Raw genomic sequence first — 230,686 nt, 5'->3', positions numbered from 1 at the left:
GCCGACGTGCTGAACGCGCCCTGTCCGCCCTGCCCGCCCGCATACAGGCAGTTGCCGACCGTGTATTCGGTGACGTAGTGGTTCGCCACCGTCACGCCCGCCGGCGTGGCCGACGTGGTGACGGGTGCGCAGGTGCCCGCGGTCGTCACGACGCCCGCGGGGCTGTACACCGGTGCGTTGCCGGCGTTGGCCAGGCGCGTGACGGCGGTGAAGTCCGTGCCGTAGTTGCGGTCGTTCAGGCGCTGGTCCTGCTTGTTGTCCTGGTAGCTCACATACGCCGTGAAGCCCTTCTGGATTTCATACTGCGCCGTCAGCTCGGCGGACGAGCGCTTGTGGTCGCGCGTCCAGATGCCGTAGCGCGGCGTGCCCGGCGAATAGTCGTACCACTGCTTCTGGCAATCGGTCTTCGCGGTACCGGACAGCGCATCGCAGCCGCCGACCGTGCCGATCGCCGCCAGTGCCGGGTCCTTGCTGACGACCGTCTTCTCAGCCGAGTAATCCCAGTCGCGCAGGAAGCGCCACGAAGTGTTACGGGCGTAGTCGTTCTGCGTGTAGACCTTGTCGTACACGAGGTTGGCCATCAGGCCCAGCTTGTTGTTGAAGAATTTGTCGGCCAGGAGCAGCGACACGCGGGGCTGCACGCCGCCGCGGCTCGTCGAATGTTCGCCGGAGATCGTCGTGGCCACCGTGGGTTTCGTGAAGTCGAGCGGCTTGCGGGTCTTGATGATGACGCTGCCGCCCACGCCCCCTTCGGTCATGTCGGCCGTGACGCCCTTGATCACGTCGATCGACGAGATCAGCTCGGACGCCAGCTCGCGCAGCTCGGCGCCGCGGCCCGCGCCGCCGGTGGTCGACAGCACCGACATGCCGTTGATCTCGACCCGGTTCAGGTCCGGCTCGACGCCGCGGATCGACACTTGCGAACCTTCGCCGAAGGAGCGCGACAGCTGCACGCCGGTGATGCGCGACAGCGCCTCGCCCACGTTCTTGTCCGGGAACTGGTTGATGTCCTCGGCCACGAGCGAGTCGGAGATCGTGGAGTTGCGGATCTTGCGGTCGATCGCGGAAGCGACCGACTTGCGCGTGCCCACCACCATCACCACGTTGCTCTCGGAGACACCGTCCGCGCGGCCCTGCCGCTTGTGTTCCGCGGCGGGTTGCGCGGCCTGCGCCTGTTCCGGCGCGGCGGCCGTGTCTTCCGGCGCCGCCTGCTGCGCGAATGCGGCGTTCGCGGCCAGCATCGATGCGGCGATCGCCAGCGCGGTCCTGCGGTTCAGGCGTGCGGGGGCCCGCACCTTGTTCGAGTGCTTCGTCACGTTCATCTCCTCCGAATGACGGCCCTAGAAGGCCTGTACTGATGGACCGGCCCGTGCTGCTGGGCCAGCTATTTTTTTGCATTCTAGGTGACGCACGCCGTTCGCAGACATCGCGCAATCAAAGAATCAGAATGATGATTAACGGCCCGTTTCGATCATCGGATTGAGCGAAACGCGCGATCGCGCGCGCGTTGGCGGCCCAAATGAAAAAACCCGCCGGCTCTTGCGAACCGGCGGGTTTTGGTGAAGCGCAGCGCGAGGCTTATGCGCTTTCGCGCGATGCCTTCTTGCGCTCGTGCTCTTTCAGGAAACGCTTGCGCAGGCGGATCGACTTCGGCGTGATCTCGACCAGTTCGTCGTCCTCGATGAATTCCACCGCGTATTCCAGCGACAGCTGGATCGGCGTGACCAGGCGCACTGCCTCGTCGGTGCCGGAAGCACGCACGTTGGTCAGCTGCTTGCCCTTGATCGGGTTCACGACCAGGTCGTTGTCGCGCGAGTGGATGCCGATGATCATGCCTTCGTACACCGGGTCGTTGTGCGACACGAACATGCGGCCGCGGTCCTGCAGCTTCCACAGTGCGTAGGCAACGGCCTGGCCGTCGTCCTGCGAGATCAGCACGCCGTTGTGACGGCCGGCCAGTTCGCCTTTCGAGTTATCGACCGGCGCGTAGGCGTCGAACACGTGGCTCATCAAGCCGGTGCCGCGCGTCAGGGTCATGAACTCGCCCTGGAAGCCGATCAGGCCGCGGGCCGGAATGCGGTACTCGAGGCGCACGCGGCCCTTGCCGTCCGATTCCATGTTCTGCAGGTCGCCACGGCGGCGGCCCAGTTCTTCCATCACGCCGCCCTGGTTCACTTCTTCCACGTCGACCGACAGCATCTCGTACGGCTCATGGCGCACGCCATCGACCATCTTGAACACGACGCGCGGACGCGACACGGCCAGCTCGAAGCCTTCGCGGCGCATGTTCTCCAGCAGGATCGTCAGGTGCAGTTCGCCGCGGCCGGACACTTCGAAGATCGTGTCGTCGTCGGTCGGCGCGACGCGCAGCGCCACGTTCGACTTCAGTTCCTTTTCCAGGCGGTCGCGCAGCTGGCGCGACGTGACGAACTTGCCTTCACGGCCGGCCAGCGGCGACGTGTTGACCATGAAGTTCATCGTCAGCGTCGGCTCGTCGACGGTCAGCATCGGCAGCGGGTCGACCTGCTCCGGCGAGCAGACGGTCGAACCGATGCCGATTTCCTCGATACCGTTGATCAGCACGATGTCGCCGGCGACGGCTTCGTCGACCAGCACGCGCTCCAGGCCCTTGAAGTTCAGCACCTGGTTGATGCGGCCCTTGATCGGGGTTGCGCCCGGACCGTCGACGACGACGACGTCCTGGCCGGCCTTGATGCGGCCGCGCGAGATGCGGCCGATGCCGATCTTGCCGACGTACGACGAATAGTCCAGCGACGTGATCTGCATCTGCAGCGGGCCGTCCGGATTGTCGTCACGCACCGGCACGTATTTCAGGATCGCTTCGAACAGCGGCTTCATGTCGCCGCCGCGCACGGACTCGTCCATGCCGGCGTAGCCGTTCAGGCCCGATGCGTAGATGATCGGGAAGTCCAGCTGCTCGTCGTTCGCACCCAGCTTGTCGAACAGTTCGAACGTCTGGTTGATCGCCCAGTCGGCGCGCGCGCCCGGACGGTCGATCTTGTTGACGACGACGATCGGCTTCAGGCCCAGCGCCAGCGCCTTGCGCGTGACGAAACGGGTCTGCGGCATCGGGCCTTCCTGTGCGTCGACCAGCAGCAGCACGGAGTCGACCATCGACAGCACGCGCTCGACTTCACCGCCGAAGTCGGCGTGGCCGGGGGTGTCGACGATGTTGATGTGGGTGCCTTCGTACTCGACCGCGCAGTTCTTCGACAGAATCGTGATGCCGCGTTCCTTTTCAAGGTCGTTGGAGTCCATGACGCGGGTGTCGACTTGCTGGTTCTCACGGAAGGTACCGGATTGGCGCAGCAGCTGGTCCACGAGGGTCGTCTTGCCGTGGTCGACGTGGGCGATGATGGCGATGTTGCGAATTGCGCGTTTAGTATTAGACATGGTCGTTGTGTTTGCAGTAAAACTGTGGGGCGCCGAAGCTACTTGCGTGACTCCCGCCGACTGCTGTCGAGCAGGCGCCCCGGCAGGTGCGGGTGCACTGAACCCACTAGTATAGCATGAGCCTCCGGGGCCAGAAAGAAGACGGGCGGCTGTGTGGTGTGGATCACCGAAGCGCGCGGCGCGCCGTGGCATGCTGGCACTAGTCATAGCCCAGTTAGCCATGGAAGAAGCCCTCCCCGATTTCGGTGCCGTGTTCGGCGCCCTGCCCGCGCCGTACCTGCTGCTGGCGCCGGATTTCACGATCGTTGCCGTCAACGACGCGTATCTGCGTGCGACCCGCACCGAGCGGGCCGCCATTGTCGGGCGCAACGTGTTCGACGTCTTCCCGGACGACCCGTCCAACCCCAACGCGACGGGCGCGGCGAACCTGCGCGCCTCGCTGCTGCGCGTGCTGGAAACGCGCGCGCCGGACACGATGGCCGTGCAGCGCTACGACATCGAACTGCCGGGCCAGCCAGGCACGTTCGAGGAACGCCACTGGAGTCCCATCAACACGCCGGTATTCGACCGCCACGGTGCGCTCGCCTATATCGTCCACCACGTCGAGGACGTGACGCCGGCCGTGCAGGCCCAGGCCCGCGCCGTCAAGATGGAGCTGGGCATCCTGGCACGTGCCCAGCAGATCCAGCTGCGCGAACAGCACGCCATGCGGCTGCGCCGCGCGCCCGTATTCATGGCCGTGCTCAGCGGGCCGCAGCACCGGGTCGAGCTGATGGACGAGGGCTTCCTCGGCCTGACGGGGCACCGCGACCTCGTCGGCCGCCCCGTGGTCGAAGGCTTCGCCAGCCCGGCGGCGGAGCGCTACCGCGAGCTGCTCGACGGTGTGTACCATACCGGCAAGTCGCTGACGGCCAGCAGTGCGCTGTACCCCGTGCAAACCGTGCCGGCCGGTCCCGTGATGGCCCGCTACATCGACTTCGCGTTCAAGCCGATCCGCAACGATGCCGGCGCCGTGATGGGCATCCTCGTCGAAGGCGTCGACGTCACCGACCGGGTGCAGGACGATGCGCGGCGCGATGCGCTGGTGCGGCTGACGGACGCGCTGCGCGAACTGCGCGCCGTCGATGACATAGCCTGCGCCGCCGCCGCGATCGTCGGCCGGACGGTGGCGGCACGCCGCGCCGGCTATGGACAGTACGCGGACGGCGTGCTGCACGTGAGCGGCGACTGGGCCGCTGCCGACCTGCCGCGCCTGCACGGCGCCGTGCTGCTGGACGACTACGGCGCACTGCTGGACGACTTGCGGCTGGGCCGCAGCGTCGTCGTGGCGGACGTCGCGCTCGACCCGCGTACGCGCGGCGGCAGCGCGGCGTTCCGCAGTATCGACAGCGCCGCGGCCGTCTTCATCCCCGTACTGGAACAGGGCAAGTTGATGAGCGTGCTGTTCGTGCACGACACCGTCGCGCGGCAGTGGGCGCAGGAAGACGTGGCGCTGATGAAGGAAGTGGCGGAGCGCACCCGCACCGCCGCCGAGCGGGCCCGCAGCATGGAGGCGCTGCGCGACAGCGAAGCGAAGTTCCGCACGATCGCCAACGCGATGCCGCAAATGGTGTGGTCGACCTTGCCGGACGGTTACCACGACTACTTCAACGAGCAGTGGTATGCATACACCGGCGTGGGGCCCGGCGTGACGGACGGCGACGCATGGAATGGCATGTTCCACCCGGACGACCGCGAGCGCGCCTGGGGCGCCTGGCGCCACAGCCTGGCGACGGGCGACGTGTACGAGATCCAATACCGGCTGCGCCACCGTTCCGGGGAATACCGCTGGGTCCTGGGCCGCGCACTGCCGCTGCGCGACGACGCGCGCCGGATCTTCCGCTGGATGGGCACCTGCACCGACATCCACACGCAGAAGCTGGCCGAGGACGAGCTGCGCGAAGCGGCCGCGCGCAAGGACGAGTTCCTGGCGATGCTCGCGCACGAGCTGCGCAATCCGCTGGCGCCGATCAGCACCGCGGCCCAGCTGCTGCATGCGGGCCACGCCGACGAGCATACGCGGCGCATGGCGTCCGACATCATCGTGCGCCAGGTGAAGCACATGACGCACTTGGTGGACGACCTGCTCGACGTGTCGCGCGTCACGCGCGGCCTCGTGCAGCTGGCGATGGCGGAGCTGGACCTGAAGCAGGTGATCGGCAGCGCCGTCGAACAGGCGTTGCCGCTGATCGAGGCACGCGGCCACGCACTCGACGTGCGCCGGCCCGCCGCGCGCACCCACGTGTACGGCGACCGCACCCGCCTCGTGCAGGTGATCGCCAACGTACTGAACAACGCGGCCAAGTACACGCCGCCGGGCGGGCGCATCACGCTCGACCTGCAGGTGCATGACGGCCACGCACGCGTGACGGTCGGCGACAACGGCAGCGGCATCGCGCCGGCCCTGCTGCCGCACATCTTCGACCTGTTCATCCAGGGCGAGCGCAATCCCGACCGCGCACAGGGCGGCCTTGGCTTGGGCCTGACCCTGGTGAAGAGCATCACCGCGCTGCACCAGGGCTCCGTGACGGCGCACAGCGACGGCCCCGGCCAGGGCAGCACCTTCACGGTCTGCCTGCCGTTGCTGGGCGAGCCGGGCGTGCCGCAGCCGGTGCCTCGCCCCGCCGCGATGCACGCCCCGGCCAGCCCGCTACGCCTGCTGGTTGTCGACGACAATGCCGATGCCGCCCATTCGCTCGCGCAGCTGCTGCGCGAGCAAGGGCACGACGTGACGACGGCGGGAGATGGCGAAAGCGCGCTGCGGCGGGCCGACCTGGCGGCGATGGATGCGTTCATCCTGGATATCGGCCTGCCCGGCATGGACGGCTATGCGCTGGCGCGGCGGCTGCGCGGCGATCCATCGACAGCGCGGGCGACGCTGATCGCGCTGTCGGGCTACGGCCAGTCGGGCGACCGCGAGCGCTCGCAGGCGGCCGGCTTCGACCGTCATTTCGTCAAGCCGGCCGATCCGGATGAACTGCTGGGCGCGCTCGCGCGCGAACAGTCGGGATACAACGCGCCCGATTGATGCGCTTCAAAGCATGGCGCTGCGGCGGCGGACGTGAACCGTGCCGCGCTCCGTGCGCCCGTATGATCGGGACAGGAGGCGCCCATGACCCGACTGTCGATCCGCTCATTGATCTCCCTGCTGCTCTGCTGGCTGTGCCTGCTCGGTACGCTGGCGCATGCCGACACCTTGCTGGACCGGCGCACCAGCGGCACGCCGAGCCCGCTCTGGCGGCATGCGGACTTTGTATCGAACACGGCATTAATCGCCACCGTCGCCGGTGCGATCTGGCTCGGCAGCGAAGACGGGGCCGGGCGCGCGATGTGGCAAGGTGCCGAAGGGTTCGTCCTGGCGGACGTGGCGGCGGACGGGCTGAAGCGGGTGTTCGGCCGCGAGCGGCCATCCGAGACGGACGATCCGGGCCTCTGGTTCAAGCACGGCCGCAGCTTCCCCAGCGGCCACGTGGCATCGACGGCAGCCGCCGTGACACCGCTGATCCTCGAATTCGCCGACGAGTACCCCGCCGTGTGGCTGCTGGCCGCCGTGCCCGCCTACGAGATGGTGTCGCGCGTGGAGACGCGCTCGCACTGGCAGACCGATGTGCTGGCGGGCCTGGCGCTCGGCGTGGCCGTCGGCTACGTCGAGCACCGGCACGGGCCATGGACGCTGCGCGCGATCCCCGGCGGGGTGTACGTGGGGTTTCGGAAGGCGTTCTGAGTGGGCGTCAGGCCTGGGCTGCCGGCGCCGCCGCGATCAGCCGTTCCGGCGCCAGGATCGCCCACTCGCCCAGCACGCCGGTGCCGAGCAGGCGGTCCTGCTCATACACGCGTACCCGCCCTTCGTACGGCGCCGGCGTGACGATCTCCGGCTCCTTCCCCAGCGGCAGCCGCTGGCCGTTCAGGAAGCGTTTCGCCAGCTCCGCCGTCAGCGCGATGCGCGGGAACGACGACAGGAGCGCATCGACGGGCGCCAGCAGCGACAGCGGTGCTTCGTGCGCCTGCAGCGCTTCGAGCGTGACCATGTTCGACGCCTGTAAAGCGCCAACACCCGTGCGGCGCAGCGCGTTCAGGTGCGCGCCGCAGCCGAGTGCGGCGCCGATGTCCTCGCCCAGCACGCGGATGTACGTGCCCTTGCTGACCGTGGCTTCCAGCTTCAGGAACGGCGCCTCGTAGGAGAGCAGTTCGAGCTTGTGGATCGTCACGTTGCGCGCTTCGCGTTCCAGCGTGACGCCGGCGCGCGCGTATTCGTACAGCGGCTTGCCGTCGCGCTTCAATGCCGAGTACATCGGCGGCACCTGGGCGATCGGGCCACGGAACCGCGCGAGGACCGCTTCGATCTGCGCGAGCGTCACGTCGACGTCGCGCGTTTCCAGTACCTGCCCTTCCGTGTCGCCCGTATCGGTGCGCACGCCCAGGTGCACGGTCGTCACGTAGGTCTTGTCCGCTTCCAGCAGGTCTTGCGAGAACTTCGTCGCTTCGCCAAAGCACAGCGGCAGCAAGCCAGTCGCGAATGGGTCCAGCGTGCCGGTGTGGCCGGCCTTCTTAGCGTTCAGCACGCGCTTCGCCTTGATCAACGCGTCGTTCGACGACAGGCCCACGGGCTTGTCGAGCAGCAGCACGCCGTCGACGAGGTCGCGCGGCCGCTTCACCTTCTGCTGGGTCATTCTTTGTCTTGTTCCTGCTGCTCTTCATAGTCGGCCGCGCGGGTGGCGTTGGCCTGGTCGATCAGCGCCGACATCGCCATGCCGCGCGAAGCGCTCGTGTCGTGCACGAAGTGCAGCTGGGGCAGCGTGTGGATGTGCAGGCGCTTGCCCAGCTGGTTGCGCAGGTAGCCGGCGGCCGCTTGCAGGCCGGCCAGCGTGTTCTTCACGGTGTCCGGATCGTCCTTGAGCATCGTGAAGTACACCTTCGCGTGCGCGTAGTCCGGCGTCAGCTGCACCTCGGCGAGCGTCAGCATGCCGACGCGCGGGTCCTTCAGCTCGAACGCGATCAGCTCGGAGAGGTCTTTCTGGATCTGGTCCGCCACGCGCAGGCCGCGCTGGGGAATGGATTTGCTATGTTTGGCCATGATGTCCTACCAATAAAAAAATGGCGGGTGGCGCCCTCCCCCGCTCAGGCGGAGGGGGCGGCACCCGCCACGGATACCGCGTACTGCGATTACAGCGTACGTGCCACTTCCTGGATCTCGAACACCTCGAGGGTGTCGCCAACCTGGATGTCGTTGTAGTTCTTCAGCGACAGGCCGCACTCGAGACCGGCGCGCACTTCCTTCGCATCGTCCTTGAAGCGCTTCAGCGAGTCGATCTCGCCCGTCCACACAACGATATTGTTGCGCAGCAGGCGTACCGACGACGTACGCTTGACGACACCGTCCGTCACCAGGCAGCCGGCGATCGCGCCGACCTTCGAGACCAGGATCACCTGGCGGATCTCGACCTGACCCGTGATGTGCTCGCGCTTCTCCGGTGCCAGCATGCCGGACATCGCCGCCTTCACCTCTTCGATCGCGTCGTAGATGATGTTGTAGTAGCGGATGTCCACGCCGTTGGCTTCGGCCAGCTTGCGCGCCTGGGCGTCGGCACGGGCGTTGAAGCCGATGATGACTGCCTTCGACGCGGTCGCCAGGTTGACGTCCGATTCCGTGATGCCGCCGACGGCCGCGTGCACGATCTGCACCCGGACTTCCGAGGTGGACAGCTTCTGCAGCGAACCCACCAGCGCTTCCTGCGAACCCTGCACGTCGGTCTTGACGATCAGCGGCACGTTCTTCACTTCGCCTTCGGCCATCTGGTCGAACATGTTCTCCAGCTTTGCCGCCTGCTGCTTCGCCAGCTTCACGTCGCGGAACTTACCTTGACGGAACAGGCCGATTTCACGCGCCTTGCGCTCGTCCGCCATCACCATCGCTTCTTCGCCGGCGGCCGGCACTTCCGTCAGGCCCTGGATCTCGACCGGGATCGACGGACCCGCTTCGGCGATCGACTTGCCGTTCTCGTCCAGCATCGCACGCACCCGGCCGTACGAGGAACCGGCCAGCACGACGTCGCCGCGCTTCAGGGTACCCGACTGCACCAGGATCGTCGCGACCGGGCCGCGGCCCTTGTCCAGACGGGCTTCGACGACGAGGCCGCGTGCCGGCGATTCCACCGGTGCCTTCAGTTCCAGCACTTCGGCTTGCAGCAGCACGTTTTCCAGCAGCGAGTCGATGCCCTGGCCCGTCTTCGCGGACACCGGCACGAACGGCGAATCGCCGCCGTATTCTTCCGGCACCACGCCTTCGGAGATCAGTTCCTGCGTCACGCGCTCCAGGTTACCGCCCGGTTTGTCGATCTTGTTGATCGCCACCACCAGCGGCACGCCGGCCGCTTTCGCGTGGGCGATCGCTTCCTTCGTCTGCGGCATCACGCCGTCGTCCGCCGCCACCACCAGGATGACGATGTCGGTGGCCTTCGCACCGCGGGCACGCATCGCCGTGAAGGCTTCGTGGCCCGGGGTGTCCAGGAACGTGATCATGCCGCGCGGCGTATCGACGTGGTAAGCGCCGATGTGCTGCGTGATGCCGCCGGCTTCGCCCGACGCGACCTTGGCGCGGCGGATGTAGTCCAGCAGCGAGGTCTTGCCGTGGTCGACGTGACCCATGACGGTAACGACCGGTGCGCGCGGCTTCGACTCGAACTCGGCGTGCTCGCCCTGGTCGGCCAGCAGCGCTTCCGGATCGTCCACCGCGGCGGCGAACGCCTTGTGGCCCATTTCCTCGACGACGATCATCGCCGTTTCCTGGTCCAGCACCTGGTTGATCGTGCACATCTGGCCCAGCTTCATCAGCTGCTTGATCACCTCGGATGCCTTGACGGCCATCTTGTGGGCCAGTTCGGCCACGGTGATCGTTTCCGGCACGTGCACTTCCTTGACGATCGCCTCGGTCGGCGCCTGGAAGTTCGATTCGCGGTCGTCATGCGAATTGCGACCGCGGCCCTTGCCGCCGGCACCGCGCCAGCCGTCGCGGCCCGTCGGCGCGGCATTGCCGCGGCCTTTCGTGCCGCCCGGCGCGCCGCGCTTCTTGGCGTCGTCGGACCACGTCGAGGATACATTGGCCGACTTGATCGACTTGCGATCGCCCGGCTTCTTGTCGTCCTTCTTGTCGCCTGCCGCCGGCGTCGCCGTGGCGGGCTTCTTGTCGGCCGGCTTGTGCAGCGTGCCTTCGGGAGCCTTCGGCTTGACCGGCGCGGGCGCCGGTTCCGGTGCCTTCATCACGCGGCGCGGCTGTGCCATCATCGCCTTGATCTGGGCGACTTCGTCGGCCACGGCCTTGCGCGCACGCTCGGTGGCTTCGGCGCGCTCGGCGGCTTCCTTGGCGGCCTGCTCGGCCTTCTTCTTCGCTTCCTCAGCCTGCTCGGCACGCTTCTTCTCGGCCGCATCGGCCTCGGCACGCTTGGCAGCGTCCAGCGCGCCGGCCTTCTCGGCGGCGTTCTTCGCAGCCTGCTCGGCGGCAGCCTTGGCGGCTTCCTCGTCGGCACGGCGCTTCGCTTCCGCTTCGGCGGCGGCGGTGGCCTTGGCTTGCGCTTCCTTCTCGGCGTCCAGCTTCGCCAGGCGTTCCTGCTTCTCGCGCAGTTCCGCTTCCTGGCGGGCGATCAGCTCGGCCTGGCGGCGCGCCTCTTCCTCGCGGCGGGCGCGTTCGGCGGCGTCGATCACGGGCGCGGCCGGGGCGGCCGTCGTCGCCGGCAAGTCGTCGCGCTGGACGAACGTGCGCTTCTTGCGCACCTCGACCTGGATGGTGCGCGACTTGCCGGTGGCGTCGGCTTGCTTGATCTCGGTCGTTTCCTTGCGCGTTACCGTGATCTTTTTCTTTTCGGTTTGACCCGCTGCGCCGTGCGTGCGGCGCAGGTGCTCCAGCAGCTTGTCCTTATCATCTTTCGACAATGGATCTGACGCCGAACTCTTCTCGACGCCGGCGGAACGCAGCTGCGTCAGCAGCAAGTCTGCAGGCATCTTCAGTTCGGTGGCAAATTGGGCTACGTTGTTACTCGCCATTCAGTCCTCTTTTCTATGTGTCGCGTAGATGATAAATGCTTTTGCTGTCGGCTTCAGGCCTTCGCCGCCTCGGCCAGCGACCATGCCTTGGCCTGCAGGGCCTTGGCGCGGTCGTCGTACTTGGCGTCGACGAGCTTCATCTCTTCGTCGCTCACATCTTCAAATTCGTTTTCAATCAGTGCACGCGCGCGGTCGGTCGACAGGGCAAGGATGGCGCCGAATTCATCGTATGCCAGCCCGGCGAACTGCTCGAGCGTCTTGATGCCTGCCAGGCCCAGCTTGCCCGCCGTGACGCGGTCCATGCCTTCCAGGCCCACCAGTGCCTCTTCCATGCCTTCCAGGCCCTCTTCCGAGGCGATGGCCTCCGTCACCAGCGCATCCCGGGCACGGGTACGCAGTTCGTTGACGGTGTCCTCGTCAAAGGCTTCGATGTCGAGCATTTCGGAGATCGGCACGTAGGCGATCTCTTCCAGGCTCGAGAAGCCTTCCTCGACGAGGATGTCGGCCACTTCCTGGTCCACATCCAGCTTGTCCATGAACAGCGCGCGCACCGCCGCCGTTTCCTGGGCTGCCTTGTCGGCCGATTCCTCGGCCGTCATGATGTTGATCTTCCAGCCGGTCAGCTCGGAAGCCAGGCGCACGTTCTGGCCGGAGCGGCCGATCGCGATCGCCAGGTTTTCCTCGTCGACGACGACGTCCATCGCGTGCTTGTCCTCGTCGACCATGATCGACGACACGTTCGCCGGCGCCAGCGCGCCGATCACGAACTGCGCCGGGTCTTCGGACCACAGCACGATGTCCACGCGCTCGCCGCCCAGCTCACCGGTCACGGCCTGCACGCGCGAACCGCGCATGCCGACGCAGGTGCCGATCGGGTCGATGCGCTTGTCGGCCGTGTAGACGGCGATCTTGGCGCGCACGCCGGCATCGCGGGCAGCGGATTTAATCTCGAGCATGCCCTGCTCGATTTCCGGCACTTCCAGCTCGAACAGCTTCATGATGAATTCCGGCGCCGTGCGCGACAGGATCACCTGCGGGCCGCGCATATTGCGATCCACGCGCAGGATGTAAGCACGCACGCGGTCGCCGATACGCAGGTTCTCCTTCGGGATCATCTGGTCGCGCGGCAGGCGCGCTTCGATCTTGCCCGATTCGACGATCGCATCGCCGCGCTCCATGCGCTTGATGGTGCCCGTCACCAGCGCGTCGCCGCGCTCGAGGAAGTCCTGCAGGATCTGTTCGCGCTCGGCATCGCGCACGCGCTGCAGCACGACCTGCTTGGTGTCCTGTGCGAAGCGGCGGCCGAATTCCACGGATTCGATCGGCTCTTCGATGTATTCATCCACTTCGATATCGGGGATCTGCTCTTTCGCTTCGAACAGCAGCACTTCCTGGTCAGGCAGTTGCAGGCCGGCTTCGTCAGGCACCACGTGCCAGCGGCGGAAGGACTCGAATTCGCCCGTTTCGCGATCGATCGAGACGCGGATGTCGACTTCGCCTTCATAGCGCTTCTTCGTGGCTTGCGCCAATGCGAATTCGAGCGCGCCGAATACCACGTCCTTGTCGACGTTCTTCTCGCGCGCAAGCGCGTCCACCAATAACAAAACTTCGCGACTCATGCTTTGCGGCTCCTAAAATCCACCTGTGGCACCAAGCGTGCCTTATCCATATCCGCGAGCGTGAAATTCAGCACCGCAGGACCATCTTTACTTTCAAATTCAATACCCAGTTGCTCGCCATCGGGCTCCTGCAGGATGCCCTGGTAGGACTTGCGGTTCGCCGTGCCCGGGAGCGCCATGCGCAGCTTGACGATCGCTTCATGGCCGGCAAAACGGTGAAAGTCGGCGAGCTTGCGCAGCGGCCGGTCCAAGCCGGGCGACGAGATCTCGAGCCGTTCGTACGGCACGTTTTCCACTGTCAGCACGTGCGACAGCTGGTGGCTCACCGTGGCGCAGTCCTCCACCGTGATGGGACCTTTTTCTTCCGCGTCCGCCGCGGAGAAGTCGATGTACACGCGCAGCAGTCCACGTTCGGCCCGTTCGAAATCGACCATTTCGTAGCCCAGACCCGCGACGGTCTTCTCTATCAGTTCCGGCAGTTGCAAAAGAAAATCTCCAGATCGGCCTGCGCCGCCCTGTGCGACGTGACCTTCAAAAAACGGCTCATTTACCGTGAGCAAAAAAAAAATGGGCAACTGCCCATCTTTTTGTACTCCAGCCAGATGAAAGCACTCTCAGCAAACAAACCCTGCGAAGAACTTTTACTAGGCCGCTTATTATAACGCGTCATTGATTTCGCTGCAATGCCGCAAAGGGCAATAGGACGCCGTTACAACAGTGGCAAGGTTGTGTTTTTACTGCCGGGAATGGCTGCGGCGGGTGCCATTCAGGTCCGCCGCTCCACCATGGTACTGCCGGAGACGCCGAGGCATCCGATATGCGGACGCCCGGCGGGGAATCAAGCCTTGCGGCTGATTCAAGCCTTCCTGCGGCGCGGCATGCCGTGATCGATCGCGCCGCCGCGCGGCTGACCGCCGCCGCGGCGCTGCTGCTGGCCGCCGAAGCCGAACGTCGTCTGCAGCGGATCCGGCTGGCGCGGGCCGCGGCCCTTGCCGCCGGCCGGACGGCCACCCGGCTCGCCCAGGCCTGGACGGCCCAGGCCGCCACCTTGCGGACGGCCACCCGGACGGCCCGAGCCGGCACCGGCGCCGAAGTAGCTGCCGGCACCCTGGCCGCGGCCGCCCTTGGCCGCCTGCGGGAACGGGTCGGCGTTCTTGTTCGACACGTCCATCCGGTTGAAGTTGGGTTCGCGACGCTTCTCGCCACGACCTTCGCCACGACCTTCGCCGCGCGCATCGACCTTGCCCGGCTTGTCGCCACGGCCCTGCTTCGCCTCGCCGCCGCCCTTCTTCTCGACGCCAACGGCGGCCAGCAGGTCGCGCACGGTATTTTCTTCCATTTCTTCCCAGCGGCCGCGCTTCAGGTTCGACGGCAGGGTCAGCGCGCCGTAACGCGTACGGATCAGGCGCGAGACGGTCAGGCCGACCGCTTCGAACATGCGGCGCACTTCGCGGTTACGGCCTTCGCCGATCACCACGCGGTACCACTTGTTGACGCCTTCGCCGCCGCCATCGGCGATCTTCGAGAACTGCGCCAGGCCGTCTTCCAGCTCGACGCCGGCCAGCAGTTTCTGGCGCATGCCCTCTTCCAGCTCGCCCAGCGTGCGCACCGCGTATTCACGGTCGATGTTGTAACGCGGGTGCATCAGGCGGTTCGCCAGGTCGCCGGAGGTCGTGAACAGCAGCAGGCCTTCGGTGTTGAAGTCCAGGCGGCCGACGGCCAGCCATTTGCCCGTCTTCATCTGCGGCAGGCGGTCGAACACGGACGGACGGCCGTCCGGGTCGTCGTGCGACACGATCTCGCCGGCCGGCTTGTGGTACACCAGCACGCGCGGCGGCTTCTTGCTGACTTTCCGCTGGATCAGCTTGCCGTTGATGCGCACGGCATCCGTCGGCAGGATGCGCTGGCCGATGTGGGCCGGCTCGCCGTTCACCGACACGCGGCCGGCGATGATCAGGTCTTCCATGTCGCGGCGCGAGCCCAGACCGGCCTCGGCCAGCACTTTGTGCAGCTTCGGTGCATCGTCCTCGGCCGTGAGGTCGCGGCGCACGGCCTTTTGCGGCTGCTTGCCGCGCGCGCCGTCTTCCTTGTCGAACGCTTCGGACGTGACGAACGAGAACACGGCATCCGCGTCGCTCATCTTGCCGTTGCCGCCCGGCTTCTGCCCCTGGCGCTGGCCCTGCCTCTGGCCCGGCTTCTGACCTTGGCCCTGGTTCTGGCCCTGGTTCTGCCCCTGGGCGCGCTGCTGCTGCTGACCCTTGCCGCGGGCGTTCTTGCCCTTGTTGCGGCCGCGGCCCGGCTGCTCGTCGCGCGCCGCCTGTTCCTGCGGTGCCGCCTCGGCCTGGGCCGGCGCTTCGGCTTGTGCCGCGGTGTCGCCAGCCGGCGCCGCCTGCTCGGCCTGCTCAGCCCTCTGCGCATCGCGCAGCGCGCGCTGTTCGCGCATCTGGCGCGGGCCGCGCGGCGTGCGGGCCTGCTTCGGCTCCTCGGCCGGTTGTGCATCGGGCGCCGCCTGGACGGCCTGCTCGGCCGGCTCCTGCGCTGCCTCGGCCTTCGGCTTGCGGGTGCGCGGTTTTTTCACGGGTGCTGCGGCATCGGCTGCAGCATCGCTTGCCACGGCGGCTGCCGGTGCAGCCTGCTCGACCGCTGCGGCGGCGGGTTCGGCCGCCGCGGCCTTACGGGTGCGCTTCGGCTTGGCCGGCGCGGCCGCGTCGTCCGCCTGGACGGCGGACGCCGCCGCTTCGATCTGCGCCTTCGTGCGGCGCTTCGGCTTGACGGCCGGTTCGGCCGGCGCACCGGTCTCGATGATGTTCTCAGTATTGTTCATGCGTGTTTTCTAGCGTGGGCGGCGCCTGCACCGTATCGGCGATTGCTTCCCCGGGCGCTTCATTGTCAGTGACTTCGGCGGCATGCGCCGCCTTCTCGAAATTTTCCTGCAGCGCGGCTTCGAGTACTTCCATCGAATTGGCATTCTGCGTATCGCTGATTTGCTGCAGAGGCGGCAGCTGGGACAGCGACTGTAACCCCAGGTCGTCCAGGAACTGCTTCGTGGTTCCCAGGAGCGCCGGGCGGCCCAGCACGTCGCGGTAGCCGACGACGTCGACCCAGCCGCGGTCTTCCAGCATCTTGATCGTCTGCGAGTTCACAGTCACGCCGCGGATCTCCTCGATGTCGCCGCGCGTGACCGGCTGGCGGTACGCGATGATCGCCAGCGTCTCGAGCGTCGCCCGGGAATACTTCTGCGGCTTTTCCGGGTTCAGACGGTCCAGGTACTGCTTCAATTCGGGCCGGCTCTGGAAGCGCCAGCCGGAGGACAGGGCCACCACTTCGATGCCCCTGCCCTGCCAGTCCTGCCGCAATTCCTCCAGCAGGATCCGGATCGTGTCGGCGCCGACGCCGGCACCCAGCGGGCGGCCCTGGTCGTCGACATCGACGAACAGCTTTTTCAGGCTGTGAATCGATAACGGTTCGCGAGCGCATAGCAGCGCGGTTTCGAGGACTTTCTTCGCCTCAGCTGTATCCATAAGCCAACTTGTGGTTGCCGCCGGCCCGCAGCGCAGGTGCATGCAACAGTGCATACAGATGCGTGGCAGCCAGGCATATCGGCGAACAGAAGTGCCGGAAATACGCTGGGGCGGAAGGTCAAAGATGGAGGGTGCGTTTTCAACGGATCGTTTTCAGACCGGAAAACTTGTCGGCTTTACCCGGAAGAACTTCTGGATCGAGCGGCGCCGTTTCATCCAATAACAGCCATTGTACTCCATAAAACCGCGAATAGTGCAATTCGCGGTCTCGTACCGTAACTGGATATTCTAACCGATCAGGCCGCGAGGCGCTCGGCCAGGATGGCGGACACGCCGAGGAAGGCCGGGTATTGCGCCGTGATCACATGCGTCGGGATGGCGGACAGGTATTGGCGGAACCGGCCCTTCGCCTCGAAGCGGGCGCGGAACGCCGACCGGTCGAAACGGTCGCCCAGCTTCGGCACGATGCCGCCGCCGATGTAGATGCCGCCCTGCGCGCCCAGCGTGACGGCCAGGTTGGCCGCGATCGTGCCCAGCATGCCGCAGAACGCTTCGATCGCCTCGTCGCACAGCGGGCAGGTGCCGTCCAGCGCGCGGCGCGCCACGTCGGCGGCCGACAGCGGCTCGGCCGCCACCTTGCGGTAGTCCGCCAGTGCACGGTAGATCAGCTCGATGCCGGCGCCGGACATCAGGCGCTCGGCCGACACGTGCTCGAACTCGCGCCAGGCGAACTGCAGGATCGCCACTTCCGTCTCGTTGACGGGCGAGAAGCTGACGTGGCCGCCCTCGGACAGCAGCGCCGTCCAGCCGCTGGCGCACGGAATCAGGCCGGAGACACCGAGACCGGTGCCGGCGCCGATCAGGCCCAGCGGGCTGCCGGCCACGGCCGTGCCGCCGCCCACCTGCCGCTTCTGGTCACCTAGGAACGGCAGCGAGCGGGCCAGCGCCGTGAAGTCGTTGACGACGGCCAGCACGTCGAAGCCGCACTCCTGGCGCATGCCCTCGATCGAGAATTCCCAGTGGTGGTTCGTCATCCGCACGAAGTCGCCCGTGACGGGATTCGCGATCGCGATCGCGCCATGGCGCACGACAGGTGCCGCCGCAGCCACGTCCGGCAGTGCCAGGTAGGCGCGCAGCGCGGCCGCCAAGGTCGGATGCTCGCAGCACGGCAGCACGTGGATGTGGCCGACCTGCCCCGGCGCCGTCTCCAGCGCGAAGCGGGCATTCGTGCCGCCGACGTCGGCCAGCAGGCGCGGACCACCAGGGAAAGCGGAAGAGAGGGTCTGCGGCGCGGGAGTCGACATGGCGTTCATGGGCTGGATAAAAATTAGGGACGCCTAATGCTATCGGATTTCTTAGCGAACGCGCAAGAGTCAGGCTGTAGTTTGGGTACAAACTAGGCCATTGTCGCCACAAACCGGGGAAAACCGGACAGTAGTATGACTACTAAGTTTCCTCAAAAATGGAGCCTGTCACCATTCTTGAGGGAACACCGCGCCGCAGCGGCGCGGTCGGTTCAGCGGGGTGCGTCGGTTGCCGGGATCTGTTCGGCGATGACGATGGTGTCGGTCGGCCGGAAGGCGCTCTTCCATGCGTCCAGGCCGCCGTGCAGCGGCCGGGCCAGCGCGTAGCCGTGTTCGTGCAGTTGCTTGACGATGCCGGCAGCGCTGACGTCGTTCGGGCAGCTGCAGTAGACGACGATGTGGCGGTCGTGCGGCAGCGCGGCGAGCAGCGCGGGAAGGTTGCCGTCCACCGGCAGCGCGCCCGGCACCGGCGGATCGAGCTGGCGCGCCGTCGCGCTGCGTGCATCGACCATTACCGGTTCGTGGCCTGCATCGACGAGCTCGCGCAATTGCTCGACGCTGATCCGCTCCGTCTGCATCGCCCGCTGGAAGCGGCGGCGCTCGATGTATTTGAACGTCACGAACAGGCCCAGCAGCGTGCCCAGCACGCCCAGCGCCGTGCTGCCCATCGTGGCCAGCATGTCGAGCACCTCGTCCACATTGGCCTGGAAGTACACGCCGATCAGGATGCCCGTCAGGCTCCACAGCAGGCCGCCCAGCAGGCTGAACGACAGGAACAGCGGCACGCCGGTGCCCATCGCGCCGGCCAGCGGCGGCGCGATCGTGTTGAAGCCGGGGATGAACTTGGCGACGATCATCGACTTCGGGCCCCACTTGCGGAAGTTGTCCTCCGTCTGGCTGACGCAGTAATCGGGCGACAGCGAGATGCGGCACAGCAGCTTCAGGATGCGCTTGCCGTAGCGGCGCCCGGCGCGGAACCAGAACAAGTCCGCCAGCAGGCAGGCGCTCATCGCGACGGCCAGCACGCCGGCCAGCGGGGTGCCGCCGTTCATCGCCAGCGCGCCCGAGACGATCAGGATGGGATAAGCGGGAATCGGCGCCCCCATCTGCTCGACCAGGACGACGATGAAGACGATCAATACGCCGTATTCCTGCAACAGAGAGATCAAGTTCGCCATGATAGCGCCATCTTAACTTACTTCGCGGCGCCGCGCGGGATCGCCGCCAGCAACGCCCGCGTGTACGGGTGCTGCGGGTTGGCATACAGCTCGTCCGCATCGGCGCATTCGACGACTTCGCCCTGGCGCATCACCATCACGCGGTCCGAAATGTACTTCACCACCGCCAGGTCGTGCGAGATGAAGATGTACGACAGCGCGAATTCGTCCTGCAGGTCCTGCAGCAGGTTCAGCACCTGCGCCTGCACTGACACGTCCAGCGCCGACACGGATTCGTCGCAGACGAGGATCTCCGGCTTCATCGTCAGGCAGCGCGCGATCGCGATGCGCTGGCGCTGGCCGCCGGAGAACTCATGGGGCCAGCGATGCAGCGCCTGCGCCGGCAGGCCCACGCGCTCGAGCAGCGCGCGCGCCATCGCGACCCGCTCGGCGTCGTTCGCGCCGATGCAGTGCAGGCGCATCGGCTCGAGCAGGATCTGGCCCACCGTGAAGCGCGGGTTCAGCGAGGCGTACGGGTTCTGGAACACGATCTGGATGCGCCGCTTGTACGCGTGGTATTCCTTGTCCGGCATCGCCAGCAGGTCGCGCCCCTCGAACAGCGCGCTGCCGCCGGTGGCCTGGTGCAACCGCAGCAGCGTCAATCCCACCGTTGTCTTGCCCGAGCCGGATTCGCCGACGACGCCCAGCGTCTTCCCGCGCGGCAGCTGGAACGACACGTCTTTGACGGCCTGGAACTCGCGCTTGCCGAACAGGCCCTCGCGCAGCCAGAAGCTCTTCGACAGGTTCTTCACGTCCAGCACGATCTCGTCGCCCGGCGCATAGCCGCGCTTCTTCTGCGGCGCCACGGTGGCCTTCCCTTCCAGGTAGTCGGCGATCACGGGCAGGCGCAGCGGCCGCGCATCGAGCGGCGGGCGGCAGTGCAGCAGCGCGCGGGTGTACGCGTCGCGCGGCGCGTTGAACACCTGCGCCGCCGGCCCGGCTTCGCGCACCTCGCCATGGCGCATCACGATCACGTGGTCGGCGATCTCGCCGACGAGGCCCAGGTCGTGCGTGATGAACAGCACGGCCATGCGCCGGCGCTGCTGCAGCCGGGCGATCAGTTCGACGATCTGCTTCTGGATCGTCACGTCCAGCGCCGTCGTCGGCTCGTCGGCGATGAGCAGCTTCGGTTCGCAGGCGATCGCCATCGCGATCATCACGCGCTGCTGCTGGCCGCCGGACATCTGGCCCGGATACGCGTCGATCTTCGTGGCCGGGTCGGGAATACCCACCTCGCCCAGCAGTTCGAGCGTGCGGGCGCGCGCCTGCCGCGCGCTCATGCCCATGTGCCGGCGCAGCACCTCGCCGATCTGGAAGCCCACCGTGAACACGGGGTTCAGCGACGACATCGGCTCCTGGAAGATCATCGCGATGTCGCGGCCGCACAGCGCGCGGCGCTCGGCCAGCGGCAGGTGCAGCACGTCGCGCCCATCGAAGCGGATGCTGCCGGCCGGGTCGATCAGCGTCGTGTCCGGCGGCAGCAGGCCCATCACCGCCAGCGAGCTGACGGACTTGCCACTGCCCGACTCGCCCACCAGCGCCACCGTGGCTTCCCGCGGCACGTCGAACGAGACGCCCTTCACGGCTTCGTGGGTGGTCTTCTTGTCGACCCGGAAGGCAATGCGCAGGTCGCGCACTTCGAGCAGGTTGTCCATCATTTCACTTTCGGATCGAGCGCATCGCGCAGCGCGTCGGCGAACAGCGAGAACGCCGTCACGAGGATCGCCATCGCGCTGGCCGCGGCGGCCAGCTGCCACCATTTGCCCAGCAGGAGCTCGTTCTGCGCCTCGTTCAGCATCGAGCCCCACGACACCACGCCGACCGGCACGCCAAAGCCGAGGAATGACAGGATCACCTCGGCCTTGATGAAACCGACGACGAGGATCGACACCTGCACCAGCGCCACGTGCGACGCGTTCGGGAAGATGTGGGCGAACATGCGCCGCCAGTGCGACGCGCCGATCGCCTGCGCGGCCAGCACGTACTCGCGCGCCTTGTGCTTCATGTACTCAGCGCGGATCAGCCGGTACGGCCCCGTCCAGCCGGTCAGGCCGAGGATCAGCACCACGGTCGTCACGCCCTTGTGCTGCAGCACGGCGGCCACCGTCAGGATCATCAGGATCGACGGGATCGCCGTGAACACGTTGTACAGCCATGTGAACGCATCGTCGACGACGCCGCCCCAGTAGCCGGACAGCGCGCCGAACAGCGTGCCGATGCCCACCGCCACCAACGCGGCGACAAGGCCGACGACGATCGACGTCTCGGCGCCCTTGACGGTTTTTTTCAGCACGTCGTGACCCCACTTGTCGGCGCCGAACGGCAGCGTGGCGCGGCGCTCGGGTGCCGCGCCGCCGCCCGGCAGCTGGCTGCGCAGCGCGGCGATGTCGGCGGCCAGCGGATCGAACGGGTTGTCGCGCGCGGCCTGCGTGGCACCGGCCGATTCCGTGCGGGCGGCGGGCGCGCCGACGAACGACGGCGGCGCATAGTGGGCGCCGACCTCCTCTTCCCAGTCGGCGGCGACCAGGCCGAGGGCCGACAGCGCGATCAGCACCAGCCACGCGCCCACGACGGCCAGCGCCGCCATCGCCAGGCGGTCGGCGCGCAGGCGGCGCCACGCCAGGGTCCACAGGCCGGGAGCGGCGTTCTCGATCGCGTGCACGCTCATCCCAGCTGGACTCGTGGATCGACCGCCCGGTACAGCAGGTCGGTCAGCAGGTTGAACACCATCGTGGCGGCGGCCACGTACACGGTGATCGCCTTGATGACGGGGAAGTCGCTGCGCTCGACGGCCAGGATCACTTCGCGGCCGATGCCGGGAATGCCGAAGAAGCGCTCGAGCAGGAAGGCGCCGATCAGCAGGCCCGGCAGGTTCGCCATCACGTGCGTGATGATCGGGATCGCGGCGTTGCGCAGCACGTGCACCCACATCACGCGGCGCTCCGGCATGCCTTTCGCGCGCGCCGTGCGCACGTAGTCCTGGCCCACCTCGTCCAGCACGAAGGTGCGGTACAGCCGCAGCGTGGGCGCCAGCGACACCGCCAGGCCGATCAGGATCGGCAGCGGCGCGTAGCGCAGCAGGTTCTCCCCGAAGCTGTCACCCCAGCCCTGCACCGGGAACAGCCCCAGCTTGTACGCCAGGCCGTACTGGAACACGATGATGTAGACGAGGATCGAGATCGACATCGCGGCCGTGCAGGCAACCATCACGGCGCGGTCCGTCAGCGAGCCGCGCACGAACCCCACCGCCAGGGCCAGCGCGATGCCGAGCAGCGTCTCGAGCACCGTCAGCGGCACCAGCACCGTCAGCGACGGGCCCAGCCGCGACGCCAGGATGTGCCCCACCGTCTCGCCGGTGGCCCAGCTCTGGCCGAAATCGAACGTGACGATCTGTTTCAGGAAGATCAGCAACTGCACGTGATACGGCTCGTCGACGCCGAGCTGGCGGCGAATGTTGGCGATGGCCTCCGCACTGGACATCTTGCCGGCCAGCAGATACGCGGGATCGCCGCCCACCCAGTTGAACAGCACGAACACGAGCAGCACGACGCCCAGCATGGTCGGCAGCATCTGCCACAAGCGGCGCAGGATAAAGGCAAGCATCGGATCCGGGCTGGACGAGGATGAGGAAGGCGTAACGATAGCCGAAAAGCGGGCCGCGCGACAGTCGCCCGTTTCTCGTGAATAAAGTTGCTACATGCAAATTCTGTATCAATTCCTCCACACTTCCTTCAGCGTCAAATTATTCAGCCTCAAAGAATTAAATTCGGCGAAATTGCATGAAGATGGCAGCATGTTGCTCTCCTTCATCGGATTTCGCATGCCAAAACTGATCGGTTCGGCCTAATCCAGATACTTTCGGCAATCTGAGCCGACAACTTTTTGTTTGACCAGTATCAACAGCCGATGCTTACATGCTCCCTCATGGAAGCGAGGCGCTTCCAGGACAGGAGCAACGCAGAAGCACAGTCTGTAGCTCATTGGAAATTATTTGTGGAGGTAGCACCCATGGTAGAGAAAATGATGGCCCGTTCCGTACGCCTGTTATTCGCGGGTGGTATGGCGGCGGCCACGCTGGGCATGGCAGGCACGGCCGCAGCCCAGGACAATACGAACATTCAGCGCGTCGAAATCACCGGTTCGTCGATCAAGCGGGCAACGGCCGAAACGGCCTCCCCGGTCCAGGTGATCGGCCGCGACGAACTGCTGCGCTCGGGCAAAGGCACCGTTGCCGAATACCTGCAGACCTTGACCGTGGACGGCGCCGGCTCGCTGCCGACCGGCTTCGGTAACGGCTTTGCCGCCGGCTCCACCGCGATCTCGCTGCGCGGCCTGGGCGCCACCTCCACCCTCGTGCTGCTGAACGGCCGCCGCATGGCGCCGTTCGCCCGCGCCGACGACGGCCAGAAGAGCTTCACCGACCTCTCCACCGTGCCGATGCAGATCGTCGAGCGCATCGAGATCCTGAAGGACGGCGCATCGTCGACCTATGGTGCCGACGCGATCGCCGGCGTCGTCAACATCATCCTGCGCAAGGACGTGCAGGGCCTGGAACTGAAGGCCGACACGGGCTGGTCGCGCTATGACGACGCGAAGCAGAACAAGGCGTCGATCACCTACGGCCAGGGCGACCTGGACACCGACCGCTACAACTGGGTCGTCAACGCCGAATACACGCAGTCGGACCGCCTGAAGAACAGCCAGCGCTCGAAAGTGCGCGGCTACATCGGCAACGGCGACCTGCGCTCCTATGGTTTCCCGATCGGCACGCAGTTCGCCGGCGGCTACGTCAACGGCACCAACAATGTCAGCCCGGGCCTGACCGGCATGGTGCGCGATCCGGTCTCGACGAACTACGTGACCTTGCCGGGCTGCTCGACGCTGAGCGCCACGGCCGACCAGACCGGCGCGAACGGCGGCTGCCTGCACTACGCCGACCAGTGGCGCGACATGCAGCCGGAGATCGAGTCCGTCAACCTGTACACGAAGGGCACGTTCCAGATCAACCCGGCCACCCAGGCGTACGTCGAAGTGGGCTACTCGAAGCGCTCGACGGCGTTCACGATGACGCCGGCCTCGTTCACGACGACGGTCGCGTTCCCGCCCAACGCGCAGACCCCGCAAGGCTACATCAACTACGGCAACCTGAACCTGCTGGCCGCGTCGCACCCGCAAAACCCGTTCGGCGCACCGGCCCGCATCCGCTACATCGCGGGCGACATCGGTCCGTCCGAGCGCAACGCGGACAACGAATTCCGCCGCTTCGTCGCCGGCATCAAGGGCTCGGCCTTCGGCTGGGACTACGACACCGGCTTCACCTACTCCGACTCGACGCTGGACCTGCTGTACACGAACATGATCAACATGAACGTGATGCGCGCGGCACTGGGCGATCCGACGTCGAAGTACTTCCCGTACTACATGGGCGCGCAGGCATCGAAGAACCCGGCCTCGCTGTACCAGGCACTGGTCGTCAACGCCGGTTCCCGCTCGAAGACGAGCCTGTCCGTGATCGACTTCAAGGCATCGCGCGAACTGCCGATCGCCCTGCCGGGCGGTAACCTGAACCTGGCGCTCGGTGCCGAGCACCGCCGCGAGAAGGTCACGAACCCGTCGCTGGCCGGTTCCGAGAACGGCTCGATCAACTCCAGCTACGTGGCCGCCTTCGGCGACTCGAAGGTCTCCGCGATCTATGCCGAGATCCTGGCACCGCTGCTGAAATCGCTCGAACTGTCCGCCGCCGTCCGCTACGACAAGTACGACAACTTCAACTCGACGACCCCGAAAGTGGGCCTGAAGTGGACGCCGATCCGCAGCTTCGCGCTGCGCGGCACGTACACGGAAGGCTTCCGCGCACCAGGCGCCGCCGAAGGCAGCGCCCTGTCGCAGTCGACCGGTACGTCGACCGTCAGCGATCCGGTCCGCTGCCCGGGCGGCAAGCCGGCAGCCGGCGGCGCCACGTCGACCGACTGCTCGATCCCGGTCGCGGCCGTCAAGGTCGGCGATCCGAACCTGCAGCCGGAGAAGTCGAAAGGCGCCACGCTGGGCATGGTGTGGGACCCGATCGACGGCATGAGCATCGCGCTGGACGCGTGGAAGATCAAGCGTGAGAACGAGATCAACCCGCTGCCGTACAACGAAGCGGCCGCGCTGCCGACGGCGATCCGCAACGACAACAACCTGGTGCAGAACGGCGTCGTGATCCCGAATTCGGGCACGCTGGTGCTGACGCAGGCGCCGTACCGCAACTCCAGCTACACGGAAGTCAAAGGGGTCGACCTGGATATCCGCCAGCGCCTGCGCCTGGGCGACTACGGCCGCGCCACGCTGGGCATGGTGGTGACGCACGTCGCATCGTGGGCCCGCCACGAGAGCGCCACGACGGTCTACCAGTATGCCGGCACGCACGGCAACTGCGATACGTCGAACTGCGCCGGCACGCCGAAGAACAAGGTCAACCTGAGCGCCTCGTGGGACATCGGCGCGTGGAACTTCAGCGGCAACCTGAACTGGCGTGACAAGATGCAGAACGTGCTGTTCGCCGGCGACAAGTGCGCTTCCACGCTGGCAAACGGCCAGCCGGGCACGACTGACTGCGAGATCGCATCGTTCACGACGGTTGACCTGTCGACCCGCTTCAACGTGAACAAGAACTTCACGCTGTTCGCTTCCGTGAACAACGTGTTCGACAAGTGGGCACCGCTCGATCCGCTGACCTACGGCGGCATCGGCTACAACCCGATGGACGCGTCGGGCGCGATCGGCCGCTACTTCAAGGTCGGCGCAAGCTACAAGTTCTAACCTGAAGCTTTAGCAAAAAAGCAAGGCGCTCCTGCGGGAGCGCCTTTTTTTTGTTGCTCGCTCACCACATCGCCGACAATCTTCACAATGAATTTGCGCACGGTCGTGCACGCTCCAATTTGGGGCAAGATCGGCGATGTTGCCAATATTTACCCGAAGAAACGTCTTTCCAGACCTTCAACTACCGACCGGTACACACGGCAGACACATCCTGTTACAAAAACTGACCCCGCTTTACGATTGACGGCTTGGCGCCGCAGGTGGTCTCATCGCCCCCCTGAAGGGCCTGCCTGGACAGTTCCTTCAAGACGGAGGCTTGCAGCTACATGTTGTACGGCTCGCTGAATCAATTTTGGAGGCAGTAACAATGATGGAAAAAATGATGGCCCGCTCGGTCCGCCTGCTGTTCGCGGCGGCCGGCGTGGGTGCCGCCTTGCCGGCACTGGCACAAACGCAGGACGCGCCACTGCAGCGCGTTGAAATCACCGGCTCGAGCATCAAGCGTGCAAGCGCCGAAACCGCTTCGCCTGTCACCGTGATCAACAGCGACGAGCTGCTGCGCTCCGGTAAGGCCACCGTGGCCGAGTACCTGCAGACGCTGACCGTCGACGGTGCCGGTTCGCTGCCGACCAGCTTCGGCTCCGGCTTCGCCGCAGGCTCCACCGCGATCTCGCTGCGCGGCCTGGGCGCCACGTCCACGCTGGTGCTGCTGAACGGCCGCCGCATGGCCCCGTTCGCCCGTGCCGATGACGGCCAGAAGAGCTTCACCGACCTGTCGACCGTGCCGATGCAGATCGTCGAGCGCATCGAGATCCTGAAGGACGGCGCCTCGTCGCTGTACGGTGCCGACGCGATCGCCGGTGTCGTCAACATCATCCTGAAGAAGGACTTCACGGGCCTGCAGGTCCGCGCTGAAACGGGCTGGTCGCGCTACGACGACGCCAAGCAGAACAAGGCCTCGATCACCTACGGCCAGGGCGACCTGGACGAGAACAAGTACAACTGGGTCGTCAACGCCGAATACTCGAAATCGGACGAGCTGAAAGCCGCCGATCGCTCGGGCCGCGACTGGATCGGCCACGGCGACATCCGTCCTTGGGGCTATGGCCTGGGCACGCAGTACGCCGGCGGCTACATCTCGAACGGCGCCGCGTCGCCGTCGCCGACGGGCGCCCTGCTGAACCCGGCAACGGGCCAGTACGTGTCGCTGGGCGGCTGCTCGCAGTTCTCCAGGTCCGTGCAGAACGACCCGCGTGGCGGCTGCGTATGGCACCAGGACCAGTTCCGCTCGATGCAGCCGGACATCGAATCGATCAACCTGTACACCCGCGGCACCTGGCAGATCAACGACAACCTGCAGGCGTTCACGGAACTGGGTTATTCGGAGCGCAAGACGTCGTTCACGATGACGCCGGGCTCGACGTCGTCGACGATCGTGTTCCCGGGCGCTAACGGCGGCCCGAACCAGCTGATCAACTACGGTTCGACGATCCTGATGGCGGCGAACCACCCGCAGAACCCGTACGGCGCGCCGGTACGCCTGCGCTACTCGATGTGGGACGTGGGCCCGTCGGTGCGCAACGCCAAGAACGAGTTCAACCGCTTCGTGATCGGCCTGAAGGGCAATCACATGGGCTGGGACTGGGAAACGGGCTTCACCCGCTCCGAGTCGAAGCTGGACCTGTCGTGGACGAACATGATCAACATGAACGTCCTGAAGGATGCGCTGTCGAACCCGAACAGCCAGTTCTTCCCGTACTACATCGGCACCGAAGCCTCGAAGAACTCGCCGGCACTGTACGACGCGCTGCGCCGTACCGCGACGTCGCACTCGACGACCCGCCTGACCACCGTGGACTTCAAGGCCACGCGTGAACTGCCGGTCAAACTGCCGGGCGGTAACATCGGCCTGGCGATCGGCGGCGAACACCGCGAAGAAAAGCTGAACAACCCGAGCCTGTCCGGTTCGGAAAACGGCTCGATCAACAGCAGCTACACGGCCGCATTCGGCGACACCAAAGTGTCCGCCGTCTACGTCGAAGCGCTGGTACCGGTACTGAAGTCGGTCGAAGTGACGGGCGCGCTGCGTTACGACCACTACGACAACTTCAACTCGACGACGCCGAAACTGGGCATCAAGTGGACCCCGGTGAAGTCGTTCGCACTGCGCGGTACGTACACGGAAGGCTTCCGTGCCCCGTCCGCAGCGGAAAACAGCACGATGTCGCAAGCCGTCGGTTCCGCATCGGCCCAGGATCCGGTGCGCTGCCCGACCGATCCGGCAACCGGCAAGCCGACGTTCCGCCCAGGCGCCAGCCAGACCGATTGCTCGATCTCGATCAGCTCGATCAAGATCGGCAACCCGAACCTGAAGCCGGAAGAGTCGAAAGGCTACACGCTGGGTATGGTGTGGGATCCGTTCGACGGCACGAGCCTGGCGATCGACGCGTTCAAGATCAAGCGTGAGAACGAGATCAACCCGGTGTCGTACGCCGAAGCGGCGCAATCGCCGACCGCCGTGCGCAACGACAACAACCTGAAGGATGCCAATGGCAATGTGATCCCGAATTCGGGCACGCTGCTGGTGGTGTCGGGTGCCTACCGCAACTCGTCGTTCACCGAAGTCAAGGGTGTCGACCTGGACGTGAAACAGCGCCTGCGCCTGGGCGACTGGGGCAAGGCCACGCTGGGCCTGACCTGGACGCACATCCACTCGTTCCTGCGCGCCGAATCCGACACGCTCGAGTATGAGTTCGCCGGCACGCACGGCAACTGCGATACGTCGAACTGCATGGGCACGCCGAAGAACAAGGTCAACGTGACCGCGTCGTGGGACATCAACGCATGGAACTTCAGCGCGACCGCCAACTGGCGCGACAGCATGAAGAACATCCGCTACGAAGGCGCACCGTGCGCGAGCCAGTTCGCCGACGGCAGCAACGCCCCTGGCGGCTGCAAGCTGGCCTCGTTCACGACGGTCGACCTGTCGACCCGCTGGAACTTCAGCAAACAGCTGACGCTGTTCGCCTCCGTCTCCAACCTGTTCGACCGCGTCGCTCCGCTGGATCCGCTGACCTACGGTGGCATGAGCTTTAACCCGCTGGACAACTCCGGCGCCGTTGGCCGCTACTTCAAGTTCGGCGCGCAGTACAAGTTCTTCTGATCGCCTGATCGAAGTACGTGAGAACGGCCCCTGCGGGGGCCGTTTTTTTTCGCTCTGTTCGCGTTGGCTGAGCTTTCACACCGGAACGGAACTTATCGTAGATATTACGGTCGCTCCTGCTGCCGAGGTGCAACGGCCGCCCGCAGCCAATGCTCGGGGATGATGAGTGCCGCGGCGTCGAGCACCATTTGCCAGCCGGCGTAATTGGCCAGGTAGCGGCTCGCGACACCGCAAAATCTGCGCAGCCAGGTCTTGAAGCGGCCATGCCAGCCGTTGACGCCGTTGACGTGGATGGCGCCGCGCACGTACTCGCCGGCGCGCACGTTGATCGCCCGATGGCTGATCCCGGCCAGCTTCGCGAAGGCCGGATAGGCTGCGGCGCCGTCGCTGACCAGCAAGGCGTCGCGCGCCAGCACCGGTTTCAGATAGTGCAGCAGGCGCCCGGCGTCCGCCTCGCCCTGGCCGGCATGAAAAGCGTGCGTGGTGTCGCCGCGATCGCGCGCGACCAGCACACATTCATGCTGCTTGCTGATGCCGCGGCAGGTGGCCCTGCCACCGCGCTTGCGCACCGGCCTGTCGAGGTGACGCGAGCCCTTCTGCGATTCGAGGACGTAGGTTTCGTCAGTCTCGACGATGCCCTTCAAAGTAGGCGGCTCCTCACGCCGCACGGCGGCGACGAACCGGTGGCGCCAGCGAAAGCTGGTCGACTTCGCGACCGCGACGCGTTCGGCGGCCGCGCGCACCGTGCGCGACTCGATCAAGCACTGGAAATAGGCGAGCCATTTGTCGCGCTGCCGCAGGCGCGCCAGCGGCGTGCCGGTCAGCGCATTGAAGCTGTGCAGGCAGACGACGCAGCGGTACCGCTGCAAGCCGTTGGCGTGGCCGCTGCGGTGGCAGCGTGCATTGCCGCAATGAGGACAGGCACATCGCCCCTTCGCTTGTTCAATCAGGGCCAGGCAGCGCCCGGGCATCTGCAGCGTGCCGAGCCAGTCACGCAAGCACTCGATCTCGTCAGCCGATAGCGGCAGCTGCGCCAGCGCACGGAACAGGTGCTGAAAGCCATTCGTGCCCATCCTTGCCTCCCGTTATCGATGAGTTATCTCAACAGAAGATAAGACAGCGTTGACGGCTGGAAGTTCCCCAACCTTCCGCGAACAGCGCGTTTTTTTTGCCGGCACGCCACAGGAAAATAGGCACGCCACCCTTTTTCCGGCGCCGCCACCGGCCCCGAATTGTCGCCAATTGTCGCGTTTATGTCACAGCGGCGTCTGCCCCACCGAACTTTTTTTCCCGGGCATAACCCCCGCCTTCACCAAGCTGGTGCGGTGGCACTGTTGAGGTCATCAGCTTGTCATCTGCATGTAACTGCTCAGAAAAACAACCCAAGTTTCCTGAAGTTCACACTTCACCCCCCTGCCATCGGCGCACCATCCGGGCGCATCCCTGCGCCAATTGCGCGCATCTGCATTGATTGACAGCAAATTGCAGACAATGGTTGTATAAAAAAGCAACGAGAAAAATTGCTGACCGGCGAGCGTTGCGGCTGGTCTCGCCGGCTGACGTTCAACCACTCGGCTCAGAGGACAAAAAAATATGGCGATGGAAAAAGTGTTGTCGCGCTCGATACGCATGATCTGCGCGTCGGGCGTTGCACTGGGGATGCAGGCCGCGCACGCCCAGGAGGCGCAGCCGGCGGACACGCAGCTGCAGAAAGTGGAAGTGACCGGCTCGCGCATTCCAAGCGCGAACCTGACGGGCGCCAGCCCGATCACCGTGATCAACGCGGCCGAGATCAAGATGGACGGCGTGCGTTCGGTCGAAAACTTGTTGAACAACATGCCCCAGGTATTCGCCGACCAGGGGGCGACGATTTCGAACGGCTCGTCCGGTACCGCCACGGTCAACCTGCGCAACTTCGGTCCAGACCGCACGCTGGTGCTGATCAACGGCCGCCGCCTGCCGTCCGGCAGCCCGTCGAACACCGCGGCCGACCTGAACCAGATTCCCGCCGCGCTGATCAAGAACATCGAGCTGCTGACCGGTGGTGCTTCCGCCGTGTACGGTTCCGATGCCGTCGCCGGCGTCGTCAACTTCATCATGAACGATTCGTTCCAGGGCGTGCAGCTGGAACTGAACCACAGCTTCTACAACCACCAGCAGAACGGCGGGCCCGCCGCTGCCGCCGTGCGCGACCGCAACTACGCGCTGCCGGGCGACAAGGGCGCCGACGGCAAGATCAAGGATGCCAGCCTGCTCATCGGCAGCAACTTCGCGGACCAGAAGGGCAACGCCACCGTCTTCTTCGGCTACAAGAAGGAAGACGCGCTGCTGCAATCGGAACGCGACTTCTCGGCCTGCTCGCTGGGCGGCTTCACGAACGGCAGCCAGCTGCGCTGCGGCGGCTCCGGCACCAGCTTCCCGGGCCGCTTCATCACCGCCAACGGCGGCTTCACGGTTGCCGATGCGAACGGCAACGTGCGCCCCTACGTGGCGGCCACGGACCAGTACAACTTCGGCCCGCTGAACTACTTCCAGCGCCCGTCCGAGCGCTACACGTTCGCCGCGTTCACGCACTACAACATCAACGACAACGCCACCGTCTACGCGGAAGCGAACTTCCACGACGACCACACGGTTGCGCAGATCGCCCCATCGGGCCTGTTCGGCTTCGACGCATCGGGCGCCAACGCGATCCACAACGAGAACCCGTTCCTGACGCCGGCATGGAAGACCGCGCTGGGCCTGAATGCGGACAACCCGACCGCCGAGGCGCTGATCTTCCGCCGCAACGTGGAAGGCGGCGGCCGCCAGGACGACATCCGCCACACCTCCTACCGCGGCGTGCTGGGCATGCGCGGCGAGTGGAACAACTGGCACTACGATGCCTTCGTCCAGCTGGGCAAGGTGATCTACGCGGAAAACTACCTGAACGACTTCTCGATCGCCCGCACGGCGCGCGCGCTGGACGTCGTCACGGACGCCAACGGCAAGCCGGTCTGCCGCGTCGCGCTGCAGGGCATCGACACGGCCTGCGCGCCGTACAACATCTGGGCGCTGGGCGGCGTCAGCCAGGAAGCGCTGAACTACCTGCAGACGCCGGGCTTCAAGAAAGGCAGCACGCACCAGACCGTGCAGGGCATCAATGTCGGCACCGACCTGGGCAACTACGGCATCAAGGTGCCGGGTGCCAACGACGGCGTCAACGTGTCGCTGGGCTGGGAGCACCGCACCGAGAAGCTCGAACTGCGCACCGATGCGGCGTTCGACACGGGCGACCTGGCCGGCCAGGGCGGCCCGACGCACGGCGTCGAAGGCCAGTTCAGCGTGCGCGAGTACTTCACCGAAGTGGCCATTCCGCTGCTGCAGAAGCGCCCGTTCGCCGAGGACCTGCTGGCCCGCCTGACCTACCGCCGTTCCGACTACAGCACCGGCAACAAGACCAATTCGTATGGCCTGGGTCTCGAATGGGCGCCAACGTCGACGGTCAAGGTGCGCGGCAGCTACCAGCGCGCCGTACGCGCCGCCAATATCGTCGAGATGTACACGCCGCGGGGCATCGGCCTGTACGACAACGACGAGGATCCATGCGCCGGCGCCACGCCGACCGCTTCGCTCGAGCAGTGCGCCCGCACCGGCGTCACGGCCGCGCAATACGGCCACATCGAAGACAGCCCGGCACAGCAGTACAACGGCCTGTTCGGCGGCAACAAGGACCTGAAGCCGGAGACGTCCGACTCGTACACGTTCGGTATCGTGCTGCAGCCGATGCGCAACCTGTCGCTGACGGTCGACTACTTCAACCTGAAGGTCGAAGACGTGATCCTCGACCTGCCGGCGACGACGACATTGACGCAGTGCCTGGAAACGGGCGATCCGAAGTTCTGCTCGCTGATCACGCGTGACCGCACCGGCTCGCTGTGGGCACTGCCGACGGCGCAGATCGTGGCGACGAAGATGAACCTGGGCAGCCGCAAGACCTCGGGCATCGACATCAGCGCGAACTACAAGTACAAGACGCCTGGCTACGGCGACGTGGCGTTCGCCCTGACCGGCACGTGGCTGAAGGAGTTCAAGCAGGAAGACGTGCCGGGCACCGGCGAGTACGACTGCGCCGGCTACTTCGGCCCCAGCTGCGGCACGCCGCTGCCGAAGTGGCGCCACAAGTTCCGCACGACGTGGTCGACGCCATGGAACGTGGACATGGCGCTGACCTGGCGCTTCATCGACAAGGTGGACCTGTCGTCGACCAGCAGCGATCCGAACCTGGCTGGCGCATCCGAGGAAGCGGACCGCGTGTTCGGCCGCCGCAACTACTTCGACCTGACGGCGAACTGGCAGGCGACGAAAGCTATCTCGCTGCGCGTGGGCGTCAACAACCTGTTCGACAAGGATCCGCCGGTGGGTGGTATCACGTCGAGCACCTTCGGCAACGGCAACACGTTCCCGCAGGTGTACGACGCACTGGGCCGGCGCGTGTTCATGAACCTGACCGCGCGCTTCTGACGGCACGGGCAAACGAAAACGGCGGACCCGCGGGTCCGCCGTTTTTTCATGGTGCCGCGCGATTCAGTTGTTACGCGGGCCGACCTCGTTGCCCAGCGACGTGATCGGATGTTCCGAATCGAGCTCCTGCTGGCCGATCGTGCGCAGCGAACGGTCCATCGTCGAGCGGCTCAGGCGGCTGCCGGTCAGCGGGCGCTTTTGCGCGGTGGCGACAGGCGCGCCGTCGGCCGCCGCCATCCGCGGTGCTGGTTCCGGGGCGGCGCAGCCAGCCAGCACGGCGATGCTGGCGAGGACAACGAGAGTACGCATGATGCTCCTTTCGTGAGGTGGAAGTCCTCAGGATAATGCAGCAATCATGCCACCGCAATCGCGCTGAAGCCTTCTCGTTACTCGCCCTTCAGCCGGCGCTGGCGCACCGCATCGGCCAGCTGCTCGAGCACCCCAACACTGGCCTCCCAGTCGATGCAGCCGTCCGTGATCGACTGGCCGTACGTCAGCTCCTTCCCCGGCACCAGGTCCTGGCGCCCTGCGACGAGGTGCGATTCGACCATCACGCCGACGATGCGCGTATCGCCGCCCGCAACCTGGCCGGCAATGTCGGCGCACACGGGCACCTGGTTCTCCGGCTTCTTCGAGCTGTTCGCGTGCGACGCGTCGATCATCAGGCGGCACGCCAGGCCATGGCCGGCGACGGCCTTGCAGGCTTCGTCGACGCTCGCCGCGTCGTAGTTCGGCGTCTTGCCGCCGCGCAGGATGATGTGGCAGTCCTCGTTGCCGTTGGTCGACACGATCGCCGAGTGGCCGCCCTTCGTCACCGACAGGAAGTGGTGCGGCTGCGAGGCGGCCTTGATCGCTTCGACGGCGATCTTGATGTTGCCGTCCGTGCCGTTCTTGAAGCCGACCGGGCACGACAGGCCGGACGCCAGTTCGCGGTGCACCTGCGACTCCGTGGTGCGGGCGCCGATCGCGCCCCAGGCGATCAAGTCGGCGATGTACTGCGGGCTGATCACGTCGAGGAACTCGGTGCCGGCCGGCAGGCCCAGCTCGTTGATGTCGCGCAGCAGCTCGCGCGCCATGCGCAGGCCGTCGTTGATGCGGAAGCTGTTGTCCATGTACGGGTCGTTGATCAGGCCCTTCCAGCCCACCGTCGTGCGCGGCTTCTCGAAGTACACGCGCATCACGATCTCCAGGTCGTCCTTCAGGCGCTCACGCAGCTTGACGAGGCGGCGCGCATATTCCATCGCCGCCTTCGGGTCGTGGATCGAGCACGGGCCGATGACGACCATCAGGCGGTCGTCCTGGCCGTGCAGGATGCGGTGCAGCGCCACGCGCGCGGCCGATGCCGTGTTCGATGCGGCTTCGGTGCAGGGGAATTCGCGGATCAGGTGCGAGGGTGGCGTCAATTCCTTCATCTCGCGGATGCGCAGGTCGTCGGTGCGTTGCATGAGGCTCTCCTGAAAATTTCGGGGTAAAAAAAAACCGCCATCGCTGGCGGTTTCTTCGTATCTGCTGGACTCGTTCGCTTTGCTGCTTACGTGCACCGGCCTTTACTCAACCGCCTTGGGGGCAGGGAGCCAAAAATAAAAAAAGCCGGTAAAGAAGACGAAGCGGTGCATGGATCAGTCCTGTTGGTTGAAGATCACTATAACAACATCCCCGGCCCTTTGGCAAGCAAATTGTCTGTCGGAACGAACTAGTCCAAACGGACGGGTCGAAGCCACGTCGACGGTTGGTGCGGCGCGCTGCCCTGCTTCCCTGCGATTCCATCTGGAACAGGTCCATCGCTACTTGCAACATTATATTCATTAAATCTCCGCTGGATTCGCGCTACGCTGCACTGCAATAGACCAGCCTTCAGCAACCTCATCGCCGCATTAATCCATTGCACGCACATTCCAGCGAATGTTCAAAAAGAGGTCGCGAATTGCATATATTCTTCACTTAAATGCGCCTGCCCTATTCCGGCATGCCGCCCACTGCACGCCCAATCCCAGCGACAACGGAAATTTTTTTCAAGAATTTCGGGCGAGCCTTGCGGAACGCCTTGCCACGGCTTGCCTCGGCTCGCCCGACACAATTTTCCCTACCCGAAGTTCCGACAAAAGGGATCGAGCCAATACTAATCCCGACTAATTGAGGCGAACGCGCCGGTTTTGCATCAACGTGCAGACCCGGCACGCCGGGACCCGCATGTCACAAAGCGGCGCCCTTCAGGCGCCGCGAATTACAATTTTGCTGTTGCGCACATGAGACATTACGGTTTCGCAAAATCTTTATCTCCTATATAACTTCTGTCTCTCACGAAAACATTGGACAACTTTTCCGGAGATATAACGATGAAACCAATGACCATACGACCCCTGCCGGGTGTGCTGCGACGGGCCTTTCCCATCGCGGCGCCGCTGTTGATGACGGTGCTGTCGGCCCAGGCCCAAACCGACGTACCCAACCCGAATCAGCCGATTCAGCGGGTGGAAATCACGGGCTCGAACATCCGCCGTGCGCAAGCCGAAACGGCGTCTCCGGTGCAGACCGTGAACCGTGCCGACATTGAAAAATCCGGCAAGACCTCCGTCGCCGAACTGCTGCAGACGCTGGCCGTCGACAACCAGGGCTCCGTGCCGACGACGTTCGGCAGCGGCTTCGCTTCCGGCGCATCCGGCATCTCGCTGCGCGGTCTCGGCGCCGCATCGACGCTGGTGCTGCTGAACGGCCGTCGCATCGCGCCGTACGGCCTGGCCGACGACGGCCAGAAAGTGTTCGCCGACCTGAACATCATCCCGGCCGAAGCGGTCGAGCGCGTCGAGATCCTGAAGGACGGCGCATCGGCAATCTACGGCTCCGACGCGATCGCCGGCGTCGTCAACGTGATCCTGCGCCGCGACTACGTGGGCACCACGGTGCGCGCGAGCCAGGGCTTGTCCAATGAGAGCGACGGCGGCGACACCCGCCTGGCCGTCACGCATGGCGTGGGCGACCTCGAAAAGGACCGCTACAACTTCCTGTTCTCGGCCGAATACGGCAAGAAGAAGGAAATCTGGAACCGCGACCGTGCCGGTCGTGGCGCCGTGGGCCGCGGCGACCTGCGCGACTTCGGTTTCTCGGCGCAGGAAGCGCTGGGCGGTACCGGTGCGATCGTCAATGCCGGCCAAGCCGGCAACTCGATCATCGGTAACGTCCAGCAACCGGGCGGCGGCTATCACAGCCGCGACGACCTGTCCGCCGGGACCGGCTTCACCCGCACCTTCCCCGGCGCGCGCTGCACGAACTTGACCAGTCATCCGCAGGGCGACCCGCTGGGCGGCTGCCTGATCGATGCGACGCAGCAGTACAACCAGATCCAGCCGCGGCAGGAAACGTTGAACCTGTTCGCCCGCGCCACGTTCCAGCTGAACGACACGTGGCAGGCGTACGTCGAGGCCAACGGCTACCACAGCGATTCGGAATCATGGTCGACCCCGTCGTCGATCCACAACAGCGTCGGCTACCCGGGCGGCCCGGTCAACAACGCTGGGGTATCGCTGGGCGCCGCGCACCCGGACAATCCGTATTTCGGTTCGGTCGCCCGCCTGCGCTACCTGGCCGCGGACGTGGGCCCGCGCATCTCGAACGTCGAATCAAACTTCACCCGCATCGTCGGCGGCGTCAAAGGCTCCGCATACGGCTGGGATATCGACAGCGCGCTGCTGTATTCGCAGAACAAGGTGAAGAACGAGCGCACGGGCTACCTGCAGCGCGACGTCGAGTTCGCCCTGCTGAACCCGACGGCCGCCAACGTGGCTGCCGCCCGCGCCGGCAGCGCCGCGTATGCCGCGCTGCCGGCCGGGACGGTATGGCGCATCGGCGAGAACGCCGGCCTGAACTCGGCTGCGCTGTACGCCGCACTGTCGCCGATGATCGCCAGCGACGCCACGACCAAGCTGGCCACTGCGGACGTGAAGGCATCGCGCGAGATCGGCCAGCTGCCGGGCGGCGCGATCGGCCTGGCGCTGGGCGCCGAATTCCGTCATGACTCGACCGAACTGGCGCCGACCACGGGCACCGACCGCGGCAACATCATCGGCCTGGGCTACTCGGCTTATGAAGGCCAGCGCAACTCGGCCGCGCTGTATGCCGAGCTGCTGGCACCAGTGCATTCGACCCTGGAGATCTCGGGCGCGCTGCGCTATGACCACTTCAACGACGTCGGTAACTCGTACACGCCGAAAGTCGGCCTGAAGTGGACGCCGGCCCGCAGCTTCGCACTGCGCGGCACGTTCGCCCGCGGCTTCCGCGCACCGGGCGCGGCCGAGAATGGCCGCGGCGGCCTGGCGGCGTATTCGACCGCACGCGATCCGCTGCGTTGCTCGCTGGGCGTCGAAGCCGCTTGCGCCGCGTCGTCCCTGGCCGTGATCACGTCGCCGAATCCGGACCTGGCGCCAGAACGTTCGAAGAGCGGTTCCGTCGGCGTGGTGTGGGACCCGCTGCCGCGCACCAGCATCTCGCTCGACGCTTGGCAGATCAAGCGCAAGAACGAGATCAACCAGGAAACCACCTCGTCGGCGATCGCCGCCGGCCACGTGGTCCGCGATCCGGGCTCGTCGGTCAAGCCGGGTGATCCGGGCCAGATCCTGGCCGTGCTGACCAACTACGTGAACTCGGCCTCGACCAAGGTCAACGGTGTCGACCTGGATGCGCGCACGACGTTCATGATGGGCGATGCGGGTTCGCTGACCGCCGACATCAAGTGGACGCACCTGTTCAAGTTCGAGCGTACCGAGCAGGACGGCACGGTGAAGGACTTCGCCGGCACGCACGGCAACTGCGACGTGACGAACTGCATCGGCACGCCGGATAACCGCATCAACCTGGGCCTGACGTGGGACCGCGGTCCGCTGCGCGTCTCCGGCATCGTCAACTACCGCGGCAAGTTCGACAACACGGAGTACAAGGACGCCGAGGAATGCGCGTTCCACTTCTCCGCTGGTGCCGGCGGCGGCGACGCCCCGAGCGGTTGCAAGATCAGCTCGTTCACGACCCTGGACCTGACGGCTCGCTACCGCTTCACGTCGAAGGCCGAGCTGTTCGCGACGATCCAGAACGTGTTCGACAAGGAACCGCCGCTGGATCCGCTGACCTACGGTGCCGCCGGCTACAACCCGCTGGACTACAGCGGCGCGGTGGGACGTTACTTCCAGGTCGGGATGCGCTACACCTTCTGATCGGTGTTGTACATACAACAGAAAATGGGGCTTCGGCCCCATTTTTTTTATGTAACGTTTGCAAAAAATCAAGCGCATGTCAAAGTTGCCTTGTGGGCCGATATGACGGGATGGTTACATCCGCCACGCCTGATCGGCCCCGACATTCCAACCAACGGAGAACTACCGCCTATGAAATCACGACGTAAGCATCCGCTGGCGCGGCCCTTGTGCCTCGCTCTCGCCGCGCTGCCCGCTGCCCTGCCCGTTCATGCACAGCAAGCCGAAGAAGGACAGATGACCCGGGTCCAGATCACGGGTTCGTCGATCAAGCGGCTGCAATCGGAAACCGCGACGCCGCTGACGGTGTTCAAGGCCGACGACTTCGTCAAGCAGGGCTTGACGACGGCCCAGGAAGTGCTGGACCGGATTCCGTCGAACCAGACCAGCTTCGGTGCGGCCAACGCCGTGGGCGGCAATGCCAGCGGCCTGCCGACGGGCGGCCAGGCAACGGCCGACCTGCGCGGCCTCGGTGGCGACAAGACGCTGGTGCTGCTGAACGGCCGCCGGCTGGCCACGCACCCGTATGACGGCGCCAGCGTCGACCTGAACCTGATTCCCGTCGCCGCGCTGGAGCGCGTCGAGGTGCTGCGCGATGGCGCTTCCGCGATCTACGGTACCGATGCGATCGGCGGCGTGATCAACTTCATCACCAAGCGTTCCGTCGACCGCGGCACGATCGCCGTCGAAGCCACGTTCCCCGAAGAGACGGGCGGCCGCGAACGGCGCGCCAACGTGACGGTGGGCGGCGGCGACCTCGAGAAGGATCGCATCGCGGTACTGGGCGTGTTCGACTACCACAAGCAGGACGTGCTGACGTCGCAGCAACGGCCGTTCTCGGCCACCGGCGTGATTCCGTCGCGCGGGCTGAACCTGACGTCCGGCACGCCGTTCCCGGCCAACTACTTCGACCCGGTCTCCGGCGTGGCCGGCAACCCCGGCTTCGCCGCAGGTTGCGATGCGCCGCTGTCGGTGCCGCGCGCCAGCGACGGCACCTGCCGTCAGGATTACACCCGCCTGATCGACGACCTGCCCGAGCAGGAACACATCACGGCCTACGGCAAGGCCAGCACGAAGCTGGGCGCCGACCATACGGCATCGCTCGAGCTGCTGTACTCCGTCAACAACGTGATGTCGCGCACGGCGCCGCCGCCACAGACGGGCCTGATCCTGCCGGCCTCGAGCCCATACTACCCGGGCAATTCGGGCGGCGTGCCGGCACAGCCGGGACTGTCCGGCGAGCCGCTGAACGTCAGCTGGCGGCCGACCGAGGCGGGCCAGCGCCAGATCCAGTCGAAAGGCCGCGGCACCCGCCTGGTCGGCGCGCTGGAAGGCCTGATCGCCGGCTGGGATTACCAGACCGGCCTGTCCTACTCCGTCAGCCGTTCCGAGGAAAACTTCACGGGCGGCTACGTGCAGGATGCCAGCTTCGCCGCGGGCGTCCTGAACGGCATCCTGAACCCGTTCGGCTTGCAGAACGAAGCGGGCCGCACCTACCTGGCCAGCACCGCGTTGCGGGGCCGGGTGCAGGATGCGAAGAACCAGCAGACGGCGTTCGACTTCAAGGCCAGCCGCGAGCTGATGGAGATGGCCGGCGGCAAGCTGGCGGTCGCGTTCGGCGGCGAGCTGCGCCATGAAAAGGCCGACTTCAACGTCAATCGCGAGATCGCCGGCCAGGCGTCCAGCTCCGGCCTGTCGGGCTCGCTGTCGAAGGATGGCAGCCGCACGATCCAGGCCGTGTACGGCGAGGTCAGCGTGCCGTTCCTGAAGTCGCTGGAAACGTCGCTGGCCGCCCGCTACGACCACTACAGCGATGCGGGCAGCACGTGGAACCCGAAGGCATCGTTCCGCTACCAGCCGCACCAGGCGGTCGTGCTGCGCGGCTCGGCAAGCACGGGCTTCCGCGCCCCGACCCTGTTCGAGAAAAACGCGCCGCTGTCGCGCAACGACACGAGCAACAGCTACAACGATCCGATCCTGTGCCCGGGCGGCGTGCCGCAGCCGGGGTCGAACCCGCTGCGCGACTGCGACCTGCAACAGTTCAAGCTGCAGGGCGGCAACCAGAACCTGAAGCCGGAAGAGTCGACGACGTACTCGCTGGGCGTCGTGCTGGAGCCGATCCCGGCCGTCACGCTGACGATGGACTACTGGACGATCCGCCTGCGCGACAAGATCGGCGCACTGCCGGAGCAGTCGATCTACGGCAACTTCGACAAATACCGCGACCGCTTCCTGCGCTTCCCGGACGGCTCGCCGAACGCGATCTGGGACATCAACGAGAACCTGGGCAAGGTGAAGACGGACGGCGTCGACGTCAGCCTGACCGCGCGCACGCCGAACCAGAGCTGGGGCAGCCTGTCGTTCACGCTGGACGGCACCTGGGTGCACAGCTACAAGTACCAGAACGAGCGTGACGGCGAGTTCATCGAGAACGTGGGCCGCTACGCGGACAACTACGTGGTGTTCCGCTGGCGGCACAACGCGGCCGTCACGTGGCGTTCGGGCCCGTGGAGCGCAACGCTGGCGCACAACTTCAAGACCCACTACGACGACCAGAACCTGGTCGATGCGCAGTACTTCAACAAGGTGGGTTCGTACAGCCTCGTCAATCTGTCCGGCACGTACACGGGCTTCAAGAACGTTGCGCTGACGGCGGGCGTGAAGAACCTGTTCGACAAGGAGCCGCCGTTCTCGAACCAGGGCACCGTGTTCCAGAAGGGCTACGACCCGCGCTACACGGACCCGATCGGCCGTGCGCTGTATCTGCGGGGTGCGTACACGTTCTGATGCACAGGGTCGGACCCGCCGGGTCTGACCCAAGATTGTGTGTTTCGGGGTAGGTGCAAACAGCACCCCAATAGGCAGAGTCCAGGGTCAGACCCGGCGGGTCCGACCCATTTTCAGACAACAAAAAAGGCGCCGCTGGCGCCTTTTTCTTTGCAGAGGCGGTTCGCTTACGCGGTACCGCCCACCGTCACGCCATCGAGGCGCAAGGTCGGCTGGCCGACGCCCACCGGCACGCTCTGGCCTTCCTTGCCGCACACGCCCACGCCCGGGTCCAGCTTCATGTCGTTGCCGATCATCGAGACGCGGTTCAGCACTTCCGGGCCATTGCCGATCAGGGTCGCGCCCTTCACCGGGTAGGTGACCTTGCCGTCCTCGATCATGTAGGCCTCGCTGGCCGAGAACACGAACTTGCCGTTCGTGATGTCGACCTGGCCGCCGCCGAAGTTCACCGCGTACAGGCCGTTCTTCACGGAGGCCAGGATCTCGGCCGGGTCCTTGTCGCCGGCCAGCATGTACGTGTTCGTCATGCGCGGCATCGGCAGGTGCGCGAACGATTCGCGGCGGGCGTTGCCCGTCACCGGCATCTTCATCAGGCGCGCATTCATCGTGTCCTGGATGTAGCCGCGCAGGATGCCGTCCTCGATCAACGTCGTGCACTGCGTCGGGTTGCCTTCGTCGTCCATGTTCAGCGAGCCGCGGCGGTCCGGCAGCGTGCCGTCGTCGACCACCGTGACGCCCTTCGCGGCGACGCGTTCGCCGATGCGGCCGGAGAACGCCGAAGCCCCCTTGCGGTTGAAGTCGCCCTCGAGGCCGTGGCCGATCGCTTCATGCAGCAGGATGCCGGGCCAGCCCGGGCCCAGCACGACCGTCATCGGGCCGGCCGGTGCCGGGCGCGAATCCAGGTTGACGAGGGCGCCCTTGACGGCGTCTTCGGCATACTGCGTCAGCAGCTCGTCCGTGAAGTACTTGTAGTCGTAGCGGCCGCCGCCGCCGGACGAGCCCATCTCGCGCCGGCCGTTCTGCTCGACGATGACGGTGACCGACACGCGTACCAGCGGGCGGATGTCCGCCGCCAGCACGCCGTCGCTGCGCACGACCAGCACGACATCGTATTCGCCGGCCAGCCCCGCCATCACCTGCACGACGCGCGGGTCCTTGGCGCGGGCGATCTTCTCGACGCGTTCGAGCAGCTTCACCTTGGCCGCCGCGTCCAGCGAACCGAGCGGGTCGTGCGGCAGGTACAGCGAACGGCCGCCCTGCTGGGCCAGGCTGCCGGCCACCTTGATCTTGCCGGCGCCGGCGCGGGCGATCGTGCGGGTGGCTGCCGCCGCATCCAGCAGCGCCGCCTCGGAGATTTCGTCGGAATACGCGAACGCCGTCTTCTCGCCGGACACGGCACGTACGCCGACGCCCTGGTCGATCGAGAAGCTGCCCGTCTTGACGATGCCCTCCTCCAGGCTCCAGCCCTCGTTCTTGGTGAACTGGAAGTACAGGTCGGCGTAGTCGACCTTGTGCGTGAACATCGTGCCGAGCGTCTGGATCAGCTTGCCTTCGTCCAGGCCGAACGGGGTCAGCAATACGTCGCGGGCCAGCGCCAGCGAGGACAGGTTCGGTTCGAATGGTTTCATGGTGCGCCTTCTAACTATGACTGGCTGTCATTGTAGTGGATTCGTGCCGGGCCCGCCGGCCTCACATGGTGCGGTGCCTGAGCGCCGGCAGGCTTTCCCGCACACTGTCGAGATACGCCGTGTCGAGCGCGCCGTGGACGACGCCTTCGCCTTCGGCCAGCACGGCCTTCACGTCGCCCCACGGATCGATCAGCATGCTGTGGCCCCAGGTGCGGCGGCCGTTCACGTGCATGCCGCCCTGCGCGGCCGCCAGCACATAGCACTGGTTCTCGATCGCCCGCGCGCGCAGCAGCACTTCCCAGTGCGCCTTGCCGGTTGTGTAGGTGAACGCGGCCGGCACGACGATCAGGTTCACCGGCCCCATCGCCCGGAACAGCTCGGGGAACCGCAAGTCGTAGCAGATCGCCATGCCGACCTTGCCCACGGCCGTGTCGACGGTGCCGACGTGCTTGCCGGGCACGATCGTGCGCGACTCGTTGTACGACTCGTCGCCCTTGGTGAAGCCGAACAGGTGGATCTTGTCGTAGCGGCCGGCCGGCTTGCCTTCCGGGTCGTAGACGAGCGTCGTGTTGATGACCTTCGCGGGATCGTCGCTGACGAGCGGCAAGGTGCCGCCCAGCAGCCAGATGCCGTGCTCGCGCGCCAGCTCCGCCATCGTCTGCTGGATGATGCCGCTGCCCAGCTGCTCGGCCTTGCCGACCTTGTCGCTGTCGGAGCGGCCCATGATCGGCCAGTATTCCGGCAGCAGCACGAGGCGTGCGCCGGTGGCGGCCGCTTCGGCCACGAGGCGGCGGGCGCTCGCGATGTTCTCTTCGACGACGGGGGTGGATACCATCTGAACGGCGGCGACGATAGTCATGGATTCCTCACTGGGTACGGGTGGGTTTCTGGGGAGCCGGTGTTTCGTTGCGGGATTCGATCCTGTTCGTGTCGAGCTTCGTGATCACGGGCGCCTTCCACGGCCCCGTCACCTGCATCTGGTACGTCAGCGCCTTCATCATCGGCGCCGACAGGAACAGCTGGGCCAGGTAGCTGCCCAGCCCGATCACGGGATTGACGGCCAGCGCATACACGAGCGGCGCCGTGCCGAAGTTCAGCTCCGGGATCACGACGACATGCAGGTTTGTCGACTCGTGCGCGATGTCCGCCGTGCCGGCCATCAGCACGGTGGCCTGCACGCCGTGCATTTTCAGGTTCTCCGTCTTCACGATGCCGCGATCGATCGTGGCATTGGCCGTGATGCCGTCGAACGCCAGGCCTTCGGCGAACACGTCGTGGAAGTCCAGCTTCAGGAGCCGCGGCAGCGCCTGCAGGCTCAGCACGCCCAGCAGCTTCGCGGCGCCCGGGTCCTGCTTCAGGAACTGGCCCTTCTCGACGTTCAGGTCCAGCTTGCCGGACAAGGTGGGGATGTCGAGCGCGTACGGCAAGCCGTTCCACGCGATGTCGCCGGACAGCTTGCCCTTGCCACCCTTGACCGTATCGGCGAAACCGAAGCGCTCGAGCAGCTTGCCGGCGTCCGTGATGTCGAGGTTGAAGTTCAGCGCCGTGTCGTGACGGCCGTTGTGGGCGACCCAGCGGCCGGTGCCGTGCAGCGCGCCGTCCGCATTGACCATCGCCAGCTTCGACACGCGCCACTCGCGCGTCGACGTGATCAGCGCGTTGTAGGCCTGCAGTTCCAGGCTGCCCAGCGGCCGGTTGAACAGTTCGAAGCGCTCGGCAACGATGTCCAGCGCCGGGATGGCCGGCGACGTGGCCGACTTTTCCAGCAGGTCCTTGACGTCGCCCGCCGCCGATTCGGGAATGATCAATGTGGACAGCCGCGCCGTCACCTTGCCCAGGCCGCGTCCCGTCGGCGATTCGTTCCACGTGATGTAGCCGTTGGCCTGGCGCGAATCGATGCTGGCCTGCCACGTGCCGTTGCGGTGCGTGGCGCCGACGACCACGCCATCGAGCTTGCGGCTGGCGATGAACAGCTCGTCGGCGCGGCCGGCCATCAGCTCCGGCACGACGTATTGCGCCATGCCGGGTCCGTCCGCCGCGGCCGTGCCGCCGCTGTCGGCGCCGGCGATCGCGCCGCCCAGGTTCAGCCAGTCGTCGACGTTGATCGACTTCATGTTGACGGCCAGCGCCAGCCCGCTGTCCGGCTCCGGTGCCGGCACGTTGACGCCGATACCGCCGCGCACCAGGTGCCACGGGCCGTGCTCGATTCCCTGGTGCTGGCGCTGGCGCTGGTAGCGCGCCTCGATGCCATTGCCCAGCGTGATGCGGATGTCGTCGCGCGCCAGCCCCGCTTCGTTGGCGCCGGCGCCGTTCAGCACGAAGCGCAGCGGCAACGCGTCCGCCGCTTCCTTGTTCAGCGGCGCCGGGAAGTCGAGTGCGGCGCCGGCCAGCGACGAATCGACCGTCACCTGGTACTGGTGGTTCTGCGCCGTGATCAAGCCCGTGTAGCGGGTGCTGCCGTTGATGTGGCTGGCCAGGCGCTGCATAGCCGCCGACGGGTAGGCGCGGCGCAAGCCTTCCGCCGTGAGGGTGCCGCCGATGCGCACGGCGATCGAGCCGTCGCGCTGCGAACCGCCGCCCACCGTCAGCTGGCCGCCCAGCAGCGTGCCGTTCAAGCCGTTCAGGTTGACGCCCCGCTCGTTGAATTCGATCTTGCCGGTGGTGAGCAGCACGGTCGGCATGTCGTTCCACAAGGTGATGTCGTTGCCCTGCAATTGCAGCGTGCCCAGTACTTTACTGTCGCGGATGTGGTTCAGCGGCAGGTCGAGGCGCAACGTCAGCTTGGCGTTGCCGGTGGACGTGGTCTGGTCCGTGAAGCGGCCGATCCATTCCAGCACGGGGCTGTTCGCCACGTAGCGCAGGTAGTCCTGCATCGCGCCGGCCGCGTTGCCGTCGATTTCCAGCACGCTGTCGTGGTGCCCCAGGTCGGCGATCACGGCCTTCACGTTGGTCAGGTTCACATTGCCCGTCTTTGCCGTGTCGGCCTTGATCTCCATGCGCGCGCGGTCGAACGCGAACGTGCCCTGGATCTGTTCGGCCTGCGGCCACATCGGCGCCTTGCCGTCCTTGCCGTAGAAGCCCGGCTCGTAATTGAGCTTGCCGTCGACGATGCGGCCGGCGATGCGGAACTCGCCCTTGGCGCGCGCCGGCGTATTGGCCGCGAACGGGAAATGCGCCAGGTCGCCGGCCAGGCGCAGCGCCACGTCGTTCGCCGTGCCGCCTTCCAGCGCGCCCGTCAGCCAGTGCTTCAGGTGCTCCGGCGTGGCGTTCGGCAGGTAGCGGCCGATCCGGTTGATCGTGAAGCCGTTCAGTGTGCCGGTGAAGTCGGCGATACCGGGACCGGCTAGTGCGCCGCCTTTGCCGGCCGGCAGCGTGTGGGTGCCGGACAGCGTGCCCGTCATGCCATCCTGGTCGAATTCCAGCTTGTCGAGCTTGATCCGCAGGCCGCCGTCACTGGTGCGCGCCCATGCGGCGTCCAGCTTGAGCTGGTGGAACGGCATCGCCGCCGTCTCGAACCACTGCGGCATGTCGAGCACGAGGCCGGGCGCATCCAGTTCGATCGTGCCGCCGTCATCGGCCGCGTTGATCGTGCCGGACAGTCCGTCGAAGCCGGGCAGCGCCGGCAATGCGGGCAGCGGCGGATGCTTGCCGTCGCCCGGCGCGGCCTCGCGTGCCGCCAGCGCCGCCATGCCCAGGCCGTGCAGCGCGGCGCGCACGCGCCACGTCACCGGCTGGGCCAGCGGGCCCTGCCACTCGGCACGCAAGTCGTCGACCCGGCCGCGCGGCGCCAGGTCGGCCAGCAGCGCGCGTTGGGCCGGCGGCAGCGGCAGCCGCGTGGCCAGTTCGGCGAGGGTCTTCAGGTCGAGCGAACGGGCCGTGATGGATGTCGTCGCCGGTTTGCCGCGCACTGCCGGCGTGTAGCGTTCGGACAGCGTCGTCGGCGCCAGCGCCGCGCCGTCGCGCGTGCGCAGCGTGAAATCGGTGATGCTGGCGCGGTGGCCATACGCGCCGAACGATGCCTGGCGGTCGGCGCCGCGCGGCGCCTTGTCTTCCTCGAATGCGACGCGGCCCCGCAGCGCCGCCACGTCGAGCCGCGGCAGGTCGGGCGACAGCGCGGCCACGACGTCTTCCAGCGCCACGTCCGCCGTCACGCCGTTCAGGCGGGCGTGATCGATGTCGAGCCAGGCGCGCACGCTGCCGCGGCCGGAGCGCACGTCGGCCGGCGACGGCACGTAGGCCTGCCATGCGGCGAGATCGGCGCGCTGCACGGCCGCGTAGAGCGTCCCGCGCCATTGCTTGACGTCCGCTGCCCGCTGGGAAAACGCGGGCTGGCGGAAATCGGCGCGCACGTCGAGCCGCCCGCCCAGCGCCTGCGGCGGCGTGGCCTTGACGGCGAAGCGGTGGCGCCGCCACTGGTTGTGCAGCACGACGTTGACGTCCGCCAGCGCCAGTGGCGTGGCGCCTTGCTGCGCGTCGGTCCACACGACGCGGCCCTCGCGTACGACGATCTCGCGCTGCGCCAGCAGCCAGTCGGCGCCGCGGCCGTCGTCCTTGCGGTTCGGGTCGATGTGGATGCCGGCCACGTACAGCTTGCCGTCCGGCTCGCGGCGGATGTCCAGGTCAGGCCGGATCAGTTCCAGCGATTCGAAGCGCACGTCCATCGCCGCCACGCTCCACCACGACAACGTGGCCGACACGCTGGGCAGGCGCAGCGCCTGCTGGCCGCCGCGGTCGCGCAGCACGACGTCGCCAAGGAACAGGTTGGGCCGCAGGCCGGACCAGGAAGCGTAGATGCGGTCGATCGTGACGGGATTGCCGACGGCGCGGCTGGCCGCCCGCTCGATGTCGCCCTTGTAGCGGTCGATATTGGGCAGCACGGCCCAGCGCAGCGCCAGGAACACGAGGGCGAACGCGAAGTACACCACCAGCACGAGCTTGATCGTGAAGCCGAGCACGTGGTGCGACGCCTGGTTGCACAGCCGGTAGGCAGCCTGGAGGCGATGCCAGCGCGCGGCGATCGGCCCTTCGGCCGGCTCCGCGGCGTCTGGCCGCGTCGCCTCGCCTTTCTCTTCTGCCGTTTGTTCCTTCAACACAAAATTTCCAGGCCGGCCGCTTGCCGCGGCGTAAAATGAATGTCGGGTCGTTCATCCTTCCCGCGAAGGTGCCCATTCTACCGCAATGCCCGGTTGGACTGGCTCGCGCGGCACCGATCATTACACAACGTTACCAACTCTTTTCATGCATCCTTCCCCCGTCCTCGACTCCCGCTTTTACCAGCGCTGGCTGGCCGCCGCGCCCGATCGCCAAGACAAGATTGATGCACTTACGCAATTATCGCTGGATACCGTCGATCTGGGCGCACTGCTGAGGGTGGAACGGGACGGCGACACGCTGCCGCTGGCGCGCGGCATGCGCCGGCTGCGCAACCTACTGATCGCTGCCATCATCCGGCGCGACCTGGAAGGCAAGGCTGACCTGAACGAAGTCGTCACGGCGGTGACGCGGCTGGCCGATTTCGCGATCCGCAGCCACCTGGCCGAGCTCGACGGCGAAATGCGCGCCGCGCATGGGGTGCCGACGGGCGCCGAGTCCGGCGCGGAGCAGCAACTGATCGTGCTGGCGATGGGCAAACAGGGCGGCTTCGAGCTGAACGTGTCGTCCGACATCGACCTGATCTTCGTCTACCCGGAAGATGGCGACACGGCCGCCGGGCCGGGCCAGCGCCAGCTGTCGAACCACGAATACTTCGTCCGGCTCGGCAAGCGGCTGATCGCCGCGCTGGCCGAGATCACCGAGGACGGCTTCACGTTCCGCGTCGACATGGCGCTGCGGCCGAACGGTGGCTCCGGCCCGCTGGCCGCCAGCCTCGGCATGGTCGAGCAATACCTGATCGTGCAGGGCCGCGAGTGGGAACGCTACGCATGGGTGAAGGCGCGCGCCGTGACCGGCACGCCGGCGGACATCGCCGCGCTGGATGGGATCGTGCGGCCGTTCTGCTTCCGCCGCTACCTGGACTTCGGCGTCATCGATGCGATCCGCACGATGCATGCGCAGATCCGCGCCGAGGTGAACCGGCAGGAGCGGCTGCACCCGGAGCGCAGCCACAACGTCAAGCTGGGCCGCGGCGGCATCCGCGAGATCGAGTTCCTGGCCCAGGTGTTCCAGCTGATCCGCGGCGGCCGCGACCCGAGCCTGCGCGACCGCTCGACCCGGGCGACGCTGCGCCAGCTGCCGGACAAGGGCCTGCTGGCCGCCGACATCGTCGAACGCCTGCTGGACTCCTACACGTTCCTGCGCAACCTGGAACACCGGCTGCAATACCTGGACGATGCGCAAACCCACACGCTGCCGCCGCACGACGTCGACCGGCAAACCATCGCCCGCATGATGGGCCTGCCCGATGCGGCCACGCTGCTGGCCCAGCTCGATGCGCACCGCCGCTTCGTGGCCGAGCAGTTCGATGCGATGTTCGCCGACAAGGGCGGCGACGACGGCATCGACCCGGCCACCAGCAACGCGTGCGCCGATCCGGACAACCAGGAAGCGATCGAAGCCCGCTTCGCCGCGCTGGGCTATGACGACCCGGCCGCGGCAGCCCGCCGCCTGACAGGGACGTGGCAGGCCCCGCGGGTGCAGTCGATGCCGGAAACCAGCCGCCAGCTGCTGGTGGCGCTGATCAACGCGGCGCTGCCGCTGATCGCCCGCGCGGCGGCCGACAACCCCGTCGGCACGCAGCTGGGCACGCTGGGGCGGCTGCTGGAATTCCTGGAAGCTATCGCCCGGCGCTCCTCATACCTGTCGCTGCTGACGGAATACCCGCACACGCTGGAGCGGGTGATCGGCATGATGCACGCGAGCGCCTGGGCCGCGACGTTCCTGACGCAGCACCCGATCCTGCTCGACGAGCTGCTGGACGAGCGCATCCGCAACGCCGTGTTCGACCCGCAGGTGCTGGTGCGCGAACTGGACGCGCAGCTGGCCGTGGCCGCGGGCGACACGGAACGCCAGCTCGACATCCTGCGCGAAGTGCACCACGCCCAGCTGTTCCACCTGCTGGCGCAGGACCTGGCGGGCGACCTCACCGTCGAGAAGCTGGCCGACCACCTGTCCGCACTGGCCGATGTCATCGTCGCCGCCGTGATCCATGCCGCCTGGCAGACGGTGGCCAAGCGCCACCGCGACGTGCCCCGCTTCGCCGTCATCGCCTACGGCAAGCTGGGCGGCAAGGAGCTGGGCTATGTGTCCGACCTGGACGTGATCTTCCTGTACGACGACGACGACCAGGAAGCGCCCGGCCTGTACGCGAAGCTGGCGCAGCGCTTCATCACGTGGATGACGACGCACACGAGCGCCGGCATCCTGTTCGACATCGACACGGCGCTGCGGCCGGACGGCGCCAGCGGCATGCTGGTGTCGTCGGTGCAGGCGTTCGAGCGCTACCAGAAGCAGTCGGCGTGGGTGTGGGAACACCAGGCGCTGACGCGGGCGCGCTTCTGCGCCGGCGACACCGGCATCGGCCGCCGCTTCGAGGAGATCCGCTGCGAAGTGCTGCGCACGCCGCGCGTGACGGGGCTTGATCTGATGCGCGAGGTGCTGGCGATGCGCCGCCGCATGCACGACGCCTACCCGAGCCGGCCGGAGAGCTTCGACCTGAAGCAGGATGCCGGAGGCATGATCGACATCGAGTTCATCGTCCAGTACCTGGTGCTGCAGCATGCCGGCGCCCACCGCGAACTGACGGGCAACCTCGGCAACATCGCGCTGCTGCGCATCTGCGGCGAGCTGGGCCTGATCGATGCGGCGCTGGCCGCGCAGGTCGGCGATGCCTACCGGGCGATGCGCAAGCTGCAGCACCAGATCCGGCTGCAGGGCGGCGAGCAGTCGCGCGTCGATCCGGCCCGCGTGGCGGCCCATGCGGCGCACGTGCGCCAGTTGTGGACGGCGCTGTTCGGCGACGGCTGATGCCGCAGGCGCTGTCTCGAACGGCGCCATACCGAACAGTCGTCTGCCATTCGACCATATCGTTGCATTTTCCATACGCCTCTTTGCAAAACGTCGAAAAGAATTTGTAGTTTTTATATCTCTCGCTGAAGATTGTTGTTTTGCAGCTAACGCTGCTGGGGCCGTTTTTTTCAACGAGGGAGCAGAGAATGAAAGAGAAATTGCTTTCACGGTCCGTCCGGCTGGTCTGCCTGGGCGGTATGCTGGTGAGCATGAACGCGATGGCGCAGGAAGCGCCGATCCAGCAGGTGCAGGTGACGGGCTCGCGGATTCCGTCGCCGAACGCCGAATCGTCATCGCCCTTGCAGGTGCTGACCGCCACCGACATCGCCGCCTCCGGCGTGACGAACCTGCAGGAACTGCTGCTGAAGAACCCGACCCTGGGTGCTCCGGCGATCAGCCGCACGAACTCCAACTTCACGACGTCGAGCGCCGGCGTCTCGACGGTCGACCTGCGCAGCCTGGGCACGTCGCGCACGCTGGTGCTGGTGAACGGCCGGCGCTTCGTGGCGGGCGTGCCGGGCGAGACGGCGGTCGACCTGAACGTGATCCCGACCGACTTCATCGAGCGGGTCGACATGCTGACCGGCGGCGCCTCGTCGACCTATGGTTCGGACGCGGTGGCCGGCGTCGTCAACATCATCACGAAGCGCAACTTCAACGGCATCATCGTCGACGCGCAAGGCGGCCAGAGCACCAAGCACGACGACACGAAGAAGAAATTCTCGCTGACCTGGGGCACGAGCAACGCGGAAGGCACCAGCAACATCATGACCCACTTCGGCTACTCGAAACAGGGCGTGGTGTATTCGAAGGACCGGCCGGCATCGGCCGTCGACCAGAACTCGGCAGGCGATCCGGACGACCTGTTCAAGGTGACCCGCCCGTTCTATTCGAGCTATGCGCCGCAGGGCCGCTTCTTCTACGACGACGGCACCTACACGTACGACCGCAACGGCACCCCCATCCCGTGGAACACGAACGGCACCAACGGCCAGCAGGCAACCGGCTTCAACCGTTCCGAATACCGCTCGATCGCCGTGCCGACCGACCGCTACCTGCTGGCGACGACGGGCACGCTGGCCCTGAACGAGAATCACAACATCTTCTTCGAAGGTAACTACGCCGCGACCCGCGTGTCGACGCGCATCGAACCGTTCGCGCTGGGCGCGGAAGACATCTACCCGGCGACCGGCGGCCAGGTGCCCGCCGAGTTCCTCGTCAACGGCGTGCTGCGCCGGAACCCGATCGTGCCGCAGTACCTGTACGACCGCATCAGCGACACCGATGGCGACGGCCTGCGCGACTACTACTTCACGCGCCGCCTGTCGGAGGTGGGCACCCGCGGCTCGAAGGCCAACCGCGACACGTTCCGCCTCGCCACCGGCGTCAACGGCAACTTCAACCTGCTGCGCGAATGGAAGTACGAGACCTACATCGCCTACGGCCAGACGAAGGAGTCGCAAAGCTCGACGGGCCAGGTCAACGTGCTGAACTTCCGTAACGCGCTGGAAGCCTACCAGGACGTGAACGACGAGAACAATAACAACAACCGCACCGAGGTCATCTGCCGCGACCCGAATGCCCGCCTGCAGGGCTGCGTGCCGATCAATGTGTTCGGCTACAACACGATCTCGCCGGAAGCGTTGAAGTACGTGACGGCGCCGGGCAGCCTGGAAACCAAGATCACGCAGAAGCTGGCGGGCGGCTCGATTTCCGGCGAAATCTTCGACCTGCCGGCCGGCAAGGTCGGCGCTGCCGTCGGCTTCGAGTGGCGCGGCGAGGAATCCAGCAGCGAGGCGGACGCGCTGACGCAGGCCGGCCTGAACGCCGGCAACGCACTGCCGCCGACGTTCGGCAAGTTCAACGTGAAGGAAGCGTTCGCCGAGCTGCGCGTGCCGATCCTGAAGGACCAGCCGTTCGCGCGCAGCCTCGACTTCTCGGGCGCCGTCCGCCGCGGCAACTACTCGACGGTAGGCTACACGACCAGCTGGAACGCCGGCCTCGAATGGTCGCCGATCAAGGACTTCCGCTTCCGCGCCACGCGGGCATTGTCGACGCGCGCACCGAACATCAACGAGCTGTACCAGCCGCCGCAACAGACGTTCCCGGCCGATATCGTCGACCCGTGCGTCGGCGTGACCGCCACGTCGCAGGGCGCGCGCGACGCGGCATGCCGGGCCGCCCCTGGCGTGATGGCGAACATCCAGACCAACGGTTCGTTCACGCTGACCCAGCCGGACATCCAGGGCATCAGCGGCTACGACCGCGGCAATCCGAACCTGAAGGCCGAGAAAGGCTGGTCGACGACGGTGGGCCTGGTGTGGACGCCAACCAATATCCCGGCGATCAAGAACTTCACGTTCACGATCGACTACTTCGACATCAAGATCGCCGACGCGCTCGTGTTCATGCCGCGCCAGTACGCGCTGCAGAACTGCTATGAAGGCGACGGATCGCTGTGCGGCCTGATCACCCGCCGCCCCGCCGAGGTTGGCGCCAACAGCGCCGGGTCGCTGGAGTACATCGACTCGCCCGTCAGCAACAGCGGCGGCAAGGCCACCGAGGGTGTCGACGTGACGGCATCGTGGGCCGGCCGCGTCGGGCCGGGCCGGCTGACCAGCCGCCTGTCGTGGACTTGGCTGCGCCAGGGTTACGACGTGCCGGCGCCGGGCGCGCCGCGCGATTACTGGGCAGGCGAACTCGACGTCGCGGCCAAGAACCGCGCTTCGCTGAACCTGGCTTACAAATGGGGCCCGGTCAGCATCTCCGGCACCACCCAGTACATCGGCAAGGCGGCGCTGGACGACCAGTTCCTGGCCCAGTTGGACATCCCGCGTAATGGCGTGATGATCGGCTCGAAGACCTACCAGGACTTCCAGGTCAACTACGAGTTCCGCAAGAAGTGGGAGCTGTACCTGGGCATCGACAACGCGTTCAACACGAAGGCGCCGCCGATCGTTTCCGGCCTGCCGGGCAGCGACACGGGCACCGAGACGGCAGCGGGCGTCTACGATCCGATCGGGCGCCGCTACTACGCCGGTCTGCGCGTGACGCTCTGATTCGGGCTCTGGTACGTCAGCCCTCCCCGGCCTCGGCCGCGGAGGGTTTTTTGTTTATGCAACTGCTATCACGAATGCGTTACATCCTGAAACAATTCATACAGAAATATTACGCAAGTGTTGTATGTAACACGATTGAAACAATTGAAGTAAAAATACTGTTGACGATTGGTAACTCCACGTTGTTTGATGCACTTTCGCCCTGATCAAGCACAGCCTTGCAGGGCGAGCTGGGACAAACATTGGAGTCAATAAATGATCAAAGAAACAACCCTTTCCCGCTCGATCCGCCTGATCTGCGCCGCCGGTGCAGCCAGCCTGATCGCGGCACCCGCGCTGGCGCAGCAGGCCGACCAGCCGATGCAGCGCGTGCAGATCACCGGTTCGGCGATCAAGCGTATCGACGCGGAAACCGCCGTGCCCGTCACCGTCGTCAAGATGGATGACCTGAAGGCCGAAGGCATCACGACCGTCGAGCAGGTGCTGTCGACCGTCGCCGCGATGCAGCCGACCCAGACCACGAGCCAGGTCGTCGGTTCCGGCACGGGTGGTGCTTCGTTCGCCGACATGCGCGGCATCGGTGCCAACAAGACGCTGGTGCTGCTGAACGGCCGCCGCCTGGCGAACAACGCGTTCGACAGCTCGGCGCCCGACCTGAACATGATCCCGTTCGCCGCGATCGAGCGCGTCGAAGTGCTGCGCGACGGCGCATCGTCGCTGTACGGCTCCGACGCCGTCGGCGGCGTGATCAACTTCATCACGAAGAAAGACTTCACCGGCGGCATCGTCACGGTGGGCGGCGATTCGCCGCAGCACCCGGGCGGCCAGAGCGTGAACACGAACGTGGGCTACGGCTACGGCGACGTCGAGAAGGATGGCTTCAACTTCTTCGCGATGGCCGACTTCCAGAAGCAGCGCGCCGTAGGCGGCCTGGATCGTCCGTTCAACAAGCGTTATGCGGGCGGCCTGTCCGGCAGCACGAGCCCGGCCAACTACTACCAGGAAGGCGACAGCGGCAACCCGGCCGCGCCGAACTGCACCAGCGCGCCGAACCTCGTCCCGGACGGTACCAGCTGCAAGATGACGACGTCGAGCTTCGTCGACTACATCCCCCGTTCCGAACGCGCCACCGGCCTGTTCAAGGGCACGCTGAAGCTGCCGAACGACCATCAGCTGGGCCTGGAATACCTGGTCAGCCGCAGCAAGGTGGAAAGCGCGATCGCGCCGGTGCCGTACGGCGGCCTGATCATGAACCGTACGAGCCCGTACTACCCGGGCAACCCCGGCGCCATCACGCCGAACATTCCGCTGGATCCGAACTTCCTCGGCGAATCCGGCCTGCCGGACGGCGCACAGCCGGGCTACATCAACGTGATGTGGCGCGACCTGCCGAACGGTTCGCGCGCGGATGAGAACATCAACCGCCAGCAGCGCTTCGTGGCCAGCCTGTCCGGCAATATCGCCGGCTGGGATTACCAGACCGCCCTCTCGTACAACGAGAACAAGGTCAAGGTGAACCTGTACGGCTACAGCGACGGCGACATGATCACGAAGGGCGTGCTGGACGGCGTGATCAACCCGTTCGGCGACCAGACCACCGCCGGCATGGACCTGCTGATGGCTGCCGCGCTGAACGGCAACATCCAGAACGCCAAGGGCACGACGAAGACCTTCGACTTCAACGCCAGCCGCGAACTGGGCGACTGGGCCGGCGCCGGCCGCAATGCCGCACTGGCAATCGGTGGGCTCGCCAGCCGCGAGAAATTCCTGTCCGAGTCGAACACGCCATACGCCGAGAAGGTCGTGGCCAGCACGGGTATCGACCCGAACGCGCATGACGAAGGCTCGCGCAGCGTGTACGCTGCATACGCCGAGCTGAACGTTCCGCTGCTGAAGACGCTGGACGTGACCGCGGCCGTCCGCTACGACAAGTACAGCGACTTCGGCAACAGCACCAACCCGAAGGTCAGCTTCCGCTGGCAGCCGGTCAAGGAAGTGCTGGTGCGCGGTTCGTACTCGACGGGCTTCCGTGCGCCGTCGCTGTATGAGATCAACTCGGCCCAGGCGTACACCAACACGTCGACGCAGAACGACCCGATCAACTGCCCGGACGGCGTGCCGATTCCTGGCAAGGGTTCGGCGACGAACTGCCGCGTGCAGTTCCAGAAGCTGCAAGGCGGTAACAAGAACCTGGCACCGGAAGAGTCGAAGAACGCCACGTTCGGCGTCGTCTACGAAGGCGTGCGCAACCTGACGCTGTCGGCCGACGTATGGGCGATCCAGCTGGATCACCAGATCGACAGCCTGTCGGAAGACGACGTGTTCGCCGACCCGATCAAGTACGCGTCGCTGTACCACCGCAACGCGGCCGGCAACCTGTCGATCGACGGCTCGCAGTGCGTGACGCCGACCAACTGCGGCTATGTCGACCTGCGTACCCAGAACCTGGGCAGCATCAAGACGAACGGTGTCGACCTGGGCGCGCAATACCGCCTGCGTACGACGGACTTCGGCACGTACAACCTGTCGCTGAACAGCACCTGGGTGCACAGCTACAAGTACCAGACGTCCGAAGGCGGCGAGTGGATCCAGAAGGTTGGCGCCTACCGCGGCACCGGCCCGATCTTCCGCTGGCAGAACACCGCCAACCTGCGTTGGAACCTGCGTGAATTCGGCGCCGGCCTGACGGCGAACTACAAGTCCGGCTACCTGGATGCGGACAACGCGTTCGACAACAACCACCGCGTGGCGTCGTACACGACGTTCGACGGTTACCTGTCGTGGGCGCAGAAGAAGGGCTACGCGGTCACGTTCGGCGTGCGCAACCTGTTCGACCGCGAACCGCCGCTGTCCTTCCAGGAAGACACCTTCCAGGCAGGCTACGACCCGCGTTACACCAACGTGCTGGGCCGCACCTACTACCTGCGCGCGTCGTACAGCTTCTAAGCCGTACCCCGCGTCACCAAGCCCTGCCCGCGCAAGCCGGCAGGGCTTTTTTGCGCCCGCGCCACAGCATGTTGCGCCAGCACGACAGGGGACTGTCCCCCGATTTCGGCAATATTTCCAGATTCGAGGGACAGTCCCTCTTTTTTGGCAACATGGCCGCCGCGCCCTCGGCTCCCTCTGGCGACGGCCGATCGCTGTCCCGCGGGCAACGCCCAGGACGCGCTTTTGATGCGTTTTCACGACGTTTATGTAGCAAACGCGGGGAGGGACTGTCCCTCGGTTCAGGAAATATTTCCAAGGTCGAGGGACAGTCCCTCGATTTTGGAAATATTTCCCAGACTGGGGGTCAGACCCCGATTTTAGGAAATGTTGCGGGCATGAAAAAAGGGCGCCGAGGCGCCCTTTCGTGTTGCGACGATGCGCGGATTACTTCGCGTTCATCAGTGCGACGGTGGTGTCCAGCATGCGGTTGCTGAAGCCCCACTCGTTGTCGTACCACGACGATACCTTCACCAGGCGGCCGGAGACTTTCGTCAGCGTCGCGTCGAAGTTCGACGAGGCCGGGTTGTGGTTGAAGTCCACGGAGACCAGCGGCTCGGTGTTGTACGTCAGGATGCCTTTCAGCGCGCCTTCCGAAGCCTGCTTCATCAGCTGGTTGATCTCGTCCACGGTCGTGTCGCGCTTGGCGATGAACGACAGGTCGACGATCGACACGTTGATCGTCGGTACGCGGATCGCGTAGCCGTCCAGCTTGCCGTTCAGTTCCGGCAATACCAGGCCGACCGCGGCGGCGGCGCCCGTCTTCGTCGGGATCATCGACTGCGTGGCCGAGCGGGCGCGGCGCAGGTCTTCGTGCATCACGTCGGTCAGCACCTGGTCGTTGGTGTACGCGTGCACCGTCGTCATCAGGCCGTTTTCCAGGCCGATCGCGTCGTTCAGCGGCTTGACCAGCGGGGCCAGGCAGTTCGTCGTGCACGATGCGTTCGAGATGACGGTATCGGTTGCCTTCAGCACGTTCTGGTTGACGCCGTAGACGATCGTCGCATCGACATCCTTGCCGCCCGGTGCCGAGATGATGACTTTCTTGGCGCCGCCCTTCAGGTGCGCGGAGGCCTTCTCTTTCGTCGTGAAGAAGCCCGTGCACTCGAGCACGACGTCCACGCCCAGCTCACCCCATGGGATTTCGGCCGGGTTACGCTGCGCGAACACGCGGATCTTGTCGCCGTTGACGATCATGAAATCGCCATCCACCTCGACGGTGCCGTTGAACTTGCCATGCGCCGTGTCGTAGCGGGTCAGGTGCGCGTTCGACTGCGCGTTGCCCAGGTCGTTGATGGCAACGATCTGGATGTCCTGCTTCTTGCCGCCTTCGTAGAAAGCGCGCAGGACATTGCGGCCGATGCGGCCATAACCGTTGATTGCTACCTTGATCGTCATACTCGTACTCCTGATGAAAGAAAATTCTTTTTATGCGTCCGCCGCGGCAAAGCGCCGCGACGGATACCCGTCTCTTTATGCAGCAAGAACACCTTTGACTTTGGCCACCACGTTTTCCACGGTGAAGCCGAAGTGCTTGAACAGCACGCCCGCCGGGGCGGATTCGCCGAACGTGTCGATACCGACGACGGCGCCTTCCAGACCCACGTACTTGTACCAGAAATCGGTCACGCCCGCCTCGATAGCGACCCGCGGCAGGCCCTTGCCCAGTACGGCCGCCTTGTAAGCGGCATCCTGGCGGTCGAACACGTCGGTGGACGGCATCGACACGACACGCACGGCCACGCCTTCGGCGCGCAGCGCGTTGGCGGCGTTGACGGCCAGCTCGACTTCGGAGCCGGTGGCGATCAGCACGGCCTTCGCGTTGGCGTCATCCTGCAGGATGTAGCCGCCCTTGGCGATGTCGGCGATGGCTTGCTCGGTGCGCTCCTGGTACTGCAGGTTCTGGCGCGAGAAGATCAGCGTCGAGGGGCCGTTCTTGCGCTTGATTGCCTCGCCCCAGGCGACCATCGACTCGACCGTGTCGGCCGGACGCCAGTTGTCCAGGTTCGGGATCAGGCGCAGCGACGAGACGTGCTCGACGGACTGGTGCGTCGGGCCATCTTCGCCCAGGCCGATCGAGTCGTGCGTGAACACGAAGATCGAGCGCTGCTTCATCAGCGCGGCCATGCGCAGCGCGTTGCGGCTGTAGTCGGAGAACGTCAGGAACGTCGCGCCGAACGGGATGTAGCCGCCATGCAGCGCCACGCCGTTCATGATCGCGCTCATGCCGAACTCGCGCACGCCGTAGTTGATGTGGTTGCCCGGCTTGCCGGAACGGACGGCGATCGATTCCTTCCAGTTCGTCAGGTTCGAGCCCGTCAGGTCGGCCGAGCCGCCCAGGAATTCCGGCAGGATGCCTGCCAGCGCCTGGATCGCGTTCTGCGATGCCTTGCGGGTGGCGATGGTTTCCTTCTTGTCGACGCAGGCCTGGATCGCAGCCTTCAGCGTGGCGTCGAAATTGGCCGGCAGGTCGCCGTTCATGCGGCGCTTCAGCTCGGCCGCTTCCGTCGGGTAGGCTTTCGCGTAGGCGTCGAACTTCGTGTTCCATTCGATCTCGTACGAAGCGCCCTTGTCCTTGAAGTTCCAGGCAGTGTTCACTTCTTCCGGGATGACGAACGGCTCGTGGCCCCAGCTGATGTACTCGCGTACGGCTGCCACTTCCTTGTCGCCCAGCGCGGCGCCGTGCACCTTGTCGCCACCCTGCAGGTTCGGCGAACCCTTGCCGATGACGGTCTTGCAGCAGATCAGCGTCGGCTTGTCGGATTTTTTCGCCGCTGCGATGGCGGCGTCGACGGCGCTCACGTCGTGGCCGTCCACGTCGCGGATCACGTTCCAGCCGTACGCTTCGAAGCGCTGCGGCGTGTCGTCGGTGAACCAGCCTTCGACTTTACCGTCGATCGAGATGCCGTTGTCGTCGTACAGTGCGATCAGCTTCTTCAGGCCCAGCGTGCCGGCCAGCGAGCACACTTCGTGCGAGATGCCTTCCATCAGGCAGCCGTCGCCGACGAACGCGTACGTGTAGTGATCGACCACGTCGTGGCCCGGCTTGTTGAACTCCTGTGCCAGCAGCCATTCGGCCAGCGCCATGCCGACGGCGTTGGCGATGCCCTGGCCCAGCGGGCCCGTCGTCGTTTCCACGCCCGGGGTGATGTCCACTTCCGGGTGGCCCGGCGTCTTCGAGTGCAGCTGGCGGAAGCTGCGGATGTCGTCCATCGACACGTCGTAGCCGGACAGGTGCAGCAGCGCGTAGTGCAGCATCGAGCCGTGGCCGTTCGACAACAGGAAACGGTCGCGGTTGACCCAGTCCGGATTGGCCGGGTTGTGGCGGTGATGGCCGCTCCACAGCGCAACGGCGATCTCGGCCATGCCCATCGGCATGCCGGGGTGGCCGGAATTGGCTTTCTGGACAGCGTCCATCGCCAGCGCACGGATTGCGTTGGCCATCTGGGTGTGGGGAAGCTTAACGTTCATACGATCTGATCTGAGGGAGGTTTGGAATCCGACGGGCTCGAAGCCGCTTCAACATGGCATCTCCGGGCAGTGCCGGACATCGGCATGTTGAAGCCGCCTCTGACTGTGTAGCCCGTTATTTTACCAGAGCACGGGGGTGCGGCTTAAAATCAGTGCATTTTCGAACCTTGCAGATTGTTATGCCCCGCTTTTTCATCGATATGCCGCTGGCCGCCGGCCAGCTGGTCGACCTGCCACCCGAAGTGGCGCACCACATCCACGTGATCCGCCTGGGTCCCGGCGACCCGCTGACGCTGTTCGACGGCAACGGCGGCCAGTACGAGGCCGTGCTGGCGGACGTCGGCAAGAAACGGGCGACGGCCGAGGTGCGCACGTTCGACCCGCGCGAAGCGGAACTGCCCTACCCCGTCACGTTGGCGCAAGCCCTGCCGGAAGGCACGAAGATGGACTGGATCGTTGAAAAAGCCGTCGAACTGGGCGTCGCGGCCGTGCAGCCGCTGGCGGCCCGGCGCTGCGTGGTGCGGCTGTCCGCCGAGCGGGCCGAAAAAAAGCTGGCGCACTGGCGCGCGATCGTCGTCGCCGCGTCGGAACAAAGCGGTCGCAACCGCCTGGCGACGGTGGCGGAACCGGCGGAATTGCGCGACTGGCTGGCCGCCGGGTCCGCCGCTCCGCGCCTGCTGCTGACGCCGCGCGCAACGCAAACCCTGGCCGACTGGGCCCGCGCGACGCCGCCCCAGCCGGTGACGGTGATGGTGGGGCCGGAAGGCGGCTTCACGGACGAGGAGGAACAGGAAGCGCTGCGCCAGGGTGCGATCGGCGTGGCGATGGGGCCGCGCATCCTGCGCACCGAAACGGCCGGGCTGGCCGTGCTGGCCGCCCTCGGCATGGCCTGGGGCGCATGACAAAATCACAAAAGCGCACAGGCCGTGGGCCGGCCGCACCGGCGTGGTGCGGCCGGGTGAGCTGACCGGCGCAGCCTTTCTGGGTACAATGGCGGGTTGCACACGCCGACTCTGAAGAATTGCCATGCTTCGTCTGAATGAAATCAAACTGCCGCTGAACCACGCCGAACACGAACTGAAGGACGCGATCCTGGCGCGGCTGGGTATCCCCGCCGAGGCGCTCTTGAACTTCATCGTCCACAAGCGCAGCTACGATGCCCGCAAGAAGGCCAGCATCGTATTGATCTACTCGGTGGACCTGGAGACGACGGACGACGCCGGCGTGCTGGCCCGCAACCAGCGCGACGTGCACCTGATGCCCGCCCCCGACATGGAGTACAAGTTCGTCGCGCAAGGCGTCAACGTGCGCGGGCAGCAGCCGCGCCCCGTCGTCATCGGCATGGGCCCGTGCGGCCTGTTCGCCGCCCTGATCCTGGCGCAGATGGGCCTGAAACCGATCATCCTGGAGCGGGGCAAGACGGTGCGCGAGCGCACCAAGGACACGTTCGGCTTCTGGCGCAAGCGCGAGCTGAACCCGGAGTCGAACGTGCAGTTCGGCGAAGGCGGCGCCGGCACGTTCTCGGACGGCAAGCTGTACAGCCAGATCAAGGACCCGCGCCACCTGGGCCGCAAGGTGCTGACGGAATTCGTCAAGGCCGGCGCGCCGGAAGAGATCCTGTATGTCAGCAAGCCGCACATCGGCACGTTCCGTCTCGTGAAGATGGTCGAAGCGATGCGCGAGGAGATCATGGCGCTGGGCGGCGAGATCCGCTTCGAGCAGCGCGTCACCGATTTCGATATCGAGGAAAAGAACGGCGTGCGCCAGCTGCGCGGCCTGCAGCTCGCATCCGGCGAACGCATCGCGACGAACCACGTGGTACTGGCGATCGGCCACAGCTCGCGCGACACGTTCCAGACCTTGTACGACCGCGGCGTGTACGTCGAGGCGAAGCCGTTCTCGATCGGCTTCCGCGTCGAGCACCCGCAATCGCTGATCGACGTGTGCCGCTTCGGCCCGAACGCCGGCCACCCGATCCTCGGCGCGGCCGACTACAAGCTGGTGCACCACGCGAAGAACGGCCGCGCCGTGTACAGCTTCTGCATGTGCCCCGGCGGCACCGTCGTCGCGGCGGCATCGGAGCCGGGCCGCGTCGTCACCAACGGCATGAGCCAGTACTCGCGCGCCGAGCGCAATGCGAACAGCGCGATCGTCGTGTCGATCAGCCCTGAAGACTATCCGGGCCATCCGCTGGCCGGCATCGAGTTCCAGCGCAGGCTGGAGGAAGCGGCCTTCAAACTGGGCGGCGAGAACTACAACGCGCCGGGCCAGCTGATGGGCGACTTCGTGGCGGGCCGGCCGTCCACCGAATTCGGCGCCGTGATCCCGTCGTACAAGCCGGGCGTGCACCTGACGGACCTGGCGACGATCCTGCCGGACTTCGCCACCGAGGCGCTGCGCGAAGCATTCCCCGCGTTCGACAAGCAGGTGCGCGGCTACTTCAAGCACGACGCGGTGCTGACGGGCCTGGAGACGCGCACATCGTCGCCGATCCGCATCAAGCGCCGCGACGACGACTTGCAAAGCCTGAACACGCGCGGCCTGTTCCCGGCCGGTGAAGGCGCGGGCTATGCGGGCGGCATCCTGTCCGCCGGCGTGGACGGCATCAAGGTCGCCGAGGCGGTGGCGCTGTCGATGGCCGCGGCGGACAAACTATAACCAGCCGGCCTTCTTGAAGCGCCGGTACAGGTAGAACGACGAGCCGAACATCAGCGTCAGCGCCACCGGGTAGCCGTAGTACCACTCCAGTTCGGGCATGTGCTTGAAGTTCATGCCCCAGATGCCGGCAAAGGCCGTCAGCACCGCGAAGATCGCGGCATAGGCGGCGAGGCGCTTGTTGACCTCACCTTCGTCCAGCGCCACCATCGACAGGTTCACCTGGATCGCCGTGCCGATCGTGTCGCGGATCGTATCGAGCGTCGTGTTGATGCGCGCGAGGTGGTCATGCACGTCGCGGAAGTATTCCTGGCTGTTCACACACATCGCCGGCACGCGGCCACCATGCAGCTTGCCGATCGCATCGAGCAGCGGCGCGACGGCGTGGCGCAACGTCATCACCCGCCGCTTCAGGTCATACAGCCGCTCGATGTTGTCGCGCTGCGAGCTTTGCGTGAAGATGCGCTCCTCGATCTCTTCCAGCTCCGATTCGAACGCATCGACGACGGGGAAGTAGCGATCCACCGCGGCATCCATCAGCGCGTACAGCACGAAGCCGGAGCCATGCTGCAGCAGGTGTGGTTCGCGTTCCGCGCGGGCCCGCACGCCGAGGAAACCCTGCGAGCTGTTCTGGCGCGACGACAGCACATAGTTCGGGCCGACGAAGATGTCGATCTCGCCGATGTTGAGCTCATCGCCCTCCATCTCGACCGTCTTGACGACGACGAACAGCGAGTCGCCGTACTCCTCGATCTTCGGCCGCTGGTGACCGCGCTGGGCATCCTCGAGGGCCAGTTCGTGGAGGCCGAACTCCTCCTGCATCACGACCAGCTCCTCCGGCGTGGCATCCTTCAACGCGACCCAGACAAACGTATCGTCGCGCGCCACATAGTCGCTGATATCGGCCACCGGCAGATCGGCCAGCTTGCGGCCGTGTTGATAAGCGACGCAGTTGATCAGCATGTACACCTCAAAAAAATAAGCTCCGGCATGAAAGCCGGAGCTTACCTGAAATTCCGCTATTGCTGAGAGCGTGTCCTGCTGGGGTCAGACCCCACCAGGACATGAAATTTCGTTACGGCTGAGTACGATGCTCGCGAGCCGGCGGCTCATGCCAAAACCAGAAGCGTGAAGCTGGGTCAGACCCGGCGGGTCTGACCCCGGGGTCTGCCTCGGGTTTCGGACATGCACCGCGGCCAGCCAGCCCAAAAATATCAGTTGGATTGACGCCCACTGGAACTCAGTTGGATTGACGCGCACTGCGCGTCAATCCTCCTTCGCCCCATCAATGCCCAGCTCGGCGATCTTGCGCGTGATCGTGTTGCGGCCGATGCCCAGGCGGACGGCGGCGTCGTTCTTGCGGCCGTGCGTGTATTTCAGCGCAGTGCGGATCAGCGCGGATTCGAACTGGCGGCCCAGCACGTCCATCACGTCCTGCTGGCCGTCGGACAGCATCGTCGCCGCCTGCAGTTCCAGCAGCGCCAGCCAGCCGTCCGGGCCCGGCGTTGGCGGATGACCGGCGGACGCGGCCGGGGCGTGGTGCATCGGTACCGGCAGCTCCGGCGCCGCCTGCATCGCGCTCTGCCCTTCGGACAGTTCCAGCGGCAAGTCCTTCACCTCGACCGTCTGGCCCGGTGCCATCACGGTGATCCAGTTGCACAGGTTTTCCAGCTGGCGCACGTTGCCCGGCAGGTCGAGGCTTTGCAGGAAGGCGATCGTCGCCTCGCTCATGCGCTTGGCCTCGACACCGAGCTGCTTCGCACTTTGCACCAGGAAGTGGCGCACCAGGATGGGGATGTCTTCGCGGCGTTCCCGCAAACTGGGCAGCCGCAGCCGGATGACGTTCAGGCGGTGGTACAAGTCCTCGCGGAACAGGCCGTCGCGCACGCGCTGCTCCAGGTTCTGGTGCGTGGCCGTGATGACGCGCACGTTCGCCTTCAGCGGCTGGTGTCCGCCGACGCGATAGAAGTGCCCGTCGGACAGCACGCGCAGCAGCCGCGTCTGCAGGTCGAACGGCATGTCGCCGATCTCGTCGAGGAACAACGTGCCGCCCTCGGCCTGCTCGAAGCGGCCGCGCCGCGTGGCCTGCGCACCCGTGAAGGCGCCGCGCTCGTGGCCGAACAGTTCGGACTCCAGCAAGTCTTTCGGAATGGCCGCCGTGTTCAGCGCGATGAACGGCTGCTGCGCGCGCGGGCTGTGCTTGTGCAGTGCGCGCGCGACGAGCTCCTTGCCGGTGCCCGATTCGCCGGTGATCAGCACCGTCACGTTCGATTGCGACAGGCGGCCGATCGCGCGGAACACCTCCTGCATGGCCGGCGCCTGGCCGAGGATTTCCGGCGTCTCGGCCGGGCCCGATTCGACGCTGGCTTCGCGCAGGCTCTCGTCGAGCGCGCGGCGGATCAGCTCGACAGCCTTGTCGATGTCGAACGGCTTCGCAAGATATTCGAACGCGCCGCCCTGGAATGCCGCCACGGCCGAGTCCAGGTCGGAAAACGCGGTGATGATGATGACGGGCAGCCCCGGCAGGCGGGACTTCACGAGCTGCAGCAGGTCGAGGCCGGAGTCGCCCGGCATGCGGATGTCGGACACGAGCACCTGCGGCGTCTCGTATTCGAGCGCGGCGATCGCGTCGCGCGCATTCGCAAAACTCTTCGTGGCGAGGTTTTCCCTGGCCAGCGCTTTCTCCAGTACCCAGCGGATCGATTCGTCGTCGTCGACAATCCAGATTGGCTTCATATGTGATGTGGTTCCCGCAATATGGATTCAGTCAGGGACTTCGGCCGCTGCCACGATCGCTTATGGCAAAGGCAGCAGGATCCGGAAGTCCGTGTAGCCGGGCCGGCTCTCGCATTCGATGACGCCCATGTGCTGGTGCACGAAGGTCTGCGCCAACGTCAGGCCCAGGCCGCTGCCGCCTTCCCGTCCGGATACGAGCGGATAGAAGATGCGGTCGCGGATCTGGGGCGGGATGCCGGGTCCGTTGTCGATGATATGCAAATCTAATGCCAGGTTGTAACGGACTTTCGCCAGGGTGACTTGCCGGGCCACGCGCGTCTTGAACACGATCTGCGCATCGCCCGCGTCGATCCGCTCGGCCAGCGCCTGGGCCGCGTTGTGGGCGATGTTCAACACGGTCTGGATCAGCTGTTCCTTGTCGCCGCGGAACTCGGGCAGCGACGCATCGTAGTCGCGCACGATCGCCAGCCCGGCCGGGAACTCGGCCAGCATCAGGCTGCGCACGCGCTCGAGTACTTCATGGATGTTGACGTCGCCGACGATGTGCGGCCGGCGGTGCGGCGCCAGCAGGCGGTCGACCAGCGTCTGCAGCCGGTCCGCTTCCTTGATGATCACCTGCGTGTATTCGCGCAGCTGCTGCAGGTGCAACGGCGGCAGTTCCATCTCCAACAGCTGCGCCGCGCCGCGGATGCCGCCCAGCGGGTTCTTGATCTCGTGCGCCAGGTTGCGGATCAGTTCCTTGTTGACCTGGCTCTGGTCCAGCAGGCGCTCTTCGCGGTCGAGCTTCATCTGTTGAACGGTCTCGCGCAGCTCCAGCAGCACGGCATCCATCGGATCGTCCAGCGCGCTGGCGATCGCATGCACGAACAGCGGTTCGCGGCCGACGCGTTCCAGCATCAGTTCCTGGCGCAGGTCGGAGAACTTGTGCGCCCGCGCCTGCCCGATCACGTGGTCGAGCTCGGCAGGGTTGGCGAACAGGTCGCACAGCCGCTGGCGCGACAAGGCCTTCAGCGAGCTCTCCAGCATGTTCTCGGCGGCCGCGTTGGCGAACGCGATGCGGCCGTCGCCGTCGACCATCACCACCGCCGTCGCCAACAGGTCGAGCCCCGCGAGCGTTTGCGAACGCGGAATGGCACCCGCGGCCGCAGCCGCGGCACGGGCGATATTGCTGACAATTTTCATCGTATGTTCGAGATTTCCCGCTTCAACGCTTCGACGTTCTGTTCCGAGCGGGCGATCGCATCCTTGAGGCCGGCGACCCGCTCCTGGTACTTGGCGTAGTTGCGCTCGTCGCCGCGCCGTTCCGGCTCGCCGTTGTTGTATTCACGGCGCAGCTCGCCAAGCTTCTGCATTTCGGCGTTCAGTTCGTCGGTCAGGATCTGGCGGCGGTCCGCATCGCGGGCTCGCTGCTCCGCCGTATCCACGCGCGGGAAGGCGGATGGTGCCGCGCTGCCGGCGGCGCTGTTGGCAGCCCCGGCAGGCCGCGGCCGTGGTGCCCCTTCGCGCTTTTGCGGCGCCGGAATCAACGGCTCCGGCAAGTCCAGCGCGACGCAGTTGCCGCCCTTCTTGCGGTCCGTGTACTCCTTGTGACCGGCAGCGTCGGTGCAGCGGTAGATCTGCGCCTGGGCGACACTCATGGCAAGAAAGGCAATCAGCGTTAACGAGCAGCGTGCAATCATGCCCCGACTATACAACAACCGAAAAAAAACGCGAGGAAGGCAGTGCCCTCCCCGCGTCGTTTGCTACCGGTGTGAAACTGCCGGCAGCGTCGCCATTACAGCGAGTAGTACATGTCGAACTCGACCGGGTGCGTCGTCTGACGCATGCGCGTTACTTCCGTCATCTTCAGTTCGATGTAGGCATCGATCATCGAATCAGTGAACACGCCGCCGCGGGTCAGGAACTCGCGGTCCTTGTTCAGGTGATCCAGCGCTTCTTCCAGCGAGGCGCAGACGGTCGGGATCAGCGCGTCTTCTTCCGGCGGCAGGTGGTACAGGTCTTTCGACGCCGCTTCGCCCGGGTGGATCTTGTTCTGCACGCCGTCCAGGCCGGCCATCATCAGCGCGGCGAAGCACAGGTACGGGTTCGCCAGCGGATCCGGGAAGCGCGTTTCGATGCGGCGGCCTTTCGGGTTCGCCACGTGCGGGATACGGATCGATGCGGAACGGTTACGTGCCGAGTAAGCCAGCTTCACCGGCGCTTCGTAGCCCGGCACCAGGCGCTTGTACGAGTTCGTGCCCGGATTGGTGATCGCGTTCAGTGCCTTGGCGTGCTTGATGATGCCGCCGATGTAGTACAGCGCGAAGTCGGACAGGCCGGCATAGCCGTCGCCCGCGAACAGGTTCTTGCCATCCTTCCAGATCGACTGGTGCACGTGCATGCCCGAGCCGTTGTCGCCGACGACCGGCTTCGGCATGAAGGTCGCGGTCTTGCCGTAGCTGTGGGCCACATTCCAGACGACGTACTTCAGGTTCTGCGTCCAGTCGGCGCGCTCGACCAAGGTCGAGAACTTCGTGCCGATTTCGTTCTGGCCGGCGCCGGCAACTTCGTGGTGGTGCACTTCGACCGGGATGCCCATCGATTCGAGGATCAGGCACATTTCCGAGCGCATGTCCTGGAACGAGTCCACCGGCGGGACCGGGAAGTAGCCGCCCTTGACGGTCGGACGGTGGCCGCTGTTGCCGCCTTCGATGTCCTTGTCGGTCGACCACGAAGCTTCGTCGGAGTCGATCTTGACCATCGCGCCGGACATGTCGATCTTCCACTTCACGGAGTCGAAGATGAAGAATTCAGGTTCCGGGCCGAAGTAGGCGGTGTCGCCCAGGCCGGAGGACTTCAGGTAGGCTTCGGCGCGCTTGGCGATCGAGCGCGGGTCGCGGTCGTAGCCCTTGCCATCCGATGGTTCGATCACGTCGCACTGCATGAACAGCGTGGTCTCTTCCATGAACGGGTCGATGTTGGCGGTGTTCGGGTCCGGCATCAACAGCATGTCGGACGCTTCGATACCCTTCCAGCCGGCGATGGAGGAACCGTCGAAGGCATGACCGCTTTCGAACTTGTCGATGTCGAAGTGCGACACAGGCACGGTCACGTGCTGTTCCTTGCCGCGGGTATCGGCAAAGCGGAAATCAACGAATTTGACTTCGTTGTCTTTTACCATCTTCAGGACTTCTTCGGCGGTCATTGCCATTACGTATCTCCTAAGTGAAAAGGGCTGCCGTCACAGTGTGCGGCGGAAACTCGTAGCCCTATAAAGCAGAAAGCGTGCCAACATTTACGTTGTAAGCTTATGCGGGGACTTGCATTGATCTCGCTCCCTACGGAAACTAAAATCGTCCGTACGGAAACGTGCACCAAGTTCGCGCACGTGAGGCATCGCCCGGTTTTGGTGCAAAGCGATCATTTTGCACCACTTTCGAGCATCGCGCCCCAAAATGTGGCAGGAACGTCCATGACCGGACCATCACGGCCGGGATGCGCTGCCGAACGATAGACGAAGATCCAAAGGACTTACTGCGAAATGAGCACCGCCGACGACATCCTCGCCCGCGCCCGCAGCCGCGCTGCGGGCCTGCCCTATGCTGGAGCGGTGACGCCCCAGGAAGCACACGAGCTGATCCGTAACAACCCGCAGGTGCGCCTGATCGACGTGCGCACCAACGCCGAACGCGACTGGGTAGGCCGCGTCGCGATCCCCGACGCCCAGCATGGTGCCGTGCAATGGAGCACTTATCCGGGCGGCGTGCCGAACCCGGAGTTCGTCCAGCAGCTCGCCGCCATCGCGAATCAGGATGACGTGCTGCTGTTCCTGTGCCGCTCCGGCGTGCGCTCGCGCCACGCCGCCAAGCTCGCTACCGAGAACGGCTACGCCAACAGCTTCGACATCCTGGAAGGGTTCGAGGGCGACAAGGATGCAGAGGGGCACCGCAAGACCGTCGGGGGATGGTGCAAGGCGGGCTTGCCGTGGGTGGGGGCGTAGGGTCAGACCCGCCGGGGCGCAGCAGGGGTTTCGGAGAGCATCGCTCTCCGCCTGCCAAGCGGTGCTGGCCTGCAGGCCAGCACTTCTTTCTGACGCTAGACGTTGGGTTTTGGGGTTTAGGTGTGCGCCGAACCCCAGAAAGCAAAGGCTTGAGTCAGACCCGGCACGGGTCTGACCCTTCGGGCGCGCTCAGTCGCGCTGGTAGATCACCCGCCCGCCGGCGACAGTGCATGTGACGTCTGCGAACCGCCTGACATCGTCCACCGGGTCGCCGGCCAGCACCACCACGTTCGCCGCCATCCCCGGCTCCAGGCGCCCGCGCACGGCTTCCTGACGCCACCGTGCCGCGGGCGCCGTCGTCAACGATGACAGGATCTGCATCGGCGTCATTCCGGCGTGCGCCATCAGCACGTATTCCCCGGTCGGATCGTAGTCCGTCATGTACCCCACGTCGGTGCCGAACAGGACCTGCCCGCCCGCGTCGAGGAAAGCCTTGACCTGCCGTTCCGCCGGACCCGCGATGCGGTCCTGCACGTCAGCTGGTACCTTGTCCTTGTCCAGCTCGTAGCGCCACAATTTCAGGGTGGGCACGACGGCCACCTTGCGCGCGACCATCTCGGCGATCAGGTCGCCGGTCCACGTCGACCCGGGCGGGTCGATCGTCGTGTGGACAACGACGTCGACACCGGCCGCCACGGCGATGCGCACGCCTTCCGGATCGGTCGGGTGTACCATGACGAGGCCTCCCTGCCGATGCGTTTCCTCCGCCGCCGCCCGCGCGATGGCCGGGTCCATGCGCCGTATCCGCCCCTCCCCAACCGGCGAGGCGACGAACAGCTTGGTCCCGCCGGCGCCCTCGGCGAAATGCTGGCGCACCGTGGCCACGGCTTCGCCGGCCGTGGCGGGCTGCGCCAGCTGACCCAGCGTATCCGCGGGAAGGTGGGCCAGGTAGAACGGAATGCCGTTGGCCGGATAGAGCGGCGAACCCGCCGTCACGATCTCCGGGCCCGCGACGGTGCCGTCGGCAATACGACGGCGCAACGCCGTCGTATTGGCCAGCTCGGAACCCGTATCGACCACGTTCGTGTAGCCGTAGCGCGTCAGCATCCGCGTCAGCGCCCGCTGCAGGTCCGCCGGCGCCTGCATCTTCGCGTTCGCAAACGCATCGTCCATGAAATGCACGTGGCTGTTCTGGAAGCCCGCGACGATGACGCCGCCGTTGCAGGCTGCCGGCCCTGCCGCGTGGCCGGCGCGCGGCGTGCCGGTGCCGACCGCATCGATCTTGCCACCCTTGACGAGCAGCCAGGCGTCGGTCAGCGGCGGCCGGTCCGGCGCAACGTACAGCCGGGTACCCGTGACGAGCCATGGTCCGGCACCGGTATCGGCCGGCCGCGTCGCCGCGCAGCCGGCCGCGCCAGCCAGCACGGCGACTGCCAGCAGCCGCGCGGCAGCGGTCCATCCCGGCGCACCGGGGCTTGTCCCCTGTGCGCCGGAAGCGTTCCGGCCGATACTACAGCGCATACGTCAGTCGCGCATACACGAAGCGGCCCGAGCGGCCGAACGGCGAGTAGTTCGTGAACGGCGCGTTGCCCGTCGTGTTCAGGGCCGCCGGGTAGGCGTCCGGATACTGGTCGAACAGGTTTTCCGCGCCGATCGCCAGCGACAGCGCCTTCGTGATCGCGTAGCGGCCTTCCAGGTCCACCAGTGTCTGCGCCGACATCGTGTGGTCCAGCGCCGGCGTCGTGCCCGGCGTCAGCACCTTGCCGTAGCGGGTCGCGCGCAGCGTGGCGCCGAACGGGCCCATGCTCCACGTGCCGCTGGCCGTGAACTTCGTCTTCGGCGTGCCCTGCTCGAACGTCAGCACGTTGACGCGGTCGAACAGCACAGGTGCCGGCGACAGCGCCGCCAGCTCGGCCGTCGTGGGTACCTTCGTCACTTCCGTATTCGTGTAGTTGCCCGCCACCGTCAGGTCGAAGCGGCCGGCCGCGCCCAGGGTCCACGGGTAGTTGAACACCACGTCCACGCCCTTCGTCGTCGTATCGACGCCGTTGATGAAGAAGCGGCCGCCGCCCACACCCGGGAAGCCGTGCGACGTCAGGTAGTCGCGCACATTCGCCGCCAGCAGGTTCTCGGACAGCACGATGCGGTTGCGGATCTTGATGTGGAACCCGTCGACCGTCAGGCTGCCCTTGCCCAGCTTCGCCACGGCGCCCAGCGAGAAGTTGGTGGACTTCTCGGCGTCCAGCGGCTTCGCGCCCAGTGCCACCGCGGCCGGCGCCGTCGGCTGGAACGTCGTGATGTCGTACGGGATGCCGTTGACGAAGTTCGTCGACGTCGACGTGAAGAACTGCTGCTGCATCGACGGTGCGCGGAAGCCGTTCTGCACCGAGCCCCGGATGCCGAAGTTCGGCGTGAAGTCGTAGCGGCCCGCCAGCTTGCCGGACCAGTTGTTGCCGAAGTCCGAGTAGTGCTCGCCGCGCACCGCGAACGATGCCAGCAGCGCCGGCAGCACGTTCGCTTCGAAGTCGGCGTACACGCTGTAGGCGGTGCGGTGCGCATCCGATTCGTCGCTCGGGCGGAAGCCCGGGAACACCTGCGAGCCCGATGCCGTCGGCAGGCCGCTCGGCAGCAGCACGCCGCCATTGCGCCACGAATCCGGTTCGCCCGCCTCCAGCTTGTAGCCTTCGCGGCGCGCCTCGGCGCCGATCGCCACGTTCAGCGCGGAAGCCAGGCCGACGTCGAACTGGCGCACGCCGGACAGGTTGTACGTCAGCTGGTCGTACGAGAAGCCACCCGCGTCGAACACGGTCTTGCTGGCTGTGCCCAGCGAGCGGTTCAGCGTGTTCTCGATCGTGAAGTCCATCTTGTTCTTGCCGTAGCTGAGCGACGAGTCCATGTCCCAGCCGCCCGCGTTCCACGTGACGCCGCCGGCCGCCGAGAAGTCGTCCACGTCCGGCGCGATGATCGGCAGGAAGCCGTCCGGATAGATCTGGATCGTGTTGTTGTCCTGCAGCGCGCGGCGGAAGAAGCCGCCCGAGCGCGCTTCGCGCTTCTGGTAGCTCGCCCAGCCGTACCACTTCACCTTCTCGCTCAGTTCACCGCCCATGTTGGCGAACACGGTGGACTGCTTCAGCTCCGGCTCGCCGTACCACGCGTTGAAGCGGTTGATCGTCGCTTCGCGCGGATCGAACTGGCCGTTCACGAGCGGGTATTGCTGGCGCGTGTCGTAGCCGCTGCGCTCCGTGTGTTCCTGCTTCTTGAATTCGCCGGCGATCGTCAGGTAGCCCGTCTCACCCAGCGGCAGGCCTTTCCACACGCTGGCCGTCTTCGTTTCGCCGTCGTGGCGCGACCGTTCGTTCTGCGCGCCCCACGTCGCGCCGGCCGGCGGCGTGACCGGGTTGAAGCTGTAGTCGGTGATCCGTTCGCCGTAGCTGACGGTGGCCTCGCCGCCCTTGCGGTCCTGGCGTAGGCGGATGTTGACGACGCCGGCGATCGCGTCGGAACCGTACTGGGCGGACGCGCCGTCGCGCAGCACCTCGATGTTCTTCACGATGCCGGTCGGGATCGTGTTCATGTCGACGGCGGCGGAGCCGCGGCCGATCGTGCCGTTCAGGTTCACCAGCGACGACGTGTGGCGGCGCTTCGAATTGACCAGCACCAGCGTCTGGTCCGGCGCCAGGCCGCGCAACGTGGCGGGACGGATGGTATCGGTGCCGTCCGCGAGGCCCGGGCGGGGGAAGTTGAGCGACGGCAGCGCCACGGACAGCGCTTGCGTGATTTCCGGCACGCCGGTGTTCTTGATCGTGTCGGCCGAGATGATGTCGACGGGCGACGCCGTGTCGAGCACCGTGCGGTTCGACACGCGGGTGCCGGTGACGACGACGGTGGCCTGGTTCTCTTCGGTGGAGGTGCTTTGCGCGGCGGCGGTGCCGGCGAACAGCGAGGCGATGGCGGCGGCAAGCAGCGCCTTGGCGGGTAACGTGTTCCGATGCATCCTGATTCCTTAGAAATGGTGATGAGATCTTCGCTACGTAGCGGGTCGCCGCAGTGGGGAACCCGGCCTCATCATCATCGCCACGATGCCGGAATGTCAAACCAAACCTTGGGTCCAGGGCAAAGTTGTCGCAATAATCAAACGGTTCTAATACGGGTTTTCCGCATTTTCTTGCGCCGAATTGCGCATCAAGCTAACAATACGTTGTCGGACAAAATGGATGTGGCTGCGCAGCCCATACAGGTCGTCCGCGAACGACAGCGGAATCGACAGGTGATTGACCCGCTCCTCGATGTCGTTCAGCCGCGCCAGCTGCGCCGCATACACGTTGCCGCGCTCCCCTTCCGCCACCTCCACCGCGCTTTCGATCGCCTGCTCCACCGTCCGCAACTGCCCATACCAGCGATAGATCCGCGAACGCACGCGCCACACGTACAGCGGCGGCACGATCTTCGACAGCGGCAGGATCAGCGCCGACAGCGCCAGCACCAGCACCCACATGCGGTCGAGGAAATTGGCCAGCCAGAAGCTCATATAGCGCTGCAGGAATGGCGCGCCATCCTTGTAGAACTTGGCCGCTTCGTCGGCCACGGGAATCTCCGTGTACTTCGCCGACGGGAACTGGCCCTGCTGCTGGAACCATCCCGCGCCGCCATGGATCTTTGCGGCCGCCTGCACGAACAGTTCGATCAGCGCGGGATGCAGGTCGTCGCGCGCGACAAGCGTGGCGGTCGGCGCGATCAGGTGGTAGTCGTGCGCCGGCAGGTCGCGGCCCAGGTCGACGATGCCGCGCGGGAGCGTCACGTGCGTCAGGAACGGCAGCCGGCGGGTGTAGGCCTCTGCCTGCGTGAAGTCGAACAGGTAGATGCCCGGTGTCTGCAGCAACATCTGGATCAGCTGGTCGTCCGGCGCGGCCGCGAACACGAGGCCGTCGATGCGCCCTTCCAGCAGTTCGACCGTGGCCGGCGTGTTATCGAGCTGACTCACCTGCAGCTCCTCGCGCGCCACGCCGTTCGCCTCCAACACTTGCCGGAACAGCCGCGGCGCGCCGCTGCCCTTCGCGCCGATATTGATCTTCATGCCGCGCAGCTGGGTCAGTTGCGTGATCGGCGCTTCCTTCGGCCGGGCGCGCAGGAACAGCCACACGGGTTCCGTGAACAGGCTGCCGAGCGACACGAGACCACGCCGTTCGACCTCGGCCTGGTCCGCCGCGGCTTGCTGCGTCGAGCCGCTCTGCACGAACGCGATGTCGACCTTGCCATCCGCGAGCAGGCGCAGGTTTTCCCGCGAGCCGTGCGAGCCCTGCAACGTGACGGCGATGCGGTCGCGCGCCAGCTGCTGCTGGTACTTGCGGCCGAAGACGTCGTAGGCGCTGTTGTCCTGGCCCGTCGCCAGCACCACGCGCCGCGGCGGCGCGGGGTCGACGATCAGGTAGGCGGCCAGGCACACGCCGGCAATCGCCAGGATAGTGGGGCCGGCGGACGCGATCAGGTCGCGCAGCGAAAAGCTGGTGAACTTCTTCAGGCGGTTCATCGTGGAGCGGAGGACAGGTTTCATAGCCGGCACCTTGCCAACTTTTCATCGCCGGCGCAAGAGGAACGGTATGATAGCCGCCCTTGCCACGATCCCGATGCCCGATGCGTTTCACCACCTCGCTGCCGCTCCTGCTTCTTGCCTGCGCCACCGCAGCCGGCGCGCAAGGCGCCAACGCCACCTGGCACGAGTTCGACTACGCCACCAGCAGCCGCTTCGGGCCGGACGAGCGCCTGGCCGTGCTGCTGCGCGCCGACATCGACGGCAAGCGCTGCTGGCTGCAGCTCGATACGGGCGCGCCGCACGTTGTGGCGTGGCACCAGCACGCACCGGCCGGCACCGCGCCGGCCCCGGTGAGCGTGACGATCACGGTGGGCGACGTGCGCCACACGGTCAGCGCGGACGCCGCGAACCTTGCGCCACTGGCCAGCGCGCCATGCATGGCGGGCACCGTGGGCAATGCGTTCTTCGAGCACGGCACCTTGGCGCTGGACTTCGCGGCCGGCCGCTACGCCTTCGTGCCTGGCGCGGCGCTGCGCGACATCCTTGAGGCGCAACCGATGCTGTACTTCCGCTCGAACGGCCCGGGCGGCCATCCGCTGCTGCCCGTCACGCTGGCCGATGGCCGCACGGGCCGGATGCTGGTCGATACGGGGGCGGCGCGCTTCGGCATCGGCGCCACCAGCGCCGCGCACTGGCGCGACCTGACGGGCGGCCTGCCGCTGCGGGAAAACGACAACGGCGGCGGCAACGTGCGCTCTTTCGTCGCGAACAATGCGATGGATGCGGCGCCGCTGCGCTGCTTCGAAACGCCGTATGCGGGTAGCGTACGCATGGGCGACGTGCCGGTCACGCCGGGCATCGTGTCGTATTGCGAAGGGAAGGATTTCGCGCTGGAGCAGCCGCTGCTGGGCCTCGTCGGCCTGCGCGGGCTGCTGCGCCACCAGCTGACGCTGGACTATGTGGCGCAGCGCTGGCTGCTGGGCGCGCCGGGCCGGCCGCTGCCGGCCCGCGCCCCCGAGTGATCAGCCGCCGCAGGCCTTGACGGGAGCGCCCAGCGCCGCGGCCGCCGCGGCGACGGACGATCCCGGCGGCAGCGTCTGCTGGTTCGGCTCGATCAGCGGCATCAGGCTCGGTGCCAGCACCGTCAACAGCTGCACCGGCAGCGCGCTCGTGAAGTCGTAGTTCTTCGATTCCGGCCCATGCACATAGGCCGTCATGCTGCCGAAGAAGCGCTCGCCGATATTGAACACGAACGTCGCGGAACGGTTCACGTAGCGCGATTCGATCAGCCGGCCGCCGGCCGCATACACGTCGAAGCGCTGGTCGCCGGTACCCGTCTTGCCGCCCACGGGGATGTTGGTGCCGTCGGCCGCCGTGAACGCGGCCTTGGCGCGCTTCGCGGTACCGTCCGAGACGACGCCGCGGATCTCGTCGGCCACGGCGCGCGCCACTTCCGGTGCCAGCACCCGCTCGGCCGCCACTTCCTTCGCCCGCGCCACCTTCGTGTCGTACGGCGTGCCGGCGGCGAAGTGCAGCGATTCGACGCGCTGCGTGGGTTTGCGCACGCCACCGTTGACGATGATGCCCATCATCTCGGCCAGCGCGGCCGGCCGGTCCGCCGACGCGCCCAGGGTCGTCGCATACGACGGCACCAGCGAGTTGAACGGATAGCCCATCTTCTTCCACTGGCGGTGGATTTCCATGAACGCTTCCATTTCCAGCAGGCCCGCGATGCGCTTGTCCTGGGCATGCTTGCGGTGCGTCTTGAACAGCCACTGGTAGACTTCCTGGCGTTCCTTCTCCGATGCCTTGACGACGTCCGTCAGCGACGCGCCTTCGTGCTGGCGCAGGTAGGCCACCAGCCACAGTTCCAGCGGGTGCACGTTGGCCAGGTAGCCGCGGTCCGCCAGGTTCCACTTGTCCATCGCGTACTGCTCGTACATCTTCTCGAGGCGCTCCTGCGGCACTTCGTTCTGTTCCGTCAGGTTCCCGTTGACGAACATCGCGAACTCGCCGATCGACGCGTTCGGGAACAGCGTGCGGTGGATGTTCGCCAGGCGCAGCGGCGTCGGGCGGATGCTGTCGACGAGGATCTTGTCCAGCTCGGACTTCTTCCTGCCCTTGTACTTGGCGTAGAAGCGCACGAGGAATTCCTTGCCTTCCTTGTCGGCGAAGCGCGCCAGGTACTGGGCACGGCGCGGGTCGTCCGCATCGGCCAGCAGGCTCGCCGAGGAACCGGGCGACTGGAACATGTAGTACTTCACCACGTCGCGCATCAGGCGCACGAACAACAGGTTCGTCGAGTGGCGCAGGCCTTCGCGCACGGTCAGGATGCGGCTGTCGTCTTCCTTGGAGAAGTTGCCGAAGTAGTGCAAGCCGCCGCCCGTGAAGAAGCCTTCGCCGGGGTTGCCGGAATACTTGCGCTCCATCGCCGCGTTCAGCATGGCCGGCAGGTCGCGCTTGTCCATCGGCGTCATCGACAGCCATTCGATGCCCCACGCGGTCAGGCGGTCCTTCGGATCGAACGTGACCTTGCCCAGTTCGTCCGCGCTCATCTTGCCGTACTTCTTGTACAGCTGGTCGACGATGTCCATGTACGTCACCAGCGTGCGCAGCTTCGCCGTCGAACCCAGGTCCAGCTTGGCGCCTTCGTTGATGTCCAGCGGCTGGTCGTAGTTATCCGTCTGCACGCGCAGGTAGTTGACCTTGTCGCCCTTCTCCAGCAACGTGAAGCTGTAGACGACGTTGGCCGGGTCGCCGTTACCCAGCATGCCCTTGCCCGTCAGGCCGGCCGCTTGCGCGGTGCCCGCGTCCTTCAGGTCGCGCAGCATCGTCGTCACGGCCTTCTGCGCATCGGCATCGAGTGTGCTGACGACGGACAGGTCCAGCCGGTCCAGGTTGTACATGCGGTTGTCGCCCAACAGGTTCGCCAGGTGCACGCGCACGGCGTTCGATGCCTTCTTCGTCACGTAGCTCATCGGTGGCGCGGCCTGCACGCCGCTGCCCTGTGCCGGATGCAGCTTTTCCTTCAGCGCCGCGTCGCGCAGCGCCGGCGTGATGACGCCGGATTGCGCCAGCAGGCGCAGGTGGCTGTTCGCCAGGTCCTCGAGGTCCGCGGCGCCGTCGGCCAGGTAGTAGCTGGGGCGGCGCTGCGCGATCAGCAGCGACAGCGCTTCCTTGAACGCGAGCGGGCTGCCCGGCTTGTCCATCTTCCCGCCCAGCAGCTCGTTCACTTCGTTGAAGTCGCGGCCATACCAGACCCACATGCCGTCGCCGATGCCGTTCACTTCGCCGTAGCCGACCTTGGCCGACAGCGGCACCGTGTTCAGGTAGTCGACGACGATCTGGCGGCGCACCGCCGTCGTGTCCTCGCCCTGCTGGTAGGCGCGCAGCGTGGCCGACACCATCTGCTGCAGCTTGTCCTTCATCGAGCCGGTGCGGCCTTCCGGCGAATGGCGGTACTTCTCGATCTGCGTCGCCAGCGTGCTGCCGCCGGCCGCGCGGTGGCCGGCCAGGCCCACGGCGCTCATCGATTTTTCCAGGATGGCCTTCGACAGGCGGTCCCATTCGACGGCCGGATTGCGCGTCGGGTACGTGTTGTCGAGCAGCTCGCGGTTCTCGATGAACAGCAGGCTGTGCACCAGCGCCGCCGGCGCCTGGTCGAAGCCCGGGTAGATCCGTTCCGGATAGCTGGCCGTGAACAGCGGCTGCGCGCGGCAGTCGTAGATCGTCAGGCCCGTGCGGGTCTTTTCGCGGTAGGTCGTGAACACGCCCATGTCGGCCAGCTGCACCATCTTCGGCGAGAAGCGCGACTGGGCCACGACGGCGTAGTCGCGCTCGCGCAGCTTGGCCAGGTAGTCGGGGATGTTGGCATAGCCGAGCCGCTCGTCGTAGGGGCTGTCGTGCGGAAAGCGGATCGCCTTGCTGGGGCCCGGTTCGACCTTGTAATTGAGCTGCTTGACGATGCCCGTGAAGTAGCGCGCCTGCATCGTCGACGAGCGGGACTCGTGATACATCCACCAGATCACCAGCGACAACAGCACCAGCATCAGCACGATGAATGCGTTACGGGAGCGCTTGCTTTTCGGCTCGGACGGTGGCGGCGTCGCCGTCTGCTCGTCGTCCAGGCGCGGCCTTTCTTGATCGTATTGGGAAGACATAGTTTTACTTATTTACTGCGTAGCGTTGCTGGTCCGCGCGTGTGCACGGGGTATTGCCATTGCACCACATCGGGCAGGGGTGCACAGGTCAACTCAGCGAATATTTGACGCGGGCTCGCAATTTTCGCAAAAAAACAACGAGGCGTTTCTCTTGGTAATAACAGCTTGTCACACAGTGGTCATAACGGCCCGGGCGTGCTTAGCGTGTACTCGGCGCCGAACGCGTCGAGGCCGGCGCACAGCCGCGCGAACGCGGCCTCGACCTGCTCCGGAGCACCCTTCACGCCCAGCTCGATGTGCCGGCGCGTCCGCGCATCGCCGACGCTGGGCAGGCTGAACACTTTCACCTGCGGCCACGTGGCCTCGATCTCCACCATCAACGGCGTCAGCGCCGATTCGGCCGCCTCGTACACGAGCACGGCCCGCTCCGCGCGCGCTTCACGGTTGAACAGGTGCGCGTGGTGCGTATCGAGCACCCATTCGATCATCGGCCACGCCATGACCGGGAAGCCGGGCACGAAGTAATGCGTGTCGACGGCGAAGCCGGCCACGTTGTTGTACGGGTTCGGTATCAGCTCCGCGCCAAGCGGGAACTCGGCCATCTGCAGCCGCTGCAGGTGTTCCGGCGCATTCAGGTCGGCCTGCTGGCCCGCCTCGCGCGCGACCTGCAGGATGCGCTGCCGGATGTTGTCTGCGGCTTGCGGATGCAGCACCAGCGAGCGGTCCAGCGCGGCCGCCGCGGCTTGCCGCGTATGGTCGTCCGGCGTGGCGCCGATGCCGCCGCACGAGAACACGATGTCGTTCGTCGCGAACGTGCGGCGCAACGTGGCGGTGATGCGTTCGCGGTCGTCGCCCAGGACCTCGGCCCACGCCAGCTGCAGGCCGCGCGCGGCCAGCAACTGCACCACTTTCGGGAAGTGCTGGTCGGCCCGCTTGCCCGACAGGATCTCGTCGCCGATGATGATCAGTCCGATGCTCATGCAAGCTCCTCGACAGGTTCGCCGCGGGCGCGCAGCTGCGCCAGCGCCTCGAGACAATAATACTCAAACCACAGGCCGGTGAAGATGAAAATCAGGACGTAGATCCACACGGCGGCCGCCAGCAGGAACGGGAAGAACACGACGGCGATCGCCGCGCCGCCGATCCACACGATGGCCGGCAGCGAGCCAGCCGCGCCGGAGGCGACGCCGATCGCCAGCAAGCCCCAGCGCCGCTCGCGCTGGATCGTGCCGATCTCCTCTTCGCTGGCGTGTTCGGACAATGCGTCGTAGCTCATCACGCGGGCCGTCAGCCAGCCCCACAGCAGTGCCGACGACACGATCGCCAGCGGCGGCACCGCGTACAGCGGCAGCGTGCAAAGCCAGATGACGATGAACACGAGGAACAGCGACATCGCCTTGCCCACCCCTTTCAGCAGGCTGCCGCCCTGCTTCTTTTCCAGGTGCGGATAGTGGCGCGAGCCGACGTGCCGCACGATCACCGGCATCGCCGCGACGCCGATGAAGATCAGCGCCGTCAGGATCATCAGCGGCAACAGCAGCAGCATCGCGAACAGCGGCACGACGACCGTCTTCAGCACGGCGAAGCCCATGTCCTCGAGCCAGCGGCTGGAATAGCGGTACAACTCGTAGTCGAAGAAATGGCCCGTCAGCCAGTCCAGCAGCGGCTGCAGCGTGAAGTACAGCACCACTCCCCAGACCAGCACGGACAGCGCGAACGGCACCGCCGACAGGATCAGCATGCGTCCGTGCAGCTGGGACAGCACGGCGCGCCCGTAGGCGTTCAGCACGCCCCGCATCAGCGCACCCTCCGCGCGAACTCGACCATCCGCTTCAGGCCCAGCCACTGCTGCTGCCAGAAGCCGCGGCCGTAATCGCGGCCCGGCACGACGGTGCCGTCGGCGCGCGTGCGCGTCACCTGGTCGCGCACGCCCGTCTGCGCGAACGCGGGCGTGAAGTTCGCGGTGCGGAACAGGATGTCCCAGATCGGCAGGATCACGGCGAAGTTGCAGCCGCCCAGCGTGCCCTTGCCCTGCGACTCATGGCCGACGCCGACCGCGTGGTGCATGCGGTGATAGCGCGGCGACACGAGCAGACGCTCGCCGATGCGGCCAAAGTGGATGCGCACGTTCGCGTGCTGCAGGCTTTGCAGGATGCGCGAGAACGACACCAGCAGCACGTACTGCCCCGGCGGCACACCGATCGCCAGCGCGATCAGGGCCATGTAGAAGTCGCGCAGCAGGTCGTCCAGTAGGTGATTGCGGTCGTCGCTCCACAGGTTCATGTTCTGCTGGCTGTGGTGCAGGCTGTGCAGGCCCCACCACCAGCCGATGCCGTGCTGGGCGCGGTGGTACCAGTAATCGAAGAAGTCGAGCACGACGAAGTACACGAGGAAGCTGACGAGCGGCGGCATGTCCGTCACCAGGTTCTCCAGGTTGAACGGGCGCACGCCCTCCATCCTGAGCAGGCCCGCCACATAGTCCATCAGCGGGTCGAGCGTGAAGAACACGAGCACCGGGAACAGGCCGAGCCGGTGCAGGAACGTGTAGATGAAATCGTTCCAGCGGGCGCGCTTGTCGGTGAACGCATGCACCGGGATCGCCGCCTCCAGCGGGCGCAGCACGAGGAAGATCAGCAGCACTTCGCAGACGCCGATCAGGAACCATTCGGTGCCCTCGAACGCATCCTCGATCGCGTCGCCGAGGCCGGCGTAGTACATGGCGGGTTCGATCACGGTCTGGAACAACCAGCCCTGGACCTGTGCGAACCAGTCGGTCAGCAGTTGAATCATTTCTTGTTGGTGTGGTGGTTCATGATGGGGTGCTCGCGCAGCGTGGCGAAGCAGAAGCCCCGGTGTTCCAGCGCGTCGATCAGCGGCTCCAGGTTGGCCGGGGCCCACGGATCCTTGCGCGACCAGATGCCCATGTGGGCCATGAAGATGTCGCCATCCTGCAGGCCCGCCAGCGCCTTCTTCAGCAATAACGCGTTGGGGTACGCGCTTGATGACAGCTCGTCGCCGGAAAAGCCGGCGGGAGACCAGCCCACGTGCGCGTAGCCGCATGCGGTGGCGGCGGCCAGCGTGCGCGGCGACGTCTTGCCGCCCGGCGCGCGCCAGATCGGATCGAGCCGGCTGCCCGTCAGTTCGAAGAAGCGCTGGTCAACGCGGCGGATCTCGTCGCAGAACGCGTCAGGCGTCCAGCTGGCCTGACGGCCCGCCTGCGCGCCGAACTGGGGCTTGACGACGATGTTCCCGTTCGCGCCATCCTTGACGTAGTAGACGTGGTCGAACGTGTGCGAACCGAACGCATGGCCTTCGGCCACGCGCGCCTTCCAGAACGGCGCCCATGACGGGTCGAGCGAGTAATCGCCGCGCACGGTTTTCTCGTTGGCGAGGAAGAACGTGGCGCGGATGTGGTGGCGCTTCAGCGTGGCGGCGATCAGCTCGGCCTGCGACTGGCTGCCCGTGTCGAAGGTCAGGTAGATCGTGCCGCGGCACTGCTCGGCCGCATCGGCCGGCCAGACGGCGACAGCCGCCAGCGCGGTGCAGAGCACCCGCGCGGCGGCTGCCGGCAAGAAGGAGATGTGGCGCGTCATGCGTGTCGCGCGGCCCTGCCTCACATGCGGGGCGACGAGTTGGCGAAGAACACGCCGTGCGGCGAGCGGCCCACCGGGATCATCTTGACGACCTTGCGGGTCGGCAGGTCGATCACGGCGACCTTCTTGATCCAGCGCAGCGTCACCCACATCGTCTTGCCGTCCTCGGTGATCTCCATGCAGTCCGGGCCGCCGGGCACGTTGATCTGGCCAACGTTCTCCAGCGTCTTCTGGTCGATGATGTTGATCGAGTTCGAGACCCGGTTCGACACGTACGTGTAACGGTTGTCGCCCTGCGCGCGGAAGTTGTGCGTGCCGGCGCCGGCCTTGATGCGCTTGACCGTCTTGGCCGTGCGCCAGTCGATCACCTCGACATAGTCGCTGCCCATGATGCCGACCAGCAGGTACTTGTCGTCCGGCGTCATCGTGATGCCGGCCGGGAGTTTGCCGACCGGGACCGTCCACTTGATGGCGCCCGTCTTCAGGTCGATCGCGCTGACCTCGTCGCTGCCCTGGCGCGTGATGAACGCGGTGGTGCTCTTCGCGTCGAACGCGATATGGCTCGGCAGCTTGGCCATCGGGATGCGCTTGAACAGCGTGAAGTCACGGCCGTTGTACGTGTACAGGTCCACGTGGTCGAGCCGGAGCGCGGTCGCCACGAAGTACTTCTGGTCGGGCGAGAAGCCGATCTGGTACGGGTCGACGATGTCCTTAATGCGGCGCTGCACCTGGCCCGACTTCGGGTCCAGGAACACGAGCTCGTTGCCGACCGAGCTGGCGACGATCAGCGACTTGTTGTCCGGCGTGGCCATCAGGTGGTGCGGCTCCTTCCCGACCGGGAAGGTCTGCAGGCTCTTGTACGACGCCTGGTCGAGCAGCTGCACCGTGGCGTCGCGCGAATTGAGCACGACGACGACGTTGGCGTGGGCCGACGGCACCTGCGCGGACAGCAGCAGGCATGCAGGGATCAGGACACTGCGCAGGGCACGGCGAAGACTCGGGAACATGGTTACTCGCGAAGGGAGAAGCAAAGACCTTATTTTACGGGGAAACCGGTCTGCAATAGTTATTGCCGACAAGTTTTAAGGGGCATTTAAGAGCGCGCTGCGGACCAAAAACAACGGCTTTGTCGGACTGTCATTGCCGTCTTGCCACGAGGCGTGGCACGAGTGGCAAGGGCCGTCCTGCCACGAGGCTTGCCACTAGTGGCAAGCAGCGCCTTGCACTACAATCGTCACCTTGAATGAACCTCACAAAGGAAGACCATGCCCATTACCACCACCCCATCCGGCCTGCAGTATGACGACGTCAAGGTCGGCGACGGCGCCGAGGCGAAAGCCGGCCAGAACGTTACCGTGCACTACACCGGCTGGCTGCAGAACGCCGATGGCAGCAAGGGCGCGAAATTCGACTCCAGCAAGGACCGCGACGACCCGTTCGAGTTCGCACTGGGCGCCGGCATGGTCATTCGCGGCTGGGACGAAGGCGTGCAGGGCATGAAGGTCGGCGGCACCCGCCAGCTGATCATCCCGGCCGACCTCGGCTATGGCGCGCGCGGCGCTGGCGGCGTGATCCCGCCGAACGCGACCCTGATCTTCGACGTCGAACTGCTGGCGGTTTGATGCGCTTCAGCGTGCGCCTTGCCGCGCAGCTTGCGCTGGCCACGCTGGTCGCCGCGCTGTCCGGCTGCACCGTGATCAGCGTCGGCTCGGCCGTCGTCGGCGCTGGCGTCACGGTGGCATCGACGGCTGTCGACGTCGGTGTCGCGGCCGGTAAAGGTGTCGTCTACGTCGGCAAGGCGGCGCTGGGGTCGGATGACGACGAGCCGGAAAAGAAGAAATAACGTCGGCAGCGACCGTCAAAACAAAGGCGCCCTGTGGCGCCTTTTCTTTTGCGGCTCAGCGTTGCCAGCCCCGCTGCATCGCCTCCTGCTCCGCCTTCGCGTCGAGCGGATCGCCGGAGATGCGCTGCTCGATCGCCGACTGCACCGGCGCCGGGATGTCGGCGGCGGCCGCCTTGTCGGCGCCTGGCGCCAGCTGGCGCGGGTTCTGCATCAGCAGCGGCACATGCCATTCCTGGCCCGTTTTGCAGGCCAGCCCGTCCAGTTCCACCGTGCCGGTGCCGCTGGCGAAGCTGCGGCAGTAGCCGCCGTCCGCCGACACGAACGACATGCCGATCCGGACGGCACCGGCCGCACGCGCCGCCGCGTTCGTGGCCGCGCCGGCGGCACCCGGCGGCGCCGTCGGCTGCTGCTCGAGTGCCGTGGCAAGGCGGCCCTGCGCCATCAACGTACCGTCGTGGCTGCCGATCATGTCCACCCGGGCATCGTCCGTCTGCACGTAGGACAGGCCGAACGTGCCGGCCAGCACGCCGACGACCAGCACGGCTGCCAGCGCGCTCCACTCGGGCCACGACCAGCGCCGCTCGCGCGTAGCCTTGCGGGCCGCCAGCTGGACGGCCTCGCGCTTGGCGCGCACGGCGTCCAGGCTGACGACGGTAGCCTGGCGCAGCGGCCGCACGCGCTGGCCGTCGTCGCCCGGCGCGAAGCCGGCGAACACATTGGTCCGGTGCGTCTTGTAATACGCCACGCGCCGGGCCAGCGACAGATCCCGCGCGCATGCCTCCTCGACGGCGCGGCGTGTCGCCGCGTCCAGTTCTCCATCGGCATACGCCATCAGGGTTTCGTCCGAAAAGCTCATGATTTGGCCCGCCTGTTTTCAAGCAACTTCAGGGAACCTTCATATTAGCACCGGCCCGCGGGCCCGCCGCGCCCTGCTCGCACGATGCGTGCAGTGCAGCAAACGTGCACCACGAACGCGCATAACAGGCGCGCCGGAGCCCGATTACGTCGCAGCCCAGCTACGACGGGGGTTCGTTAGGTGAGAAAGGATTACTTTCGGCAAATATTGTGCTAATCTGCGGCCTCCATTAACCAAGGAGGTAGTAATGAAAAAAGGCGAACTGATTGCAGAATTTGCGAAACGGACCGAAATGTCCGGCGCCGCCGCCAACGACGCAGTGAACACCCTGATTGCCATCGTTACCGAGCGTCTGAAAAAAGGCGACACGGTCGGCATCACCGGCTTCGGCACCTTCTCGGTGGCCAAGCGCGCTGCACGCAAAGGCCGCAATCCTGCAACCGGCGAAGCGATCAAGATCGCCGCGTCCAAGACGCCGAAGTTCACCGCTGGCGCGACGCTGAAAGCGGCAGTGAACCCGCCCAAGAAGAAGTAAACCCTATTCGCAGCCGGAACGGCGGCTCAAGACCCGATCGCCGCGGGTTTTGAGCCGCCGTTTTTTATTGGCGCTGTTCGCCTGACAGCGCCCTGTTGTTTGGTCCCTCATCGGTACTAGCCGCCCAGGCATTCGCACTAGCGGCCCACACCGTTCGCACTATCCCGCCCAGCCGAAGGTAGTATCGTGACGGTCCGCGTCCGGTGCCTTTGGAACAACCCCTCTACAGTTTTCGCACTTGGCGCTCGAGCGTTTTTTGTATGATGGCGTCCACATCAACCTTACGAGGACAACATGAGTCTGCAAGAACAGTTCGACCAGGCGGTCGCCGATTCGAAGAACCTGCCGGAACGTCCGGACAACATGACGCTGCTGAAGATCTACGCGCTGTACAAGCAGGGTTCCGCCGGCGACGCGACGGGCGAGCGCCCGGGCATGACGGACTTCGTCAACCGCGCCAAGTACGACGCGTGGGCCGCGTTGAAGGGCACGTCGCAGGACGACGCGAAGCAGCAGTACGTCGACCTGATCGAGGAATTGAAGGGGTAAGACTACCCCTGTGCATCATGACGATGACGGGCACTGTCCCGTCGCAATGACGGGCACTGCCCGTCGTTGCTCACTCCGGCGCAAACACCTTGCGCATCTTCTCGGCGACCTTGCTCTGGATCGCCGGCGCGAAGGCGCCATACAGGAATCCCAGCTTGATCTCCATGCGCGCCTGCTTCTCCAGCAAGGTCAGCGTGCCGTCGACGCCGCTCTTGGAAAAGCGTAGCACGTCGCCCTGCCATTGGCAGGCCAGGTCCAGTTCGCGCGCCAGTTTGTCGGCCACCTGCTGCGCCGCCGCGCGGGCCGCTTCGGGCGCCAGGTTGTGGGGTTGGATGATGTCGATCATTGGGCCAAAAAGGCGCCATCATGCCACAACCCTACAGTAAGCGGAAAGCGGCGATCGCCACCAGCGTCGGCGGCAGCGCCGCGATGAACAGGCTCAGCGCGGCCACCGTCTCCAGTTCGAAGTGGTTCTTCAGGATCGACATGCCGGCCGGGTTCGGCGCGTTCGCGATCACCGTCAGGCCGCCGCCGGTCACGGCGCCCGTCACCAGCGCGTACTTGAATTCGTCCGTCAAGCCTTCCACCAGCGAGCCCAGGTAAGTCAGCGCGGCGTTGTCAGTGATGGCCGTCAGCGCCGTCGCACCATAGAACACCGCGCCGCTGCTCATGCTCATCAGCACACGCTCCAGCCACCATTGCTGCTGCCCGCCCAGCACGACGAGGCCGGCCAGGAAGAACGCGACCAGCAAGCCTTCGCGCAGGATCAGGCGGTCCTGGTACCGTTCATATGCATGGGCCACGCCGAGGAAGAACAGGAACAGCGCCATGAATACGGACGCATGGTGCGAGAACACCACCACGCCGGCCAGGAACGCCAGGTGCACAAGGACGAGGCTGGCCGGCACGCGCTCTTCCGTCGCCGGCGCCGCAGGGCGCAGCGCGGCCAGCTCGCGCCCGAACAGCAGCGTGACGCCGGCCGCGTTGACGAGCACCGCCAGCGCGGCCTTCCAGCCGATGTGGCCCATCATGAAGGTCAGGTCCCAGCCCCACTTCCCTGCCACCATCAGCACGGGCGGCGCGGCATACGGCGTCAGGGTGCCGCCGATCGACACGTTGACGAACAACACGCCCAGGGTCGCGTACTTCAGCCGCTCGGAAATGCCGGCTGCGAAGATCCGTTCCGCCAGGATCAGCGCGGCCAGCGTCATCGCGGCCGGCTCCGTGATGAACGAGCCGAGCAGCGGCACGACGGCCAGCACGAGGAAATAGAAGCCCGTGCTGCCCGGCAGCGGCAACGCCCGCGCCAGCAGCGCCACGGCCGCCTTCGTCGTCTGCAGGATCGGCCGTGTCGCCGCGATCACCATGATGACGAACACGAACATCGGCTCGGTGAAGTTGCGGCTGTCCAGGTAGGCCACCGCGCCCGCCTTGCCCAGGAACAGCGCCATGAACGCCATCAGCACGAGGGCCCAGAAACCGAACACGACCTCCACCTCGCCCAGCAGGTGCCAGATGCCCGCATGGGCCGGGAAGCGCTGCGCCACCCGCTCGAACATCTTGGCGGTAAAGGTGTGCAGGATGGCCACGGCAAACAGGGCCGCGCCGACGATTTCGATCGTGCCGGGAGTCACGCGCATCTCCAATGATGAAAAGGCGATTGTACCGTCCGCAACGGCGGCCCCGGTTGCGAGCAGATAGTTTGTGCCCGATCAAACTTGTGACACGGCCGCAGGACGACCATCGAAAGGCAGGTGCGGAAAATTCCGAGCGCACCGCTACGAGAGGAGAAAGCAGATGGACAAGAAAGTGATCGTCCCCGTGGAAGCGGTGCTGACGAAATGCGCCGAGCTGCCGGTCGGTTTTGTGCCGACGCCATCCGCCCCTTACCGGACGCACCGGAAGGCGGTGGAGCTGACCCAGAAGCCCGGCCGCCCGCGCCTGAAGACGGCGCCCGGGGTACCGCAGCGCGTGCCGGCCGCGACCGCCGGGTCGCGCGTGCTGATGTGGAAGCAGGACCCGTCCGTGACGGAGATGGGGACGCGCAAGGCGTTCCTGCCCGGCGTGATCCTGGAAGGGCCGCGCGACGCCCGCATCACGTTCGGCCAGCCCGGCATCGCGGCGGTGAGCCCGAACACGTTCGGCGACTTCATCCTGTCGCCGAACACCGACCAGTTCGACGCGGTGCACACGTTCGCCGTCGTGCGCCAGACGCTGACGATGTACCAGCGCGTATTGGCGGCCGGCGATGCGGCCGCGCCCCTGCCCTGGGCCTGGAACAACGGCAGCAACACGCAGCCGCTGGAAGTGTTCCCGCACGGCTTGCCGAACGTGATGAACGCCTACTACAGCCGCACGGACCGGGCGCTGAAGTTCGGCGACTTCGTGCCCAGCGGCGCCGAGGAACGCATGTACACGTGCCGCTCGTTCGACATCGTCTCCCACGAGACGGGGCACGCGGTGCTGGACGGCCTGAAACCGAAATGGATCCTGTCCTCCGCGCCGCCGCAGACGGGCGGCCTGCACGAGTCCTTCGGCGACCTGACGGCGATCTTCCTCGCGCTGTCGCAGCTGGACCAGGTCGAGGCCGTGATCGCGCAGACGAAGGCCGACCTGCACGACAAGACCTTCCTGGCCGACATGGCCGAACAGTTCGGCCTGGCACTGGGCCGCACCAATGGCTTGCGCAACGCTGACAACGACCTGAAGCTGTCCGAGGCGGGCAACGAGGTGCACGCGATCTCGCAGGTGTTCACGGGTGCCATGTACGACATCCTGGCCGACATCTTCACCTATGAGCGCCAGCCCGGCATGGAAGACGATGCCGCCGTGCTGCACCGCGTGGGCGGCTACCTGTGCAGCTTGCTGATGCGCTCGCTCGTCGCGGCGCCGGACATGGCCGCCACGTTTGCCGACGTGGCCAACCAGATGCTGCGCCTGGCCGAACAGGACGGCAAGCCCATCGAGTACCGCAACTTCATCCGCAACCGCTTCACGCTGCGCGAAGTCGTCGTCTCGGATGTGCCGCTGACGGATGACGTGACGCCGAACGTGACCCTGGCGCCGGCCGTCGTCGACGAGCCGGACGCGATGCAGGACCGGCGCGCGTGCTGCGGTACGATGAACCATGCGCAGTATTTCGACCTCGAGGACGTGCTGGAGGCCGAACGCCAGGCGCTGGCGCGCTGGTGCCAGGGCTACAAGACCCGGCACGATCACACGGAACCGGCCGCCAGCGAGGAACTGGCGGTGAACAAATGACGGAGGCTGCATGAAGATCACGGCGACGAGCGGCGGCGGCTTCGCCGGCATCACCCGCGAGCACCAGGTGGATACCGAAACGAGCCCGGCCGGCCCGGCCATCGAGGCGGCGCTGGCCGCGACCGATTTCTTCGCCGCCCCGGACGCGCCGGCCGGCGAGCCGATCGGCGCCGACATCCCGCGCTGGACGATCACCGTCGACGCCGACGGCCGGCAGGGCAGCATCAGCTTCCTGGATGACGCGGGGCCTGCCAGCCAGCGCTGGCGGCCGCTGCTCGACCGTATCCTGGCCGCCTGAGTGCACCTGCCGGCTAGCCCGAACCGCCTAGTCCGAACCGCCTATCGAACGGCGTGGCGCCGCGTGCCTGCAAGGGCGCGCGGCGCATTTGCTTATATGTATTGTGTCTAACGCTGAATTGTGAGAATGGGGAAATTGCCCTAAAATACAGTGCTTTGCTGAAGTTGGAATTGTGTTATCGACAGCTTCACACCAACATTGATAGGACTGCTATGACCCACGTTGTCACCGAATCTTGCATCGCCTGCCGTTATACGGACTGCGTCGATGTTTGCCCGGTCGATTGCTTCCGCGAAGGCCCGAATTTCCTGGCGATCGATCCCGACGAGTGCATCGACTGCGCCGTGTGCGTGGCCGAATGCCCGGTCAACGCCATTTTCGCCGAGGAAGATGTGCCGTCGGACCAGCAGCAATACATCAAGATCAACGCCGACCTCTCGCGTAACTGGCCTTCGATCACGAAGACCAAGGCAGCCCTGCCGGAAGCCGAGCAGTTCAAGGACGTCAAGGAAAAAGCCCACCTGCTGGTGCGCTAACGGCAGTTCCCGGCAACGCTGCGCCGTGGCGCTTGCGCTTGCCGCCATTGAAATCACAGGATAGAAATCGTCATGAATATCGTCAGCACCCCTCCAGGCGGCCTCCATGAAACGGACGCCGTCATCATCGGCGCCGGGCCGGTCGGCCTGTTCCAGGTCTTCGAGCTGGGCCTGCTGGAAATCAAGGCCCACGTGATCGACTCGCTCGCCGCCGTCGGTGGCCAGTGCGTTGAACTGTATCCGGACAAGCCGATCTACGATATTCCCGCGATTCCGTCCTGCACCGGCCAGGAACTGACGGACGGCCTGCTCAAGCAGATCGAGCCGTTTGGCGCCACGTTCCACCTGGGCCAGGAAGTGACCGTCGTGCAAAAGCGCGCGGACGGCCGCTTCGACGTCGAGACGAGCCTCGGCACGAAACTCATCACGAAAACCATCTTCATCGCCGCCGGCGTCGGTTCGTTCCAGCCGCGCACGATGAAGGTCGAAGGCCTCGAAGCGCACGAGGGCACCCAGGTGTTCTACCGCGTCAAGGATCCGTCGCAGTTCGGAGGCAAGAACCTCGTCATCTGCGGCGGCGGCGACTCCGCGCTGGACTGGGCACTGAACTTCGTTGGCAAGGCCGAATCCGTCGTGCTGCTGCACCGCCGCGAAGAGTTCCGCGCCGCGCCGGCATCGGTGGCGAAGATGAAGCAGCTGTGCGACGACTACGAGATGCAGCTGATCATCGGCCAGGTGTCCGGCATCGAAGAGAAGGAAGGCAAGCTGTCCGAGCTGCGCGTGACCGGTGCCGACGGCGTGACCCGCCGCGTGCCGCTGGACATGCTGCTCGTGTTCTACGGCCTGTCGCCGAAGCTGGGCCCGATCGCCGAATGGGGCCTGGACATCGAGCGCAAGCAGCTGAAGGTGGTATCGACGGAGAAGTTCGAGACGAACGTGCCTGGCATCTTCGCCGTCGGCGACATCAACACGTATCCAGGCAAGAAAAAGCTGATCCTGTCGGGCTTCCATGAAGCCGCGCTGGCCGCCTTCGGCGCCGCGCCGTACATCTTCCCCGACAAGAAGATCCACATGCAGTACACGACCACGTCGCCGAAACTGCACAAGGTGCTGGGCGTCGAGACCCCCGTGTTCGACTGATGGATTGAATCCGACTTCACGTTCGGACCTGTCCTACACAAAAGCAGCGGAAACGCTGCTTTTTTTGTTTTTGGAACACAATTATCGTACAAACTATAGATATCCCCGTGCAATTTGTAGCTATATGCTGTCTTTTATGCAGGTCGCCGTGGATGCCCCGAAAATGCTTTACGTCAAGAAAAAACGGCCTATAATGGCCTTATGAATTTCCGCGCCGCACCATTGCTTCGGCTTCAACGGCGGCGCTTTTGACCCGGGAACACCTATGCTTTACCAACTCCACGAGATGCAACGGACCTTCCTGAACCCGCTGATGCAGTGGGCCGAAGCGTCTTCCAAACTGTTCAGCAACCCGGTGTCGCCGTTCGCGCACACACCGTTCTCACAACGGATCGCGGCCGGTTACGAACTGCTGTACCGCCTCGGCAAGGATTACGAAAAACCGGCATTCGGCATCGATACGGCGACCGTGAACGGCAAGCCCGTCTCGGTCATCGAGCACGTCACCGTCACCAAGCCGTTCTGCCGCCTGATTCACTTCCGCAAGGACATGCACGACAAGGAGCTCGCCGCGCTGAACCAGCCGGTGGTGCTGCTGGTCGCCCCGCTCTCCGGCCACCATTCCACGCTCCTGCGCGACACCGTGCGCGGCCTGCTGCAGGAACACGACGTGTACATCACCGACTGGACCGATGCGCGCATGGTGCCGCTGTCGGAAGGCCCGTTCCATCTCGACGACTACATCTACTACGTGCAGGACTTCATCCGCCACCTGGGCCCGGACCTGCACGTGATCTCCGTGTGCCAGCCAACGGTGCCGGTGCTGGCCGCGATCGCCCTGATGGCGACGAACCAGGATCCGAAGCTGCCAAAGTCAATGACGATGATGGGCGGCCCGATCGACCCGCGCAAGTCGCCGACGGCCGTCAACAACCTGGCCACCGAGAAGCCGTTCTCGTGGTTCGAGAACAATGTGATCTACCCGGTGCCGCCGAACTACCCCGGCTTCGGCCGCAAGGTGTACCCAGGCTTCCTGCAGCACGCCGGCTTCATCGCGATGAACCCGGGCCGCCACGCGCAGTCGCACCGCGAGTTCTACATGCACCTGGTGCGCGGCGACGACGAATCGGCGGAAAGCCACCGCAAGTTCTACGACGAATACAACGCCGTGCTGGACATGCCGGCCGAGTACTACCTGGACACGATCAAGACCGTGTTCCAGGAACACCGGCTGCCGAACGGCACGTGGGAAGTAGGCGGCCAGCTGGTGCGCCCGCAGGACATCACGAACGTCGCGCTGCTGACGGTCGAGGGCGAGCTGGACGACATCTCCGGCGCCGGCCAGACGCAAGCCGCGCATGAGCTGTGCAGCGGCATTCCAGCCGCCATGCAGGAAGACTACGTGGTGCCGCAGGCCGGTCACTACGGCATCTTCTCCGGCCGCCGTTGGCGCGAACTGGTGTGCCCGAAGATCACCGAGTTCATCAAGCAATACTCCTGAGCGGTGCTCCTCGCAAGTCCGCTGGCCGCCTTCGGGCGGCTTTTTTTTGTCAGTGCGAATGTGGTGATGGGTCGTCGGCGAATGTGGCGTGTGGAGAGAATTGGAGAGAATGAAACGGTATCTGCCGTGTTACCTTTGCACAAATGTTGTTCGGATAGGCAAAACGCGAGCAGCATAGTTCGGGTATCCCGGTTCATCCACCGTCAAACGAAAACCTCACTGCACATGCGAAAACTCTCCCTTATCGTCCTGGCAGCGTCGGCAGCATTGACGCCAGCCGTCCACGCGTCCACCTCACAATTCGTCGCCCGCTTGTACACCGAAGCGCTTGGGAGGGCCCCCGACGAGGGAGCCTGGGCAGCGAACGTCGCCAATCTCCCGCAGTCGGGCGCGGCCTGCAACAATATCGACTTCGCAAGCCTTGCCAACAGCGTCTATTCGAGCCAGGAGTACCAGAACCTTGGATATACGAGCAGGGAGAAAGTCCTGACGCTGTACCGCGGCATCGTGAATCGTGAGCCGGAAAGCGCCGATGCCGTCAACTACTGGGCCCAGGGTCTCGACTCCGGGCAGTCGATACTGAGTGTCATCAATGCCTTCATGGCCGGGGCCGAGTTCCAGGGACTGAAGAGCCAGATCTGCAGCACCACATCCAACACGGCCGATCCCGTCTACCGTTGGGGCAGCGCACCCGTCGTCGCAATCGACGGAGTCAAGTCCGCGATGACCGCGGCAGGCTTGCAAATCCTGCTCGACAACGCGCGCAACAACATTTCAAAGGTCGTTGCGCTTGCTCCCCATACTGTCGTATTCGCTGACAGAAAAATTACGATCCCCGAGGGCGTGACATTGACCACGTCCGGCGTCACCAGCCGCCAGCAATATGCGCGCATGGCACGTATCGTCCGCATCGCGCACTTCGGCGCAGGCTCCGCGGCGCGTGGAGACCAGGCATTGGTCGTACCCGACAAAGGCTCGACGATGAAGTACATCTGGGTGTCCGGTCAGCGCGACGCTATCATCAATGGCGTCAGGCTGGAACATAACGGCCTGTCCGCAAATGTGCATGTGCGCAACGGAACGGGCACGTCGGTCATTTCTTCGCGCCTGGATTCCGTCGCGGGGACAAGCAATATGGGCGTTGACGGATCGGCCGAAGGCGACGGATCGCCCCAGGGCGTCCGATGCGATCCGCCAGGCGCTGTCATCAGCGATAACCTTATTACCGGTTACACCAGCACTCACTATCCCATAGACACTGTTGGCAAGTACTCGGACGGTATTACGGTATCGTGCGAAAACACCAGTGTCACAAGGAACCATATTGTCGATGCCAGCGATGTCGGGATCATTCTGTTCCGTTCTGGCTCGGCCCCCCAGGCATCGACGGTCAGCGACAACGTCATCATCTCCGCTGGAGTCTCGGCCTTTGCCGCGATGGCGTACGAGCCATACAACCAGTGCAACCGCACGGGAGGATGCCCAACTCAAGCCACCTACAGCTTCGCAGGCTCCAGCTTCTCCAACAATCGATTCTGGACCGCTGGCGACACCCACTTCGACATCGGGATTGCCGCGGGTACCCGGGCATGGGGAGAAGACAACACCGGCGACACAGGTCAGATATTAAATAATTCCAACATGGGAATCGCCTCGATCATGCAGATCGGTATAGGCGTCGATGGCATGAAACACGTGACGATCAGAGGCAACCAGCTATCCTATGTGAAACTAAGCACTGGGAAGTGCGAAACCAAAGCCCCCATCGTTATAAACACCCTCCCCGACAGGTCGGAGGGGTATTCCGTCGATACCAGTCCTGCCAACGGAACGCTGGACGGTTGCAGGATGGGCGACGAATGACCGCTGCCCCAGCGTAGCGCTTCAGCACTCCCATCTCAGCGATGGGAGTGCTGCTGACTAGGACAGCGTGGCCGCCCCCTTCATCCATCAAGATTGCCACCGCCCTGCTGCCCGACCCGCCGCCAGTAGTCCTTTTCCATCTGCACGAAATCGAACGCGCGGGCGGCGTCGTTGAAGGCACGCTGCTGGATGAGCCCTTCGGGGCTTTTCTTGAAGCAGATATGCATCGGCCGCTCACGGAACGGCCGTTCGTCGATGACGATGCGTTCGCGCTCGGCCGGCGCGAAGCGCGATGCGAGCAGGTGCCGCAACACGCGCCGTTCGATGACGATGGCCGGGAAGCGGCGCACGAGCAGCTTGCGCAGATTGGTTTCGTCGTTGACGCCCTCTTCCACTTCGATCCGCCCCTGGTGCGCCAGCGTGTCGAACTCGTCGCCGTTCGAGTAGCCCGCCACGGTGCCGATGCGCACGCCACGCAGGTCGGCGATGCGCGATGTGCGCACCGGTTGCTCCTTCAGCGAAACAAGAACGATCAGCGTGCTGGCGATCGGAACGGAGAAATGGCACATCGCTTCCCGCTCGGCCGTGTGATAGACCACGGCGACGCCCGCGTAGCGGGGATCTCGCCGGCCGAGCTCGAACGTGCGCCGCCACGGAAAATAGTCGATGCGCACGGAGTAGCCGAGCTTGTCGAAGACAGCATGCATCAGGGAACCCGACATGCCATCCTCCGGCAACGTGGGCGTGACGAACGGCGGCCACTCCTCGGCCGCGAACCGGATCGTCCGCGGCGTTTGCGCATCGGCGCCGTGCAGCGCACAGCACAGCAGCGCGGCGGCCAGCGCGCGGGTTTTCATGCTGCGTACGTCTCCAAAACTGTCGGCTTTGCTACGTCCATGCAAGCAATGCTCCCACAAAGCCGCGCGCTAAGCCAACACTTTCCGGCCCGGGGCCTGGCTGGTACGAGACGCGCGCAATGAGGGATAATGGCGTTTTGCCGTGTAAAGCCATCGTGACTGAACAGAAGACCCTCGCCGACCGCATCGAAGACGTCCTGCCGCAGACGCAATGCACGAAGTGCGGCTATGCCGGTTGCCGGCCGTATGCGGAAGCGATCGCCGCGGGCCAGGCGCAGATCAACCAGTGCCCGCCGGGCGGCGCGGAAGGTATCGAGCGGCTGTCCGCCGTCACGGGCCGGGCGGTGATTCCGCTGAACCCCGTCAACGGCCTGGAGCGGCCGCGCGCCGTCGCCTACATCGACGAGGCGCTGTGCATCGGCTGCACCCTGTGCATCCAGGCCTGCCCGGTCGATGCGATCATGGGCGCGGCGAAGCAGATGCACACGATCCTGCCGGAACTGTGCACGGGCTGCGACCTGTGCGTGAACCCGTGCCCGGTCGACTGCATCGTGATGTATCCGGTGACCGAGACGACGGGCTGGGACGCGTGGTCGCAAGCCGATGCGGACGCCGCGCGCGACCGGCACGATTTCCGCACGGCGCGCCTGAAGCGCGAGCGCGAGGAGAACGATGCGCGGCTGGCCGCGAAGGCGCAGGCCAAGGCGGCCGCCGTCGAACGCCTGAATCCCGAGAACGCGGCCGAACAGGCGGAGAAGGAGCGCAAGCGCGCGATCATCGCCGCCGCGATGGAGCGCGCCCGCCTGCGCGCCGAAGCGGCCAAGGCCGACGCCAAGGACGACAAACCCGCACAATGAACCCAGCCAAACGCTACGAAATCTATCGCCGCCTGCGCGAAGCCAATCCCCATCCGACCACCGAACTGGAATACACGACGCCGTTCGAACTGCTGATTGCCGTGCTGCTGTCGGCGCAGGCGACGGACGTCGGCGTCAACAAGGCCACGCGCAAGCTGTACCCGGTGGCGAACACGCCGCAGGCGATCCTCGACCTGGGCATCGACGAGCTGACGAAGTACATCCAGACGATCGGCCTGTATCGCACGAAGGCAAAGAACGTGATGGCCACGTGCCAGACCCTTGTCGACCAGTACGGCGGCGAGGTGCCGCGCGACCGCGAGGCGCTGGAAGCGCTGCCGGGTGTGGGCCGCAAGACGGCGAACGTGGTGCTGAACACGGCGTTCGGCGAACCGACGATCGCCGTCGACACGCACATCTTCCGCGTGGCGAACCGCACCAACCTCGCGCCGGGGAAGAACGTGGACATCGTCGAACAGAAGCTGCTGAAATTCACGCCGAAGGAATTCCTGCAGGACGCCCACCACTGGCTGATCCTGCACGGCCGCTACACGTGCATCGCCCGCAAGCCGCAATGCTGGAACTGCATGATCGTGGACTTGTGCGAGTACAAGCAGAAGACGCCGGCACCGGCAGTGGTGTGACCGGCGGCTGAGTGACCGGCGGCTGAGTGACCGACGACTGCATGACCGACGGCTGAGGCCGTGTCCAGTTTTTCAGTTTTGGGGGCAGACCCCGACATCGGACACGGACTCGGCCGTTGTAGCCCGAAAGTGCGCGCTTACAGCCGAGGCCGTGTCCTGTCGGGGTCTGACCCCAGATGGTGGAAAGTGGACACGAACCCGGCTGTCGTTACAGCAGCACGAGGTTGTCGCGGTGGATCAGCTCGGGGCCTTCGACGAAGCCGAGGATCCCTTCGATTTCGGACGAAGGCTTGCGCAGGATGCGCCGCGCTTCGCCGCTCGTGTAGTTCGACAGCCCGCGGGCGATTGCGACGCCACCCTGGCTGATGCATGTGATGACGGCGCCGCGGCCGAATTCGCCGCGCACTTCCAGCACGCCGATCGGCAGCAGCGACTTGCCTTCGCGCGACACCTTTTCCACCGCGCCCGCATCGATGACGACCTGCCCCGCCGTATGCAGGTGGTCCGCCATCCACTGCTTGCGCGCCGTGAGATGCCCGGTCTGTGCCTGCAGCTCGGTGCCGATCGCTGCGCCGTCCGCGAGGCGCGTCAGCACGTCCGGCTCGCGGCCGAACGCGATCACCGTGTGGGCGCCGGACTTCGCGGCGCGTTTCGCGGCAAGGATTTTTGTGAGCATGCCGCCGCGGCCCAGGCTGGAACCGGCGCCGCCGGCCATCGCTTCCAGCTGCGGGTCGCCGGCGATGCCGTGCGTGATCAGGAATGCGGCCGGGTCCTTGCGCGGGTCGGCCGAGAACAGGCCGCGCTGGTCCGTCAGGATGATCAGCGCATCGGCTTCGATCAGGTTGGCGACGAGGGCGCCCAGCGTGTCGTTGTCGCCGAACTTGATTTCGTCAGTGACGACCGTGTCGTTCTCGTTGATGATCGGGACGACGCCCAGCGACAGCAACGTCGTCAGCGTCGAGCGCGCGTTCAGGTAGCGTTCGCGGTCCGCCAGGTCGGCATGCGTCAGCAGCACCTGCGCGGTGCCGATGCCGTGCGCGCGGAAGCTCGTTTCGTAGATCTGCGCGAGGCCCATCTGGCCCACCGCGGCGCAGGCCTGCAATTCGTGGACGTCGGTCGGGCGATGCTCGAAGCCCAGGCGCAGCATGCCTTCGGCGATGGCGCCGGAACTGACCAGCACGACCTGCTTGCCGAGCGCGCGTAGCGCCGAGATCTGCGCGGCCCAGCGGGCGATCGCGGCATGATCGAGGCCGCGGCCGTCGTTGGTGACGAGCGAGGAGCCGACCTTGACGATCAGCCGGTTGGCTTTCTGGATGACGGAATTCATGGTTGCGGCAATCTCTTGTTGGACGTGGATTGATCACAGGGCCAGTCGCCCCGCTTTGCCGCTGACGCCGTCCATTGCGCTATTGGTGCAATGGACGGGTAACAGTTGGAAGAATTTTAATCGATCCGGGGTGGATCGAGAACCCGGAGGCCCCGGGCCTGCTCTTAGTCGAGAACCTTGAAGCGGGGATCGTCCGGATCGATCGACGAAATGCCGCGTGCCTCTTCCGTCATCTGCGTCTCTTCGGCGCGCTGCTCGCCGTGGCGCTTCTCTTCCAGGTACTGGTAGATGGCGGTGACGAGTTCCTGCGTGCCTTCGCGCGACAGCGCCGAGATCTCGAACACGGGGCCCTTGAAGCCGAACTTCTTGACGAAGTCCTTCACGCGCTTGGCGCGCTCCGCTTCCGGCACCATGTCCAGCTTGTTCAGCACCAGCCAGCGCGGCTTGTCCGCCAGCGCGGCGTCGTACTTCTGCAGTTCCTTGACGAGCGCCTTGGCTTCCTTCACCGGGTCGACGTTCGTCTCGAACGGCGCCAGGTCGACGATGTGCAGCAACAGGCCCGTGCGCGACAGGTGGCGCAGGAACTGGTGGCCGAGGCCCGCGCCTTCGGCGGCACCTTCGATGAGACCAGGGATGTCGGCGATGACGAAGCTCTTCTCATGCGACACGCGCACGACGCCCAGGTTCGGGTGCAAGGTCGTGAACGGGTAGTCGGCGATCTTCGGCTTCGCGTTCGACACGGCCGTGATGAACGTCGACTTGCCGGCGTTCGGCATGCCCAGCAGGCCCACGTCCGCCAGCACCTTCAGCTCCAGGCGCAGTTCGCGGCGTTCGCCTTCCTTGCCGTCCGTCTTCTGGCGCGGTGCGCGGTTCGTCGACGTCTTGAAGTGGATGTTGCCCCAGCCGCCCTCGCCGCCCTTGGCGAGCAGTTCGGTCTGGCCGTGTTCGGTCATGTCGGCGAGGATCTCGCCCGTCACGTCGTCGATGATCAGCGTGCCGACCGGCATGCGCAGGTAGATGTCTTCCGCGCCCTTGCCGTAGCAGTCGGAGCCGCGGCCGGATTCGCCGTTCTCGGCGCGGTGCATCTTGGAGTAGCGGTAATCCACGAGCGTATTGATGTTACGGTCGGCCACGGCCCAGATGGAGCCGCCCTTGCCGCCGTCGCCGCCATCCGGGCCGCCGAACGGCCGGAACTTCTCGCGCCGGAAAGAGGCGCAGCCGTTGCCGCCATTGCCGGCGATGACTTCAATGCGTGCTTCGTCGATGAACTTCATGATTACCGCCTTAAATCTGGCCTGAAATAAAAAAAGGCTCCACCATCGGCAGAGCCTTTAGTTTCGAAAGGCTTGCGCCTTCAGTCACTGTACTGTCTGGCTTACTGAGCAGCCGGGACGACGGTGACGTACTTGTTGTTGCCCGCGCCCTTGGTCACGAACTTGACGACGCCGTCGACCAGTGCGAACAGGGTGTGGTCCTTGCCGGTGCCCACGCCTTCGCCGGCGCGAACCGGGGTGCCGCGCTGGCGGATGATGATGCCGCCGGCGTTGATCGTTTGACCTCCGTAGACCTTAACGCCCAGGCGTTTTGACTCGGAATCGCGGCCGTTGCGGGTAGTACCGCCACCTTTTTTGTGTGCCATTTATTTGCTCCTTGACTAGCTGGATTCGGGCAGCGGCTTAGCCGTTGATCGAAACGATTTGGATTTCGGTGTAGTTCTGGCGATGGCCCTGGTGCTTCTGGTAGTGCTTACGACGGCGCATCTTGAAGATCTTGACCTTGTCGTGACGACCTTGGGAAACCACTTTCACCAGAACCTTCGCACCTTCAACCAGTGGGGCACCAAACTTGATGGTGTCGCCCGCGCCAACGGCGAGAACTTGATCGATGGTGAGTTCGGAACCAATGTCTGCCGGTATCTGTTCTACTTTGAGTTTTTCGCCAGCGACAACTTTGTATTGCTTGCCACCGGTTTTTATGACCGCGTACATGATTGAAACCTCATCAAATGTTAAAAAAATTCCCCTCCTCGACACCCACGAACACATGAGCGGAGGCCGGAGAACCAACGATTATACATGGATGCCAAAAACACGTCAAAAAGTATTCACAAACCCCGTCGCTCGTGGTATGTCGGCAACGCATGACGTATAATTCGCGGCACCTCAATCTCGACCAATGCAGGCTCGCCTTGTCCAACCAACCAACCAGCCAGAATAACATCATCAGCACCATCGCGGCCGACATGGAGGCCGTCAATGGCGTGATCCGCCAGCGCCTGCACTCGGAGGTGGCGCTCGTGAACCAGATCGCTGAGTACATCATCAGCGCCGGCGGCAAGCGTATCCGCCCGGTCCTGGTGCTGCTGGTGGCGAACGCCTACGACTACCGCGGCACGGCGCATCACGAGCTGGCGGCGGTGGTGGAGTTCATCCACACGGCGACCCTGCTGCACGACGACGTCGTCGACGAATCGTCGCTGCGCCGCGGCCGTGCCACGGCCAACGCGCTGTTCGGCAATGCGGCTTCCGTGCTGGTGGGCGACTTCCTGTATTCGCGCTCCTTCCAGATGATGGTCTCGCTGAACAATATGCGGGTGATGCAGATCCTGTCCGATGCGACCAACGTGATCGCCGAGGGCGAGGTGCTGCAGCTGCTGAACATGCACGACCCGGACGTCTCCGAGGACAGCTACCTGAACGTGATCCGCTCGAAGACCGCGAAGCTGTTCGAGGCGGCCGCCGAACTGGGCGCACTGGTGGCCGGTGCGAACGACGAAGAGATCGCCGCAGCCGGCGAGTACGGCCGCTCGCTGGGCACCGCGTTCCAGCTGATCGACGACGTGCTCGATTACGCGGGCGACGCCAGCGAGATCGGCAAAAACGTCGGCGACGACCTGCGCGAAGGCAAACCGACGCTGCCGCTGATCTACCTGATGGAACACGGCACCGAGGAGCAGCGCCAGCTGGTGCGCTCCTGCATCGAGACGGGCGACGAGCAGCACTTCGACACGATCCTGGCCGCGATCACGACGAGCGGCGCGCTCGATTACACGCGCCGCGCCGCCGAAGTGGCCGCGCAGCGCGCGCTGGATGCGATCGCGTCGATGCCGGGGAGCCGCTACAAGGACTCGCTGCTGCAGCTGGCGCGCTTCGCCGTCGAGCGCAGCCACTGAAGCAGCCGGGCGCACGCAGCGAACGGCCACGCATCGGCCGTCATAACAAGAACAGGGGACCACGATGAAAAAGACCGATTCGACCGTGCCGGAGCCGCGGCTGTACCGCGTCGTCGCGGACCGTGTGCAGACGATGATCCAGCAAGAGAAGATCGGCCCGGGCGAGCGCCTGCCGGCCGAGCGCGAGCTGGCCGCCAAGCTGTCGGTCAGCCGCGCCTCGCTGCGGGAAGCGCTGATCGCGCTGGAGCTGGGCGGCGTCGTCGAAGTGCGTGGCGGGTCCGGCGTCTACGTGTGCGAACAGCCGCTGCCGGCGGACGTCCCCGAACCCGGCCCGGGCCCCTTTGAAGTGCTGGCCGCACGCCGCCTGATCGAATCGGAAGTGGCGGCCATCGCCGCCAAGGTCGCCACCGGCGCGGCCGTCGATGCGATCCTGCGCGCCGTCGAAGAGATGGAACGCCACCACGAAGACCGCGCCAGCAACGAGCAGGCCGACCGCAACTTCCACATGGCGATCGCCCGCGCGACGGGCAACACGGCGCTGGTCGGCGTCGTCGAAACGCTGTGGAACCACCGCGGCACGCTGTGGCACAAGCTGAAGGAACACTACCAGACCGAGGACCTGCGCCTGCAAACGCTGCCGGACCACCGCAAGATCCTCGAAGCCATCGCAGCCCACGACCCCGCCGGTGCCCGCCACGCGATGCGCGCCCACCTCGAACGCGTGACGCGCACGTTCTCGCGCGGCTGAAAAACTCCTCCTACTGCTGAGCTTATGTCCCTTCGTGCCAGGCACGAGGGGACACAGCCTCAGCCCAATGTCCCTTGGTGCCTGGCACCAGGGGACACGGGCTCTGCCGTTCGTGGTCAGCCCACCTTGCACAACTGGCCGGACCAATCTAGAATGGCCTGACCAAATATCAAGCTCACCCCTAGGAGACAAGGTGAAGAAACCGACCCGAGTGCTGGCCGCCCTGGCCTGCTGCGCGTTGCTGGGCAATGCCCATGCCGACGGCCCCTTCCGCAATCCGGACAACAAGAACCTGAAGGATCCCGCCGAAGGCACGTATCCGGTGCCGTACAAGATGCCGGCGGTGGCCGAGGTCACCGAGCAGTTGAACCGCGTGCGCGCCTACATGGACCAGGCCACGCCGACCCGCGTCGTCAACAAGAAGACGGGCGCGCCCGTCACCGACTTCAAGAACCCCATCGCCGACGCCGCCTTCGAGGAAACCGCTGGCGACTACGGCATCCTCGTCTACGAGATGGGCGTCGTGCATACTGGCCTGCTGAAGGCCGCGCAGGTGACGGGCGACGACCGCTTCACCGCGATGACGAAGCGCCACCTCGACTTCTTCGCGCAGACGTTGCCCTACTTCCGCGCCCAGGAACAGAAGTTCCACCTGGAGCGCGCCAACAGCTTCGCGCGCTTCCTCGATCCGCGCTCGCTGGACGACTCGGGCTCGATGTGCGCCGCGCTGATGCGCGCCCGCGCCGCCAAGGTAGGCCCGGACCTGTCGGGCATGATCGCCACCTGCAGCGACTGGGTCGCGAACAAGCAGTTCCGCCTTGCCGACGGCACGATGGCGCGCAAGCGCCCGCAGGCCGTGTCGCTGTGGGCCGACGACATGTACATGAGCATTCCCGCGCTGGCCGAAATGGGCCGCATGACGGGCGAGCGCAAATACTACGACCTGGCCGTCGCGAACGTGCTGGGCATGGCGCAGCGCCTGTACAACCCGCAGCTGAACCTCTTCACCCACGGCTGGCACCAGCACGTGCCCGATTCGCCGCGCTTCTACTGGGGCCGCGCGAACGGCTGGGCGGTGCTGGCGATGAGCGACCTGCTCGACGTGCTGCCGAAGGACCACCCCGGGTACGACAAGGTGCTGTACCAGCTGCGCGCCACGCTGAAGGGCATCGCCGAACTGCAGTCCGGCAGCGGCCTGTGGCACCAGATGCTGGACCGGAACGACAGCTACCTGGAGACCTCCGCCTCGGCCATCTTCACGTACGTGTTCGCGCATGCGATCAACCAGGGCTGGATCAGCCCCACCGTGTACGGCTCGATCGCGCAGGCCGGCTGGATCGGCGTGTCGACGAAGATCACGCCGAAGGGCGAAGTGGATGGCACCTGCGTGGGCACGACCTTGGCATCGGACCAGGTGTACTACTACAACCGCCCGACCAGCGTGCATGCGCTGCACGGCTACGGCCCGGTGCTGCTGGCCGGCGCGGAAATCATCAAGTTGATTAAAAACCCGAACGTCAACATCGAGTACAAGGTTCGCACGTATCATTACCAGCCGAAGGATGGCGGCAAGACCGACTACCGCGAACACCAGTGAAAGGCACGAACACGATGACCCCGAACCGTTCCACCATTGCAGCCCTGATCACCTCGTTGCTGCTGCCGGCCGCTGTCCATGCGGCCAGCCTGCGCGTGACCTTGGCGCAGGACCTCGACAGCGCCCGCCCGTCCGAGACGGTGACGATCCCGTGGACCGAAGTGAACGCCGCCCTGCCCGGCGCGCTGATCCAGAAGATCGCCGTCAAGGACGCCAGCGGCAAGCCGGTACCGTACCAGGTCACGAACGTGGCGCCGCTGGCGAAGGACCCGAAGAACGTCGGCGCCGCCTACGGTGAACTGATCTTCCAGCACAGCTTCAAGGCCGGCGAGAAGAGCGCCACCTACACGATCGAGACGACGGACACCGTGTCGCCCGTCTTCCCGGTCCAGGCCTTCGCACGCTACGTGCCGGAGCGGCTGGACGACTTCGCGTGGGAGAACGACAAGATCGGCCACCGCACCTACGGCCCCGCGCTGATGGCGCCGGCGCCGCCGGGCAGCGGCAAGGAAGTGCTGGAGACGTCGGGCCTGGACATCTGGTTCAAGCGCGTGCCGTACCCGATCGTCGACCGCTGGTACAACAAGGGCCATGACCACTACCACCACGACGAGGGTGAAGGCATGGACATGTACAACGTCGGCAAGTCGCGCGGTGCGGGCGGCGTCGGCGTCTGGGACGGCAAACAGCTGTACGTGTCGAAGAACTACGCGGGCTGGAAGGTACTGGCGAACGGCCCCGTGCGAGCGGTCTTCGAACTGCGCTACGACGCATGGGATGCCGCCGGCACCCAGGTCACGGAAGTGAAGCGCTTCACCGTGGATGCGGGCCACTACCTCGACCAGATGGACAGCACGTTCGAGTTCAAGGGCCCCGAGACGCTGACGGTGGCCGTGGGCCTGAACAAGACGCCGGCCGACAAGGGCCAGAGCCCCGTCATCGACGTCAAGCGCGACAAGAGCACCGGCACGTTGCTGCAGTGGGTCGAGCAGAAGTCGAACGGCGCGTTCGGCACCGCGGTGATCCTGCCGACGGCGCAGGACTTCGTCGACGACCCGCTGAACAACCTCGTCTACGCGAAGGTGAAGTCCGGCCAGCCGCTGCGCTACTACGTCGGCGGCGCGTGGAGCCGCGCCGGCGAAATCACCACGGCCGCCCAGTGGCAAGCCTACGTGGCCGATGCAGCGAAGCGTGCCGCCCACCCAGTCAAGGTCAGCCTGCAAGCGCAGCCCTGACTCCGCCACGCCACATCACGCGGCGCCTGCGGGCGCCGCGCGGCGTTTACAGGATCTCGTGCACCGTGGCCGGCGGGCGGCACAGCCGCACGCCCTTGTCCGTGACGACGAACGGCCGGTTGATCAGCGCGGGATGGGCGATCATCGCATCGAGCAGCTGGCCGTCCGTCAGCGCCGGATCGGCGAGCTTCAGCTCCTCGTACAGATCGCCCTTGTCGCGCATCGCGCCGCGCACCGTGAGGCCGGCCTGCGCGATCATGTCCGCGAGCTGCGCGCGCGTCGGCGGATTCTTCAGGTAGTCGATGACGACGGGTTCGATGCCCGCTTCGCGGATCAGCGCCAGCGCGCCGCGCGAATTGCTGCATGCGTTATTGTGGTAAATGGTAACGGCCATAAGGACTCCTTCGATGTGGCCGCGATGGTACCCGAAGGAGAACGGGATGGCGAACTGCGCGGAAGCATGCCGAAATTCTCCCCGGAACAGTTGCCAGAATCCCAGAAATCTGGTTTAATCATGCCTCTTCACCAAATCGGGGTGTAGCTTAGCCTGGTAGAGCGCTACGTTCGGGACGTAGAGGCCGGAGGTTCGAATCCTCTCACCCCGACCAGACGAATTCAGAAAAGCCCAAGTGTTCGCGCACTTGGGCTTTTTGCTTTGCACCGTCACTCATGCTAAGCAACGCGAATCGCCGCTGCCCTTACCCTGATGATTTTGCCGCGAACGCTGGCCTGATGGGGCCCTGCACGAACACGGCATCGGTGAAGCGCTCGCCCATCTGCCGGTGAGTGAACGCGTCCGGGTGCAGTGCGTCGGGCAGTGGATGACGCTGGTTATCGCTCGCGCCATACAACCGGGTGCCATCCAGGTAATGGAGATGGGGGTCCGTTTTCGCCCGCTGCCGCACGATCGCTTGCAGCTGCGCGCGGATCACCACCAGATTCAGCTTGCCCTGGCCGACGTCGCTCTCCGCGCCGGAAGCGACGAACGACAGGCGCCCTTGTGCGAGGGCCGCCGTATCGAATGCCGTCGGGCCGGGCCGCTCTTCGTGGATCGGGCAGTAGATAGGCGACACGACGAGCAACGGCGTGGTGGGGTGACCGTCCCTGATGGTGTCGAGGAACCCGTGGACGGCCGGAACGAATGCGCGCAGCCGCATCGCATCCGTATTGACCACGTTGATGCCGATCTTCATGCTGATCAAGTCGGCCCGCATGTCGCGGATGGTGCGTGCCGTGAAGGGATCGAGCAGCGCGTTCCCGCCGAACCCGAGGTTCACCAGATCGACCGCTGCCCCAGCGGCGGCCACCGCCGGCCACGTTCCCGACGGATGCGTGGCATTCGAACCGTGGCTGATGGAGCTGCCGTGATGCACCCACCGGCGTCGGCCTGGTACGGTGACCGGCGTGACGCTGGCGTCGGAGCGCAAGGCCACCAGTTCGGCCGTCTCGTCGTGCGGCAGCCAGATCTCGATCGTTTTCAGGCCCGTGGCAAGACCTTGGAAACGCAGCGTCTGCACGGTGCCGGGCTGCGGATCGACCGCACCGGTTGCCATGTCGATGTGCAGCGCGTTGCCGCCCGGGGCACTGGCCTGATGCGTCAACCGGCCGTCCGTGAGCAGGTCGTACACGCCATCCCCGCGCGGCGGCATGTTCCGGTAGACCCGCTTGGTGGGCAGCGTCAGCAGTTCCAGCGTGGTGGCCGCGGTCTGGAACACCAGGCGGACTCCCGCGGGCTGCGATTCGACCATCGCCAGCTGCGCATCGCCATGCCGCTCGCGCACCCATCCGGGAAGCCGGTGCGGCAGCAGGCCGGCCGCGGTACGTTCGATCTCGATCGCGCCATGGATGAACTCCGGCGATAACGGCGTGCTGAAGGAAAGAGGTGCAGAAGTCATCGAAGGGCTTTCAGATGGAGGGCCGTTGCCAGCCTTTGAGTACGGCGTCGAGGGCATCGATGGCCCGGTCCCATGAGGTGTCGATCGCCGGCTGGCTATGGTCGAAGCTGCCGGAAAGCTCCAGCATCGGAAAGCCGAGAAACACGCTGCCCATCAGGCGCATCGCGTGCGTGCATTCGACGTCGTCCAGCGCATAGCCGCGCAGGACGGCGCGTGTAGCACGAGAAATCCTGATCCCGCCGTTATCGTCGGTGAATGGGCCTTCCAGCCGGTGGCGGGCCGCTTCGAACAGGCCCGGATGTTCCCGCGCGAACGCGCGATGCACGTTGGCCATTGCGATCAGCGCATCCTTGCCGGAACGGCCCACGAGGGCCTGCTCGGCGCGATCGGCGAGCCGGTCCAACGCCAGCAACGCGACACGCGCCATCAGATCCTCGGAATTTTTCACATGGGAGTAGAGGCTCGCCACCTTCATGTCGAAGCGGCGCGCCAGCTCCGTCAACGTGACGGATCGAAAGCCGATTTCGTCGGCTAACGCGCCTGCCGCTTCCGCGAGGCGCTCCGGCGTCAATCCAATACGTGGCATGCTTTGGCCCAAAAAACTAATCAGATTAGGATTATACCTAATACGATTAGTTTGAGCGGCAATACTGTGCAGACCGGCGCGGAGATCGGCACCGCTCCCGCCCGTCAATCGATCGAGAACACGTACTCCAGCGTCGTCCACGCCGGCTCTGCCTGGCTGGCGGACACCTTGAATTTGCACTGCGACAGCGCCTTGCGCGCCGCCCGATCGAGTTCGCTCGAACCGCTCGACTTCTTCACTTTCGCTTCGATGACGTTGCCGTCGCCGCCGACCAGCAGCGCCATCCGCACCGCGCCCGTCTCGCCGTTCGCGTAGGCGCGCGGCGGATACGCCGGGGCGCAAGCACGTCCATCGATGACGACTGGCTGGCGCGGTGCGGCGCTTTCCACGTTCGCGTTCGCGCTTGCATTGACGTTGCCATTTGCGACCGGCGCGGCACTGGCCCGGTTCGCCTCGGCAGCAACCTTGGTCTCGGCGCGTGCCGGCTCGGCGACGACGGGCGCCTCGTCGCGCGCATGTGCCGGTTCGGAAGCGGGCGCCGGGGTGCCCGCCGGTACGCGCGCCGATGCCGTGGCGGCCGGTTCCCGCGCAGCCTTGCCCGGTTCGGGCGGCGGCGCCGCCCGCCTGGCGGCCTGCGCGGGCAAGTCGAGCTTGTAGAGGCCTAGGCCCATGCTTTTCAACAGCGCGGTCAGGCGTTCATACTCCGAGCTCTTGGCGACGGCCGGCGGCACTCCGCCGCCCTGCGCGGTGGACGCAGGCACGGACGCCGCGCCGGGCGCAGCAGTGGCCGACACCGGCTCCGCGGCCGGGGTATCGGGTGCCTTCGTGACGACTGTTGGTTCGGCAGCGGGGACCGATTCGGCATCCCGCGCAGGCACGGCGTCACGCGCCGTACTGGCCGCGTGTTCCAGCAGATGCATCGTGCGCTGCTCGTTCCAGATCGACCAGCAAAGCACGGCCAAGGCCAAGCCGAGCACGCCGAACACGATCGCCGCTGCGCGCCCCTTGCGGGCGCCCACGTGCCGGATGAACCAGCCGGACAGCTTGCCGATACCGGCGTCGGGTTGCTTCGGCGGGGCCTCTTCGGCGTAGCTTGCGTAGTCGTCCGGCGGCACGGCGCCAGCGCCGCCGTCGGCGGTGGCTTCGTGGAAGGCGTGGCGCTGCGCGCGGGCACGCAGCTGCAGATCGTAGAGTTCCCGTTGCACCGCATCGGACAGCACGCTGTACGCGAGGTTCAGGCGGGACATGACCCGTGCGGCGTCAGGATTCCCGCCGTTCTTATCCGGATGGTGTTTTTGCGACAGTGAACGATACGCTGCCCGGATGACCTCGGGCGGCGCGTCGCGGGTGACTTTCAGGCTCTCGTAGTGGCATTGGAAGTTTGTCATTGTTGGTCTGGCTGTGACGATGACCCCGCCGGGGTTGGCAGGAAGTTATTATCTGAACAGCAAGACGAAATACTAACGTGGATACCCCACCTGTAGAGATGCCTGAATGCAAAAGTATCTCAAAAACAACAAATGGCCGCGCCGTAACGGCGGAGACCTTCAGCTTCCGATGAATGCGTTGCCGACCGATTGCAGCGCGGCCTTCAGCGACAGGTCGCCGCGTGCCAGGCTGGCCAAGAGTTTTTGCGCCGCCTGGCTGGCGCCGATCTTCTGCGCGACCCAGCCCAGTTCGTCGAACGCGATGTGGTGATCGAGGCCGGCCTGAGGATCCATGATGGCCCGCAGCGTCTGCGCCGAGGCGCCGGAGAACCCGACGACCAGCGTGGGCCGCCCGTCGAGGCGCGTGACGAACAGCGCCAGCTCGATATCGGTGCGGGCCAGGAACGGCGTGATCAGGTGCATCCAGAACGCCGCGACGGGGTTGCGATACATCGGGTCTTCCGGCAATGGCAACACGAGGCTTTTCTCCAGCCGGTTCGAACCGCTGGCCAGTACCGGCTCGAGCAGCATGCCCAGCGCCAGCAGCACCTGGCGCGCCGTGCCCGTGTAGCCGGTGCGCGCGAGCATCGCATCGAGCGTATCGAGCGTCTGCAGTTCCAGGAAGTCCGCGAAGGCGGCATCGTACGCGGCGGTGCGCAAATCCAGTTCGATCGGCTTAGCGGCTGCCGCCTGCAGCGGCACGGCCGGGTCGTCGGCATCGCGGATCGAGGCGGACAGCGCGTCGAGCCGGCTCCACAAGCGCGTGAACACGAGCGGCAGCTGCGGCACGAACCGGCCCGGTTCCGCCACTTCCATCGCACCGGCCATCAGGAACGGATAGCGCCGGCTGGACTGGTCGCTGCTGGCGACGATATGTCCGCCGATCGCGTGATGCCGGCGCGGATAGACCAGCGCGAAATGCAGCGGCGCGATGGCGTCGTATGCCGGCTTCCAGCGCGCGTTCACGCTCATCAGGTCCATCGCCTGCGACAGCCAGTCGTCCAGCACCTGCATCAGGGCCGGGCTCGCACTGCCTTTGACGAAGTCGCCGCGGCCCGGCAGCTTGCCGAAGTAGCCGACGTCGACGGGAGTGCCCGCGCGGTCCAGCACCGCGGCGGCGGCTCGCAGCGGAGCGCTGCCGCGCACGATCGCATAAGACGACGGCGAAAAGCGCAGCGCCATCGCGGCCAGCACAAGGCAACCGGCAGCCATCACGACCCATGCCTGGGTCAGATCGGCCAGGCTGTCGCGCAGCAGGCCGGCCAGCAGCGGCATCAGGCTGGCGATCAGGTAGCCGCCGCCCTGGACGAATGCGGCAAGTTCGCCGGCCTGCAGCGGGTCGTCCAGGTGGTCGACCGTCAGGATCAACGTGAGCGGGAACAGCGCGCCGATGCCCAGGCCAAGCAGGCCCGCGGCCAGCCACGCCAACGATGTGGGCGCCCAGACGAGGCAGGCCAGGCCGGCGATCAACAGCGCGAGGACGGCAAACAGCGGCACGCGGCGGTCCGGCAGGCGCGCGGCGAACGCGGAGACCAGCAGCCCGGCCAGCACTTCCGTCATCGTCAGCGCGCCGAGCAGGTAGCCGGCATCCTGGGGCGTCCAGCCCAGCGACGTGTAATACGCGGGCAGCCATGCCAGCACGAGGGTGTAGGCACCAGTACCGATGCCGAAGAACACGAGCAGTTCCCACGCCCGCGCGTTGGTCCAGAACGCGTTCGGGGGCGCCGCTTGGGCCGCCGCGGGTTCGCGCTGCGCCGGCTGGGCCGTCGCGGCCAGCCACAACGGCAGCGCGATCACGGCCGGGAACACCCACATGCCCAGCGCATCCGCCAGGCCGAACCGGCCCGCGCTCGGCGCCGCCGACGCCGCGGCGATGGCCGCGCCACCCATGATGCCCGTCGAGTACAGGCCCAGCATCGCGCCGGCGCCGGCGCCGTAGCGGCGCTTGATGAACGTCGGCAGCAGGACCTGCACGAACGCCACGCCGATCCCGGCCAGCACCGCGGTTGCGATCAACCCTGTTCCCGATGGCCAGAGCAGGCGGGCGAAGCACGCCAGCGCGATGCACAGCAGGCCCAGCGTCGTGCCGGTCCGTTCACCGAACCACGTGCGCAGCTGCCGGCCGAACAAGGCGCACAGGCCGATGACGGCGACGGGGAGCGACGTCAACAAGCTCGCTTGCGTATGCGTCAGGCCCGTTGCGGCCTCGATCTGGTCCAGCAACGGGCCCACGCCGGCCATCACGGGGCGCAGGTTCAGCGCCAATCCCACGACGGCAACGGTGGACAGGATGGCTGCGGGTGGAACTTTGGTCATGTGCCTCATCTCTCGACAAAAAGAATCTCGATATCGAGCAATGTATCACACCGTCGAGATAGTTGGTCAAGCGCACCCAAAGGCGGTACCATGTCGACCGGGATGGAATCGCGTATCGGAGAGCGAATGGAAGACCGCGTGGCACGCATGAAGGCGGAATGGGCCCGGGAATGCCCGGGCCTGGACAGCAGTGTGATGGCGACCGTCGGCGCGCTGTTGCAGGCCGGCCGCCTGCTCGACAAAAACTGGCTGGCGCCATTCATCGCCAGGTTCGGCCTGCAGAAAGGCGAGTTCGACGTCATCGCCACGCTGCGGCGTTCCGGCACGCCCTACGAATTGACACCGACCGATCTGTACGAAGGCTTGTTGATGACGTCCAGCGCGATGACCAGCCGCCTCGACCGCCTCGAGCGCGCCGGCCTCGTCGAACGGCACCCCGACCCGCAGGATCGGCGCGGCGTGCGCGTTCGCCTGACGGAAAAGGGCCTGGCGGTCATCGATGAAATCTTGCCGCTGCACGTCGCCAACGAGCAGGAGGCGCTGGCCAGCCTGGACAACAAGGAACGCGAAGAACTCGACCGCCTGCTGGCCAAGGTGATCCGCGGCCTGTCCGCTGACTAAACCGCACGACACGACGCAAGCGCCCACGCCGGCCATGGAGGGCAGCGCATGAAGCAACCGGTGAAAGCCGCGGCCGACTGGCTGCGCTGCGCCGAGCCCGTCGACGGTCTCGAACGCATCGAAGCGCGCCTGTCCGGCAATGCGTATGCGCTGCACCGCCACGACACGTACGCGATCGGCCGCACGATCTCCGGCGTGCAGAGCTTCAACTACCGGCGCGACCGCCGCGACAGCCTGCCCGGCAGCACGATGGTGCTGCATCCGGACGAGCCGCACGACGGCCAGGCCGGCACCGACGAGGCGTTCCACTACCGGATGATGTACGTCTCTCCCACACTCATCCAGGCGGTATTGGGTGGCCACGCGCTGCCCTTTGTCGAAGGGGGCCTGTCCAACGACCCGCGCCTCGCCGTCGCGACCACCGCGCTGCTGCGGACCTTGGACCACGCACTGGAACCGCTGGAGCAAAGCGATGCGCTGGCAGAACTGGCGCATGCGCTGGCGCTGGCCGCCGGCGCGCCGGCACGCCGTGCCAAAGGCGATTTCCGGGCGGCGCGGCGCGCCCAGGAGTACCTGCACGCGCATCACACGCATGCCGTGACGCTGGCCGACGTCGAGGCGGTCACGGGCCGCGACCGCTGGAGCCTGTCGAACGACTTCCGCAGGTTCTACGGCACCAGCCCCTACCGCTATGTGACGATGCGGCGCCTCGACACGGTGCGGCGCATGCTGCTGGCCGGCCTGCCGCTTGCCGATGCCGCGCTCGCGGCGGGTTTCGCCGACCAGAGCCACATGACGCGCCATTTTCAGAAGACGTTCGGGCAGACGCCGGCGCGCTGGCTGGGGTGCGTCCGGCGCGCCCGGCGCGGCTGAAAAAACACCCACGATCGTTCAATACGGTCGCACGACCGATGTGTATCGTCCGCTGCATCAATGATGCAAGGAGATACCATGTCCACTTCCTCGACCCCCGCGGCAGTAAAGGCTGAACAGGGCCCGGGCCAGGCGCTGGACCTGATCGGCAAGATCGTTCGGATCGGCAGCCACGGCGACCCGCGCGTCGTTGCGCAGTTGCTGGCAAGTCTGGCGCCGGAAGAGCGCCAGGAGCTCGACCGCCTGCTGGCAAAGCTCATCCAGGGGCTGTCGTCCCGCTGATACGCCAGCGCAGTCCCGCAGCATCATGAGGAATCCCGCCAGGGCGATGGCCGAGTGGCTGCGCTGCGCCGAGCCGGTCGACGGCCTCGAACTCGTCGAAGCACGGCTGATCGGCAACGCGTATCCGCTGCACCGCCACGACACCTACGCGATCGGGCGCACGATCTCCGGCGTACAGAGCTTCAACTACCGGCGCGGCCGCCGCGACAGCCTGCCCGGCAGCACGATGGTGCTGCATCCGGACGAGGCGCACGACGGCAAGGCCGGCACCGATGAAGGCTTCCATTACCGGATGATGTACGTGTCCCCGGCACTCATCCAGACCATCCTGGGCGGACGCGCGCTGCCGTTCGTGGACGGCGGCCAGTCCGGCGATCCCCGCCTCGCCGCCGCGGCCACGGCCCTGCTGCGGCAGCTCGACCACGCGCAAGAACCGTTGGAGCGCAGCGATGCGCTGACCGCGCTGGCACAGGCGCTGGCGCTCGTCGCCGGTACGCCGCCACGCCGCGCGAACGGCGATTTTCTCGCGGCGCGGCGCGCCCAGGAGTACCTGTACGCGCATCACACGCGGGCCGTGACGCTGGCCGAACTCGAAGTGGTCACGGGCCGCGACCGCTGGAGCCTGTCGCACGACTTCCGGATGTTCTACGGCACCAGCCCCTATCGCTACGTGACGCTGCGGCGCCTCGACACGGTGCGCCGCATGCTGCTGGCCGGCCTTTCGCTGGCCCATGCCGCGACGGCGGCGGGCTTCACGGACCAGAGCCATATGTCACGCCATTTCCTGAAATCGCACGGGCTGACGCCGGCCCGCTGGCTGCAGTGTGTCCGGCAGGCGTATCCTCGCTGAACAACGCACAGAAACGTTCAAGACGGCCGCGCGCCGGCCCGGTATCGTCGCCGCATCACCCATTGAAAGGAGAAGCGATGTTCGTATCCCCCCATCCCACCACCATGAAGGCCGACCGCGGCCAGTGCCAGGCCATCGGCCTGCTCGACAAGATCGCCCGCATCGACGGCCATTGGCAGCCCCGCGTCGTCGCCGAAATGAACGACTACCAGTTCAAGGTCGTGAAGGTCGCAGGCGAATTCGAATGGCACCGGCACGCGGAAACCGACGAAACGTTCATCGTGCTCGAAGGCGAACTGCACATCGACGTGCGCGGCGGCCCGGCGGGCCCGGACACCATCGTGCTGCGCGCCGGCGAGATGGCGGTGATCCCGCAGGGCTTGGAGCACAAGCCGCGCGCCGCCGCGGAGGTGAAGATGCTGTTGATCGAACCGCGCGGCGTGCGCAACACCGGCGACGGCCCGACTGGCGAACGCACCGTCGCGAACGATCAGTGGATCTAGGCCGCGCAGCTCAGGGCGCCGGCGTCAACGCCTGCAGCGCGGCCGACACGTAGACCAGCGGCGCGTTCCAGTTGATGGCCACCTCGTTGCTCGCGTACGAGCACGCGTGATCGAGATACGACTTCGCCGGCAGCGCGGACGGATACGGCACCGGGCAATCCTTCTTGTCCTGCTGCGCCGGTTGCGGCCCGCCGACGAGCCAGCCCGGCACGGGCGCCGCGATGCTGTCCGCTTCGGAAGGCCGGTGGTGCGGGTGCTGCGGCGAGCGTTTGCCGATGCCCGTGACGAACGACATGCCGACGGCGTTCCGCCCCAGCACATAGTCCAGGCCCGCCTGCGCGGCGTCCAGGTATTCGCGCTTGCCCGTCAAGCGGTAGCCGTGCAGCAGCACCATCGCCTGGTTCAGCGCGACGGCGCTGCTGCCCCAGATGTAGTCGGCCCCCTGCATCGGGATGCCGTACGCCGATTGCCGCGATGCCGCGGCCAGGCCTTGCGACAGCGTATCGATCCGGCCTGCGATCAGCGCCTGGTCCGCCACGGTGCCCAGGCGCTGGCGGTGCCGCGCCAGCGACATCCATGCAAGGCCGCGCACGTCGCTCCATGACGGCACCGTGGCCTGCAAGGCCGGCGCGCCCATCGCTTGGTAATACGCCGCGTCGCCCGTCGTGATGAACAGTTCGGCCGCCGCCCACCCGAATTCGTCGGTGACGTCCTTGTCGCCGTATTCGCCGGTGACCACGTCCGCCGGCTGACGGTAATAGTCGGTCGGATGGGCCTGCGCCCACCGCCATGCGGCCTGCGCCGCGGCCCGCATCCGTGCCGGCAGGCCGGGCAGCTGGCGCTCGTACGGTGCGAACACGCGGCTGGCCGTGGCCATCACGGCGGCGAAATCCAGCGCCGCCGCCGTCGTCTTTTGCACCACGTAGCGCGGCCCGGTGGCCTGTGCGGGCATCACCATGCCGTCGAAGCGCAGGTTGGTCAGCTTGTGGTACACGCCGCCGTCCGCCGGGTCCTGCATCGTCAGCATCCACTCCAGGTTCCACAGCGCTTCGTCGAGCAGGTCCGGTATGTCGTTGCCGCTCTCCGGAATGTTCAGGTCCTGCGCCTTGAACAGCGCCGGAAAGTCCTCGTACGCGGCCAGCAGCGTATAGGTGGAGATGCCCGAGTTGACGATGTATTTGTTGTAGTCGCCAGCGTCGTACCAGCCCTTCGGACTGGCGATCGCGGTGCCGGCCGGCCGCCCCGGCGAGGCTGCGGACGCATGCACCAGCACGTGCGTATCCGGGTGCCCGGCGGGTCGCGCATACGCGCCGGCGTGCGTGGCGGCCAGCGCCGTGCTCGCGCGGTTGAAGTAATACGCCTTGATCGACGCGGCGTTCACCACACCATAGACGGCCGGGCCGATCTCGAACGGTGCCGAATCCGGCAGTTCCGCCACGCGCACCTGGTAGCGCCCTGGCGCCGCCAGCGCCGTGAAAGGCGCAAGCCGGACCTGCTCGCCCGATGGTGCATGGGCGGTGGCGGGGCCCAGCGTGCCCTGGTGGGCGACGGTATCGGTACCGGCCCTGACGATCGTGAAGTTGCGTGCCTGGCCGTCCGGGACAACCGCGAATTTCACGGCGCCCGGCAGGAAGCCCACCTGGTTGACCTTGATGGCGTCGGCGTCGGGCGGGGCTGCCCAGGCGAGCGTGGCGGCAAGGCCGATGAACGGCATCGCCAGCAGGGGTAATCGCAGTGCGGAGAGGATCGTCATGGCGCCAGGTTTATCGTTCACACGAGTTGAAAACGTTTTCATTTCCATCATCGCGTACTTCGGCAAGAAGATCAACACGCGCCGGAAAGGCCGCAACGATGCGCAGACACGCGCGGCGGCCGGGCCGGGTGGCTGATTCGTCAACAACTTGACAGAGCCGACGCAGGCGGCCAATCTGAGGCTTGGCGCTGACGCATATCTTCCAAGCCATCGTTCCTTGCCAACCCCGAGCATCCTCACGAAGCGTGGTGCTTATGAACAATGTCGCCCGGAAAACCAACATGGACGCCGCGGCAGTCCTGGCTGCCGCTCCCTACCCGTTCCTGGTGCTGTCGACCGACCTGACCGTCGTCGAGGTCAATGCCGCGTATTTGAAAACCGTCGGCAAGACGCGCGAGGAAATGATCGGCCGCGACGTGTTCAGCGTATTACCGGCCGACGCCAAGGACGTCGATAACGAGCGGGCGCTCAGGGCGTCCGTCGAGCGGGTCATCCAGACAGGCAAGCCCGATACGATCATGGCGCTGCGCTATTGCATGTCCCGCCAGACGCCCACGGGCCCGGTGTCCGACGAGCGCTACTGGAGCCTCGTGTACACGCCGGTACTGGACGACGCAGGCCATACCCAACTCATCATCGTCAACCCGATCGAAGTCACCGAGCTGTACGCGCACGAGAAGGAAGCCGCCCCGGCCGACGCGCACCGCGATTTCGGCCTGCTCACCGAGGGCAATATCCTGAAGCGCGGGCAGTTGCTGGAAGAAAGCCATCGCCGGCTGGCGGAGGAGCGCGCCAGGCTGCACCGCATCTTCGAGCAGGCGCCGGGCTTCGTCTACATCGTGCAAGGCCCCGATGCGGTGTACGAGATCGTCAACGAAGCCGGCTACCAGCTCGTGGGCCACCGCGAGCTGGTCGGCAGGCCGGCGCGCGAGGCGATGCCGGAACTGGAGGCGCAAGGCTATTTCGTGCTGCTCGACCAGGTGATGGCGACCGGCAAGCCGTTCGTCGGCCGTGAAGTGCATATGGAAGTGCAGCCCGTCCCCGGCGGGCCCATAACGGAGCACTACATCGACTTCGTGTTCCAGCCGTTGTTCGCGGCCGATGGTTCCGTGTCCGGCGTGTTCGTGCAGGGTAACGACGTGACGGAACAGAAGCTGGCGAAGGAAGCGCTGGCGATCAGCAACGAGCGCTGGAAGCTGGCCATCGAAGGCACCGGCGACGGCGTGTGGGACTGGAACATCCAGACCAACGAAGTCACCTACTCGAAGCGCTGGAAGGAAATCCTCGGCTATGCCGAAGACGACATCGCCAACCGGTTCGACGAATGGGAACAGCGCCTGCATCCGGATGACCACGACACGGCGCTGGCCGAACTGCACGCCAGCATCGACGGGCAACCGTATTACAGCGAATACCGGCTGCGCTGCAAGGACGGCAGTTACAAATGGGTGCTCGGGCGGGCCGAGGTGGTGGGCCGCGACCCGGCCGGCAAACCCACCCGCATGACGGGCACGATGTCCGATATCTCGCAGAAGAAGGAGGCCGATGAACTGATCTGGTACCACGCCAGCTTCGATTCGTTGACGGGGCTGCCGAACCGGCGGCTGTTTCGCGACCGCCTGGCCCAGGAAGTCAAGAAGGCGCATCGTACCGGCACCGAGTTTGCGCTGCTGTTCATCGACCTGGACCGCTTCAAGGACGTGAACGATTTTCTTGGCCACGATGCAGGCGACCTGCTGCTGAAACAGGCGGGCGAGCGCCTGCTGACCTGCGTGCGCGAGTCCGATACGGTCACGCGGCCGGGCGGCGACGAATTCACCGTGATCCTGACGGACCTGCATGGCAACGCGCACGTGGAAAACATCGCCGAAAAACTGATCGCCAGCGTGGCCATGCCGTTCCGCCTGAAGGAAGGGGTGGCGCATATCTCGGCCAGCATCGGCATCACGATGTATCCGGCCGACGGCGCCGATCCGGAAGAATTGATCCGCAACGCGGACCAGGCGATGTATGCAGCGAAAGCCGCGGGACGGAACCAGTTCCGCTACTTCACGCGGTTCATGCAGGAAGAGGCGCACCGGCGCCTGCACCTGCGGCGCGAACTGCGCAAGGCGCTGCGCCGCGGCCAGTTGTACGTGCACTTCCAGCCCGTCGTCGACCTGCGCTCGCACCGCATCGCGAAGGCGGAAGCGCTGCTGCGCTGGCGCCATCCGAAGCTGGGCGCCGTATCGCCGGCCGAATTCATTCCGCTGGCCGAGGAGTCGGGGCTCATCAATGCCATCGGCGACTGGGTGTTCATGCAGGCGGCGCCGTGGTCGCGGCGCTGGGGAGCGCAGACCGGGCAGCCGTTCCAGATCAGCGTCAACCGGTCGCCCGTGCAGTTCCTGTCGAAGCAGAACAGCCCGGACTGGCTGACCTATCTCGACAAGCTCGGCCTGCCCGGCAACAGCATCTCCGTTGAAATCACCGAAAGCGTGCTGCTGAACGCCACGTCGCTCGTCGCCGAGACGCTGCTGCAGTACCGCGACGCCGGCATCCAGGTGGCGCTGGACGATTTCGGTACCGGCTATTCGTCGATGGCGTACCTGCAGAGATTCGATATCGATTACCTGAAGATCGACCAATCCTTCGTGCGGGACATCGAAACCAATGCCGGCAGCCGGGCGATCGCCGAATCGATCATCGTGATGGCGCACCGGCTGGGCCTGAAGGTCATTGCCGAAGGTATCGAGACGGCCGGCCAGTACGCCATCCTGGACGCGGCCGGCTGCGATTACGGCCAGGGTTACCTGTTCTCCAGGCCCGTGCCGCCGGACGAGTTCGAGCAACTGCTGGCAAGCGTGCCGGCCCAGGGCGGCTCCGGCGCGGCGGGCCGCCTTCACTTCCGGGCCTGACGTTCAGCGCGCCGCTGCCGCCGCCCTGCCCGCCTGCACGCGCCACAGCGCACAGGCCAGTGCAAGGCCCGCCATCGCGGCCGCGGCACCGATCGCGAACACGCCGCCGTAACCGGCGCGGTCGGCCACCAGCCCGGCCAGCGGCCCGGTGAAGGCATACGCGATGTCCTGGAACGCGGCGAACGCGCCGAGCGCCGTGCCGCGCAGGTACGGCGCAACGAGGCGCACGACTTCGCGCCCCATCGCGGGAAACACCAGCGAGCAGCCCAGGCCCGTCAGGAAGGCGCCGGCCAATGCCGCGCCGGGCGTTGCCGCGCTCCAGATCAGCCACTGGCCGAGTGCTTCGGTGGCCAGCGATGCCATCGCGACGGGCAGCCCGCCGAAGCGGTCCGGCAACTGGCCGCCGAGCACGCGCATCAGCACGAAGCCGCCGCCGAACGCCGTCAACCCCAGGCCCGCATGGCTCCAGTGCCGGTCCATGCAATGCAGCGCGAAGAACGCGCCGATCGCCGCGAAACCGATGCCTTGCAGGCAGACGACGGCGCCATGGCCCCAGATGCGGCCCACGACGCTGAAAAACGACGGACGCACCGCACCGGCCTGCGGTGCCACGTGCGGCACGGCGCGCAATGCCAGCAGTGCCAGGCAAGGAAGCAGCGCGCCCGCGCCCATCGCCGCGGCAAAGCCATGGCGATCGAGCAGCGCGAGGCCCACCGGACCGCCCACGGCCAGCGCGCCGTAGATCGCGGCGCCGATCAGCGCCAGCACCTGGCCGGAACGCTGCGGACCGGCCAGGCCGATGCCCCAGCCGACCACGCCCACGGTGACGAGGCTCTCACCCAGGCCGGCAAGCAGGCGGCCGCACAGCAGGATCGCCAGCGCGACGGCGGGCGAGGACAGCGGCAGCGCGGCGCACATCGACGTCAGCGCGCCGGCCACGTAGTACGCCAGCCCCCGCGCCACGGCGGGCCTGCCGCCGCGCAGGTCCGTCACGGCGCCGGCGTGGCCGCGGCTGACGATCGTCGCGAAGAAGGCGATGCCGGCGCCGAGGCCGGCCCACGCATTGCCGAAGCCGAGCCGGCCGGTCACGAACACCGGCACGACCGGCAGCGCCATGCCGACGCAAAGATAGGAAAGGAACAGGACAGCGGCCAGCAGCACCAGGTGCATGTGGGCGCGGTCGGAGGTCGTCGAGGATGTCATGGGATACTCCAGTGAGTCCCGGGACGCGGTGCAAGCATGCGGACGAACCAATGCGCACCACCATCGCCGGGGATGGTCAGTGCGTTGGTTGACGTGAACGCTTACGGCCAGCGCGGCTGGCGCGGGATGCTGCTGGGGATCAGGCGAGGCGCAGCGACACTTCGACGTCGTCGTCGAACGGCAGCGACAGGTAGCCGCCATCGCGCAAACGAACACGCGCCAGGTACTCGGGGCAATAGTCGGCATTGTCGGCAACGATCAGCGCGCCGGGCCGCAGGCGGCTTTCGACGAGCGCGAGGATCTCGGGATACAACGCCTTCGCGCCATCGAGCAGCAGCAGGTCGATCGTGTCCGGCAGGTCCGTGGCCAGCGTCTGCAGCGCGTCACCGATGCGGAGTTCGACGAGGTCCGCCAGGCCGCCCGCCGCCAGGTTGGCCTGGGCCTGCACCGCCTTGGTGGGCTCGAACTCCGTCGTGATCAGGCGCCCGCCGCCGTTGTCGCGCAGCGCGGCCGCCAGGTGCAGCGTGGAGATGCCGAACGACGTGCCGAATTCGACGATGGTCGCGGCCCGCATGCTGCGCGCCAGCATGTACAGCAAGGTGCCGGTCTCACGCGAGACGGGCAACGCGAAGTCCTTCAGGTGGCCATAGAGTTCGCGGTAGCCCGTCTTGCTGTGCATCAGGGCGTTCACGTCGTCGGCGGACAGGCCGGCCGCCGCCGGGGCGTTCCAGGGCGACGTGGCGGCAGCCGCGTCGAACAGGCGTTCCAGCAATGGCGCGACCGGGTTGGAAGTCAACGTGGTCATGTGTTTCCTTTCGTGGGAGTGGAGCCGATATAATACGAATGATCCTTCAGGTTTTCTATTCGCATTCCGGAGCTCCCCGATGACCGCACGCCGCCGCCCGCAGATCGCCTCGCGCAAAGCACCGAAACAGGCCCGTTCGAACGACCTCGTTGCGGCCATCCTGGAAGCGGCTGTTCAGGTTTTGGCGGCCGAGGGGGCGCAACGCTTCACGACGACGCGGGTGGCCGAGCGGGCCGGCGTCAGCGTCGGCTCCGTGTACCAGTACTTCCCGAACAAGGCGGCGATCCTGTTCCGCCTGCAAAGCGACGAGTGGCAACAGACGGCGGCGATGCTGACGGAGATCCTCGTCGACCGCGACACGCCACCGCCCGAGCGGCTGCGCCGGCTCGTGCACGCGTTCTTGCGTTCCGAATGCGAGGAAGCCGCGATGCGCATCGCGTTGCACGACGCGGCGCCGCTGTACCGGGATGCGCCGGAAGCACACGCTGTCAAGGCAGGGAGCGAACGGATCGTGGCGGACTTCATGCGCGAAGCGCTGCCGCAGGCGAGCGACGCCGAGCTCGAGCTCGCTGCGGACCTGATCAAGACAACCTTGAACGCGGTGGGCAGCCGCTTTTCGGAACGTCCCCGCACGGAGGCGGAGATCGTGGCCTATGCCGACGCGATGGCGGACATGTTGTGCGCCTACCTCGACGTGCTGGCGCGGCGGGGGTAACTCAGGGCGGTGCCAGGGGCGCCTAGCAATGGCGCCTGCCTGATTGCTGCGGTCAGGCGTCCTCGGGCGCCTTCAGTTTCTTCGGCCGGCCGCCCAGCTTGCCGTTGGCCCGCGCGGCGGCCGCTTTCGCGTCCGTGGTGGCCTTGCCGCCCTCCCGGCCCATCTGGGAAGCCATCCACCGTTTGGAGCCCAGAAAACCTTCGAGCAGCGCGGGAATGTAGATGTCGGCGTCGAGCTTGGGGAAATGCACGCCGAGGCCGGACGGGCTGATGCGCGCATCGGCCAGATCGGCCGGCTGTGCCTGCTCCAGGCCCTGCACGTCGCGGGGCGAGAACGCGATTTCCAGGCCGGATGCCAGCGCAATGACGACGCGCGAAATGCGGCGGTCGTAGCGCACCGCTACCGCCGGCGGGAAGGCCACCTTGGTTTCCGCACCGCGGCGGTTGGCCGCGTCGAACGCGGTATCAGTAATATCCATGGATCACTCTCCACTGTGCGCACAGGGCCCTGATGGGATCGGCCAGCGCATCGGCGATCCTGCCCAGTTCCTTTCGCGTGAAGTCGTGGTTTCCCGCAGTTCAGGCGGCCCTTCCGGGCAGTGCAGGTCGAATACCGCCTCACAGCCGGGACCGATGACGTGTACGTGGGCCGGCCGGTGGTCGTTCGGGTAAATGACGACACGCATTCCAAAAACAGTCCATACGGTAGGCATTTTAGCAGAACCTAAGCTGGTTGGGTTTATAAAATGTGACAGAGACTGCGAAGCTCTGCAACTCTACCCTCCGCTTCTGCCCAGAAACTTGACCATCCTCACCTGTGGCGTATCCCCCGCAACGCATGCGCGCACGCGGCCGATTTTTTTCAATCGCGCTACCATGCCGCGATGGACACTCCCGACACCCTCCACCCCCGCCCCCAGCTGACCCGTCCCCGCTGGTCGAGCCTCGACGGTACCTGGGAATTCGCGTTCGACGACGCCGACGCCGGCCGCACGGAAGGCTGGCACGATGGCCGCGCGCTGCCGCAAACGATCGAGGTGCCGTTCCCGTACCAGAGCGAGCGCTCCGGCATCGGCACGAAGGACGTACATGAAATCGTCTGGTATGCCAGGAGCTTCGACGTGCCGGACGGCTGGCGCGACGGCGAGCTGCTGCTGCATTTCGGCGCCGTCGACTACAGCACCGAAGTGTGGATCAACGGCCGCCTGGCCGGGCGCAATCGCGGCGGCCACGTGTCGTTCTCCTTCAACATCGCGCCGTTCCTGAAGGAAGCCGGCAACCGCATCACGCTGCGCGTCGAGGACCGCCAGGACCCATGCCAGCCGCGCGGCAAGCAGTCGTCATCGGGCACGCCGGTGCGCATCTATTACTGGTGCACGACGGGCATCTGGCAAAGCGTCTGGCTGGAACCCGTGCCGGCGCTGCGCATCGACGCGCTGCGCATGCCGGTGACGTCGCCCGACGGCCGCCTGTCCGTCGAGGTGCGGCTGCATGCGCCTTCCTCCGGCTGGACGGTGGAGCTGGACGTGCTGGACGATGCCGGCATCAAGGTCGGCTTCGCGCAGGTCGAGACGCAGCAGGCCGTCATCACACTGGATGCGCGGATCGATGCGGCGCGCCCGTGGTCGCCCGACGATCCCTACCTGTACGACCTGCGCGTGCGCCTGCTGGACGAAGGCCGGTTGCTCGACGAGGTATCGTCGTACTGCGGCCTGCGCCGCTACGAAGCCAAGGACGGCCAGTTCCACCTGAACGGCCAGCGCACGTTCATGCTGATGGTGCTGGACCAGGGCTACTGGCCCGACACCAACATCGCCGCGCCGTCGCAGCAGGCGCTGAAGGACGACGTCGAATGGATCAAGCGGCTCGGCTTCAATGCCGTGCGCAAGCACCAGAAGATCGAGGACGAGCGCTGGCTGTACTGGTGCGACAGGCTTGGCCTGCTCGTGTGGGAAGAAATGCCGAACGCGCGCAGCTGGTCGCTCGATGCCGAGGAAGCCTTGCTGGCCGAATGGGAGCGCGCGATCGTGCGCGATGCCGGCCACCCCAGCATCGTGGCCTGGGTGCCGCTGGTGGAGAGCTTCGGCTTCCAGGCCCTGCACCGGCACCCGGGCCAGCAGGCCTTCATCGAAAAGCTCGTCCTGCGCACGCGGCAGCTCGATCCCACCCGGCTCGTCGTCGACAACGACGGCTGGGAGCACACCAACCTGACGGACGTCTGCTCGATCCACGACTACACTCAGCCGGGCGAGAAGCTGCTGGCGCGCTATGCGGACACCATCGCCACCGGCCAGCCGCCGCTGAAGGGCTGGTACAAGGACAAGCCGCTGTTCCTGCCCGGCGGGCAGTGGCGCGGGCAGCCCATCGTGCTGTCCGAAGTGGGGGGCTTCCTCAGCGAGCCGGAAGGGCTTGACGCGCCGCGCGACCGCCTGTTCGACTATTACGGCAGCGTGCGTTCCGGCGACGAGCTGCTGGCGCGCTACCGCGACCTGATGGACGCGCTGGCACGTATGCCGTTCCTGGCCGGCGCCTGCTACACGCAGCTGACGGACGTCGAGCACGAGAAGAACGGCTTGCTGACGTTCGACCGGCAGCCCAAGGTCGATCCCGCGCAGATCGCGGCCCTGCACCGCGACCTGCTCACCCGGCCCCGCTGACGCGCAGCGCATACGCCGCGGCGGTACGCACCGCCGTGGCCAGGTCCATCCGCTGCCCCAGTTGCAGCGCGTGCTCGAACGCTTCCGGCGCATGCTGCACAAGGGCGCCGGTGCGCAGCGTGGCAAGGCGCGCCTCCCGCGTATCCTTCCATGGCCGCGGCAGGAACACGCCGCATTGCGCGCGGATCGTGTCCGCCGCGCCGAACAGGTGCGCCGCCGGCAGCGGCTCGTCGAGCTTCATCGCCACCTCGGCCAGGCCATCCAGGCAGTCGGCCACCAGCTGGCGGCGGCCCAGGCGATTGTGCAGCACGAGACTGTCGTAGAACAGGCTCGCCGCCGTGCACAGATTGCCCTGTGCCAGCATCACGAAGGCCAGGAACTTGATCGACTGCGCAAAGCCCCACTGGTAGCGGCCGCCCTTCTGCAGCTGCATCGCATCGAGCAGCCACATGCCCGCATCGTCGTGGCGCCCGCGCAGGCACGCCAGGTGGCCCCGGTTCGCCGTCGTCAGCCCCATGCCCCAGCGGTTGCCCAGCTGCTGCCACAGGTCGAGGCTCTTGCGGTACAGCGCGTCGGCCTCGTCGAAATCGCGCCGCTCCAGCAGCACGTTGGCGAGATCGTTCTGGGCCAGCGCGAGCCCGGCTCGTTCATCGGTCGCGTTGAACAACGCGATGCTGGCCAGCTCATGGCGCATCGCTTCCTCGATGCGGTTCTGGTGCAGCGCCACCATGCCGAGGATCACGAGCGTGAAGCCGAGCCGCCTTTCGTTGTCCAGCACCTTCCACAGGTGGGCGCTGCGCTCCAGGTCGGCGCGGGCGGCCGGATAATCGCCCTGCAGGAACGCCAGCCCGCCGCGGCAGTACAGCGCCAGCGCATGCGCTTCCTTGTCGGCGGGCTCCGCGCGCAGCATCTCGTCGACCCACTGGCGCCCCTCGGCCAGCGAACCGCGCAGGTTCCAGAACCAGAACAGGTTGCCGACGATGTGCACGCCCGGCTCGCCGATCGCCGGATCGGTGCTGCCCGGCCACGCCACCGCGGCCCGCAGGTTGTCGTGTTCCAGCTCGAGCAGTTCGAGCCATTCGCGCAGCTCATGGCTGGAGAGCAGCATCTGGCGCCGGTCCGTCTTGCCGGCCAGCTGGGCGTAGTAGCGCGCATGTTCGCGCTGCACGGAAGCCAGTTGCTCCGTCTCGACCAGGCAGCGCCGCCCATGACCGCGCACGGCCGACTGCAGCCGGTAGCCCGCCCTGCCCTGGCCGCGCTGCACGCAGGTGATCAGGTACCGGTTCGCCAGCGCCTGCACCTTCGCCGCCACGTCGCACGGCGGGCCGCACTTGTCGCCGGCGATCGCTTCCGCCGCTTCCAGCGTGAAGGTGCCGACGAATGCCGCGAGCCGGCACAGCAGCAAGCGCGTGTCGCGGTCGAGATGGGCGGCCGCCAGCGCGATGACCGCGTCCAGCCGCTGTTCCGGCGGCAGCGCGCCCAGCTTGCGCAGCGCGGCTTGCACGTCCCACAGCTGCTCGTCGTCGGGGGCCGGCCCCAGCAGCTCGGCGGCCAGCCCCGCCACCAGTTCGATCGCCAGCGGCAGGCCGTCCAGCCGCGCGCACAGCTGCGCCGCGGTGCGCGCATTCGCGGCGTCGAGACGGAACTTCGGCTGAACCATGCGGACGCGGTCCTCGAACAGCCGCAGCACGGGCGAGCGCGCCAGTTCGTCGAGCGTGGCCGCGCTGGGCGGCACGGCAAGCGGCGGCACCGCATACACGCGCTCGCCGGGCCACCCCAGCGGCTGTTCGCCGGTGGCCACGATGCGCAGCTTGGGGCAGGCCCGCTGCAGCCGTTCGAACGCATCGCGTGCAAGCGCTAGTTGCGCGGCACCGCGGATGATCAGCAGCACGGCCCGCTCGCCGATCTCGACCGCGGTGCTTTCCTCCAGCATCTGCCCGTGCGCCTCGCGCAGGCCCAGCACGGCCGCCACTTCCGCCAGCGCATCGGGCGCTTCCAGCCCGGCGCCGAGATCGGTGTAGTACGCGGTCCCCCACGGCGCGCCCGCCACCTCGCCCAACGCCAGCGCCAGCCGGGTCTTGCCGGCGCCGGCCGGCCCCGTCAGCGTCAACACCTGGGTGCCCGCCGCCATCAGGTCGTTCAGCTCCAGCAACGCCAGCTTGCGGCCGAGCAGCCGGCTGTGCTCGCCGGCATCCGTCCGGTTGACGAGGCCGCCCTGCTGGGAGCAGTGCGCCATCAGCAGATTCGGCGCAACGGTCTCGACCGCATCGTTGAACTGGCGCTCGACGATCCTGCCGACCGTCGGCAGCGCCTGCTGGATGGCACGCATCGACGTGGCCAGGATCACCTTCTCGCGGTAGCTTTCCGGCGCGGCGCGGACGATCCCGACGATGTAGCCCTGATGCCGGACCCAGGCGCCGGACATGCCGTCCAGGCGGTCGAAGCCGCCCTCATCGCACGTCAGCTGGATGTCGCTGGTGTGCGCCATTTCCGCCAGCCGCACCGTGCCGCCGATCCCCATGCCCTGCGGACGCCCGCTCGGATAGCCGTAGCTGTCCCAGCGACCGTAGGATGCGGGCCTGGCCTGCAGCCTCACCTCGGCAGGCACGGTGCCGAACAGCAGCGCGCCGTTGGTGGGCACCTTGTTGTCGAGCAGGGACAGCAGCGCCGCATCGATCCGCGGGCAGTATTCGTGCACGACGGCGAGCGCCGTGGCGCCAGAGTCGAACACGAGGCGAAAGCGTACCCGGTCGGCCGCGCCGTTCGCCCCGGCCGTTCCCGCCACGCAGTGCCAGGCCGTCAGCGCATAGTCCTCGGCCACCAGCCATGCCGTGCCGAGATGCTCGCGCCCGTCGACGTGGTAGATCTTCGCTGTCTGCTCATGCATCGCCGTCTCCCGACGCCAGCGGCGTCAACGGGGGACTGGCCTCGCGGCCCGGCCCGCAGTAGGAATGGAGCGCCGCCTCCGTCACCGGCGCGTGGCCTTGCGGATCGACGGCGATGCGGGCATACGTCAGGTAGCGGCACACGTAGGCGCGGTAGTCGTTGGTGCGCAGCGCCTCGACGAAGCGGCGCAGCGCCGGCCCGGCGGCTTCGTACGGCAGGCCGATCTCCGGCGGCATGCGCATCACGTCGCACCAGGTTCCCGTGTTCAGGTACAGCGCACTGTCCAGCCTGATCTGCTTCGGCAGGTGGGTGTGGCCGTACACGACGACGTCGAAGCCGCCGGCCGCCGTCGCCCGCGCGGCATCGAGGTACGTGGGGCTTTCGCGCTCCAGGTCGAACGAGCAGTCCTGCTCGCCCAGCGCGCGCAGCGCCGTATGCAGCTGGTGCAGCCGCCGTTCGGGCAACGCGGCCACGCGCATGCGCAGCAGCGCCGCCGCACTGCGTGCCATCGCGCCCCAGGCCGGTCCACGCCGTTCGCCGCCCGCCGCCCCGGCCCGCTGCCCCAGCGGCACATCGCCGGACGCGAGCAGCGCCACGGCGCCCGCCTCGTCGATGAACGGGCGCGCCGCCGCCGCGCCCACCGTCCGCTCCAGTTCGTCCACCAGCGTCTGGCCGCGGCGTTGCTGCGCCAGGTGCCTGGCCTGCTTCGGCGTGCCGGGCGCGGCCAGGCCGTCGCGCGCATACTGGGCGAACAGCCCGGGGGAGCGCACCAGCCGGTCCAGCGTCGGCCACAGGTCCGGTTCCAGCGCCAGCAGCAACGGCAGCACGGCGGCCGTTTCCGGCTTCAACAGGTCGATGAAGCGGTAGCGCTGCTTCAGGTGGTTCATCACGTCGACGACGAGGCGGCTGCCGGCCGGCGGCGTGAAGAACCGGTCGGCGCGCGCCTCCTCCGGCACCGGCATGCCGCGCGAGCGCAGCGAACGCTCCTGCCGCAGGCCGTCGAAGTCCAGCATGTTCCAGCGGTCGTAGCGGTTGCCGTGTTCGATCAGCACCCGCCCGACCCGGTAGGCTTCGCCGTCGTAGATGAAGCGCACGTCCCGCCCGAGCAGGCCGAACAGATGGTGCCGCACGGCCGGCAGCGACAGCTCCGGATCGTGGTTCCCGAGCAGCAGGGTCAGGCGCTTGCCGGACTGGACGAAGTAGCGCAGCGCGTCGAACACGTGGCTGGTGCGGTGGACGATCTGGTCGAGCCGGGCGATCGCGTCTTCCTCGCGTGCGGTCCATGCCTGGGCCGGGCCGGCGTCGTCCTCGGCCAGGAAGTCGACGAAATCGCCGTTGATCACCAGTTCCGTGTCGCCCGGCTGCGTTTCCACCCAGCGGATGAAGCGGGCAAGATGGGGGAGTGCATGATTGATGCGGAAGGGGGGCGCATCGGGCGCCGCATCGCCCGCCGCTTGCGCGGGAGGCCGGCCGCCCAGGTGCAGATCCGAGACGACGAACAAGGTACGCATCCCTCCCCCTCCCGGCCGGACCGGTGTTGGACCGCTTCAGGAAGGATCATCGCATGGCTGGCAAATCGCTAGTCTCGCAGATGAACAGGCTTTGATCGGGCGCAGATTTAAGACGTTCAGGCAGCGCGCTTACATATCGTGTGGCAAAGAAATGTTTCAAATCGTATCATTGCGTGTTGAGGTGAGCTGTTACACTGATTCGTTTAGACAGGACTACTTTTCGGAGAGCGCATGAGCATGGCAACTACCGGCCACCTGGCCAGGATCCTTACCGATAACCAGGAATCGCTGCTGGAGGTCTGGCTGGGGGGCATGCTGTCCCGCCTGGTTCGGCGCGACAAGGTCGCCGAAGGCGAGATCCGGCAGCAGGCGGCCCGCTTCATTCCCGTCATCGCCAAGGCCGTCGACAAGGGCAACAGCTACGATTTCGACGCCCCGGCATTCGCCGACGTGCGCGCGCTGCTGGCCGACATCTCTGCCGCCCGCGTGCGCCAGGGCTTCTCGCCGACCGAGACGGCCACCTTCATCTTCTCACTGAAGGAACCGGTGTTCGCGGTGATGCGCACCCAGCTGGCCGCCGATCCGGCGGCGCTGGCCGCCGAAGTATCGGAAGCGGGCGCGCTGTTCGATCGCATGGGCCTGTACACGATCGAGGAATTCCAGAAGGGCCGCGAAAGCGTGATCATGCGCCAGCAGCAGGAACTGCTGGAGCTGTCCACGCCCGTCGTGCAGCTGTGGAAGGACGTGCTGGCGCTGCCGCTGATCGGCACGCTCGATTCCGCCCGCACCCAGGTGGTGATGGAGAACCTGCTGCAGAAGATCATCGAGACGAGCGCGTCGATCGCGATCATCGACATCACCGGCGTGCCGACGGTCGACACGCTGGTCGCCCAGCACTTGTTGAAGACGGTGGCGGCGGCCCGGCTGATGGGTGCCGACTGCATCATCAGCGGCATCCGCCCGCAGATCGCGCAAACCATCGTGCACCTGGGCGTGAACCTGGAGGACGTGATCACGAAGGCCACGCTGGCCGACGCGTTCCTGGTGGCGTTGAAGCGCGTGGGTGCCACCGTCGTGCGTTCCGAAGCGAACGCCTGAGGCAACCATGGAGCGCATCCCCATTCTGAAGATGGGCGACCTGTTGCTCGTGACCATCCAGGTCGACATGCACGACCGGCTGGCCATGACGCTGCAGGACGACCTGACGTCGCGCATCGTCAAGGATCGCGCGCGCGGCGTGCTGATCGACATCTCGGCACTCGACATCGTCGATTCCTTCATCGGCCGGATGATCAGCAACACGGCCGCGATGGCGCGCATCCTGGACGCTCGCACGGTGCTGGTCGGCATGCAGCCGGCCGTTGCGATCACGCTCGTCGAGCTGGGTCTCACACTGCACGGCGTGCAGACCGCGCTGAACGTCGAAAAAGGCGTCAAACTCCTTCAGCGCAGCATGGACTAACCTCTCGAAAGGCCATCCTTGAGCAATACAGACGTCGACGCGCTGGTACTGCCGATCCGTTCCGACGAGGATGTCGTGCGGCTGCGCCAGTCCGTTCGCGAGCAGATGATCGCTTGCGGCTTCTCGCTGATCGACCAGACCAAGATGATCACCGCGGCGAGCGAACTGGCGCGCAACACCCTGCGCTACGGTGGCGGCGGCGAGGCGCACATGCTGAAACTGTTGAACGGCATGCGGCGCGGCGTCGCCATCACCTTCATCGACCACGGCCCGGGCATCCCGGACATCGAACAGGCGCTGACGGACGGCTACACGACCGGCGGCGGCATGGGATTGGGGCTGTCCGGCGCAAAGCGGCTGGCCGATGAATTCCACCTCGAGTCCGAGCCAGGCCAAGGCACCACCGTGAGAATCAGCAAATGGAAACCGTACTAGCCGCCGAGTACCGCCAGACCTGCCATCCCCTCGGGGACAGCAGCCAGGTCGCGGCGGTAAGGCGCGCCGCCGTCGACCTGTGTACGCAGCTGGGGTTCGACGAGACCACGGCCGGCGAGGCGGCGATCGCCGTCACCGAGGCGGCCACCAACATCCTGAAGCATGCGGGGCACGGCGAGATCGTGCTGCGCCCGCTCAGGCACGGCGAACACCATGGCATCGAGATCCTTGCGCTCGACCGCGGGCCGGGCATCGCCAACCTGGCCGCCAGCATGGCGGACGGCCGCTCGACGGCCGGCAGCTATGGCGTGGGCCTCGGTGCGATGCGCCGGCTGGCGGCGGACTTCGACATCTACAGCGCGCCCGGCCGCGGCACGGCCGTCATGATGACTTTCTGGCCGCGTGCCGCCACCGCCGTGACACCGGACGAGGCGGCGCGCCAGGCGGCGCCGCTGCACTGGGGTGCCGTGTGCCTGCCGATGCGCGGCGAGCACGTGTCGGGCGACAGCTGGGCACTGGCGCTGGACGCCACGTCCGCCACGCTGCTCGTTGCCGACGGGCTGGGGCACGGCCCGCTGGCCGCGCAGGCTTCCGAACTGGCCGCCCTCACGGTCGCCCGCGCACCGGACCTGCCGGCCGGCGTGCTGCTGGACGACGTGCATGCGGCGCTGCGGCCCACCCGCGGCGCGGCGGTCGCCGTCGCGCGCATCGACATGCTGCGCGACACGCTGACGTTCGCCGGCGTCGGCAACATCGCCGCGCACCTGATCTGCCGCGGCGAGCGGCGCCAGCTCGTGTCGCACAACGGCATCGTCGGCAGCAACGTGCGCAAGGTGCAGGAGTTCGACGCGCCGTGGGGCGAAGACGCGCTGCTGGTGTTGCATTCGGACGGCTTGAACACGCGCTGGCACCTGGAGGACTACCCGGGCCTGGTGGCCTGCCATCCGGCGCTGATCGCGGGGGTGCTGTACCGCGACTGCGGTCGCGGCCGGGATGACGTCACCGTCGTCGTGCTGCGCGACCGGCAAGGGTGGCAGTCATGAGCCTGCGCATCCTGTCCCTCGGCATCGAGCAGGAACTCGACGTCGTCGCATCGCGCCAGCGCGCGCGCCAGATCGCCGCGCTGTGCGGCTTCAACGCGCAGGACCAGGCCAGGATCGCCACCGCCGTCTCGGAACTGGCGCGCAACGTCTACAGCTATGCGGGCACGGGCCGGGTGGAATTCGCCATCGAGGGCAATACGGCGCCGCAGCTGCTCGTCATCCGCGTCGAGGACAAGGGCCCCGGCATTGCCCACCTGGACGTCGTGCTGTCCGGCCGCTACCAGTCGCGCACCGGCATGGGCATGGGCATACTCGGCGCCCGCCGCCTGATGGACCAGTTCGACATCCGGACCATGACCGATCCCGCGGCCGGCACCGGCACGAGCGTCACGCTGAAAAAACTGCTGCCGCACGACGCGCCGCTGCTCGATCCGGCCAGCGTCGGCGCGATGAGCGCGCAGTTCACCGCGCTGGCGCCGGACGTCACCGTCTCCGAGATGCAGCAGCAGAACAAGGAGCTGCTCGCCACGCTGGCCGAGCTGAAGTCGCGCCAGGACGAGCTGCTGCAGCTGACCCGCGAGCTGGAAGACACGAATCGCGGCGTGGTGGCGCTTTACGCGGAACTGGACGAGAAGGCCGACCACTTGCGCCGCGCGGATGAAATGAAGACGCGCTTCCTGTCCAACATGAGCCACGAGTTCAGGACGCCGCTGTCGTCGATCCGCGCGTTGTCCCGGCTGCTGCTGGAGCGCGTCGACGGCGACTTGAGCCCGGAGCAGGAAAAGCAGGTACGCTTCATCCTGAAGGGGGCCGAATCGCTGACGGAGCTGGTGGACGATTTGCTCGACCTGGCCAAGATCGAAGCCGGCAAGATCGACGTGCGCGCCGCGCCGTTCGAAGTGAACGAGATGTTCTCGGCGCTGCGCGGCATGCTGCGCCCGTTGCTGGTGTCGACGACGGTGGAGCTGATCTTCGAGGACCCGGCGCAGCCGATCACGATGATGACGGACGAAGCGAAGTTGTCGCAGATCCTGCGCAACTTCATCTCGAACGCGCTGAAGTTCACCGAGACGGGCCACGTGCGCGTGACCGCCACGTTGCTGCAGAACGGCGACGCGGTGCGCTTCGACGTCGAAGACACCGGCATCGGCATCGCGCCGGAACACCAGCAGATCATCTTCGAGGAGTTCTCGCAGGTGGAAAACCGGCTGCAGCACCGCGTCAAGGGCACGGGCCTCGGCCTGCCGCTGTGCCGCAAGCTGGCCGGCCTGTTGGGCGGTTCGGTATCGCTGCGCAGCACGCCGGGTGCCGGCTCGGTCTTCTCCGCCATCGTGCCGCTGCACCACGACGAGATGCCGGAACCGCACGTGTTCCGGCCCGACGCGCAGGATGCCGGCGGCATCCCGATCCTCGTCGTCGAGGACGACCGCTCGACGCAGCTGCTGTACCGCAGCTACTTCCGCAATACGCCATACCGCGTGATCGCCGTGCGCAGCGTGTGGGAAGCGGAGCAGGCCTGGACCGTGGAGCAGCCCGCCGCGATCATCCTCGACCTGTATCTGAACGGGGGCGACAGCTGGCGCTGGCTCGCCCAGATCAAGGACGACGAACGCCGCAAGCGGGTGCCGGTGATCATCGCCTCCGAAGTGGCCGACCGCCAGAAGGCGTTCTCGCTGGGGGCCGACGCGTACTTCAGCAAGCCCGTCGCACGCGACGAGCTGCTGGCCCAGCTGAACGCCCTCTGTCATGTACACTAGAGACCCATCATGAAGGCTTCTCCGTCCGAACCCCTGATCCTGAACGTCGACGACACCGACGCGGCGCGCTATGCCAAGACGCGCATCCTGCAACGCGCCGGCTTCCGCGTCATCGACGCGGAGAGCGGCGGCCAGGCGCTGCAGCTGGCGAACGAACACATGCCCGACCTGGTGCTGCTGGATACGAAGCTGCCCGACATTAACGGCTTCGAAGTGTGCCGCCAGCTCAAGCAGGACCCGCACACGGCGATGGTGCTGGTGCTGCAGACGTCGGCCTCCTACGTGTCGTCGCCGGACAAGGTGCGTGCGCTCGACAGCGGTGCCGACAACTACCTGTTCGAGCCGATCGAGCCGGAGGAGCTCGTGGCCAACGTGCGCGCGCTGCTGCGCCTGGGCCGCGTCGAACGCGAGCTGCGCGACATGGACCGCCGCAAGGACGAGTTCCTGGCGATCCTCGCGCACGAGCTGCGCAACCCGCTGGGGCCGATCCGCAACGCCGTCGAGCTGCTGCGCAGCCTCGACCCGCATTCGTCGCCCGCGCAGGAAAACGCGCGCCGCGTCATCCTGCGCCAGACCGATCACATGGTGCGCCTCGTCGACGATCTGCTGGACGTATCGCGCATCTCGCAAGGCAAGATCACGCTGCGCCGCGCCGAGGTGGAACTGTGCGGCCTGCTGAAGAGCGCCGTCGAAACGGCCGAGCCGAACATCGCGGCACGCCGCCATGCGCTGACGGTGAAGCTGCCCGACCACGAGATCTGGGTCGACGGCGACAGCGTGCGCCTGACGCAGGTCGTCGGCAACCTGCTGAACAACGCGGCCAAGTTCACGCCGCCGGGCGGACGCATCGCGCTGGCCGCCTGCCTGGAAGGACCCGAGGCGGTGATCCGCGTGACCGACAACGGCATCGGCATCGCGCCCGAGCAGGTGGGCTCGATCTTCGACCTGTTCGCGCAGGCCGGCCATTCGCCGGACCGCGTACAGGACGGCCTGGGCATCGGCCTGTCGCTGGTGCGCACGCTGGTGAACCTGCACGGCGGCAGCGTCAGTGTGCAAAGCCCCGGCCCCGGTCAGGGCAGCACGTTCGAAGTGCGCCTGCCGACGCTGGCGCGCACGCCGGCGGCCGACGAGACCGATTGCTCGGCCGAAGTGCAGGCGCCGCCCCGCGCGGCCGATACCTACCGCATCCTCGTCGTGGACGACAACATCGACTCCGCGGAGATCGTGGCCGCGCTGCTGCAGTTCGCCGGCCACGAAGTGCACATGGCCCATGACGGCGCGGGCGCCATCGCGGCGGCGCTGCGGCTGCTGCCGGACGTCGTATTCCTCGACATCGGCCTGCCCGACATGAGCGGCGTCGAGGTCGCGGCCACGCTGCGCCGCTACCCGCAACTGGCGAAGACGGTGCTGGTGGCGCTGACGGGCTACGGCCAGGACAAGGACCGGATGGGCGCGATGGCTGCCGGCTTCAATCACCACCTGACCAAGCCGGTGAACATGGAAACGCTGAACGACACGGTGCGCACGTTCATGCGCCCACATTGAGGTCCGCCCATCGAGGTCCCTTGCATTGAAGTACCGTGGCCCTGGCTGAGTTAGAATGCGACCGCTGTTCTCTCAACCAGGAATACGATGCGCAGACTACTTCTTCCGGCGCTGCTCGCCGCGCCCGCCCTTGCCTTTTCCGCCACTCCCATCTCCCTCGACCAGGCCATGGCTTCGCCAGACTGGATCGGCACGCCCGTCGAATCGGCGTGGTGGGGATGGGACAGCAAGACCGCCTACTACAAGCAAAAACGCGTCGGCTCGCCGCTGCGCGACACCTATGCCGTCGGCGCCGCGCCACGCCAGGTGCCGGACGCCGAACTGGCCAACACCGATCCCGAGAAAGCCGTCTACAACCGCACGCGCAGCCGCGCGATCCTGCTGCGCAACGGCGACCTGTTCGAACGCGACCTGAAGACGGGCGCGCTGGTGCAGATCACCCGCGGCACGACGCCCGCCGCCGCGCCGCAGTACGCGGCGGACGGCAACGCGGTGCAGTTCCGCGTCGGCCACGACTGGTTCAGCTGGAACCGCAACGACCGCCTCGTCGTGCCGCTGGCGCTGCCGCGCGCGACGAAGGACCCGGCGGCCACCCCGGACGACGACGCGCTGCGCGCGATGCAGCTGCGCCTGATCGCGACGCTGAAGCGCCAGAAGGACGACAAGGACGCGGCACGTGCCCAGCGCGAGGCGCAGCGCCTGGCCGACAGCACGCGCGCGCCTGCGCCGATCTACCTGGGCGAGAAGATTGTCATCGATGCCACCGCGCTGTCGCCGGACGGCCGCTGGCTCGTGCTGGCGACGTCGCCGAAGACCGGCGAGAACGGCCGCGTCGGCAAGCTGCCGCGCTACGTGACGGAATCGGGCTACGAGGAATTCGACGACCAGCGCACCCGCGTCGGCCGCAACCTGCCGCTGGCGCAGACGCTGCGCCTCGTCGACCTGAAGACGAACACGATGCGCGAGCTGCCGCTCGATACGCTGCCCGGCATCACCACCGATCCGCTGGCCGCGCTGCGCGCCGAGCGCAAGCTGGAACCGCTGAAGGGCAACCGTGCCGTGCGCCTGGAAGAGGATGAAGGCGACGGCATCGTCTGGAGCGCCGATGGCAAGCAGGTGGCGCTGATGATCCGCGCGGTGGACAACAAGGACCGCTGGCTGGCGTCCGTGGACCTGGCCGGCGCGAAGCTCAAGCCGCTGCATCGCCTGACCGACAACGCGTGGATCAACAGCAGCTACAACGACTTCGGCTGGCTGCCGGACAACCGCACGCTGTGGTTCCTGTCCGAGGAATCCGGCTATTCGCACCTGTACACGCTGGATGCGGACGGCAAGCAGCGCGCGCTCACGAGCGGCAAGTGGGAAGCGACGAACGTCACGTGGAATGCCGATGGCAGCGCCGCGTGGGTGATGTGCAACCGGAAGACACCGGGCGACTATGAAGTCTGCAATGTGTCGGCGAAGGATGCGTCGGTACGCGAGGTCACCGAGCTGGGTGGCGGCGTCGAGGAATTCACGCTGTCGCCGGACCAGAAGAAGCTCCTGGTGCGCTGGTCCGCGCCATACATCCCGCCGCAACTGGCGATCGTGCCTTCGGCCGGCGGCAAGGCCGTGCAGCTGACTGATACCCGGACGCCCGACTACAAGGCGCGCACGTGGGTGCAGCCGCAATTTGTGCAGGTGCCGTCGACGCATGGCGCGGGCGTGATCTGGGCGAAGCTGTACAAGCCGGAAACGCTGGAGGCGGGCCGCAAGTACCCGGTCGTGATGTTCGTGCACGGCGCCGGCTACCTGCAGAACGTGTCGAAGCGCTGGTCGAACTACTTCCGCGAGCAGATGTTCCACAACCTGCTCGTCGAGAAGGGCTACATCGTGCTGGACATGGACTACCGCGCCTCGAAAGGCTATGGCCGCGACTGGCGCACGGCGATCTACCGGCAGATGGGCCACCCCGAGCTGGAAGACTACGTCGACGGCGCACGATGGATGGCGGCGAACCACCAGGGCGACATCGACCGCGTGGGCATCTACGGCGGCAGCTACGGCGGCTTCATGACATTCATGGCGCTGATGCGCGAGCCGGCCCTGTTCAAGGCCGGCGCGGCGCTGCGACCAGTGTCCGACTGGACCTCGTACAACCACGGCTACACGGCGAACATCCTGAACACGCCGGACCTCGACCCGGAAGCGTACAAGATCTCGTCGCCGATCGAATATGCCGACAAGCTGCAAGGCCACCTGCTGATCGCCCACGGCATGGTCGACGACAACGTCTTCTACCAGGACTCGGTGCGGATGGCGCAGCGCCTCATCGAGCTGAAAAAGGACAACTGGGAACTGGCCAGCTACCCGCTGGAACGCCACGCCTACACGCAACCGGAAAGCTGGTACGACCAATACCGGCGCATCTACCAGCTGTTCGAGCGCACGCTGAAATAACCCACACGAAGGCCGGATCCCCGGCCTTTTTTACCGCCGAGCTGGTCGCAAAACAACAGGGGACTGTCCCTCGATTTTGGAAATATTTCCTGAATCGAGGGCCAGTCCCCTTTTCGCTTCACGCATCAAGCACTTGTTGCGATAAGCCCGTTATCCGCTGCGAGCCGCCAAAACCGATTTATCTTCAGCTGAGCTGGTCGTAAAACAACGGGGGACTGTCCCTCGAATTTGGAAATATTTCCAGTTTCGAGGGACAGTCCCCGTTTTTTGGAAACATTTCAGGTGTGGTCGGTGGCGAGCAGATCCAGCAGGGTCAGCGCGACGACTTTCGTGGCGCGGCGCAGGTCTTCCAACAGCAGGCGCTCGTCGGCCTTTTTCGCGTTCGATTCGGGCACGGTGCGGGGGCCGGCGCCGTACAGCACCGCTGGGATGCCATGCTCGCCGTACAGCCGGGCGTCCGCATACAGCGGCGTGCCCTGCGCGGGGATCGCCTCGCCGATCACGTCCAGCGCGTTCTTCTGCAGCGACGCGACCAGCCGCTCCGATCCCGGCAGCGGGCGCAGCGCGTGCGACAGCAGCAGGCGCCGGATCTCGATGCGGATGCCCGGCTCGTTCTTCACCGCTTCCTCGATCAGCGCGCGCACCTGCGCTTCGACCTCGACGGGGTCCTCTTCCGGGATCATGCGCCGGTCCATCTTCATCACGACCTTGCCCGGTACGACGTTGGTGTTCGTGCCGCCATCGATGCGGCCCACCAGCATCGTCGGCGAGTCGATGCCCGGCACCGTCGACTTGATCTTCTTCAGCGCCGGCAGCTGGCCGTAGATCGCGTTCAAGATCTTCGTCGCCGCCTGCAGCGCGTCCACGCCCGTCTCCGGCATCGCGCCGTGGCCGGACTTGCCGTGCACCGTGATCTCCAACTGCAGGCAGGCGTTGTGCGCGGTGACGATGTTGTACGAGAAGCCCGCGGCGATCACCAGGTCCGGCTTCGTCAGCTTCTGCTCGAGCAGCCAGCCGGGCCCCAGCAGGCCGCCGAATTCCTCGTCATACGTGAAGTGCAGCTCGACGCCGCCCTTCAGCGCGATGCCCAGCTCCTCCAGCGCACGCGTCGCGAAGATGTAGGTCGCGAAGTCGCTTTTCGACACCGCCGCCGCGCGGCCGTAGATGTAGCCGTTGTCGATCACGCCGCCGTACGGCGGATACGTCCAGCCGTCGCCGGGCGGCACCACGTCGCCGTGCGCGTTCAGCGCGACGGTCGGCCCGCCGGCATCGTAGGGACGGCGCACGATCAGGTTCGTGATGCTCTGCATGCCGTAGTCGCGCACTGCCCGATCGGGCACCGCGTGCTTTTCCGCGTACCAGCCGTAGTCGCGCACCAGCTCCGCCACGCGCTCGGCGTGGGGCGCATTGTTCCCCGGCGGCGTATCGGTCGGCACTTGCAGCACCTGCTGCAGGAAGGCCACTTCCTCGTCGAAGTGGTCGTCGATCCATGCAAGGAGTCGCTCGCGTGTCGTCATCATTTGGCTCCTGCCGCGAACCACGCGGCGATCCGGGCGCGCTCGGCGTCCGTCATGTTGGTGAGATTCCCGATCGGCATGGCCTTCAGTTCCACGACCTGCTGGTGGATCTGCGTGGCGCGCTGGCGGATCTGGTCGGGCGTGTCGAAGACGATGCCGGCGGGCGCCGTGGCGAAGCCGGGCTGCGTCGGATGCGCCGAATGGCAGGCGGCGCAGCGCTGGTCCATGATCGCCTTCACTTGCGCGAATTCGGCGGCGGGGTCGGCCTGCGCCGCGACGGCGGCCGGTTTCGACGGCGCGATCGCCACCGCGACGGCCAGCAGCAGCGCCACGCCGATCGCCGGGTAGCGCCACTCGATGCGGCCCTTATGGCGCAGGTTGAAGAAGTGGCGGATGAACACGCCGGCCGCCATGATCAGCGCCAGCACCAGCCACGCATGCGCGTGCCGGTACGTCATCGCGTAGTGGTTGCTGATCATGATGAACAGCACCGGCAAGGTGAAGTAGTTGTTGTGGACGCTGCGCTGCTTGGCGCGAATGCCGTGCACTGGATCGGGCTTGCCGCCGGCAAGCATCGCACCCACCATCTTGCGCTGGCCGGGAATGATCAGCATCGCGACGTTGGCCACCATGATCGTGCCGATCATCGCGCCCACGTGGATGTAGGCGGCGCGGCCGGACAGCAGGTGCGTCAGCGCGTAGGCCGCGGCGACCAGCAGCGCGAAGATCACGACGCCGAACCACAGGTCGTACCGGCCCAGTGGCGAGCGGCACAGCAGGTCGTAGACGATCCAGCCGGCCACGAGGAAGCCGATGCCGATGCCGACCGCCTGCCACGTCGTCAGGTCGGCCACCGCTTTGTCGACCATCATCGCCTGCGCGTTGAAGTAGTACGCGATCGTCAGCAGCGCGAAGCCGGACAGCCACGTCGAATACGCCTCCCACTTGAACCAGTGCAGTTCCTTCGGCAGCTCGGCGGGCGCCACCAGGTACTTCTGCGGGTTGTAGAAGCCGCCGCCATGCACGGCCCACAGCTCACCCATCACGCCCTTCTTCGCGAGCTCGGAGCCGGGTGCGGGCGGGCGAATCGAGTTGTCGAGCCAGACGAAGTAGAACGATGCGCCGATCCAGGCGATACCGGTGATGATGTGCAGCCAGCGGACGAGGAGGTTGGCCCATTCCAGGCCATAGGGTACGAGGTAGCCGAAAGCTTCCATGCGGGAGGTGGTCAGAAGAGTGGCAATTTACAGAAGATAAACGCAGAGCGGTTCACGCGACATGAAAAAGCGCGTATATTCGACATATCCGTGTCGTTATAACCACAGCCTCATGTCCGCCCTGCCGCAACACCTCGACATCCACCTGATCCGCATCCTCTACCTGCTGCTGGTGGAGAAGAACGTGTCGCGCGTGGCGCTCAAGCTCAATCAGCCGCAGCCCTCGATCTCGGCCTCGCTGCGCAAGCTGCGCGAGCTGACGGGCGACCCGCTGCTGGTGCGCGGCGCGCGCGGCATGGTGCCCACGCAGCACGGCGAGAGCCTGCTGAAGCCCGCCAAGCGCATCCTCGACGAGACGGAGAACCTGTTCGTCAAGAAGACACCCTTTGAACCGCAGGAAGAAGCCCGCACGTTCAACATCGCCGCGCCGGACTACCTGGACAGCCAGTTCCTGCCCAGCGTCGTCGCGCAGCTGCGGCGCGGGTCGCCGAAGAGCCGCGTCGTCATCCACAGCCTGGGCCCGGGCGTCGACTACATCCGCATGCTGTCCGATGGCGACATGGACCTCGTTATCGCCAACTGGGACGAGCCGCCGCAGCACCTGCACATCTCGAAGCTGTTCGAGGACCCGATCGTCTGCACGATGCACGCCGCCTGCCCGTACGCGAAACGCACCGCCGGCGACGCGATGACCTTGCAGGACTACCTGGCGCTGCCGCACGTCGCGCCGTCGCAGATCGTGCAGGGCTACGGCGGCGTCATCGACGCCTTCCTGGAACGCCAGGGCCTGCGCCGCAACGTCGCGGTGGAATCGGCCTACTTCGGCCTGATCCCGTACATGCTGACGCAGACCGACCTGGTGCTGACGACCGGCCGCCAGTTCGTGCGCTTCTATGAAAAGACGCTGCCGCTGAAGACCTTCACCGTGCCCGTCAAATTCCCGCCTATGCGCTTCTACCAGCTGTGGCACGAACGGGTGCACCAGGCGCCGGAGCACAAGTGGCTGCGCGACCAGGTGACGGCGGCGGCCAAGGCGCTCGTCACGAAGTCATCACCATGACGCGATACACGCTATAACGGATCGGCGGGCCGCGGCGCGTCCGGTCGGGCTATCATCGGCGCTTAACCTGGGATACCTATCGATGGCCACTTCACTCTCCTACCTGAACACGTGCCCGCCGGCCGACTTCGTGCAGGCGCTGCACGGCATCTACGAACACTCGCCGTGGATCCCCGAACGCGCGGCCAGCGCTCGCCCGTTCGCCACGCTGGCGGCGCTGAAGCAGGCCTTGCAGGCCGCGGTGACGAACGCCTCGGCCGACGAGCAACTGGGCCTGATCCGCGCCCACCCCGAGTTGGCCGGCAAGGCCGCGATCGCGGGCCGGCTGACGGCCGAATCGACCAGCGAGCAGGCCAAGTCCGGCCTGAACCAGTGCAGCCCGGAGGAATTCGCGACGCTGCAACAGCTGAACGCCGACTACAACGCGAAGTTCGGCTTCCCGTTCATCCTCGCGGTGAAAGGCCCGACGGGCCAAGGCCTCACCCGCCAGGCCATCATCGCCACGTTCGCGCGCCGCCTGAAGAACGCGCGCGGCGCCGAAGTCGCCGAATGCCTGCGCCAGATCCACCGCATCGCCGAGATGCGCCTGAACGACTTGCTCGGCGTGCAGCTGGCCTATGGCCCGGCCATCATGCAGTGGGCCGAGGAGCTCGCGCAGTGGAGCGACGATGCCGACGGCCTCACGTGCGCCTACATGACGGACGCGCACCGCAAGACGGCCGCCCGGCTGGCCGAGTGGATGCGCGAGGCGGGCATGCAGGTGACGATCGACGCGGTCGGCAATGTCGTAGGCCGCTATCCGTCCGACGTGCCAGGCGCGAAGACGCTGATCACCGGTTCGCATTACGACACGGTGCGCAACGGCGGCAAGTACGACGGGCGCCAGGGCATCCTGCTGCCGCTGGCGATCGTGCGCGACCTGCATGCGCGCGGCGAGAAGCTGCCGTTCCACCTGGAGGTGATCGGCTTCGCGGAAGAGGAAGGCGTGCGCTATCGCAGCACCTTCCTGGGCAGTAATGCGGTGACGGGCCGCTTCGACGTCAGCCTGCTCGATGCGGTGGATGCGGATGGCGTGACGATGCGCGCGGCGCTGCAGGCGGCGGGGCACGACACGAACGCGATCGCCGGCATCGCCCGCAATGCGGACGACGTGCTGGCCTACGTCGAGGTCCATATCGAACAGGGCCCGGTGCTGCTGGAGCGCGGCTTGCCGCTGGGTGTCGTCACGGCCATTGCCGGCAGCTCGCGCTACCTGGTCGAGCTGACGGGCGTGGCCAGCCATGCGGGCACCACGCCGATGGCCATGCGCAAGGATGCGGCGGCCGCCGCGGCCGAAATCGTGCTGCTCGTCGAACAGCGCTGCGGGCGTCAGCCTGCTCTCGTCGGCACCGTCGGCCAGCTGGCGGTGCCGAACGGCTCCGTCAACGTGGTGCCAGGCGCGTGCCGCCTGTCGCTGGACATCCGCGCCGCGGAGGATGCGGTGCGGCTGGCAGCCGTCAAGGACGTCCTCGACGGCATCGCGGCGATCTGCACGCGGCGCGGCATCGAGTACGCGCTGGAACCCATCGTGCAGGCACCCGCCGCGCCGTGCGCACCCTGGCTGATGGACCAGCTGGGCGCGGCGGTCGAACGCAGCGGCCTGCCCCGCTTCGACCTGCTGTCCGGCGCCGGGCACGATGCGATGGCGATGGCCGCGCTGACCGACGTGGCGATGCTGTTCACACGCTGCGGCAACGGCGGCATCAGCCACAATCCGCTGGAGACGATGACGGCGGACGACGCGGACATCGCCGCCACCGTGCTGCTCGACTTCCTGCGCCGGTTCACACGGCGCTGATGGCGAGGTGGGCGCCGAGCAGGAACAGCGTCACGAAGAAGCAGCGCCGGAACAGCTCGGGGCGCATCGCGGCACGCAGTACGCCACCGAGCGCCATGCCGGCCAGCGCCGGCAGCTGCGCGAGGAACGACATGCCCGCGGCCGCCAGCTCCCAGTTGCCGTGCCTGGCCAGCAGCACGGCCAACGCCATCGTCGACACGGTGAACGACAGCCCCATCGCCTGCACCAGTTCTTCCTTGTCCATCTCCAGCGCCTGCAGATAAGGCACGGCCGGCAGCACGAAGACGCCCGTCACCGCCGTCAGGATGCCGGTCGCGATGCCGGCGACGGGCCCCAGCCACGGCTCCTGCTCCGGACGCACCCGCCAGCGCCACGATGACAATCCAAGCAGCGCATACAGCACCAGCGCGCAGCCCAGCACCGCCTTGCCGTCGCCGGGCCCGAACAGCGCACCGCCGGCCAGTGTGCCGGCACACACGCCCAGCAGCATCGGGCGCAAGCGCAGCCACACGGCATACAGGCCCTGGCGCGCCAGCATCTGCCATACATTCGTCAAAAGCGAAGGCACCACGAGGATCGCGGCGGCCTGCAGCGGCGGCATCACAAGGCCCAGCAAGGCCATCGCCACCGTCGGCAATCCCATGCCGGTGACGCCTTTTACGAGCCCCGCCAGCAGGAACGCCACGCAGATGTACAAGAGATTATTTTCCATGGCCGCAGTATGCCGTTGCCGGGCCGCCGCCGGAATGTGGAATATACTTGGCCAGCCTTCGGCTAATCCGTAGGCACCTCGACTCTATGCGCTTCGATCTCACCGACCTGAAACTGTTCCTGCGCGTCGTCGAAACCGGCAGCATCACGGCCGGCGCGGCGCAGGCGCACCTTGCCCTTGCCTCCGCCAGTGCACGCATTCGAGGCATGGAGGATGCGCTGGGCGTGCCGCTGCTGCGGCGCAGCCGGCGCGGCGTGGAGCCCACCGAAGCCGGCCGGACCCTGCTGCATCACGCGCGGCTGATCGGCCAGCAGATGGAAAAGATGCGCGCCGACCTGGGCGAGTACGCCACGGGCCTGAAGGGCCATGTGCGCCTGTTGTGCAATACGTCGGCGCTGACGGAATTCCTGCCGGACCGGCTGGCCACATTCATGGCGGCGCACCCGCACGTCAACGTCGACCTGGAGGAAAAACTCTCCAGCGACATCGTGCAGGCGATACGCGACGAGCTCGCGGACGTCGGCATCTTCACGGACTGGGTCGACAGCAGCGGCCTGGAAACCCGGCTGTTCTGTGAAGACCGTCTCGTGCTGGCGTTGGGATCCGGCCACCCGCTCGGCAAGGGCTTGCGCAAGGGCGCCGCCCTGCCCTTTGCCGCCGCCGTCGAACACGACTTCATTGGGCTGGCCGGCGACAGCGCGTTGCAGCAGTACCTGGGCGACCATGCGGCGAAACTAGCCAAGCGGCTGCGCTACCGGGTGCGGGTGCGCAGCTTCGATGCCGTGTGCCGGATGGTCGCGAGTGGCGCCGGGTTGGCCGTCGTGCCCGAATCGGCGGTGCTGCGTTCGCGCGATTCCGCCAACATCAAGATGGTGCGGCTGTCCGATCCATGGGCCAGGCGCCGGCTGCTGCTGTGCATGCGCAGCTACGACGACCTGCCCGGCTATGCGCGCGAACTGGTCGACGCCCTGGCGGCTCACGGATGAGTTTTGTACACCTGTGCGACAATCGCGGCCGACAGGAGGATGAACAGTAAATGAGCATGCAACACTTCGAACGACGCCGCGACCGCTTCGACCTTTTCAATAATATGGAGAGCGCGGCGGTCAACATCTGCTTCCCGCTGGAGCTGCCGGATTACCGGCCATGGTGCAAGGAGCACGGCCTGGCGCCGTTCCACGTCTTCCTGTGCGCCGCGCTGCGCGCCACGCTCAAGATCGACAACTTCCGCTACCGGATGCACGAAGGCGAAGTGTTCATGGTCGACCGCCTGACGCCGTCGTTCACCGTGATCAACGAGCACAACGACCTCAATTTCGCGATGTTCGAATGGTCCGACGACGTGCGCACGTTCGTCGCGCGCGGTATCGCCGCCCGCGAGGAGGCGTCGAACATGACGGAGCTGAACCTGCGCTACCGTGCGTTGTCGCCCCGCGAGGCGAAGCACCAGGTGTTCGTCACCTGCATCCCGTGGCTCGCGTTCACATCGATCCAGCACCCGACCGCGACCTTGGCCTCGCCCGACATTCCGTCGCTCGCCTGGGGCAAGTTCCGCGCCGGCGCGCCGGGCGAACTGGTGCTGCCGTTCTCCGTGCAGGCCCACCACGGCTTCGTGGACGGCCTGCACATTCATCAGCTGGCGCAGCAGATCGCCGCGGAGCTGAACGCGATCATGTCAACGTCCCCGCAGTAGCTCCGGCACGATGTGCGTCGTCAGCAGCTGCTCGCTGAGCGCGTGCGCACCCTTGGCGCGATAGTTGGTCGTCGTGATCACCACCACGGCATCCTGCTCCGGCAGCACGTACACCTTGTTGCCGCCCATGCCCGACATCGCGTACGTCGGCACCGTCCGGCCGGCCGCCGGGAACGACTGCAGCCACCACAGGTAGCCGTAGTCGACGCCTGCGCGCACGTTGGCATGCGGCGCAATGGAAGCCTTCACCCAGGCGGACGGGATCACCTGCCGCCCTTCCCACTTGCCGCCGGCCAGGTAGAGTTGCCCCAGCTTCAGCAGGTCCGCACTGCGCATGCCGATGCCGCCGCCCGTCATCGCACTGCCAAGCGGCTGCATCGGCCATTGCACGCGCTCGATGCCAAGCGGCGCGAAGAGCGCCTGGGCCGCGAAGGCGGGTACGCTGCGCCGCGTCGCCTTTTCCAGCACGGGGCCGAGCAAGGTCACGCCGGCCGTGCAGTAGCTCCATGCCCGGCCATAAGGCGACGCTTCCGGGCGCGGCGTCCATTCGGGGAAGCCGCGCACCGGCAGGTCGAGGTAGAAGCGGCTCCAGTCCTCCATCAGGTACATGCGCTCCTCGTTGCCGCGCGAGTACTCGTTGTTGTCGTCGCACTCGAGCATGGAGCTCATCGTCAGCAAGTCCTCGATCGTGATCCGACCCTTGCGCGCATCCGGATAGGCCAACGGTTCGCGGTCGCGGAAATACGGCAGCACCGGCGTCTCCGCCTTCAGCAGGCCACGCTCCACGGCAAGCCCCACGAGCATGCCAGCCACCGTCTTCGTGACGGAGCGGGTATTACGCAGCGCTTCGGCGCCACCCTCGTCGAAGTACTGCTCGTACAGCAGCTTGCCGTGCCGGGCCACCAGCACGCTGGTGACCTGCTGGTAGGTGCCCGCCTTGACGGTCTGCGTCACATCGTCGAACGGCGCCGCCCATGCGGCCTGCGCCGCGGTCAGCAGCACCACCGGCAACATGCACGCCAGTGGCCGGCGCATCAGACCACCTTCGCCCGCTCCAGCATCGCGTGCAGCAGCACGTTGCAGCCGGCTTCCAGGTGGGCCGGCTGGGCGTCCTCGATCTCGTTGTGGCTGATGCCGTCCTTGCACGGCACGAAGATCATGCCGGACGGGGCGAGGCGCGCCGCATAGATCGCGTCGTGACCGGCGCCGGACACCACGTCCATCGCCGGATAGCCCAGCTTCGCCGTCGCGCTGCGCACGGCGCCGACGACGTCCGGATGGAACGGGCAAGGCGGGTAGTACGACACGCGTTCCAGCTTGATGTCCAGGCCCGTGTCGCGCGCCGTCTGGTCGACGAACGCGGTGATCTCGTCGTGCATGCGGTTCAGCAGCTCGTCGCTGACGTTGCGCAGGTCGATCGAGAACTTCACCTGGCCCGGAATCACGTTGCGGCTGTTCGGGAACACCTGCATCATGCCGACGGTGCCGCGGCCATACGGCGGGTAGCGGTTCGCGATCGCCACCACTTCCGGGATGATCTTCGCCGCCACCTGCATCGCGTCGCGGCGCAGGTGCATCGGCGTCGGGCCCGCATGCGCTTCCATGCCCGTCACCGTGCAGTCGTACCACGACAGGCCCATCACGGCAGGCACGACGCCGATCACCTTGTCCGCATCTTCAAGCACGGGCCCCTGCTCGATGTGGGTTTCGAAATAGGCGCCGATCGGATGGTCGCCCGGCACCTGATCGCCACGATAGCCGATGCGTTCCAGCTCTTCTCCGACGGTCTTGCCGTCGACGTCCTTCGCGGCATACGCATGCTCCAGCGTGAACGCGCCGCAGAACACGCCCGAGCCCATCATCACGGGCACGAAGCGCGAGCCTTCCTCGTTGGTCCAGAATGCCACTTCGATCGGCGCCTCGGTGCGGATGCCATGGTCGTTCAGCGTACGCACCACCTCCAGGCCGGCCAGCACGCCGTAGTTGCCGTCGAACTTGCCGCCGGTCGGCTGCGTGTCGATGTGGCTGCCCGTCATCACGGGCGGCAGCGCATCGTTCGTGCCGGCGCGGCGCATGAACACGTTGCCGATCTGGTCGATCGTGATCGTCATGCCCGCTTCCCTGCCCCAGCGCACGACGAGGTCGCGGCCCTGGCGGTCCAGATCCGTCAGCGCCAGGCGCTTGACGCCGCCCTTGTCGGTGGCGCCGATTTGCGCCAGTTCCATCAGCGCGTCCCACAGGCGCTTGCCGTCGATGCGCAATGCCTCCGTCGTCATCGTCATGTCGTTCATGGTCGGTCCTTTCAGCGTGCGGTGATGGGAGAGAACGCGGGGGCAAACGCGGGCCGGTCGACGTGGCGGCCGGCGCCTTCGACGGCCATCAGTTCGCCCTGGTGGAACACGACCTTGCCGGCGGCGACCGTCGTGCTGGGTATGCCCTTCACGGTGCGGCCCTCGAACACGTTGAAGCCGCCCTTCGCGAACTGCGTCTTCGCCGAAATCGTGCGGGTGCCTTCCGGATCCCACACGACGACGTCGGCATCCGCACCCGGCACGATCGCGCCCTTGCGCGGATAGATATTGAAGATCTGCGCGGCGTTGGTCGACGTGACCCGCACGAACTCGGAAGGCGTCAGCATGCCGCTGTTGACGCCTTCGTCCCAGATGACGGCCATCCGGTCCTCGACGCCGCCGCAGCCGTTCGGGATCTTCGAGAAGTCGTCGCGGCCGGCCGCCTTCTGCTCGGCGCAGAACGTGCAGTGGTCCGTCGCCGTCGTATGCAGGTTACCGCCGCGCAGGCCCTGCCACAGCGCGCGCTGGTGCTCCTTGCTGCGAAACGGTGGGCTCATCACGTGGCCGGCGGCGAAATCGAAATCCGGATTCTGGTAGACGCTGTCGTCGATGATCAGGTGCCCCGCCAGCGCCTCGCCATACACGCGCTGCCCGGCCGCGCGGGCCCGCGCGATCGCATCCAGCGACTCCTTGCACGACACGTGCACGATATACAGTGGCGTGTTCAGCACACCGGCAATCGCAATCGCCCGGTTGGCCGCTTCCGCCTCGACGGCGGGAGGCCGCGACAGCGGATGCGACGACGGCCCGGTGAGCCCGCGCGTCAGCAGGTCGCGCTGCAGCTGGTACACCAGCTCGCCGTTCTCGGCGTGCACCGTGGGGATCGCACCCAGTTCCAGCACACGGCGAAAACTCCTCACGAGGGTTTCGTCGTCCGCCATGATCGCGTTCTTGTACGCCATGAAGTGCTTGAAGCTGTTGACGCCATGGTCACGCACCAGCACGCCCATTTCCTCGTGCACGCGGTCGGACCACCACGTGATCGCGACGTGGAACGTGTAGTCGCCGGCCGCCTTCGCGGCCCAGCCGCGCCACTGGTGGTAGGCCTCGAGCAGCGACTGCTGGGGATTCGGGATGACGAAGTCGATGATCGTCGTCGTGCCGCCCGCCAGGCCGGCCGCCGTGCCGGTATAGAAATCGTCGGCCGTCACGGTGCCCATGAACGGCAGGTTCATGTGCGTATGCGGGTCGATCCCGCCCGGCATCACGTACTGGCCTGACGCGTCGATCACGCTGGCCGATGCGGGTGCCTGCAGGCCTGCGCCGACGGCGACGATCTTGTCGCCGTCGCACAGCACGTCGGCCTTGAAGTGGCGGTCGGCATTGACGACCGTACCGCCGCGGATGAGGATGGTCATTGCGTGTCTCCGTTCAGGACTGGGGAAGCGGCCTGCATACTCGGCGCCCGCATCAGCGCGCCGTACACGACGGCGGCGATGGCGATGCCGACGAACCAGGCATAGGTATAGATCGTCTTGAATGCGCCGCCGACGTCCGGGAACGCGGCGGGGAACGCGGCGTTCAGGAAGCCGGGGATGTTCGGCACCACGCCCGCCACGAACGCCGCGATCGCCGCCGTGTTCCAACCGTTGCGGTAAGAGTAGATGCCGGTCTCGCGATACAGCTCCGGCACTGCCAGCTCCGTCTTGCGCACGAAGTAGTAGTCGACGATCAGCACGCCGGCGATGGGGCCCAACAGGGCCGAGTAGCCGATCAGCCACGTGAAGATGTAGCCCTGCGTCGTTTCCAGCAGCTTCCACGGCATCATCGCCAGCGCGATGCCGGCCGTGAGGTAGCCGCCGGTGCGGTAAGAGATACGCCTCGGTGCCAGCGCCGAAAAATCATAGGCCGGGCCGACGAGGTTCGCGGCCAGGTTCACGCTGACCGTGTCGATCAACAGCACGACCAGCGCGACCAATACGGCGGCACCCGTCATCCGCGCGGCCAGGTCGACCGGGTCCCAGATCGCCTTCCCGTACAGGACGATCGTGGCGGACGTGACGATCACCGCCAGCGCCGCCAGCAATCCCATCGGCACCGGCAGTCCGACGGACTGGCCGACGATCTGGTCCTTCTGCGATGCGGCAAAGCGCGTGAAGTCGGGGATGTTCAATGCCAGCGTGGCCCAGAAGCCCACCATCGCCGTCAACGACGGCCAGAATGCCGTCCAGAACTGCCCCGCTTTCGCGCCACCTGGCGCGAACTGCGAAGGTTGATTGAGCAGCGGACCGAAGCCGCCCGCCTTCTCGTACACCCACCACAGCAGCACGAAGCAGATCAGGATCTTCAACGGCGCCGTATAGGTCTCCAGCTTGCGGATCGCATCCATGCCGTGCACGATGTACCAGAACTGGATCGCCCAGAACGCCAGGAAGCACGCCAGCTGCGCACCGTTGATGCCAAGGCCCGCGATCTTGTCGCCACCGATCTGATGGCCCAACAGGACGCCGAGCAGCGTGTAGATCATCTGGCCGCCGAACCAGGTCTGGATGCCGTACCACCCGCACGCGACGATCGCCCGCATCAGCGCCGGCAGCCGCGCGCCGGACGTGCCGAACGACGCCCGCGCCAGCACGGCATACGGGATGCCGTACTTCGTGCCGGCATGGCCGATCGCCAGCATCGGCAGCAGCACGATCGCATTCGCGAGGAACACGGTCAGCACGGCCTGCCACGCCGACATGCCCGCCTCGATCAGGCTGGCGGACAGCGTGTACGCGGGAATGCACATCACCATGCCGACCCACAGCGCGGCGAAGTGGTACCAGCGCCATGTACGTTGCGCCGCGGAGGTGGGGGCGAGGTCGTCGTTCCAGAGGTGGGGGTTGGTGTTATTCACTACGGGTCTCCGGTGCGTCATGCTAAAGGCATCAGAACCAACGGCTGAGGCCGGGGTCAGACCCGTCGGGTCTGACCCCAGGGTTTGCAGTTGGGGTGAAGTTCTTCACTTGTGGCTCGCAAAGGTCAGCCGTTATGCCGCCGTCGGCACCTTCTCCGCCCTGGGATTCCTCGGATCCTGGGTCCAGTTCATGTACGGCTTGCCCGTCTGCTGCGGCATCATCGTGATGCAGTTCTGCACGGGGCACGTGATCTCGCACAGGTTGCAGCCAACGCATTCTTCCTGGATCACCTGGTAGGTGCGCTTGCCGCTCGCCTCGTCCACCAGCCGGGCGATGGCCTGGTGCGACGTGTCTTCGCACGCCACGTAGCAGCGCCCGCAGCCGATGCAGTCCTGTTGGTTGATCTGGGCGATCACCTTGTAGTTCATGTCCAGGTACTTCCAGTCCGTCGTGTTCGGCACCGCCTTGCCGCGGAAGTCCTCGATCGTCCGGTAGCCCTGCGCATCCATCCAGCGCGACAGGCCATCCTTCATCTCCTCGACGATGCGGAAGCCGTGCAGCATCGCCGCCGTGCACACCTGCACGCAGCCGGCGCCCAGGACGATGAACTCGGCCGCGTCGCGCCAGTTGCCGATGCCGCCGATGCCGGAAATCGGCAGGCCGCGCGTTTCCGGATCGCGGGCGATCTCGGCGACCATGTTCAGCGCGATCGGCTTGACGGCCGTGCCGCAGTAGCCGCCGTGCGTGCTGGACGAGCCCACCGTCGGCAGCGCCACCATCCGATCGAGGTCGATCGATGTGATCGAGTTGATCGTGTTGATCAGCGAGACGGCGTCCGCGCCGCCCTGATGCGCAGCGCGCGCCGGGTGCCGGATGTCCGTGATGTTCGGCGTCAGCTTGACGATCACCGGCAGCTTGCTGTGCTGCTTGCACCACGCGGTGACCATGCGCACGTAGTCCGGCACCTGGCCCACCGCGGCGCCCATGCCGCGCTCCGGCATGCCGTGCGGGCAGCCGAAATTCAGTTCGATGCCGTCCGCGCCCGTCGCCTCGACCTTCGGCAGGATGTCGGCCCAGTAGTGCTCCTCGCACGGCAGCATCAGCGACACGACGATCGCACGGTCCGGCCATGCTTCCTTGACGGCCGTGATCTCGCGCAGGTTCTGCTCCAGCGAGCGGTCCGTGATCAGTTCGATGTTGTTGAAGCCGATGACTTCGCGGTTCTTGCCGTAGATGGCGGAGTAGCGCGACGACACGTTGACGGCCGGCGGGTCTTCGCCGAGCGTTTTCCACACCACGCCGCCCCACCCCGCCTCGAAGGCGCGGATCACGTTGTAGGCTTTGTCGGTAGGCGGCGCGGACGCGAGCCAGAACGGGTTCGGCGACTTGATGCCGCAAAATTCGATGGCGAGGTTGTTGTATGCGTCGCTCATGATTACGCTGCCTCCAGGGTTGCTTGCAGATCGGTGTGGATGGCCAGCGCGGCCAGTTTGCCGTGCTGGACGGCCTGCACGGTCAGGTCCTGCCCCGGTGCCACACAGTCGCCGCCCGCGTAGATGCCCGGCAGCGCCGTGCGGAAGCGGTCGTCGACGTGGATCCGGTCGCCGTCGCGTTGCAGCAGCGTGGCCAGCGGATCGGCCAGCGACGCATCGGCCATCGTCTGGCCGATCGCCTTGAAGACGGCATCGGCCGCGATCTCGAACGTCTCGCCCGTGCCCACCAGGCGGTTGCCGTCCTCGCGCGTCTTCTCGAAGCGCATGCCGCGCACGCGGCCGTAACCGTCCAGCAGCACCTGTTGGGGCTGTGCCCACGTGACCATGCGCACCTGGTTCGCTTTCGCGATCTCCTGTTCGTGGTGCGTGGCGCTCATCGCATCGAAACCGCGGCGGTACACCAGCGTCACTTCTTGAGCGCCCAGGCGCTGGATCTGCACGGCCATGTCGATCGCCGTGTTGCCGGCGCCGATGACGAGCGCGCGCTCTGGCACAGGCAGCGCGGCCAGGTCGTCCGCCTGCCGCAGCGCGGCGATGTAGTCGACCGCCGCCAGCAAGCCCGGCGCATCCTCGCCCGTCAGCTTCAGCGCGCGGCTGGCGCCCAGGCCGATGCCGAGGAAGACGGCATCGTAGTTCGCGTGCAGGTCTTTCAGATGGAGGTTGTCGCCGAGGCGCTGGCCGTGGCGGATCTCGATGCCGCCGATCCCCAGCAGGAAGTCCACTTCCTTCTGCGCGAAGTCGTTGGTGAGCTTGTACTTGGCGATGCCGTACTCGTTCAAGCCGCCCGCCTTGTCCTGCGCCTCGAAGATGACGACGTCGTTGCCCAGCATCGCCAGCCGGTGCGCGCACGACAGCCCGGCCGGCCCCGCGCCGACGACGGCGATCTTGCGGCCCGTCGGCCGCGCGCGGCGGAACGGGTGCTCCGTGAAGCTCATGTTGTCGAGGGCATAGCGCTGCAACAGCGCGATCTTCACGGGCTGGCCTTCGGCATCGTGATTGCGCACGCAGGCGTCCTCGCACAGGATCTCGGTGGGACATACGCGCGCGCAGCTGCCACCGAGGATGTTCTGCTTCAGGATGCCGAGCGCCGCGCCATCGACGTTGCGGTCGTGGATGTTGCGGATGAAGCTCGCGACATCGATCTCACTGGGACAGATACGCGTGCACGGCGCGTCGTAGCAGTACAGGCAGCGCGCCGATTCGATGGCAGCCTGGCGCGCGTTCAACGGCGGCGCGAGATCAGTGAAGTGCGTGGCCAGCTCCGCGTTCGGCGTGCTGGGGTGCGGGATGTAGCTGAGTGAGTCGAGCATGGTTCTGGTTCCTGGCTGATGGCTGAACGAACTGTGGTGCTGGTCACTTCTGTGCGAGAGAGCCGCGAACAAACTTAGAACCAACGGCGAATGCTAGGGTCAGACCCGGCGGGTCTGACCCTGGGGTTTGCTTTGGGGTTCTGTCGGCGCTAACGGCTCGCTGGCCTTGCTTACTTTGTCTTGCTTACTTCATCTGCGGGAATGCAAATTCCGCGCCAGCGCTTGCAGTGTTTGGCCAGCGCTGCATCACGGCCTTGTGTCGCGTGTAGAAGCGCACGCCCTCGGGGCCGTACGCGTGGTGGTCGCCGAACAAGCTGCGCTTCCAGCCGCCGAAGCTGTTGAACGCCATCGGCACCGGCAGCGGCACGTTGACGCCGACCATGCCGGCTTGGATCTGCCGCACGAATTCGCGCGCCACGCCGCCATCGCGCGTGAACACCGCCACGCCGTTGCCGTACTCGTTCCGGTTGATCAGCTCCACGGCGCTGCCCACATCCGGCAGGCGCATCACGCACAGCACGGGGCCGAAGATTTCTTCCTTGTAGATCGTCATGTCCTCGGTCACGTGATCGAACAGGGTGCCGCCGACAAAGAAGCCGTTCGGCCTTTCCGCCACGCGGTAGTTGCGGCCGTCGACGACGAGACGCGCGCCCTGCTCGACGCCTTCGCCGATCAGGCGTTCGATGCGCTGCTTCGCGGCCAGCGTGACGACGGGCCCCATTTCGGCATCTTCAGCGGCACCGTCGCGTACTTTCAGTGCGGCCGTGCGCCGTTCCAGTGCGGCGACCAGCTTGTCGCCCGCATCGCCGATCGCGACGACGACGGAGATCGCCATGCAGCGCTCGCCCGCCGAGCCGAACGCGGCACCCATCAACGCATCGACGGCCATGTCCATGTCGGCATCCGGCATCACGACCATGTGGTTCTTCGCTCCGCCGAGGGCCTGCACGCGCTTGCCGCTGGCGGTGCCTTTCGCGTAGATGTACTCGGCGATCGGCGTCGACCCGACGAAGCTGACCGCCTGCACCTGCGGGTGGTCGAGCAGTGCGTCGACCACCACCTTGTCGCCCTGGACGACGTTGAACACGCCGTCCGGCAGCCCCGCTTCCTTCAGCAGTTGCGCATGCAGCAGCGATGGCGAAGGGTCGCGTTCCGACGGCTTCAGGATGAACGTGTTACCGCACGCGAGCGCGATCGGGAACATCCACATCGGCACCATCACGGGGAAATTGAACGGCGTGATGCCGGCCACGACACCGAGCGGCTGGCGCATCGACCACGCATCGATGCCGCGCGCGATCTGGTCGGTGAACTCGCCCTTCAACAGCTGCGGAATGCCGAGCGCGAACTCGACGACCTCGATGCCACGCGCCACTTCGCCGCGCGCGTCAGCCAGCGTCTTGCCGTGCTCGCGCGTCAGCATCGCCGCGAATTCCTCCGTGTGCTGCTGGCACAGTTGCAGGTAGCGCGCGAGGATGCGGGCGCGCGCCAGCGGCGGCGTGTCAGCCCAGGCGGGGAAGGCATCGTGCGCCGCCTGCACGGCGGCCGCCACTTCGTCCGCGGTGCCCAGCGCCACGCGCGCGACGGGTTCGCCGAGCGCGGGATTGTAGACGTCGCCGTAACGGCCGCCGCGCGTATCGCGCGGCGCGCCGCCGATGTAATGGGTGATGGTAACGAGGTCGCTCATCGGAATGCTCTTTCAGGAGAGGAGGGTTTCGGGCGGCACGAAGTCGTAACCCAGGTCGCGGGCCACCGCTTCGTACGTCACCTTGCCCTGGCAGACGTTCAAGCCGTTCTTCAGGTGCGGGTTGGCGGCCAGTGCGCCGCGCCAGCCCTTGTCCGCCAGGGCGACGGCATGGGTGATCGTTGCGTTGTTCAATGCGAACGTGGACGTGCGCGCCACGGCGCCCGGCATGTTGGCGACACAGTAATGCACGACGCCGTCGATGACGAACGTCGGTTGCTCGTGCGTGGTCGGGTGCGACGTTTCGAAGCAGCCGCCCTGGTCGATCGCCACGTCGACGACGACGGCGCCCTGCTTCATTTGCGCGACCATCGCGCGCGTGACGAGCTTCGGTGCCGCCGCACCGGGCACCAGCACGCCGCCGATGACGAGGTCCGCATCCAGCACGGCTTCCTCGATCGTGTGCGCGTTCGAATACATCGTCTGCACACGGTTGCCGAACACGAGGTCGAGCTGGCGCAGGCGTTCGACGTTCTTGTCCAGCACCGTCACGCGCGCGCCCATGCCGACGGCGATCTGCAGCGCATTGGTGCCCACGACGCCGGCGCCGATGATGGCCACGTGGCCGGGTGCCACGCCAGGTACGCCGCCCAGCAGCAAGCCCATGCCGCCCTTGGATTTTTCCAGGTGCGCGGCACCGGCCTGCACGGCCATGCGCCCCGCCACTTCGCTCATCGGCGCCAGCAGCGGCAGGCCGCCATGCGGCCCGGTGATCGTTTCATATGCGATGCAGACGGCGCCGGACTTCACCAGCGCCTTCGTCTGCTCCGGGTCCGGCGCCAGGTGCAGGTAGGTGTACAGGATCTGGTCCGGGCGCAGCATCGCGCACTCCTGCGGTTGCGGTTCCTTGACCTTGACGATCATGTCGGCCCGCTCGAAGATCTCGCGCGCCGAGTCGACGATCGTCGCACCGGCCGCCGCGTACAGCGCATCGGTGAGGCCGATGGCCGCGCCGGCGTTCTGCTGCACCAGCACGGCATGGCCGCGCAGCGTGAGTTCCTTCACGCTGGCCGGGGTCAGGCCGACGCGCGATTCCTGGTTCTTGATTTCCTTTGGTACGCCTACGAGCATGATTGTCTCCTTTGTGGGGAATGCGCGGTGAGAGCTGGGGTCAGGTCCCGCGCAACGGGACAGCGGATTTTGTCCACCGCCAGGCACGCGGGACCTGCCCCCTGATGTAAGTCTCAGGGTTAATCGAGCTCCTTCAAAATCTTCGCCAGCTTGCCGAACAACTCGTCGATGTGCGCCTTCTCGAACACGAGCGGCGGCGACAGCGCGATGATGTCGCCCGTCACGCGGATCAGCACCCCGTCCGCGAACGCCTTCTTGAATGCGCCATAGGCCCGCGCGCCCGGCTTGCCGGGAATCGACGCCAGCTCGATGCCGGCGATCAGGCCGATGCAGCGCAGGTCGATCACGTGCGGCAGGCCCTTCAGCGAGAACACGGCGTCGACCCAGTATTCCTGCAGGCCCTGCGCGTGGTCGAGGATCTTCTCTTCCTCGAACACCTCCAGGGTGGCCAGCGATGCTGCGCAGGCCAGCGGGTGGCCCGAGTACGTGTACCCGTGGAACAGTTCAATTCCCGCCGGCGCATCCATGAACGCGTCGTGCACGAAGCTCTTCGTGAACACGGCGCCCATCGGCACGGTGCCGTTGGTGAGGCCTTTCGCCGTCGTCATCATGTCCGGCTCGACGTCGAAGTAGTCGGACGCGAACGGCGTCGTCATGCGGCCGAAGCCCGTGATCACTTCGTCGAAGATCAGCAGGATGCCGTGCTTCGTGCAGATCTCGCGCAGGCGCTTCAGGTAGCCCTTCGGTGGAATCAGCACGCCGGTCGACCCGGCCACCGGCTCGACGATGACGGCGGCGATCGTCGACGCGTCGTGCAGCGCGACGATGCGTTCCAGCTCGTCCGCCAGGTGCGCGCCGTATTCCGGCTCGCCGCGCGTGAACGCGTTCTTCTCCAGGTTGTGCGTGTGCGGCAGGTGGTCCACGCCCGGCAGCAGGGTGCCGTACGGCTTGCGGTTCGCGGCGATGCCGCCGACGGAGATGCCGCCGAAGCCCACGCCGTGGTAGCCGCGCTCGCGGCCGATGAAGCGGGTGCGCGACGCTTCGCCGCGTGCCTTGTGGTAGGCCAGCGCGATCTTCAGCGCCGTATCCACCGCCTCCGAGCCGGAGTTCGTGTAGAACACGTGGCCGTAGCGGTGGTTCGTGTAGGCCATCAGTTTCTCGGCCAGCGCGAAGGCCGCCGGGTGGCCCATCTGGAACGTCGGCGCGAAGTCCAGCTGGCCGACCATCTCGCGCACGGCGGCGACGATCTTCGGCTGCGCATGGCCGCACGGCACGCACCACAGGCCGGCGGTACCGTCGAGAATCTGGTTGCCGTCGACGTCGCGGTAATGCACGCCGCTGGCCGACACCAGCAGCCGGGGGCTGGCCTTGAAATCGCGGTTGTTCGTGAAGGGCATCCAGAACGCGGCCAGCGATTCGGGACGGGACGTGCTTGCGTTCATGCTGTCTCCTGTCAGGGCGTGGCGGGCATCGGACGCCCGTCAAAATTCTTTACCAGTTGGCAAAATGATGATGCAATAATAGACACGCCATTCACTATGGCACATATACACAATCGGAAAAACCTTCCAACCGTACAGGTCTCAAAAACACTACAGTTTGATGCTGGAACGCACGATGGAAAATCAAGCGAACATTGCGCAAGATCAAACCGCGGCCACCGCCTGGCCCGTGATCGCCATCGAGCGGGCCAGCAAGGGCAGCCTGGTCGACAAGATCGTCGCGGTGCTGACGGCGATGATCGCCGGGAAGGAACTGCGGGTCGGCACGAAGATGCCGTCGGTGCGGCTGTTCGCGAAGTGTAATGGCGTCAGTACCTTCACGGTCGTCGAGGCCTACGACCGGCTCGTCACGCAGGGATTGCTCAGTTCGCGGCGCGGCTCCGGCTATTTCGTCGCCAGGCAGGACGTGGCTCCCCAGCTGGCCCCCGCCATCGCGGCCGGGCCTGCCGCCGTCGATGCGCTGACGCCGGAACTGTACTCCGGCGTCACGGACGCGCTGCCGGTCGGCGCCGGCTGGCTGCCGCCGGAGTGGTATGGCGAGGACACGATCCTCGACGCGGTGCGCCACGCGATGCGCATCCCGGCCAACCGGCTGCGCGGCTATGGCCACCCGCTCGGCTTCCCGGCGCTGCGCCAGCACATCGCGGCGACCTTGACGGACGAGCTGTTCCCCCTTGACGCCGAGCAGGTGCTGCTGACGCACGGCGCCACGCACGCGTTCGACCTGGTGCTGCGCACGCTGACCCGGCCGGGCGACACGGTGTTCGTCGAGGACCCCGGCTACAGCAACCTGCTGTCGCTGATCCGCCACCACGGCTGCAACGTGGTGGGCATCCCGCGCGGCGCCCAGGGCCTGGACCTGGAAGCGCTGGCCGAGCAGGCGCGCCGCACGCAACCGCGCCTCATGTTCGTCAACACGGTGCTGCAAAACCCGCTCGGCACGTCGCTGTCGCAGGCGCAGGCGCACCGCCTGCTGGCCCTGGCCGAGCAGTTCGACTTCTGGCTCGTCGAGGACGACATCTACCGCGAGCTGGCCGGCAAGGGCGAGGCGTCGCTGGCCGCGATGGACGGCTTGCGCCGCGTGATCCGCGTCGGCAGCTATTCGAAGACGCTGTCGCCCGTGCTGCGCGTGGGCTCGATCTGCGCGTCAGGCTCGCTGATGCCGGAACTGGTGCGGGTGAAGATGCTGACGGGGCTGACGACGTCCGAAGTGAACGAGCGCGCGGTCTACCACGCGGTGACGGCGCGGCCGTACCGGCGCATGGTCGAGAAGCTCGTCGCCCAGCTGGATGCCGGACGGGAACGGACGATCGAGGCGCTGGCCGACGTGGGCATGGCGCCGCTGGCGCGGCCGCGCGGCGGCATGTTCGTCAGCGCCGGCTGGGATGCCGCGCCGACGCAGGCCTGCAACGGCCGCACGATCGCCGACGAGGCGCTGCGCGCCGGGATCCTGCTGGCACCCAGCGAATTCTTCCTGCTGCGGCCGAGCGAGACGATCTGGTTCCGCTTCAACGTCGCGTATGCGCACGAGCGCGCGCTGCGCACCTTCCTGCGCTCGATCCGGAGCAGCCATGAATGACCGCTCGCCTGGCGTGGCGTCGCGCCGCATGCAGAACCGCGACCGGCTCGAGGCCGACGTCGCCGCCGTCGCCGTGCGGGTGTTCGCCGAATGCGGCTACGAAGGCACGTCGGTGGCCGCGATCGCCGAGCAGGCCGGCCTGTCGAAGCAGAACCTGATGTACTACTTCCCCACCAAGCAGGCGCTGTACGAGCGCGTGCTCGACGACGTGCTGGACGAATGGCTGGCGCGCATGTCCAGCCTGGCCCAGGCGGCGCCCGATGCCGAGCCGGCCGACGTGCTGCGCGCCTACGTGCAGGCCAAGCTGCGCTTCTCGCGCGAGCAGCCGTACGCGTCGCGCGTGTATGCGATGGAAGTGATCAGCGGCGCCCAGCTGTACGGGCAGCAGATCAAGCGGCGGGTCGTGCCGGTGCTGCGGCGCGATATCGAGGTGTTCGAGCGGTGGATCGCCGCGGGCCGCATCGCGCCCGTCAACGCGACGCACCTGCTGTTCGCGATCTGGGCGATGACGCAATCGTATGCGGACTTCGCGGCGCAGATGGCGCTGGTGCTGGACCGGCGCCAACTGCTGAAGAAGGATTTCGACGAGGCCGAGGACACCATCGTGACGATGGTGCTCGCGGCCGTGCGGCCTCAGGCCTGAGCGGCCTCGGGGTCGGGCTTAGCCCCGGCGGCGCAGGCGCACCGCGCCGATCACGGCGAGGCCGGCCAGCAGCAGCGCGACCGTGTCCGGCTCGGGTACCGCGGCCGCCACGAAGTCGACGTTGCCGGTGAAGGCCTGCAGGTGGATCTCGCCATACTGCTTCAGGTCGTGCACGTACACGCCGCCCTCGATGTTCTGGTAGTTGGTCAGCAGCGCGTCGGTCGCCAGCACGGCGCCGCCGAACTGGCTGCCGATCGTCAGGTTCGTCGCATCGTAGAAGTTCCAGATCGTCTTGCTGCCGATCGCCTGCGCGCCGCCGCCGAGGAAGTTGGCGCTGATCGACGCGGTCTTCACGTCCGTGTTCAGGATCACGGTGGTGGCGCCGTTCAGGTTGAACTGGAACTCGCCCAGCTTGAACAGCTGCTCGTCGATCGCGGTCAGGTCGAACACGGCGACGCCGCTGCTGTTGGGCTTTGCGTTGAACACGGCCTTGTTGCCCTGCATGGTCACCTTGCTGTCCGTCGATTTCAACGTCGACATCGCGGTGGACAGGTTGCCCAGCACCTTGCCGAAGTCGGTCGACGTGGCGGCCGCGCTGCTGGCCTGCATGGCCGTCGTCGGCGACGTGGCACGGCCACCGTTGAAGTTCGTGCTGCTGGCGGTGCCGGCCACGTAGGCGGCGCCGTTGAAGTTCGTGTTGGCCACGCCGCCCTTGACGACCGACGCGCCCGAGTTGACGGTGGCGTTGGCCAGCGAGCCACCGACGACGGCACCGCCGCCGTTCACGTGCAGGTTGCTGGCGGAGCCGCCCGCCGTCAGGCCGGCGTAGCTCGACGCTGGAGCGCTGGACAGGTGCTGGCCGTAGTCGCCGCCGGTGACGGAGCCGGCGGCCCACGTGCGGCCGTCCACGTGCGATTGCGAGTTGATCGTGTCCAGCGAGACGACGTTCAGCTGGTTCAGTACCTGGGTGGCCGTCAGGGGCTTGCTGGTGGCCGCATGCGCGGCGAACGTGCTTGCCAGCAGGGCGGCAAAGAGAGTGGGTCGGAACATGTGATCCTTCGTGGCAGGCTGTAGGCGCCCTTAATTCAAGAGCAATTGTTATTGCCAATAGGATACCACAAGTCGACGGATCTTTTGCGTTAGTTCAAGGTGTTTGTCGATTTTTGGTTAACTTTATTGCCAGAGGGGGTGGCAATTCCGCTGTTCGTCCCCTGCCGGTGCAGATCAGCCCCTGAAAATCTCCATTCGTCGGATCGCTGTTTGCAGGGGTGGCGCGCGGCGCTACAGTGTCATCATCGACACGCCATCACGGAGGATATGCCATGAAAACCATCAACAAGACCTGCACCGAAACGCTGCGCGAGGCATGGGACGGCATCAGCCGCATCGCCAGCCACGCGATGCGCCGGCTCGACCGCATGCCGTGGCCGGCCCTGCTGGCCGCTTGCGTGATGCTGGCCCTGCTGATCACGGTACTGCCGCTGGCGTTGACGCTGTTCGTGCTGTTCCTGCTCGTGAAGCTCGTCGCCGGCGCGCTCGGCGGCCAGCGCCGCGACGTGCCGATGCACGAGCATGCGATGCACGACACCATGCACGGTAGCGGCCAATGAGAATGGCGGCCGGCGGCGCCCGGGGAGCGCTGGCATTCGTGCGCGAACTGGGCGATACCGCCAGCGCGCTGTGGTGGCAGTTCTTCGACTGGCTGGCGCAGGTGCCGATGCGCCAGCTCGTCGTCACGTGGGTGCTGGCCGTGCTGCTGGCCTGCACGCCGGCGATCCTGCCCGAGCAGGCCGTCGCGTTCATCTTCGTCTCACTGGGCCTGAAGCTGCTGGCCGGCGGCAAGCGCAAGGCCGAGCTGGAAGCGCGCGCCGCGGCCGAGCAGGCCGGCACGGAAGGGCTGGAGCGCCGCCTCGTCGAAGCGCAGATGGCGGCACTGCAGGCGCAGGTCGAGCCGCACTTCCTGTTCAATACGCTGGCCCTGATCGGCCAGCTGATCGAGACGGATCCGCCGCAGGCCGCGCGCATCCACCAGCACCTGATCGATTACCTGCGCTCGACGTTGCCGCAGATGCGCTCGCGCAGCAACGCCACGCTGGGCCGGCAGATCGCGCTGTCGCGTTCCTATTTGGCGATCATGCAGGCGCGGATGAAGTCGCGCCTGGCGGTATCGATCGACGTGCCGGCCGAGCTGGAAAGCGCCACGTTCCCGCCGATGATGCTGCAGATCCTGATCGAGAATTCGATCAAGCACGGGCTCGAGCCGAAGATCGAGGGCGGCCGCATCGACATCCGCGCCAGCGTGTCCGGCAACGTGCTGCAGGTGGACGTGCAGGACGACGGCGTCGGCTTCTCCAGCTGTGCCGCCGACGGCGTGGGCCTGGCCAATGTGCGCGAGCGCCTGAAGCTGATGTACGGCAGCCGCGCCGAGCTGCTGATCGAAACGCCGCCCGAAGGCGGCTGCAAGTCCAGCGTGCGGGTGCCGTTCGCACCCGACATCTTCGCGGAGAAACGATGAAGGCCAGCGCCCTGATCGCCGACGACGAGGAACCGATGCGCGACATGCTGCGTGCCCGGCTGCGCGACTGCTGGCCGGAGCTGACGATCGTGGCCGAAGCGGCCAACGGCGTCGAGGCGATCGCGCTGGCTGGACAATACCAGCCCGACATCGTGTTCCTCGATATCCGCATGCCCGGCATTTCCGGCATCGAAGCCGCGCGCATGCTGTTCAACCGCTGCCACATCGTGTTCGTGACGGCCTACGACCAGTATGCGATCGAGGCCTTCGAACACGGCGCGCTGGACTACCTGTTGAAACCCGTCGGCGGCGAGCGCCTCGCGACGACGTGCACGCGGCTGAAGGCACGCATCGGCCAGCGCCCGACCGATATCGCGGCTCAGCTGTCGCGGCTGCTGGGGCATGGCAGTGCCGAGCCGGGGCGCGCCTACCTGCACTGGATACAGGCGCAGGTAGGCAACAGCCTGCGCATGATCAGCACCCGCGAGATCCTGTTCTTCCAGGCGGACGAGAAATACACGCGGGTGCGCACGGTGCAGGGCGAAGTCCTGATCCGCAAGACGCTGAAGGAGCTTGCGGACGAGCTGGATCCTGACGAGTTCTGGCGCATCCACCGCTCTACCCTGGTGCGGGTGGATGCCATCGCCGAAGTGACGCGCGACCTGCGCGGGCGGCAGATGGTGCGCGTGAAGCACTGCGGCGAAGAGCTCGAAGTCAGTCGCGGCAACACCCATCTGTTCCAGCAGATGTAAGGCCCCGTTCAGCGCGGGCGTGCGGCCGGGCGCGCGCCTGACCTCGCTTGCCCCTCCTATTGTGCTGGTCTATATTGGTGTTTCCGCCTGACCCGATCACGAACTACAACAGGGAGAAGTGCAATGACGATACCGACGACGATGCACAGCACGACGCAGGGCACCATGCAAGGCACGATACCCAAGGCGACGCGCGCGACGATCATGCCTTGCCTGCGCTACCGCGATGCGCCGGCCGCCATCGAATGGCTGTGCGACACGCTGGGCTTCCATGCAAGCCTGGTGGTGCGCAACGAGGACGGCACGGTGGCCCACGCGCAGCTCAAGTATGGCAACGGCATGATCATGCTGGGCTCGGCGTTCGATACGGAGTACGGCCGCCTGCTGAAGCAACCGTCGGAAACCGGCATGGCCGTCACACAGGCCGCCTACCTCGTCGTCAACGATGCGGACAAGGTGCATGCGCGCGTCCTCGACGCCGGCGGCGAAGTCGTGCTGCCGCTGCAGGACGAGGAATATGGGGGGCGCGGCTTCACGTGCCGCGATCCGGAAGGCCACATCTGGAGCATCGGCACTTACGACCCGTGGGTCGAAGGGGAGCGCGCGCAATGAGCACGGACGAGGCAGCGATCCGCGCGCTGGTGGAATCGTGGTGCGAAGCGGCGCGCGAAGGCGACGTGGCAGCCATCCTGGAACTGATGACGGAGGACGCGCTGTTCCTCGTGCCCGGCGCTGCGCCGATGCAGGGCCGGCGCGCGTTCGAACAGGGCTTCCGCGCCGCCGTGGCGGCGTTCACGATCGATTCGAAGGCCGAGGTGCTGGAAGTGGAAGTGTGCGGCACGCTGGGTTGGTGCCGCACGCAGCTGAACGTGACCATGGTGCCCCGTTCCGGCGGTGCGCTGGTGCGCCATGCCGGCCAGGTGCTGTCGGTATTCCGCAAGAACGCGCTCGGCCACTGGCAGCTGGCGCGCGACGCGAACCTTATCCAGCCGGACTAGGCGGCGCGGCCAGCGCGGCGATCAGGCCTGCGTCCGCCACCTGCGCCGGGCGTACGCCGATCACGTCGCGGTACAGCGGCGGCAGGCCGTCGCACAGCGCGGCCAGCTCGCTGTCGGGCATGCCCGGCCGTACGTACTGGAACTGCGCCTGGTCGGCGGGCGGCAGCGGGCCTTCCATCGTCGAGCCGTAGGCGCCCAGGTCCATGAAGCTTGTCGCAGCGCCATTCGGGCCGACGGCAAACACGAACGTCCCCTCCTTCGGGTGGCCGAGGTAGCGCCGCACTTCCTGTTGGCGCGCGGCATCGGCCCCCGCCATCAATTTGTAGCGCAGCTGCGCATAGGCGCGCGTGCATTCCATGAACGCCGTGCGAATGCCGGCACGGCCATGCCTGCCGTGGCAGCACAGCAGCAGGTTGCCGTGGCCGTCGAGCAGCGCCACGGCATTGCCGTTACCGCCCTGGGCCAGGTCGCGTTCCTGCGCTTGCTTCAGGTAGGGTGCGAGGCCGGCATCCGGGCGGCGCGGCTCGCAGCGGTATGTCAGCGCGTCCGGGCATGCGCGCTTCAACGCGAGCACGATCGGATGGTCGCCGGGCAGCGTGGCGGGATCGGCCAGCGCCGCGCGCGGCGGGTCGATATTGAAGAGGTCCACGACGCCTTCCACCGTCGCCTCGAACACGAGGGAGCACAGCGCCTGGGTGGGTTCGGCGATCGTCTTCCCGATGAAGAACGGCCGCGGTGTGGCACCGCTGGCCGCGCGTGCATACGACGACGCGCCCAGCACGGCGGGATAGGCGAACGCCTCGCGCGCCTGCTCGCGCAGCGGTGCGGGCAGCGACGGGAACGTGCCGGTGAGGTCGTGGTTGATGCCGGCCTTGCGGTCGTTGGCGGCGACGACGACGTTGAAGCCGGCGGCAAGCAGCGCGCCGGCGCACATGCAGCAAGGGTCGAGCGACGTGACGACGGTGATCTCGTGCGGCGGCGGCAGCGCCCTGCCCTTCGCCAGCTCGGCGTGGTACCAGTCGACCAGCTGGCGTTCGCCATGCGCGGTCGGGTCCCAGATCAAGCCGTCGCGGATCACGTTGTTGTGGACCGCGCGCAGCACGTTGCCGAAGCCGTCCAGCATCACGCCGCCGACGCCGAACGTGCCCTGCGTCTTGGCCGCGATGGCCTCCGCCGCCGCGATGGCGACAGCGGCTTGCACGTCGATCGTCTTCTTCACCGGCGGATCAGCGGCGCTGCAGGTCGTGGCCGCCGAACGCGTTCGGCAGCTGGGCGGCAGCGGTGGTCTCGTACACGTCGCCCTTCAGGTTCGTCAGTACGACAGGCAGCTCGTTACCACCCAGTTCGAGGATCACCTGGCGGCACGCACCGCACGGCGCGATCGGACCTTCCGTCTCGCCGACGACAGCAAGCCGTTCGAAGTCGCCCTGCTTGTAGCCATGCGCGAACGCGGAAAAGAACGCGGTGCGCTCAGCGCAGTTGCACAGGCCATACGCGGCGTTCTCCACATTACAGCCATGGAACACCTTGCCATCCCGCGTCAGCAACGCCGCCCCCACCTTGAAGTTCGAGTACGGCGTATAAGCCTTCAACCGCGCCGCCTTCGCTTCCTCAATCAACTGATCAGTATTCATCTGCAATGTTTCCCAATTTCGGGGACTGTCCCTCGTTTTTGGAAATATTTCCCAAAACCGGGGACTGTCCCCTGTTGTAAAACAACCGAAAAAGCCCGTTTTTCGCCGCTTCCGCTCGAATATCAAGCACTTGGCGGATGGGGACTGTCCCTCGTTTTTGGAAATATTTCCTGAAACGAGAGACAGTCCCCCTGTTGTAAAGCGACCAGCTCGGCGGTCGGTTTACGGGCGATTGCTTACGGGCGGATCGTGCGGTAGACGATCGGGTTCGTGGCCGGGGCCGTGTCGGCGATCGTGTAGGCGGCTTGCACGTCGGCGATCGCGCGCTGGGCGGCCGCTTCGGTGCGGGCGTGGACGAGCGCCAGCGGTTGGCCGGCGTCGATCTTCTGGCCCAGTTCGACGAGGTCCGTCAGGCCGACGGCGAAGTCGATCGTGTCTTGCGGACGGGTGCGGCCGCCGCCCAGCGCAACGACGGCCAGGCCCAGGCCACGGCAGTTCGTCGTCGCGGCGTAACCGGCGCGCGGGGCTGGCACGGGCACGATGATCGGTGCGCGGTCCAGGTACTTGTCGGGGTTGCCGATCAGGTCGGCCGGGCCGCCCAGTGCCGCGACCATGCGGGCGAAGCGTTCCGCGGCTTCGCCGGAATCGAGCGACGCCTGCAGCTTGGCGCGCGCTTCCTGTTCGTTGGCGGCCAGCTTGCCCAGCACGAGCATCTCGGCGCACAGCGCCAGCGTGACTTCATGCAGGCGCGCCGGGCGCGACTTGCCGGTCAGGTAGTCGATCGCCACACGCACTTCGACGGCATTGCCGGCGCTTGGCGCCAGCGACTCGTTCATGTCCGTCAGCAGGGCCGACGTCAACGTGCCGGCGCCGTTGCCGACGTTGACGATCGACTCGGCCAGCTCCACCGATTTTTCGTAGGTCGGCATGAACGCGCCGCTGCCGGCCTTGACGTCCATCGCCAGCACGTCCAGGCCCGCGGCCAGCTTCTTCGACAGGATCGAGCCGGTGATCATCGCCACCGATTCCACCGTCGCGGTCACGTCGCGGATCGCGTAGAAGCGCTTGTCGGACGGCGCCAGCGCGGCCGTCTGGCCGATGATCGCCACGCCCACTTCCTTGACGACCTTGCGGAACAGTTCATTGTCCGGCACCGTGCAGTAGCCGGGGATCGCATCGAACTTGTCGAGCGTGCCGCCGGTGTGGCCCAGGCCGCGGCCGGAGATCATCGGCACGAAGCCGCCGCACGCGGCGATCATGGGGCCCAGCAGCAGCGACACGACGTCGCCGACGCCGCCCGTCGAATGCTTGTCCATCACGGGGCCCGGCAGGCCGAGCGATTTCCACTCCAGCACGTCGCCGGAGTCGCGCATCGCCAGCGTGAAGGCGACGCGCTCGTCCATCGACATGTCGTTGAAGAAGACGGCCATCGCCAGCGCGGCGATCTGGCCTTCGGTCGTTTCGCCGGACGTGATGCCGCGGACGAAGAAGCGGATTTCGTCGGCGGTCAATGCGCCGCCATCGCGCTTCTTGCGGATGATTTCCTGGGGGAGGTACATGTGTGTTCTCTTTCTTCGATAGGATTCAAAGCGCAGTTAGCAACAGAGAAAACCCCAGGCGTGAACCTGGGGTCAGACCCGCCGGGTCTGACCCCGGCTTTGCGCCGTTGGTTTTTTCACGCGAACCTGCGCCTTCGCGGGCTTCAGACCCCGTACGGAATCCAGATATTCTTCACCTGCGTCGCATGCTGCAGCACGGTGCGGCCCGCGGCCTGCTGCGTGCTGAACCAATCGCGCCCTTTCGCGCCACCGACCCACGTGCGTTTCAGCGTACCGGCCGACAGGCGCTCCACTTCCGCGCAGCCTTCGGCCGAACCGTCGTGACGCCACACGGCATCCACGTCGCCGTGCGAGGCCAGCGTGCGCGCCAGCTCGTCGGCGCTGCCCGTGACGATGTTCACCACGCCGCCCGGCAGGTCCGAAGTGTCGAACACCTGGTACAGGTCAGTGGCCGACAGCGGGTACGCTTCCGACGGCACCGCCACCACGCGGTTGCCGACGGCGATCGCCGGTGCCACCAGCGAGATGAAGCCCAGCAGCGGGTTCTCGTTCGGGCAGACGATGCCGATCACGCCGACCGCTTCGTTCAGCGCCACCGTGATGCCGTGCATCGGCGGCTGGTGCGCGGCGCCATCGTACTTGTCGGCCCATGCGGCCCAGTAGAACAGGCGTTCGATCGCCGCTTGCACTTCCTTCTCGGCGTCGCGGGTGCCCGTTTGGGCGGCGATGCGGTCGGCGAATTCACGGCCGCGCGCGGCCAGGTTCTCGGCGATGTAGTACAGCACCTGCGCGCGGTTGTGAGCGGTGGCCTTCGTCCAGCCAGCCGCCTTGTGCGCTGCCTCGACGGCGTTGCGGATGTCCTTGCGGTTGCCGTCGCCCACTTCGGCGAGGAACGTGCCGTCGGCACCATGGATCGCGCGGCTGTACGCGCCATCCGGGCGCGCCTGCTTGCCACCGATGTACAGCTTCGCCGTGCGGTCGATCGCGAAAGGATCGGCCGCCGGCACGGCAGCCTTGGCCTTGCCCGGCTTCGCCACGATGGGCGCTGCGGGGCGCGCATCTTCCGACACCGGCACCAGGTATTCGAACATGCCTTCGCGGCCGCCTTCACGGCCGTAGCCCGACTCCTTGTAGCCACCGAAGCCGCACGCCGCGTCGAACTGGTTCGCCGTGTTGATCCACACGACGCCCGCCTTGATCTGCGGCGCCACGTCCAGCGCGAGGCTGATGTTCTCGGACCACACGCAGGCAGCGAGGCCGTACACGGTGTTGTTCGCCAGCTGCACCGCCTCGGCCGGCGTGCGGAAGCTCATCGCCACCAGCACCGGGCCGAAGATCTCGGCCTGCGCCACGGCGGCGGACGTCGATGCGCCAGTGATCAGCGTCGGTGGAAACCACGAGCCATCGGCCGGCAGTTCGCAGGCGGCCGGCTGGTAGATCTCGCAGCCCTCGGCACGCGCCGCTTCCACGAGGCCATGAATGCGCTGGCGCTGGATCGGGTCGACCAGCGCGCCGATGTCCATCGACTTGTCCAGCGGCGAACCGAGGCGCAGGTTGTCCATGCGGCTCTTCAGCTTCTTCAGGAAGCGTGCTTCGACGGATTCCTGCACCAAGAGGCGCGAACCGGCGCAGCACACCTGCCCCTGGTTGAACCAGATCGAATCGACGAGGCCTTCGACGGCCGCATCCAGGTCCGCATCGTCGAACACGATGTACGGCGACTTGCCGCCCAGTTCCAGCGACAGCTTCTTGCCGCTGCCGGCCGTCGCTTCGCGAATCAAGCGGCCCACTTCCGTCGAACCGGTGAACGCCAGTTTATCGATGCCTTCGTGCTTGACGATGGCTTCACCCGTGCGGCCATCGCCCGTGACGATGTTCACCACACCGGCCGGTACGCCGGCCTGCACGCAGATCTCGGCAAACAGCAGCGCTGTCAACGGCGTGAACTCGGCCGGCTTGAACACGATCGTGTTACCGGCCGCCAGTGCGGGCGCGATCTTCCAGGCCAGCATCAGCAGCGGGAAGTTCCACGGTACGATCTGGCCGACGACGCCCACCGGACGGTGGCCCGGGAACTCTTCGTCCAGCAGTTGCGCCCAGCCGGCGTGGTGGTAGAAGTGACGGGCGACGAGCGGCAGGTCCGCATCGCGCGTTTCGCGGATCGTCTTGCCGTTGTCCAGCGTCTCCAGCACGGCGAACAGGCGCGCGTGCTTCTGCATCAGGCGCGCGATCGCGTACAGGATCTTCGCGCGGCCGATGCCACCGAGGGCGGCCCATGCCGGCTGCGCGCGGCGCGCGGCTTCGACGGCACGGTTCACGTCGCCCGCAGTCGCTTGCGTGATGTCGGCCAGCGGCTTGCCGTCGGCCGGGTTGGTCGAGGCGAACGTCTCGCCGGGTTCACTCCACTGGTTGTCGATGAACAGGCCGAACTTGCGGCCGCGCTCTTCCAGCCACGCTTGCGCTTCTTTCTGGCTCTCGGGGGCGGGGCCGTATTCCATGGTGTTCAGGATCTCTTTGATGGTTGGCATGGCGGTCTTCTTTTACGGTTGCGCGTGACGGTGGACGGCCGAGTAGGCGCCCGTGACGTGGTGTTCCAGCTGGCGCTCGATGTCGGTCAGCAGGCTCGATGCGCCGATACGGAACAGGTGCGGCTCCAGCCACTCGTTGCCCAGTTCCTCCTTCATCACCGTCATGTACTGCAGCGCGGCCTTCGCGGTCGACACGCCGCCGGCCGGCTTGTAGCCGACCTTGAAGCCGGTGCGCTCGTAGTATTCGCGAATCGCGCGCACCATCACGAGCGACACGGGGATCGTCGCGTTGACGCCTTCCTTGCCGGTGGACGTCTTGATGAAGTCCGCGCCGGCCATCATGCAGACCCACGACGCCTTCGCGACGTTTTCCAGCGTGACGAGGTCGCCCGTCGCCAGGATCGCCTTCACGTGCGCTTCGCCGCATGCTTCGCGGTAGGCGCGCATCTCGTCGTACAGCGCCTGCCAGTTCCCCGTCAGCACGTGCTGGCGGGTGATGACGATGTCGATCTCCTGCGCGCCGTCGGCCACCGACAGCTCGATCTCGCGCACCTTCGTTTCCATGTTCGTCAGGCCGGCCGGGAAGCCCGTCGACACGGCCGCGATCGGCAGGCGGCCCTTCAGCACCTTGTCCGCGTGGCGGATCATCTCGTGGTACACGCAGACTGCGCCAGTCTTCAGGTTGCGGTCGGCGATGCCCAGCGCTTCGACGAGGTCGGAGCGCAATGGCCGCAGCGCCTTCATGCACAGGCGTTCGACGCGGCCCGGGGTATCGTCGCCGGACAGCGTCGTCAGGTCGATCAGTTCGATCGCCTTGATCAGCCACGCAGCCTGGTATTCCTTCTTCACGGTGCGGCGGTTCGCCAGCGACGCGGCGCGCCGGTCGGCCGCCGCCTTGTTCACGTGCAGATGGTTCAGCCAGCCCAGGTCGAGGCCCACGGCCTCGTTGCGCTTGAAGTCTTCGGGAATGCTCAGGGGGTTACTCATAAGAGGTTGGTTCCGTTGGAAAGAGGTTGCACGCCGAGGTGGTGGGCGATCGTCTGGCCGATGTCGGAGAACGTTTCGGAGATGCCCAGCTCGCGGCCTTGCACACCGGGGCCGAAGAAGATCATCGGGATGTGCTCGCGCGTGTGGTCGGAACCGGGCGACGTCGGGTCGCAGCCATGGTCCGCCGTGATGACGACGAGGTCGCCCTCCTTCAGCTTGCCGATGAATTCAGGCAGGCGCGCATCCAGCTCGTGCAGCGCCTGCGAGTAACCCTGCACGTCGCGGCGGTGGCCGAACAGCATGTCGAAGTCGACGAAGTTCACGAACGTCAGCGACTTGTCGCCCGCTTCCTGCTCCACTTCGAGCAGGCGGTCGAACAGCGCCATATTGTCCGGGCCCTTGACGACGCGCGACACGCCTTTGCCGGCATAGATGTCGCTGATCTTGCCGAGCGCGATCACCTCGCCACCCGCATCCTTCACGTGGTCCAGCAGGGTCGGCGCCGGCGGCGGCACGGCGTAGTCGTGGCGGTTCGCGGTGCGCTTGTAGTTGCCGTCGCTGCCCACGAACGGACGCGCGATCACGCGGCCGATGTTGTAGGGCTTGACCAGCTCATAGGCTTTCTCGCACATGTCGTACAGGCGCTCGAGGCCGAAGTGCTCCTCGTGCGCGGCGATCTGCAGCACCGAGTCGGCCGACGTGTACAGGATCGGCTTGCCCGTGGCGACGTGCTCGTCGCCCAGGTCGGCGATGATCGTCGTGCCGGACGCGTGGCAGTTGCCGAGGAAGCCCGGCACGCCGGTCAGTTCCTGCAGCTTGTCCGTCAGCTCCTGCGGGAACGACGGCACCGTCTTTGGGAAGTAGCCCCAGTCGAACAGCACGGGCACGCCGGCGATTTCCCAGTGGCCGCTCTGCGTGTCCTTGCCCGTCGATTTTTCGCGCGCGGCGCCATACGCACCGGCGAAGCCTTCACGCTGGCCGAAGCCGGCGGCCCAGCGGCCCGTGGCCGTGTGGGCGGCGGCCGCAAGGCCCAGCTTTTCCAGCGTGGGCAGCGCCATCGGCTTGCCTTCGCTGGCGGCCCATTTCGCGATATTGCCGAAAGTGTCGCAGGCGGCGTCGCCGTACTTGTCGGCATCCGGCGTGGCGCCGAGGCCGAACGAATCGAGCAGGAGGATGAATGCGCGTGACATGATGCGTCTCTCTGAAATGATCAAGGGCGGCCTTGGCCGCCCTGCTTGTTACCGATTCTTTTAAGCCTTCGCCACGTTCGCGAAGAACGCGTGAATCAGCTTGACGAGGCTTTCGGCGCCGATCGCCGCGTACTTCAGCGTCTGTTCGTGCGACAGCGGGAACGGCGACAGGCCTTCGGCCAGGTTCGTGATCACGGACACGCCGACGACCTTCAGGCCGCAGTGCCGCGCCGGCACCACTTCCGGCACGACGGACATGCCGACGACGTCCGCCCCCAGGCGGCCGAACGCGCGGATCTCGGCCGGCGTTTCGAAGTTCGGGCCTGGATAGGCGATGTACACGCCTTCGTGCAGCGTGATGCTTTGTTCGGCGGCGGTGGCTTGCAGCAGCTTGCGCAGTTCCGCGTCGTAGGCATTGGCCATGCTGAAGAAGCGCGGACCGAAACGCTCGTCGTTCGGGCCGATCATCGGGGTGCCGGGCAGGAAGTTGATATGGTCGTTCAGTGCCACCAGCGAACCGGCGTCCACTTCCGTGCGGAGCGAGCCGGCGGCGTTCGTGACGAACACGAATTCGCAGCCCAGCAGCTTCAACGTGCGAATCGCGCTCGTCATCACGCCCATGCCGTAGCCTTCGTAGAAGTGGCCGCGGCCCTTCAGGCACACCACCGGCACGCCGGCCAGCGTGCCCAGCACCATCTGGCCCGCATGGCCATGCACGGTGCTGATCGGGAAGCCGGGCAGCTCGTCGAAGCCGATCGAGACGGCATCTTGCATCTGGTCGGCCAGCACGCCGAGGCCGGAACCGAGGATCAGCGCGGCGCGCGGTGCGAAGCCGGCCGGCATGCGCGCACGCACGATCGCGGCGGCCTGGAAGGGGGAATTGTTCGACATAGGAATCTCGTTAATGACTTGGGTTCGGGGCAGCCGCGCGAGCGGACATTATTCGGGCGCAAATCCGGCAGGCGACACTATGCATCATCGCGGATATGTATGACAAATACCATTTTTCTTTGTCATTTATATGCACCGTATATAAATAAACGTCTATTATAGCCGTTTGACAGGAATTCGACATCTGTTTAGGATGGTGAACAAAAGTTTGCAGGAAGCGTCGCTTGAGTAAGAAAGAACAGCTGTACCAACTGATCCGATCCAATCCGTTCATCTCGCAGCAGGAGATGGCGGATGCGCTCGGCCTGTCGCGCTCCGCCGTCGCCGGCCACGTCGCCACACTGATCCGCGAGCGGCGGCTGATGGGCCGCGCCTACGTGCTGCCGCAGGAACGCGCCGTGCTGTGCATCGGCGCGGCGAACCTGGACCGCAAGCTGCGCACCCTGGCCCCGCTGCAGCTCGGCACGTCCAACCCGGCCAATGCGGAAGAGACGTATGGCGGCGTAGCCCGCAACATCGCGGAAAACCTGGCCCGCCTCGGCACGCCGTGCGCGCTGCTGACGGCGCTCGGCGACGACAACGCGGGCCAGGCCCTGCGCGGCCATGCGCAGGCGAATGGCATCGACATGACGGGCACGCTGGTGCTGCCCGGCGTCGCCACCGGCACCTACACGGCGGTGCTCGATGCGGGCGGCGAGATGGTCGTGGCGCTGGCCGACATGGCGCTGTACGAACAACTGACGCCGGCGATCCTGGCGGGCCGCCAGCCGCAGCGCAATGCCGCATCGCTCGTCGTGGCGGACCTGAACCTGCCGCACGACAGCGTGGCGGCGCTGCTCACGGACGCGCGCAACGGCGGCGTGCCGCTGGTGCTGGTCGCGGTATCGCAGCCGAAGATGGCGCGCCTGCCGCGCGCGCTGCAGGGCTTGCGCCTGCTGATCCTGAACCGCGGCGAACTGGAAGCGCGTGCCGGTCATGCGCTGCCCACCGAAGCGGCGGTGCGCAACGCCTGCCGCGCGCTGCAGGCCGACGGCGCGCAGGACGTGATCGTGACGTGCGGCGCGGCCGGCGTCTATCACACGGTGCCGGGCGACCTGCAATGGCTGCCGGCCCAGGCGCTCGACGACGCGGCCGTCGTCGACGTCACCGGTGCCGGCGACGCATTCTCGGCCGCCGTCTGCTGGTCGCTCGCCCAGGGCGACGCCAGCCTGACGGACGCCTGCCAGCGCGGCCTGCAGGCGGCGGCGCTGACGCTGCAGAGCAACCACACCGTATCGCCCGCGCTGACGGCGAGCCTGTTCGGCTCACGGTCCGGCGCTCCCCTCTCCCACGAACAGGAATGACCATGCAACAGTACCTCGCCTTCTCCCCCGAAGTGACCGCCGCGCGCGCGGCCGGCAAAGCGATCGTCGCCCTCGAGTCGACGATCATTTCGCACGGCATGCCGTATCCGCAAAACGTGCAGACGGCGCGCGAAGTCGAGCAGATCATCCGCGACGGCGGCGCCGTCCCCGCGACGATCGCCCTCATCGGCGGCAAGATCTGCGTCGGCCTGACGGACGAGCAGCTGGAATTGCTGGGCAAGTCGCCGGATGCGATGAAGGTCAGCCGCCGCGACATGGCGTATGCGCTGTCGCAGAAGAAGCTCGGTGCGACGACGGTGGCCGCGACGATGATCTGCGCGCAGCTGGCCGGCATCTCCGTGTTCGTCACGGGCGGCATCGGCGGCGTGCACCGCGGCGCCGAGACGAGCTTCGACATCTCGGCCGACCTGCAGGAACTGGCGCAGACCAATGTGGCCGTCGTGTGCGCGGGCGTGAAATCGATCCTCGACATCGGCCTGACGCTGGAATACCTGGAAACGCAGGGCGTGCCGGTGGTGAGCGTGGGCCAGCAAGGCTTCCCCGCGTTCTTCACGCGCGAAAGCGGCTTCAATGCCGACTTCCGCCTGGATACGCCGGCAGAGCAGGCCGCGTTCGTGAAGACGAAGTGGGAGCTGGGCCTGCGGGGCGGCGTCGTCGTCGCGGCGCCGGTGCCGGAACAGGAAGCGATGCCGAAGGAAGAGATCGACGGCATCACGCTGCAGGCATTGCAGGAAGCGGAGGAAAACGGCGTGACGGGCAAGAAGGTGACGCCATTCCTGCTGGCGCGGATCAAGACGCTGACGGGCGGCCGCAGCCTGGCCACCAATATCGCGCTGGTGAAGAACAACGCCCGCGTCGGCGCCGCCCTGGCGCAGGCGCTCCTGACCGCATAAAGCCCGGCACGCCATGTCGATCGATCTGAAGCAACTGAAGTACTTCCTTGCAGTCGCCGAGGAAAAGAGTTTCAGCCGCGCTGCCGAACGGCTGCACATCTCGCAGCCGCCGCTGTCGCAGCAGATCATGAAGCTGGAGGCGGAACTGGGCGTGAAGCTGTTCGCGCGCACGACGCGCAGCTTCGAGCTGACCGTCGCCGGCCGCGCGCTGATGCACGAGGCGGCCGACCTGCTGGCGAAAATGCGCATGACGATCGACACCGTGCGCCAGATCGACCGCGGCGAAGTGGGCCGGCTGCGCGTGGGCATCGTCGGCTCGGCGATGTGGGGCCCGATCCCCAGCCTGCTGGAGGAATTCCAGAGCAAGTACCCGCGCGTGACGTGGACGATCCATGAATTCGGCCCCACCGTCCAGTACGACGCGCTGCGCGCCAAGCAGATCGACGTGGGCTTCTGGCGCGAGCCGAAGCTGGACGAGAACGACCTCAAAAACGACAACCTGCGTCAGGAATTGTGCTTCCGCGAGAACGTGTGCGTGGCCGTCAACGAACACCATCCGCTGGCGAAGATGGACGCGATCGAGCTGGCCGACATCGCCGACGAACCGATGCTGACACTGGCCCTCGACAAGTCCGCCTTCCCCCGCTACCTGATCCAGTGCTGCGTCAACGCGGGCTTCCAGCCGACGATCTTCCAGGAAGCGTCCGAGCCGCAAACCTTGCTGGCGATGGTGGGCGCGGGCCTGGGCGTGACGCTGATGCCGGAGACGACGTCCCGCATCGGCTGGCCAGGCGTCGTGTTCCTGCCGATCCGCACCAACCCGCCGTCGGCCAATTTGTACATCACCTACACGACGACGGACGACGCACCGGTGGTGCGGGCGTTCCTGAACATCCTGCGGCCGCCGGAGCGGTGAGGCGCTACGGCTGACTTCGTGTCCACTTCTCTACCCCTGGGGTCAGACCCGGACAGGACACGGCCTCAGCAGGTCTGCATCGTTCAGCTCGTGTCCTGTCGGGGTCTGACCCCAGAAGGCTTAAAACGGGACACGGGCTCGGCCGTCAGTGCGTGCCGCCGCCCGCTTCGCGCAGGTCACCTGTCGTGCTGCACGTCGTGGCGACGGCGATCTTCACCGCTTCGATCATGTCGGCCAGGGACATGCTCGGCGTCGGCACCGGCTGGCGTGCCGCCTGCTGCGGGAGGAACGGGATGTGGATGAAGCCGCCGCGGATCGCCGGCTTGTCGCGCAGCGCGTGCATCAGGCCATAGAAGACGTGGTTGCAGACGAACGTGCCGGCCGTCTGCGAGACCGATGCAGGGATGCCGGCTTCCCGCAGCGCATGCACGATCGCCTTGATCGGCAGCGTGCTGAAATAGCCCACCGGGCCGCCAGGGATCACCGGTTCGTCGACGATGCGCGCGCCCCGGTTGTCGGCGATTGGGGCGTCGTCGACATTGATCGCCACGCGCTCGACGGTGATGTCGCTGCGTCCGCCCGCCTGCCCGACCGCGATGACGACGTCCGGCCGCAGCTCGTCGATCGCCGCGTGCAGCGCCGCGAGGGCGTCGCCGAACACGCACGGCAGCTGGCGCGATACGACAACATGATCGTCGCCGCGCCAGCCATCGAGCGCACGCACGGTCTCCCACGCGGGATTGATCGGTTGTTGGTTGAATGGCTCGAAGCCGGTCAGGAGGACGGTGTTCATCGCGCAGTTCATCGGTTCATCAGAAAGTACAGCAGCGCCATGTTCACCAGCAGCAGCGGCAGCGCCGTCGGGATCTGGACGCGGATCACGGCATGCTTGTCCGGCAGTTCCAGCAGCGCGGCCGGGATGATGTTGAAGTTCGCCGCCATCGGCGTCATCAAGGTGCCGCAGTAGGCGCTGAACATGCCGATCGCCGCCATCACGGCCGGATCCGCATGATACACCCCGACGAGCACCGGGATGCCCACGCCGCCCGTCATCACGGGGAACGCGGCAAAGCCATTGCCCATCACGATCGTGAACAGCGCCATGCCCGCGCAGTAGACGACGACAGCGACGAGCTTCGTATCCATGTCGATCGAGGACGTGGCGAGGTACGCCACCGCCTTGCCGACACCCACCTGCGTGAACAGCAGCCCCAGCACGGCCAGCATGTGCGGCAGCACGAAACCCCAGCTCATCGCATCGACGAGGCGGCGGCTTTCGCGCAGCGCCTGCGGCGGCGTCGACCGGGTCAGCGCGCATGCGAGCGGCACGGCGATGATGGATGCGCAGCCCAGGCCGACCAGCGTGGCCTGCTTCGGATCGATCAGCAGCAGGCTGCCCACCTTGACGTCCTTCAGCAACGTCGCAAGGAGGATCGTGACGAACGGGATCGCCAGCGCGGGCAGGAACAGCTTGTGGCCCAGCCTTGCCGCGCTGGCGCGGCGCTCGCCTTCCGGCAGCACAGCGGGCTTGCCGGCACGGACCCCGCCGCAGCCCGCCAGCAGCGCCATCGCCACCATCATCCCACCGGCCACTTCCGGCGGCAGCACGTCGCCGGCCAGGTAGATGACGGCATACAGCGCCCAGAACAGCGCGCTCGTGTACCGGCGCGGATTGCTGCGGTCCGTCAGCGACATCACGGCGACGGCGGCCAGCAGCCCGCCGACCACGTAGTAGAACAGCTCGAGCGTCACGATCATCGGCGCGCTCCGGCCAGGTAGACGTCGAGCCGGTGCAGGCGCCATGCGTGGATGATGAACGCGCTGACCGCCGTCGGAATGCCCCACAGCGCCATGTGCAGCGGATCGGCCTCGATACCCTCGCCGCGCAGGATCGTCTGCATCAGCACGATGGCGCCGAAGGCAACGAAGATGTCCTCGCCGAAGAACAGGCCGACGTTGTCGGTGGCGGCGGCCATCGCCCGCACGCGCATCCGCGCTTCCTCCGGCAGCTTGCCGGCCTGCCGCTCGGCGACGCCCTCGGCCATCGGCGCGATCAATGGGCGCACCATCGTCGGATGGCCACCGATCGACGTGAGCCCAAGCGCGGCGGACAGCTCGCGCACGGCGAGATACAGGATCAGCAGCCGGCCCGCGGTGGCGGAGCGCACCCGCCCGATCGCCGCCTGCGCATGCTCACGCAAACCGAAGCGCTCGAGCAGGCCGATGGCCGCCAGCGGCAGCAGAAGGATCATCGGCAGGTTGCGCGTCTTGACGAACGCCGTGCCCAGCGCGGCCAGCAACTCGAGCGGCGACATCAGCACCGAAGCGCCTGTCGCAACACATGCCGCGACGACGACCAGCACCGGATGCACGCGCAACAAAAACCCGACGATGACGACGGCGACGCCGACCAGCGGCCAGAGATTCACAGCGGACTGCATGCATCGACCTCCCAACAAAATGTTTCCAAAATCAGGGGACTGTCCCTCAAATCAGGAAATATTTCCAAAATCGAGGGACAGTCCCCATCGCGATTTTCAACAAAAACACCACAAACCTCGATGCCACGCGGCAGGTTCCGCACCCTGTGCGGACTGCCGCAAGGGCTACGGGTCGCTACGCCCTTGCACCAAAAACATTTCCAAAAACGAGGGACAGTCCCCAATTTCAGGAAATATTTCCAGAATCGAGGGACAGTCCCTGTATTCGAAAAAACAACACTGTACAAATAAAACGCCCCGCTCGGGGCGGGGCGTCGTGGTGCGTGGCGGGGGTTAGAAGTTCATGCGGAACTGCACGCCGTAGGTGCGCGGTTCGTTCAGGATGCCCGTCATGTTGTTGAAGTCGATCGCGCCGACGGACTGCACTTCGTTCGTGATGTTGCGGCCGTACAGGGCCAGGTCGTATTTGCCGTCGCCCCACTTGTAGCCGACGCGCAGGCCGCCTTCGAGCAGGTCCTTCGCCTTGTACTCGACCGCTTCGTACAGGAAGAAGTTATACGACGAGCGGTACGACCAGTCGGTGAACGCATACACTTCGCCGTTCGCCACCGGGGCGCTGTACTTCAGCGTGAAGTTGTGCTGCCACTTCGGAGCGCGCGGCAGCGGGTTGCCGTTGATGAGGGCCACGCGCGAACCGTTCACGAACGAGACCGGGTTCGTCACCGTGCAGCCGCCGCCGCACGGCAGCACGAACAGGCTGGCGTCCTTGATCTCGGTGTCGTTGTAGCTGGAGCCGAACGTCGCGGAGAAGTTCTGCGACAGGTTCGCCTGCAGGTCCAGCTCCACGCCCTGGCCGATCGCCTTGTCGGCGTTCAGCAGCTGGTTCATGTTCACCGAGCCGCTGCCCGCGGTCAGCTGCTTGTCCTTCACGCGGTAGTGGAATACGGTCGCGGACATGCGCGCACGGCGGTTGAACAGGTCCTGCTTCACGCCCGCTTCGACGGACAGCACCTTCTCGGCGCCCGCCATCGACGGCCGGCTCGTCAGGTCGTTCAGGCGGCCCTGCATCGACGGCGCGCGGTAGCCCGTCGCCACGCGGGCGAACACGTTGGTGTCCGGGTTCACGACGTAGGTACCGGAGGCATCCCAGCTGATGTTGCTCGAATCGTCATGCAGCGGCAGATAGGTGCGGCCCGTCGTCTCGATACGCTGGGCGACGAAGTCCTTCTTGTCGCTCGTGTAGCGCACGCCGCCGCGCAGCTTCAGGCGGTCGGACACTGCGTAGTTCAGCGAGCCGAATACGGCATACGACTTAGCGTTCTGCGTCTGCGTCGCGTAGTTCGGCACCTGCGGGTTACCGGCGGCCAGCGAGTTGAACGCGATCGAGTCGATCTGGATGTCTTCCTTGAAGTAGAACAGGCCGGCGATCCACTGCAGCGGGCCCTTGTTGGTGGACTCGGCGCGGAACTCCTGCGAGATCTGCTTGTGGTTCGGGATCAGGTCGGCCGTCTCGACGACGAACGGGATGAAGCCCGGGCCCATCGGCGGCGCGTACACGGCGCCATAGCCGCCGTCCACGTCGGCGCGGCTGTAGAACTCCAGCTTCTCGTAGCCGGTAATCGAGTGCAAGGTCACACCCGGCAGGTCCCAGCGCAGGCGCATGCTGGCGCCCTTGTTCTTCAGGTGCTGCTCGTTGATGCCGTCGGTCGGGTACTTGTCGTAATCGAAGCCGTCGACCAGGTCGTTCGTGCCCGTCTTCAGGATATTGGCGCGGAACAGCGTCGCGGTGCCGTCCATGTCGCGGCCGTGCACGTTGAACAGCGCGGAGAAGTTCGCGGTCGGCTTCACCAGCACCTGCAGGCGCGCGGCGTTGTCCTTGTAGCCTTCGAATTCGCGCGTGCCGGTCGGACGGTCGTTCGAGACGCGGTCGCCGCGGTGCTGCGACAGGCCGGCGAAGCGGATCGCCACGGTGTCGCTGACGGGGAGGTTGTAGGCGCCGTCGACGTTGCGCACGCGATCCTTGCCGAAGCCGGCGGCCAGGTAGCCTTCCTGCTTGAACACGGGTTTCGCGGAATCGAACTTGATCACGCCGGCCGGCGAGTTACGGCCGAACAGCGTGCCCTGCGGGCCGCGCAGCACTTCCACCTGGTCCACGTCGAACACGGGGAAGCCCTTCAGCATCGGGTTTTCCTGGACGATGTCGTCCATGACCAGACCCACCGGCTGCGACGCGTTCAGGTCGAAGTCCGTGTTGCCCAGGCCGCGGATGTAGAAGCGCGGGAACGTGCGGCCGTAGTCGGATTCGATGGCCACGGACGGCGAACGGCCGGACAGGAAGCGGATGTCCTGGCCGCCGGACGTCAACACGTCCAGCTTCTCGCCCTTCACGGTGGCGATCGACATCGGCACGTCCTTGATGTTCTCGGCGCGGCGCTGGGCCGTCACGATCACCGTCTCCAGCTGGCCCGGCTGCGCCTTCTCGACGGGGGCGTCGGTGCTCTCCTGGGCGTAAGCCAGCGGGAAGGCGGCGGCGATCGCCAGCGCCATCATCGAGCGGGCCGCGTACCGATGGGTTTGTTTCATATCTTTTCCTTATTGTTGAGTGTTTCGCGTTAGCAAGAGAGTAATAAGGCGCGATGCTAGCATGAATGAATGTGACCGGAAATCACGGCAACGTCCCATTTATTGAGATGTTTTCAATATAAATAGTCAAGAAAAAAGGTATTTGTCGTACATATTGGCGCTGGTGCATAGTGTGCTGCTATCCCCGGCCCGCCTGGGGCGCGGCCCTAGAGGAAACAGCTCGCAAGCGGCGCGCCACGGGACGTTGGAGTGGGTGGAAAACAACAGCGCCGGCGTCAGGGCGGAAGAATGGACGCTGTCGTGCAAACGCAACAACGTAGTCGAGCCGGTCTGAGACAACCGGTTACAAAAATGCAATGACGAAAAATCTGGAACGCGGGTGCGTGCCGAGCAAAACCTCTAAAGCCGCTGGTTTACCGCGAATTTGGCGGTCCCAGGCACCGCCGGGGTACATGTTTTGCTCACAAAAACTATACAATAACGGACTTCCAGGAGCCATTTCATGAAAATCAAACAACTTTCCATGATGATCGCCGCAGTTGCGGTCTCGGCCAGCGCATTCGCAGCCGATCCGAAACTGGGCATCGTCTACGACGCCGGCGGCAAGTTCGACAAGTCGTTCAACCAATCCGCTTTCGAAGGCGCCTCGCGCTTCAAGAAAGATACCGGCATCAACTTCATCGAAGTGCAGGCTTCTTCCGATACGCAGGCCGAGCAGGTGCTGCGCGGCCTCGCCCGTAAAAAGCTCGACCTGATCGCGTCGATCGGCTTCGCGCAGACGCAGGCCGTGCAGAAGGTCGCCAAGGAATTCCCGAACGTGCGCTTCGTGCTGATCGACGGCGTCGCCCAGGGTAACAACGTCAACTCCGTCACGTTCAAGGAAGAGGAAGGCTCCTACCTCGTCGGCGTGGCCGGCGCGCTGGCTTCCAGGACCAAGAAGCTGGGCTTCATCGGCGGCATCGACATCCCGCTGATCCGCACGTTCGCCTGCGGCTACGCGCAGGGCGCGAAGTCGGTCGACAAGAAGGCCGAGATCGTGCAGAACATGGTGGGTACCACGGCCGCGGCCTGGAACGACCCGGCCAAGGGCGGCGAACTGGCCCGCTCGCAGTTCGAGCGCGGCGTGGACGTCGTGTTCGCGGTCGCCGGCGGCTCGGGCATGGGCACGCTGCAGATGGCCAAGGAAAAGGGCAAGCTGGCGATCGGCGTCGATTCGAACCAGAACCACCTGTACCCGGGCACGATGCTGACCTCGATGGTCAAGCGCGTCGACAACGCGGTTTACGACAGCTTCATGCAGATGAAGAACGGCACCTGGAAGGCCGGCGTCACCGCCAAGGGCCTGAAGGAAGGCGGCGTGGACTGGGCGCTGGACGCCAACAACCGCAAGCTGATCACGCCTGAGATCGAGAAGAAGGTGCTGGGTGCCCGCAAGGACATCATCGACGGCAAGATCAAGGTGATCGACATCCGTACGGGCGCCGCCTGCCCGGCCTGATTTCACGCAGCACGCACAAAACGCGCCGCCGGGGCCATGCCCCGCGGCGCGTTTTTCAGTCAATACGTCAACATTAAATCCTATGCAGCCAGCTGTTGAATTCCGCGGCATCTCCAAGCATTTCGGAGCCGTGAAGGCGAATACGGACGTCAGCTTCACGGTCGCCAAGGGTGCGATCCATGGCCTCGTCGGCGAGAACGGCGCCGGCAAGTCCACGCTGATGAGCATCCTGTACGGCTACTACCAGGCCGACGGCGGCGACATCCTGCTGGACGGCCAGGTGCGCCAGATCCGCTCCAGCCAGGAAGCGATCCGCCTCGGCATCGGCATGGTGCACCAGCACTTCATGCTGGTCGATAACATGACGGTGCTCGACAACGTCATGCTCGGCACCGAAGGCGGCTTCCGCCTGGCCAGTCACCGCGCCGAGGCGGAAGCCAAGCTGCGCGAGATCTGCGCGCGCTACCGCCTGGACGTCGATCCGCTGGCGACGATCCACGACCTGTCCGTCGGCGTGCAGCAGCGCGTCGAGATCCTGAAGCAAATCTACCGCAGCGCGAACATCCTGATCCTGGACGAGCCGACCGCCGTGCTGACCGCGCAGGAAACCGAGTCGCTGTTCGAGATCCTGAAGCTGTTCAAGGAACAGGGCAAGACGATCATCCTGATCACCCACAAGCTGCAGGAGATCATGGACATCACCGACACCGTGACGGTGATGCGCGCCGGCCGCGTGGTCGGCGCGGTCGAGACGGCGCGGACGTCGAAGGAGGAGCTGGCCAACATGATGGTGGGCCGCCCGATCGAGAACAACCTGCCCCGCGCGCCGTACAGCCCGGGCAAGCCGGTGCTGGAGGTGAAAGGCCTGCAGCTGAAGGACAACACGGGCGTCTCCCTGCTGGACGACATCGACTTCACGTTGCGCGCCGGCGAGATCGTCGCGATCGCGGGCGTGTCCGGCAACGGCCAGAGCGAGTTGATGGAGATCCTGTCCGGCATGCGCCTGCCGACGGCAGGCAGCGCCGACTTCGAAGGCAAGCCCCTGCCATTCAAACGCCACGACCCGGACGGCCTGCCGCTCGTGTTCCGCGACCTGGGCATCGCCCACGTGCCTGAAGACCGGCTGCGCGACGGCGTCGTGAAGAACTTCTCCGTGATGCAGAACACCTTCCTCGGCTACCAGGACCACATCAAGGGCCGCTGGGGCCTGTTCGACTTCAAGCGCATCGCCGAGCGTTGCGCCGGCCTGCTGAAGGAGTTCGACGTGCGCCCGCCGAACCCGGACCTGCGCATCGGCCTGCTGTCCGGCGGGAACCAGCAGAAGGTCGTCATCGCGCGCGAAGTGCTGGCCAAGCCGAAGCTGATGCTGGTGGGCCAGCCGACGCGCGGCGTGGACATCGGCACGATCGAGGCGATCCACACGCAGCTGCTGGCACTGCGCGACGCGGGCGTCGCGATCCTGCTCGTCTCCGTCGAGCTGGAGGAAGTGCGCGCGCTGGCCGACCGCATCCTCGTGATGTGCGGCGGCCGCATCACCGGCGAACTGCCGATCAATGAATTCGACACCACCCGCATCGGCCTGCTGATGGGGGGCACGCACAAATCATGACCACCAACGATCTCCCGCGCTGGGCAACCGCTGTTGCTCTTCCTCTTCTCAACCTGCTGTCGGCGCTATTGGTCGCGGCGCTCGTCATCCACCTGCTGGGCGAAGACCCGGTCGAGTCGATGCACATCCTGATCAACAGCGCGGTCGTCAATCCGGAAGGCTTGTCGTACACGCTGTTCTACGCATCGACGTTCGTGTTCACGGGCCTGGCGGTATCGCTGGCGATGCATGCGGGGCTGTTCAACATCGGCGCGGAAGGCCAGATGTACCTGGGCGGCCTGGGCATCACCATCGCGATGCTGGCGTTCGACGCCACGCTGCCGTGGTACCTGTTGATCCCCGCCGGCATGCTCGGCGCGGCGCTGTTCGGCGCACTGTGGGCCTTCGTGCCCGGCTACCTGCAGGCGAAACGGGGCAGCCACATCGTCGTCACGACGATCATGTTCAACTACATCGCCAGCCAGCTGATGAACTTCGTGATCGTGAAGTTCCTGATCCCGGCCGGCGAGCAGAACACCGCCAGCCGCGTGTTCTCGCAGGCGGCCGAGATGCCGCGGCTGTCGGACTGGTTCCCCGTGCTCGGCGACACGCCGCTGAACGTCAGCTTCTTCCTGGCCATCATCGCGCTGGTGATCTATGGCGTGATGGTGTCGCGCTCGTCGTGGGGCTACAAGCTGCGTGCCGTGGGCCTGAACAAGCACGCGGCCCACTACGCCGGCGTCAAGATCTCGGCGATGATCGTCGTGACGATGCTGATCTCGGGCGCGCTGGCCGGCCTGGGCGCCGTCAACTCGATCATGGGCTCGACACATTACCTGTCGCTGAACTTCGTCGGCGGCGCCGGCTTCATCGGCATCGCGATCGCGCTGATGGGGCGCCAGCACCCGGTCGGCATCTTCCTGTCCGCCGTGCTGTTCGGCGCGCTGACGCAGGGCGGCTTCGACCTGTCGCTGGAAAAGCCGAACATTCCGCCCGAGATGGTGATCTTCATCCAGGGCCTGATCATCCTGTTCTGCGGCGCGATGGAGTACCTGTATGCGCCCGTGCTGGCCAAACTGCTCAAGGGGAAACAAGCATGACTTTCGAAGACCTCCACCTCGGCAGCATCGTCGTCTCCACGGTGCGCAACGCGCCCGTGCTGCTGTTCGCCGCGATGGCCGGCCTGTTCGCGGAACGCTCCGGCGTCATCGACATCGGCCTGGAAGGCAAGATCCTCGCCTCCGCCTTCGTCTCCGCCGCGGTGGCGTTCACGACGCAGAATCCGTGGTACGGCATCCTGGCCGGCATCGCCGTCTCCGTCGTGATCGCGCTGCTGCAGGGCGCCATCGCCATCACGCAAAAGGGCAACCAGCTGGTGGCCGGCATCGCGATCAATATCGCGATGAGCGGGCTGACGTTCGTCGTGGCCCAGTACTTCTTCCAGCAGGGCGGCCGCACGCCGGACCTGGGCGAAGCGCGCCTTGGCGAAGTGGTGCTGCCGGGCAGCGCCGCGGTGGCGGACGTGCCGGTGCTCGGCTGGATCTGGACGCAGCTGCTGGGCGGCCACACGGTGCTCGTGTACGCGGCCTTCGCGCTGGTGCCGCTGGTGCACTGGGTGCTGTACCACACGCGCTTCGGCCTGCGCCTGCGTGCCTGCGGCGAGAACCCGCATGCGGCCGACGCGGCAGGCGTCTCCGTCGAACGCACGCGCTACCTGGCGATGCTGATCGCCGGTGTACTGTGCTCGTTCTCCGGCGCGTATCTCGCCATCGTGCAGAGCGGCTTCTTCCTGCGCGACATGTCGGCCGGCGCCGGCTACCTGGCGCTGACAGCGATGGTGTTCGGTAACTGGCGGCCGTTCTACACGTTCCTGGGCTGCCTGATGTTCGGCTTCTTCGGCGCCGTGCAGATCCAGCTGGAAGGCGTCGACCTGCCGGTCGTCGGCCGCATCCCCGGCGCGCTGATCCAGATGGTGCCGTATGTCGTTACCGTGATCGTGCTGGCGGGGCTGATGGCGAAGTCGGTGGCGCCGAAGGCGATCGGCGTGCCGTTCGTGAAGTCGCGGTAATCACAGGGTCAGACCCGCGTCGGGTCTGACCCTAGCCTCTGGGTTTCGGGGTTGAATTGGCGACAGCCACCCCAATAACCAACATCCTGAGTCAGACCCGCGTCGGGTCTGACCCTTCACTTCTCATTTCTGGGACAGCACCCATTTGACCAGCGTGTGCGCCTCGGCGTCCGTCACCTGGTTCGGCGGCATCGGCACCGGACCCCACACGCCCGAACCGCCCTTCATCACCTTCTGCACCAGCTTGTCCTCGGCATCCTTCTGGCCCTTGTACTTGGCGGCGACGTCCTTGTAGGCGGGGCCGACGAGCTTCGTGGCGACCGCGTGGCAGGCCATGCAGTTCTTCGATTTGGCCAGTTCTTCCGGCGTTGCCGCGATTGCTGCAGTGGCGGCCAGCGACAGCAGGCTTGCTGCGACGAGATACTTCATCCTTTCCTCCCTTCGTTGATGGTCAGCCGATTCTAGAGCAATCAGGGCGCCGCGGGCGCGCCGAACAGGGACAGCCGGGCATGCTGCAACAGCATGATCGTCTTGCCGTCCTCGATGCGCCCGTCGGCCACCATCGCCAGCGCCGCGTCGATATCGAGCTCCAGCACTTCGATGTCCTCGCCTTCCGCGGCCACCCCGCCGCCCGCTCCGCCACGCTGCGACGCGTCGTACTCCGCAACAAAGAAATGCAGCCGCTCCGTCACCGAACCCGGGCTCATGAACGCGTCGAACACGCGTCGCACGTGCTGCACGTGGAAGCCCGTCTCCTCTGCCACCTCGGCGCGGATGCGCTCCTCCGGCGAAGCCGCGTCGAGCAAGCCGGCCGGCGCCTCGATCAGGTAGCCGTCGTGCGTGCCACCGTAACCGAACGCGGGGAAGCGGAACTGCCGCACCAGCACCACCGTGCGGCGCGCCAGGTTGTACAACAGGATCACGGCGCCATGGCCGCGGTCGTAGGTCTCGCGCGACATCGTCTGCCAGCTGCCGTCGCGGCGGCGGTAGTCGAACGTGGTTTTCTTCAGCAGATACCAGTCGTCGGACAGGGTTTTCACCTCCTTGATGCGCACGTGCATGGACACTCCTTGGTTTCTTGTCTTTTTCAAGATATCATGCGAATTCGTGCAATTACAAGGAATTTCGTGCAATGGAGTCCGGACCATGCTGACGCGCCAGCGCAAGGAGCTCTTGCTCCGCATCCTGAAGGAAGAAGGACAGATCGTCGCGAAGACGCTGTCCGAATCGCTCGGCCTGTCCGAGGACACGATCCGGCGCGACCTGCGCGAGCTGGCCAAGGAAGGCTTGCTGACGCGCGTGCACGGCGGCGCCCTGCCCGCCTCGCCCGCGCAGGCGAACTTCGCGGTGCGCGAGAAGATCTCGGCCGACGCCAAGCCCGCCATCGCGCGCGCGGCGGCGGCGATGATCAAGCCGGGCCAGGTCGTGTTCATCGACGGCGGCACGACGGCCGTGCAGCTGGCGCGGGCGCTGCCGCGCGACCTGCGCGCCACCGTCATCACGCACAGCCCGTCCGTGGCCGTCGAACTGGTCGAGCATCCGGACGTCGACGTGATCATCATCGGCGGCCGCCTGTTCAAGCACTCGATCGTCGCGATGGGCGCGGCCGCCGTGGAAGCGGTGGCGCAATTCCGGGCCGACCTGTTCTTCATGGGCGTGTGCAGCCTGCACCCGGAAGCGGGCATCACGACGGGGGATTTCGACGAGGCGGCGATGAAGCGCGCGCTGTCGGCGCACGCACAGCGCACCGTGGTGCTGGCCTCGCCGGAGAAGCTGGGCACGGCGGCGCCGTTCCGCATCGCGCCGCTGGAGACGATCGATCACATCGTCGTCAACCGGGGCGTCGATGCGGCGCTGCTGGCGCCGTATCGGGAGATGGGGATCGAGGTGACGCTGGCGTAGTCCCGTTCTCAAGCAGCTCCAATTTTGGCTGGGGCGAGGGTTCGTAGAAGAAGCGCCACTGCGCATAGGTTGCAGCGTTTTCAAACCCAGCGTCACGGTCCTTGAAGCCGTTCCGTTTAAGGGGTTTGCCCGACGCCTGGCTGAAGATACCGGCAATGCCTCCATCCGGCCCACGGATGATCCCCCATTCACCGTGCAGATTCATCGGGTCGCGGAACGGCCTGCGCAGGTATCGCACAGTGGCCAGTTGCCTTTCGTCCTTCAACAAGTCTTCCAATGCGGCTGGATAGCGCTTGACGGTGCCAGGTGTCCGCTCGTAATACATGCCGATGGCGCGCCGATATGCATCCCCCGTGAACAAGAGATCGCGCTCCTTCTCCCGTTGCTGCGCAGTCGACCACAGCATGCCGATCGATGCGAGCAGCACGCCCATCGTTGCAGTCATGAACAATACGGCGAGATAAGTGAAGCCGCCTTCCCGGCGGTACGACGTCGTGCTACAGGTTCTGGTATGGCGTGCCATCGTGCGTTTTTCCTTTTGCTCCGCTACGCACGTCGAAAACCGCTCCCTGATCGGCCTGCGGCGGCGGCACGAGCACCCAGGTGCTGGCGCTCTCCGTGACGGGATCCAGTGGAACGCGTCGCATATACCGAGCTTCCACCAAGGCTTCCAGATTTGGAGGATAAACTCCGTTGTCCGCATAATATTTGTCGAGCACTTCGCGCAGCGTCGCCAGATTCTCGCGCAGCACCGCTTCTTTCGAGCGATCGATATTGCCGATGTATCGTGGTGCCGCGAGCGAAAGCAGGGCTGCGATAATGGCCATTGCGACCAGCAGCTCAATTAGCGTGAAGCCTTTCATCCGGCGGATGGACACGCTCACCACTCCCGGTAGGGAATGCCGTTCATGCCAGTTCCCTCGGTCTGTGCATACACGTCGTAAACGTCGCTCTCCTCTTTTGGATCGTCGTGCCTCGAGCTGTAGCTCCGCTTGCCCCAGCCGTCATTCGGCGGAGCCTTGCCATCGGCAAAAGGGTTGCGTGGAATGCGGCGCAAGAAGAACAGCCTTCTTTGTTCCGCAGAGCGAATATCCTCGACACCCTCCACCAGCACTTCCAAAGAAGGCGGATAACCGCTCGCGTCAGCGCTCTTTTTAATCCTGCCCTCATCGGTAGCAAGCTTGTAGTTATCGAGAGCTTCGCGAATCTCACGCAGGCTGCGGCGCAATTCCTGCTCCTTATTGCGCCGTACCGCCAGCTCGGCCATGGGCAATGCAGCGGACGCGAGCACTGATACGATGACGATCGTTACCAGCAACTCCACAATTGTGAACCCGCGCGTCATTCCGGATGCCGGTCTGCATGCCGACATTCTTCACTCCCCGATTCTTACCGTTATCGGTGCGGGTAGCACCGGCACCACGGTCGCACTGCCACCGGTGATCGGAGCGGCGCTCAACAGGCGTATTTCGGCAGCAGGTTTCGCGGCGAGGGCACGCATCGTCACCACGGCAACGCTATGATCGCCCGGTACCCCGCCCTCCCCATTCCGTACCACGCTTACGAGCACCTTACCGGCACTGCTGTCGATGTTACTGGAAATCGTGCTTTGCCCTTCATTCTGTCGGAAATAGGTACCTTCACTGACGTTGAGCACCTGGAACGCGGCGGGATCGAAACCGAGCTGGAATGGCAGACTGCGAACCTCGCCGTCCGCGCGCATCTCCACGACGACCTTGAACTGCTCGCCAACGTTGACTTCCGATGGCGCCAACGTGCGCAGCACGATCTCACTGGGATCCGCTTTAATCACCGGAGCGACTGAAATCGCCGATACCGCCGGGCCTCGCATCTGTGTTGCTTCGTTCGGGGACCTGCCCGGCTGATCTAAAACGTTCTTCGCTTCAAGAATCTGCATCGTCAAAGGATGGGTGCGCAGCGATGATTCAGTACCGGACCAGAACTCGCTGGCGCCAGCGTCGGGCTTGACAACATTGCGAACCAAGTGGGGCGTGATCGACAGCACGATCTCCGTCTTGTTGCGATCATCCTTCTGGCTCCCGAACAGGCGGCCGACAAGCGGCATGTCACCCAGGCCCGGCACTCGGCTGGCTGACATGCGGTCCTCATCATTGATCAATCCGGCCAGCACCTGGGTTTCGCCATCCTTCAGGCGCAGCACGGTGGATGCAGACCGTGATCCGATCTGGTAAGCCAACGATCCGGCGGGAGTTTTGACTTCGCTGCTAATGGAACTCACTTCGAGACCTATCTTGATCGCGATCTCGTCACGCAGGTACACTGTCGGCTCGACATCGAGCTTGATGCCCACGTCGAGGTATTGCACGCTTTCCGACACGACACCGGTAGCGGTTGTCGTTGACGTTGAAACGGGCACCTTATCGCCGATCATGATCTTGGCTTTTTCCTTGTTTCGGGCCCTGATGCGCGGATTGGCAAGAATATTCGCATCCCCGACTGAACGCCGGAGATTAATCGCTGTGCTGCCGATGTTGGCACTGATACGCTCCGAATTCAGGTTGCGCAGATCGGCTAACGTTGTACCGGTACCGACGCCCAGCGGTGAAAGCACGAGCTGGTTCGGCCACTGTACGCCGAGTTCCAGCAAGCGCGAGCGCTTTATCTCAAGGACTTCCACTTCCAACATGACCTCCGGCTCGGCCAGGTCATGCATCGCGATCACTTTCTCAGCAAGACGCACGGCATCCGGTGTATCGCGCATCACCAACAGGTTCAGCTTTTCATCGACAAAGGTATCCTTTGATTTCAGCATTGCTTTCAATAAAGCCTGGGTCTGCTTTGCATCTGCATTGCTGAGATAGAACCCCTTGAGGACAAGTTCCTGATAATCCTTCAGCTTGTCCGGCGTGCTGGGATAAATGAGCATCGAGTTCCGGTTCAGTACCTTTTTCTCAAGCTTGTTCGTTTGCAGGATGAAGTCGATCGCATCCTCAAGGGTGGCTTGACGCAAGAAGATGGTAGTTCTCGCGTCGGTACGGACATCCTTGTCCATCACGAAGTTGACCCCGGACGCGCGAGCGAGGGCATCAAACACCAACTTCAATGTCGCGTCGCGGAATTCGAGATTGATGGGTGGAGTTTGCCCTACGCGCAGCATCGGCTCGACGAGCCTAGTCTGGGTCTGTGCGGCTTCGATGCGTTGTCGCAATCCGAGCGCGGACGGATTCGACGGATTCTCATGCAAAACATTGCGCACGAGACCCAATGCCCGCTCACTATCGCCAGCCTGGAGCGACGTCTCGGCTTCCGCCAGCATATTGGGGTGCGACCGTTCGCGCAACAGCATATCGAGACCTGCCGCTGCACGCGGATTACGTGGGTCTAACGCTTGCACTCTCCGATAAAAAGCCTCCGCGTCACCGACCCGCGCTTGGCTGTGTGCAGTGTCTGCTTGCTGCAACAGCGTATCGATTGCAAAGGATTTCCGGGTCAGCAAATCGGACTTGAAGCGCGCATTGCCCGGCTCTTCCTGAACAGCGCGCTGAAGCTGTTCGATGCCTTCTTCAAGCTTGCCCTGCTCGACCGATTGCAGGCCGGCGTTGTGCAGCCGACTGCCCGCGCACGATGCAAGCAGAAGCGCAGCTGCTCCGCACGCAGCGATGTTTAACCAATGTTTCATTACTGCCCCAAAGCTCACTCCGCGCCGATCGGCAGCGTCTGCTTTTCCGATAACGGTAGATATTCGATGACGAGCCTGGACGCGTCCGCGTCCACCAAACGGTAGACGTTATCAAAAGTGTCGCCTTTACTCAAGGCAAAAGATTCGTCGCCGCGCGAGAGGTAGAAGGTCCACTTGCCAGGTGACTGCTCCATCTTGCCGGCATAGGTGAAGGGTAGCGGAGGAGCCAAGGCCTTCGCCGCAGTGGGAAGCGGAGGCGGAAGCGGTGGTGAAGATGCAACCTCGACAGAACGATTCCATGATTTTTCGGCGAACGGATTGCCTGCATGAGGGAATACTTCTTCGGTTGTCTCTGTCGCTACCAACCTTGGCTTTCGCACCGTAGGCGCCACCGGCCGCCCAGTTGCTTGCTTCGTCAGCTCAGGCGGTTCAAAGGACTGGTTGGCTTGCTTTGTGCAGCTAACAACGCTCAGAGCACAGAAAATGCGGATGATGAGCTCAAGCCTAGCCATTTCATTTAACAAGCAACGCAAATTGAACCCGAGCTTCTAAGCGTGCAGCACCAATGCTCTCACGCGAGAAGCTCACTTTATCGAGTATCAAAGCTGGGTATTGCTCCTGAGCTTCCAAAAGGAATTTCTGAATCGACACATACGGACCAGTGGCGGAAAAGCTCATTATATATTCATCCGCCACTCGAGATTCAGTTTTTTGCAATTCGTAACTACCTGCGTCAATTTGCAGCCCCTTCGAAGAGGCTAACGACAAAATACCGTCAAGAAGAGCGACAACCTCGTCCGTTTTCGCCAGGCGGGCAATAAGCTCCGATGTATGTGGATGCCCTTCGTTATCTGAAACAGCCGGGTACCTGAACGAATCGTGAGACTTGTAACGGCGCATCGCATCTATTATCCGCACCTTCCCTTTCATCGCGTCAATTGTTAGCGATATGAAGGACAAAGACGTACCCAGCACGACGAATAAAAAACCAACATAGAGCAGATAACGCAGATGATGTCGAAGCATCCAAATAATCTGACCTCGCCCCCAGGGTCCACCAAAACACCCCGCTCCAAGCACCGTTCGTATGAAATTTACCAAGTGACCACCAACCCAATCATTGGACAATAAACAATGCGGCATAAACGTACAAGACAGCGGCAGATACGCCAGGCACTTACCGCCGTACAGTCAACTATGGCCCTATGATAAATTGGCCACCCACTGTTGGGCTTTTCCCCACCCGATCACATAGTCATGGTGATTGCAACACAGCAAAAAGGAGCAAGCCAAATCGCAGACGTAATATTCAAGGGCCGGGCTATTGCTCAAAAAATCGAGCAATGCTCCCCCACTTGAGAAGTTCCATATCTCCCGCGCGCCAGGAGAAAAAACTAAGCACGACGACTCCCCAATATATTCGGGAATCACCGCCCAGCCGTCGGTCCTATATACGCCGTCCGGAGCCTCGACAGAATCCCAAGGATTACCAACTTCGATATCGACGTCGAGATTGTCGCGTAGCCTCGCGACGATTTGCTTTCTCTCATCACTACTTAGCTTTTTAGCAAAGTCGCAATGATGCATCAATAACGATCCAATTCGATCCTTTTCCATTGGAGACCCATTGTTACCTATTGTACGGCACATCATCCAGCAGAATATGACCACGGACGGCACCACTCTCATTACGCTTTCCACCCGTCTGGAAGCCCACGTGTGGCACATCAGGGCCATTCTTTGTGTGAGCCCAGTCTACATTAACCTCAGCCCCACTTTTGTGACGCCACTCCGCCGGGAATGATTTCCCGTGAGCATCTTTGGCCCACCGAGTAACCTCAAACTCTGATTTCGGTAAGCCCGTCTTCTCAAACGCCATAGTCAGCGCGTCTCGAACCCCTTTTCCGGTACCGCGTAAATCAACATCATTCGGACCAAGCTTCCACCGAGCGAGATGCGGGGCCTCACCCGCGAGTCTTGCAAGCCTACTGCCAATTTTCGCGCCTGCCGCAGCAGCATCTGCTGGTCCTGGCGCCAACGTTGCTACGATTCCGGCGACACCGAACGCAAAGTCAGTTTTAGTAGATTTGCCAAACGGAATTTCAACTGCAGTCAGGCCCAGGTCCACTACATCGGGGACTGCGCCCAAAACGGGGAATGCACCAGCAACACCGAGCCCGACATGCGCCCATTTACTGAACCTATCATAGGTGGTCTTCTCCTTGCTCGCAACCATTGTAACCGTAGGCATCGAGTTCATATCATTACGATAGAACGTCGATATTACAAATCCGTCTGTATACGTGCGAGAGAGGCGGTCACCGTACGCTGTTGTCGGCAAAGCTCCCTTCCCCATTTCTCCCTTAATCTCAACAACCGGCATCGGCTGCGTTCCACCGGGGCCGCACTGAAGCATACGCGTGTCACAGTCAAGCATGGATTGCGAATCAGTGAAGCCCGTCGGGTCCGTCATGCTCAGCGGATTGTTGCGCGTGTACGAATAACGGTTCATCGACTGCAGATCGGTCGGGTCCGGCACAGTCGGGTCCGCGCTGACAAAACGGCCGATGAACGGATCATACAGCCGGCCATTCATGTTGATGAGACCAAGATTGTCCAGATGCTCGTGATCCGTGAAGCCGCGCCGTGTATTCACACCAGTGATCGTGTTGCCTGAATCGACCGCCCCGGTAACGAAGCGGCGCTTGCCGAACGGTTCATACGATAGACGCTCCACCACTGCTCCCGTTTGGGAAGTGACCACTGCGGCAGAGTCGAGATGATCGCGGTGCAGATATTGGGTGGTGACAGTCGTTCCCACTTTTTTGACGATAGCTACTGCCGCACCGCCCACGCTGATGTACTGACGGTGTTCAACCGTGCCGTCAGGCCGCGTTTCCTTCTCGTAGAAAGTGCCGCCGGCTTGATCCGGATGGACATAAACGATAGTCCCCGCGCTGCCGGTTTGCTTGACGCGCTGGTGGTCAGCTCCATACAGGTACGAAACGGTGGCGCTGGACTTCGTTACCGTCAGCGGCATGTCAAAGCTGGTATAGCTAATAGTCCGGGTGCCGACAGCCGTGCCACTAGCATTCTTTTCTGTCTCTGTCGTCAGGTTCCCGTTGTCGTCATACGAGTAAGAACGCGAGCCACCGGCCGCGAGAGCGATGGATGCTACGGCATGTGGCTTCGAGTTGACTGCGCCATAGGTGTAGGTGCCCACCCCGGACCGTGTTTTGATATTGCCAATATCGTCGTATGTGTACGTCTGACTCACCAGACCGGCGCCACTGGAGTTGATCGTCGACTGCTTGAGGCGATTGAGCCCGTCATACAGGTTCGTCTCGGAAAGGCTTTGATTCGCATCACTGCGGGCTACTAGATTGCCGATCTTGTCGAATTCGAACGTCAGGTTTTGCACGCTATTGCCTGCGCCTGCATACACGTTCTTCAGCGCTCCCGTGGCAGGGTAATAGACTTGTTGAGTTACGACGCCGTTGCCATAGGTCTGCTGAGTGTAATGGCCCATCGCGTCCATGCTGTCCGCACGCCAGTACAGCGCGTTGGTAGCATTGTCACGAATCTCTTGCAGATAGCCGAGACTCGTGTACACGTATTTGATGACGAGACCCTCCGGATACGTCAGCGTCGCGATCCTGCCATTCGTGCTGTTATACGTAGCAGTTGCAGCATAGGCTGCGTCCACGGTAGTGGTGGATGTGCTGGGTCGGCTGACAGCATCGTAGGTTTTCGAAATGGCGTAGCCATTGTCTGTAGTCGCGCTACAGAGCAGTCCGACACCCTTCGTGCAGTTGTCATAGACCCACGTCGATTTCAGGTCGGGCTCGCTGCGTGAGGTCACTCGGCCGAGTTTGTCATAGATGAACGACGTTACGTGCTTGCGCGCCGAAGTCTGCTTGACGAGCTGACCGAGTGCATCATATTCGTAGCTCCAATCGCCCATGTCGGCATCGACCGAACGGCGCTTACGGCCTAGCAGATCGAATTCGCTCGATACCTTGTTCCCCAAGGGATCGAGGGTCTGCCAGAGATTGCCAAACGCGTCGTAGCTGTATGTCAGCGATTTGGCCGCGTCGTCCGTGGTCTTGACGAGCTGGCCTAGAATGTTCTGCTGGTAAGTAGTGACTCGGTTTAGCGCATTGGTCACCGTGCGGGTCAGGCCGCTGTAATCGTAGGTCGTGGTTGCGTTTTCGGCGTTGACGCTTTGTGTCAAGCGGCCAAGATCGTCATAGCTGTAGCTCGTCCATTGCACGGTCTGGGAGGCATAACGTGGAAGGCTGCTCCGCTTCAGGCGGCCGCGCTCGTCATATTCTTTTTCGACGATGATGACAGACGAGCCATCGAACCCGAGGGTTTCCGTACGAACCTCGTGATTCTCGCTATCGAAATAAGCCTTTGTCCAGGGACCGTTCGCAGTTGCCCCATCCGATGCCAGGGGCTGAGCAGTCACGAGATACTTCGCATATCCGCTGCACGCGGTGGCGCCGCCGGCGGACTGGCAATAGGCATAGGTATAACGCGTCTTGGTCCCGTCGGCGTAGGTCACCAGCGAGCGCCTGCCGAAACTATCGTACAAGACAGTGGAGTTTTGCGCGTTCGGCGTAGTAACACTTGCCAACGATCCAAAGCGTTGATCGTAGGTCTGCGAAGAAGCCTGGTCGAGCGCGTTCGTCACCGAGGCGGGGAATTGGCCACGCGTGTCATACGTGACGTTCTCCGTGCGCGCGACAATCGCCGCGGTTCCCGTCGCAGGCGATGAGACCGTCCTACTCTTCTGGTTACCCCAAGTGTCGTACAGATAAGCCGACTCCACTCGTAATTGAGTATTGTCCGGCTCGATGATTTCCTTGTCCAGCATACCCGTGGCAGCGCCATATTCAAATGCACGCACGCGGGTCAGCGTTTTGGATGGTGCTGTGACGGAAGGTGTGGTCGTCGTGGCGCCGCTGACCGCTACGGTCACGTTGGTCGATGCGTTACCGAAGTACGTGCTGCCGTTCTGCATCTGCCATTGGAAGCCGTACGTTCCAGCGCTGGCGGGAGCGGTGACATTGAAGCTGAATGTGTACTGCTGGCCTGGCGCGACCGAAGCAGGCAGGACTACTTTACCTGCAGGAAGCCAGGTCGTGTTGCCGGCTGGATTCTGGCTCGCCAGTGCGAACGTACTGTTGGCCGGCCAAGTCGTGGTCCCGGTATTGGACATGGTTATTGATACCGGATACTGCTGCCCCCCGGTCATAGAACTTGCCACACTCTGGCTGACGAAACCAGCATTGGCGCTACTGTTCGAAGTCGTGACGGTTTCAGTGTAGGTTTTCGTTCCCCCGGCGCCGGTCGCAGTCCAGGTACAAGTAGACGGGTAACCTACCCAGGCAGCAAGTGCCGTCTCGGTCACCGAGCCGGAGACCGCCATCGTTTTGTTAACGGTGTATCCTGTGCCGCTCGCAGTACAGACGTAACTAAGCGAGGTGGCATTCGTTGTCGACCAGCTCAAGGTGTAGCCGGAACCTGCGATTAACGTGCTTGGAGTGCGCTGAACACTGACTGTAGGCGCGGCTGCAGCCCCTTGTACCGTAATCACAACATTAGGGGTCGTTGCACCAAACCATTCCACATATTCCTGCACCATCCGCCATTGGAAATTATAGGTGCCGGGAGTGGTCGGGGCCGTGACAGTAAAACTGAAAGTATACTCCTGCCCGGGGACCGGGATGCCAGTTTGAATGGGCGCCCTACCGATTCCCCAAATATTATTATCCATCGGATTCTGGGAACCAAGGCGGTACTCTCCACCCCACGCAGTATTGCCGGTATTCTTCATCCGCACCGACACTGTGTACTGCCGCCCAGCGGTCATTGTCGATGGAACGCTTTGGGAAACGAACGAAGAACCATTGACAGGGGGTGGCAGAGTCACATTAACAACAGCATTTGCTCCAACCGCGCCGAACCACTCCACTCCTTCGCGCAGCATCTTCCACTGGAAATTGTAAGTCCCAATTTTTTGCGGAGCCGTCACCGTGAAGGTGAATGTATAAGTCTGCCCCGGAGCGACAGAAGCAGCAACGTCGACGCGACCGAGGCCCCATGTCTGGTTGTCCATGGGATTCTGGGAACCCAGCCGATACTGATTCGCGGCTGTCCATGTGGACGTACCGCTATTTCGCATCGTTACCGACACCGTGTATTTCTCACCGCTATACATTGTCGCCGATACCGACTGCGACACAAATTCCGCACTATTCACCTGTGCGTGGGCTTGTATTACAGCAAACAGAGCCACAAACAAGATGGTCATCTGCTTCCAGCAGCCAGCGATCCGCAGTACCAATGACCGCGAGAAGGATAAGAACGCCCCTATACGCGGCTCGTCATTCCGCAAAAATTTAGACATTATATGATCTCTCAATTTTTGTATTATCTTCAGCCTGCGCTCAAGGAGTCGTATTGGTTTGAGTGGTTCGCGTCACCCGGCCGATAAACCAATTAGCCGTGTCGTTTTTATAGACGTTGGTGGTTTTCTTGATAAATCCATCGCTGGTCGACACCTTAATCTCGGTCGGATTGCCGAAAATTCCCGCCAAGTCTGACCAGGTCGATGTGGCGGCATTCCAAGTATCGTAAGCAGTCGTAGTGGTAACCGTAGGGAATTGCGTCCCATTCAAGTCCGCAGACTTGACGACCGATTGGGTGGCGAACGCAAAATAGCGCTTATTAGCAGCACTCGGGCAGCCGCTCGAGCTGACGAAATCGGTGCATGAGTACGTCGTTTCGGTCGAATTCAAGGTCACGCTACCCGTGCTGCTCGTACGTTTAGACGGCATCCCGACGTATGGCCAGTCCTGCCGGTTCTCGGTGCGCTCTACGATGCCCGTAGTGGAGTCTGTCACCGAATTCCATCGCATCCCGAGGTTCATCTGACGAGTGATGTCACGCTTCATGCCACCATATGCGTAGGTGGTCGTCAAAAAGCTACCGCTGCCATTGCTGACCGCAGAAGAGTTCACGGCATAGATAGCCGACTGCTGATCCTGCAATGGGTAAGCTGCAGCGCTCGCGCCGCTGTCCTTCGTATAAACCGAACTATTCGTCAATGGAGCATAAGACAGTACGACTTTCGAACCTATGCCGGTTTCAATACCCGTGACCAAATCTCCAATCGCGCCGGCGGCAATGTATGTAAGGAACGAAGCCGGTGATTCGGAATCGGTGAATCGCTGTTGCAATATATCAACTTTTCCGTCACCATTGAAGTCGCCATATACTAGGCCAGGTCCTCTTTCCAACATTACAGGCTCTTCCCTGTTGTAGTCCATGCCTTTGATGGTCCCCCACTCGATTCCCGTGCTAACGACGTTCATCGGGACGTATCCCACACCAGTCGAGATGATCGGTTGCAGGGCCAGCCGTTTCACCCAATTCGCATCCGTGTATAGGTGGGAAACAGCAAGATCGATGCGACCATCACTGTTCAGGTCGGTTGGCACGATAGTATCGATTAATGTGCTTGCTGATATGCCTTCTGGATAGGTGACCTGATCAATACGGGCAGGGCTCGTCGCTATGAAGCCGTTTCCTGTTGAAAGAAACGTGTACAGCCAGCGCGAAGGTGCCCCAGTCGCGGCGGAATCTTTATTTTGATAAAAGACGATATCAGTGAGCCCATCACCATTTACATCCAGGGGAACCATCATCTGAATTAGCGCCACCCCGGATTGCCATGATTGGACACCGGTGTCGCTCCATGTACCTGGGACGAGCTTCTGACCGTCGGAATAGAGTGGCAAAATCCAGATATTGCTCGTGTCCACGTATTCCTTGCGCCACAGGACAATCATGTCCATTTTTCCATCGCCGTTAAGATCAGCAGGAAAAGCCGTGACAACGGACTGCAATGAGGCAGCACCATCAGCAGCCTGTGCCACCTGGGACCAGCCGGTGCTAGTAAATCCGACGCCGGTCGATTTCAATATCGCCAACCATGTTTTAGACGGGGGGGTCGGATAACCCTCTTCCTCATGCTCAAGCACTATGTCTGCTCGCCCGTCACCGTCGATATCCAAGACGTGAACGCGAGGTGCATAGCCGGTGATACTTGGACCAGATGCGAGTGCCAGCGTAGACGTCGGCAGCTTGGAGAAACCATCACCAGTCGACAAGAGAACCGTTATCGCGACAGACGACGATGCATAACCTACGACTACGAGGTCACTCTTTCCATCACCATTAACGTCTGCAGCGACCAGATCACCTGTAGCCCCAGTATCAATCCAGGAGCCGAACGTAAAGCCGTTACCTGTGGAGATTGCGGGCCGAATTGATAGCGTGTCGAAATTAGAATTAGAGGCGTGATTCTGGTGCACGAAATCCATTTTGCCATCGCCGTTGATATCGAGCGTTAAGACGGTATTCATCTTATCAACCCCGCCCAGCATGGCTGCGCGGTCGGACGCAAACCAGGATTGTGGTGTGAACGCCACAGCGCCAGCGTCCTGCCATGCGAATTTTGTCGGAGGCAGGCAAGATCCAGCGGCGTCACATTCGGTGACGGCTGTGAGGCGGGAGCGGAGTTGAGCGCTATCCGGCAGATACGTGAGGCGGTATTCCTTTACGATTCCGGTTCCAACTTTCGTCTGTACCTTACTCAACCGTTTGGTCGCATTAACAAGGGAGCCAGCAACATAATACGGAGCCAGATCAGAACGATCTTCATAGGCGAATACTATGGAAGCGTAAGGGGTTGTTGCCGCGGCTACATTCCCCGTATAGCTGATCTGCGCAGGGTAAAACTCGCCATTGGTGGAATCTTCCGTATAGCTCACGGTAAGATAATTGGTGCTGATGTCCTGAATCCGATTCACCGCCCAGACCCGGACAGCCGCCTTACTCTGCGCTTCGATGCGTGAATCTGTGGTCGCGCCATACTCGACGATCTGTCCGGACTTGGTCCAGACCTTAAAATAAGCAGGACCGCTGCCGGCCGCTCCATATGACATGACTTTTGAAAAAGACTCCCGCTCGGTGCGATATTCGGCTCCATCCGCGCCATAAGCCTTACCGTTTACGACGACGAGCCTCTGCCCATCCAGGCAGAAGCGGTCATTGGCATCGAAGTTGACGCCACCCAGTGCACCGTCCTGCGCCACCGTGCGTGCGCATCGCGTAATGCTTGAAAGACCAGACAAAGCCCAGCCCTTGCCGAGTTGACCGACACCCGACTGGCTGCTGTAGGAGAGAGCCAGGTTCGGGGCAATTCCATTGGTTCCTGGCGGAACTTCGATGGGGATTGTGTAATTAGCGCTCCCCGCGCCGTCCACCGAAAACGATCCGGGTGTGTAAATGTTCGCTAACGCGCTCCCCATCGGCAGCTGCGCAATAATCAAGCACAGCGCGATCGCCTTGCGGCTGAACCCCATAGTCTTCCCCTTGTGTGACGTGAACACTTATCGACGGGCGCAACTGCCCATAATAGACAGGGGATTCTACAGAGAAATTCAGCTTTGGCAATGAATTATTGATGAGCTAACGCCACCCTCGTGAAGTTGCGGCTTTTAAGCCACACGATCAGCGTTGTGCGGTGTCACTCCAGGGAGCCGGATCTCCATTCGGCGGTGATTTCAAAACTCAGAGACCCGGATGAATCAGTAGTGAGTAACTTGTGTTTTGCAAGATAAACTCTGGAAAACTGAGGCTGCTTCTGCAATCTCTCTACATAGGCGGTCACGGCAGAGAAATCCTTGCCTTCACCAACGATCCGAACAGACTTGCTCTCGATACTCGGATCTAGTTCGAGTAGTGCAACATCCTCGGTGTGAGCGGCCTCGATAGCGCCGAAAAATTCGTGCCACGGAAAACGCAGCCGTGCCAGAACCGCCGATGCCTCCTGCTCTCTTTTTATTGAGGTGGCGTCAGGTGGGGCCTTAGCCTCTTTCTTGGACTTCTCACGCTCCAGCTGCGCAAGTTGCTGAGACGCGCGTTGCAGTTCAGCCTCTGCCTCGACCAGACGCTGATAAGAAAGACCGGCGCAGACAGCCATGACAACCAGCCCAAGGAGAGCAACTACTTTTTGACGCGAGCCACGCGGCGCGAAATTCAAATCAGTTGCACGCATCAGGGATCCGTTCGCGCAGCTGCCGCTACCGCTGCCTCCATCACGTTAAGTCCCGATTCCTGCAAATGCTCCCTTATTGAGTTATCTACACCATCAAAATAGATCGGTATTTCTTTCGGCAGCCCTTGAAGGGATTGTTCGCGCATAATCAACTGTGTAATCTCCTCGCTGCCGCCAGTCCGGAGCTTGCGTACCTCCCGCCAGTCATCATTAATGATGGAAGCCATCACGCAGTAATCCAGACGGGGAGCGACGACAAGCACGTTTTCCGGCAACGCCCTGCGATACTGCCTGATTGCGGAGACAAACCGAGGTCGCAGCGACCGCGGCACGACTTTCGCGCTGCTGCACTCATGCAGCACCTGATCCAGCAATTCGGTGCCGATCCCGCATGCAATGCCGTTAGCGCCATGGCTGCGCATGTCCACCCGTATGGTCCAATCGTTCACCAGATCGCCATATACTTCCTCGAAGCGGGCAGCTGCGAACATCTCAGCTTCGGACTGGCGCGACAGATGGTCGGACCACGGCACTACGACGTATCTTGCGAAACTGTCACACAGGACGATATCGACCTCACGGATCGACCGATGACCGTCGAAAAGCAAGTGCAGCGCTGACGCAATATCTTGCTCGATCAAATTGCCGGCTGCCCGTTCCACTGGTACCACTGTGCTCCGCGATGCGGCGCGTTGCAAAAAGCCGGGCAGCGGCGTTAGCGCAACCCTGCCCGGCCCGATCATAAGCAGCGCTTGCCTATGCAACGAAAGTAACACGATTGATTTCCTCCAGAGTTGTCTTGCCTTGTGCTACGAGGTCGAGTGCCGCATCGCGCAGGAAACGCGTGCCCTTGGATTGCGCCGCGGCCTTGATCGACCGAGCTGGTGCTCGATTGGCGATCATCTCGCGCAAGTCATCGTTTAGGTTCAATACCTCACCGATGGCATAGCGCCCCTTGTAGCCAGTTCCACGGCAATGCCTGCATCCAACGCCGTGAACCAGTTGCATGTGCTCGAGTGATTCCTTTGCGAGACCGGAAAATGCGAGCTCCTCCTCGGTGGGCACGTGAGGGGCCGCGCAGTCCGGGCATACAACACGCACCAAACGCTGCGCAAGGATGCCGTTCAGCGCCGACACGAAGTTGTAGGTATCGACGCCCATGTGCTGAAAACGGCCGAGCACATCGAATACGTTATTCGCGTGCACGCTGGTAAACACGAGATGCCCAGTCAGCGCAGATTGCACTGCGATCTGCGCAGTTTCCGCATCCCGGATTTCCCCGACAAGGATCTTGTCCGGATCGTGGCGCAGGATCGACCGCAGCCCGCGCGCGAATGTCAGGCCCTTTTTCTCGTTGACGGGTATCTGAAGCACCCCCGGCAGTTGATATTCGACCGGGTCCTCAATGGTCACGATCTTGTCCTGGCCATTATTGATTTCAGAGAGCGCCGCATACATCGTCGTGGTCTTGCCGCTACCAGTGGGGCCCGTCACTAAGAACATGCCATATGGCTTGCGTGACAGGGCACGGATTTGCGCCAGCAGCGGATCGCCGAACCCAAGGCTCTGCAGGCGCAGACCAGCGGCCTGGCTGGCGAGTTGGCGCTTGTCGAGCACCCGGATCACCACGTCCTCACTGAGCAGGCTTGGCATGACTGAGACGCGATAATCGATCTCATGCCCCCGAACCGAAAGCTTGAACCTGCCATCCTGGGGGACGCGCCGCTCTCCAATATCGAGTTCCGCCATCACCTTGATTCGGGAGATGATTTGCTCGGCAACGGGATTGCCGGGAATCTGGGCGATGCTCGCCAGCACGCCATCGATACGGTATTTGACATGCAGTCCCGTACCTGTCGCTTCCAGGTGAATATCGCTGGCGCCAACCTTCAATGCGTCGTAGATGGTGGAATTGACGAGGCGGATGACGGGGCTGCTGTCCTCCGCGATCGTGGCGAGCGAAATTTCCTCGATCTTTGCTTCGAGCGCGCCTTCCTCGGGCGTGGTGTGCAAGGCGTCATCCAGGACGCGCAACGTTTGTTCGTGCACCGCGAAGAATGCATCAAGGTCAGACCGGTGGGCGACGTGCCATGAAATCGGGGAATCAATTCGTTCCTGCAGCCAAGCCTGCAGGGCCAGATCGAACGGATCTGCAAGCACGCAGCAGACCCGTGCCCCATCGCTCGCAACGAGGCAGTTGCGTTGCATCGATTCCTGCAGCGAAAGCACGTCGAACAACGGCGTCAGCTCGCTCATGCCCGCAAGTTCGAGCACAGGCATCTTGACAGCCTCGCCCAGCGCGCGAATGAACTGTCCAGGCGATACGGAAAGCGCCTCTTCGAGAAATGCAACAGCACCGCCGCCGTGGGTGTGCGCGGCAATGCGCGCATTAAGGATGTGCTCGGGCGTCATCACGAGCGCCACGTTGTTTTCGTCTTTCATTGCAGGTTGTTCGCCAATTCGAAGATGGGGAGATACATCAGCACGACTACTAGTCCGATCACTCCGCCAATTGCCACCATCAGCAATGGTTCGAACAACCGGGAGAACCAGTCCACAGCCTTGGAAACTTCGTCTTCATACATTTTCGCGATACGTTCCAGCGCCGTCGATAATTCCCCTGATCGTTCGCCCACCAGCAGCAAACGTACGCCGACTTCCGTCGCAAGACCTTGCGAACCAAATGCGTCAGAGACAGTGCGCCCCTCCTTGATTAGCCGCGCGGCATTGGCCAACGACTGCTGCAAGGCTGGCTGCGAGAGCAAATCCCGCACAACGATCAACGCCGTCGAAAACGGCACGCCCCCCGACAGCAGCATGGCCAGGGTCCTTGCGAATCGGGCCAGTTCGTAAAGCTGAATCTTCTGGCCGATGCCAGGCAAGGCCCAGCACCAGCGCGACACGACTGCTCGTACGGATGCTTTGCTCAGGAAATAAGCCAGCACGACGGCAAGGAAACCGACGCCGGCAAAGAGCAATAGGCCATACTCGTCGACCAGCCGGCCCCACTTCATCAGCAGCTGCGAGGTCCAGGGCAGATCGCCGCCGATGTCCTCGTAGATACGGCTGAAACGAGGAACGACATATCCGAGCAGAAATACGATAACAGCGATCCCGACGATACCCAGCACGGCCGGGTAAACCGATGCGGATACCACCTTTTGACGCACTTGATTTACCTGCGTGTGATAAGCGAGGAAACGGCGCAACGAGGCGGCGAGGTCGCCAGTACGTTCCGCGGTCCGAATGGTGGCAATGTAAAGAGGCGAGAAGGCTGCGGGCTGCATTTCCAGAGCAGCGGAAAACGATACCCCTTCATTCAATTGACGCACCACCGCTTCCAGCACATGCCGGACCTCGTCGTTCTTCGATTTTCGCTCTAGGATACTGACGACTTCGACAAGACCTAGTCCGGCCTCAAGTAGAGACAACAATTCTTGACTGAACAACGCTACGGAAAACTTCTGCCGCGCCGGTTTCCAGGCTGACGCCCTCCTGCTGCGAAGAGAAATGACCTTGTAGCCCTTGCGTTCGGCTTCGGCCACCGCAGTGGCATCGTCCGGAGCGCTAAGGCTCAAAGCCGTGAGCCCATCTGCCGGACGATAAACCTTCAATCGATATTGCATTACGGTGAGCTACGCGCGTTAGTTCCACTTGGAAATAGCGAGTTTATAACAATCTTCGCTGCATCCGCTACTACCAAGCACGACCAGTCCCGCCATTAACAACGCCAACTCCTTTTGCTCAGCGCTGTCATTAGCGAGGCACGCCATGCAATCGTCGGCTTCCCGAAGGAGCTGGCGAGCTACCAGATCGCGCCGGGCCGCACCACCCCTGGCACTTTGTCGCGCCCGGTGAGGAGAAAACGCTTACCCGCCGCCTCGCCTGTCGAATGGCTCGCCGCTGCGCTATGCGTTCGCGTGGGTCGATGGCTGGTGCTTGCGCCGCACGGAGCTGGAATTCAATGTCGAATGGGGCGATGCGGCAATCCGGGCAACCGCTTCACCGACTCCCGTGTGTATCCGAAGGTCGAAGGCCGCTGGCTCTACGTGGCGTTGCGCCGACATCGCGACCACATCCTGTCCGCGCTGGCGCAGGGCTTTAAGGCGCCGGCAAGGTCGCGGTCTCCGTCAACAGCATGCCGTTGCGCGTACCGCTAGAGCCCTATCCGAACGCGCCTACCGTTGCGCGGCTCGGCCTGACCCTTGAACCGCTTGCACCCGACGGGCTCGCGGCCCAGTTGGCGCTCGAACCCGCGATCATGATGCGGCGTTCCGGCGACAGCTTCGCCGTGCCGGCGCGCCAGCCGGACGGCTACGTGGTCGGTCTGGCGGGCAACCGCGACTTGTTCAACATGGCGCAAGCCGACGACATCCCCGAACCGGACAGCGCGCTGTACCGCTTCAACTGCGGCACTATCCCGCGCGCAGGCGCCGCGCGGCTGTTCTGCGACTTCCTGTCGATCCATCCGTTCGCGAACGGCAACCGGCGCATGGGCATGACGCTGGCCGCGCTGTACCTGGGCCGCTGGGGCTGGCACATGCGCTGGGACGCGGTGGGCATCGCGCCGCTGTATTACGCCGTGCGCTGCGCATCGAACGGCCATATCGGCCCGCTGACGCGGCTGTTCGCGCAGCACGTGCAGAGCGACGCGCTGCGCTTTGGATCATCCGATCAGGCGTCCGGCCAGATCTCCTTGAGCAGCGCGGCCAGGTTGTAGCCGCCCTTGATCAGCTGCTGGCGCGCCAGCGCGGATGACGGCACCGGGTAGTCGTCCGGCACCGTCAACGCCCACACCTTGTAGCTTTCGCCCGTGCTCTTCGACTGCAGCGTGCTGACGGCGCCCAGCTTCACGTCCAGGTGCGCCAGCTTGGCGATGGCCAGCGAGTCGTTGGCCCACTGGTAGGGCCACGTCGTCACGTCGCCCGTGCTGACGGGCACGTTCGGGTTGCTGGCGATCGCGTACTGCGCGAACTGCTGCGGCGTGCGCGTGCTGGAGCGGCGCATCGCGTAGTCGACCACCGTCGTGTCCCAGTACGAGTGGAACGGCTTCGTCTTCGGCGGGCTTTCCTGGGCGGGCTTCGGCTCACCGGCTGGAATCAGCTTGCCGCTCGTCGCCACCAGCATCGCGTCGTCCAGCAGCAGGTTGTTGCCGCCGCGCGAATCGAACACGTTCAGTTCGTCGATTTCCGCAGGCGTTTTCGGCACGACGAAGCGGCCGTCCTTGCTGACGAACGCGGCGCCCACGTGCAGCGGCTGGACGATGTCGCCGGCCAGGTGCGTGACGATCAGCAGCGCCTGGCGCGGCGTGAACTTGTGCGGGTTGGACTGCGGCGTGTCCTTGCCTTGCAGGACGAGGATCGCGGCCTTCAACGTCTGGACGATGTCGTCGTCCGCCGTGCCGGCCGCATGGTCATGGTAGGCGGACAGCTGGAACGGCACGTCCGTGTAGTGGTAGACGGAGTGCTGCGGATTGGCGGCCACGTAGGCGGCCATCTCCGGCGTCTGCGGCCCGCACCAGGTGCCCTTCACGCAGTCGGCCCACACGGCGATCGATTCCAGGCTTTCGCCAGGCAGCAGCAGCGCCTTCACGCGCTGCTCCGCCTTCGAGCCTTTCAGCAGCTTGTCGGCGATGGCGCCCACGGCCTTGTGGCCGTCGTTGCCCCAGGCTTGCGCGCCGCCGGGGAGGATGGCCGCGAACGCGCCGGCCAGTGCGGCGATGCATGCGAGTCGTTTCATTGTTCGGAAGCTTTCAGTGGTTTCGGGTAAGTCTTGTTGATGTCGAGCGGCTGCGCGTACGGCGAGCTCCAGATCTGTTCCTGCAGCGCGGCCAGGCGCTTGGCCATCTGCTCGTTGCGCATCACGACCTCGAGGTTGCGCGACAAGTCGAAGTAGCCGCCGGACCAGTTGCTGGTGCCGACCCAGGCCAGCTTGCCGTCGATGACCATCGTCTTGCTGTGGATGACGCGGGCGAATGGAATGAAGCCCGTCGACGCCTTCGGCAACGTGACGACGCGGATCTCCACGTTCGGCAGCACCGCGAGACTCTTCAGGTAAGGCACCAGCAGCGGTTCGAGGTTCCAGTTCGACACCATCAGCTTGATCTTCACGCCGCGCGTCGCGGCCGCGCGCACGGCATCGTCGATGACGGCGTAGTACGGCCGCGTGCCGTTCGGCCCATACGACAGCGGCGCGTAATCGAGCAGCTGCACGCGCACTTCTTCCTTCGCATCGGCCAGCAGCGCCGGCAGGCCCGTTTCGGAATCGGCGACGCCGGGCGGGTTGTAGGCGGCCGGGCTGGCCAGCAGGTAGGCCGGCCGCGCCAGCACCGTGGCCGGTGCCACGGTGGACTTCTGCTGCAGCGGTGCCACCTGGCGGCCCTGCGCCAGCTGCGCCTGCGCCGCCCAGTCCTGCTCGAAGATCGCACGCACCTGGCCGACGATGGCCGCGTCGTCGATCAACAGGCCCGTCTCGTGGATGTGCGTGAACGAGCGCCAGTCGAAGTTCTGGCTGCCGATGAAAGCGCGCTTGCCGTCCACCAGCGCGTACTTGGCGTGGATGATGCCGTTGCCCGTCAGCTGGCTGTAGTCGAGGATGCGCAGCTCCAGGTTCGGAATCGCGCGCAGGCGCTCCAGCGTGGCGGCATCGGACAGGCCGACGCCCTTCTTGTCGAGCAGGAAGCGGATCTTCACGCCGCGCTGGCCGGCCGCGGCGAGCCGCTCGATCACCTTGTCGAACGGCGTGCCCGGCTTGCCGACGGCGTAGAACTGGCCGATCGCGATGTCGCTCTTCGCGTTGTCGAACAGCTCGCACCAAACGGTGACGGGATCGCGCAGGTCGGCATTGACGAGCGTCGTCTCGGCCGGCGCGGTCTGCACCAGTTCGAAGCCGGGAATGCGGAAATCGGCGTGGGCGCTGCCCAGCCAGGAAGCCAGCAAGGTGGCGAGTACGAAGTTACGCATGAAGGCTCCTTAACGAATGCGCACGATGCGCGGCTGCGCCGGCGCCAGGCCGGCCGGCTTGTTGTCCTGGTCCTTGCGCACCAGGTAGCTTGTCAGCATGTCGACGTCGCGAATCCCCGTGTCGGCCCGGTTGGTGCCCTTCGCGAAGATCGGGAACGCATCGTTGCCCTCGGCGAGGAAGCTGTTGACGGCCACGCGGTACGACGCATTGTCGTCCAGCGGCACGCCATCCAGCAGGATGTCGGACACGCGTGCCCCCTCGGGCCGGCGCAGGTCGTATTTGTATGTGAAGCCTTCGGAAAGCTGCAGCAGGCCGCGCACCTCGACCTTGTCCGCCACCCACTGCTGTTCGAGCACGGTGCGGATCTGCGCGCCCGTCAGGTTCATCACGACGAGCGTGTTCGCGAACGGCAGCGTGGCCAGCGCCTGGCCTTTCGTGACGACGTTGTCCGCGCCCGCCTCCAGGTTCTGCCGGATGCCGCCGCGGTTCATGAAGGCGATCTGCGCGCCGAAGGGGCGGCCAGCGAACAGCGTGGCATCCGCGACGAGGTTGCCGAGCGGGGATTCGTCGTCGTCGCTGCGCTTGACGATGGGGACGGCGATGCGCGCGACCGGCTTGGCCAGCTCGCGCGTGCTGCGTTCGCGCACCGTCGCGAGATACGCGGCGGCGCGCGGTTCCGGCGCGTAATCGCCCTGCGCGATGACGACGTTGCGGGCGCTGACGTCGACGACGTTGCCCGTCTGCTTGTCGACGACGAGCTTGATGCGCGACATCATGTGCCCGCCCATCTGCGCCTGCGTGACGAGCTTGCCGTCCACCTTGCACAGATAGCCCTTGTGCGAATGGCCACTGATCACCAGCTTGATGGCCGGATCGAGCTTCTTCACCACCGGCACGATCTCGCCTTCCAGGTCGCCGCAATACTGCTTGTCGTATTCGGACGGCGTGCGGCCGCCCTGGTGGATCAGCACGACGAACGTGCCGACACCTTCCTTGCGCAGCTCCGGCAGCAGGCGGTTGACGGCATCGGCCTCGTCGCCGAACTGCAGCCCGGCGATGCCGGACGCCGCGACGACTTCCGCCGCATCCTTCAGCACCGTGCCGATGAAGGCGATCTTCACGCCCTTCACTTCGGCGATTTCGTAGGCCGGCAGGATAGGCTTGCGGGTGTTCGCGTCGATCACGTTGGCGGCCAGGTAGCGGAACTTCGCACCGTCGTAGCGGCCGTCGAACCGGCAGGCCTTGTCCGGCCGCGGCGACGCGCAACCGCCCTTCTGCTGGCGCAGCAGCTCGATGCGGCCCTGGTCGAATTCATGGTTGCCCACCGACGTGACGGTGAGACCCAGCAGGTCGAGCGCGGCGATGGTCGGCTCGTCCGCCCACATCGCCGACAGCGCCGGGCTGGCTCCGACCATGTCGCCGGCCCCCACCAGCAGCAAGTCCTTGTCTTCGCCGCGCCAGGCCTTCAGCGCGCCGGCGATCGTGTCGATGCCGCCCGCCATCACGGTGCGTTCGTTCTTCTGGCCGACGCCGGCATACGTGAATTTCGTCGCTTCGAGGTTGCCGTGCAGGTCGTTCAGCGCGACGAGATTGATCTCGGCCGTGCGGCTGTCCGTCAGCGACGCGCAGCCGGTGAGCGCCAGCAGCGCGCAAGCGAAGGCGGTGGTGTGCAGTGAATGTTTCATTGGGAAGAAGTGAGACGCGACCAGTTATTGTACAGGCGCCTTTGGCGGCGCAGAAGCACCGCGGCGCCGTGGAAACCTTACGTTACAGAGCAAATGCGGAGCAAATGCGGAGCAAAAAAAACCGGCACGCGAGGTGCCGGTTTTGTGCTTCACGTCAGGCGACGAATCTTAGAATTCGTACTTGACGGTGGCTTGCAGGGCCCACTGGGATTCACCCTTGGTTTGACGGACCGTGTAGTCCTCGACCTGGTCGCGCATCTGGTAGATGTAACGGCCTTGCGCGTCGACACCGGCGAAGTCCACGAACGAGCGGGCTTGACCGCCAGCCGACTGGAACGCCACTTCGTTGATGCGGCCCCACTTCTTGTTCAGCAGGTTGCCGACGTTGAAGATGTCGAACGTGATCACACCTTTATGACCGGTCCAGAAGCCCGGGACTTCCTGCGAGACGCGCACATCGAAGCTGTTCGTCCACGGCGCGAAGCTGTTGTTGCGGTCGACGATCTTACCCTTCGAGTTACGCAGGCCGCGGTACTGGTCAACCACTGCCCAGAAGCGGTCTTCGTTCGCGTGGTTGGTCGCGGTATCGCCGCGGAACACCACCTCGCCCGAACCCGGGCCGCGCGGGATGTACATCAGGTCGTTGCCGCCGAGGTCGTCGCCGTTCATGTCGTTGTTGAACGTCCAGCTGAACGGCTTGCCGGAACGGCCTTCATAGAACAGGCCGAAGGTGGTGTTGTAGCTGCTGAAGAAGCGCTTGCGGAAGTTCACAACGGCGTTGATGCGATCCTTCACGAGGTAGCTGGAGTTGGCAACCACTTCCTCGTTCGGATTGACGATCGAGCGGCCGGTCCAGTTCGAGTTCGACGTGGACGACGTCAGCGGCGACACTTCCTTCGCTTCCGTGTACGTGTACGCCACCGACCAGCCCAGGCCCGAGATCATCGGACGGCTGAACGACAGGGTCGCCAGGTTGCTGCCACCCTGTTTCGTGTTGGTGGCGACCAGCACGTTGCCGAAGGCCGCGTTCGCGCCGGAACGGGAACGGTTGCCCACGCAGCTGGCGCCGGTGGTGATACGGCTGCCCGTCAGGCTCCAGCAGTTCATGTCGTAGCCTTGCCGCGTGTGGTACAGCTCGCGGCCATCGGTACCGATGGCGGTGGCTTCGCCGAGGTTGACGTTACGGTAGTACACGGCGTCGCGCACGTCCGTCTTCAGGTATTCGGCGCTGACGACGATATTCTGCCACGGCAGTTCATGATCGACGGCGATGTTGGCCTTCCACACGGAAGGCTGGCGCAGGCCGGCGGCCAGGATGTCGACGTTGGCGGCAGGAGCCGTGCCTTTCGTCACAGGCTTGCTCGGATCGGCGCTGAAGCTGCCATCGACGTACTGGCACGCGCCGAAGCCGCTGGTACCGCAGATGTAGGTGGACGTCGCCAGGCCGTTGTTCTGGAACGGGTTACCCAGCCAGACGTTCAGCGCGGCGCCCTGGAACAGGCCAACGCCGCCACGGATCTGCGTGCGGCGCACGGTGTCGAAATTGTAGTTGAAGCCAAGGCGCGGCTGCCACAGTTTCTGGCCGTCGAACGTGTTGGTGTTGTCGAGGCCGAAACCGCCCGTCTGCTGGCCATACTGCGACGTACGCGCGACGGTCGCCGCAGCGACGGCGGCGTTCGCGATCGGGCGCTCAGGCACGTCGATACGGTCGACGCGCACGCCGCCGGTCACAGTCAGGCGCGGGCTGATCGTCCAGGTATCCTGCACGAACACGCCGGTGTCCTTCATCGTGAACTTGGCGACCGCGTCTTCCAGCGAGTAGCCAGGATTGGCGACCTGCGACTGGATCGAGCTCGGGCGGCCGCGGCGGAAGTTCTCCAGCACGGCCTGCTCGATCGCGGCAGCGCCAACCTTCGCATCGCAGCTCGTCAGCGGCTTGCCGCCATTGAACTGGTAATCGATGTTCGGGACGCAACCGAACGAATACGTGCCGTAGATGTTCTGCAGGAACGCGTTGTTCACCTCGTTCTTCTGATAATCGAAGCCGAACTTCACTTCATGCTCGCCCAGCAGCCAGTTGGCGCCTACGTAGTAGTCGTCCGTCTTCGTGGCCAGCGTGTTGCGATGGCGGCTGTTCTCGGTACCGAAGTTCAGGCTGCGCGAACCGGTCGACGTGCCGGCCGGCGCGCCGTCCGGCAGCGGGCCGACGAAGCTCAGGTTCATCGACGGCAGCATCGAGTTATTCTTCGGCACGCTGTCGTAGTCGCGCGACGACACCTTCACCTCGGTCGAGAAGGTCGGCGTCCAGTCCGAGTTCAACTGGGCAACCTTGGTTTCCAGTACCTTGTTCTGCTGGTACCACTGGGAGTTCAGCGAGATCGCCGTGTTCGTGCTGCCGGCGAAGAACGGCTCGGTCTGCTCGGTCTTCGACCAGCGGAACATCGCGCGGTGGTCGTCGTTGATGTTCCAGTCGAATTTCAACAGCTTGTCGGTCACGTTCAGCGTAGTGCCGGACGGAACGTCCAGCGTGCCGATGTCCATGCCGTACGTGTTCTTGGCAATGCTCTGCGCCTGGGCGATCGCGGCCGGGGTGATCGCCAGGTTCGTCAGCGAGCTGCCGATCGGGCCGTAGCCCGGCGTGGCCTTCGTCGATTCCAGCTTTTCGTAGCCGGCGAAGATGAACAGCTTGTCCTTGATCAGCGGGCCGCCGACGGTCGCGCCCTTCGTCGTTTCCTTGAACGGCGCTGGTGCCGAGTAGTCGCCGGTCGAGGCGTTGTAACGGTCGCCGGCCAGCTTGTCGTTACGGAACACGTAATAGACGCTGCCCTTGACGTTGTTCGTGCCGGACTTCGTCACGGCATTGATGTTGCCGCCCGTGTAGCCCTTCTGCGTCACGTCGTAGTTCGCGACGTTCACCTGCACGGACTGGATCGCTTCGATCGAGATCGGCTGCTTCGCGGTCGGGGAGCCGGAAGCTTCCAGGCCGAACGTATCGGAGACGGACACGCCGTCGATCGTCATCGAGTTGTAGCGGCTGTTCTGGCCGGCCACGGACATTTCGCCGCGTTCCTTGTCGGTCTGCGCCACGCGGGGGTCGGTACGCGCGTAATCCTGCAGGTTGCGATTGATCGATGCCTGGATCGCCAGTTCGGTCGGGCCGATGTTCGTGCCCGTACCCATCGTCGTCTTCGAGAAGCGGTCGTTGCGCACGTTGCTGCCGGTGACGGTCACGGTCTGCATCGCCTGGCCCAGCTGGGCGTCCAGGCTGGTCGTTTCAGCCAGCGCGACGAACACGTTCTCGCGCTTTTCGGTAACGCCGTTCTTCGTGATCGTGATCGTGTACGGACCGCCGGCGCGCAGGCCGCGGGCCACGTAGCGGCCTTGCGCGTCGGTGGTGACGCTGCTGACGGAACCGGACTCGACGTGCAGGATGCTGACCGTGGCGCCGGCGGCCGGGGTGCCGTCCGCGCCCGAGATACGGCCGCCGATCGCGGAGGTCGTATTCTGTGCGAAGGTCGATGCCGCCGCCAGTGCGAGAGACAGGCTCAGCGCAATCTGCGTAAGCCGGAGCCGTTTGTGATTCATCATTGTTTAACCCCAAAAAGGACGAATTTATTGGCAGTTCGATGCAGATCGGTAAATCCGCACTTTCCACCACGCTTTACTTTGTGTTGCAAACTGCTTAGCCAATCCGAGACTTTAGCTGGACAGGATGTCATGGTCGTGACAGCTTTATGACACTTTCATGACACCCGTGCCCCCACCAGCACGATAGTATGTCTTGGTACTCAGGCAACTATGCATGAGTGCCCAAACGATGACAAATTCGATTTAGCATAGCCATTTATAGGCAATTGCGATAAATCGGCATTGGAATCGTGCGGAAGGGGAGTTTTCCCGGGGGAGGCTGACGCCGGGATTATAAATGCGCCACGTCAGCGTGAAATTATTTCATTACGAAATAAGAAAAACGTGGTGCGCCGCACTACAAAACTGTAGCGCGCGGACCACACTGTTGGCGCAAAAGAAAGAAAAGATGGCAAGATCGCGGCGACTTCAGCCGCGATCTTGTTTTTTAACGGGGTGTTTTCGGCAAGGCGCCCACTACATCCGCTTCGAAGCGGGCAAAGCGCTCGTCCAGTTGCTTCAGCAGGCGGCGCTTGTCGGCCTCGGCCAGGAACGCGTAGCGGATGCTGTCGTACGACAGTTTCTTCACTTCCGCGTAGTCCGTCTTGTAGCGCGTGGCGAACAGCACATATTCGTTTGACAGGTTGTGGCGCGTGACGCCGGCGTCGTCCGTCGAGATCACGAACGGCACGCCATAGCGGCGGTACAGCTCGACCGGGTGCGCCTCGTTCTTCACGCCGAGGATGAATTCGTTGCTGGTCAGGTTCACTTCGACCGGCACGTGGCGCTCGCGCATCGTCTTCATCACCTTCAGCGCATTGGTTTCGTGGGCGATGTCGATGCCGTGGCCGATCCGGTCGGCGCGGGCCACGTCGACGGCTTCGCCGATGTGGAACGTCAGCCCTTCCGGCGGCACGATACCGAGGCGCAGCTCACCCGCGTGCAGCGCCGTCTTCACGTCCGGGTACTTCGCCTTCAGGAATTTGAACATCTTCATGTGCAGGCTGTAGTCGCGCATCGACACGGCCAGGCTCTCCTGGCCGACGATGTTGACGCCGACGATCAGCGGGTTTGCCTTGGCGAGCTTGAAGCTGGCCAGCATCTGCGAATACACGACGGCCGGCGACAGGAAGCGCAGCACGTAGGGCTGGTAGCGCATCGTGAAACGCTCGTCGTCGATGCCGGCGCTGCTCTTCTGCACGTTCGCAGCGTAATCGGCAATCCCTTTCGCGAACGCCGGATTCGCTTCCAGCCGCGCCGTCAGCGCCGCCAGCGCGGCATCGAGCTGCGCCGGATCGAAGCCGGGCGATGCGACCAGCTTGTCGAAGTCCGCATCGGGCGTGATCGGCGCCAGCTCGAAGATCGTCTCGATGTACGCCAGGTTCTCGGCGATGGCGCGTTCCTTCAGCGTCTTCAGCCCCTCGTTCGAGTTGGTGGACGCCACCGGAAGGAAGTAACCGAACGTGTCGAAGAACGTCTGGTCGGGCGGGTTCTGATTGCCCGAGTGGTTGTGGAAGTCCATCGTGGACCACTTCTGCAGCAGCTGGCGATACGCATCGTTGTCGGCGACCAGGTCGGCGCCCGAGACACAGGCGCGTTGCGGTCCCGGCTTGGCGCGCTCGGTCGCGGCCTGCGCCTTGTCGGTCGTGATGCGGAAGTTCGTCTTGTTGACGCAATAGCCTTCCTTGTCCACCCACTCCAGGTACTGCTCGGCATAGATCGCGCCCGAGTAATGGTGGTGCAGGTCGCCGCCCTTCGGCATCATCGTCATGAACATCGTCAGCTCGGCCGTCTTCGCGGGGCTCGCGACCAGCGTGGCGAAGTGGCGTTGGACGGCGGCTTCGTTCGAGCCGGCCTTCTGTGCACTCGCGGGGAGGGCGAAGGCCGCGGCCAGCGCGGCGACGATGATGCGACGGTTTTGCATAGTGATCTCTTTCGTTCGTGACGGGGTTCAGCTCTGCCGCACGTGCACCTACCGCACGTGCACCTGCCTGCCGCCCGAGTACGTGGCCGCGATCGCGCGGTCGTCGCCCAGCAGGGCCAGCGCGAACAGCACTTCCTCCAGGCTGTCGGCGCGTTCCGTGCGGCGGGCCAGCAGCGGCGTCGCGCGGGGATCGAGCACGACGAAGTCCGCCTCGTTGCCGGCCGCGAGGCTGCCGATCCGGTCGTCCAGGTGCAGGCTGCGCGCGGCGCCCAGCGTGGCGAGGTAGAACATGCGCAGCGCCGGCAGGTAGCTGCCTTTCAAGCGCGCTACTTTATAGGCTTCATTCATCGTTTGCAACATCGAGAACGACGTGCCGGCGCCGACGTCCGTCGCCAGCGCCATCCGCATGCCGGCGCGATCCGCTTCCTCGAAGTCGAACAGGCCGCTGCCGAGGAACAGGTTCGACGTGGGGCAGACGGCGGCCGCCGATTGGGTGGCGGCGATGCGGGCGCGGTCCTCGTCATCGAGCCAGATGCAGTGGCCGAACACGGCGCGCGGGCGCAGCATGCCGTAGCGGTCGTACACGTCCAGGTAGCTGCGCGCCTGGGGGTACAGCGCCTTGACCCACTTGCACTCGTCCTCGTTCTCGGAGACGTGGGTTTGCAGATAGGTGTCCTGATACCGGCGCGCCAGTTCACCCGCGAGATGCATCTGCTCCTCGGTGGACGTGGGCGCGAAGCGCGGCGTGATCGCATACAGCGAGCGTTCGTGCTTGTGCCAGCGGCGGATCAGCTCCTCCGTGTCGCGCGCGCCCTGCTCGGCCGTGTCGCACAGGAAGTCCGGGCAATGGCGGTCCATCAGTACCTTCCCGGCGATCATGCGCAGGCCGCGCGCTTCGCTGGCGGTAAAGAAGGCGTCGACCGATTGCGGGTGCACGGTGCAGTAGACCAAGGCCGTCGTCGTGCCGACACGCAGCAGCTCGTCGAGGAAGAACTCGGCCACTTGCGCCGCATGGGCCGGGTCGGCGAACGCGCGCTCGGTCGGGAACGTGTACTGCTCCAGCCACGGCAGCAGGCCGGGCGCCGGTGACGCGATCATGTCCGTCTGCGGATAGTGGACGTGCGCGTCGATGAAGCCGGCCGTGATGATCTTGCCCCGCCAGTCCGTGACCGGTGTGCCGGGCGGCAGGCTGGCGTGCAAGGTGGACCAGTCGCCGGCCGCCTGGACCTTGCCGTCGGCGACGATCAGGAGACCGTCTTCGATCCAGCTGTGGGCGTTCTCGCTGAAGGCGGGATCGGCGTGGAAGGTCAGCAAGCCGGCACGCCAGGCTTGCACAGTGGAGGTGTTGTGCATGTCAGATCTCTTGGGGCACCGGGAAGCGTTCCTGCGCTTCCCAGCTTATCAGTAATTGGGCGGCCACCGAGGCCGCGATCACGGCGGGTTCCTTGCCAGCGATACCCGGCAGCCCGATCGGGCACACCATCGCGTCGATGCGGTCGGGCGCGAAGCCCCGCGTGCGCAGGCGGCGTTCGAATTGCGCGCGCTTCGTCTGCGAGCCGATCAGCCCGAACCAGCCGACGTTGTGGCGCGCCAGGATCGCTTCGCACAGCCGCTCGTCCAGCGCATGGCTGTGGGTCATCACGAGGTAGCTGGCGCCGGCCGGCGCGGTGGCGACGACAGCTTCCGGCGTGTCGGTCGCTTCGACCGTCACGTTGGCCGGCACGGATGGCGGGAACATGTCGTCCCGCTCGTCCACCCACGTCACCGTGCACGGCAGCTCGGCCAGGGCACGGACGATGGCCGCGCCCACGTGACCGGCGCCGAACAGCACGAGGTGCGCGCGCGGCGCCAACACGGGGTCGATCAGCCAGCCGTCGTTGATGACGGCTTCCCGCGCCAGCTCGCCCGGCAGCGCCGCCGTGCCGGCGATGCGCTGGCCCTCGGCGTCGAACAGCGCGCAGCGGGGAGTGCCGTCCAGCGCGGCGACCCGCCAGCTGTCCCGCGTGCGCCGGGCACGCAATGCGGCCAGCACCTGGGCCAGTTCGTCATTGACCGGCTCGAAGGCGAGCCACACGACGCCGCCGCAGCACTGGCCCAGGCTGGGGCCGAGGCCGAAGCGCTCGGTGCGTACGCAGCCGGCTTGCGCGGCCAGCATGTCGCGCGCGATCTCGATGGCCCGCAATTCCAGGTGGCCGCCGCCGATCGTGTCGTGCTGCGTGTGCGGCGTCACCAGCATCTTCGTGCCGGGCGCGCGCGGGGCGGAACCTTCCACCCGCGCCACCGTGACCAGTACCGCCGGCCCGGCGACCGCTTGCAGCCAGTCGTTCATTAGTGTGAGAGTTTCCCGAATTCGGGGTCAGACCCCGATTTTTGGAAATTAGTTTCTTGCAGGGATTGCGATTGTGCCGCCACGGCGTCGATCGCGCGCAGGATTTCCTCGCACGTCGCGGGAGCGTTCAGCGGCGGGTTCACACGGTGGCCGCCGACGCTGGAGATCGCGTCGCGGATCGCGAAGAACACGGAGAACGGCAGCAGCAGCGGCGGCTCGCCGACGGCTTTCGAGCGGTGGATGCTGTCGGCCACGTTCGGTTTCTCGAACAGGCGCACGCGGAAGTCTTCCGGGCAGTCGGAGATCGCCGGGATCTTGTACGTCGATGGCGCATGCGTCATCAGCTTGCCCGCGTCGTTCCACCACAGCTGTTCCGTCGTCAGCCAGCCCATGCCCTGGATGAATGCCCCCTCGACCTGGCCGATGTCGATGGCCGGGTTCAGCGAGCGGCCGGCGTCGTACAGCGCGTCGGCACGCAGCAGCTTCCATTCGCCCGTCAGCGTGTCGACCACCACTTCCGACACGGCAGCGCCGTACGCGTAGTACTGGAAAGGATGGCCGCGCATCGTCTTCGGGTCCCAGCTCAGGCCGGGCGTCGCATAGAAGCCGTCCGACCACAGCTGCACGCGCTTCAGGTAAGCCTTCTGCACCAGTTCCGCGAACGGCACCGACACGCCGTTCACGTGCACGGCATCGCCGAAGAAGTGCACGTCCGCCACGTCGCCGCCGTGCAGCGTGACGGCGAAAGCGGCCAGCCGGTCGCGGATCTGCCGCGCCGCATCCTGCGCCGCCTTGCCGTTCAGGTCCGCCCCCGTGGACGCGGCGGTGGCCGACGTGTTGGCGACCTTGCTGGTATCGGTGGCGGCAATGCGCACATGGCGCAGGTCAAGGCCCAGTTCATGCGCGACAACCTGCATCACCTTCGTGTTGACGCCCTGCCCCATCTCGGTGCCGCCATGGTTGACGAGCACGGAGCCGTCCACGTACACGTGCACCAGCGCGCCGGCCTGGTTCAGGTGCGTGACGTTGAAGGCGATGCCGAATTTCACAGGCGTGAACGCCAGACCCTTCTTCAGCACGGGGCTGGCCGCATTGAAGCGGTCGATGGCGGCACGGCGGGCGCGGTACTCGCTCGATTCCTCCAGCTGCGCCGTCAGCTCCGGCAGCACATTGTCGACGACAGCCTGGCCGTACGGCGTTTCATCGCGTTCGCCGATGCCGTAGAAATTTTGCCGCCGCACGTCCAGCGCGTCCTTGCCCAGGTTGCGGGCGATCTCGTCGATCACGTACTCGATCGCGATCGCGCCCTGCGGGCCGCCGAAGCCGCGGAACGCGGTGTTCGATTGCGTGTTGGTCTTGCCGCAGCCGGCGCGGATGTCCACGTCGGACAGGTAATAGCAATTGTCGAAGTGGCAGACGGCGCGCGTGGCGACGGGGCCGGACAGGTCGGCCGAGAAGCCGGCGCGCAAGGTCATGTCGACGCGGGCAGCGAGGATACGGCCCGTGTCGTCGTAGCCCACCTCGTATTCGTACCAGAAGCAGTGGCGCTTGCCGGTGACCATCATGTCGTCGTCCCGGTCCGCGCGCAGCTTCACGGGGCGCTTCAGGTAGTTGGCAGCGATCGCGGCCGCCGCGGCCCACAGCGCCGATTGCGATTCCTTGCCGCCGAATCCGCCGCCCATGCGCCGGCATTCGACGGTGACGTGGTGCGAGTTCAGGCCCAGCGCATGTGCCACCACGTGCTGCATCTCGCTCGGGTGCTGCGTCGAGCACTGCACCAGCATGGCCCGGCCTTCCTTCGGGATCGCGTAGGCGATCTGGCCTTCCAGGTAAAACTGCTCCTGGCCGCCGACGAACAGCTCGCCACGCGCGACGTGCGGCGCGCGCGCGAACGCGGCCTCGGCGTCGCCGCGCTCCAGCCGCATCGGCGGCAGCACGTAAGAATTGGCGGCCTTGGCCTGCTGCGGCGTCAGGATCGCCGGCAGTTCTTCGTACGTGACGTTGGCCTTGCGTGCCGCGCGGCGCGCGTTCGTGTGCGTGTCGGCGATCACGATGAACATCGGCTGGCCCACGTACAGCACCTCGCCTTGCGCGAGGATCGGATCGTCGTGGATGATCGGGCCGCAATCGTTGGTGCCGGGGATGTCGTCCGCCGTCAGCACGGCGACGACGCCGGGCATTGCCCGCACGGGTGCCAGGTCGAGTGTCGCGATGCGCGCATGCGCTTTCGCTGACAAGCCCAATGCCGCATGCAGCGTGCCCTGCAGTTCCGGGATGTCGTCCGTGTAGGTGGCCTGGCCCAGCACGTGCAGCTCGGCCGATTCGTGCGGCCGCGAGACGCCGACGGCGCTCCAGCCGGCGGTGAGTTCGTTGGCGAGTTCCTGGGTGACGGGATGATTCATCGCCTGCTCCTTATGCGCCGACGGCGAAAGCGTTGACGGCGGCTGGCGCCAGCGGCGCGTCAAGCCGGGTCTCGAGCCAGAAGCGGCGCAGCAGGTTCTGCGCGGCGCGCATCCGGTAAGCGCCGGACGCCCGCATGTCCGTCAGCGGCGCGTAGTCCTGCGCCAGCGCGGCCATTGCGGCGCCCAGCGCGTCCTCGTTCCATGGCTTGCCTGCCAGTGCCGCTTCCGCCTGCGCGGCGCGCTTCGGTGTCGCGGCCATGCCGCCGAACGCGATGCGCGCGGATGCCACCTTGCCGCCGTCGAGCGTCAGCGCGAACGCGGCGCAGACGGCCGAGATATCCTGGTCGAAGCGCTTGGCCAGCTTATAGGTGCGGAACACCACGTGCGGGCGCGGCAGCGGCACGCGCACGGCGCGCACGAATTCCCCCGGCCGCAAGTTCTTCTTCATGTAGTCGAGGTAGAAGTCTTCCAGCGCCAGCGTGCGTTCGGCGCCGCCGCCATGCAGCACGACTTCGCTGCCCAGCGCGATCAGCCACGGCATCGAATCGCCGATCGGCGAACCGTTCGCGACGTTGCCGCCCAAGGTGCCGGCGTTCCGGATCGGCAGCGACGCGAAGCGCTGGCGCAGTTCCGCGAGCTCGCCGGGATAGTGGCGGCACAGCTCCGTGTATGCCTCTTCCAGCGAGACGCCGGCGCCGATCTCCAGCATGCCGCCATCGACGGCCAGCGTGCGCAGCGCGTCGACGTGGCCCAGGTAGATGATGTCGCCCAGCGTGCGCATCTGCTTCGTGATCCACAGGCCCACGTCGGTGGAACCGGCCAGCAAGGTCGCGCTGGGCCGTTCCGCCCGCAACCGCGCCAGTTCTGCCAAGGTGCGCGGTGCGTAGAAGGTGGTGCCGTGCGCGCTGTAGACGGCCAGCTTGTCGCGCTTGAGCGCCTGCAGCTGGGCAGCCAGCGCTTCGGTATCGAAGCTCACGCGCGGCAGCTCGGCCATGCGGCGTGCGGCATCGATGATGGGGCGGTAGCCCGTGCAGCGGCACAGGTTACCGGACAGGCAGTCGTCGATCTCGTTGCGCGACGGCGTGTGCCCGTCGGCGTGCAGGTACATGCCCCACAGCGACATCGCGAAGCCCGGCGTGCAGAAGCCGCACTGCGAACCGTGGCACTCGACAAGCGCCTGCTGCACGGGGTGCAGGGCGCCGTCGCGCTGCTGCAGGTCCTCGACCGTGAACAGTGCCTTGCCGTCCAGGGTGGGCATCAGCTGGATGCAGCTGTTGACGGCCTTCAGCTCGACCTTGCCGCCGGCCAGCGTGCCGACGACCACGGTGCAGGCGCCGCAGTCGCCCTCGGCGCAGCCTTCCTTGGTGCCCGTGCAGTGCAGGTCCTCGCGCAGGTGCTGCAGCACGGTCTGCGTCGGGTCGGCGCCCTGCACCTCGTGCACGGCGCCGCGGAAGTAAAAGCGGATCGGTTCAGACATCATGGCCTCGGATTGGTCCTATCTTGCAAGACTAACATCGCAAGCCACGATGTCTATACCGGATCGGTGATGAGCGTTATCAGGGAATAGGCATATCAGCCACGGTACGGATGGTGCTTGTGCCAGTGCTCGGCGATGTCGATCCGGCGCGCGATCCATACGTCCGGATGGCCCTGCACGTAGTCGAGGAAGCGGGCCAGCGCGGCCGCGCGCGCGGGGCGCCCGACGAGGCGGCAATGCAGCCCGATGGACAGCATCTTCGGCTGGTTCAAGCCGTTCGAATCGCCTTCCCGGTACAGCACGTCGAACGCGTCCTTCAGGTAATCGAAGAATTGCGTGCCGCTGTTAAAGCCCTGCATCGCCGCGAAGCGCATATCGTTCGTGTCCAGCGTGTACGGCACGATCAGCTGCGGCGTCACGGCCGGCTTGCCGTCCGGGCCCGTATGCGCGACCTCCTGCCAGAACGGCAGGTCGTCGCCATAGTAGTCGGCGTCGTAGCGAAAGCCGCCGTGCTCGACGACGAGCCTTCTCGTGTTCGGCGAATCGCGGCCCGTGTACCAGCCCAGCGGCGCGCTGCCGGTCAGGTCGCGGATGATGTCCACCGCTTCCTTCATGTGCGCGCGTTCGGTGGCCTCGTCCATGTTCTGGTACGAGATCCAGCGCAGGCCGTGGCAGGCGATCTCGTGCCCCAGCTCGCGGAACGCGGCCACGGCTTCCGGGTTGCGCTGCAAGGCCATCGACACGCCGAACACCGTCAGCGGCAGCTTGCGTTCCTCGAACATGCGCAGCAGCCGCCACAGACCGGCGCGCGAGCCGTATTCGTAGATCGACTCCATGCTCAGGTGCCGCATCGGGAACGCGGCCGCACCGATGATCTCGGACAGGAACGTCTCCGACGCCGGGTCGCCATGCAGCACGCAGTTCTCGCCGCCCTCCTCGTAGTTCAGCACGAATTGCAGCGCGACGCGGGCGCGGTTCGGCCAGTTCGGATGCGGCGGCGTGCGGCCGTAGCCGATCAGGTCGCGCGGATAGTTCTGGTTGTTCGATGGGCTCATGGTGCGCTCGGGCGCTTGGCCTCTTCATCGTGGAATTCGTAGCGGGCCCGGTCCTGCGGATCGAATGCCGCCGACTGCACGTCCAGCCGCATCACGTTCGCGCCCGGCTCCGTGACTTTCGGCCATACCGGCAGGCCGGCGCCGTTCGGGTCGCCGTGCTTGATGAAGTTGGCGAAGTACGCGTTCATCGTGCGGGACACCTGGCGGTCCTCGTCCGTCCAGCGGAATACCTTGTTGCCGTCCAGGTTAGCCATCGCGTATTCGATCTCGGCCGAGTGCACGGCGCCCGCATCGGCCGGCTTGCCGTCCACCGTGGCGGGACGGGGCCGTGTGTAGTAGTAGCGCCACGCCGGTGCCGCCTGCGCATGCAGCGCGATCCACTTCCACGTGCCGTAGGCGATCCAGCGGTCGCTGGCCAGGTCGCGCGCCGCGTCGGCCACGTCGTAGCCATATGCCTGCGCGGCCGCGGCGGCGCGTTCGCCGTACAGCTTCGCCAGCGCGGCCTGGAAGTTCTCGGCGGTGGGCGGCAGCGGGCCGAGGATCGCGCCCGCGTGCTGCTCCTGCGAGTTCCAGCCGGCCAGCAGCGGCACCTTGGCCTGCAGGCCGCGGGCAAAGGTCTCGGCGGGTGCGCGGTCGATCACGTGGCCATCCTGCACGATCGAGAACCACGGCGCGCCCGGCTTGCCCTGCGCCTGCAGCAGCGCATCGGCCGGGGCGGTACGCAGGTCCTGCAACGTGGCGTAGCCGGCTGCCTGCGCGAATTGCACGCCCTGGCGCTCGGCATCGGCCAGCGGCGCGACAAAGCGCGTGCCGAGGATCGCGCCGCTTTCGCCGATCGCCCGCGCGAACAGGCCGCGCGACATCGGCATCACCATCTGCGCACTGACGGAGAACGAACCGGCCGATTCACCGGCGATCGTCACCTGCGCCGGGTCGCCACCGAACGCCGCGATGTTCTTCTTCACCCACGCGAGCGCGGCCGCCTGGTCCATCAAGCCGTAGTTGCCGGACGCCTTGTATGGCGCTTCGGCCGTCAGTTCGGGGTGCGCCAGGAAGCCGAACACGCCGAGGCGGTAGTTGACCGTCAGCGCGACGATGCCCTGCTTCGCCATCGCGGCGCCGTCGTAACGGGGCTCGGAACCGTCGCCAGCCGCCAGCCCGCCACCGTGGAAGTAGACCAGCACGGGCAGCTTCTTCGCCGCGCGGGCCGGCGTCCACACGTTCAGGTACAGGCAATCCTCGTCGACCGCGGGCGAGCGGAACACCATGTCCGAGAACAGCGGCAGCTGCATGCAGCGGTTGCCGAACGCCTGCGCCTTGCGCACGCCTTGCCAGCGCTGTACCGGCTGCGGCGCCTTCCAGCGCAGCGCACCGACCGGCGCGGCGGCGAACGGAATGCCCTGGAAGGTGCGTACGCCGTCTTCGATGCGGCCCTCGATGCGGCCACCTTCCACGCGCACGGTCGTGGCGGGCGCGGCTTGCGCCAGCGTGGTGGCGGCCAGCAGCATGCCGGCGGTTGCGGTCTTGATCATCATGCCTCGCTGTGGATGTTCATATTCACAACATTATAGGGATTTCCATGTGCCGGTATATCATCGATTCGGCATGTTGATCACCAAAGGATAATGATGGGAAAACTGACGACGCACGTGCTCGACACGGCGCATGGCCGCCCCGGCGCGGGTGTGAAAGTGGCGCTGTTCGCCGTGACCGGCGAAGGCAAGCAGCTGCTGAAGATGGACGTGACGAATGCGGATGGCCGCTGCGGCACGCCGCTGCTGGAAGGCGACGCGCTGCGCCCCGGCCAGTACGAGCTGGTGTTCAACGCCGGCGATTATTTCGCGGAGCTGGGCGTGGAACTGCCCACGCCCCGCTTCATCGACCTGGTGACGATCGCGTTCGGCATCGCCAACCCGCAGGAGAATTACCACGTGCCGCTGGTCGTGTCGCCGTGGTCGTATTCGACCTATCGGGGCAGCTGATCCGGTAAGCGGCCGTACTCCTGGATGAGCCGCGCCAGCAGGTAGATGCGCGGGCCGATGCTGTCTACCTCCGCGTATTCGTCGGCCGTGTGGATGCCGCCGCCGACGATGCCCAGGCCATCCAAGGTCGACACGCCGGCCGCGTGGATGAGGCTTGCGTCGGCCGCGCCGCCCGTGCTTTCCAAGGTCAGCTTGCGGCCGATCTCGGCGTAGATTGCGCCAGCCTTCTGCGCCAGCGCGTCCGTCACGGGGCTGGGCGGCATCGGCGGGAAGCTGCGCTTCAGCGCCACGTTCACGCGCGCCTGCGGCACCAGCTGGCGTGCGGCGATGCGGCGCATGTCGCGCTCGACACGGTCGAATTCCTCCGCCACCTTCACGCGCACGTCGGCCGTCGCATGGGCATGGTCGGCAATGACGTTGCTGCGCTCACCGCCCTGGATGACGGTCCAGCTGACGGTCGTCTCTTTCGCGTCGTCGCCCAGCGCGGCCAACTGCACCACCTGGTGCGCCGCTTCCAATGTCGCGTTCACGCCCTGTTTCGGTGCCACGCCCGCATGCGACGCCTTGCCCTGCACGTCCAATTCGATCTCGCCGCTGCCCTTGCGCGACACGACGAGGCCATCGGCCGCGCGACCAGGTTCCAGGTTGAACGCCACGTCGTGCTCCTTGGCCAGCTTGGCGATCAGCGCACGCGTGCCTTCCGAGCCCGTCTCCTCGTTCGTGTTCAGCAGCACGGTCAGCTTGCCGAAGTCGCCGGGCCCCAGCAGCTTCGCCGCATGGACGGCAATGACGATGCCGCCCTTGTCGTCCATGATGCCGGGGCCGTAGGCGCGCTTGCCGTCGATGCGGAACGGGCGCTTGGCGGCGGTGCCGTCGGAGAACACGGTGTCCATGTGGGCGACGAGCAGCACGCGGCCCTTGCCCGTGCCGGTGCGCGTGGCCACAATGTTGCGGCTGGCGGCCGGCGTGGCGGGCTGCGTCTCGACCTGGAAGCCCACCTTGCGCAGCTCGCCGGCGGCGATGACGCCCACGTCGTCGAGCCCTTTCGCATTGAACGTGCCGGAGTCGATGTTGACGAGCTTTTCGAGCAACGCCAGCGCGGCGGGGCGCTCGCGCTCCGCCTTGTCCAGCAACGATGGATCGGCCGCCGCGGCGGCGCCCCCGATCAGCAACGATATCCCGGCCAGCATCTTGCGCATGCGCTTCCCCTCCCTCGTGTACGGATGGGACGATGATAGCCGAACGGTTCGTTCAGCGCGCGAGCTCCATGCGGCGTGCGGCCGGCACGCCGGTGGCGATCTTGCGTTGCAGCTGCATCAGGCCATAGATCAGCGCTTCGGCCGTCGGTGGGCAGCCCGGAATGTAGACGTCCACCGGCACGATGCGGTCGCAGCCGCGCACGACCGAATAGCTGTAGTGGTAGTAGCCGCCGCCGTTCGCGCACGAGCCCATCGACACGACGTATTTCGGATCGGGCATCTGGTCGTACACCTTGCGCAGCGCCCGCGCCATCTTGTTGGTCAGCGTGCCCGAGATGATCATCAGGTCCGACTGGCGCGGCGAGCCGCGCGGGATCATGCCGAAGCGGTCCAGGTCATAGCGGGCCGATGCCGCTTCCATCATCTCGACGGCGCAGCAGGCCAGCCCGAACGTCAGGTACCACAGGCTGTCTTTGCGCACCGCGTCGAACAGGGCTTCGGCCGACGTGACCAGGAAGCCGTCGTTTTGCAGAGTGTGTTCCATGCTTTGCTCCTTGCCGGTTTGCCGTCACGATAGCGGCGCGGCAGGCGCGAAGATTGTATGGAACCGACATCAGCGGGTGACGATCCAGCGCTGCGCCGCGTCGTAGCGGTAGGTGCGGTGCAGCGGATCGTCCGGCTCCGCGTACCAGGCGCCCGGCGGGCGGCCCGTGTAGGCGATGAAGTCACGCACCATGTGGGCCTGGTCGTGGTAGCCGGCATCCATCGCCACGCGCGTCAACAGGCCGTGGCGTGGCGGCAGCCGCATCAGCAGGGCCAGCGCGTGCGTGTAGCGCAGCATCCTGCGCATCGCCCGCAGGCTCTGGCCATAGCTGTGCTGGAAGCGGCGTTCGAGCTGGCGTTCGCCGATGCCGCAGTGGCGCGCGATCTCGCCGGTGGGCAGGGCCAGCAGCGCGGCCGGCAGCACGAACGGCGCGGCGGCCCGCTCGCGCCGTTGCAGCAGCGAGACGAGCCAGCGTTGCAAGGCGTCGGCCCAGCGGAAGGGATCGTCGGTGGTGTCCAGCACGTCCTGCGCCGGGGCGATGGAAGGCAACGCGGGATCGACGTCCGCCAGCGCGACGGGCGTATCGCGCAGCTCGGCCGCGGAAAAGCCGAACAGCCGCGCAAAGCCGGCCGGCTCGAGCAGCGCGCTGATGAAGCAGGTGCCCTGCTGCCACACCGCGGGCAACGCCGCGGTCACGGGACCGCACAGCATCGGCTCGCACAGCAGCGCCAGGCGCCCATCCACCGACGGCACCAGCGAACCGCCGGCGGCAAACAGCGTCAGCATCGGATACGGCGTGGCGGGCACGATGGCCGGCCCGCCACTGTCGCACTCGACATGAAAATACCGCACGACCCCCGCCAGCGCCGGCGGCGGCATCAGGGCGATCCGCCGGGCGGCGGAGGCGGTGGTGGCGGCATCCATTCGTGCATTATAGGCATGTGCTACGGCTGAGGCCGTGTCTCCTGGTGCCAGGCACGAAGGGACATGCTATGGATGAGCCTGTGTCCCCTGGTGCCTGGCACCAAGGGACACGAACTCATCCGAAAGGGTGGCTCGCTTGCACCGGGGTTGGGGTTCCCGTAGAATTTGAAGCTCTGCGGCGGGTCTGCCGCGCATCGTTTCCACGCTTTGGACAACATACCCTTATGGGTGCAGGTTCTTGCACTCGCCTGCCTGATTTTCCTGTCGGCCTTCTTCGCGATGGCCGAAACCGCCCTGATGGCGGCCAACCGCTTCCGCTTGCGCCACGAGGCGAAACGGGGCAGCCGGCGGGCCATCGCCACGCTGTGGTTGCTTGAACGTACCGAACGCCTGCTGTCGCTGGTGCTGATCGCCAACACCTTGCTGAACGCGATGGCCATCGCCCTCGTCACGGCCATCGCGATCGACCACTTCGGCCTCGAGCAGTACGGCGTGCTGGCATCGATCGGTGGCGTCGTGTTCCTGCTGATTGTGCTGGCCGAGATTTCGCCGAAGATCATCGGCGCCCGCTATGCCGACCAGATCGTGCTGCCTGCCAGCCTGGTGCTGCGCCCGCTGCTGCGCGCGGCCAAGCCGTTGATCTGGTTCGTCCACCTGTTCGTCGGAACGCTGCTGCGGCTGTTCCGCGTGAAGCCGGCCACGAATCCGCACGAATCCGGCCTGTCCGCCGACGAGCTGCGTTCCGTGCTGCTGGAAGCTGGCCACTTCATTCCGCAGAAGCACCGCAGCATCCTGCTGAACCTGTTTGACCTGGACACGATTTCCGTCGAGGACGTGATGACGCCCCGCGCCCAGATCGAGGCACTGAACCTGGCCGTGCCCGTCGACGAGATCAAGCAACAGTTGACGACCTGCTACCACAACAAGCTGCCCGTCTACGATGGCGAAATCAACCAGATCGTCGGCATCCTGCACGTGCGCAAGGCGATCGCGCTGTTGAACGAGGAAGACGAGCTGACAGCCGATCATTTCCGCGCGCTGCTGTCCGAGCCCTACTTCATCCCGCAGGACACGGCCGTGTTCGCGCAGTTGCAACATTTCCAGGAACACCGCGAGCGGCTGGCGATCATCGTCGACGAATACGGCGAGGTGCAAGGCCTCGTCACACTGGACGACATCATCGAG

The 230,686-nt window shown here is 65.5% G+C and carries 177 protein-coding genes, 1 tRNA gene and 1 pseudogene (2 of these 179 cut by a window edge); 68 read left to right on the top strand and 111 right to left on the bottom strand.

The features are described 5' to 3' along the window. Positions 1 to 1,322: the start of a TonB-dependent receptor gene (locus IP92_RS02200; protein WP_145872877.1), read on the bottom strand. 1,867 nt of this gene lie to the left of the window's left edge; 1,322 of the gene's 3,189 nt are visible here — the first part of the coding sequence; the start codon lies at positions 1,320 to 1,322; its stop codon lies off the left edge, out of view. Between the two features lie 256 nt (positions 1,323 to 1,578). Then, positions 1,579 to 3,414, bottom strand: coding sequence for a translational GTPase TypA (gene typA / locus IP92_RS02195; protein ID WP_145872876.1), 1,836 nt, complete (start codon positions 3,412 to 3,414; stop codon positions 1,579 to 1,581). Positions 3,415 to 3,634: 220 nt separating this feature from the next. Here typA and IP92_RS02190 point away from each other — a divergent pair, with 220 nt between their 5' ends. Next, positions 3,635 to 6,481: an ATP-binding protein gene (locus IP92_RS02190; protein WP_158206803.1), complete on the top strand. Its 2,847-nt coding sequence runs from the start codon at positions 3,635 to 3,637 to the stop codon at positions 6,479 to 6,481. 84 nt (positions 6,482 to 6,565) lie between these two features. Further along, positions 6,566 to 7,177: a phosphatase PAP2 family protein gene (locus IP92_RS02185; protein WP_145872874.1), complete on the top strand. Its 612-nt coding sequence runs from the start codon at positions 6,566 to 6,568 to the stop codon at positions 7,175 to 7,177. A gap of 7 nt (positions 7,178 to 7,184) precedes the next feature. On the opposite strand, the gene truB is transcribed toward IP92_RS02185, so the two are convergent. From truB to IP92_RS02125, 12 genes are all read right to left on the bottom strand, one after another. After that, positions 7,185 to 8,123 (bottom strand): tRNA pseudouridine(55) synthase TruB, encoded by a 939-nt coding sequence (gene truB / locus IP92_RS02180; protein ID WP_145872873.1) that lies wholly within the window; start codon positions 8,121 to 8,123, stop codon positions 7,185 to 7,187. Continuing rightward, positions 8,120 to 8,527 carry a 30S ribosome-binding factor RbfA gene (gene rbfA / locus IP92_RS02175; RefSeq protein ID WP_145872872.1) on the bottom strand — a complete coding sequence of 136 codons (408 nt, stop codon included), beginning with the start codon at positions 8,525 to 8,527 and terminating at the stop codon, positions 8,120 to 8,122. The genes truB and rbfA overlap by 4 nt, the downstream gene beginning before the upstream one ends. 89 nt (positions 8,528 to 8,616) lie before the next feature. Beyond that, entirely contained in the window at positions 8,617 to 11,490 is a 2,874-nt protein-coding gene (gene infB / locus IP92_RS02170) for a translation initiation factor IF-2 (RefSeq protein WP_145872871.1), read from the bottom strand. Between the two features lie 53 nt (positions 11,491 to 11,543). Further along, positions 11,544 to 13,109: a transcription termination factor NusA gene (nusA, locus tag IP92_RS02165; protein ID WP_145872870.1), complete on the bottom strand. Its 1,566-nt coding sequence runs from the start codon at positions 13,107 to 13,109 to the stop codon at positions 11,544 to 11,546. Beyond that, entirely contained in the window at positions 13,106 to 13,594 is a 489-nt protein-coding gene (rimP, locus tag IP92_RS02160; protein WP_145873283.1) for a ribosome maturation factor RimP, read from the bottom strand. Before rimP ends, nusA begins: the two co-directional genes overlap by 4 nt. A gap of 371 nt (positions 13,595 to 13,965) precedes the next feature. Further along, the gene (gene rluB, locus IP92_RS02155) at positions 13,966 to 15,933 is read right to left on the bottom strand and encodes a 23S rRNA pseudouridine(2605) synthase RluB (RefSeq protein ID WP_145872869.1); all 1,968 of its coding nucleotides are present in this window, start codon (positions 15,931 to 15,933) and stop codon (positions 13,966 to 13,968) included. After that, positions 15,920 to 16,630, bottom strand: a complete 711-nt coding sequence (gene scpB, locus IP92_RS02150; RefSeq protein WP_145872868.1) for an SMC-Scp complex subunit ScpB — start codon at positions 16,628 to 16,630, stop codon at positions 15,920 to 15,922. The genes rluB and scpB overlap by 14 nt, the downstream gene beginning before the upstream one ends. A 296-nt stretch (positions 16,631 to 16,926) precedes the next feature. After that, a complete protein-coding gene (locus tag IP92_RS02145; RefSeq protein WP_145872867.1) occupies positions 16,927 to 17,943 on the bottom strand; it encodes a glucokinase in 1,017 nt (338 codons plus the stop codon). 203 nt (positions 17,944 to 18,146) lie between these two features. After that, a complete protein-coding gene (locus IP92_RS02140) occupies positions 18,147 to 19,112 on the bottom strand; it encodes a DedA family protein/thiosulfate sulfurtransferase GlpE (protein WP_145872866.1) in 966 nt (321 codons plus the stop codon). A 17-nt stretch (positions 19,113 to 19,129) separates the two neighbouring features. Beyond that, a complete protein-coding gene (locus IP92_RS02135) occupies positions 19,130 to 20,809 on the bottom strand; it encodes an ABC transporter ATP-binding protein (protein WP_145872865.1) in 1,680 nt (559 codons plus the stop codon). Further along, positions 20,806 to 21,819, bottom strand: a complete 1,014-nt coding sequence (locus IP92_RS02130) for an ABC transporter permease (RefSeq protein ID WP_145872864.1) — start codon at positions 21,817 to 21,819, stop codon at positions 20,806 to 20,808. Before IP92_RS02130 ends, IP92_RS02135 begins: the two co-directional genes overlap by 4 nt. Then, positions 21,816 to 22,754 carry an ABC transporter permease gene (locus tag IP92_RS02125; protein ID WP_145872863.1) on the bottom strand — a complete coding sequence of 313 codons (939 nt, stop codon included), beginning with the start codon at positions 22,752 to 22,754 and terminating at the stop codon, positions 21,816 to 21,818. Before IP92_RS02125 ends, IP92_RS02130 begins: the two co-directional genes overlap by 4 nt. Before the next feature lie 405 nt (positions 22,755 to 23,159). Between IP92_RS02125 and IP92_RS02120 the strand changes: the two genes are divergently transcribed. Then, complete coding sequence (locus IP92_RS02120) at positions 23,160 to 25,952, top strand: TonB-dependent receptor (protein ID WP_229418570.1); 2,793 nt, start codon at positions 23,160 to 23,162, stop codon at positions 25,950 to 25,952. A gap of 367 nt (positions 25,953 to 26,319) precedes the next feature. Continuing rightward, positions 26,320 to 29,115 carry a TonB-dependent receptor gene (locus IP92_RS02115; RefSeq protein WP_229418569.1) on the top strand — a complete coding sequence of 932 codons (2,796 nt, stop codon included), beginning with the start codon at positions 26,320 to 26,322 and terminating at the stop codon, positions 29,113 to 29,115. Positions 29,116 to 29,219: 104 nt separating this feature from the next. Here the strand turns inward: IP92_RS02115 and IP92_RS02110 are convergent, their stop codons facing one another. Both IP92_RS02110 and IP92_RS02105 read right to left on the bottom strand, forming a co-directional pair. Then, the gene (locus tag IP92_RS02110; protein WP_145872862.1) at positions 29,220 to 30,188 is read right to left on the bottom strand and encodes an IS1595 family transposase; all 969 of its coding nucleotides are present in this window, start codon (positions 30,186 to 30,188) and stop codon (positions 29,220 to 29,222) included. A 270-nt stretch (positions 30,189 to 30,458) separates the two neighbouring features. Next, positions 30,459 to 30,746 (bottom strand): hypothetical protein, encoded by a 288-nt coding sequence (locus tag IP92_RS02105; protein WP_145872861.1) that lies wholly within the window; start codon positions 30,744 to 30,746, stop codon positions 30,459 to 30,461. On the opposite strand from IP92_RS02105, the gene IP92_RS02100 reads away from it, so the two are divergent. Continuing rightward, positions 30,724 to 33,618 (top strand): TonB-dependent receptor domain-containing protein, encoded by a 2,895-nt coding sequence (locus IP92_RS02100; protein ID WP_229418620.1) that lies wholly within the window; start codon positions 30,724 to 30,726, stop codon positions 33,616 to 33,618. The two genes, IP92_RS02105 and IP92_RS02100, sit on opposite strands and share 23 nt — an antisense overlap. Positions 33,619 to 33,681: 63 nt before the next feature. On the opposite strand, the gene IP92_RS02095 is transcribed toward IP92_RS02100, so the two are convergent. Then, complete coding sequence (locus IP92_RS02095) at positions 33,682 to 33,927, bottom strand: hypothetical protein (RefSeq protein WP_145872860.1); 246 nt, start codon at positions 33,925 to 33,927, stop codon at positions 33,682 to 33,684. Between the two features lie 77 nt (positions 33,928 to 34,004). Then, positions 34,005 to 35,063, bottom strand: coding sequence for a 3-deoxy-7-phosphoheptulonate synthase AroG (gene aroG, locus IP92_RS02090; protein ID WP_145872859.1), 1,059 nt, complete (start codon positions 35,061 to 35,063; stop codon positions 34,005 to 34,007). A 900-nt stretch (positions 35,064 to 35,963) separates the two neighbouring features. Between aroG and IP92_RS02085 the strand changes: the two genes are divergently transcribed. Together IP92_RS02085 and IP92_RS02080 are read left to right on the top strand one after the other, a co-directional pair. Then, complete coding sequence (locus IP92_RS02085) at positions 35,964 to 38,819, top strand: TonB-dependent receptor (protein WP_145872858.1); 2,856 nt, start codon at positions 35,964 to 35,966, stop codon at positions 38,817 to 38,819. Between the two features lie 276 nt (positions 38,820 to 39,095). Beyond that, positions 39,096 to 41,645: a TonB-dependent receptor gene (locus IP92_RS02080; RefSeq protein ID WP_229418568.1), complete on the top strand. Its 2,550-nt coding sequence runs from the start codon at positions 39,096 to 39,098 to the stop codon at positions 41,643 to 41,645. 167 nt (positions 41,646 to 41,812) lie between these two features. Here the strand turns inward: IP92_RS02080 and tldD are convergent, their stop codons facing one another. From tldD to IP92_RS02065, 3 genes are all read right to left on the bottom strand, one after another. Beyond that, the gene (gene tldD, locus IP92_RS02075) at positions 41,813 to 43,273 is read right to left on the bottom strand and encodes a metalloprotease TldD (protein ID WP_145872856.1); all 1,461 of its coding nucleotides are present in this window, start codon (positions 43,271 to 43,273) and stop codon (positions 41,813 to 41,815) included. 61 nt (positions 43,274 to 43,334) lie between these two features. Further along, entirely contained in the window at positions 43,335 to 44,132 is a 798-nt protein-coding gene (locus tag IP92_RS02070; protein ID WP_229418567.1) for a carbon-nitrogen hydrolase family protein, read from the bottom strand. 7 nt (positions 44,133 to 44,139) lie between these two features. Then, entirely contained in the window at positions 44,140 to 48,366 is a 4,227-nt protein-coding gene (locus IP92_RS02065) for a YhdP family protein (RefSeq protein ID WP_260070395.1), read from the bottom strand. A 145-nt stretch (positions 48,367 to 48,511) separates the two neighbouring features. On the opposite strand from IP92_RS02065, the gene glnE reads away from it, so the two are divergent. The 3 genes from glnE (at position 48,512) to IP92_RS02050 (ending at position 57,282) form a co-directional block, all read left to right on the top strand. Then, positions 48,512 to 51,235: a bifunctional [glutamate--ammonia ligase]-adenylyl-L-tyrosine phosphorylase/[glutamate--ammonia-ligase] adenylyltransferase gene (glnE, locus tag IP92_RS02060; RefSeq protein WP_145872855.1), complete on the top strand. Its 2,724-nt coding sequence runs from the start codon at positions 48,512 to 48,514 to the stop codon at positions 51,233 to 51,235. A gap of 188 nt (positions 51,236 to 51,423) precedes the next feature. Then, positions 51,424 to 54,336 carry a TonB-dependent receptor domain-containing protein gene (locus IP92_RS02055; protein WP_145872854.1) on the top strand — a complete coding sequence of 971 codons (2,913 nt, stop codon included), beginning with the start codon at positions 51,424 to 51,426 and terminating at the stop codon, positions 54,334 to 54,336. A 255-nt stretch (positions 54,337 to 54,591) separates the two neighbouring features. Next, complete coding sequence (locus IP92_RS02050; RefSeq protein ID WP_145872853.1) at positions 54,592 to 57,282, top strand: TonB-dependent receptor; 2,691 nt, start codon at positions 54,592 to 54,594, stop codon at positions 57,280 to 57,282. A 426-nt stretch (positions 57,283 to 57,708) separates the two neighbouring features. Here the strand turns inward: IP92_RS02050 and gap are convergent, their stop codons facing one another. Both gap and tkt read right to left on the bottom strand, forming a co-directional pair. Beyond that, positions 57,709 to 58,719: a type I glyceraldehyde-3-phosphate dehydrogenase gene (gene gap, locus IP92_RS02045; protein ID WP_145872852.1), complete on the bottom strand. Its 1,011-nt coding sequence runs from the start codon at positions 58,717 to 58,719 to the stop codon at positions 57,709 to 57,711. 75 nt (positions 58,720 to 58,794) lie between these two features. Continuing rightward, on the bottom strand, positions 58,795 to 60,792 hold the full coding sequence (gene tkt, locus IP92_RS02040; RefSeq protein ID WP_229418566.1) for a transketolase: 1,998 nt from the start codon (positions 60,790 to 60,792) through the stop codon (positions 58,795 to 58,797). Positions 60,793 to 60,971: 179 nt separating this feature from the next. Here tkt and IP92_RS02035 point away from each other — a divergent pair, with 179 nt between their 5' ends. Beyond that, positions 60,972 to 61,694, top strand: coding sequence for a 16S rRNA (uracil(1498)-N(3))-methyltransferase (locus IP92_RS02035; protein WP_145872851.1), 723 nt, complete (start codon positions 60,972 to 60,974; stop codon positions 61,692 to 61,694). A 124-nt stretch (positions 61,695 to 61,818) separates the two neighbouring features. Then, a complete protein-coding gene (locus IP92_RS02030; RefSeq protein ID WP_145872850.1) occupies positions 61,819 to 63,450 on the top strand; it encodes an NAD(P)/FAD-dependent oxidoreductase in 1,632 nt (543 codons plus the stop codon). On the opposite strand, the gene corA is transcribed toward IP92_RS02030, so the two are convergent. From corA to glnA, 5 genes are all read right to left on the bottom strand, one after another. Continuing rightward, positions 63,445 to 64,410, bottom strand: coding sequence for a magnesium/cobalt transporter CorA (gene corA, locus IP92_RS02025; RefSeq protein WP_145872849.1), 966 nt, complete (start codon positions 64,408 to 64,410; stop codon positions 63,445 to 63,447). The two genes, IP92_RS02030 and corA, sit on opposite strands and share 6 nt — an antisense overlap. Before the next feature lie 303 nt (positions 64,411 to 64,713). After that, entirely contained in the window at positions 64,714 to 66,183 is a 1,470-nt protein-coding gene (gene ntrC / locus IP92_RS02020; RefSeq protein ID WP_145872848.1) for a nitrogen regulation protein NR(I), read from the bottom strand. Positions 66,184 to 66,243: 60 nt separating this feature from the next. Further along, entirely contained in the window at positions 66,244 to 67,365 is a 1,122-nt protein-coding gene (glnL, locus tag IP92_RS02015) for a nitrogen regulation protein NR(II) (protein WP_145872847.1), read from the bottom strand. After that, on the bottom strand, positions 67,362 to 67,820 hold the full coding sequence (locus IP92_RS02010) for a DUF4124 domain-containing protein (RefSeq protein ID WP_145872846.1): 459 nt from the start codon (positions 67,818 to 67,820) through the stop codon (positions 67,362 to 67,364). Before IP92_RS02010 ends, glnL begins: the two co-directional genes overlap by 4 nt. 137 nt (positions 67,821 to 67,957) lie before the next feature. Next, the gene (gene glnA, locus IP92_RS02005; protein ID WP_145872845.1) at positions 67,958 to 69,373 is read right to left on the bottom strand and encodes a type I glutamate--ammonia ligase; all 1,416 of its coding nucleotides are present in this window, start codon (positions 69,371 to 69,373) and stop codon (positions 67,958 to 67,960) included. 330 nt (positions 69,374 to 69,703) lie between these two features. Here glnA and IP92_RS02000 point away from each other — a divergent pair, with 330 nt between their 5' ends. Continuing rightward, the gene (locus tag IP92_RS02000) at positions 69,704 to 70,162 is read left to right on the top strand and encodes a rhodanese-like domain-containing protein (RefSeq protein WP_145872844.1); all 459 of its coding nucleotides are present in this window, start codon (positions 69,704 to 69,706) and stop codon (positions 70,160 to 70,162) included. A gap of 189 nt (positions 70,163 to 70,351) precedes the next feature. On the opposite strand, the gene IP92_RS01995 is transcribed toward IP92_RS02000, so the two are convergent. From IP92_RS01995 to IP92_RS01985, 3 genes are all read right to left on the bottom strand, one after another. After that, positions 70,352 to 71,683 (bottom strand): amidohydrolase family protein, encoded by a 1,332-nt coding sequence (locus IP92_RS01995; RefSeq protein WP_145872843.1) that lies wholly within the window; start codon positions 71,681 to 71,683, stop codon positions 70,352 to 70,354. Beyond that, positions 71,673 to 74,156, bottom strand: coding sequence for a TonB-dependent receptor plug domain-containing protein (locus IP92_RS01990; protein WP_145872842.1), 2,484 nt, complete (start codon positions 74,154 to 74,156; stop codon positions 71,673 to 71,675). Before IP92_RS01990 ends, IP92_RS01995 begins: the two co-directional genes overlap by 11 nt. Positions 74,157 to 74,303: 147 nt before the next feature. Then, on the bottom strand, positions 74,304 to 75,713 hold the full coding sequence (locus IP92_RS01985; protein WP_229418565.1) for a TAXI family TRAP transporter solute-binding subunit: 1,410 nt from the start codon (positions 75,711 to 75,713) through the stop codon (positions 74,304 to 74,306). 80 nt (positions 75,714 to 75,793) lie between these two features. Between IP92_RS01985 and IP92_RS01980 the strand changes: the two genes are divergently transcribed. After that, positions 75,794 to 76,714: a pepsin/retropepsin-like aspartic protease family protein gene (locus IP92_RS01980; RefSeq protein WP_145872841.1), complete on the top strand. Its 921-nt coding sequence runs from the start codon at positions 75,794 to 75,796 to the stop codon at positions 76,712 to 76,714. On the opposite strand, the gene IP92_RS01975 is transcribed toward IP92_RS01980, so the two are convergent. The 6 genes from IP92_RS01975 to IP92_RS01950 all read right to left on the bottom strand — a co-directional run bounded on the left by IP92_RS01975 (position 76,715) and on the right by IP92_RS01950 (position 84,452). Further along, positions 76,715 to 79,852 carry a transglycosylase domain-containing protein gene (locus tag IP92_RS01975; RefSeq protein WP_145872840.1) on the bottom strand — a complete coding sequence of 1,046 codons (3,138 nt, stop codon included), beginning with the start codon at positions 79,850 to 79,852 and terminating at the stop codon, positions 76,715 to 76,717. Between the two features lie 179 nt (positions 79,853 to 80,031). Beyond that, positions 80,032 to 80,832 carry a competence/damage-inducible protein A gene (locus IP92_RS01970; RefSeq protein ID WP_145872839.1) on the bottom strand — a complete coding sequence of 267 codons (801 nt, stop codon included), beginning with the start codon at positions 80,830 to 80,832 and terminating at the stop codon, positions 80,032 to 80,034. Beyond that, entirely contained in the window at positions 80,829 to 81,650 is an 822-nt protein-coding gene (locus IP92_RS01965; RefSeq protein WP_145872838.1) for an EI24 domain-containing protein, read from the bottom strand. The genes IP92_RS01970 and IP92_RS01965 overlap by 4 nt, the downstream gene beginning before the upstream one ends. After that, complete coding sequence (locus tag IP92_RS01960; RefSeq protein ID WP_145872837.1) at positions 81,650 to 82,642, bottom strand: sterol desaturase family protein; 993 nt, start codon at positions 82,640 to 82,642, stop codon at positions 81,650 to 81,652. The genes IP92_RS01965 and IP92_RS01960 overlap by 1 nt, the downstream gene beginning before the upstream one ends. Next, positions 82,639 to 83,445, bottom strand: a complete 807-nt coding sequence (locus IP92_RS01955) for a polysaccharide deacetylase family protein (RefSeq protein WP_145872836.1) — start codon at positions 83,443 to 83,445, stop codon at positions 82,639 to 82,641. Before IP92_RS01955 ends, IP92_RS01960 begins: the two co-directional genes overlap by 4 nt. Positions 83,446 to 83,465: 20 nt before the next feature. Then, positions 83,466 to 84,452 carry a YVTN family beta-propeller repeat protein gene (locus IP92_RS01950; RefSeq protein ID WP_145872835.1) on the bottom strand — a complete coding sequence of 329 codons (987 nt, stop codon included), beginning with the start codon at positions 84,450 to 84,452 and terminating at the stop codon, positions 83,466 to 83,468. A 258-nt stretch (positions 84,453 to 84,710) separates the two neighbouring features. On the opposite strand from IP92_RS01950, the gene IP92_RS01945 reads away from it, so the two are divergent. Together IP92_RS01945 and IP92_RS01940 are read left to right on the top strand one after the other, a co-directional pair. After that, a complete protein-coding gene (locus tag IP92_RS01945) occupies positions 84,711 to 85,067 on the top strand; it encodes an FKBP-type peptidyl-prolyl cis-trans isomerase (RefSeq protein WP_145872834.1) in 357 nt (118 codons plus the stop codon). After that, the gene (locus tag IP92_RS01940) at positions 85,067 to 85,288 is read left to right on the top strand and encodes a hypothetical protein (RefSeq protein WP_145872833.1); all 222 of its coding nucleotides are present in this window, start codon (positions 85,067 to 85,069) and stop codon (positions 85,286 to 85,288) included. Before IP92_RS01945 ends, IP92_RS01940 begins: the two co-directional genes overlap by 1 nt. A 55-nt stretch (positions 85,289 to 85,343) precedes the next feature. Here IP92_RS01940 and IP92_RS01935 read toward each other — a convergent pair whose 3' ends face one another. Next, entirely contained in the window at positions 85,344 to 86,144 is an 801-nt protein-coding gene (locus IP92_RS01935) for an anti-sigma factor (RefSeq protein WP_145872832.1), read from the bottom strand. Between the two features lie 247 nt (positions 86,145 to 86,391). On the opposite strand from IP92_RS01935, the gene IP92_RS01930 reads away from it, so the two are divergent. Together IP92_RS01930 and IP92_RS01925 are read left to right on the top strand one after the other, a co-directional pair. Next, on the top strand, positions 86,392 to 86,679 hold the full coding sequence (locus IP92_RS01930; RefSeq protein WP_145872831.1) for an HU family DNA-binding protein: 288 nt from the start codon (positions 86,392 to 86,394) through the stop codon (positions 86,677 to 86,679). A gap of 294 nt (positions 86,680 to 86,973) precedes the next feature. Continuing rightward, positions 86,974 to 87,228 carry an acyl-CoA-binding protein gene (locus IP92_RS01925; RefSeq protein WP_145872830.1) on the top strand — a complete coding sequence of 85 codons (255 nt, stop codon included), beginning with the start codon at positions 86,974 to 86,976 and terminating at the stop codon, positions 87,226 to 87,228. A gap of 70 nt (positions 87,229 to 87,298) precedes the next feature. Here the strand turns inward: IP92_RS01925 and IP92_RS01920 are convergent, their stop codons facing one another. Both IP92_RS01920 and IP92_RS01915 read right to left on the bottom strand, forming a co-directional pair. Further along, on the bottom strand, positions 87,299 to 87,574 hold the full coding sequence (locus IP92_RS01920) for a polyhydroxyalkanoic acid system family protein (protein WP_145872829.1): 276 nt from the start codon (positions 87,572 to 87,574) through the stop codon (positions 87,299 to 87,301). A 31-nt stretch (positions 87,575 to 87,605) separates the two neighbouring features. Next, entirely contained in the window at positions 87,606 to 88,868 is a 1,263-nt protein-coding gene (locus tag IP92_RS01915; RefSeq protein ID WP_145872828.1) for a putative Na+/H+ antiporter, read from the bottom strand. Between the two features lie 157 nt (positions 88,869 to 89,025). Here IP92_RS01915 and IP92_RS01910 point away from each other — a divergent pair, with 157 nt between their 5' ends. From IP92_RS01910 to IP92_RS01885, 6 genes are all read left to right on the top strand, one after another. Beyond that, entirely contained in the window at positions 89,026 to 90,489 is a 1,464-nt protein-coding gene (locus IP92_RS01910) for a gluzincin family metallopeptidase (RefSeq protein WP_145872827.1), read from the top strand. A 10-nt stretch (positions 90,490 to 90,499) separates the two neighbouring features. Beyond that, positions 90,500 to 90,787 (top strand): protealysin inhibitor emfourin, encoded by a 288-nt coding sequence (locus IP92_RS01905; RefSeq protein WP_145872826.1) that lies wholly within the window; start codon positions 90,500 to 90,502, stop codon positions 90,785 to 90,787. Between the two features lie 212 nt (positions 90,788 to 90,999). Beyond that, on the top strand, positions 91,000 to 91,323 hold the full coding sequence (gene fdxA, locus IP92_RS01900; protein ID WP_145872825.1) for a ferredoxin FdxA: 324 nt from the start codon (positions 91,000 to 91,002) through the stop codon (positions 91,321 to 91,323). A gap of 72 nt (positions 91,324 to 91,395) precedes the next feature. After that, positions 91,396 to 92,463 (top strand): NAD(P)/FAD-dependent oxidoreductase, encoded by a 1,068-nt coding sequence (locus tag IP92_RS01895; protein ID WP_145872824.1) that lies wholly within the window; start codon positions 91,396 to 91,398, stop codon positions 92,461 to 92,463. A gap of 265 nt (positions 92,464 to 92,728) precedes the next feature. Next, on the top strand, positions 92,729 to 93,964 hold the full coding sequence (locus tag IP92_RS01890) for a polyhydroxyalkanoate depolymerase (RefSeq protein ID WP_145872823.1): 1,236 nt from the start codon (positions 92,729 to 92,731) through the stop codon (positions 93,962 to 93,964). A gap of 225 nt (positions 93,965 to 94,189) precedes the next feature. Then, positions 94,190 to 95,827, top strand: a complete 1,638-nt coding sequence (locus IP92_RS01885; protein ID WP_158206802.1) for a DUF4214 domain-containing protein — start codon at positions 94,190 to 94,192, stop codon at positions 95,825 to 95,827. Between the two features lie 80 nt (positions 95,828 to 95,907). Here the strand turns inward: IP92_RS01885 and IP92_RS01880 are convergent, their stop codons facing one another. Next, positions 95,908 to 96,684 (bottom strand): substrate-binding periplasmic protein, encoded by a 777-nt coding sequence (locus IP92_RS01880; protein WP_229418564.1) that lies wholly within the window; start codon positions 96,682 to 96,684, stop codon positions 95,908 to 95,910. 155 nt (positions 96,685 to 96,839) lie between these two features. Between IP92_RS01880 and rsxB the strand changes: the two genes are divergently transcribed. Together rsxB and nth are read left to right on the top strand one after the other, a co-directional pair. After that, on the top strand, positions 96,840 to 97,541 hold the full coding sequence (rsxB, locus tag IP92_RS01875) for an electron transport complex subunit RsxB (protein ID WP_229418563.1): 702 nt from the start codon (positions 96,840 to 96,842) through the stop codon (positions 97,539 to 97,541). Then, on the top strand, positions 97,538 to 98,185 hold the full coding sequence (gene nth / locus IP92_RS01870; protein ID WP_145872820.1) for an endonuclease III: 648 nt from the start codon (positions 97,538 to 97,540) through the stop codon (positions 98,183 to 98,185). The genes rsxB and nth overlap by 4 nt, the downstream gene beginning before the upstream one ends. Positions 98,186 to 98,393: 208 nt before the next feature. Here the strand turns inward: nth and proB are convergent, their stop codons facing one another. From proB to rplU, 4 genes are all read right to left on the bottom strand, one after another. Next, a complete protein-coding gene (gene proB, locus IP92_RS01865; RefSeq protein WP_145872819.1) occupies positions 98,394 to 99,512 on the bottom strand; it encodes a glutamate 5-kinase in 1,119 nt (372 codons plus the stop codon). A 164-nt stretch (positions 99,513 to 99,676) separates the two neighbouring features. Next, entirely contained in the window at positions 99,677 to 100,786 is a 1,110-nt protein-coding gene (cgtA, locus tag IP92_RS01860) for an Obg family GTPase CgtA (RefSeq protein WP_145872818.1), read from the bottom strand. Positions 100,787 to 100,887: 101 nt separating this feature from the next. After that, the gene (gene rpmA / locus IP92_RS01855) at positions 100,888 to 101,151 is read right to left on the bottom strand and encodes a 50S ribosomal protein L27 (protein ID WP_145872817.1); all 264 of its coding nucleotides are present in this window, start codon (positions 101,149 to 101,151) and stop codon (positions 100,888 to 100,890) included. Positions 101,152 to 101,188: 37 nt separating this feature from the next. Next, a complete protein-coding gene (rplU, locus tag IP92_RS01850) occupies positions 101,189 to 101,500 on the bottom strand; it encodes a 50S ribosomal protein L21 (RefSeq protein ID WP_050412498.1) in 312 nt (103 codons plus the stop codon). Between the two features lie 233 nt (positions 101,501 to 101,733). Here rplU and ispB point away from each other — a divergent pair, with 233 nt between their 5' ends. From ispB to IP92_RS01830, 4 genes are all read left to right on the top strand, one after another. Next, positions 101,734 to 102,684 carry an octaprenyl diphosphate synthase gene (gene ispB / locus IP92_RS01845; protein ID WP_371860880.1) on the top strand — a complete coding sequence of 317 codons (951 nt, stop codon included), beginning with the start codon at positions 101,734 to 101,736 and terminating at the stop codon, positions 102,682 to 102,684. A gap of 64 nt (positions 102,685 to 102,748) precedes the next feature. After that, positions 102,749 to 103,432: a FadR/GntR family transcriptional regulator gene (locus IP92_RS01840; RefSeq protein ID WP_145872815.1), complete on the top strand. Its 684-nt coding sequence runs from the start codon at positions 102,749 to 102,751 to the stop codon at positions 103,430 to 103,432. A gap of 193 nt (positions 103,433 to 103,625) precedes the next feature. Continuing rightward, the gene (locus IP92_RS01835; RefSeq protein WP_229418562.1) at positions 103,626 to 105,029 is read left to right on the top strand and encodes a glycoside hydrolase family 88/105 protein; all 1,404 of its coding nucleotides are present in this window, start codon (positions 103,626 to 103,628) and stop codon (positions 105,027 to 105,029) included. Positions 105,030 to 105,043: 14 nt separating this feature from the next. Next, a complete protein-coding gene (locus tag IP92_RS01830) occupies positions 105,044 to 106,264 on the top strand; it encodes a BT3233 family polysaccharide utilization protein (protein ID WP_145872813.1) in 1,221 nt (406 codons plus the stop codon). 46 nt (positions 106,265 to 106,310) lie between these two features. On the opposite strand, the gene arsC is transcribed toward IP92_RS01830, so the two are convergent. Then, entirely contained in the window at positions 106,311 to 106,658 is a 348-nt protein-coding gene (gene arsC / locus IP92_RS01825) for an arsenate reductase (glutaredoxin) (RefSeq protein WP_145872812.1), read from the bottom strand. A 137-nt stretch (positions 106,659 to 106,795) separates the two neighbouring features. Here arsC and IP92_RS01820 point away from each other — a divergent pair. Then, positions 106,796 to 106,872: transfer RNA gene (locus IP92_RS01820), tRNA-Pro, on the top strand. A gap of 90 nt (positions 106,873 to 106,962) precedes the next feature. Here IP92_RS01820 and IP92_RS01815 read toward each other — a convergent pair. From IP92_RS01815 to IP92_RS01795, 5 genes and pseudogenes are all read right to left on the bottom strand, one after another. Then, entirely contained in the window at positions 106,963 to 108,159 is a 1,197-nt protein-coding gene (locus IP92_RS01815) for an SGNH/GDSL hydrolase family protein (protein ID WP_145872811.1), read from the bottom strand. Between the two features lie 10 nt (positions 108,160 to 108,169). Further along, entirely contained in the window at positions 108,170 to 108,745 is a 576-nt protein-coding gene (locus IP92_RS01810; RefSeq protein WP_145872810.1) for a TetR/AcrR family transcriptional regulator, read from the bottom strand. 104 nt (positions 108,746 to 108,849) lie between these two features. Beyond that, on the bottom strand, positions 108,850 to 110,133 hold the full coding sequence (locus IP92_RS01805; protein ID WP_145872809.1) for a TonB family protein: 1,284 nt from the start codon (positions 110,131 to 110,133) through the stop codon (positions 108,850 to 108,852). A gap of 159 nt (positions 110,134 to 110,292) precedes the next feature. Then, a complete protein-coding gene (gene tagF, locus IP92_RS01800) occupies positions 110,293 to 111,282 on the bottom strand; it encodes a type VI secretion system-associated protein TagF (protein WP_371860879.1) in 990 nt (329 codons plus the stop codon). 21 nt (positions 111,283 to 111,303) lie between these two features. Beyond that, a pseudogene (locus IP92_RS01795) lies at positions 111,304 to 112,488 on the bottom strand (MFS transporter); the annotation flags it as partial. 126 nt (positions 112,489 to 112,614) lie between these two features. On the opposite strand from IP92_RS01795, the gene IP92_RS01790 reads away from it, so the two are divergent. From IP92_RS01790 to IP92_RS01770, 5 genes are all read left to right on the top strand, one after another. After that, positions 112,615 to 113,109: a MarR family winged helix-turn-helix transcriptional regulator gene (locus tag IP92_RS01790; protein WP_145872808.1), complete on the top strand. Its 495-nt coding sequence runs from the start codon at positions 112,615 to 112,617 to the stop codon at positions 113,107 to 113,109. 48 nt (positions 113,110 to 113,157) lie between these two features. Continuing rightward, entirely contained in the window at positions 113,158 to 113,982 is an 825-nt protein-coding gene (locus IP92_RS01785; protein ID WP_145872807.1) for an AraC family transcriptional regulator, read from the top strand. Positions 113,983 to 114,060: 78 nt separating this feature from the next. Continuing rightward, positions 114,061 to 114,264, top strand: a complete 204-nt coding sequence (locus IP92_RS01780) for a hypothetical protein (protein WP_145872806.1) — start codon at positions 114,061 to 114,063, stop codon at positions 114,262 to 114,264. Between the two features lie 25 nt (positions 114,265 to 114,289). Then, the gene (locus IP92_RS01775) at positions 114,290 to 115,114 is read left to right on the top strand and encodes an AraC family transcriptional regulator (protein WP_145872805.1); all 825 of its coding nucleotides are present in this window, start codon (positions 114,290 to 114,292) and stop codon (positions 115,112 to 115,114) included. Between the two features lie 77 nt (positions 115,115 to 115,191). Continuing rightward, positions 115,192 to 115,617 (top strand): cupin domain-containing protein, encoded by a 426-nt coding sequence (locus IP92_RS01770; protein WP_145872804.1) that lies wholly within the window; start codon positions 115,192 to 115,194, stop codon positions 115,615 to 115,617. Positions 115,618 to 115,627: 10 nt separating this feature from the next. Here IP92_RS01770 and IP92_RS01765 read toward each other — a convergent pair whose 3' ends face one another. Then, on the bottom strand, positions 115,628 to 117,370 hold the full coding sequence (locus tag IP92_RS01765) for a glycoside hydrolase family 9 protein (RefSeq protein ID WP_145872803.1): 1,743 nt from the start codon (positions 117,368 to 117,370) through the stop codon (positions 115,628 to 115,630). Between the two features lie 281 nt (positions 117,371 to 117,651). Here IP92_RS01765 and IP92_RS01760 point away from each other — a divergent pair, with 281 nt between their 5' ends. Next, a complete protein-coding gene (locus IP92_RS01760) occupies positions 117,652 to 120,264 on the top strand; it encodes an EAL domain-containing protein (protein ID WP_158206801.1) in 2,613 nt (870 codons plus the stop codon). 3 nt (positions 120,265 to 120,267) lie between these two features. Here IP92_RS01760 and IP92_RS01755 read toward each other — a convergent pair whose 3' ends face one another. Together IP92_RS01755 and IP92_RS01750 are read right to left on the bottom strand one after the other, a co-directional pair. Further along, positions 120,268 to 121,467, bottom strand: a complete 1,200-nt coding sequence (locus tag IP92_RS01755; RefSeq protein WP_145872801.1) for an arabinose transporter — start codon at positions 121,465 to 121,467, stop codon at positions 120,268 to 120,270. A gap of 139 nt (positions 121,468 to 121,606) precedes the next feature. Continuing rightward, positions 121,607 to 122,272 carry an O-methyltransferase gene (locus tag IP92_RS01750; RefSeq protein ID WP_145872800.1) on the bottom strand — a complete coding sequence of 222 codons (666 nt, stop codon included), beginning with the start codon at positions 122,270 to 122,272 and terminating at the stop codon, positions 121,607 to 121,609. A gap of 79 nt (positions 122,273 to 122,351) precedes the next feature. On the opposite strand from IP92_RS01750, the gene IP92_RS01745 reads away from it, so the two are divergent. After that, on the top strand, positions 122,352 to 122,987 hold the full coding sequence (locus IP92_RS01745; RefSeq protein WP_145872799.1) for a TetR/AcrR family transcriptional regulator: 636 nt from the start codon (positions 122,352 to 122,354) through the stop codon (positions 122,985 to 122,987). 52 nt (positions 122,988 to 123,039) lie between these two features. Here IP92_RS01745 and IP92_RS01740 read toward each other — a convergent pair whose 3' ends face one another. Both IP92_RS01740 and IP92_RS30765 read right to left on the bottom strand, forming a co-directional pair. After that, positions 123,040 to 123,465, bottom strand: coding sequence for a DUF2442 domain-containing protein (locus IP92_RS01740; RefSeq protein ID WP_145872798.1), 426 nt, complete (start codon positions 123,463 to 123,465; stop codon positions 123,040 to 123,042). Between the two features lie 3 nt (positions 123,466 to 123,468). Further along, positions 123,469 to 123,672 (bottom strand): DUF4160 domain-containing protein, encoded by a 204-nt coding sequence (locus IP92_RS30765; RefSeq protein ID WP_199271807.1) that lies wholly within the window; start codon positions 123,670 to 123,672, stop codon positions 123,469 to 123,471. A 198-nt stretch (positions 123,673 to 123,870) separates the two neighbouring features. On the opposite strand from IP92_RS30765, the gene IP92_RS01730 reads away from it, so the two are divergent. After that, entirely contained in the window at positions 123,871 to 125,643 is a 1,773-nt protein-coding gene (locus IP92_RS01730; RefSeq protein WP_145872797.1) for a glycoside hydrolase family 2 protein, read from the top strand. Here IP92_RS01730 and IP92_RS01725 read toward each other — a convergent pair. Together IP92_RS01725 and IP92_RS01720 are read right to left on the bottom strand one after the other, a co-directional pair. Continuing rightward, complete coding sequence (locus tag IP92_RS01725) at positions 125,627 to 128,530, bottom strand: tetratricopeptide repeat protein (RefSeq protein ID WP_145872796.1); 2,904 nt, start codon at positions 128,528 to 128,530, stop codon at positions 125,627 to 125,629. The genes IP92_RS01730 and IP92_RS01725 overlap by 17 nt on opposite strands. Continuing rightward, positions 128,523 to 130,040, bottom strand: coding sequence for a metallophosphoesterase (locus tag IP92_RS01720; RefSeq protein ID WP_145872795.1), 1,518 nt, complete (start codon positions 130,038 to 130,040; stop codon positions 128,523 to 128,525). Before IP92_RS01720 ends, IP92_RS01725 begins: the two co-directional genes overlap by 8 nt. A 231-nt stretch (positions 130,041 to 130,271) precedes the next feature. Between IP92_RS01720 and IP92_RS01715 the strand changes: the two genes are divergently transcribed. From IP92_RS01715 to IP92_RS01685, 7 genes are all read left to right on the top strand, one after another. After that, positions 130,272 to 131,138, top strand: coding sequence for an STAS domain-containing protein (locus tag IP92_RS01715; protein WP_145872794.1), 867 nt, complete (start codon positions 130,272 to 130,274; stop codon positions 131,136 to 131,138). 7 nt (positions 131,139 to 131,145) lie between these two features. Then, positions 131,146 to 131,502 (top strand): STAS domain-containing protein, encoded by a 357-nt coding sequence (locus IP92_RS01710; protein WP_145872793.1) that lies wholly within the window; start codon positions 131,146 to 131,148, stop codon positions 131,500 to 131,502. An 18-nt stretch (positions 131,503 to 131,520) separates the two neighbouring features. Beyond that, positions 131,521 to 131,937 carry an ATP-binding protein gene (locus IP92_RS01705; protein WP_229418561.1) on the top strand — a complete coding sequence of 139 codons (417 nt, stop codon included), beginning with the start codon at positions 131,521 to 131,523 and terminating at the stop codon, positions 131,935 to 131,937. Further along, on the top strand, positions 131,922 to 132,980 hold the full coding sequence (locus tag IP92_RS01700; RefSeq protein WP_145872792.1) for an ATP-binding SpoIIE family protein phosphatase: 1,059 nt from the start codon (positions 131,922 to 131,924) through the stop codon (positions 132,978 to 132,980). The genes IP92_RS01705 and IP92_RS01700 overlap by 16 nt, the downstream gene beginning before the upstream one ends. Then, a complete protein-coding gene (locus IP92_RS01695; RefSeq protein ID WP_145872791.1) occupies positions 132,977 to 134,737 on the top strand; it encodes an ATP-binding protein in 1,761 nt (586 codons plus the stop codon). Before IP92_RS01700 ends, IP92_RS01695 begins: the two co-directional genes overlap by 4 nt. A gap of 9 nt (positions 134,738 to 134,746) precedes the next feature. Continuing rightward, entirely contained in the window at positions 134,747 to 136,282 is a 1,536-nt protein-coding gene (locus tag IP92_RS01690) for a response regulator (protein WP_145872790.1), read from the top strand. A 168-nt stretch (positions 136,283 to 136,450) separates the two neighbouring features. Continuing rightward, the gene (locus IP92_RS01685; protein WP_145872789.1) at positions 136,451 to 138,721 is read left to right on the top strand and encodes a S9 family peptidase; all 2,271 of its coding nucleotides are present in this window, start codon (positions 136,451 to 136,453) and stop codon (positions 138,719 to 138,721) included. A gap of 278 nt (positions 138,722 to 138,999) precedes the next feature. On the opposite strand, the gene IP92_RS01680 is transcribed toward IP92_RS01685, so the two are convergent. Both IP92_RS01680 and IP92_RS01675 read right to left on the bottom strand, forming a co-directional pair. Next, the gene (locus IP92_RS01680; protein WP_145872788.1) at positions 139,000 to 140,241 is read right to left on the bottom strand and encodes a M20/M25/M40 family metallo-hydrolase; all 1,242 of its coding nucleotides are present in this window, start codon (positions 140,239 to 140,241) and stop codon (positions 139,000 to 139,002) included. Next, a complete protein-coding gene (locus IP92_RS01675) occupies positions 140,238 to 141,455 on the bottom strand; it encodes a urate hydroxylase PuuD (protein WP_145872787.1) in 1,218 nt (405 codons plus the stop codon). The genes IP92_RS01680 and IP92_RS01675 overlap by 4 nt, the downstream gene beginning before the upstream one ends. 112 nt (positions 141,456 to 141,567) lie before the next feature. Here IP92_RS01675 and IP92_RS01670 point away from each other — a divergent pair, with 112 nt between their 5' ends. Beyond that, on the top strand, positions 141,568 to 142,515 hold the full coding sequence (locus tag IP92_RS01670) for a LysR substrate-binding domain-containing protein (protein ID WP_145872786.1): 948 nt from the start codon (positions 141,568 to 141,570) through the stop codon (positions 142,513 to 142,515). 82 nt (positions 142,516 to 142,597) lie between these two features. Then, positions 142,598 to 144,352 (top strand): allantoate amidohydrolase, encoded by a 1,755-nt coding sequence (locus IP92_RS01665; protein WP_145872785.1) that lies wholly within the window; start codon positions 142,598 to 142,600, stop codon positions 144,350 to 144,352. Here the strand turns inward: IP92_RS01665 and IP92_RS01660 are convergent. After that, positions 144,339 to 145,064, bottom strand: a complete 726-nt coding sequence (locus tag IP92_RS01660; protein ID WP_145872784.1) for a sulfite exporter TauE/SafE family protein — start codon at positions 145,062 to 145,064, stop codon at positions 144,339 to 144,341. The genes IP92_RS01665 and IP92_RS01660 overlap by 14 nt on opposite strands. Positions 145,065 to 145,150: 86 nt before the next feature. Between IP92_RS01660 and IP92_RS01655 the strand changes: the two genes are divergently transcribed. Beyond that, the gene (locus tag IP92_RS01655; protein ID WP_145872783.1) at positions 145,151 to 146,050 is read left to right on the top strand and encodes a LysR substrate-binding domain-containing protein; all 900 of its coding nucleotides are present in this window, start codon (positions 145,151 to 145,153) and stop codon (positions 146,048 to 146,050) included. A 50-nt stretch (positions 146,051 to 146,100) separates the two neighbouring features. Next, entirely contained in the window at positions 146,101 to 146,757 is a 657-nt protein-coding gene (locus IP92_RS01650) for a CatA-like O-acetyltransferase (RefSeq protein WP_229418560.1), read from the top strand. Here IP92_RS01650 and IP92_RS01645 read toward each other — a convergent pair. From IP92_RS01645 to aptA, 9 genes are all read right to left on the bottom strand, one after another. Then, on the bottom strand, positions 146,740 to 147,792 hold the full coding sequence (locus tag IP92_RS01645; RefSeq protein WP_145872782.1) for a serine hydrolase domain-containing protein: 1,053 nt from the start codon (positions 147,790 to 147,792) through the stop codon (positions 146,740 to 146,742). The genes IP92_RS01650 and IP92_RS01645 overlap by 18 nt on opposite strands. Beyond that, entirely contained in the window at positions 147,792 to 149,039 is a 1,248-nt protein-coding gene (locus IP92_RS01640; protein ID WP_145873271.1) for a Zn-dependent hydrolase, read from the bottom strand. The genes IP92_RS01645 and IP92_RS01640 overlap by 1 nt, the downstream gene beginning before the upstream one ends. Positions 149,040 to 149,059: 20 nt before the next feature. Next, the gene (gene hydA, locus IP92_RS01635; protein WP_145872781.1) at positions 149,060 to 150,466 is read right to left on the bottom strand and encodes a dihydropyrimidinase; all 1,407 of its coding nucleotides are present in this window, start codon (positions 150,464 to 150,466) and stop codon (positions 149,060 to 149,062) included. Continuing rightward, complete coding sequence (locus tag IP92_RS01630) at positions 150,463 to 151,968, bottom strand: NCS1 family nucleobase:cation symporter-1 (RefSeq protein WP_145872780.1); 1,506 nt, start codon at positions 151,966 to 151,968, stop codon at positions 150,463 to 150,465. The genes hydA and IP92_RS01630 overlap by 4 nt, the downstream gene beginning before the upstream one ends. 111 nt (positions 151,969 to 152,079) lie before the next feature. Next, entirely contained in the window at positions 152,080 to 153,381 is a 1,302-nt protein-coding gene (gene preA, locus IP92_RS01625; protein WP_199271806.1) for an NAD-dependent dihydropyrimidine dehydrogenase subunit PreA, read from the bottom strand. Between the two features lie 2 nt (positions 153,382 to 153,383). Continuing rightward, positions 153,384 to 154,751, bottom strand: coding sequence for an NAD(P)-dependent oxidoreductase (locus IP92_RS01620; RefSeq protein WP_145872779.1), 1,368 nt, complete (start codon positions 154,749 to 154,751; stop codon positions 153,384 to 153,386). A 184-nt stretch (positions 154,752 to 154,935) separates the two neighbouring features. Next, entirely contained in the window at positions 154,936 to 156,438 is a 1,503-nt protein-coding gene (locus tag IP92_RS01615) for a CoA-acylating methylmalonate-semialdehyde dehydrogenase (RefSeq protein ID WP_145872778.1), read from the bottom strand. A 12-nt stretch (positions 156,439 to 156,450) separates the two neighbouring features. Beyond that, positions 156,451 to 157,566, bottom strand: coding sequence for an alanine dehydrogenase (ald, locus tag IP92_RS01610; protein ID WP_145872777.1), 1,116 nt, complete (start codon positions 157,564 to 157,566; stop codon positions 156,451 to 156,453). 119 nt (positions 157,567 to 157,685) lie between these two features. Next, positions 157,686 to 159,008 carry an omega-aminotransferase AptA gene (gene aptA / locus IP92_RS01605; protein ID WP_145872776.1) on the bottom strand — a complete coding sequence of 441 codons (1,323 nt, stop codon included), beginning with the start codon at positions 159,006 to 159,008 and terminating at the stop codon, positions 157,686 to 157,688. 175 nt (positions 159,009 to 159,183) lie between these two features. Here aptA and IP92_RS01600 point away from each other — a divergent pair, with 175 nt between their 5' ends. Then, positions 159,184 to 160,647, top strand: a complete 1,464-nt coding sequence (locus IP92_RS01600; protein WP_145872775.1) for an aminotransferase-like domain-containing protein — start codon at positions 159,184 to 159,186, stop codon at positions 160,645 to 160,647. Continuing rightward, positions 160,640 to 161,290, top strand: coding sequence for a TetR/AcrR family transcriptional regulator (locus IP92_RS01595; protein ID WP_145872774.1), 651 nt, complete (start codon positions 160,640 to 160,642; stop codon positions 161,288 to 161,290). Before IP92_RS01600 ends, IP92_RS01595 begins: the two co-directional genes overlap by 8 nt. A gap of 18 nt (positions 161,291 to 161,308) precedes the next feature. Here the strand turns inward: IP92_RS01595 and IP92_RS01590 are convergent, their stop codons facing one another. Further along, complete coding sequence (locus tag IP92_RS01590) at positions 161,309 to 162,340, bottom strand: choice-of-anchor A family protein (protein ID WP_145872773.1); 1,032 nt, start codon at positions 162,338 to 162,340, stop codon at positions 161,309 to 161,311. Between the two features lie 272 nt (positions 162,341 to 162,612). On the opposite strand from IP92_RS01590, the gene IP92_RS01585 reads away from it, so the two are divergent. The 5 genes from IP92_RS01585 to IP92_RS01565 all read left to right on the top strand — a co-directional run bounded on the left by IP92_RS01585 (position 162,613) and on the right by IP92_RS01565 (position 165,555). Further along, a complete protein-coding gene (locus IP92_RS01585) occupies positions 162,613 to 162,900 on the top strand; it encodes a hypothetical protein (RefSeq protein ID WP_145872772.1) in 288 nt (95 codons plus the stop codon). Further along, positions 162,897 to 163,805, top strand: coding sequence for a sensor histidine kinase (locus tag IP92_RS01580; RefSeq protein ID WP_307724834.1), 909 nt, complete (start codon positions 162,897 to 162,899; stop codon positions 163,803 to 163,805). Before IP92_RS01585 ends, IP92_RS01580 begins: the two co-directional genes overlap by 4 nt. Then, on the top strand, positions 163,802 to 164,557 hold the full coding sequence (locus IP92_RS01575; RefSeq protein ID WP_145872771.1) for a LytR/AlgR family response regulator transcription factor: 756 nt from the start codon (positions 163,802 to 163,804) through the stop codon (positions 164,555 to 164,557). The genes IP92_RS01580 and IP92_RS01575 overlap by 4 nt, the downstream gene beginning before the upstream one ends. A 123-nt stretch (positions 164,558 to 164,680) precedes the next feature. Then, a complete protein-coding gene (locus IP92_RS01570) occupies positions 164,681 to 165,169 on the top strand; it encodes a VOC family protein (protein WP_371860874.1) in 489 nt (162 codons plus the stop codon). After that, positions 165,166 to 165,555, top strand: coding sequence for a YybH family protein (locus IP92_RS01565; protein ID WP_145872770.1), 390 nt, complete (start codon positions 165,166 to 165,168; stop codon positions 165,553 to 165,555). Before IP92_RS01570 ends, IP92_RS01565 begins: the two co-directional genes overlap by 4 nt. Here IP92_RS01565 and IP92_RS01560 read toward each other — a convergent pair. The 7 genes from IP92_RS01560 to xapA form a co-directional block, all read right to left on the bottom strand. Further along, positions 165,539 to 166,774 (bottom strand): nucleoside deaminase, encoded by a 1,236-nt coding sequence (locus tag IP92_RS01560; protein ID WP_145872769.1) that lies wholly within the window; start codon positions 166,772 to 166,774, stop codon positions 165,539 to 165,541. The two genes, IP92_RS01565 and IP92_RS01560, sit on opposite strands and share 17 nt — an antisense overlap. A 7-nt stretch (positions 166,775 to 166,781) precedes the next feature. Next, positions 166,782 to 167,189 (bottom strand): cytidine deaminase, encoded by a 408-nt coding sequence (locus IP92_RS01555; RefSeq protein WP_145872768.1) that lies wholly within the window; start codon positions 167,187 to 167,189, stop codon positions 166,782 to 166,784. Positions 167,190 to 167,425: 236 nt separating this feature from the next. Further along, the gene (gene deoA, locus IP92_RS01550; protein WP_145872767.1) at positions 167,426 to 168,748 is read right to left on the bottom strand and encodes a thymidine phosphorylase; all 1,323 of its coding nucleotides are present in this window, start codon (positions 168,746 to 168,748) and stop codon (positions 167,426 to 167,428) included. 143 nt (positions 168,749 to 168,891) lie between these two features. After that, positions 168,892 to 171,276: an aldehyde dehydrogenase family protein gene (locus IP92_RS01545; protein ID WP_371860873.1), complete on the bottom strand. Its 2,385-nt coding sequence runs from the start codon at positions 171,274 to 171,276 to the stop codon at positions 168,892 to 168,894. Positions 171,277 to 171,288: 12 nt separating this feature from the next. Beyond that, on the bottom strand, positions 171,289 to 172,263 hold the full coding sequence (gene deoC, locus IP92_RS01540) for a deoxyribose-phosphate aldolase (protein WP_199271805.1): 975 nt from the start codon (positions 172,261 to 172,263) through the stop codon (positions 171,289 to 171,291). Beyond that, a complete protein-coding gene (locus tag IP92_RS01535; RefSeq protein ID WP_145872766.1) occupies positions 172,260 to 173,453 on the bottom strand; it encodes a phosphopentomutase in 1,194 nt (397 codons plus the stop codon). Before IP92_RS01535 ends, deoC begins: the two co-directional genes overlap by 4 nt. Positions 173,454 to 173,513: 60 nt before the next feature. After that, positions 173,514 to 174,344: a xanthosine phosphorylase gene (xapA, locus tag IP92_RS01530; RefSeq protein WP_145872765.1), complete on the bottom strand. Its 831-nt coding sequence runs from the start codon at positions 174,342 to 174,344 to the stop codon at positions 173,514 to 173,516. A gap of 224 nt (positions 174,345 to 174,568) precedes the next feature. Here xapA and IP92_RS01525 point away from each other — a divergent pair, with 224 nt between their 5' ends. From IP92_RS01525 to IP92_RS01515, 3 genes are read left to right on the top strand one after another with little or no spacing between them, the layout of a single operon-like run. Beyond that, positions 174,569 to 175,687, top strand: coding sequence for a carbohydrate kinase (locus IP92_RS01525; protein ID WP_229418558.1), 1,119 nt, complete (start codon positions 174,569 to 174,571; stop codon positions 175,685 to 175,687). A 2-nt stretch (positions 175,688 to 175,689) separates the two neighbouring features. After that, the gene (locus IP92_RS01520; protein ID WP_145872764.1) at positions 175,690 to 176,601 is read left to right on the top strand and encodes a pseudouridine-5'-phosphate glycosidase; all 912 of its coding nucleotides are present in this window, start codon (positions 175,690 to 175,692) and stop codon (positions 176,599 to 176,601) included. Between the two features lie 13 nt (positions 176,602 to 176,614). Then, positions 176,615 to 177,517 (top strand): LysR family transcriptional regulator, encoded by a 903-nt coding sequence (locus tag IP92_RS01515; protein WP_145872763.1) that lies wholly within the window; start codon positions 176,615 to 176,617, stop codon positions 177,515 to 177,517. A gap of 145 nt (positions 177,518 to 177,662) precedes the next feature. On the opposite strand, the gene pcp is transcribed toward IP92_RS01515, so the two are convergent. The 4 genes from pcp to IP92_RS01495 all read right to left on the bottom strand — a co-directional run bounded on the left by pcp (position 177,663) and on the right by IP92_RS01495 (position 182,541). Continuing rightward, complete coding sequence (gene pcp, locus IP92_RS01510; protein WP_145872762.1) at positions 177,663 to 178,310, bottom strand: pyroglutamyl-peptidase I; 648 nt, start codon at positions 178,308 to 178,310, stop codon at positions 177,663 to 177,665. An 8-nt stretch (positions 178,311 to 178,318) separates the two neighbouring features. Further along, on the bottom strand, positions 178,319 to 179,275 hold the full coding sequence (locus tag IP92_RS01505; RefSeq protein WP_145872761.1) for a DUF979 domain-containing protein: 957 nt from the start codon (positions 179,273 to 179,275) through the stop codon (positions 178,319 to 178,321). After that, positions 179,272 to 179,958 carry a DUF969 domain-containing protein gene (locus IP92_RS01500; RefSeq protein ID WP_145872760.1) on the bottom strand — a complete coding sequence of 229 codons (687 nt, stop codon included), beginning with the start codon at positions 179,956 to 179,958 and terminating at the stop codon, positions 179,272 to 179,274. Before IP92_RS01500 ends, IP92_RS01505 begins: the two co-directional genes overlap by 4 nt. A gap of 333 nt (positions 179,959 to 180,291) precedes the next feature. Next, complete coding sequence (locus IP92_RS01495) at positions 180,292 to 182,541, bottom strand: TonB-dependent receptor (protein ID WP_145872759.1); 2,250 nt, start codon at positions 182,539 to 182,541, stop codon at positions 180,292 to 180,294. Between the two features lie 502 nt (positions 182,542 to 183,043). Here IP92_RS01495 and IP92_RS01490 point away from each other — a divergent pair. The 4 genes from IP92_RS01490 (at position 183,044) to IP92_RS01475 (ending at position 187,695) form a co-directional block, all read left to right on the top strand. After that, positions 183,044 to 184,039, top strand: a complete 996-nt coding sequence (locus IP92_RS01490; RefSeq protein ID WP_145872758.1) for a BMP family lipoprotein — start codon at positions 183,044 to 183,046, stop codon at positions 184,037 to 184,039. Positions 184,040 to 184,121: 82 nt separating this feature from the next. Next, positions 184,122 to 185,648: an ABC transporter ATP-binding protein gene (locus tag IP92_RS01485; protein ID WP_145872757.1), complete on the top strand. Its 1,527-nt coding sequence runs from the start codon at positions 184,122 to 184,124 to the stop codon at positions 185,646 to 185,648. Continuing rightward, positions 185,645 to 186,727 (top strand): ABC transporter permease, encoded by a 1,083-nt coding sequence (locus IP92_RS01480; RefSeq protein WP_145872756.1) that lies wholly within the window; start codon positions 185,645 to 185,647, stop codon positions 186,725 to 186,727. The genes IP92_RS01485 and IP92_RS01480 overlap by 4 nt, the downstream gene beginning before the upstream one ends. After that, positions 186,724 to 187,695, top strand: coding sequence for an ABC transporter permease (locus IP92_RS01475; protein ID WP_145872755.1), 972 nt, complete (start codon positions 186,724 to 186,726; stop codon positions 187,693 to 187,695). The genes IP92_RS01480 and IP92_RS01475 overlap by 4 nt, the downstream gene beginning before the upstream one ends. Positions 187,696 to 187,818: 123 nt before the next feature. Here the strand turns inward: IP92_RS01475 and IP92_RS01470 are convergent, their stop codons facing one another. Beyond that, positions 187,819 to 188,124 carry a c-type cytochrome gene (locus IP92_RS01470; protein ID WP_145872754.1) on the bottom strand — a complete coding sequence of 102 codons (306 nt, stop codon included), beginning with the start codon at positions 188,122 to 188,124 and terminating at the stop codon, positions 187,819 to 187,821. A gap of 41 nt (positions 188,125 to 188,165) precedes the next feature. After that, positions 188,166 to 188,756, bottom strand: a complete 591-nt coding sequence (locus tag IP92_RS01465) for an NUDIX domain-containing protein (protein WP_145872753.1) — start codon at positions 188,754 to 188,756, stop codon at positions 188,166 to 188,168. An 85-nt stretch (positions 188,757 to 188,841) separates the two neighbouring features. On the opposite strand from IP92_RS01465, the gene IP92_RS01460 reads away from it, so the two are divergent. Then, the gene (locus IP92_RS01460) at positions 188,842 to 189,597 is read left to right on the top strand and encodes a DeoR/GlpR family DNA-binding transcription regulator (RefSeq protein WP_145872752.1); all 756 of its coding nucleotides are present in this window, start codon (positions 188,842 to 188,844) and stop codon (positions 189,595 to 189,597) included. Here the strand turns inward: IP92_RS01460 and IP92_RS01455 are convergent. From IP92_RS01455 to IP92_RS01395, 13 genes are all read right to left on the bottom strand, one after another. Further along, complete coding sequence (locus tag IP92_RS01455) at positions 189,527 to 190,120, bottom strand: type II secretion system protein (protein ID WP_145872751.1); 594 nt, start codon at positions 190,118 to 190,120, stop codon at positions 189,527 to 189,529. The genes IP92_RS01460 and IP92_RS01455 overlap by 71 nt on opposite strands. After that, positions 190,095 to 190,481, bottom strand: a complete 387-nt coding sequence (locus tag IP92_RS01450) for a type II secretion system protein (protein WP_307724833.1) — start codon at positions 190,479 to 190,481, stop codon at positions 190,095 to 190,097. Before IP92_RS01450 ends, IP92_RS01455 begins: the two co-directional genes overlap by 26 nt. After that, positions 190,478 to 190,942, bottom strand: a complete 465-nt coding sequence (locus IP92_RS01445) for a type II secretion system protein (RefSeq protein ID WP_229418557.1) — start codon at positions 190,940 to 190,942, stop codon at positions 190,478 to 190,480. Before IP92_RS01445 ends, IP92_RS01450 begins: the two co-directional genes overlap by 4 nt. A 30-nt stretch (positions 190,943 to 190,972) precedes the next feature. Further along, positions 190,973 to 193,258 (bottom strand): secretin GspD/PilQ domain-containing protein, encoded by a 2,286-nt coding sequence (locus IP92_RS01440; RefSeq protein ID WP_145872749.1) that lies wholly within the window; start codon positions 193,256 to 193,258, stop codon positions 190,973 to 190,975. A gap of 14 nt (positions 193,259 to 193,272) precedes the next feature. Beyond that, a complete protein-coding gene (locus IP92_RS01435; RefSeq protein ID WP_145872748.1) occupies positions 193,273 to 193,770 on the bottom strand; it encodes a hypothetical protein in 498 nt (165 codons plus the stop codon). Between the two features lies 1 nt (position 193,771). Then, complete coding sequence (locus IP92_RS01430; protein WP_145872747.1) at positions 193,772 to 194,284, bottom strand: hypothetical protein; 513 nt, start codon at positions 194,282 to 194,284, stop codon at positions 193,772 to 193,774. Positions 194,285 to 194,461: 177 nt separating this feature from the next. Then, positions 194,462 to 194,875 (bottom strand): hypothetical protein, encoded by a 414-nt coding sequence (locus IP92_RS01425; RefSeq protein WP_145872746.1) that lies wholly within the window; start codon positions 194,873 to 194,875, stop codon positions 194,462 to 194,464. 13 nt (positions 194,876 to 194,888) lie between these two features. Further along, on the bottom strand, positions 194,889 to 199,577 hold the full coding sequence (locus IP92_RS01420; RefSeq protein ID WP_158206799.1) for a polymorphic toxin type 47 domain-containing protein: 4,689 nt from the start codon (positions 199,575 to 199,577) through the stop codon (positions 194,889 to 194,891). A 136-nt stretch (positions 199,578 to 199,713) separates the two neighbouring features. Then, the gene (locus IP92_RS01415; protein WP_145872744.1) at positions 199,714 to 202,695 is read right to left on the bottom strand and encodes an FG-GAP-like repeat-containing protein; all 2,982 of its coding nucleotides are present in this window, start codon (positions 202,693 to 202,695) and stop codon (positions 199,714 to 199,716) included. Between the two features lie 164 nt (positions 202,696 to 202,859). After that, positions 202,860 to 203,390 (bottom strand): PilN domain-containing protein, encoded by a 531-nt coding sequence (locus IP92_RS01410; protein WP_145872743.1) that lies wholly within the window; start codon positions 203,388 to 203,390, stop codon positions 202,860 to 202,862. Further along, positions 203,390 to 204,166: a hypothetical protein gene (locus IP92_RS01405; RefSeq protein ID WP_145872742.1), complete on the bottom strand. Its 777-nt coding sequence runs from the start codon at positions 204,164 to 204,166 to the stop codon at positions 203,390 to 203,392. Before IP92_RS01405 ends, IP92_RS01410 begins: the two co-directional genes overlap by 1 nt. Further along, positions 204,147 to 205,832: a GspE/PulE family protein gene (locus IP92_RS01400; RefSeq protein ID WP_145872741.1), complete on the bottom strand. Its 1,686-nt coding sequence runs from the start codon at positions 205,830 to 205,832 to the stop codon at positions 204,147 to 204,149. Before IP92_RS01400 ends, IP92_RS01405 begins: the two co-directional genes overlap by 20 nt. Then, on the bottom strand, positions 205,829 to 207,016 hold the full coding sequence (locus IP92_RS01395) for a type II secretion system F family protein (RefSeq protein ID WP_145872740.1): 1,188 nt from the start codon (positions 207,014 to 207,016) through the stop codon (positions 205,829 to 205,831). Before IP92_RS01395 ends, IP92_RS01400 begins: the two co-directional genes overlap by 4 nt. A 518-nt stretch (positions 207,017 to 207,534) precedes the next feature. Here IP92_RS01395 and IP92_RS01390 point away from each other — a divergent pair. After that, a complete protein-coding gene (locus IP92_RS01390; protein WP_158206798.1) occupies positions 207,535 to 208,110 on the top strand; it encodes a Fic family protein in 576 nt (191 codons plus the stop codon). On the opposite strand, the gene IP92_RS01385 is transcribed toward IP92_RS01390, so the two are convergent. The 11 genes from IP92_RS01385 to IP92_RS01335 form a co-directional block, all read right to left on the bottom strand. Then, positions 208,065 to 209,129 (bottom strand): S1/P1 nuclease, encoded by a 1,065-nt coding sequence (locus tag IP92_RS01385; RefSeq protein WP_145872738.1) that lies wholly within the window; start codon positions 209,127 to 209,129, stop codon positions 208,065 to 208,067. The genes IP92_RS01390 and IP92_RS01385 overlap by 46 nt on opposite strands. Beyond that, positions 209,126 to 210,352, bottom strand: a complete 1,227-nt coding sequence (locus tag IP92_RS01380) for a phospholipase D-like domain-containing protein (RefSeq protein ID WP_145872737.1) — start codon at positions 210,350 to 210,352, stop codon at positions 209,126 to 209,128. The genes IP92_RS01385 and IP92_RS01380 overlap by 4 nt, the downstream gene beginning before the upstream one ends. Positions 210,353 to 210,361: 9 nt before the next feature. Further along, a complete protein-coding gene (locus IP92_RS01375) occupies positions 210,362 to 212,038 on the bottom strand; it encodes a bifunctional metallophosphatase/5'-nucleotidase (RefSeq protein ID WP_145872736.1) in 1,677 nt (558 codons plus the stop codon). 168 nt (positions 212,039 to 212,206) lie between these two features. Further along, entirely contained in the window at positions 212,207 to 215,626 is a 3,420-nt protein-coding gene (locus IP92_RS01370; protein ID WP_145872735.1) for a TonB-dependent receptor, read from the bottom strand. Positions 215,627 to 216,113: 487 nt separating this feature from the next. Next, the gene (locus IP92_RS01365) at positions 216,114 to 217,589 is read right to left on the bottom strand and encodes an adenosine deaminase family protein (protein WP_145872734.1); all 1,476 of its coding nucleotides are present in this window, start codon (positions 217,587 to 217,589) and stop codon (positions 216,114 to 216,116) included. A gap of 48 nt (positions 217,590 to 217,637) precedes the next feature. After that, entirely contained in the window at positions 217,638 to 218,942 is a 1,305-nt protein-coding gene (gene guaD / locus IP92_RS01360; RefSeq protein WP_145872733.1) for a guanine deaminase, read from the bottom strand. A 1-nt stretch (position 218,943) separates the two neighbouring features. Continuing rightward, positions 218,944 to 219,918, bottom strand: a complete 975-nt coding sequence (xdhC, locus tag IP92_RS01355; RefSeq protein ID WP_145872732.1) for a xanthine dehydrogenase accessory protein XdhC — start codon at positions 219,916 to 219,918, stop codon at positions 218,944 to 218,946. Then, on the bottom strand, positions 219,918 to 222,320 hold the full coding sequence (xdhB, locus tag IP92_RS01350; protein ID WP_145872731.1) for a xanthine dehydrogenase molybdopterin binding subunit: 2,403 nt from the start codon (positions 222,318 to 222,320) through the stop codon (positions 219,918 to 219,920). The genes xdhC and xdhB overlap by 1 nt, the downstream gene beginning before the upstream one ends. 10 nt (positions 222,321 to 222,330) lie before the next feature. Beyond that, positions 222,331 to 223,797 carry a xanthine dehydrogenase small subunit gene (xdhA, locus tag IP92_RS01345; RefSeq protein ID WP_145872730.1) on the bottom strand — a complete coding sequence of 489 codons (1,467 nt, stop codon included), beginning with the start codon at positions 223,795 to 223,797 and terminating at the stop codon, positions 222,331 to 222,333. A 95-nt stretch (positions 223,798 to 223,892) separates the two neighbouring features. Further along, positions 223,893 to 224,852 (bottom strand): allantoinase PuuE, encoded by a 960-nt coding sequence (puuE, locus tag IP92_RS01340; RefSeq protein WP_145872729.1) that lies wholly within the window; start codon positions 224,850 to 224,852, stop codon positions 223,893 to 223,895. Next, complete coding sequence (locus IP92_RS01335; protein ID WP_229418556.1) at positions 224,849 to 226,387, bottom strand: carboxylesterase/lipase family protein; 1,539 nt, start codon at positions 226,385 to 226,387, stop codon at positions 224,849 to 224,851. Before IP92_RS01335 ends, puuE begins: the two co-directional genes overlap by 4 nt. Before the next feature lie 93 nt (positions 226,388 to 226,480). Between IP92_RS01335 and uraH the strand changes: the two genes are divergently transcribed. After that, positions 226,481 to 226,834 carry a hydroxyisourate hydrolase gene (uraH, locus tag IP92_RS01330; protein WP_145873262.1) on the top strand — a complete coding sequence of 118 codons (354 nt, stop codon included), beginning with the start codon at positions 226,481 to 226,483 and terminating at the stop codon, positions 226,832 to 226,834. On the opposite strand, the gene IP92_RS01325 is transcribed toward uraH, so the two are convergent. The 3 genes from IP92_RS01325 to IP92_RS01315 all read right to left on the bottom strand — a co-directional run bounded on the left by IP92_RS01325 (position 226,819) and on the right by IP92_RS01315 (position 229,501). After that, positions 226,819 to 228,033, bottom strand: coding sequence for a glutamate carboxypeptidase (locus tag IP92_RS01325; protein ID WP_145872728.1), 1,215 nt, complete (start codon positions 228,031 to 228,033; stop codon positions 226,819 to 226,821). The genes uraH and IP92_RS01325 overlap by 16 nt on opposite strands. A gap of 52 nt (positions 228,034 to 228,085) precedes the next feature. Further along, positions 228,086 to 228,577 (bottom strand): NuoB/complex I 20 kDa subunit family protein, encoded by a 492-nt coding sequence (locus tag IP92_RS01320; protein ID WP_145872727.1) that lies wholly within the window; start codon positions 228,575 to 228,577, stop codon positions 228,086 to 228,088. A gap of 69 nt (positions 228,578 to 228,646) precedes the next feature. Then, the gene (locus tag IP92_RS01315; RefSeq protein ID WP_145872726.1) at positions 228,647 to 229,501 is read right to left on the bottom strand and encodes a helix-turn-helix domain-containing protein; all 855 of its coding nucleotides are present in this window, start codon (positions 229,499 to 229,501) and stop codon (positions 228,647 to 228,649) included. Between the two features lie 207 nt (positions 229,502 to 229,708). Here IP92_RS01315 and IP92_RS01310 point away from each other — a divergent pair, with 207 nt between their 5' ends. Next, on the top strand, positions 229,709 to 230,686 hold the 5' portion of the coding sequence (locus IP92_RS01310; RefSeq protein ID WP_145872725.1) for an HlyC/CorC family transporter. 309 nt of this gene lie beyond the right edge of the window; only the first 978 of its 1,287 coding nucleotides appear in the window; the start codon lies at positions 229,709 to 229,711; its stop codon lies off the right edge, out of view.

Origin of the sequence: Pseudoduganella flava, assembly GCF_007830495.1 — a bacterium.
Lineage (GTDB): Bacteria > Pseudomonadota > Gammaproteobacteria > Burkholderiales > Burkholderiaceae_D > Rugamonas > Rugamonas flava.
The sequence above is the reverse complement of the archived record's forward strand: the minus strand, read 5'-3'. Positions and strand labels throughout refer to the sequence as shown.

Bases quoted from the DNA above. Each gene is read 5' to 3' on its own strand.
- IP92_RS01715 (WP_145872794.1), top strand. From the start codon at position 130,272: ATGAGCATGGCAACTACCGGCCACCTGGCCAGGATCCTTACCGATAAC.
- IP92_RS01720 (WP_145872795.1), bottom strand. From the start codon at position 130,040: ATGCGTACCTTGTTCGTCGTCTCGGATCTGCACCTGGGCGGCCGGCCT.
- aptA (WP_145872776.1), bottom strand. From the start codon at position 159,008: ATGAACGCAAGCACGTCCCGTCCCGAATCGCTGGCCGCGTTCTGGATG.
- IP92_RS01475 (WP_145872755.1), top strand. From the start codon at position 186,724: ATGACTTTCGAAGACCTCCACCTCGGCAGCATCGTCGTCTCCACGGTG.
- nth (WP_145872820.1), top strand. From the start codon at position 97,538: ATGAACCCAGCCAAACGCTACGAAATCTATCGCCGCCTGCGCGAAGCC.
- IP92_RS01950 (WP_145872835.1), bottom strand. From the start codon at position 84,452: ATGTTCCCGAGTCTTCGCCGTGCCCTGCGCAGTGTCCTGATCCCTGCA.
- nusA (WP_145872870.1), bottom strand. From the start codon at position 13,109: ATGAGTCGCGAAGTTTTGTTATTGGTGGACGCGCTTGCGCGCGAGAAG.
- IP92_RS01770 (WP_145872804.1), top strand. From the start codon at position 115,192: ATGTTCGTATCCCCCCATCCCACCACCATGAAGGCCGACCGCGGCCAG.
- IP92_RS01990 (WP_145872842.1), bottom strand. From the start codon at position 74,156: ATGCATCGGAACACGTTACCCGCCAAGGCGCTGCTTGCCGCCGCCATC.
- IP92_RS01395 (WP_145872740.1), bottom strand. From the start codon at position 207,016: ATGCAATATCGATTGAAGGTTTATCGTCCGGCAGATGGGCTCACGGCT.
- hydA (WP_145872781.1), bottom strand. From the start codon at position 150,466: ATGACCATCCTCATCCGCGGCGGTACGGTCGTCAATGCCGACCGCCAC.
- IP92_RS01730 (WP_145872797.1), top strand. From the start codon at position 123,871: ATGGACACTCCCGACACCCTCCACCCCCGCCCCCAGCTGACCCGTCCC.
- IP92_RS01925 (WP_145872830.1), top strand. From the start codon at position 86,974: ATGAGTCTGCAAGAACAGTTCGACCAGGCGGTCGCCGATTCGAAGAAC.
- IP92_RS01325 (WP_145872728.1), bottom strand. From the start codon at position 228,033: ATGCGCAAGATGCTGGCCGGGATATCGTTGCTGATCGGGGGCGCCGCC.
- IP92_RS02070 (WP_229418567.1), bottom strand. From the start codon at position 44,132: ATGACTATCGTCGCCGCCGTTCAGATGGTATCCACCCCCGTCGTCGAA.
- fdxA (WP_145872825.1), top strand. From the start codon at position 91,000: ATGACCCACGTTGTCACCGAATCTTGCATCGCCTGCCGTTATACGGAC.
- IP92_RS01520 (WP_145872764.1), top strand. From the start codon at position 175,690: ATGCAACAGTACCTCGCCTTCTCCCCCGAAGTGACCGCCGCGCGCGCG.
- IP92_RS01470 (WP_145872754.1), bottom strand. From the start codon at position 188,124: ATGAAGTATCTCGTCGCAGCAAGCCTGCTGTCGCTGGCCGCCACTGCA.
- IP92_RS02125 (WP_145872863.1), bottom strand. From the start codon at position 22,754: ATGCTTGCCTTTATCCTGCGCCGCTTGTGGCAGATGCTGCCGACCATG.
- IP92_RS01505 (WP_145872761.1), bottom strand. From the start codon at position 179,275: ATGATCGTGACGCTCGAGCTGTTCTACTACGTGGTCGGCGGGCTGCTG.
- IP92_RS01895 (WP_145872824.1), top strand. From the start codon at position 91,396: ATGAATATCGTCAGCACCCCTCCAGGCGGCCTCCATGAAACGGACGCC.
- IP92_RS01665 (WP_145872785.1), top strand. From the start codon at position 142,598: ATGGCCACTTCACTCTCCTACCTGAACACGTGCCCGCCGGCCGACTTC.
- rluB (WP_145872869.1), bottom strand. From the start codon at position 15,933: ATGAACAATACTGAGAACATCATCGAGACCGGTGCGCCGGCCGAACCG.
- IP92_RS01570 (WP_371860874.1), top strand. From the start codon at position 164,681: ATGACGATACCGACGACGATGCACAGCACGACGCAGGGCACCATGCAA.
- rplU (WP_050412498.1), bottom strand. From the start codon at position 101,500: ATGTACGCGGTCATAAAAACCGGTGGCAAGCAATACAAAGTTGTCGCT.
- IP92_RS01905 (WP_145872826.1), top strand. From the start codon at position 90,500: ATGAAGATCACGGCGACGAGCGGCGGCGGCTTCGCCGGCATCACCCGC.
- IP92_RS01985 (WP_229418565.1), bottom strand. From the start codon at position 75,713: ATGAAACCTGTCCTCCGCTCCACGATGAACCGCCTGAAGAAGTTCACC.
- IP92_RS01685 (WP_145872789.1), top strand. From the start codon at position 136,451: ATGGCTTCGCCAGACTGGATCGGCACGCCCGTCGAATCGGCGTGGTGG.
- scpB (WP_145872868.1), bottom strand. From the start codon at position 16,630: ATGGATACAGCTGAGGCGAAGAAAGTCCTCGAAACCGCGCTGCTATGC.
- IP92_RS02030 (WP_145872850.1), top strand. From the start codon at position 61,819: ATGCTTCGTCTGAATGAAATCAAACTGCCGCTGAACCACGCCGAACAC.
- IP92_RS01745 (WP_145872799.1), top strand. From the start codon at position 122,352: ATGACCGCACGCCGCCGCCCGCAGATCGCCTCGCGCAAAGCACCGAAA.
- IP92_RS01780 (WP_145872806.1), top strand. From the start codon at position 114,061: ATGTCCACTTCCTCGACCCCCGCGGCAGTAAAGGCTGAACAGGGCCCG.
- typA (WP_145872876.1), bottom strand. From the start codon at position 3,414: ATGTCTAATACTAAACGCGCAATTCGCAACATCGCCATCATCGCCCAC.
- IP92_RS01830 (WP_145872813.1), top strand. From the start codon at position 105,044: ATGACCCCGAACCGTTCCACCATTGCAGCCCTGATCACCTCGTTGCTG.
- arsC (WP_145872812.1), bottom strand. From the start codon at position 106,658: ATGGCCGTTACCATTTACCACAATAACGCATGCAGCAATTCGCGCGGC.
- tldD (WP_145872856.1), bottom strand. From the start codon at position 43,273: ATGAAACCATTCGAACCGAACCTGTCCTCGCTGGCGCTGGCCCGCGAC.
- IP92_RS02145 (WP_145872867.1), bottom strand. From the start codon at position 17,943: ATGAACGCCATGTCGACTCCCGCGCCGCAGACCCTCTCTTCCGCTTTC.
- IP92_RS01840 (WP_145872815.1), top strand. From the start codon at position 102,749: ATGAAAAAGACCGATTCGACCGTGCCGGAGCCGCGGCTGTACCGCGTC.
- IP92_RS01680 (WP_145872788.1), bottom strand. From the start codon at position 140,241: ATGATGACGACACGCGAGCGACTCCTTGCATGGATCGACGACCACTTC.
- IP92_RS01755 (WP_145872801.1), bottom strand. From the start codon at position 121,467: ATGACATCCTCGACGACCTCCGACCGCGCCCACATGCACCTGGTGCTG.
- deoC (WP_199271805.1), bottom strand. From the start codon at position 172,263: ATGAGTAACCCCCTGAGCATTCCCGAAGACTTCAAGCGCAACGAGGCC.
- IP92_RS01600 (WP_145872775.1), top strand. From the start codon at position 159,184: ATGGAAAATCAAGCGAACATTGCGCAAGATCAAACCGCGGCCACCGCC.
- IP92_RS01980 (WP_145872841.1), top strand. From the start codon at position 75,794: ATGCGTTTCACCACCTCGCTGCCGCTCCTGCTTCTTGCCTGCGCCACC.
- IP92_RS01940 (WP_145872833.1), top strand. From the start codon at position 85,067: ATGCGCTTCAGCGTGCGCCTTGCCGCGCAGCTTGCGCTGGCCACGCTG.
- IP92_RS02120 (WP_229418570.1), top strand. From the start codon at position 23,160: ATGGTAGAGAAAATGATGGCCCGTTCCGTACGCCTGTTATTCGCGGGT.
- IP92_RS01965 (WP_145872838.1), bottom strand. From the start codon at position 81,650: ATGCGGGGCGTGCTGAACGCCTACGGGCGCGCCGTGCTGTCCCAGCTG.
- IP92_RS01565 (WP_145872770.1), top strand. From the start codon at position 165,166: ATGAGCACGGACGAGGCAGCGATCCGCGCGCTGGTGGAATCGTGGTGC.
- tkt (WP_229418566.1), bottom strand. From the start codon at position 60,792: ATGAACGTTAAGCTTCCCCACACCCAGATGGCCAACGCAATCCGTGCG.
- IP92_RS01785 (WP_145872807.1), top strand. From the start codon at position 113,158: ATGAAGCAACCGGTGAAAGCCGCGGCCGACTGGCTGCGCTGCGCCGAG.
- IP92_RS02115 (WP_229418569.1), top strand. From the start codon at position 26,320: ATGATGGAAAAAATGATGGCCCGCTCGGTCCGCCTGCTGTTCGCGGCG.
- IP92_RS01960 (WP_145872837.1), bottom strand. From the start codon at position 82,642: ATGATTCAACTGCTGACCGACTGGTTCGCACAGGTCCAGGGCTGGTTG.
- IP92_RS01670 (WP_145872786.1), top strand. From the start codon at position 141,568: ATGTCCGCCCTGCCGCAACACCTCGACATCCACCTGATCCGCATCCTC.
- IP92_RS02055 (WP_145872854.1), top strand. From the start codon at position 51,424: ATGAAAGAGAAATTGCTTTCACGGTCCGTCCGGCTGGTCTGCCTGGGC.
- IP92_RS02050 (WP_145872853.1), top strand. From the start codon at position 54,592: ATGATCAAAGAAACAACCCTTTCCCGCTCGATCCGCCTGATCTGCGCC.
- IP92_RS02135 (WP_145872865.1), bottom strand. From the start codon at position 20,809: ATGATGGACAACCTGCTCGAAGTGCGCGACCTGCGCATTGCCTTCCGG.
- IP92_RS01760 (WP_158206801.1), top strand. From the start codon at position 117,652: ATGGACGCCGCGGCAGTCCTGGCTGCCGCTCCCTACCCGTTCCTGGTG.
- IP92_RS01365 (WP_145872734.1), bottom strand. From the start codon at position 217,589: ATGCAAAACCGTCGCATCATCGTCGCCGCGCTGGCCGCGGCCTTCGCC.
- IP92_RS01765 (WP_145872803.1), bottom strand. From the start codon at position 117,370: ATGACGATCCTCTCCGCACTGCGATTACCCCTGCTGGCGATGCCGTTC.
- corA (WP_145872849.1), bottom strand. From the start codon at position 64,410: ATGCTGATCAACTGCGTCGCTTATCAACACGGCCGCAAGCTGGCCGAT.
- IP92_RS01535 (WP_145872766.1), bottom strand. From the start codon at position 173,453: ATGTCACGCGCATTCATCCTCCTGCTCGATTCGTTCGGCCTCGGCGCC.
- IP92_RS01915 (WP_145872828.1), bottom strand. From the start codon at position 88,868: ATGCGCGTGACTCCCGGCACGATCGAAATCGTCGGCGCGGCCCTGTTT.
- xdhC (WP_145872732.1), bottom strand. From the start codon at position 219,918: ATGAACGACTGGCTGCAAGCGGTCGCCGGGCCGGCGGTACTGGTCACG.
- IP92_RS01880 (WP_229418564.1), bottom strand. From the start codon at position 96,684: ATGAAAACCCGCGCGCTGGCCGCCGCGCTGCTGTGCTGTGCGCTGCAC.
- IP92_RS01435 (WP_145872748.1), bottom strand. From the start codon at position 193,770: ATGGCTAGGCTTGAGCTCATCATCCGCATTTTCTGTGCTCTGAGCGTT.
- IP92_RS01515 (WP_145872763.1), top strand. From the start codon at position 176,615: ATGTCGATCGATCTGAAGCAACTGAAGTACTTCCTTGCAGTCGCCGAG.
- IP92_RS02110 (WP_145872862.1), bottom strand. From the start codon at position 30,188: ATGGGCACGAATGGCTTTCAGCACCTGTTCCGTGCGCTGGCGCAGCTG.
- xdhA (WP_145872730.1), bottom strand. From the start codon at position 223,797: ATGTCTGAACCGATCCGCTTTTACTTCCGCGGCGCCGTGCACGAGGTG.
- IP92_RS02130 (WP_145872864.1), bottom strand. From the start codon at position 21,819: ATGAGCGTGCACGCGATCGAGAACGCCGCTCCCGGCCTGTGGACCCTG.
- IP92_RS01455 (WP_145872751.1), bottom strand. From the start codon at position 190,120: ATGGCACGCCATACCAGAACCTGTAGCACGACGTCGTACCGCCGGGAA.
- IP92_RS01930 (WP_145872831.1), top strand. From the start codon at position 86,392: ATGAAAAAAGGCGAACTGATTGCAGAATTTGCGAAACGGACCGAAATG.
- IP92_RS01465 (WP_145872753.1), bottom strand. From the start codon at position 188,756: ATGCACGTGCGCATCAAGGAGGTGAAAACCCTGTCCGACGACTGGTAT.
- gap (WP_145872852.1), bottom strand. From the start codon at position 58,719: ATGACGATCAAGGTAGCAATCAACGGTTATGGCCGCATCGGCCGCAAT.
- IP92_RS01430 (WP_145872747.1), bottom strand. From the start codon at position 194,284: ATGCTTCGACATCATCTGCGTTATCTGCTCTATGTTGGTTTTTTATTC.
- pcp (WP_145872762.1), bottom strand. From the start codon at position 178,310: ATGAACACCGTCCTCCTGACCGGCTTCGAGCCATTCAACCAACAACCG.
- IP92_RS01805 (WP_145872809.1), bottom strand. From the start codon at position 110,133: ATGACAAACTTCCAATGCCACTACGAGAGCCTGAAAGTCACCCGCGAC.
- IP92_RS01615 (WP_145872778.1), bottom strand. From the start codon at position 156,438: ATGAGCGACCTCGTTACCATCACCCATTACATCGGCGGCGCGCCGCGC.
- IP92_RS01575 (WP_145872771.1), top strand. From the start codon at position 163,802: ATGAAGGCCAGCGCCCTGATCGCCGACGACGAGGAACCGATGCGCGAC.
- IP92_RS01335 (WP_229418556.1), bottom strand. From the start codon at position 226,387: ATGATGATCAAGACCGCAACCGCCGGCATGCTGCTGGCCGCCACCACG.
- IP92_RS01415 (WP_145872744.1), bottom strand. From the start codon at position 202,695: ATGGGGTTCAGCCGCAAGGCGATCGCGCTGTGCTTGATTATTGCGCAG.
- IP92_RS02140 (WP_145872866.1), bottom strand. From the start codon at position 19,112: ATGGCGAACTTGATCTCTCTGTTGCAGGAATACGGCGTATTGATCGTC.
- IP92_RS01995 (WP_145872843.1), bottom strand. From the start codon at position 71,683: ATGCGCTGTAGTATCGGCCGGAACGCTTCCGGCGCACAGGGGACAAGC.
- IP92_RS01590 (WP_145872773.1), bottom strand. From the start codon at position 162,340: ATGTTCCGACCCACTCTCTTTGCCGCCCTGCTGGCAAGCACGTTCGCC.
- IP92_RS02080 (WP_229418568.1), top strand. From the start codon at position 39,096: ATGACCCGGGTCCAGATCACGGGTTCGTCGATCAAGCGGCTGCAATCG.
- IP92_RS01740 (WP_145872798.1), bottom strand. From the start codon at position 123,465: ATGGATATTACTGATACCGCGTTCGACGCGGCCAACCGCCGCGGTGCG.
- glnA (WP_145872845.1), bottom strand. From the start codon at position 69,373: ATGGCAATGACCGCCGAAGAAGTCCTGAAGATGGTAAAAGACAACGAA.
- IP92_RS01645 (WP_145872782.1), bottom strand. From the start codon at position 147,792: ATGCGCCGGCCACTGGCGTGCATGTTGCCGGTGGTGCTGCTGACCGCG.
- IP92_RS01400 (WP_145872741.1), bottom strand. From the start codon at position 205,832: ATGAAAGACGAAAACAACGTGGCGCTCGTGATGACGCCCGAGCACATC.
- IP92_RS30765 (WP_199271807.1), bottom strand. From the start codon at position 123,672: ATGCGTGTCGTCATTTACCCGAACGACCACCGGCCGGCCCACGTACAC.
- ald (WP_145872777.1), bottom strand. From the start codon at position 157,566: ATGCTCGTAGGCGTACCAAAGGAAATCAAGAACCAGGAATCGCGCGTC.
- IP92_RS01725 (WP_145872796.1), bottom strand. From the start codon at position 128,530: ATGCATGAGCAGACAGCGAAGATCTACCACGTCGACGGGCGCGAGCAT.
- puuE (WP_145872729.1), bottom strand. From the start codon at position 224,852: ATGAGCCCATCGAACAACCAGAACTATCCGCGCGACCTGATCGGCTAC.
- glnE (WP_145872855.1), top strand. From the start codon at position 48,512: ATGCATCCTTCCCCCGTCCTCGACTCCCGCTTTTACCAGCGCTGGCTG.
- IP92_RS01420 (WP_158206799.1), bottom strand. From the start codon at position 199,577: ATGACCATCTTGTTTGTGGCTCTGTTTGCTGTAATACAAGCCCACGCA.
- IP92_RS01920 (WP_145872829.1), bottom strand. From the start codon at position 87,574: ATGATCGACATCATCCAACCCCACAACCTGGCGCCCGAAGCGGCCCGC.
- IP92_RS01630 (WP_145872780.1), bottom strand. From the start codon at position 151,968: ATGACGCACCGGAGACCCGTAGTGAATAACACCAACCCCCACCTCTGG.
- deoA (WP_145872767.1), bottom strand. From the start codon at position 168,748: ATGTACCTCCCCCAGGAAATCATCCGCAAGAAGCGCGATGGCGGCGCA.
- IP92_RS01555 (WP_145872768.1), bottom strand. From the start codon at position 167,189: ATGAATACTGATCAGTTGATTGAGGAAGCGAAGGCGGCGCGGTTGAAG.
- IP92_RS01375 (WP_145872736.1), bottom strand. From the start codon at position 212,038: ATGAAACATTCACTGCACACCACCGCCTTCGCTTGCGCGCTGCTGGCG.
- IP92_RS01490 (WP_145872758.1), top strand. From the start codon at position 183,044: ATGAAAATCAAACAACTTTCCATGATGATCGCCGCAGTTGCGGTCTCG.
- IP92_RS01380 (WP_145872737.1), bottom strand. From the start codon at position 210,352: ATGCGTAACTTCGTACTCGCCACCTTGCTGGCTTCCTGGCTGGGCAGC.
- cgtA (WP_145872818.1), bottom strand. From the start codon at position 100,786: ATGAAGTTCATCGACGAAGCACGCATTGAAGTCATCGCCGGCAATGGC.
- IP92_RS01585 (WP_145872772.1), top strand. From the start codon at position 162,613: ATGAAAACCATCAACAAGACCTGCACCGAAACGCTGCGCGAGGCATGG.
- IP92_RS01385 (WP_145872738.1), bottom strand. From the start codon at position 209,129: ATGAAACGACTCGCATGCATCGCCGCACTGGCCGGCGCGTTCGCGGCC.
- uraH (WP_145873262.1), top strand. From the start codon at position 226,481: ATGGGAAAACTGACGACGCACGTGCTCGACACGGCGCATGGCCGCCCC.
- IP92_RS01320 (WP_145872727.1), bottom strand. From the start codon at position 228,577: ATGGAACACACTCTGCAAAACGACGGCTTCCTGGTCACGTCGGCCGAA.
- IP92_RS01700 (WP_145872792.1), top strand. From the start codon at position 131,922: ATGGAAACCGTACTAGCCGCCGAGTACCGCCAGACCTGCCATCCCCTC.
- ntrC (WP_145872848.1), bottom strand. From the start codon at position 66,183: ATGAAGCCAATCTGGATTGTCGACGACGACGAATCGATCCGCTGGGTA.
- IP92_RS02010 (WP_145872846.1), bottom strand. From the start codon at position 67,820: ATGAGTGTCGCCCAGGCGCAGATCTACCGCTGCACCGACGCTGCCGGT.
- IP92_RS01480 (WP_145872756.1), top strand. From the start codon at position 185,645: ATGACCACCAACGATCTCCCGCGCTGGGCAACCGCTGTTGCTCTTCCT.
- IP92_RS01695 (WP_145872791.1), top strand. From the start codon at position 132,977: ATGAGCCTGCGCATCCTGTCCCTCGGCATCGAGCAGGAACTCGACGTC.
- IP92_RS01485 (WP_145872757.1), top strand. From the start codon at position 184,122: ATGCAGCCAGCTGTTGAATTCCGCGGCATCTCCAAGCATTTCGGAGCC.
- IP92_RS01810 (WP_145872810.1), bottom strand. From the start codon at position 108,745: ATGCCACGTATTGGATTGACGCCGGAGCGCCTCGCGGAAGCGGCAGGC.
- IP92_RS01445 (WP_229418557.1), bottom strand. From the start codon at position 190,942: ATGACGCGCGGGTTCACAATTGTGGAGTTGCTGGTAACGATCGTCATC.
- IP92_RS01675 (WP_145872787.1), bottom strand. From the start codon at position 141,455: ATGGAAGCTTTCGGCTACCTCGTACCCTATGGCCTGGAATGGGCCAAC.
- IP92_RS02035 (WP_145872851.1), top strand. From the start codon at position 60,972: ATGCCCCGCTTTTTCATCGATATGCCGCTGGCCGCCGGCCAGCTGGTC.
- IP92_RS01970 (WP_145872839.1), bottom strand. From the start codon at position 80,832: ATGAGCATCGGACTGATCATCATCGGCGACGAGATCCTGTCGGGCAAG.
- IP92_RS02085 (WP_145872858.1), top strand. From the start codon at position 35,964: ATGACCATACGACCCCTGCCGGGTGTGCTGCGACGGGCCTTTCCCATC.
- IP92_RS01890 (WP_145872823.1), top strand. From the start codon at position 92,729: ATGCTTTACCAACTCCACGAGATGCAACGGACCTTCCTGAACCCGCTG.
- IP92_RS01790 (WP_145872808.1), top strand. From the start codon at position 112,615: ATGGAAGACCGCGTGGCACGCATGAAGGCGGAATGGGCCCGGGAATGC.
- IP92_RS01595 (WP_145872774.1), top strand. From the start codon at position 160,640: ATGAATGACCGCTCGCCTGGCGTGGCGTCGCGCCGCATGCAGAACCGC.
- IP92_RS01650 (WP_229418560.1), top strand. From the start codon at position 146,101: ATGAGCATGCAACACTTCGAACGACGCCGCGACCGCTTCGACCTTTTC.
- IP92_RS01495 (WP_145872759.1), bottom strand. From the start codon at position 182,541: ATGAAACAAACCCATCGGTACGCGGCCCGCTCGATGATGGCGCTGGCG.
- preA (WP_199271806.1), bottom strand. From the start codon at position 153,381: ATGAGCGACGCATACAACAACCTCGCCATCGAATTTTGCGGCATCAAG.
- IP92_RS01750 (WP_145872800.1), bottom strand. From the start codon at position 122,272: ATGACCACGTTGACTTCCAACCCGGTCGCGCCATTGCTGGAACGCCTG.
- IP92_RS01655 (WP_145872783.1), top strand. From the start codon at position 145,151: ATGCGCTTCGATCTCACCGACCTGAAACTGTTCCTGCGCGTCGTCGAA.
- xdhB (WP_145872731.1), bottom strand. From the start codon at position 222,320: ATGAATCATCCCGTCACCCAGGAACTCGCCAACGAACTCACCGCCGGC.
- IP92_RS01815 (WP_145872811.1), bottom strand. From the start codon at position 108,159: ATGACTTCTGCACCTCTTTCCTTCAGCACGCCGTTATCGCCGGAGTTC.
- IP92_RS01975 (WP_145872840.1), bottom strand. From the start codon at position 79,852: ATGTCTTCCCAATACGATCAAGAAAGGCCGCGCCTGGACGACGAGCAG.
- infB (WP_145872871.1), bottom strand. From the start codon at position 11,490: ATGGCGAGTAACAACGTAGCCCAATTTGCCACCGAACTGAAGATGCCT.
- IP92_RS01885 (WP_158206802.1), top strand. From the start codon at position 94,190: ATGCGAAAACTCTCCCTTATCGTCCTGGCAGCGTCGGCAGCATTGACG.
- IP92_RS01710 (WP_145872793.1), top strand. From the start codon at position 131,146: ATGGAGCGCATCCCCATTCTGAAGATGGGCGACCTGTTGCTCGTGACC.
- truB (WP_145872873.1), bottom strand. From the start codon at position 8,123: ATGACCCAGCAGAAGGTGAAGCGGCCGCGCGACCTCGTCGACGGCGTG.
- IP92_RS01545 (WP_371860873.1), bottom strand. From the start codon at position 171,276: ATGCCAACCATCAAAGAGATCCTGAACACCATGGAATACGGCCCCGCC.
- IP92_RS02185 (WP_145872874.1), top strand. From the start codon at position 6,566: ATGACCCGACTGTCGATCCGCTCATTGATCTCCCTGCTGCTCTGCTGG.
- proB (WP_145872819.1), bottom strand. From the start codon at position 99,512: ATGAATTCCGTCATCCAGAAAGCCAACCGGCTGATCGTCAAGGTCGGC.
- IP92_RS01660 (WP_145872784.1), bottom strand. From the start codon at position 145,064: ATGGAAAATAATCTCTTGTACATCTGCGTGGCGTTCCTGCTGGCGGGG.
- IP92_RS01440 (WP_145872749.1), bottom strand. From the start codon at position 193,258: ATGAAACATTGGTTAAACATCGCTGCGTGCGGAGCAGCTGCGCTTCTG.
- IP92_RS01425 (WP_145872746.1), bottom strand. From the start codon at position 194,875: ATGGAAAAGGATCGAATTGGATCGTTATTGATGCATCATTGCGACTTT.
- IP92_RS01410 (WP_145872743.1), bottom strand. From the start codon at position 203,390: ATGCGTGCAACTGATTTGAATTTCGCGCCGCGTGGCTCGCGTCAAAAA.
- xapA (WP_145872765.1), bottom strand. From the start codon at position 174,344: ATGTCGAACAATTCCCCCTTCCAGGCCGCCGCGATCGTGCGTGCGCGC.
- IP92_RS02105 (WP_145872861.1), bottom strand. From the start codon at position 30,746: ATGCGTATCGAGCGCGACAACACTTTTTCCATCGCCATATTTTTTTGT.
- IP92_RS01460 (WP_145872752.1), top strand. From the start codon at position 188,842: ATGCTGACGCGCCAGCGCAAGGAGCTCTTGCTCCGCATCCTGAAGGAA.
- IP92_RS01690 (WP_145872790.1), top strand. From the start codon at position 134,747: ATGAAGGCTTCTCCGTCCGAACCCCTGATCCTGAACGTCGACGACACC.
- glnL (WP_145872847.1), bottom strand. From the start codon at position 67,365: ATGAAAATTGTCAGCAATATCGCCCGTGCCGCGGCTGCGGCCGCGGGT.
- IP92_RS02190 (WP_158206803.1), top strand. From the start codon at position 3,635: ATGGAAGAAGCCCTCCCCGATTTCGGTGCCGTGTTCGGCGCCCTGCCC.
- rpmA (WP_145872817.1), bottom strand. From the start codon at position 101,151: ATGGCACACAAAAAAGGTGGCGGTACTACCCGCAACGGCCGCGATTCC.
- IP92_RS01910 (WP_145872827.1), top strand. From the start codon at position 89,026: ATGGACAAGAAAGTGATCGTCCCCGTGGAAGCGGTGCTGACGAAATGC.
- IP92_RS01620 (WP_145872779.1), bottom strand. From the start codon at position 154,751: ATGCTCGACTCACTCAGCTACATCCCGCACCCCAGCACGCCGAACGCG.
- IP92_RS01370 (WP_145872735.1), bottom strand. From the start codon at position 215,626: ATGATGAATCACAAACGGCTCCGGCTTACGCAGATTGCGCTGAGCCTG.
- IP92_RS02095 (WP_145872860.1), bottom strand. From the start codon at position 33,927: ATGCGTACTCTCGTTGTCCTCGCCAGCATCGCCGTGCTGGCTGGCTGC.
- IP92_RS01945 (WP_145872834.1), top strand. From the start codon at position 84,711: ATGCCCATTACCACCACCCCATCCGGCCTGCAGTATGACGACGTCAAG.
- IP92_RS01500 (WP_145872760.1), bottom strand. From the start codon at position 179,958: ATGCAGTCCGCTGTGAATCTCTGGCCGCTGGTCGGCGTCGCCGTCGTC.
- IP92_RS01775 (WP_145872805.1), top strand. From the start codon at position 114,290: ATGAGGAATCCCGCCAGGGCGATGGCCGAGTGGCTGCGCTGCGCCGAG.
- rbfA (WP_145872872.1), bottom strand. From the start codon at position 8,527: ATGGCCAAACATAGCAAATCCATTCCCCAGCGCGGCCTGCGCGTGGCG.
- IP92_RS01640 (WP_145873271.1), bottom strand. From the start codon at position 149,039: ATGACGATGACGACGGAGGCATTGCGCATCGACGGCAAGCGCCTGTGG.
- IP92_RS01315 (WP_145872726.1), bottom strand. From the start codon at position 229,501: ATGGATGCCGCCACCACCGCCTCCGCCGCCCGGCGGATCGCCCTGATG.
- IP92_RS02000 (WP_145872844.1), top strand. From the start codon at position 69,704: ATGAGCACCGCCGACGACATCCTCGCCCGCGCCCGCAGCCGCGCTGCG.
- IP92_RS01955 (WP_145872836.1), bottom strand. From the start codon at position 83,445: ATGACGCGCCACATCTCCTTCTTGCCGGCAGCCGCCGCGCGGGTGCTC.
- aroG (WP_145872859.1), bottom strand. From the start codon at position 35,063: ATGCAACGCACCGACGACCTGCGCATCCGCGAGATGAAGGAATTGACG.
- IP92_RS01935 (WP_145872832.1), bottom strand. From the start codon at position 86,144: ATGAGCTTTTCGGACGAAACCCTGATGGCGTATGCCGATGGAGAACTG.
- guaD (WP_145872733.1), bottom strand. From the start codon at position 218,942: ATGCACAACACCTCCACTGTGCAAGCCTGGCGTGCCGGCTTGCTGACC.
- IP92_RS01580 (WP_307724834.1), top strand. From the start codon at position 162,897: ATGAGAATGGCGGCCGGCGGCGCCCGGGGAGCGCTGGCATTCGTGCGC.